A 230,686-nucleotide genomic window follows, 5' to 3' on the forward strand; every position below is an offset into this window, starting at 1 on the left:
TGCACTATCACTTCGTCGAGCGCACCGAGTTCGTCAAGATGATCGAGCATGGCGACTTCCTGGAGCGCGCCGAGGTGTTCGGCAACCTCTACGGCACCTCGCAAAGCCACCTGCAGCAGACCCTGGACGAAGGCCACGACCTGATCCTGGAAATCGACTGGCAGGGCGCCGAGCAAGTGCGCCAGCTGATGCCCAAGGCGCGCTCGATCTTCATCCTGCCGCCATCGCTCGAAGCCTTGCACCAGCGCCTGACCAACCGTGGCCAGGACAGCGACGAGATCATCGAAGGCCGCATGCGGGAAGCTGTCAGCGAAATGAGCCACTATGTCGACTACGACTACCTGATCATTAACGACGATTTTTCCCACGCGCTGGATGACCTGAAGGCGATTTTCCGCGCCAATCAGCTCCAGCAGAAGCGTCAACAGCAGCGTTTCGGCAAATTACTCGCCGAATTGCTCGGCTGATTGGCCCTTCCCAAAACCGCTGTAAGGGCTTTACATTGGCGCTTGCAGCGGTTTTGCGAGGGCCTGCGAAAAATCAGCGCTTCCCTAAACGCTGGTGATTTTTTAAACTGCTCAGTCCGCTCGCCCAACCGGGCAGCGCGCATCTTGCATTCGCTCCGAGGAATATCATGGCCCGCGTAACCGTTGAAGACTGCCTAGACCACGTGGCAAACCGCTTTGAGCTGGTCATGCTCTCTACCAAGCGTGCCCGTCAACTGGCCACTGGCGGCAAAGAGCCCCTGGTCCAGTGGGAAAACGACAAGCCTACCGTTGTAGCCCTGCGTGAAATCGCTGAAGGCCTGATGAGCTACGAGTTCATCGCCAACGCTGAAATCGTTGAAGACGAACCGCTGTTTGCAGCGTTCGAGGACGAGTCCAACGAGGCCGTCTAAGCCTATGCCTGGTCGACGTAGCACGGCGCGGGGTCACAGCCTTCGGCAGGAGTTCACACTTTGCCGAGCATAGACGCCCTCGCCGATCGCTTATCGACCTACCTCGGCCCCGACCAGGTCAACCTGGTCCGCCGAGCGTATTTCTACGCCGAACAAGCCCACGACGGCCAACGCCGCCGAAGCGGTGAGGCGTACGTCACCCATCCTCTTGCGGTGGCAAATATTCTCGCCGACATGCACATGGACCATCAGAGCCTGATGGCCGCGATGCTGCATGACGTGATCGAAGACACCGGTATTGCCAAGGAAGCGCTCAGTGCGCAATTTGGCGAAACCGTGGCCGAACTGGTCGACGGGGTCAGCAAACTGACCCAGATGAACTTCGAGACCAAGGCCGAAGCCCAGGCGGAAAACTTCCAGAAAATGGCCATGGCCATGGCCCGGGACATCCGGGTGATCCTGGTAAAGCTGGCCGACCGGCTGCACAACATGCGTACGCTGGAAGTGCTGTCCGGCGAAAAACGCCGGCGCATCGCCAAGGAAACCCTGGAAATCTACGCGCCCATCGCCAACCGGCTGGGCATGCACGCCATTCGTATCGAGTTCGAAGACCTCGGCTTCAAGGCCATGCACCCGATGCGCTCGGCGCGTATCTACCAGGCGGTCAAGCGCGCCCGGGGCAATCGCAAGGAAATCGTCAACAAGATCGAAGAATCCCTGAGCCATTGCCTGGCGATCGACGAGATCGAGGGCGAGGTCAGCGGCCGGCAAAAACACATCTACGGCATCTACAAGAAGATGCGCGGCAAGCGCCGGGCCTTCAACGAGATCATGGACGTGTACGCGTTCCGCATCATCGTGGACAAGGTCGATACCTGCTACCGCGTGCTGGGCGCTGTACATAATCTGTACAAACCCCTGCCGGGGCGCTTCAAGGACTACATTGCCATCCCCAAGGCCAACGGCTATCAATCGCTGCATACCACGCTGTTCGGTATGCACGGGGTGCCGATCGAGATCCAGATCCGCACCCGCGAAATGGAAGAGATGGCCAACAACGGCATCGCCGCCCATTGGCTATACAAATCCAGCGGCGACGAGCAACCCAAAGGCACCCATGCCCGTGCCCGCCAGTGGGTCAAGGGCGTGCTGGAAATGCAGCAACGTGCCGGCAACTCCCTGGAATTTATCGAAAGCGTGAAGATCGACCTGTTCCCGGACGAGGTCTACGTGTTCACGCCCAAAGGCCGGATCATGGAGCTGCCCAAAGGCTCCACCGCGGTCGACTTTGCCTACGCGGTGCACACCGACGTCGGCAACAGCTGCATTGCCTGCCGGATCAACCGTCGTCTCGCGCCCCTGTCGGAACCGCTGCAAAGCGGCTCCACTGTGGAGATCGTCAGCGCACCGGGCGCGCGCCCGAACCCGGCGTGGCTGAACTTCGTAGTTACCGGCAAGGCGCGCACACACATCCGCCACGCGCTGAAACTGCAGCGCCGCTCCGAGTCCATCAGCCTGGGCGAGCGCCTGCTGAACAAAGTACTCAACGGTTTCGACAGTGCCTTGGACAAGATTCCGCAGGAGCGCGTGCAAGCGATGCTCCACGAGTACCGCCAGGAAACCATCGAAGACCTGCTGGAAGATATCGGCCTGGGCAACCGCATGGCCTATGTGGTCGCCCGCCGTCTGCTGGGTGAAGGCGAACAACTGCCAAGCCCGGAAGGCCCGCTGGCGATTCGCGGCACCGAGGGCCTGGTGCTCAGCTACGCCAAATGCTGCACGCCGATCCCTGGCGACCCGATTGTCGGCCACCTGTCGGCTGGCAAGGGCATGGTCGTTCACCTCGACAACTGCCGCAACATCACCGAAATCCGTCACAACCCGGAAAAATGCATCCAGCTCTCGTGGGCCAAGGATGTCACCGGCGAATTCAACGTCGAGCTGCGCGTTGAGCTGGAACACCAGCGCGGTCTGATCGCCCTGCTGGCCAGCAGCGTCAACGCGGCCGACGGCAATATCGAGAAAATCAGCATGGACGAGCGCGATGGTCGCATCAGCGTGGTCCAGCTGGTGGTCAGCGTGCATGACCGCGTGCACCTGGCCCGCGTGATCAAGAAACTGCGCGCCTTGACCGGTGTGATCCGCATTACCCGCATGCGTGCGTAGCCCATCCATTACAAGGAGTCATTCATGACCAAGACCGTTATCACCAGCGACAAGGCCCCAGCCGCCATCGGTACTTACTCCCAGGCTATCAAGGCGGGCAACACCGTCTACATGTCCGGCCAGATCCCGCTGGACCCAAAGACCATGGAACTGGTGGAAGGCTTCGAAGCCCAGACCGTACAGGTCTTCGAAAACCTCAAGTCCGTGGCCGAAGCTGCCGGCGGCTCGTTCAAGGACATCGTCAAGCTGAACATCTTCCTCACCGACCTGAGCCACTTCGCCAAGGTTAACGAGATCATGGGCAAGTACTTCGAACAACCTTACCCAGCCCGTGCCGCCATTGGCGTTGCAGCCCTGCCAAAGGGCGCGCAGGTTGAGATGGACGCAATTCTGGTCATCGAGTAAAACACCCGGCGCAGCCTCCACAGGCTGCGCCGACTTCGTTTTAAAAGGATTTCATGATGCGCAAAGCGCTTGTAGCCTCTTCGTTGCTCGCCCTGCTCCTCGGCGGCTGTGCCAGCAACCCTGCCGATCTGGATGTGAGCGGCACCTGGATCAACCAGGTCGCCATCGATGCGGCAGCCAAAGGCGGCCCTTTGCGTGAATCGTTGCAAAGCTATGGTCCGAACCTCGAATGGGAGGTCAACCCCAAGGCCTCGCAGGCGCGCTACTACAACGGCTTTGAAGTGGCCGAAGGCAAGTTGCTGGGCGAGAAATCCGGTGCCTGGAGCGTGGATTTTTACGGCAGCTCCGCCACCGAACTCAAGCGCAAAGGCAAGCAACTGCTGCAGTCCGCCAACGACAATGAGCCCGAGCAACTGTTCGCCCGCGCCAAGGACCCTGCACCGGAAGGTGCGCCACTGGGTGCCAACTTCGAACGCGCACTCTACGCAGCCTATATGGGCGGCGACTGGAAGATCACCGACGGCTTCGGCAACGGCGCCACTGTCCAGTTCCAGCCTGACGGCAAGGTCGCCGGTTTGCCCAATGCTGATCGGTACTCACTGTGCCTGGCCGGCGATTGCGCCTCCATGAGCGGTGGCTACGACAGCATGTGGCTGCAACTCAACGGCGTGGGCAACCCCTGGATCTTCGTGCGCAAGGGCAAGCAGCTGGAGATCTTCCAGGCGGTCAACACCGCACAGGCGGACGAAGTGCCTTCGTTTACGCCGGGTCCTCGCCAATGGCTGCTTGAAAAACAATAGCAGTCATCAACCAGCTCCAAATGTGGGAGGGGGTTTGCCCCCTCCCACATTTTTAAACCGCATTTCAGCCTTTAAGAATGGCTGCATACCCTTCGCGGTAGGTCGCATACGTGGGTGTCCACCCCAGCGCCTTTATGCGGGCATTGCTGCATTGCTTGCTGCCGGCACGCCGCACACTGGCGTCCTCGGACCACTCAGTTACGCCCAGGTAATCACGCAACCAGGCCACCACCTCCGCCAAAGGCGCCGGTGCGTCGTCGACGCCGATATAGACCTTATCCAGCGAACCGCCCTGCTCCACGTGGCGTAGCAAAAATGCCAGCAAGCCCGCCGCATCATCGGCGTGTATACGGTTGCCGTATAAAGGTGGATCAAGCGCTACACGGTACCCCTGGCGCACCTGGGTCAGCAGCCATTCGCGACCAGGACCGTAAATACCGGTCAGCCGCACGACGCTCGCGGGAATGCCACTGTTAAGTGCCACCTGCTCGGCCTCCAGCATGACTTGCCCGGAATAACCTTTGGCCTGGGTTTCGGAGGCTTCATCGACCCACTCCCCATTCTGCTGCCCGTATACGCTGCTGCTGGACACAAACAGCAGGTGCTTGGGCTCCTGGCCGTAATCCTTCAGCCACTCCAGCACATGCTGCAACCCTTGCACGTAAGCGGCGCGATAACCGGCCTCATCGTGGTCGGTCGCGGCGGCGCAGTACACCAGGTAATCCACCCCGCCGATCGGCCAGGTGTCAGGACAATCCTTGTTGAACAGGTCGCCGGCAATGCCGATCACGCCATCGGGAAGGCGTGAAATATCGCGCCGCAGGCCATAAACCTCCCATTCCGAGGCGAGCAATTGGCTAGCCAACCGACTACCCACATCGCCACAACCGGCAATCACAACAGAAGGCACAGACATCACAAAACTCCGCTCTTAAAGGTCTAGATTAGCCCTCGCAGATGACCGACGGCCAGAAAAAGGGCAAATAAAGTTACTGTATTACTTCTGTTAACAAGAATTACTTGCAATAATAACCGCCCATTTGTCCTCGACCCCTTGGGTCTGGAAGGACGATCACTCATTTTTTCTCTCAGGTCCGGCCAGCATGACACGTAATACAACCCCCGCTTCGCCAACCAAGCCTCACAGCCCATCCCGCGCCTGGCGTGCGATTGCTGCGCTGCTGTTCAGCGTACTGCTGGCACCGACCGCCGCATTCGCTGACGCCACCGCACCCGCCACTCCGGCTGCCACCGAGCAGAATGCCGCCACCCCGGCCGCTCCCGTCGCAGCCCCAGCCCCTACTGACACTGCCGCTCCTGCCGCGGCCGATGACACCGGTGTAGTGCTGGAAGAAGACAACACCCTGGGCATGGCTCACGACCTGTCGCCATGGGGCATGTACCAGAATGCTGACGTGGTGGTAAAAGCCGTGATGATCGGCCTGGCCATCGCCTCGATCATTACCTGGACCATCTGGATCGCCAAGGGTTTCGAGCTGCTGGGCGCCAAGCGCCGTCTGCGCACTGAAATCGTCCACCTGAAAAAGGCCACCACCCTCAAGGAAGCCAGCGAAAGCGCGACCAAGAAAGGCACCCTGGCCAACACCCTGGTACACGACGCGCTGGAAGAAATGCGCCTGTCGGCCAACGCCCGCGAAAAAGAAGGCATCAAGGAGCGCGTGGCTTTCCGCCTGGAGCGTCTTGTTGCAGCCTGCGGCCGTAACATGAGCAGCGGCACCGGCGTACTGGCGACCATTGGTTCCACCGCGCCGTTCGTCGGCCTGTTCGGTACCGTCTGGGGCATCATGAACAGCTTCATCGGCATCGCCAAAACCCAGACCACCAACCTCGCCGTCGTTGCCCCCGGCATCGCCGAAGCCCTGCTGGCAACCGCCCTGGGCCTGGTCGCCGCGATTCCTGCGGTAGTGATCTACAACGTCTTCGCCCGTTCGATTGCCGGCTACAAGGCCCAGGTATCGGACGCGTCGGCAGAAGTCCTGCTGCTGGTCAGCCGCGACCTCGATCACCTGCCTACCGAGCGCAGCTCGCAACCGCACATGGTGAAAGTGGGGTAATCGGCCATGGGCCTGCATTTGAATCAAGGCGACGACGAACTCGTCGAGAACCACGAAATCAACGTCACACCGTTTATCGACGTGATGCTGGTGCTGTTGATCATCTTCATGGTGGCCGCACCGTTGGCCACCGTGGATATCAAGGTTGACCTGCCCGCCTCCAGCGCCAAGCCTGCGCCGCGGCCGGAGAAACCGATCTTCCTCAGCGTCAAGGCGGATCAACGCCTGTTCCTGGGCGAAGAAGAAGTCAAAGCCGAAACCCTGGGGCCGGTGCTCGATGCCAAGACCCAAGGCAAGAAGGACACGACGATCTTCTTCCAGGCCGACAAGGGCGTGGACTACGGTGACCTGATGAGCGTGATGGATGCCCTGCGGGCAGCCGGCTACCTCAAGGTCGGCCTGGTCGGACTTGAGACGGCAGCCAAGAAATGATCACGACGCGCCACAAACTGACGCGTTATGGCACCAGCCTCGCCGTCGTGCTGGGCGTGCATGCCGTCGCGATTGCCATCGCGCTCCACTGGTCGGCGCCGCGCACGGTGCAGTTGCCGCCGGCAGCCATGGTCATCGACCTCGCGCCGATGCCTGCACCACCACCGCCAGCGCCGCCAAAAGTGGTAACGCCACCGCAGCCGCCTGCACCGGTGGAAGAGCTGCCCCTGCCAAAACTGGCTGAGGCACCCAAGCCAACGATCCAGGTGCCCAAACCGGTCAAGCCAAAGCCAAAGCCGCAACCGCCAAAGCCGGTGGAGAAAAAGATCGAGCCGCCCAAGGAGAAACCCTCCGAGGAACCGCCGAGCGATGCTCCGCCGACCAAAGCACCGGCTGAAAAATCGGCCCAGCCGGCTCCCGGCCCATCGCCGCAGCAGATCGCCGCCAAAGCGTCCTGGGAAGGCGCCCTGCTGGCACACTTGCAGAAGTACAAGAAGTACCCGCCAGGTGCCCAGGCCCGTGGCAAGGAAGGCCTGAACCGCCTGAAGTTCGTCGTGGATGCCGACGGTAACGTGCTGTCCTACGAGTTGGTGGGCCGTTCCGGCAACGCCGACCTGGACCGCGCCACCCTGGACATGATCCGTCGTGCCCAGCCGCTGCCCAAGCCGCCGGCCGATATGCTCAAAGGCGGCAGCATCGAGATCGTTGCACCGTTCGTGTACAACATCGAAAAACGTCGTCGCTGAAAATGAAGGTGACGAGGGACACCCCTCGCCACTCTCAGCAAAATCCCGCGCATTCCCCCCTCAATCCCCAGCAAAGTTCTGATAACGTGCGTCTATCGATTGCAGCCGGTATGCTTGGCCCGCAACCTCATGGACGCCCGCTATGACTCTCACAGAATTACGCTACATCGTTACACTCGCCCAAGAGCAACACTTTGGCCACGCAGCCGAGCGTTGCCACGTCAGCCAGCCGACGCTGTCGGTGGGCGTGAAAAAGCTTGAAGACGAACTCGGTGTGCTGATTTTCGAGCGCAGCAAAAGCGCCGTGCGCCTTACCCCGGTGGGCGAAGGCATCGTTGCCCAGGCCCAGAAGGTGCTCGAGCAAGCCCAGAGCATTCGTGAACTGGCCCAGGCGGGCAAGAACCAGCTGACCGCGCCGCTGAAAGTCGGCGCCATCTATACCGTCGGCCCATACCTGTTCCCGCACCTGATCCCGCAACTGCACCGCGTCGCACCGCAGATGCCGTTGTATATCGAAGAAAACTTCACCCACGTGCTGCGCGACAAACTGCGCAACGGCGAGCTGGACGCGATCATCATCGCCCTGCCGTTCAACGAAGCGGATGTGTTGACGCTGCCGCTCTACGACGAGCCGTTCTACGTGCTGATGCCCGCCTCCCACCCGTGGACGCAGAAAGACACCATCGACGCCGGCCTGCTCAACGACAAGAGCCTGCTGCTGCTCGGCGAAGGCCACTGCTTCCGCGACCAGGTGCTGGAAGCCTGCCCGACCCTGACCAAAGGCAACGACGGCGCCAAACACACCACCGTGGAATCCAGCTCCCTGGAAACCATTCGCCATATGGTCGCCTCTGGCCTGGGCATCTCGATCCTGCCGCTTTCGGCAGTGGACAGCCATCACTACGCCCCTGGTGTGATCGAAGTGCGTCCACTCACGCCACCGGTGCCGTTCCGCACCGTGGCGATCGCCTGGCGCGCCAGCTTCCCACGGCCCAAAGCGATTGAGATCCTCGCCGACTCGATCCGCCTGTGTTCGGTGGCCAAGCCGCCTGCTGCGAGCTAAGTAAACGTATGACTGAGCTGTCGCAGGTGTCGGTGACGGCACTCAAGGGTGTCGGTGAAGCCATGGCCGAGAAACTGGCCAAGGTCGGTCTGGAAAACCTCCAGGACGTGCTGTTTCACCTGCCCTTGCGTTATCAGGATCGCACCCGCGTGGTGCCCATCGGCCAACTGCGTCCGGGGCAGGATGCGGTGGTCGAAGGCACCGTCAGCGGCGCCGACGTGGTGATGGGCAAGCGCCGCAGCCTGGTGGTGCGCCTGCAGGACGGCACCGGTGGCCTGAGCCTGCGCTTCTACCATTTCAGCAATGCGCAGAAGGAAGGCCTCAAGCGTGGCACCCGCGTGCGCTGCTACGGCGAAGCGCGCCCCGGCGCCTCAGGCCTGGAGATCTACCATCCGGAGTACCGCGCCATTACCGGCGATGAACCGCCACCGGTGGACACCACCCTCACGCCGATCTACCCGCTCACCGAAGGCCTGACCCAACAGCGCCTGCGCCAGTTGTGCATGCAGACCCTGAGCATGCTTGGCCCACAGAGCCTGCCCGACTGGCTGCCCCTGGAACTGGCCCGCGACTACCAACTGGCGCCGCTGGCCGATGCGATCCGCTACCTGCATCACCCACCCGCGGATGCCGATGTCGACGAGCTGGCCCTCGGTCATCACTGGGCCCAGCACCGCCTGGCGTTCGAAGAACTGCTGACTCACCAACTGTCCCAGCAACGCCTGCGCGAAAGCATGCGCTCCCTGCGTGCGCCGGCCATGCCCAAGGCCACGCGCCTGCCGGCGCAATACCTGGCCAACCTCGGCTTTGCGCCGACGGGCGCCCAGCAACGCGTGGGCAATGAAATCGCCTACGACCTCAGCCAGCACGAGCCGATGCTGCGCCTGATCCAGGGCGACGTAGGCGCGGGCAAAACCGTAGTCGCGGCCCTCGCCGCCCTGCAAGCCTTGGAAGCCGGTTACCAGGTGGCGCTGATGGCGCCTACCGAGATCCTCGCCGAGCAGCACTTCATCACGTTCAAGCGATGGCTCGAGCCCCTGGGCCTGGAAGTCGCATGGCTGGCCGGCAAGCTCAAGGGCAAGACGCGTGCAGCGGCGCTGGAGCAGATCGCCGGCGGCGCACCGATGGTGGTGGGCACCCATGCGCTGTTCCAGGACGAAGTCCAGTTCAAGAACCTGGCCCTGGTGATCATCGACGAACAGCACCGCTTCGGCGTGCAGCAGCGCCTGGCCCTGCGCCAGAAAGGCGTGGGCGGGCGCATGAACCCGCATCAGCTGATCATGACCGCCACCCCGATCCCGCGCACCCTGGCCATGAGCGCCTACGCCGACCTCGACACCTCGATCCTCGACGAACTGCCCCCCGGCCGCACACCGGTCAACACCGTACTGGTCACCGATACGCGCCGGGTCGAAGTGATCGAACGGGTACGCGGCGCCTGCGCCGAAGGCCGTCAGGCGTACTGGGTGTGCACGCTGATCGAAGAGTCCGAGGAGCTGACCTGCCAGGCCGCCGAGACCACCTATGAAGACCTCACCAGCGCCTTGGGCGAACTCAAGGTCGGGCTGATCCACGGGCGCATGAAGCCTGTGGAAAAGGCGGCGGTGATGGCTGAATTCAAGGCCGGCAACCTGCAACTGCTGGTCGCTACCACCGTGATTGAAGTGGGCGTGGACGTGCCCAACGCCAGCCTGATGATCATCGAAAACCCCGAGCGCCTGGGCCTGGCGCAATTGCACCAACTGCGCGGTCGCGTCGGCCGGGGCAGCGCCGCCAGCCACTGCGTGCTGCTCTACCACCCGCCGCTGTCGCAGATCGGCCGCCAGCGCCTGGGGATCATGCGCGAAACCAACGACGGTTTTGTCATCGCCGAAAAAGACCTCGAGCTGCGCGGCCCGGGTGAAATGCTCGGTACCCGCCAGACCGGCCTGTTGCAATTCAAGGTCGCCGACCTGATGCGCGACGCCGACCTGCTGCCCGCCGTGCGCGACGCGGCGCAAGCACTGCTGGAGCGTTGGCCGGATCACGTCAGCCCGCTGCTGGATCGCTGGCTTCGTCATGGGCAGCAATACGGCCAAGTGTGACGCTTGGCGCACTTATCCGACCTACAGTTGTATCAAGCTGGTTATACTTCGGTGAATGTAGGAAATTGGATCAGGCCATGTCAGAAGTTGCCCTCGCCACAGCCCCACTGACCGCACCGCCGGTCATTCGGGCTTTGCTCGCAAAACTCGCCATCAGCTACACGGAAGTCATCGAACATCCGGGCCTGAATCCTGCGCAAAAAGTCCAGGTCGTATTGCTGGAAGACGCGGTGGGCGCCCTGATGGTGCTGTTCCCGCAGAGCCAGCTGCTGGACCTCAACCGCCTCACCGAACTCACGGGTCGCCGCCTTACGGCCGTGGCGCCGGATCGCGTCGCGCGCATGCTGGGCAAGCACGACCTGAGCCTGCTGCCGGGGCTGCCGGCACTCACCAGTTCGCCGTGCCTGTACGAAGGCAGCCTGCTCAATGAACCGAGCCTGCTGGTGCATTCGGGTGAAGCCGGGCTGCTGCTGGAAATCGCCAGCGACGCCTTCAAGACCATGCTCACCAAGGCCAGCGCCGCCCAGTTCGGTGAGCCACTGAGCAATATCCGCCCGAACCTCGACCGCCCCAATGATGACCGTGAGGAAATCACCCAGGCGATGCAGGCGTTCACCGCCCGTCGCATCCAGCAACGCCTGGAAGCGACCATCGAGATTCCCCCGCTGGCCGACACCGCACAGAAGATCATCAAGCTGCGCGTCGACCCCAATGCCACCATCGACGACATCACCAGCGTGGTCGAAACCGATCCGGCCCTGGCCGCCCAAGTGGTGAGCTGGGCCGCGTCGCCTTATTACGCATCGCCGGGCAAGATCCGCTCGGTGGAAGACGCCATCGTGCGCGTGCTGGGTTTTGACCTGGTGATCAACCTCGCACTGGGCCTGGCCCTGGGCAAGACCTTGAGCCTGCCCAAGGACCACCCGCACCAGGCCACGCCGTACTGGCACCAGTCCATCTACACCGCCGCCGTGATCGAGGGCCTGACCCGCGCCATGCCCCGCGCCCAGCGCCCGGAAGCCGGCCTGACCTACCTCGCCGGCCTGCTGCACAACTTCGGCTACCTGCTGCTGGCCCATGTGTTCCCGCCGCACTTCTCGCTGATCTGCCGCCACCTGGAGGTCAACCCGCACCTGTGCCACAGCTATGTGGAGCAACACTTGCTGGGCATCAGCCGCGAGCAGATCGGCGCCTGGCTGATGCGCTACTGGGACATGCCGGACGAACTGTCCACCGCCCTGCGCTTCCAGCACGATCCGACCTACGATGGGCAATACGCCGAGTACCCGAACCTGGTGTGTCTGGCCGTGCGCCTGTTGCGCAGCCGGGGGATTGGCTCCGGGCCGGATGAGACCATCCCGGACGAACTGCTCGAGCGTCTGGGGCTGACGCGTGACAAGGCAGAGGAAGTGGTCTCCAAAGTGCTGGATGCCGAGGTGCTGTTGCGCGAATTGGCCTCGCAGTTCAGCCAGGGCTGAATCTGGCGCCTATCAGATAGCTATCGGGGGCAAGCCCCCTCCCACACTTGGAATGCATTCGAAGTGTGGGAGGAGGCTTGCCCCCGATGAATCCAACTCGATCTACCTGAAAGCCCTACTTCTTTTTCTTCGGTTTCAAATACTTGGTCAACCCCTGGAACCAGATCACCAGCGCCGGGTTGCCCTTGATCTGGATCGACTTGTCCTGAATCCCCGTCATGAACGCCAATTGCTTGTTCTTCGCCTGCATCGTGGCGAAGCCGTAGGCGGCATCCTTGAACGCGATGGCAAACGCCGGCGTCGGGTGGACACCCGAGCGGCTGGTGATGCGTTGGTCTTTGACGATGAAGTGACGGGCAACCTTGCCGTCGAGGGTCTGCAACTGGAACGCCAGGTCTTTGTCACCCAACTGTTGCTGGAAGGCAGGATTGGTGCGGCTGGCTTTGCCCATCATCAGGCCCAGCACCCACAGGAGAAGACGAAATTTCATGCACACGGCCTCGGTGTAATTATTGAGTGGCCGCAGCAGTTTAACGAATTGCAAAAAGAACGCTACCGATCTTGCGCATTAGCGGAAGATCGGCTGGCGTTTGACGCTTATAGCAGCATGTTACTTAAACGTTAGGGCATGGCACCGGCGCCCAGTCGGCCAGGTTTGGATCGCGGCAAGTGCCTTCGATCTGCGCTTTACCGGCGCTGGCGACCTGCTTGCTTTCAGCCTGCTTGGCCTGCACGGTCTGGATGCTCTTTTCGGTAGTCACTGCTTCTTGAGGCACGACTGGCAGCACTTTCTTTTTCGCCGGCTTGACGGCTTTCTTGCCTTTGGCCGGCGGGGTAGCGGGTGCGGTGTCGGCGGTGGCCACGGTGACCACGTCGTTACGCTGCACGCCAACCTGCTGCAGGTCTTTCTCGTAGGCCTGGGTGTAGTTGTTCAGGTCTTCGGCGGCTTTGCCGTTGACCGCAACGATCAGGTCATTGGATTCCTTCAGGCCCGAGACGATTTCCGCCAGGCGCTTGCGGCCTTCGGTGTCGTTGACGGTCTTGGCTTTGCGATCACTCACCAACTTGGTGAATGCGCTCTGGTAGCACTGCTGGGACGCCTTGGCGTACGCGGTGCTGCGGTCGATGTCGGAAGCGCTTTTGTTCACGTCAGCCGCATACGAGGCGATGCGCTGGTTGTCATCGGCGATCTGCTTCTGACGCTCGGTGTAGTAACCCGCTGCGCCGCCGGCCAGGGCACCGCCCGCTGCGCCGATGGCGGCGTTACGGCCGCGTTTTTCCTTGTCGCCGGTCAGGGCGCCCAGCAATGCACCGCCGGCCGCGCCGATGGCTGCACCGGTGACCACCGACTTGGTCATGTTCGAGTCGGTGGCGCGCAAGTGCTGCACCGGCTCGTAGCAGTTGGGGTAGTACTCGACCTTGGTGCTGGACGCGACCTTGGAGGCCGGCGACGTGGCGCAGCCTGTCAACACGGTGCTGAAGCCAGCGGCAATCAGCAAAAGATGACGCTTGGAAACCGCCTTACGGGAAAAAAGCATAGGTTGTGTTCTCTTCTAAGTTTGACTTGCCCAGCACGGCCACTGCCGCCTGAGTCCCTTCCAAGCTCGCCATACAGCCAGCGATCAGCGCTGACCGCTCGCTGCGAGCAATTCCTTCAAGATCGTCGCCGGGTCGGCCCGCTGTTGTTTGCGGTAGTTGCCGACATGGCGAACGAACAGTGTTGCGCGCGTCACCAGGCTTTTGCCGAGCACTGGCTTGCGATCCAACTCTTCCTTGATCCGTTGAAACTGCGCCTGGATCACCGCATCGGTGTAGCGCGTGCCGGTGGCCAGGTTGTCGATATAGATCGCCACCGCGCCATCGAGAGCGCTGCGCCCGTTGTCGATGGCCGTGGCAAACAGCGCCGCGCTGGCCTCGTCCTTATTGTCCAGGGCCTGCTGGCGACTCTTCTGCAGGTTGGCCAGGCGGATGTTGTAGTTGCCAATGGTCTCGGCCACCAACGCGGCCGACTGAATCAGGTTGCCCGCCGCCTCTTCGCGTTGCTGGGCGATCAGCGAGACATTGCGCTTGAGTTCTTCATTGACCAGACCCAACTCGGCTTGCAGCTTGGGGTCGACACTGGCGGCGATGATGCTGTCCAGGCGCTTGGTCGGGTCCTGGGCGTCGTCAATGGCATCGGTCAGCGAGGCCAGGCGGCCCTCTTTCTGCCATTGCGCAAACAGCTCCTTGTAACGCGAGCGCGGTGCTGACAAGGCACCAATCGCCACGCGGAATCCGGTGGTCTCATTGCTTTGTTCGGTGCCGTCGGCGGCGAACAGCGGGTATTCGCGGCGCATGCCGGTAAACAATGTGCCCTCGCCTTCCAGGTAGTTGCCGCCCTTGACCACAAAGCCGCCGTAAGTGCCCTGGCGACGACCGGCGTGCACCAGCTGGAAGGATTCCTGGACCATTTCCGCGGCGTTGCCAATCACGTCGAACATGCCGATCGGATTGGGCAATTTGGTGCCGATGGGCATCAGGCGCGCGGCCTGGCCGGTGCCGCCTGCGACTTGGTTGAACACCGCGTAATCAGCCAGCGGGCCGTCGCTGTCGCTGCCTTCGACACGGCGTGGAAACAGGCGCCCTTCGAGGTCCTGACGGCTCACCGCCTGGCCTCCACGCGCGGCGAACTCCCATTCCACTTCGGTGGGCAGGCGTACAAAGCCCAGGCCGCCATCTTCTGCCGACGAACCGCGCCCGCTCACCGGCAGCAAGTCGCGGTGGTATTTCATCAGCCAGGCGCTGTACACCGCCGAGAAGCGCTCAGCTTCAAAGCGCGACAGCTTCACCTTGGGCAAACGCCCGGCCATGCCGGTGGGTGCATCGCACACAGGCGCCGGCTCGCCACTGGCCAGCGATTGCGCCTGGGCCATCACCTGGGCGTACTGGCGTGCGGTCACTTCGTACTTGCCGATGAAGTACAGCATGGGCTTGAGCGGGGTCTTGGCGTCGGTCTTCGGCATCAGGGGCGCGATGACTTTGTTCCAGTCTTTCGGCAAGTCCTTGAGGGTGAACTGGCCGTTGATAAAGTCGCGGCGATAGCCGGAAATGAACGACTGCTGATAACCCGCCTCGCCTTCGGCGAAGGGGTAGCCGAGGCTGATCTCGCGGTCATCCAACGTCCCTTGGGCCAGCACGTAGGCGTAGCGGAACACCATATTGCCTTCGCACGGCAGCGGCAGGCTGACGTCATCGGGCAACGGCTTGGGGTTGTCGAGCTTGTCGCTTGCCTCATCGGCCCAGGCCATCGAGGCCAGGCTCAGCGCCACAACGGCGCCCAGTAACTTATACATCTCTGATTCCTTCAGAAGCCTGGATACGCGCCACTCGCCAACCACCACAGGCTGCCGCCACGGCGCTGACGCCAAGGACTGCAACCAGGGCCAGGCCATAGTGACGCGCCAACAGGTGGCTGGCGTATTCGCCCGGCACCTGCACAAATAGTTTATTCACAGCTGTTTCGGCCAGGCCATACAGCCCGGCACTGAGCAAGGCGGCAAACCCTGCGCTGTACAGCGCTTGCAGCATCACAAACAGCAACAGCGCGCCGGTGGAAAACCCCAACAGGCGCAACACCGACAACTCTCGACGCTTGCGTGCCACAGCCGCCAATGCCCCGGCGAAGATCGCCGCAAACGCGCCCGCCAAGGCCAGCCCGGCGATGATCCAGAAGACGATCGACAGGTTGCGGCTCAGCGACTGCACCTGCGCGATGGTCTGTGCCTGGGTCGATACCAACAGATTCTGCCCGGCGAAAAACACCCGCAACGGCTCCACATCGGTGAGGCTGCGCGCATACAAGCGAAACGCCGGATACACCCGCTGTTCGCTCACCGCGACCTCATCACCCGCCCAACCCAACGCTGGCACCGCGCGGCCATCGCGGTAATCTTCCGCCGCTTCCAGCAATCTCAAATCGGCAAACAATCCGTCCCGAGCGAAGGCTTCCAGCGGCAGCACCGCCAGTACCTGCAAGCGCGTGCGCTGGGCTTCCACGTGCCCGGCCACCTGCCGCGCAAAGCTGGTCTCCAGCCAATCCCCAGGCCGCGCCGCAAGCTTCTCGGCAGCGGTATGGCTCAGCACAATCTGGTCCAGGCCCTTGGGCATCGGCAGGCCGTTCAGCAACGGATCACGCGCCGCCGTCGGCAGCATTTCCAGGGTCAGCGTGCCCACCTGCACCGTCGCCGCAATCTGCCGCGTGCGCGGTAAGGCGAACGCCACATCGCTGCGTTGGCCGAGCTGTTCGACAAATGCGCTGCTGAATCGACCACCGCCCAACGGAATAATTTCACGGGTGGCCGGATCGGTCTCCAAACGTTCGGTCAAACTGCTAACCAGTCCAAATTTCAGGCCGAATAACACCAGCAACGGCGCGATCACCGCCACCAGCGCCAACACCGAACAGGCCGACAGCCAGGCATCGTTGCGGTAATCCTGCCAGGCCAGGGACGCCACCAGGGGGATGCGCATCAGCACGCCTCCCCGAGGGTCGCGGTGACGCCGCCGTCGGTGTCGCGCCGACAACTGATGCGCCGCACCTGCAAGCCACTGGCACGGGCCAGGGGTTCGTCATGGGTGGCGATCACACAGGCGGCGCGGTGCTCGCGGGCCTGGGCCAGCAGGGCCTGCATCACGCGCTCGGCATTCAGCGGGTCAAGCGACGCCGTCGGCTCATCGGCCAGCACCAATTGCGGTGCATGGGCCAGGGCGCGGGCGCAGCTCACCCGTTGGCGCTGGCCCACCGACAACGCGGCCGGCTTCTTGGCCAACTGGTCGCTGATCTCCAGCTGTTCAGCCAGGCGCGTCACGCTGCCATCGTCTTTCAAGCCCAGCAGTTGCCGGGACAGCGCGATATTGCTGCGCACATCCAGAAAACCCAGCAGCCCGCCGGTTTGCAGCACATAGCCCAAGTGCTGGCTGCGCAGCGCGGCCAGGGTGGATTGCTGATCGGCGCGCCACAGCCCGCCAATGTCCTGCTGATTGAAGTCGAACCGGCCCACCTGATCCGGCGCCAGTACCAGCGCCAACAGGTCCAGCAAGGTGCTCTTGCCGCACCCACTCGGCCCGACAATCGCCAACTGTTCCCCGGCACGCAGGTGCAGCGCCGGGATCACCAGGCTGTAACGCTGGCTCCCGATCCCCCGGCTCTTATGCACCGCGCTCAGGTTCAGCATTACGGCAGTGTCGACAAGGGCACGCGGTACAACGCATCGCCCGGCTCGGCATCGCCGAAACGGACCCAGTTGGCCACGTCATTGTGAAAGGTTTCGTAGAGGCGGATTTTCGAATCCAACTCGTCGATAAAGTCTTCCTGCTCGGCCACGCTCAACGACAACCACAGATCCTGGGTCATGTTCAGCGACTTGCTGCGGTACGGCAGGCCTTCCAGGTATTCGCCAAGAAGACCGCCGTCGGCCAGGTTGCCACCCTTGCGCAGGGCCTGCGGATCGCGGCTCATATAGGCCGAGGCGCTGGCGATTTCCTGGAAGAAATCCTTGGGCGAGGTCTGGGTCTTGCGCGCCGCATCGACGATCAGTTTCAACGACTGTTGAAGGTCGTTGAGCTGCAATTTGGTCAGCATCACGCACACCTGGAACGCCGGCAGCGCGGGGTTGGTCAGGTCGCGGTCGGCGGTCCAGGCGCTGACCAGCTGCGGCGCCTGGCTGGCGCTCTTGCGACCGAGGAAATCCATATGCATCGCATAGCCGACCGCTGCGGATTTGTCCGCCAGGCTCGGCGCGGCACTCAGCAGCGGCACCGGTTGCGGGGTGTTGCTGCGCACCTGATGCACGAGGTTGGCGAACACGCTGCCGATCTCGTCGACGCGTTCGCCCAGCTTGCGTACGTCGCCACCCGGAACCGCTGTGTACAGGTCGCCGATCTGCGGGTTGGCGTCGGCCGTAAGGATGCGGTACTGGCTCTCGGCGCCGGCGTGGGTTTTCTTGCCGGCGTCGGTGCGCAGGTGCAGCGCGTAGATCTTGATCTGCTTGCCCAGCGCGGCCTGGCGCACTTCGGCTTCGTTCATCTGGGTGGCGGCAAACGGGTCGTTCTTGCGCAAGGCACCGGCATCGGTGACCAGCAGGATGATACGCCCGCCATAGCCGGACCAGTCCATGCCGTCCACGGCCTGCATCACGCCGGCAAACGCGTCCTCGTTGAAGGAGTGGCTGGACACGGTAGACGCCTTGACCTGGCGCGCCATGTCGAGGAAGCGTTGCGGGTCGCGGCCCTGGTCGAGGCTGATCAGGGTCTTGGCCACGTATTCCAGGCCCGGGGTTTTCTTGATGCTGCTACGGAAACCGACCATGCCGAAGCTGACACTGTCCAGCTCGCCACGCTCGGCGATGCGGGTTTGCAGCTCGTGCACGACGTCGCGGATCTGGTCGATGTAGGGCTGCATGGAGACCGTGGTGTCCACTACCAGCACCACCGCCGTGCGGAAGGCATCAGCATTGGCGTTGATCACCGGCGTCGCGGGCTTGGCCGCCGCGCTGCTGCCTGGGTCGATGGAGGCGATGTTAAGCAACTGCACCGGCTGGCCGTTCTCGTCGAAGCTCTCCTTGGCGTCGAAAATCGGCAGCAGGTAGAACTGGTTCTGCGGCACCGCGCTGGCGGACGGCTCCAGGGCCAGGACCTGGCCGTTGTCTTCGCGGTTCTTCTGCGCCTTGGCCAACACGCCTTTGGCGGCGGCAGGGTCGGCCAGCAGTTTTTCCACTTCAGCGGATTGACGCAGGAACATCACCGGCGCCCGGCCAGAGCGCTCGGTGAATTTAAGCACGAGGCTTTGCTTCCAATCGCTGACCTGGGCGGCCGGCAACCAGCCATCGCTGCGGCCATCGGTGGCGGCACCGACGCGCACCCACGGGCTGCCGTCGACGTCTTTGCGCTGGTACACATAAAGCACCGAAAACGCCGGCAGGGCCTTGCCCGGCGCGCTGCCGGCGTCATTCGACAGTTTGGCGCCGGGCTTGCTGAGGACGCGCTGGAACAGGGTCTTTTTACCGGCCATCAACAACGGACGTTGGCCGCCGTCCACTTCGGCCACCGCCACGGGTGGCGTTGCCTGGGGCACTTCGGCTGCCGCCGCAGGTGGCTTGGCCGGCTCATCACTGCCGCTCAACCACCAGTAGCTGCCACCACCAATGGCCAATGCGACGGCCACCGCCACGGCGGCCAGTGCCAACACCGGTCCACGCCGCTGCTCGGACACGGCGTTATGCTGGGTCGGCGTCACCACCGGCTGGCGCACCGGTTGCGGCTGGGGTTTATCGGTCGGGATGTCGATCGTGACCGGCGTCATGCCCGCCAGGTCAAAACTCAGCGGAATCGGCAACGGCCGCACCAGCGTGGCCTCCGGCGAGTCCGTCGGCAGATTGTCCAGCGCCTGCAGCAGCGCCGCCGCATCCGGGAAACGCTCCGCCGGGTCCTTGGCCAACAGCTTGCGCAGCACGCCCTGATAACGGCCGTGGTGCACCGGCAATTCCGGCAAGGGTTCGGTCAGGTGCGCCAGCGCCGTGGACAGCGCATCGTTGCCGTTGTACGGCAGCTTGCCGACGAGGATTTCATACAGCACCACGCCCAGCGCGTAGAGGTCGGCACGGCCATCGATCTCCTGGCCCCGCGCCTGCTCCGGGCTCATGTAGCTCGGCGTGCCCACGGCAAAACCGGCCTGGGTGAACTGGGTGCGGTCGTCCAGGGACTTGGCAATACCGAAGTCCGAGAGCACCGCCGTGCCATCGGCGCGGAACAGGATGTTTGCCGGCTTGACGTCGCGGTGCACCAGCCCCTGGGCATGGGCGTAACCCAAGGCCGAGGCGATCTGGCGGATCAACGTAATGCCCTGCTCCGGCGTCAGGCCGGCAGCGATGCGCTCCTTGAGCGTGCCGTTGGGCAGGTATTCCATGGCCATGTAATACAGCTCACCGACATTGCCGATGTCATGGATGGTCACCGTGTGCGGGTGGGACAGCCGCGCCAGGGTCTTGCCCTCGCGCAGGAAACGCTCGCAGAAACTCGGGTCGGCCGCCAGCGCCGCCGCCATCACCTTCAACGCCACCTTGCGCTCCAGGGAGCGCTGGGTCGCCAGGTACACGCTGGCCATGGCGCCTTCGCCGATCTCGCCTTCGATGTCGTAGCCCGGAATCACAATGTTCATGCCGATACCTTCACGACGATGGCGGTGATGTTGTCCGGCGCGCCGCGGTTGAGCCCCAGGTGCACCAGGCTGCGCACGATTTCGTCCGGCGCGTCGTGGCTGAGCACTTCGCGGATTTCACGGTCTTCAACGGTTTTGTTCAGGCCATCGCTGCACAGCAGGTAGCTGTCGCCGGGAGCGATCAGCAGGTCGACCACCGCCAGCTCCAGTTGGGCTTCCACGCCGATGGCGCGGGTGACGATATTGGCGCGCGGGTGCACGCGGGCATCGGCTTCGCTGAGCAGGCCGCTGTCTTGCAGGTCCTGCACGTAGCTGTGGTCGCGCGAGATGCCTTCGAGCACGCCGTCGCGCAGGCGGTACAGGCGGCTGTCGCCGGCCCACAGGCACACACCGCGCAAACCGCGTGCAGCGAGCACCACCACCGTGCTGCCCATCATGGTCACGCCACGGTTGGCGGTTTCTTCACGCACGGCGGCGTTGATGCGGATCAGGTCATTGCGCAAGGCCGCCGAGTACTCATCGAGGGAGCGCCCCATCGGCACACTGCGCAGGCTGTCGACGATCAGGCTACTGACATAATCCCCCGCCGCATGCCCGCCCATGCCGTCGGCCACCACCCACAGGCGATTTTCCGGCAGGTCCAGGCACGCGTCTTCGTTGACCTGCCGGACCATGCCCACATGGCTTTTGCTCGCGGATTTGTACGTCGACCCCATCTACACCACACCTTCTTGTCCGAGCAAAAACTGCGCAAAATCGCCGGCGGCAGGCAGGCCCTGACACCGCAATAAACCAGGGGAAATCGTCTGTGAACCACGTCCCCACCAGAGGCTCGCACCGTCGCAGGCCTGTTCGGCGAGCGCGGTCATGCGCTGGTGCGGCACGCTGGCCGCCACACGTTGCAGGCCGGCGAAACGGCTGTCGACCGCGCGCGGCTCTGTCGCCGGCAAGCCCAGGTCGTCGAGGCCAGCGTTGAAGCGTTCGAATGTGGCGCCGGCATCCAGGGTGCTGAGCAGCAGCTCTTCAGCCTGCTCGAACCAACTGTCCGGCCCGCCCACCAGGGACGCAGGGTTGATGTCGTGATCAAGCAAGGTGACCACCGCCAGCGGGAAATAGCGCCCGACCCGGTCAATGCTCGGCATCACCACGCCCGCCGCCGCGTCCGGCCCACACACGCCGGGCGCCAGCACAAAGCGCCACAGAGGGCTGACCAGGTACGCATTGAGCCAGCCGGCGCCGAGGCTGTTCTGGCTGGCGAGCAACCCCGCCGCCAGCCAGCTGTCCCACGGGCCGATAAAGCTCTGGGGCAAAGCGCGGCTGACGAAGTCACCGCGGCTGGCCAACTTGCCGTAGAAGCCCAGCGTCGTCATAGCCGCTCCGGCAGGCTGAAGCCACTGAGCACGCGGCTCTTGAACGGGTTGAAGGCGCTGTTGGCGCGCAACTCGTAGGCGATGCTTGCACCGTCGACCCGCAGGCGCAGGTTGAAGCGATCCGGCGAGTTACCGGCGGTGAGGTCCGACTGTTCCAGCAAGCGGAACCAGGCCCACGGCCCGTCGAGCGTCACGCCCGAGCGGCCACTGGCCGACGGCGGCATGATCGAGATACGCACCACGCCAATGCTGCCGGGGTTCGGCCATTGCATCGCCACCGGGCGGCTTGGGCCATGGTCGTAGCTCAATTGCTGGCCGTCGAGGTCGAGCAGGAACTGGGTGATGGTCGGGTCCATCGACACCGGCTTGAGTTCGAAACGCACGATCGGTTGGGTGCCCCCGGAGCGGAAAAACGCATCGCGGATCGTTGCGGCACGTTGGAAGGTTTGCAGCACGCCCGGCGCAATCCCGAGCTTCTGCGCCGCGCCCGGCTGCCAGCGCCAGGTCTGTACCGAGGTGTCCACGTACGGCTGCAGGTATTTGCGGAAGTAGTTGTCCATCACCCCGCCCACGCCGAAGAACTGGCCGAAGTCATCCAGGGTCGCATCCCGCGCGCTGCCCGGCGACATCGGGTAACGGCCGGCCAGGGACTGGCGGTACACATTGACCACTTCGCTGACCCATGCCGCGTTCAGCTGGTTACGCACTCCGCCCATCATGCTGTTGGTGGTGGAGTTGACCACCGACTTGACCATGCCCTGCACCAGCGGCGGTTGGCGCTCAGCGTTCAGGCTGACCCGTGTGGCCGCAGCCGCCGCCTGGTTCTTGGCCTCGCCAAGCAAGGCATCGCCGCTGGCCCCGACCATGGCGCTGACCTGCACATACAGCGCGTTCATGTCCGACAACAGGCCGTCGATGGCTGCCGGTTCGCCTTCGTTCTTGCTGACGATGCTGTTGAGTTCGGCAAAGTGCGCGGTCACCGGATCATCCGCTGCCGCCGGCGCATTGGCCGTGGGTTGCTCCTGGCCGAGCAGGTTGCCGAGGCGCTCCTTGAGCTTGTCGACGCCGCCTTCCACCGGCACGCCTTTGGCGGCCAATTGGCGTTCCTCAGCTTGCAGATCGGTTTCCTTGGCCACAGCCACCAGCAGTTTTTTCAGTGGCGAGCTCGGGCCGGAAATCACCCGCAGCACATCGGCCGCCTGGGCCACGCTGGTGATCGGCACAAAGTCGATGTCGGCGAGCAACGCATCCCACTGGCGCTGGTAGTCCTGGAAGTACAGGCGGCGCACATCGGCGGCGAGGCTGACCACGTTCTGCTGATCGGCCTGCTCGCGGCCCAACACCCACTGTTCTTCAGCCAGGGTGCCGGTCTGGTTCAGGCTGCTCAGCAAAAACGCCTGGCGATAGCCCTTGGCGGTGAAAAAGCCACTCAACGGCTCGCCCAACGGCTTGCCGCTTTTACGGCTGAACACCAGCGCGGCATCACGGCCAGCGGCTTCGTTGATACGGAAGTCCGGGATGCCTTCAGGCAGTTTCTGGCGTTTGACCCGGTCGTAGACGCGCTGGGCCACCGGCAGTTGTTGCAACTGGCGACGCAGATCGTCGATCAGACGTGGGTCAAGGCGCGCACTTGGCGGATGGCGTTCAAACAACGCCTGCAAGTGCCCGGTCAACGCCTGGCGCTGATCGGCCGGCAGGTCGCGCGGCAGGTTGCGGTCCCAGTCGAGGGCGATCCAGGCCTTGATGAAGTCCGGGTCGTAATGCTCGCTGTCGGCGAGCATCAGGTAGGCCTTGAGGCCTTCGTAGAGGAAGTCGGAGTTGCCGCCGCCGTGCAGTTGCTCCTCGATGCGCGTCACCAGGCGCGGCGCAAACACGGCGATCAACAGTTTGCGATAGACACTGGCGGACTCGGCTTCGAGCATATCGCCCTGATACAGCCCCAGGCCTTCGGACCAGCTCGGCGAATCACCCGCCAGGTGCTTCACCGCATTGAGCAGCGGCAGCACCGCGAGCACTTCACGCTGCGCCGGGCTCAGGTTCTGTACGGTCTGGCCCAGCGGGGCGACCTTCTGGTCGACCTGGGCGATATACGCCTGGTTGGCGCGATAGCTCACCCACCACAGGCTGCTGACCACGATCACCAAGGCCACGGTGGCTGCGAGTACACCGCGTGCAATCCACTTGCGCCGGCGTTCGACTTTCGGGTTCACACCCACCAGTCCACGCTCGGCAAAGGCCACGGCGGTGAAGAGTTTTTCGATGAAATAACTGCGCCCGGTGCCGCTTTGACGCGCCAGGTGCTGGCGGTCCAGGTTCATGCTCTGGGCCATGGCGCCGATCAGGCGGTCAATCGGGCTGCCTTCCTGGGTGCCGCTGGTGAAGTACACGCCGCGCAGCAACACGCGCTCTTCAAAGGCATTGGGTTTGAACACGCCTTCGAGGAAGCTTTGCAGGCAGTCCTTCAATGCGCCGAACTGCTGCGGGAAGCCGTAGATCAGGTCGCGCCGCGCCGGGTCGCGCTCCTGTTGCAGGCGCTCCACCAGACGTTCGTTGAGGCGCTGCTCCAGACCGGCGAATTCGCTTTGCAGGTGCGCCAGCGGGCTGTCGCTGTTCTTGCCGTCATCGAGGGCAAAGGTCATGCCCCACACCTGGGCGCGCTCTTCCTTGCTCAGGTTGTCGAAGAACTCCATGAAGCCCGGCACCAGGTCGAGCTTGGTCAGCATCAGGTAGATCGGGAAACGCACGCCCAATTGGGTGTACAGCTCCTGGATACGCAGGCGGATCGCCGCCGCATGGGCCGCGCGTTCGGCATCGGTGCCCAGCAGCAGATCCGACAGGCTGATGGCGATAAAGGCGCCATCGATCGGGCGGCGCGAACGCTGCTTTTTCAGCAGGTCGAGAAAGCCCAGCCACGCGGCCTTATCCACCGTGGAGTTGCTGTCCTGGGTGGTATAGCGGCCGGCGGTGTCGAGCAATACCGCCTGATCGGTAAACCACCAGTCGCAGTTACGCGTACCGCCGACGCCGCGCACCGCCCCGGCGCCCAACTGGGCCGCCAACGGAAAGTGCAGCCCGGAGTTGACCAGCGCCGTGGTCTTGCCCGAACCCGGCGGGCCGATGATCACGTACCACGGCAGCTCGTAGAGGTTGCGGCGTTCGTCGCCACCAAGCTTGGCCTTTTTCAGCAGCGCCAGGGCTTCGTCCATGCGCTGGCGCAGGGTGGTGAGCTCTTCGGCGGTGGCCACGCTGTTGGGGTCGGCCGGGGTTTCGGCAGCCAGGCTGCGCATCACTTCGGCGGCTTGGCGCCGCGCCTGGATGATGCGGAACACGCGGTAGGCGATCCACACCGCGAACACCAGGATGATCAGCGCCCAGCGCCGGCCTTCCGGCACCAGCACATCGAGCAACGGCCCCACAAACCAGATGATCAGGCTCAGGGCGATCAGGCCCAGCACGGGGATCACCCAGCGAATCATGAAACTGAAAAACGCCTTCACTCGACGCCCTCCGCCAATACGGTGATTTCAACCCGACGATTGCGGGCACGGCCTTCGGCAGTCGCGTTGGTCGCCAACGGCTCGGTGTCGCTCCTGCCTTCGGCACTGAAGCGATCGGCCTGGCCGGTCTTGGCCGCGAGGATCTCCAATACCGACTTGGCCCGCGCTTCGGACAGGGCCCAATTGGATGGGAAACGCAGCGTGGCAATCGGGCGGTTGTCGCTGTGCCCGGTGACCCGCACCTGGCCCTTGACCTTGCGGATGGCGTCGGCGATGCGCAGCATCAGCGGCTGGTAGTCATCGACGATGCTTGAGCTGGCGGATGCAAACAGCTCATCGCCTCGAATGGTGACGACAGAACGGTCGACCTGGTCTTCCACCGCGACGCGACCGGCCTTGATGTCTTCCGCCAGGAAGCCGGCCAGGCGCGGACGCTCAATCACTTTGGGCTGCGCCACGGGACGGTCGATGGCCTGCACCGGGATCTCACCCAGTGCATGGATATTTTTGAACACCGGCTCCGCCTGCGCCGCGAGCAGCATGCGCAAGGTGAACAGCAAGGCCAGCAACAACGCCAGGCCAATCGCCACGGCGATCCACGGCGGCATGAACTGCGCCAGCCGATCACGCGCCACGGTGACGCCGCGCCAATGCGGCGACAGCTCGCGCTCGTGGTCACCGCGCGCGCTGCGAATCGCCGCCGCCGTGCGCTCACGCAAGGCTTCCAACTGGCTGCGACCGTCGTTCATCACGCGGTAACGGCCTTCGAAACCCAGGCACATGCACAGGTACAACAGCTCCAGCAGGTACAGGCGCTCCCGTGGACTTTGCAGGCAGTGGTCGAGCAACTGGAAGACTTTTTCGCCCCCCCAGGCTTCGTTGTGCACGGTGATCAACAGGCTCTGTTTGCCCCAATCGCTGGTGCTGCCCCACGGCGTGCTCAACACCGCCTCATCGAGGGCGGTGCACAGTGCGTAACGCGCCAGCAGCACTTCGTTGCGTGCCACGCCAGCGGCTTCGGCGCGCTCTTCGAACTGGCGCAGGTAGGCCAGCAACTGCGCGCGCAAGCTGGCCGGCGCCGGATGCGCGATGGTGTTGCGCAGGCGCGTCAGCAGCGCCAGCAGCGGGCCGGCGGCACTTTCCAGCGGGTTCAGGCCCTGGCTTTTGCCGGTGAGGATCGGTGCGGCCGGCATCGACAGCGGGGCCGGTTCGGCACGCGCGGGTTCCGGCGCACGGCCACCCGGGCGCGGCATGAACTGGGTGCGGTCGTCATCATTGGGATGCATCGCGGATTATCCTCGGATCGCCCAGAAGGCCAGGTTCAAGCCCGGGAACTGCCCGGCGATGTGGAAGGCAAAACCACCGGAATTGCTCAACTGTTGCCAGTGCTCGCTGCCCCGATCCAGCTCGTAGTAGGTCGAGCCTGCGTGGTACGGCAATTGGCGCGGCGCCACCGGCAACGGTACCAGGCCGATACCCGGCAGTTGCAGGTTGACCATGTCGCGGATGTGCTCCACCGCGCCGACCTTGCTCTGCTGGCCGAAGCGCGCACGCAAGGTTTCGCCGGGCACGTCGGCGCGTACCACCAGGATGAAGCTGGCGCTGTCGAGCAGGGTCTTGTCCGCCAGCATCGCCACGTGGATGCCATAGGCTTTTTCCACAATGGGAATCGGCGTGGCCTTGCTGTCGATCAGCATCGACAGCGCCTCACGCAACGCAGCCATCACCGGCGCGAAACTCAGGGCCAGGTCGTCGTGCTGGTATTGCGGGTATTCCTGGGGGCGACGGCCCGAGGTGGAGAAAGTCGAGAACTCACCGGCCAGGCTGACCAGTTCGCTGAAGAAGCGCTCCGGGTGCAGCGGGCTCAACTGGCTGAAATGCTGGATCAACGGCTGGGCGCGGTTGACCAGTTGCAGCAGCATGAAGTCGGCGATCTCCGACGCACCGCCCGCCCCCGAGGCGACCACACGGCCCGCCAGGGCTTCGCCGCGCTGGTGCAGCAGGCCCAGCAGTTCGCTGCGAAACGCGCTCAACGGTTTGCTGGCGGCCACGTCCAGCACGGGTGGGATGTAGCTGTCGTCGAGAACCAGCGCACGGTCGGCGCGCTTTTCCTTGATGCGCACCAGGCCCACGGCGGCGTAGTCACTGATGCCATCCTGGGCAGTCAGCAAGCGCAGGGCCCGGGACCCCACGGCCACCGGCGCGCGGTTTTCGAACGGGGCGTTGTCATCGCGCACTTCGCGCACCTGGCTCACGTAACGCGCGGCTTCCAGGGCTTCGCCTTCATCCACGGTGTCGCGGGCACCCGCACGCTTGAGGGGCAAGGCCAGGTAGACCAGGCCATCGCGCAGGTTGTCGTCGATGTTCAGCGGGCTGGGCGCCAGGTCATCCTGGGGGATATTGAACGGCGTGCCGTCGGGCAACAGGCCGCGCGCCGAGACAATGGCCAGCTTGCCCTGGGCCAACAGGCCCTGGTCGATCAGCAACTCGGAGAACCCCCAGGCGCCGGCGGACAACGGGCGGCTGCGGGCGTCGATCAGGTTTTCCAGGTAACGGTCATGCTGCTGGAAGTGCTGCGTTCCGATGAACATGCCTTCCGACCAGACCACGCGATTGTTCCAGGACATGGGGGCTCCGATTGCTTCTTATTGGGCAGGGCTGGATGGGGTGACCACGACGTCGGCGCGCACGGCACGTACATCGAGGCTGATCTGGTATTCGGTGTATTGGCGCGCCGGCACGTTGATCACCGTGCGCCATTGCGCGCGGTCCAGCTCGCGATAACCCACCAGCAAGCCGATCTGGCGTGTGGAGGGGTCGAGGTCGCGCTGGATGCTCAGTTGCTGGCCGGGTTGCACCATGACTTCGTCCTGGTCCAGCAGGTCCAGGCCGAGGGTCGATTGCGCACGGTCGGCCAGGGCGAAGTAATCGGAGCGGGCGAAGGTGGCGGCGTTCTTCAGTTCGAAAATGCGCACCCGCACCGGGGCGGCCTGGCCGTTGGCGCCGGGGTTAAGCCCGGCAATGGCGTGGAAATGCAACTCGACGGCGGCGGTGTCCGCTTCAGCCTCAGCGGCTGCTTCGGGTTTGGCCGCGTCCTTGCTACACGCGGTCAGCAGCAGCGCGGTGGCGGCTGCGAGTAAAAACCTGGGAATCATCCTGCGTCCTCAATGACGTACTGAGCTATCCGTTAATCCATGTGTTGCGTGTCAACGGCGCTGTCGTGCGCTGTGTTCTTCATAGGCCCGGCTGAATTCGCGGCCGAACAGGTCCTGGAAATCTTCCTGGGCCTCGCGGGAAATATTGCTGTAAAGCTCGGTGAACTGCTGCCAGTACTGGGCCTGGCGCGAGCCGGCGAACAGGTTCGACAGCCCGCCGGGCTTGCCCATGCGCTCTTCCAGTTGTGCCGGTTCAAAGCGCGTGAGCAGGTGCTTGATCGCCGCTTCCACGCCGGCCATCACCGCCAGCTGGTGGGCACGCAGATCATCAAAACTGTCGCGCACGGCGAGGTCCGGTGCCATAAACGCCTGGTTGCCGTGGCGAAGCAAAAGCAGTAACGCTTCGTCGGCATTCGGTGCGAATTTCAACGGATTGTTTTCAGCAGGCTGGATCATCGTCTGCTGCATGCGGAACTCACCCTTGAGGCTGGCGCGGGCACGCAACACGTCGATCAGGCCTTCGACCATCAGGCGATAGCTGCGGCCGATGTTTTCCATTTGCGCCTCAGCCTGGGCCTTGTCCAGGCGTAACTGGTCCAGGCCGGCACCGCGCAGGAAGGCTTGCAAGAGGTCGGGTTGTTGGCTGTCTGCCACGGGGAGCGCTGGCTCGACCACGGGTGGCGGCTGGATGATCGGTACGGGTGCAGGGGCAGGTGGCGTTGGCATTGGTGGCGCACTGGCCATCGGCGCCGGCGTGTCGCCAAACAGGTCCCAGTCTTCGGGAATCACCGAGCCCGAGACCACCGGTTTCTCAACCACGGGCACCGCCACTGGCGTGGGCGGGCGGAAGTCGTGTTGTTCGCTGGGGACGTGGTCAGCCACAGTGGGCGGCGGCACGGCGGTGGGGCTGAGGAAGTCGAACAGGTCCGGCAGCGTGTCCATCGACGAAGCGCCTTGGAACTGCGGAGCGATCACCGGCGTTGGCGCGGGTTTGCTCGCCACGGCCCCCATCAGGGCTTCAAAACTGTTCGGTGAATCACCGGCGAATGGCTGGCTGTCGACAGCCTGCATGTTGAAGTCGATACGCGCCTGGATCTCGTAATCGCCGATGCGGATCAGCTCACCGTCTTGCAAGGGTTCGCTGTTACCTCGACGCATACGAATACCGGCGTTAACCAACTCCACACCATTTGTACTGTTATCGGTTAAATAATAACGGCCATCTTTGTATTGAATAACGCAGTGTTGCGAAGAAACCAACCGCTCAGGATCAGGCAATACCCAGTCATTATCCGAGCTGCGGCCGATAGCCATCGAGCCCTGATTCATGGACTTTTCCGAGCACTGCCCGGGGGTAATCTTGTGATAACTAGTGATAGTCAAACACAGCGACATCTTGCCTCCTTGCTGATACTTCGCGCGCAGTCGACCCCAGGGACAACGATTCCCGGGAGATCCCCATCGGGTCGTGTAATCGACCGTCCAAAACCTGCTGATGCCAGCATGATCGCTGATCTTAACTGGGCTCCATGACAAAAATCCTATACCGGTGCGCCGTTCGACCCAGCAGTCGCACAGGTTGTTAAGCACCGCACATCTGTCACAGAGAGCGAATAGCTTACCTTGACAAGGCATAAGTACTACACCAAAAATGCACAACTTCTTGAATACCAGTGATGGCGCATTAGTGGCATCTTGCCTATATGACCAAGAAAACATGCAAAGTTCCTTGCGCAACTAATGCATGCATTGCCCGTTATCTAACGGGCTGATAGGGAGATCAATTTCAGTGGATGTGCCGTTGCTGCTCACCGCCGTTTCCGCAACTTCGCCCTGTGGCGAAGACATGGAATATGACGCGGATTTTCTCCAACTGGAGCGTGATGCCAAGGGCCAACCCGAGCGCAGCATGGGCGATTCGATCCTGCCCGCCGAGCCGCCGGAATGGCGCGGCATCCAGCAGCAGAGCCTCGATTTGCTGCAGCGCAGCAAAGACCTGCGCATCACCCATTTCCTGCTGCAAAGTTCCCTCGCCCTCCAGGGTGTGGCCGGGCTGGCAAACGTCCTTACGCTGATCAACGCGCTGCTGCGCGAATACTGGGCCGACCTGCACCCGCGCCTGGATGCCGACGACGATAACGACCCCACCGTCCGTATCAACGCCCTCTCCGGCCTGACCAGCGATGCGACCATTCGTCTGCTGCGCGAGAGCATTCTCACGCGCTCGCGCACCTTCGGCCCTGTGAGCCTGCGCGCCGCGTTGAATGCCAGCGGCCTGATGAGTTTCCCCGACGAACAGCTCGGCGCCCAGCAGCTCAACGCCGCGTTCCTCGACAGCGACCCCGAACAACTGCAAGCCACCCGCGACGCCTTGAGCACCGCGCGCGCTGCCTGCGAAGCCATCGAACAGCAAGTCAGCGACCAAGTGGGCTCCGCCCAAGGCGTGGACCTGAGCCTGTTGAAGCAACCGCTCAAGCAAGCGCTGCAGGTGCTCAGCCAGTGTGTTCCGAACAGCGATACCAGCAGCGAACCCGAGGCCGTCAGTGACGACAATGCCCCCTCGCTCGACTTCGCCGCTGCCCCCGCCGCACCTCGCCCCACCGGCGACATCACCAACCGTGATGACGTGCTGCGCAGCCTCGACAAGATCCTTGCGTATTACACCCGGCACGAGCCTTCGAGCCCGCTGCCGGTGTTGCTTAACCGGGCCAAGCATCTGGTGCACGCCGACTTCGCGGCCATCGTGCGCAACCTGATTCCCGATGGCATGTCCCAATTTGAAAACCTGCGCGGCCCGGACGGCGAGTAAACCGCCCGACTGTGCAGTAACAACACCGTCGCTCAAGCGACCAGGAGCAGCAACGTGGCGAAGCAAAGTTCTCAGAAATTCATCGCGCGCAACCGCGCGCCTCGAGTGCAGATCGAGTACGACGTCGAGCTCTACGGCGCCGAGAAAAAGGTCCAGCTGCCCTTCGTGATGGGTGTGATGGCCGACCTCGCCGGCAAGCCTGCCGAGCCTCTTCTGCCGGTGGCCGACCGCAAGTTCCTTGAAGTGGACGTCGACAACTTCGACTCGCGCCTCAAGGCCATGCAGCCGCGCGTGGCGTTCCACGTACCCAACGAGTTGACCGGCGAAGGCAACCTGAGCCTGGACATCACCTTCGAAAGCATGGACGACTTCAGCCCGGCCGCCGTGGCCCGCAAGGTCGACTCGCTCAAGCAACTGCTCGAAGCCCGCACCCAACTGGCCAACCTGCTGACCTACATGGACGGCAAGACTGGCGCTGAAGAAATCATCATGAAGGCGATCAAGGACCCGGCACTGCTCCAGGCACTTGCCAGCGCGCCTAAGCCTGCAGGGGACCAGTAATCATGACTGACAATACCGCCCGCGAAGGCGCCCAGAGCCTGGGTGCAACCGAGGAAACCAGCGAGTTCGCATCCTTGTTGATGCAGGAATTCAAGCCCAAGACCGAGCGTGCCCGCGAAGCCGTGGAAACCGCCGTGCGCACCTTGGCCGAACAGGCCCTGGCGCAAACCGACCTGGTGTCCAATGACGCGATCAAGTCGATCGAATCGATCATCGCCGCCATCGACGCCAAGCTCACCGCCCAGGTCAACCAGATCATCCACCACAAGGATTTCCAGCAGCTGGAAAGCGCCTGGCGTGGCCTGCACTACCTGGTCAATAACACCGAGAGCGATGAGCAGCTGAAGATTCGCGTGCTCAACATCTCCAAGCCGGACCTGCACAAGACCCTGAAGAAGTTCAAGGGCACCGCGTGGGACCAGAGCCCGATCTTCAAGAAGATGTACGAAGAAGAGTACGGCCAGTTCGGCGGCGAACCGTATGGTTGCCTGGTGGGCGACTACTACTTCGACCAGTCGCCACCGGACGTGGAACTGCTGGGCGAGCTGTCGAAAGTCTGCGCCGCCATGCACGCCCCGTTCATTGCTGCGGCGTCGCCGACCGTGATGGGTATGGGCTCGTGGCAGGAACTGTCGAACCCGCGCGACCTGACCAAGATCTTCACCACCCCGGAATACGCCGGCTGGCGCTCGCTGCGTGAATCGGAAGACTCGCGCTACATCGGCCTGACCATGCCGCGCTTCCTCGCGCGCCTGCCGTATGGCGCCAAGACCGACCCGGTGGAAGCCTTCGCCTTCGAAGAAAACACCGACGGCGCCGACAGCTCCAAGTACACCTGGGCCAACGCGGCCTATGCAATGGCAGTGAACATCAACCGTTCGTTCAAGCACTACGGCTGGTGCTCACGCATCCGTGGCGTGGAATCCGGCGGTGAAGTGGAAAACCTGCCGGCCCACACGTTCCCTACCGATGACGGTGGCGTGGACATGAAGTGCCCGACCGAAATCGCCATCAGCGACCGCCGTGAAGCGGAGCTGGCGAAGAACGGTTTCATGCCGCTGCTGCACAAGAAAAACACCGACTTCGCCGCGTTCATCGGCGCCCAGTCGTTGCAGAAACCGGCCGAATACGATGACCCGGACGCCACCGCCAACGCCAACCTGGCCGCGCGCCTGCCGTACCTGTTTGCCACCTGCCGTTTCGCTCACTACTTGAAGTGCATCGTGCGCGACAAGATCGGTTCCTTCAAAGAGAAGGACGAGATGCAGCGCTGGTTGCAGGACTGGATCCTCAACTACGTCGACGGTGACCCGGCGCACTCCACCGAAACCACCAAGGCCCAGCACCCGTTGGCTGCCGCCGAGGTGATCGTGGAAGACGTCGAAGGCAACCCGGGGTACTACAACTCCAAGTTCTACCTGCGCCCGCACTACCAGCTCGAAGGGCTGACCGTGTCGTTGCGCCTGGTATCGAAGCTGCCTTCGGCTAAAAGCGCCTAACCCACGGATGAGCTGGCTCTTCTGTGGGAGGGGGCTTGCCCCCGATAGCATCACTGGGGTGTGACGACACACCGAGGTGCCTGCATCGGGGCAAGCCCCCTCCCACACAAAAGCACTGCCCATTTGGAGTCACTCAAATTCAGTGGCAAGAGCCACACAGGGAGAAAACATGGCTGTTGATATTTTCATCAAGATCGGCGACATCAAGGGCGAGTCCATGGACAAGGCCCACAAGGACGAAATCGACGTGCTGAACTGGAGCTGGGGCATGGCCCAGTCCGGCAACATGCACGTGGGCGGTGGCGGCGGCGCGGGCAAGGTGAATATCCAGGACCTGTCGCTGACCAAGTACGTCGACAAGGCCTCGCCGAACCTGATGATGCACTGCGCCAGCGGCAAGCACATCGACAAGGTCAAGCTGACCGTGCGCAAGGCCGGTGGTGAAAGCCAGGTCGAGTACATGGTGATCAACCTGGAAGAAGTGCTGGTAACGTCCCTGAGCACCGGCGGTTCGGGCGGCGATGACCGCCTGACTGAAAACGTCACCCTGAACTTCGCCCAGGTGATGGTCGACTACCAGCCGCAGAAAGCCGACGGCACCAAAGACGGCGGCGCGATCAAGTTTGGCTGGAACATCCGTTCCAACACCAAGCGCTGATAGCCCTGGGGCCGTGGCCCTGCGCCACGGCACTACGGTCTCAAGTGCAGCCTTTTGTTCCTCTCGCAACCCGTCCGTGGAGCTGCTTTGGTGGTAACTGAAATCGCTTCCCGCGACCGTCTGCAACCGTCCCTGCTGGACCGGTTGACCGACGACGACCCAACCAATCCCAAGGAAAGCGCCGATAAACGCGTGCTGTCCCTGACCCAATTGAAAGCCTCGGTACTGCGTGACCTGGCGTGGCTGCTCAATACCACGTCGTTGCTCGATGCCGATGCCACGCTGCACACACAGGCAGGCACCTCGGTGGTCAATTACGGCCTGCCGGCGCTGGCGGGCAACAGCGTTTCCAGCGTCGACATCAAGGCCCTGGAAGCCCTGATCTACCAGGCGATTGCCACTTTTGAACCGCGCATCCTGCGCCATACCCTGCGGGTGAAGGCCCGCGTCGGTCATGGCGAGATGAACCACAACGCCCTCAGTTTCGAGATCGAAGGCGACCTGTGGGCACAGCCGGTGCCCTTGCGCCTATTGCTGCAAACCGACCTGGACCTGGAGTCCGGCCACGTGCGCGTGGTCAACGCCGACCAGCGGAGACGCCCATGAACCCGCGCCTGCTGGAGCTGTACAACCAGGAACTGCACCACGTGCGCGAAAGCGCCGCCGAGTTCGCCAAGGAATACCCGAAGATTGCCAGTCGGCTGACCCTGTCCGGTATGGACTGCGCCGACCCGTACGTCGAACGCCTGCTCGAAGGCTTTGCCTACCTCACGGCCCGCGTGCAGCTCAAACTCGACGCCGAGTACCCGACCTTCACCCACAACCTGCTGGAAATCGCCTACCCGCACTACCTGGCGCCGACGCCGTCGATGACCGTGGTGCAATTGCACACCGACCCCGACGAAGGTTCCCTGGCCAGCGGCTTCCCGCTGCCGCGCGACACCGTGTTGCGCGCCGCCCTGGGCCGCGAAACCCAGACCTGCTGCGAGTACCGCACCGCGCACCCGGTGACGCTGTGGCCGTTGCAGGTCAGCAACGCCGAGTACTTCGGCAACCCCGCAGCCGTGCTCGGGCGCCTGGCCGCCAGTGAGCCGAAAGCCAAGGCCGGCCTGCGCCTGACCCTGCGCACCGGCGCCGAATTGCCGTTCAACAGCCTCGACCTGGACAACCTGCCGCTGTACCTCAGCGGTGCCGACGAGCAGCCGTTCCGCCTCTACGAACAACTACTGGGCAACGCCTGCGCGGTGTTTGCGCGCAAGCCCGGTGGCGATTGGGTTGAGCGCCTGCCGCAGGATGCGCTGCGCTCGCGGGGTTTCGACGACGCCGATGCGGCCATGCCGGTCGTCGCGCGAGCCTTCCAGGGCTATCGCCTGTTGCAGGAATACTTCGCCCTGCCCCACCGCTTCCTGTTCGTCGAATTCGCCGAGCTGAGCCGTGCGGTCAAGCGTTGCGACGGCCAGGAGCTGGAGCTGATCGTGCTGTTCGACCGTCACGAGCCGAGCCTGGAAGGCAGCGTCGGCGCAGCGCAGTTTTTGCCGTTCTGCACCCCGGCGATCAACCTGTTCCCGAAGCGCGTGGACCGCATCCACTTGTCCGATCGGGTCAACGAACACCATGTGATCGCCGACCGCACACGGCCAATGGATTTCGAGATTCACTCGCTGAGCGGCATCACCGGCCACGGCACCGGGCCAGAGCAGCCATTTTTGCCGTTCTACGCGGTACGCGATCCATCCCGTTATGGCCGCGACCAGGCGTACTACACCGTGCGCCGCGAGCCACGGGTGCTGTCCAGCGACCAGCGCCGCAACGGCCCGCGCTCCACCTATGTGGGCAGCGAAACCTTTGTCAGCCTGGTCGACAGCCGCCAGGCGCCATATCGCCACGACCTGCGCCAACTCGGCGTGACCGCGCTGTGCACCAACCGCGACCTGCCGTTGTTCATGAGCGTGGGCAACGGCAAGACCGACTTCACCCTGGCCGACAGCGCGCCGGTGTTATCCGTGCGTTGCGTCGCCGGGCCAAGCCGCCCACGCGCCAGCCATGCCCATGACGCCAAGGCCTGGCGCCTGATCAGCCAGTTGTCGCTCAACTATTTGTCCCTGAGTGAACAAGGCCAGGGCGCGGCGGCATTGCGCGAACTGCTGCGTCTGTATGGGGACAGCAATGACGCGGCGCTGCAATTGCAGATCGAAGGCTTGCGCGACGTCAGCAGCAAGGCCGTCACCCGGCGCCTGCCGATGCCCGGCCCGATTGTGTTTGGGCGTGGCCTGGAAATTACCCTGGAATTCGATGAAAACGCGTTTCGCGGCACCGGCGTGTTCCTGCTCGGTGCGGTGCTGGAACGCTTCCTGGCACGCTACGTGTCGATCAACAGTTTTACCGAGACGGTGATCCGTACCACCGAACGCGGCGAGATCATGCGATGGAAAGCCAAACCCGGGCGTCGTCCGACGCTGTGAGTACGTTGGATGCGATGCATCAGGAGCCCTGGGAATACGATTTCTTCCAGGCGTTGCGGCGTATCGAGTGCGAATCGCCCGAGCTGCCGCGCCTGGGCCATTCCCTGCGCCTGGCGGATGACCCGTTGCGCCTGGGGCAACAGGCCGATTGCACCTTCGCCCCGGCGACCCTGGCCTCGGTCGACCCCGGCGGCGACGGCAAACCGGCACGGCTGGAACAGTTCTTCTTCGGCCTTGGTGGCCCCAACGGTCCGTTGCCGCTGCATATCACCGAGTACGTACGCGAGCGTCAGCGCAACAACGCCGACAGTACCAGCAAGCAGTTCCTGGACGTGTTCCACCACCGTCTGCTGAGCCTGTTTTACCGGGCCTGGGCCGAGGCGCGGCCGACGGTCAGCCACGACCGCCCGGACGATGACTACTGGTCTGCACGCCTCGCCGCCTTGAGTGGCCGGGGCATGCCGAGCCTGCTTAACCAGGGATTGATCCCTGACACGGCGAAGCTGCACTACAGCGGCCACCTGTCGGCGCAAACCCGCTACCCGGACGGTTTAAAGGCGATCCTCGGCGAGTATTTCGGCCTGCCGGTGGAGATCGAAGAATACGTCGGCCAATGGCTGGAACTGCCCGAGCGCAGCCGCGTGGGCGTGAGCGCCAACCAGCTGGGCGTGGACTTCTGCCTGGGCAGCCACGTGTGGGACCGCCAGCATAAATTCCGCATCCGCCTGGGCCCGCTCAAGCTGGACGACTACATGGGCATGCTGCCCGGCAGCCAGCCGTTCAACGAGCTGGTGGCGTGGGTGGCCGAGTACCTGGGCCATGAATTGGACTGGGACTTGAACCTGGTTCTGCAACAACCCGAAGTACCGGCGCTGCAACTCAATGGCCAGTTCCGCCTGGGCTTCAACACCTGGCTCGGCTGCCCTGCGGTTGATGCCAACGACCTAATCCTGGCCCGGCATTACGCCGATCAAGCCACCACCTCAAGGAATCCAGAGCATGGGTGAAATCAGTCGCGCCGCACTGTTCGGCAAACTCAACAGCGTGGCCTACAAGGCCATCGAAGCCGCCACCGTGTTCTGCAAGCTGCGGGGCAACCCGTACGTGGAACTGGCCCACTGGTTTCACCAGTTGCTCCAACTGCAGGACTCGGACCTGCACCGCATCATCCGCCAGTTCAACGTCGAGCCGGCGCGCCTGGCCCGTGACCTCACCGAAGCCCTGGACCGCCTGCCGCGTGGCTCGACGTCGATCACCGACCTGTCGTCCCACGTGGAAGAAGCCGTGGAACGCGGCTGGGTGTACGGCAGCCTGATGTTCGGCGAAAGCCAGGTGCGCACCGGTTACCTGGTGCTGGGCATCCTCAAGACGCCAAGCCTGCGCCATGCGCTGCTGGGGTTGTCTTCGGAATTCGACAAGATCAAGGCCGAAGCCCTGAGCGAGCGTTTTGACGAATACGTCGGCGACTCGCCGGAAAACGCCCTGACTGCCAGCGACGGTTTCAATGCCGGCGCCGTGCCGGGTGAAGCCAGCGGCGCGATGGCGCCGAGTGCGATGGGCAAACAGGAAGCCCTCAAGCGTTTCACCGTCGATCTGACCGAACAAGCACGCAGCGGCAAGCTCGATCCGATCGTGGGCCGTGACGAAGAGATTCGCCAACTGGTGGATATCCTCATGCGCCGGCGCCAGAACAACCCGATCCTTACCGGTGAAGCCGGCGTCGGCAAAACTGCCGTTGTCGAAGGCTTCGCCCTGCGCATCGTCGCCGGTGATGTGCCGCCGGCGCTCAAAGACGTGGAACTGCGCAGCCTTGATGTCGGCCTGCTGCAAGCCGGCGCGAGCATGAAAGGCGAGTTCGAACAGCGCCTGCGCCAGGTCATCGAAGACGTCCAGGCCTCGCCCAAGCCGATCATTCTGTTTATCGACGAAGCCCACACCCTGGTGGGTGCCGGTGGCACTGCCGGTACCGGTGATGCGGCCAACCTGCTCAAACCTGCCCTGGCCCGTGGCACCCTGCGTACCGTGGCCGCGACTACCTGGGCCGAGTACAAAAAGCACATCGAGAAAGACCCGGCCCTGACCCGCCGCTTCCAGGTGGTACAAGTGGCCGAGCCGTCGGAAGACAAAGCGCTGTTGATGATGCGCGGCGTGGCCTCGACCATGGAGAAACACCACCAGGTGCAGATCCTCGACGAAGCCCTGGAAGCCTCGGTGAAGCTGTCCCATCGCTATATCCCGGCGCGCCAGTTGCCGGATAAATCCGTGAGCCTGCTGGACACCGCCTGCGCCCGCGTCGCCATCAGCCTGCACGCGGTGCCGGCCGAAGTGGACGACAGCCGCCGCCGCATCGAAGCCCTGGAAACCGAGCTGCAAATCATCGCCCGCGAGCATGCGATCGGTATTGCCATTGGCGCTCGCCAGAGCAACAGCGAAGCCCTGTTAAGCGCCGAGCGTGAGCGCCTGGCGACCCTGGAAAGCCGCTGGGCCGAAGAGAAAACCCTGGTGGATGAGTTGCTCGCCACCCGTGCAACCCTGCGCGAAAAGGCCGGGGTTGTGGACAGCGATGCAGGTAACAACCAGAGCGATGAATTGCGTGCGCAACTGGTCGACCTGCAACAACGCCTCACTGCGCTGCAAGGCGAAACCCCGCTGATCCTGCCGACCGTGGATTATCAGGCCGTGGCCTCGGTGGTCGCCGACTGGACCGGTATCCCGGTGGGCCGCATGGCCCGCAACGAACTGGAAACCGTGCTCAACCTCGACCAGCACCTGAAGAAGCGCATCATCGGCCAGGACCACGCCCTGCAGATGATCGCCAAGCGCATCCAGACCTCCCGCGCCGGCCTCGACAACCCGAGCAAGCCGATTGGCGTGTTCATGCTGGCCGGCACCTCCGGCGTGGGCAAGACCGAAACCGCCCTGGCCCTGGCCGAAGCCATGTACGGCGGTGAGCAGAACGTGATCACCATCAACATGAGCGAATTCCAGGAAGCCCACACGGTGTCCACCCTCAAGGGCGCGCCACCGGGCTATATCGGCTACGGCGAAGGCGGCGTGCTGACCGAAGCGGTGCGGCGCAAACCCTACAGCGTGGTGCTGCTGGACGAGGTGGAAAAAGCCCACCCGGACGTGCATGAGATCTTCTTCCAAGTGTTCGACAAGGGCGTGATGGAAGACGGTGAAGGCCGGGTGATCGACTTCAAGAACACCTTGATCCTGCTGACCACCAACGCCGGTACCGAGCTGATTTCCCAGGTCTGCAAGGACCCGGCGAACATCCCCGAGCCCGAGGAAATCGCCAAGGCCCTGCGCCAGCCGCTGCTGGAGATCTTCCCGCCGGCCCTGCTTGGCCGCCTGGTGACCATTCCGTACTACCCGCTGAGCGACGAGATGCTCAAGGCGATCACCCGCCTGCAACTCAACCGCATCAAGAAGCGCGTGGAGAATACGCACAAGGTCGCCTTCGACTACGACGACGCGGTGGTCGACCTGATCGTCTCGCGCTGCACCGAAACCGAAAGCGGCGGGCGCATGATCGACACCATTCTCACCAACAGCCTGCTGCCGGACATGAGCCGTGAATTCCTCACGCGCATGCTCGAAGGCAAGGCATTGGCGGGTGTGCGGATCAGTAGCCGGGATAATGAATTGCACTATCAGTTCAACGATTGACCTGAAGAAACACAATCTAAATGTGGGAGGGGCTTGCCCCCGATGGCGGTGAATCAGTCACCAATGCATCACCTGACACACTGCTATCGGGGGCGAGCCCCCTCCCACATTTGGACTGGGTTCCTTCAGTTATTAGGGTACTTCGATGTTATTCAACCAAGCCTCACGCCTGGCCAAGATCACCAGCCCCCTCGGGCCGGATGTGCTGCTGCTCAATGAAATGGGCGGCGGCGAAGAGCTGGGCCGCCTGTTCAACTATGAGCTGCAACTGACGTCCCTGGACGCCAACATCGACCTCAACCAGCTGCTGGGCAAGCCGATGAGCGTGGGCCTGCAACTGGCGGACGGCGGCGAGCGGCATTTCCACGGCATCGTCGCGCGCTGCAGCCAGAACATCGACCAGGGCCAGTTCGCCAGTTACCAAGTGACGCTGCGCCCATGGCTGTGGCTGCTGAGCCGTACGTCCGACTGCCGGATTTTCCAGAACCTGAGCATCCCGCAGATCATCAAGCAGGTGTTCCGCGACCTGGGGTTCTCCGACTTCGAAGACGCCCTGAGCCGGCCGTATCGCGAGTGGGAATACTGCGTGCAGTACCGCGAGACCAGCTTCGATTTCGTCAGCCGCTTGATGGAGCAGGAAGGTATCTACTACTTCTTTCGCCATGAACAGGACCGCCATGTGCTGGTGCTGGCCGACGCCTATGGCGCCCACACCACGGTGCCGGGCTATGCGTCGATCCCGTATTACCCCAAGGACGAGCAGCAGCGCGAACGCGACCACATGCACAACTGGCACCTGGCGCAGGAGGTTCAGCCGGGTTCGCTGGAGCTTAACGACTACGACTTCCAGCGCCCCAGCGCCAGCATCGACGTGCGTTCGGCCATGCCGCGCCCGCACACCGCCGGCGACTACCCGCTGTACGACTACCCCGGCACCTACGTGCAAAGCGCCGACGGCGAACACTACGCGCGCACCCGCATCGAAGCCCTGCAAACCCTGCATGAACAAATCGAATTCAGCGGCAACGCCCGCGGCCTCGGCTCCGGCCACCTGTTCAGCCTCACCGGCTTCAGCCGCCAGGACCAGAACCGCGAATACCTGATCGTCGGCTGCCGCTACTACATCGTCCAGGAAAGCCTGGAAAGCGGTGGTGGCTCAGGCTCGGCGCAGTTCGAAAGCAGCCTGACCTGCATTGACGCCCAGCAGAGCTTCCGCCCGCTCGCCACCACCCACCGGCCCATCGTCAAAGGCCCGCAAACCGCGCTGGTGGTCGGTCCCAAAGGCGAGGAAATCTGGACCGACCAATACGGCCGCGTGAAGGTGCACTTCTACTGGGACCGCCACGACCAATCCAACGAAAACAGCTCGTGCTGGATCCGCGTGTCGCAATCCTGGGCCGGCAAGAACTGGGGCTCGATGCAGATTCCACGGATTGGCCAGGAAGTGATTGTGAGCTTTCTTGAAGGTGATCCGGACCGCCCGATCATCACGGGACGGGTGTACAACGCCGAGCAGACGGTACCGTACGACCTGCCGGAAAACGCAACCCAGAGCGGCATGAAGAGTCGCTCGAGCAAGGGCGGCACGCCGGCCAACTTCAATGAAATCCGCATGGAGGACAAGAAGGGGTTGGAGCAGTTGTATATCCATGCCGAGCGTAACCAGGACGTTGTTGTCGAGGTAGACGAAAGTCACTCCGTCGGGCACGACCGCAATAAAAGTATCGGCCATAACGAGACGGTGACCATCGGCAACAACCGCCTGCGCATCGTCAAGCAGGAAGACATCCTCTCGGTGGGCCAGAGAAAGACCGACAGCATCAGCCAGAGCTACGTCATCGAAGTGGGCGAAAACCTGCGCCTGGTCTGCGGCGAAAGCATCCTGGAGTTGAATGCCAGCGGGCAGATCAACCTCACCGGCGTGAACATCAGCTTCTATGCCAGCGGCGATGCCGAGTTCAATACCAAGGGCGTGCTGCACCTCAATAACGGCGGCGGCCCTGGAGCCACGCCCGATGGACAGGGCCAGAAAGCCAGCATCGACGCCAATATCAAAGCCGCGTTCCCCGCGCCGAAAAGCTCCTGACGAGACCCGTTTGCCATGACGTACCGAATCAACGAATTCCAGTTCCAACTGCCGGCGAGCGAGCTGCAGGACGCGACGATCAATATCCTCAAATTCCCTGAGCTGGGCACATCCCTGATCGTCAGCCGCAGCCTGCTGGCCGACGGCGAAACCTTGCACAGCAACTTCAACGACCAACTCCAGCGCCTGGAAAAACAGGTGCAGGACTTGCGCTACCAACCGGGTGTCGATGTGCGCTTGGGCGCCGCGCAAGAGGTGGAAGGCATCGAGCTGCGCAGCCAGTTCAACAAGGGCAATGACAAGGTGTTCCAGTATCAGCTGGCCTTGGTGATACCGGGCACACGCAAGATGCTCGCGTTGAGTTATGTGAAGGCGGATAAGCTGGGGGATGCCGAGGCGGCGCATTGGGCCTTGATCAAAAACTCGCTGTCGTTTGACGCTATTTCCTGATGAGTTGCCTGCATGTCTGACGCGTTATGGGCAGCCCGGATGGGCGATGCGCTCTCCCACACCTCGATGATGGCCGACATCCTTGGCGGTGTGCTGGAGGTAGCGGCCAATATCGCTATCACCGCCGTGGCGACTGCGGCGGTAGTTGCCGCCACCGGAATTACCGTGGCCACCGGCGGGCTCGGCTGTTTCCTGCTGGGCGCGGTGGTGGGCACGATTGTCGGCCTGGCCATGAGCAAGACCGGCGCGGACAAAGGTCTGACGAATTTATGCGATAGTTTCAGCAATGCGCTGTTCCCGCCCACGGTGCAGGCGAACATTCTCACGGGCTCCACCGACACCCTCACCAACAACATCCCCGCCGCCCGTGCCGCCGGGGCGATCAGTTCCCACGTCGCGCCGGCCGGCACCGAGCTGGAAGAACCCGAGCCTGAGCCGGAAGCCAGCTACCTAGACATGGCCGAGAGTTTCTTCTCGCAGATGTGGCGCCCTACGGTAGCCACGCCTGCGCCTGGCGCCGAACCCAAGCCGCTGGATCTGGTCACGTGCATGAAGCACCCGCCGATGCCGCCGCAGTTTCTGGCCGAGGGCTCGGACAAGGTCACGATCAACGGCCAGCCAGCGGTGCGCAGCGGTGATCGCAGTACGTGCGATGCGACCGTGGTGTCGTCCGGATTGATTTCATCGAACGTGACCATCGGCGGCGGGTCGGTGGTGGTGCGTGAGATTCGCAGCGGCAAGACACCGGGCGTCGGGCTGGCGGTGACGGCGTTGTTGATGCTCAAGGGCGGTAAGGGCAAGTTCTTCAGCAAGCTACCGTGCATGTTGATCGGTGGCGCAACCTCGATGGCCGTGAGCAGTGCGATGGGGGCGATGGCCAATGCGGCCATGGGCTCGTCGAACCCGGTGCATGCGGCCACCGGCGCCAAGGTGTTGGGCGGCGATGATGAGCTGGATTTCGTACTGCCCGGCATCCTGCCGATTGATTGGCAGCGTTTCTACAACAGCCGTGACGAACGCACAGGCGGTTTGTTCGGTGCGGGTTGGAGCGTGCCGTATGAGGTGTGCGTCGAAATTCGTCCCCATCCCGAGGGGGGCGAAATGCTGATCTACACCGATGAACAGGGCCGGCCTATCGACATGGGCAGTATTCCCCTGGGCGGCGCGGTGTTCAGCGCCGGTGAAGGGCTGGCCGTGCGCCGACACCTCAACGGGCAGTTGCTGATCGAAAGCGATGATGGTCTGTATCGCTTATTTGAGCCTTCCGCCAACCCGGCGTTGCTGCGCCTCAGCCAGCTCGGCGACCGCAACGACAACCGCATCCATCTTGATTACGACGAAGCCGGGCGACTGATCCGGCTGCGCGATACGTTCGACCTGGTGCAAGTGGAGTTGATCCGCGATCAAGGCCACGTGGTGCGGCTCGAACGGCTGTACCCCGATCTGCGCCGCGAAGTACTGGTCAGCTACGGCTACGACGCTAGCGGCAACCTGGCTGAGGTCCGCGATGCCACCGGCCAGGTGCAGCGGCGCTTCAGCTACGATGCTGGCCGGCGCATGGGGGAGCACCAGCTACCGACCGGGTTGCGCTGTTTCTATGAGTGGGCCTTGGTTGAAAACGCGGAATGGCGTGTGGTCCGGCACTGGACCGACGAAGGCGACGCCTACCAGTTCGACTATGACTTGCAGGCCGGTGTCACGCGGATTACCGACGGCTTGCAACGCGTCAGTACCCGCCACTGGAACACCCAGCACCAAATCGTTCGGTACAGCGACAACCTCGGGCAAACCTGGCTGTTCGAGTGGAACAACGAGCGCCAATTGCTCAGTGCCACCGATCCGCAGGGTGGTCGCTTTGAATACAGCTACGATGAAGCCGGCAACCTGATCGGCGAAACCGACCCGCTGGGCCGCAGCGACTCGACCTTGTGGCTTGAGCACTGGGCACTCCCGCTGGTGGAGACCGACGCCGCCGACAATAGCTGGGCGTATCGCTACGATCAGCGCGGCAACTGCATCGCCGAAACCGATCCGCTGGGCTATGTCACCCGCTATCGCTATGACGATCACGGCCAGCCCGTAGAAATCATCGACGCCACCGGCAAAAGCAAGACGCTGCGCTGGAACCCGTTCGGGCAGTTGATCGAGCACGTGGATTGCTCCGGCTATCCAACGCGCTTCAGCTACGACGAACGCGGCAATTTGCAGGTCATCACCGACGCCCTCGGCGAGCGCACCCTGTTCAGCTATGACGCCCAGGGGCGCCTGCTCAGCAGCCAATTGCCGGATGGGCGCACCGAGCAGTACCAGCGCGATACCAGCGGCCAACTGGTGGGTTACACCGATCCGGCCGGTCATACCACCCTGTACCAACACAACCGTCGCGGCCAGGTACGCCAGCGCATCGACGCCCATGGTCGGCAGGTGCAGTTCGGCTATGACAGCTATGGGCGCCTGCAAGCGCTGATCAACGAAAACGGCGAGCGTTATCGGTTTGCCTGGGACGCCGGGGACCGACTGACCGAGCAGCAGGACCTGGATGGCAGCGCCAAGTGCTACCACTACGATCCGCTGGACAATGTGATTGCGGTGACCGCTGTTCCGGCTCCGTATGGCAGCGGCTTGGCCGTCGTCCCCGAGACACCGCCCGCGCCCATCGTGCATCGATTGGAGCGCGACGCGGTTGGCCGCCTGATCGCCAAGACCACCGACGATGGCAGCACCGATTACAGCTACGACTCCGTGGACCAGCTGACCGCGGTGACGTTCACCGACCTGCAAGGCAATACCCAGGCCCTAAGTTTCGCCTATGACGCCCTTGGCCAGTTACTCGCCGAACAGAGCTCGGCGGGCAGCCTGCACCACCACTACGACGAACTCGGCAACCTGATCCAGACCCAACTGCCCGACGGCCGCTGGCTCAACCGCCTGTACTACGGCAGCGGCCACCTGCACCAGATCAACCTCGACGGCCAGGTGATCAGCGACTTCGAACGCGACCGCCTCCACCGCGAAGTGCTGCGCACCCAAGGCCAGCTCAGCACCCGCAGCGAATACGACCGCAGCGGCCGTCTGCGCGCACGTCAACGTCGCCTGGCGAGCCAACCGTCGCTGCTACCGGCAGCCGCACAGAAACAATTCGAATACGACCCCGCCGACAACCTGATCGGCAAACTCGACCAGCAACCCGCCACGCAACACCGTCAGTTACTGCACTACGACGCCACCGGCCGCATCATCGCCAGCCAGGACAACCTGCACGGCCAACGCGAAACCTTCGCCTACGACGCCGCCGCCAACCTGCTGGACGGCCCGCAGGCGGGTGCCGGGTTGGTGGTACATAACAAGCTGCTGACTTATCAAGACAAGCGTTATCGCTATGACGCCTTTGGCCGCACAATCGAAAAACGCAGCACCGCGCGCGGCCTGCAACGCTTTGCCTACGACGCCGAAAGCCGTCTGATCGAAATACGCAATGAAAACGGCAGCGTGGTCAGGATGACTTACGACCCGCTGGGCCGACGCATCGCGAAAACCGAGCACGGCGGTGACGGGTATCCGCTGGGGGAAACGCGTTTTGTGTGGGATGGCCTGCGGTTGTTGCAGGAGCATAGACACAGTCAGACCAGTCTTTACATCTACCAAGACGAAGGCTACGAGCCTATTGCCCGTGTTGACGGCACCGGGCCTCTGCAAAAAATCCGCTATTACCACAACGACCTGAACGGCTTGCCGGAACAACTCACCGAAGCGGATGGACACACGGTTTGGCAGGCGACATATCGGGTGTGGGGCAACACACTGGAAGAGGTGCGCGAGCCTTATTACATTGAAGAGCAGAACCTGCGGTTTCAGGGGCAGTATCTGGATCGGGAGATTGGGCTGCACTACAACACGTTCCGGTTTTATGATCCGGATGTGGGGCGGTTTACTACGCCGGATCCGATTGGGTTGGCGGGGGGGTTGAATCTTTATCAATATGCGCCGAATCCCTTTACTTGGATTGATCCATGGGGTCTTAAGACCTGCTATCACAAAAGAACGAAGGCGCAAATCAAGAAAATTCGGGCTAACTTTGGCAAAAAAGGCGGGGCCAAAGAAAAATACCTGAAAAAGCTCGCTAAAGACCCCAACTCAATTCAGAAATATGGTCAGGCCGGTGTAGATAGAATGAAAAAAGGTCAAGTTCCAGAAGGCTTTGACGTGCACCATAAGAAGCCGATATTTCGTGGCGGTAATAACCGCCAAAGCAACTTGGTGCTCATGGACAAGGCTTACCATAAAGCGAATAGCAAGGCCTTACATTGGTACCCAGAGGGAGAGAACCCATATGGACTCAATTAAAAATGCACGCTGTCAGATTTGCGACAAAACTTTTGAGCTCGACGCACAGCAGCATAAACTTATCGCGCCTATGATCGCGAAGGGCCAACGCTTCATCATGATCGAGTGCCCATGTTGCGGTTCCTCTACTCAGTACGTTAAAGCTGAAGAGTTTTTACCCCCCCGAACCGATGTTCAGAATTATCGATGCCCTGTTACTCAATGCGCAGGCTGGGTCGATTTTATAGATGAACCGACTCGCCCTTTCTGGGGTTGCGGTGAGTGCGGGAGTGTCTGGTATGAAGAGAAAAACTTGCAAAAAGAAATCACCTCCATTATCGCCCTGTACCCTTATAGAGCCAGCAGTTACAAACAAATGAATGGAAAATGGGCTCCGGGAGACCTACGTTCAGAAGCTGCAAATTACGAAGAGCTTGTAGAGAAAGAACCCGCTGATGATCATGACGCGTTAGTCAGGGGGTAAAGGATTAACGCCAGACAGCCTAGACTACTGTTGTCTTCCGCCCCACAAAAAATGGGCACCAAACCCATCGGCGTGCCCATTTTCCTACTGCCCCGCCCCTGTCGAGACGGCACTGTTTACGCGTTAACGGTGTCTTTAAGCGACTTACCCGGCTTGAACGCAACGGTATTACTGGCCTTAATCTTCACAGGCTCACCGGTCTGCGGGTTTTTGCCGGTGCGGGCGCCACGGTGGCGTTGCAGGAAGGTGCCGAAACCAACCAGGGTGACGCTGTCCTTGCGATGCAGGGCGCCGGTGATTTCTTCGAGAACGGCGTTGAGGACGCGGTTGGCCTGTTCTTTGGTGAGATCCGCTTTTTCAGCGATGGCGGCTGCGAGTTCTGGTTTACGCATATATGAAGCCTCTTTGACGGTTTTTTGTTGTTATGTCCGTGCTGCTCTCTAACGGAACAGCGGCCAAGGCGCCGCAGGCTCTACTCTGCGGCAGACGGGAGTGAGGATGGCATGCCCTCGTACGCCGCGCCAGTCTCGCGGCGCCCTTTCTAGGGTAAAAAATGTGCTTATTCCGACAGAACGACCGGTATTTACGCCAGCAACGGCGGAAGTTCTTTGTTGAGGGCGAGTTTTTCCATCACGGCGCTGCCGGTCAGCGCGTAACCCAGCAGGCGGCCGCTGGCGTCGCGGCACAGGGCCTTGATGTCGGCGCCCTGGCCTTCGACGCTCCATACACCTTCTGTGCCCCGTGGCGGCGGCGAGACCACCAGCGGGCAGACCGGCGTTTTCACGGTGACCGGCATTGGGCCGTAGCTGACAGCGGTGGCGTTACCGGCCAGGGTCTGGGCCAAGGCGCGGGCGCAGCTCATCAACGGCATCACGTACAGCAGGTTCAGGCCGTCAACTTCGGCGCAGTCGCCCAGGGCGTAGATATTGGCGTGGGAGGTCTTGAGGTGGCGGTCCACCATGATCCCGCGGTTGGTCTGCAGGCCGGCGGCGGCGGCCAGGTCGACACGCGGGCGCAGGCCGATGGCCGAGACCACCAGGTCGCAGTGGACCACCTCACCGTCCGACAGGTGCGCTTCCAGGCCGTCAGCGGTGCGCTGCAGGCGGTTGAGCACCGGGCCCAGGTGGAAACGCGCCCCCAGCCCTTCCAGACCGGCCTGTACCGCTGCAGCCGCCGCCGGGTGCAGCAGGGTCGGCATGACTTGCTCGCACGGCGCCACCAGGTCGATCTCATAGCCGCCGAGGATCAGGTCGTTGGCGAACTCACAGCCGATCAGGCCGGCGCCGAGCAGCAGCACGCGGCGCTTGCCGGCAGCGGCGGCGCGAAAGCGGGCGTAATCTTCGAGGTCATTGATGGGGAAAACCAGCTCAGCGGCGTCTCCTTCGACTGGTACGCGCACGGTTTCTGCGCCCCAGGCCAGGACCAGATCACGATAGACCACCGCTTCTTCACCGATCCACAGGCGTTTGTGACCGGGATCGATGCCGCTGACGCGGGTGTGGGTGCGCACTTCGGCCTTGAGTTGCTCCGCCATGGCACCGGGTTCGGCCATGCTCAGGCCATCGGCTTCCTTGTTCTTGCCAAAGCCGGTGGAAAGCATGGGTTTGGAGTAGGAGCGCCCGTCATCCGCGGTGATCAGCAGCAATGGGGTTTCGCTGTCGAGCTTGCGAAACTCCCGGGCCACGTTGTAGCCGGCCAATCCTGTGCCGATGATCACGACAGGTGCGTTCATTCCTTTCTCCTTGTAGTACGGTTCTGAAACTGAAAATTAGCCGATTTCGATCATTTCGAAATCCATTTTGCCGACGCCGCAGTCCGGGCACAGCCAGTCTTCCGGTACGTCCTGCCACAGAGTGCCCGGAGCGATACCATCATCCGGCCAGCCGTCTTTTTCGTCATAGATCAGGCCGCAGACTACACATTGCCACTTCTTCATTTACTTGCTTCCTCAGGGTCCAGGCTGGTTGGCCGGCGGTCGATGGATCCAGCATTGCCGCACGGCTCAGGGCGTTTTGTACTGATCGGGGCCGGCAGATGCAAGCACGATCGACGCAAGGCGCCCGCGCAGCCCGGCAAAAGATCAGGACGCCATGGTAAGCTCGCCGCCTCTTTTGCTGCCAATACTGACGCACCGTGCCGCACTCAATCGCCCTTCCCGATGCTTGCCAATGGTTGACCCAGAGCCTCCTGAGCCCTGCGCCCGCGCCCTTGACCCTCAACTGGCTGTTCGACGAAGGCTCGCTGACCCGCCGGCTGACGTGGCTGTCCAACGATGGCTTCAGCGTGACGCCGCTGTTCGAAGGCTGGCAGCCGCTGCGCGATGATGAATGCGCGGCGCTGCATATGCCCCCGGCCAGCATCGGTTGGGTGCGCGAGGTGTATTTGCGTGGGCATGGCCAGCCGTGGGTATTTGCCCGCAGTGTGGCGGCGCGCAGTGCATTGCAGGGCGACGGCTTGCAGATGGACGAATTGGGCAGCCGTTCCCTGGGCGAATTGCTGTTTTGCGACCGCGCGTTCACCCGCCAGGCCATCGAGGTGTGCCATTACCCTCGCCAGTGGCTGCCGACCACGGACCAGTCCGACGGGCTGTGGGCACGCCGCTCACGCTTCGATCGTGGGGCGCTGAGCGTGCTGGTGGCGGAAGTCTTCCTGCCGAGTTTCTGGCACGCGCTGCATGACCATCCGGAGAACTGCTGATGTATCAACGTCTGCTCAAATCCTTGAACCGCCTGAACCCCAGGGCCTGGGATTTCATTCAGTTGACCCGCATGGACAAGCCCATCGGCATCTACCTGCTGCTGTGGCCGACGCTGTGGGCGCTGTGGATCGCCGGCAAGGGTTCGCCGTCCCTGGCCAACATCGTGATTTTCGTGCTGGGCGTTACGCTGACTCGCGCTGCCGGTTGCGTCATCAATGACTGGGCGGACCGCAAGGTCGACGGCCATGTGAAGCGCACCGCGCAACGCCCGCTGGCAAGCGGCAGGATCAGTTCGAAAGAGGCCCTGGTGTTCTTTGCGGTACTGATGCTGATCAGCTTCCTGCTGGTACTGCTGACCAACGCCACAACCATTTGGTTATCGCTGGGCGGCCTGGCACTGGCGGTCAGCTACCCGTTCATGAAGCGCTACACCTATTACCCGCAGGTGGTGTTGGGCGCGGCGTTTTCCTGGGGCATGCCGATGGCGTTCACCGCCGAAACCGGCCACCTGCCCGCCACCGCCTGGCTGCTGTATATAGCCAACCTGCTGTGGACGGTGGGCTACGACACCTATTACGCAATGACCGACCGCGACGACGACTTGAAGATCGGCGTCAAATCCACTGCGATTCTGTTCGGCGATGCCGACCGGGTGATCATCCTCACCCTGCAAGGCCTGGCGCTGCTGTGCCTGTTGCTGGCCGGCGCACGGTTTGAGCTGGGCGGTTGGTTCCACCTGGGGTTGCTGGCGGCGGCAGGCTGCTTTGCCTGGGAGTTCTGGTACACCCGCGACAGGGACCGGATGAAGTGCTTCAAGGCGTTTTTGCACAACCACTGGGCCGGGTTGGCGATTTTTATCGGGATTGTGGCGGATTACGGGTTTCGATGAGGGGCCAGGCCCCTCACCGCTAGCGGGCTGAATCAGGGCTTGGCGACTTTCCAGGCCCCGTCCATTTTGCCGTCGCCGGTCATGTCGCCGGCCTTTTTGTCCATCACAAAGGTATAGAGAGGCTTGCCGTTGTAGGCCCATTGGCCCTTTTGATCGTCACGGGTGATAACGGTCCACTTGCCCATGGGTTTGTCGGTGGACTCGGCCATCAACGGCGGCCAGTTGGTGGCGCACTTGTCGTTACACATGGACTTGCCATCGGCGTCCTTGGCGAAGGTGTAGAGCGTCATGCCCTTATGATCCACCAACATCCCGTCTTTCGTCATCGCCGGGTCTGCGGCAAATGCCAGTGTCGGCAGTGTCAACGCCGCCGTGACCAGAAGGGCCTTCCAGGAAAAAGTACTGTGATTCATCGGAACCTTCCTTTTGTGGTTGTCAGGATTCGGACCCAAAGCGTAGTCCAGAGTGCCGCTAATTGCCCGAGCGACTAAATTACTGTCACACGACTGCAATATTTCCGTTATCTAATGCGGCGCAAGACAGTTAAATGACAAGAGGATTTTAGGCATGGTTGGCAGGAGCATTCTGATTGTTGACGACGAAGCGCCCATCCGCGAGATGATCGCCGTTGCGTTGGAAATGGCCGGCTATGACTGCCTGGAGGCGGAGAACTCCCAGCAGGCCCATGCCATTATCGTCGACCGCAAGCCGGACCTGATCCTGCTGGACTGGATGCTGCCCGGCACCTCCGGCATCGAACTGGCCCGCCGCCTCAAGCGCGATGAGCTGACCGGGGATATCCCGATCATCATGCTCACCGCCAAGGGCGAAGAGGACAACAAGATCCAGGGCCTGGAAGTCGGCGCCGATGACTACATCACCAAGCCGTTTTCCCCACGGGAGCTGGTAGCGCGCCTGAAGGCCGTATTGCGCCGGGCCGGCCCGACCGATGGCGAAGCGCCTATTGAAGTCGGCGGCCTGCTGCTGGACCCGATCAGCCACCGCGTGACCATCGACGGCAAGCCGGCCGAGATGGGCCCGACCGAATACCGCCTGCTGCAATTTTTCATGACCCACCAGGAGCGCGCCTATACCCGTGGCCAGTTGCTGGACCAGGTGTGGGGCGGCAACGTGTATGTGGAGGAGCGCACCGTTGACGTGCATATCCGCCGCCTGCGCAAAGCCTTGGGTGACGCTTACGAGAATCTGGTACAAACCGTGCGCGGCACCGGCTACCGGTTTTCAACCAAAGGCTGAGCCAGCCCTTCCTTAACAGCTGACAAGGACGCATGTTTAAGTGAACCAAAACTGGCATGGCACCCTGATCCGCCACATGCTCCTGTTGATCACCGCCTGCCTGTTGGTAGGCCTGGTCAGCGGCTATTACGGCTGGAGCCTGGCCATTGGTATCGCCCTGTACCTGGGCTGGACCCTCAAACAATTGCTGCGCCTGCATGAATGGCTGCGCCAGCACAAACCCGACGAAGCGCCACCTGACGGCTACGGCCTGTGGGGTGAGGTGTTCGACAGCATCTACCACCTGCAACGCCGCGACCAACGGGTACGCGGGCGCCTGCAAGCGGTGATCGACCGGGTGCAGGAGTCCACCGCCGCGCTCAAAGACGCGGTGATCATGCTCGACAGCGATGGCAACCTGGAATGGTGGAACCGCGCCGCCGAGACCCTGCTGGGCCTCAAGACCCCCCAGGACAGCGGCCAGCCAGTGACCAACCTGGTGCGCCACCCACGCTTCAAAGAGTACTTCGAGCAGGAAAACTACGAGGAAGCGCTGGAAATCCCCTCGCCGACCAACGACCGCGTGCGTATCCAGCTGTACCTGACGCGCTACGGCAACAACGAACACCTGATGCTGGTGCGCGACGTAACCCGCATCCATCAACTGGAACAGATGCGTAAAGACTTCGTCGCCAACGTTTCCCACGAATTGCGTACGCCATTGACGGTGATCTGCGGCTATCTGGAGACGCTGCTGGACAACGTCGACGAGATCAACCCGCGCTGGAGCCGTGCCCTGCAGCAAATGCAGCAGCAGGGTTCACGCATGCAGACCCTGCTCAACGACTTGCTGTTGCTGGCCAAGCTTGAAGCCACGGATTATCCGTCGGACAACCATCCGGTGGCCGTACAAAGCCTGTTGCAGACCATCAAGAATGACGCCCAGGCCCTGTCGGGCGAGCGCGGGCAGCAGATCAGCCTGGATGCCGACCCGCGAGTGTTGCTCAAAGGCAGCGAAGGCGAATTGCGCAGCGCGTTCTCCAACCTGGTGTTCAACGCGGTGAAGTACACCCCGGACAAGGGCACTATCCGCATCCGCTGGTGGGCCGACGAACAAGGCGCACACCTGAGCGTGCAGGACTCCGGCATCGGCATCGACGCCAAGCATCTGCCGCGCCTGACCGAGCGCTTCTACCGCGTCGACTCCAGCCGCAACTCCAACACCGGCGGCACCGGGCTGGGCCTGGCCATCGTCAAGCATGTGCTGCTGCGCCACCGTGCGCGCCTGGAAATCAGCAGTGTGCTGGGGCATGGCAGTACGTTCACCTGCCATTTTCCGCCAGCGCAGATGACCCGTTCGCGGCTCGTCGGAAATGATGAATAACTCGAACACAGCACGAAACCAAATGTGGGAGGGGGCTTGCTCCCGATGGCGGTGCACCAGTATCAGATATGCTGACTGACACACTGCTATCGGGAGCAAGCCCCCTCCCACAATTGGAATTGTGCTGTTTCGAATAAGGCATTCCACACCCCACCCGGCGGCAACCACTAGGCAAGCGCCCCGTCAGCCGCTACATTGGCCGACTTGCGCCTGCCTTCCAGGCCCTTCTGTCCCCCCTTATTGAACACACGGAACCTGCAAAACCCAATCATGGACCCTTCCCCTGGTATCACCCTCGCCACACTCTTCGCCGATTTCGGCATGATTCTTTTTGCTCTGATCCTGGTACTGCTCAACGGTTTTTTCGTTGCGGCGGAATTTGCCATGGTCAAGCTGCGCTCGACCCGGGTCGAGGCCATCGCCCACACCAACGGCTGGCGCGGGCAGATCCTGCGTACCGTACACAGCCAGCTCGATGCTTACCTGTCGGCCTGCCAGCTGGGTATCACCCTCGCCTCCCTGGGCCTGGGCTGGGTCGGTGAGCCGGCCTTTGCGCATATCCTGGAGCCGCTGCTGGGCGCCGCAGGCGTCGAATCGCCGGAAGTGATCAAGGGCGTGTCGTTCTTTGCCGCGTTCTTCGTGATTTCCTACCTGCACATCGTGGTCGGTGAACTGGCACCCAAGTCCTGGGCCATTCGCAAGCCCGAACTGCTGTCACTGTGGACGGCGGTGCCGCTGTACCTGTTCTACTGGGCCATGTACCCGGCGATCTACCTGCTCAACGCCAGCGCCAATGCGATCCTGCGCATTGCCGGCCAAGGCGAGCCTGGCCCGCACCACGAGCACCATTACAGCCGCGAAGAGCTCAAGTTGATCCTGCACTCCAGCCGTGGCCAGGACCCGAGCGACCAAGGCATGCGCGTACTGGCCTCCGCCGTGGAAATGGGCGAGCTGGAAGTGGTGGACTGGGCCAACTCCCGTGAAGACCTGGTGACCCTGGACTTCAACGCCCCGCTCAAGGAAATCCTCGCACTGTTCCGCCGCCATAAGTTCAGCCGTTATCCGGTATATGACGCGGTGCGCAACGAGTTTGTCGGCCTGTTGCACATCAAGGACCTGCTGCTGGAACTGGCGGCCCTGGACCACATCCCAGAATCGTTCAACCTGGCCGAACTGACCCGCCCGCTCGAACGTGTGTCGCGGCACATGCCGTTGTCGCAGTTGCTGGAGCAGTTCCGCAAAGGCGGCGCGCACTTTGCCCTGGTGGAAGAAGCCGACGGCAAGATCATCGGCTACCTGACCATGGAAGACGTGCTGGAAGTGCTGGTAGGCGATATTCAGGACGAACACCGCAAGGCCGAGCGCGGCATCCTCGCCTACCAGCCCGGCAAACTGCTGGTACGGGGCGACACGCCGCTGTTCAAGGTGGAACGCCTGTTGGGTGTCGACCTGGACCACATTGAGGCCGAAACCCTCGCAGGGCTGGTCTACGACACGCTCAAACGGGTACCGGAAGAGGAAGAAGTGCTGGAGGTTGAAGGCTTGCGGATCATCATCAAGAAGATGAAAGGGCCGAAGATCGTACTGGCCAAGGTCCTGCTGCTGGATTGACCCTCAATTGCCCAATGCAAAATTGGGCAATGTCCCCACCGGCTGGTTGAATTCGTAAGGGATCGACACCAGCCCGGCCTCGCTACTCTGCTGCACCACGAAGTGCAGGTGCGGCCCGCTGCTGTTGCCGGTATTGCCCGACAACCCCAGCGCGCTGCCCACTGCTACGCGCTGCCCCGCCCTGACGCTGACCGAACCTTGCTTGAGATGCAGGTACACGCCCTGGGTACCGTCATCATGCTGCACGCGCACGAAATTGCCCGACGCATCGTTGCCGCGTCCGATCTGGCTATTCTCGATTTTCACCACCACACCGCTACGCGCCGCAATGATCGGCGTGCCTTCGGGCATGGCAATGTCCATGGCGTAGCGGCTTTTGGCGTCGGTGTGGCTGAAACTGCCGTTGGGGCCTTGGGTCAGACGGAACGGACCGCCACGCCAGGGCAAGGGGTAGCGGTAGGCTTGTTGTGGGTAACCAGGTTTGGGTCTGTCGAGTGCTGGCCGTTGTACGCGCTCGACCCTGCGTTCTTGAATCACGAACGCCTGGGCACCGGGGGTTTGCCGGTCGCTGAAGAACACCATGCCGTTGGCATCGGTGGATTTGTAGAGGGTCATGGCCTGGGTCGAAGTGGCGACCGCAGCCAACGTGCAGGACAGCAAGAGGCGAAGAACCATGGCGCGAACCTGCCGGAGTGAATGAACAGCAAGCTAACAACGGTTGATGACAATCTTGTAGTGAGCGGGCTCGCCCCGCGCTGGGCTGCGCAGCAGCCCCGAAACCAGGCGCAGAGGAGTGCCTGATACACCGCATTCGTCTTCGTCAGGGGCGCTTCGCACCCCAACGCGGGACAAGCCCGCTCGCCACAGAGGCCCCAGTTTGCTGCGCGCCAGCGCTATGTCGAAGAGGTAGTGGGACCTCCCTCACCACAAGGTCAGGCACCCGGCACAAAATGCTTCTGCGCCGTACCACGCGCAATCAGGCGGGAGATGTAGTCGAGCTTCTGCGCGTCCTGATCAATAAAGCGGAAGGTCAGTTGCAGCCAATCGCTATCGGGCTTGGGCTCGAAGGCGACGATGGCGTGCAGGTAACCGTTGAGACGGGCCACCTCAGCGTTGTCGCCCTGTTCCAGGTCGAGCACGGCACTTTCCAGCACCTGAGGCAGGACCTCACCGCGACGCACCACCAGCAGCGCCTCCTTGATGCTCAGCGCCTTGATCACGCATTGCTGGGTGCCGCTGGACAGGCGCAACTGGCCCTGGCCACGGCCGCCAGTGGGTGCAGCGCCTGGCGCTTGGACCGGCGGGGCGTTGTTAAGCAGGCCTTTGTTTGGCGCAGACGCGGCAGCCGCGACGGGGGCGGCACGTACGGCTTCTGGCTTGCCACCGGTCAGGGCGCTCAGGGAATCATTGCCGAAGGCCGAGTTCATCTTGGTCGGCGCGCTGGCGACCAGGGCATCGAGGCGACCAACCTTGTGCAGGGCCTGTTTGACCTTGTTCAACAGTTGCTCGTTGGTAAACGGTTTGCTGACGTAGCCGGAAACCCCGGCCTGGATCGCCTGGACCACGTTCTCTTTGTCACCACGGCTGGTCACCATCACAAACGGCATGGACTTGAGGTGCGGTTGCTCGCGGCACCAGGTCAACAGCTCCAGGCCGGACATCTCCGGCATTTCCCAGTCGCACAGCACCAGGTCGAAGCTCTCGCGCATCAGGATGGTCTGGGCCTTCTTGCCGTTTACCGCATCTTCAAGCTTGATCCCGGGGAAGTAGTTGCGCAGGCACTTCTTCACCAGGTCGCGGATAAACGAGGCGTCATCCACCACCAATACACTGACTTTACTCATCGACCCTTCATCCTATAAAAACTTCGGCACGCAAAACGCCTGACTGATGGCATTTTGCCAAAACTCTGTAGTCACGTTCGGACTTTCTTTTACCCGACTCGCAAAAAAATCGGGGGCCGCAAACGAAAACGCCCGACCAAAGGCCGGGCGTTAATTTCTCGGGCAACCTTACTTATCGTCAGATTCACCCGAAACATTAGGGATTTGATCGGCTGAACCTTCAACTTCGGCCTTCATGCGCTTGAGGCCCATGTGCCGTACGTCGGTACCGCGCACCAGGTAGATCACCAGTTCCGAGATATTGCGCGCGTGATCACCGATCCGCTCCAGGGAACGCAGCACCCAGATGATGCTCAAGACCCGCGAGATAGAGCGCGGGTCTTCCATCATGTAGGTGGCCAGCTCACGCAGGGCGGTCTTGTATTCACGGTCGATGACCTTGTCGTACTGCGCCACCGACAACGCCAGGTCGGCGTCAAAGCGCGCAAAGGCATCAAGGGCATCACGCACCATGTTGCGCACCTGGTCGCCGATGTGACGCACTTCGACATAACCGCGCGGCGCTTCACCCTCTTCGCACAGCTGGATGGCACGGCGGGCGATCTTGGTGGCTTCGTCGCCGATCCGCTCGAGGTCGATCACCGACTTGGAGATGCTGATGATCAAGCGCAGGTCGGATGCCGCCGGCTGGCGACGGGCGAGAATGCGCAGGCATTCTTCGTCGATGTTGCGTTCCATCTGGTTGATCTGGTCGTCGATCTCGCGCACTTGCTGGGCCAGGCCCGAGTCAGCCTCGATCAGCGCGGTCACGGCGTCGTTGACTTGCTTCTCCACCAGCCCGCCCATCGCCAGGAGGTGGCTGCGCACTTCCTCGAGCTCGGCGTTGAACTGCGCGGAGATGTGGTGGGTAAGGCCTTCTTTACTAATCATGTTGGCGTCCTTGGAGCGTCCGGTAAGGTGCGGAGAACCGCAGCGTCAGTGCAATCAGAACCACAGCTTCCTAGCCGTAGCGACCGGTGATGTAGTCTTCGGTCTGCTTCTTCGCCGGATTGGTGAACAGGGTGTCGGTATCGCCGAACTCCACCAGCTTGCCCATGTACATGAACGCGGTGTAGTCGGAAACCCGCGCCGCCTGTTGCATGTTGTGGGTCACGATGACGATGGTGAACTTGGACTTGAGCTCGTAGATCAGTTCTTCGACTTTCAGCGTCGAGATCGGGTCGAGTGCCGAGCACGGTTCGTCGAGCAACAGCACTTCCGGCTCCACGGCGATGGTGCGCGCGATCACCAGGCGTTGCTGCTGGCCGCCGGACAGGCCGAGTGCCGACTCGTGCAGGCGGTCCTTGACCTCGTCCCACAGCGCCGCGCCTTTAAGGGCCCACTCAACCGCTTCGTCGAGGATGCGCTTCTTGTTGATGCCCTGGATGCGCAGGCCGTAGACCACGTTTTCGTAGATGGTCTTGGGGAACGGGTTAGGCTTCTGGAACACCATGCCCACGCGGCGACGCAGCTCGGCCACGTCTTCGCCCTTGCGGTAGATATTGGTGCCGTAGAGGTTGATGGCCCCGTCCACGCGGCAGCCGTCGACCAGGTCGTTCATGCGGTTGAAGGTACGCAGCAACGTGGACTTGCCGCAGCCGGACGGGCCGATGAAGGCGGTCACGCGCTGCTTGGGGATGTTCATGCTGACGTCGAACAGCGCCTGCTTGTCACCGTAGTACAGGCTCAGGCCCGGCACTTCGATGGCCACAGTTTCCTGGGCCAAGCTCAGGCTCTGTTTGTCGCGACCCAGGGCAGACATGTTGATGCCGTGGGAATGGGTGTCGTGTTGCATGGGATGCTCCCTGTGCTGTTGTGTGGGAGGGGGCTTGCCCCCGATAGCGGTGCATCAGGAACATGTGTGCTGGCTGGCACACCGCAATCGGGAGCAAGCCCCCTCCCACAAATAAGTCCGCGTTCAATTCAGATTAGCTGTCCAGCGCCTTGTACTTCTCGCGCAGGTGGTTACGAATCCACACCGCCGACAGGTTGAGCGTGGCGATCACCAGCACCAGCAGCAAGGCGGTGGCGTACACCAGCGGCCGTGCCGCCTCGACGTTAGGGCTCTGGAAGCCGACGTCATAGATATGGAAGCCCAGGTGCATGATCTTCTGGTCCAGGTGCAGATACGGGTAGTTGCCGTCCAGCGGCAGCGACGGGGCGAGTTTCACCACGCCGACCAGCATCAGCGGCGCCACTTCACCGGCGGCGCGGGCCACGGCGAGGATCATGCCGGTCATCATCGCCGGGCTGGCCATCGGCAGCACGATCTTCCACAGCGTTTCCGCCTTGGTCGCGCCCAGCGCCAGGGAGCCTTCACGCACCGTACGCGGAATCCGCGCCAGGCCTTCTTCGGTGGCCACGATCACCACCGGTACCGCCAGCAGCGCCAGGGTCAGCGAGGCCCAGAGCAGGCCCGGTGTACCGAAGGTCGGTGCCGGCAGCGCTTCGGCGAAGAACAGACGGTCGACCGAGCCACCCAATACATACACGAAGAAACCCAGGCCGAACACGCCGTAGACGATGGCCGGTACACCCGCCAGGTTGTTCACGGCGATGCGGATAATCCGCGTCAGGGTGTTCTGCTTGGCGTATTCACGCAGGTATACCGCCGCCAGCACGCCGAACGGGGTCACGATCATCGCCATGATCAGGGTCATCATCACGGTGCCGAAGATGGCCGGGAAGATCCCGCCTTCGGTGTTGGCTTCCCGCGGGTCATCGCTGAGGAATTCCCACACCTTGCTGAAGTAGAAACCGATCTTGGTCACGGTGCCCATGGCGTTCGGCTGGTAGGCGTGCACCACTTTGCCGATGCCGATTTCAATTTCCTTGCCGTTACCATCGCGAGCGGTCAAAGCGTCGCGGTTGAACTGGGCGTGCAGGTCGGCCAGGCGTGCTTCGATGTCCTGGTAGCGGGCGTTCAGCTCGGCGCGGTCGGCATCCATGTCGGCCTGGGCGGCGGCGTCGAGCTTGCCTTCCAGCTCAAGCTTGCGGCCGTGCAGGCGAATGCGTTCGAGGCCGGCGTTGATCGCGCCGATGTCGGATTTCTCCAGGGTCTTGAGCTGGGCCGCCAGCTTGTTAACGCGGTCCACGCGGGCTTGCAGCTCCGGCCACGCGGCCTCGCCTTCGGCGATGACCTTGCCATCCTGCTTGACGTTGACCAGGGTGCCGTAGAAGTTGCCCCACTCACGACGCTCGATGGTCATCAGGTTTTTCGGCGTGGTCTGGTCCTTCAACCACTCGCCGACGATCCAAGTGAAGTCGTTGCCGTTCAGGTCACGGTTGCCGACCTTGATCAGCTCGCGGGTCATGAATTCCGGGCCCGCATCGGGCACCGGCAGGCCCGCGCTTTTCAGGCGCTCGCGCGGCACTTCTTCTTTCTGCACCACTTCGCCGATGACGATATGGTTTTCCTGGCCCGGCACGTTGTAGTTGGCCTGGATCAGGTCAGCCGGCCAGAAGTGGCCCAGGCCACGCACAGCAATCACCGCCAGCAAACCAATGGTCATGATGACCGCGATGGACACCGCGCCACCACTGATCCAGACGCCGGGAGCGCCGCTCTTGAACCATCCATTCAGGGAGTTCTGTTTCACAGACTTCTACCTTTCTTAAAGCGACGAGTATTTCTTGCGCAGACGCTGACGAATCAGCTCGGCGAGGGTGTTCATGATGAACGTGAACAGCAGCAGCACCAGCGCCGAGAGGAACAGCACGCGGTAATGACTGCCGCCGACCTCCGACTCGGGCATTTCCACCGCGACGTTGGCCGCCAGGGTGCGCAGGCCTTCGAACAGGTTCATCTCCATCACCGGCGTGTTACCGGTGGCCATCAGCACGATCATGGTCTCGCCCACGGCGCGGCCCATGCCGATCATCAGCGCCGAGAAGATGCCCGGGCTGGCGGTCAGGATCACCACGCGGGTCATGGTCTGCCACGGCGTGGCGCCTAGGGCCAGGGAGCCCAGGGTCAGGCCGCGCGGTACGCTGAACACGGCGTCTTCGGCGATGGAGTAGATGTTCGGGATCACCGCAAAACCCATGGCCAGGCCGACCACCAGGGCATTGCGCTGGTCGTAGGTGATGCCGAGGTCGTGGGAGATCCACATGCGCATGTCGCCGCCGAAGAACCAGGTTTCCAGGTACGGGCTCATGTACAGCGAGAGCCAGCCCACGAACAGGATCACCGGGATCAGGATCGCGCTTTCCCAACCGTCGGGAACCCGCAGGCGGATGGATTCAGGCAGGCGGCTGAAGACAAACCCGGCCACCAGGATGCCAATCGGCAACAGCATCAGCAGGCTGAAGATCCCCGGCAGATGCCCTTCGACATACGGCGCCAGGAACAGGCCGGCGAAGAAGCCGAGGATCACCGTCGGCATCGCTTCCATCAATTCGATCACCGGCTTGACCTTGCGGCGCAGGCTCGGGGCCATGAAGTAAGCGGTGTAGATCGCCGCGGCAACGGCCAGGGGCGCCGCCAGCAGCATGGCGTAGAACGCCGCCTTCAGCGTACCGAAGGTCAATGGCGCCAGGCTCATCTTGGGTTCGAAGTCGGTGTTGGCGGCGGTCGATTGCCAGACGTACTTAGGCTCGTCGTAGTTTTCGTACCAGACCTTGCTCCACAACGCACTCCAGGACACTTCCGGGTGCGGGTTGTCCAGCAGCAGCGGCTGCAGCTTGCCGCCGGCTTCGACGATCACGCGGTTGGCGCGAGGCGACAGGCCGAACACGCCCTGGCCGTCGACCACCGGATCCACCAGCAGGGTGCGGTGGGCAGTGCTGTGGAACACGCCGAACGTGCCGGAAGCGTCGAGGGCAGTGAAGCCTTTGCGACGCTCTTCGGCGGTGATTTCCACGATGGGCGCGGTGCCCATCTGGAAGGTGCGAATCTGCTTGAAACGCTGCTCGCCATCCGGGTCACGGGCCATGAACCACTGGGCCAGGCCGCCTTTGGAGTTACCGACGATCAGCGAGATACCGCCCACCAGCTGGGTGCTGGCGGTGATTTCGGCGTTGCCGTCTTCGAGCAGTTTGTAGCGACCGTTGAGGCTCTTGTCGCGCAGGCTGAACACATCCGCCAGGGCGCGGCCGTTGATCACATACAACCACTGCTGGCGCGGATCAATGAAGATCGCCTTCACCGGTTCGGTCATTTGCGGCAGCTCGACACGCTTCTGCTCGCTGGTGACTTCACCGGTCATCATGTTTTCTTCGCGGCTCAGGGTCAGCACGTTCAAGTACGAACCGGCCGAGCCTGCCACCACCAGCGACGTATCGGTGGCATTGAGGGCGACGTGCTCCAACGGGCGACCGGCATCGTCGAGCACGATCGGCGTTTCACCGTAGGGGTATTCAATCGCAGGCGTGATGGTTTTCTTGCCGTCCGGGTACGACACCTTATAGGTGTGGCGGAACACCAGGGACTGGCCATTGGACAATCCGAGGATCACCAGCGGGCTGCCCGGCTGATCTTCACCAATGGAAGCAACGCTCACGCCCGGCGCAAGCGGCAGGTCGACACGCTTGAGTTCGGCACCGGTCGTGACATCAAAGAACAGCGCCTGGCCCTTGTCGGATACCCGCATGGCGACCTGGTTCTGCTCTTCCAGGGAGATCAACAAAGGCTTGCCGGCGTCCTGCATCCAGGCGGGCGTCAGTGCGTCTTCCTTGGTCAGCGAGGCGCCTTGGAACAAAGGCGCGACCACATAGGCGAGGAAAAAGAAAATCAGGGTGATGGCACCGAGAACGGCGAGGCCGCCAACCAGCACGTACCAACGGGTCAGACGGTCCTTGAGCGCGCGGATGCGGCGCTTGCGTTGCAGCTCAGGCGTATTGAAATCAATGCGCTTGGGGGGAGAAGTTGTCGTCATGGTGGAATTGGCCAGATCATTCATGCGCACACCCTAGCGATCCTGTATGACAGAAAGATGACAATGCAGTGACGCAGGAAATCCGCCGCGAAGCAGGGCTGGCAGCGGATTGAAAATTAGTGATGCGGGAACCGGCGTACCGGCTCCCGCAGAGGCAATCAGTTGCCTTCTTTCAGGCCCAGGTCAGCCAGTGCCTTGGCGGCAACTTTGGCTGGCAGTGGGATGTAGCCGTCTTTCACTACAACTTCCTGGCCCTGTTTGGACAGAACCAGTTTCACGAACTCGGCTTCCAGCGGGGCCAGAGGCTTGTTCGGGGCTTTGTTGACGTAAACGTAGAGGAAACGCGACAGCGGGTATTTGCCGTTCAGGGCGTTTTCTTCGCTGTCTTCGATGAAGTCAGTGCTGCCTTTCTTGGCCAGGGCCACGGTCTTCACGCTGGCGGTCTTGTAGCCGATGCCCGAGTAACCGATGCCGTTCAGCGAGGAGCTGATCGACTGCACGACCGAAGCCGAGCCGGGTTGTTCGTTCACGTTAGGCTTGTAGTCGCCTTTGCACAGGGCTTCTTCCTTGAAGTAGCCGTAGGTGCCGGATACCGAGTTACGACCGAACAGTTGCACTGGCTTGTTGGCCAGGTCGCCGGTCACACCCAGGTCGCCCCAGGTTTTCACGTCGGCTTTGGCGCCGCACAGACGCGTCGAGGAGAAGATCGCGTCGACTTGCTCCATGGTCAGGTGCTGGATCGGGTTGTCCTTGTGCACGAACACAGCCAGGGCATCCACGGCAACCGGGATAGCGGTTGGCTTGTAGCCGTACTTCTGCTCGAAGGCAGCCAGTTCGGTGTCCTTCATCTTGCGGCTCATCGGGCCCAGGTTGGAGGTGCCTTCAGTCAGCGCAGGTGGCGCGGTGGCGGAGCCGGCAGCTTGAATCTGGATGTTGACGTTCGGGTATTCCTTTTTGTAACCCTCGGCCCACAGGGTCATCAGGTTGGCCAGGGTATCGGAACCGACGCTGGACAAGTTGCCCGACACACCAGTGGTCTTGACGTACGCCGGGATTGCCGGATCAACACCTGCGGCCACCGCGTTGGCGGTCGCAACGCCAGCAGCGACAAAAGTCATTGCCGCCATCAAACGTTTCAGTTTCATGCCTTGCTCCTAGCAGATAGGGATAGTTGGATCGGGGCCAAGTATCGAGAGGCCGTGTGAACACTCTATGTCTGAAATATGACAATTGGATGAAAGGCCAGCATTGGGCGAGCATTCGCAGTCAAGAAGAAAACGGTCGGCAATACAGGCTGGAGCGGCGAGATGAACGTAATGAGTCCCTGGTTTGAAACCTCTCTGCAATTGCTGATCGGAGATTTCCCACAGCTATTTAGGGTTGTTGCTCGGAACTCGCCTTACTAACCTCCCCGCGCCGCTGCAAATTCAGCGGCCGGGACTGCAGTTAAAACCTGACCGCTTCACGGCGCACCTTAGGTTGACAAAACAAAACCAAAGAATAGTCTTGTCAACCTAAGGAGACCTCACATGATCAATGACCGAATTCGCCGCGCAAGGTTATTGCGTGGCCTGTCGCTGGAAGCACTGGCACTGCGTCTCGGCGATATAACCAAGCAAGGCCTGAGCAAATATGAAAAAGGGTTGAGTACCCCAAACTCTCAGCGCCTTCTGCAGTTGGCAAAAGCACTGGAGGTGAGCCCCGAGTATTTTTTTCGTACTCAGGCACTGCCACTCGCGCCGCTGGAGTTCCGCAAGCTTGCGAAGATGCCTAAATACCGTCAGGTCCAGGTCGAGGAACAGATTCGAGAGCATCTGGAACGCTATATATCTCTGGAGGAGTGTTTCGATCCACAAGATATCAAGACTGCCGAAACCCCAGCCCAAATGCTCCCAGTCTCTTCCATAGAGGAAGCGGAACGAGCGGCGGATGAGCTCCGCAAGTATTGGGATATAGGTGAAGATCCTATTGCTCATCTGACTGAACAGTTGGAAGAGCACGGCATTAAAGTGGTGATGCTGGATGGGCCGGACGATTTCGATGGCGCTTGCGCAGCCACCCATGACGGCGAACATGTGTTGATCGCTTTAAATGCTCAGAGAGCAGGTGAACGTATTCGCTTCACCGCTGCTCATGAATTGGGTCACTGGGTGATGAAATTGCCTGATGATATGCCCGAGCGCGATAAAGAAAACTGCTGTCACCGCTTCGCAGGAGCGTTCCTTTATCCCTCTAAAAGCGTTACCGGAGATTTTGGGAATCACCAACGCTCCCGTGTCCACCCTAGAGAACTACTGATTGTTAAGCGCCAATATGGGCTCTCAATGCATGCAGCGCTTCGTCGATTGAAGGACCTCAAACTGTTAGGGGAAAGCGGCTACAAGTCCCTGACCATTCAATTCAGTAGCAATGGCTGGCGCAAAGCAGAACCTGAGCCGTTACCTTGCAAACCACCTCAGCGCTTTGAGTCACTCGTTTTCTGGGGGTTAGCGGAAGGCCTTATCACCAAATCACGAGCGGCCGAATTGCTGCGGCGTCCTGTGAGGGCTCTAGACCCCAATTTTCTGGGCTCACTGGAGAGTGCATGAGCCTGATCTATATCAGCGACACCAACATCTGGATTGATTTCAGGAACGCTGGATTGCTGGAGCATATGTTCAGGCTGCCATTTACCCTCTGCTGCACCGATTTCGTCATGCACGAGCTTGAGGATTTCCCTCATGAAGAACTGCTCGCCCAAGGGCTGGTTGTCGAATCATTTGACGAGGGAGGCGTGCAGAAACTCTTAGGACTTAAGGTCGAACACAACAACAGTTCCTTGGCCGACGTTTCTTGCTACCTACTGGCACATACAACCGGAAGACCCTTACTCACTGGCGATGGGAAGCTACGTCGCCAGGCAATTCGAGATGGACTGCAGGTGCACGGCGCACTTTGGCTACTCGACCTCATGGTCGAACATCAAGTCCTCAATGCTATTGGCGCAGCAACGGCACTCGAACAGATGCTGGCAGGCGGCGCCCGCTTGCCAGCATCAGAATGTCAAATACGGATCTCTGGCTGGAAAGTTATATGAAACTCAACTCGGATATTGAATATCCATCCAGCACTTATAAAAATCACCCTGTCCATCTGGCAAAGTAGACATTTAGCCTCTACATAGCCTGCTGCTGATCTGATATTACCGCCCGCGCTTCCACAGATACCCACCCACAACCATCCCCATCACACACAGGACAGCCACGTAGTAAGCCGGGCCCATCGGGCTTTCCTTCATCAGCAGCGACACCGCCAGCGGCGTAAGCCCGCCGAATACTGCGTAGGCGACGTTGTAGGAAAACGACAAGCCACTGAAGCGCACCACGGGTGGGAAGGCTTTCACCATCACGTAAGGCACCACGCCAATGGTGCCGACGAACAGGCCGGTCAAGGCGTACAGCGGGAACAGCCAGTCCGGGTGGGACATGAGGCTGTGATACAGGGTCCAGGAGGTCGCCAGCAGCAGTGCGCAACCGCTCACCAGTACACGACCGGCACCGAAGCGGTCGGCCAGGGCACCGGAGGCGATGCAGCCCAGGCTCAAGGTCACGATGGCCAGGCTATTGGCTTGCAGCGCAACGGTCGGGCTGAAGTGGTAGAGGGTCTGCAGCACGGTCGGGGTCATCAGGATGACCACCACGACGCCGGCCGACAACAGCCAGGTCAGCAGCATCGACAAGACGATGGCACCACGGTGGTCGCGCAGCACGGCACGCAATGGCAGCTCGGCGGCCAGGGTCTTGCGTTGCTGCATTTCGGCGAAGATCGGCGTTTCATGCAACCAGCGACGCAGGTACACCGACAGCAGGCCGAACACGCCGCCGAGCAGGAACGGAATACGCCAGGCGTAATCCGAGACCTGCTCCGGGCTATAAATAGTGTTGATTGCAGTGGCCACCAGCGAACCCAGCAGGATACCGGCGGTAAGGCCGCTGGTCAGGGTGCCGCAGGCGTAGCCGATATGGCGCGGCGGTACGTGTTCGGAGACGAATACCCAAGCGCCCGGGACTTCGCCGCCAATCGCTGCGCCCTGGATGACACGCATCAGCAGCAGCAGGATCGGCGCCCACAGGCCGATCTGCGCGTAGGTCGGCAGCAGGCCCATGATCAGGGTCGGTACAGCCATCATGAAAATGCTCAGGGTGAACATTTTCTTGCGGCCCAGCAGGTCACCGAAGTGCGCCATGATGATGCCGCCCAGCGGGCGTGCCAGGTAACCGGCGGCGAAGATGCCGAAGGTCTGCATCATCCGCAGCCATTCAGGCATATCGGCGGGGAAAAACAGTTTTCCGACTACGGTGGCGAAAAACACGAAAATGATGAAATCATAAAACTCCAGCGCCCCGCCCAAGGCAGACAGCGACAGGGTTTTGTAGTCGTTGCGGGTCAGCGGGCGCGACGGTTGCGCACTGCTTGCGGGCACGGAGGACATGGCAAGGCTTCTCTTATAGTAGTCAGCTTGATAAGGACGGCACGCCCAGGACTGGCGGCGGGTCTGGCAAGATAGCAAATCGCTTGTAAAAGCACAGCGCCAGGAGAACAGTTGCGCGTAAAAGCCGCGATACAGCGCCTATTTACCGACCAAATGAGCGCCGGGAGGTCGTCGTGACGCCAGGGTCTCGATATACTCGGCCCTTGCAGGCTCAAGACCCGCATCCTTGAGGGGCTGCTGTGCCAAAACGCCGTTGGGTGCCATCCAGCCGGTTTGGCAGAGTTTCCCTTTAGTACGCCTTACGAGAAACGTATCGAACGGAGTATGTTTGTGCTGAAACGTTTTTCCATCAGTCGGCTATCCACTTTGCAACATCTATAAAAAGCGTCACGGGTCAGAGGCACCCCCGGCATGATCGAACTCGAACAAGAAGATCCTATCCCGCAAGGCGATCTCGCCCTGCAAATCACCGCGCTCCCGCGTGAAACCAACGGTTTTGGCGATATTTTCGGCGGCTGGCTGGTCGCGCAGATGGACCTCGCCGGTACCGCCATGGCCAGCAAGGTCGCAGGCGGGCGTGTGGCCACCGTGGCCATTGATCGCATGGCGTTCCTGGTGCCGGTGGCGGTAGGCGCGCAATTGTCCTTCTATACCCAGGCCCTGGAAATCGGCCGCAGCTCGATCCAGATGATGGTCGAAGTGTGGAGCGACGACCCATTGTCCAGCGAATGGCGCAAGGTGACCGAGGCGGTGTTTGTATTCGTCGCTATCGATGGCAGCGGCCGCACACGTTCGGTGCCTTCGCGCGCGCGTTAAACCTCGCGGGATTTTGACGGTCCATTGCCCCATTGCCCGCCATTGAGAGTGCCTGTTATGCCTACGCCCCACGTTGAGACCATAAAGATCGACGAACTGGACTGCTGGCGCATCCGCCACAACGGCGCCGAGTTGATGATTGCCCAGCAGGGCGCACACATATTCAGTTACGGGCGCGAGGGCGAGCAGCCGCTGATTTGGCCGAACCCCGAGGCGGTATTCAAGAAGGGCAAAGGCATCCGCACCGGCGTACCGGTGTGCTGGCCATGGTTTGGCGTATTTGACCGCAACCCGCACAGCGTAAAGGCGATGCGCCACAGTGATCAGCCTGCGGGCGCTCACGGTTTCGCGCGTACCGCGACCTGGGCATTGGCCGGCACCACGCTTGAAGGCCAAGCGCTGCGGGTGGACCTGCAACTACCGGTTCCTGCAGGCGGCTTCCCCGGCTGGCCCCACCAGGTCGACCTGACCCTGAGCCTGCTGCTGGACGATCAACTGCACATCCGCCTGACCAGCCACAACCGTGGCGACGACACTGTCACGCTCAGCCAGGCGCTGCACACCTACTTCGCCGTGAGCGACGTACGCAACGTGCAGGTCGACGGCCTGGACGGCTCGGCGTACATCGATACCGCCGATGGCTGGAGCGAGAAGACGCAAACCGGACTGCTGCACTTCAGCGCCGAGACCGACCGCATCTACCTCGATACGCCCTCATCGCTGAACATCGTCGATAAGGACTGGCAGCGCCGCATACAGCTCACCAGCCAAGGCTCGAAATCGACCGTGATCTGGAACCCCTGGACTGAACGCGCCAAGGCCTTCGACGACATGGCCGACGATGGCTGGCAAGGCATGCTGTGCGTCGAGACGGCGAATGTGCTGGATGATGTGGTGAGCCTGGCCCCAGGTGAAAGCCACATGCTGGGCGTGAGCATTACCGGTATCGCCCTGTAAACCCGCATTGGGTTCTGCGTAAGCTTAGAGATCGGATTCCTTTACGACCCGTACTTTCCCAGCATCCAGCGCATACGCCGCATCCGCCAGGTCGTTATTCACCTTCTCCACCTTCAACGTACCGGTAACCCACAGCGGCGTGTAGATGTCATCCAGCTTCAGCCCCTTGGGATAACGCACCAGCACCAACTGGTTAGGCGGCGGTGGCGGCACGTGGATGCAGGCGCCCGGGTACGGCACCAGGAAGAACAACGTGCTGCGACCCTTGGCGTCGGTTTCCAACGGCACCGGATATCCGCCGATGCGGATGCTCTTGCCGTTCATGGCGGCCACGGTCTTGGTGGAATACATCACCGCCGGCAAACCTTTGCTCTGCTTCAGGCCACCTTTGTCGGTGAACGTGCCTTGGGCTTCGGGGGAGTTGTGGTCGATCTCGGGCATGGCCTCGAGGGCCTTCTGGTCCGACAGCGGCATCAGGTCGAGCCAGTCGGTTTCCGGCAGTTCGCCGGCGTGTGCCAGGCCAGAGCCCAGCAAGAGAAGAGTCAACAGAAAACGGCGCATGGAGAGGCTCGGCAAGTAACAAGTGCCGAGCATTCTAGCCCTCTGCGCCTGCGCAGCGCAGAGGACTTTGTCGGCTGATTACTTCTTTTTGATCAGGCCGTAGATCACCAGCAGCACAATGGCGCCGACCAGTGCGCCGATAAAGCCTGCGCCTTGACCCGCCTGGTAGATGCCCAGTGCCTGACCACCGTAGGTCGCGGCCAGGGAGCCGGCGATACCCAGCAGGATGGTCATGATCCAGCCCATGCTGTCGTCGCCGGGCTTGAGGAAACGCGCCAGCAGGCCGACGATCAAGCCGATAAAGATGGTTCCGATAATACCCATGGCATTTCCCTCTGAATGAAGTGAGCTATGCCAAAGCCTAGACAGGCTTTGGCACCCTGCAATCAGAGGACGGCGATAACCGAATGGTTCCCGCCAACCCCAGGGTTATTGCTCGGCGATCAGCGCTTCGACCTTGAGGATCTGCGCTTGCAGCGTTGCGCGGTCCTTGCAGCGCAGGTTGGCGTGGCCGACCTTGCGCCCGGCCTTGAAGGCCTTGCCGTAGTGATGCAGGTGGCAGTCTTCGATCGTGATCACGCGCTCCACCGGCGGTACCACGCCGATGAAGTTGAGCATCGCGCTCTCACCGACCTTGGCCGTGGAACCCAGCGGCAAGCCCGCGACTGCGCGCAGGTGGTTTTCGAACTGGCTGCACTCGGCGCCTTCGGTGGTCCAGTGCCCGGAGTTGTGCACACGCGGGGCGATTTCGTTGGCCTTGAGACCACCGTCGACTTCAAAGAACTCGAACGCCATCACACCGACGTAATCCAGCTGTTTGAGCACACGGCTGGAATAGTCTTCGGCCAGGGCCTGCAACGGGTGATCGGTGCTGGCCACGGACAGCTTGAGGATGCCGCTGTCGTGGGTGTTGTGCACCAACGGGTAGAAGCGGGTCTCGCCATCACGGGCACGCACGGCGATCAACGAGACTTCGCCGGTGAAGGGCACGAAGCCTTCCAGCAGGCAGGCCACGCTGCCCAGTTCGGCGAAGGTGCCGACCACATCGGCGGCGGTGCGCAGGACTTTCTGGCCCTTGCCGTCGTAACCCAGGGTGCGGGTTTTCAGCACGGCCGGCAGGCCAATACTGGCGACGGCGGCGTCCAGGTCCGCCTGGGACTGGATATCGGCGAAGGCTGGGGTCGGAATGCCCAGGTCCTTGAACATGCTCTTCTCGAACCAGCGGTCACGGGCGATGCGCAAGGCCTCGGCGCTCGGGTACACCGGTACGAACTGCGACAGGAAGGCCACGGTTTCGGCCGGCACGCTTTCAAACTCGAACGTCACCAGGTCGACTTCATCGGCCAGTTGGCGCAGGTGGTCCGGGTCGCTGTAGTCAGCGCACAGGTGTTCACCCAAGGCTGCCGCACAAGCGTCCGGCGCCGGGTCCAGGAAAGCAAAGTTCATCCCCAGCGGGGTGCCCGCCAAGGCCAGCATGCGGCCCAGTTGGCCGCCACCGATTACACCGATTTTCATCGTCAACAACCTCAGGCGATACGTGGGTCTGGATTGTCCAGCACGCTGTCTGTCTGTTCAGCACGGAATTTCTTCAGCACCGCGTGGAACTGCGGGTGCTTGGCGCCCAGGATGCTGGCGGACAGCAGGGCTGCGTTGATCGCGCCGGCCTTGCCGATCGCCAGGGTGGCCACCGGGATACCGGCCGGCATCTGCACGATGGACAACAGCGAATCGACGCCCGAGAGCATTGCCGACTGCACCGGTACGCCAAGCACTGGCAGGTGAGTCTTGGCCGCACACATGCCCGGCAGGTGCGCTGCGCCGCCGGCACCGGCGATGATCACCTCGATGCCACGGGATTCTGCTTCATCGGCATACTGGAACAGCAAATCCGGGGTGCGGTGGGCAGAGACCACTTTCACTTCATACGGAATGCCGAGTTTTTCCAGCATATCGGCGGTGTGGCTAAGGGTGGACCAATCGGACTTGGAGCCCATGATCACGCCAACCAATGCACTCATCGTCGTGCCTCTTCTCTCTGGGCGCCCGCAGGCGCGTCAAAAAACAACAAGCCACGCGGGAAATCCGGCGTGGCTTGGTGTACGAATTTTGGCCGGTTGGACCGGCCGAAGGCCGCGCAGTATACCGTAATAATTCAGATAAACAGCCCCTGGAATGACCATCTGTCCAGCGGCGCAAACCGGCGGTTTTATTGACTTAAGAGTCAGCCAAATAACCACAAAACCCTGTGGGAGGGCTCAGGTATTCTGCGCCGCCCCACCTTCCAACTTACGCCACAACAACCGCACATTCGCCTTGCGCACCAAAGCGCAGCGATACAGCCGAATCTCCAGCGGCACATGCCATTGCGGCCCACCGCACACCACCAGTTCGCCTCGAGCCAGTTCGGCACGCACGCTCAACTGCGGCACCCAGGCGATGCCCAGGCCTTCGAGGGCCATGCTTTTGAGGCTGTCGGCCATCGCGGTTTCGTAAACTGTCGTGAAACGCAGTGCCCGCTGGCGCAGCAGCAGGTGCACCGACCGGCCGAGGAACGCGCCAGCGCTGTAGGCCAGCAACGGCACACTGCCCTCGCCTTCCAGATCGAACAACGGCTTGCCATCCGCATCCGCCGCGCACACCGGGAGCATTTCGGTGTTGCCCAGGTGCAGCGAAGGGAAGATTTCGGCGTCCATCTGCATGGCAGCATCCGGGTCGTAGAAGGCCAGCATCAAATCGCAACCGCCTTCGCGCAGGGCGTGCACGGCGTCACCGACGTTGGTGGCGACCAGCCGTGTGGCGATGTTCAGGCCTTCGTTGCGCAGTTGCGCGATCCAGCGCGGGAAGAAACCCAACGCCAGGGAGTGAGCAGCGGCCACTTGCATGACCTCGCCCTGCCCGCCTTCCAGGTGGTGCAAATGGCGCAGCACTTCACCGAGCTGTTCGACCACGGTGCGTGCAGTGACCAGGAACAGCTGCCCCGCCGCCGTCAGCTCAACCGGCGTGCGCGAGCGGTTGACCAGGGTCAGGCCCAGTGCGGCCTCAAGACTGCGGATACGTCGACTGAACGCCGGCTGGGTGACAAACCGCCGCTCCGCTGCCTGGGAAAAGCTGCGTGTCGCCGCCAGGGCGCTGAAGTCTTCCAGCCATTTGCTCTCAAGGTTCATCGCTGCCTCCCACGGATACGCACCATTTTGGCACACACGCCCGCCATGATAGCCGGGTCACACGTGCATTATGCCGTTTATGCATAGGCCAGTGTTTAACAGCATTGGCCCAAAATCCCCTACAGGCCTAGCATTCGCAGCGTTCCGGCCTGTTCCGGGTCCATATCGAGATGATTTCCGTCATGTCCTCCGCTGCATCATTCCGCACAGAAAAAGACCTGCTTGGCGTACTCGAAGTACCTGCCCAAGCGTATTACGGCATCCAGACCCTGCGAGCGGTGAATAACTTCCGCCTCTCGGGCGTTCCGATTTCGCATTACCCGAAATTGGTGGTCGGCCTGGCAATGGTCAAGCAAGCCGCCGCTGACGCCAACCGCGAGTTGGGCCAGCTCAGCGAAGCCAAGCACGCTGCCATCAGCGAAGCCTGTGCCCGCCTGATCCGCGGCGATTTCCACGAAGAGTTCGTGGTGGACATGATTCAAGGCGGCGCCGGCACTTCAACCAACATGAATGCCAACGAAGTCATCGCCAACATCGCGTTGGAGGCCATGGGCCACAACAAGGGCGAGTACCAATACCTGCACCCCAACAACGACGTGAACATGGCGCAGTCGACCAACGACGCCTACCCGACCGCGATCCGCCTGGGTCTGCTGTTGGGCCATGACGCGCTGCTGGCCAGCCTCGACAGCCTGATCCAGGCGTTCGCCGCCAAGGGCGTCGAGTTCAGCCACGTGCTGAAAATGGGCCGCACCCAACTGCAAGACGCCGTGCCGATGACCCTCGGCCAGGAATTCCGCGCCTTCGCCACCACCCTCGGTGAAGACTTGGCCCGCCTGAAAACCCTGGCGCCAGAGCTGCTGACCGAAGTGAACCTGGGCGGTACCGCCATCGGTACCGGCATCAACGCCGACCCGCGTTACCAGGCCCTTGCCGTACAACGCCTGGCCGTTATCAGCGGCCAGCCAGTGGTCCCGGCTGCCGACCTGATCGAAGCCACCTCCGACATGGGCGCCTTCGTGCTGTTCTCCGGCATGCTCAAGCGTACCGCGGTGAAGCTGTCGAAGATCTGCAACGACCTGCGCCTGCTGTCCAGCGGCCCACGCACCGGCATCAACGAGATCAACCTGCCGGCGCGCCAGCCAGGCAGTTCGATCATGCCCGGCAAGGTCAACCCGGTGATCCCGGAAGCCGTGAACCAGGTTGCGTTCCAAGTCATCGGTAACGACCTGGCCCTGACCATGGCGGCCGAAGGCGGCCAGCTGCAGTTGAACGTGATGGAGCCACTGATCGCCTTCAAGATCTTCGACTCGATCCGCCTGCTGCAGCGCGCCATGGACATGCTGCGCGAACACTGCATCGTCGGCATCACCGCCAACGAAGCCCGCTGCCGCGAACTGGTGGAACACTCCATCGGCCTGGTCACCGCGCTGAACCCGTACATCGGCTATGAAAACGCCACCCGCATCGCACGTATCGCCCTCGAAAGCGGCCGCGGCGTGCTGGAACTGGTGCGCGAAGAAGGCTTGCTCGACGACGCCATGCTCGACGACATCCTGCGCCCCGAAAACATGATTGCCCCACGCTTGGTCCCGTTGAAGGCCTAAGTGTTTGTTGCACCGCTCACCAGGTTGAGGGACTAGACACCTCTCACCTTTTGAGGGCCTGAAGGCTCGTTCTTCAGGCCCTTTTTTTTGCCTCAAGGTTGTGAAATGACGCCCATAAAAAATCCAATATCGCCCTGCAAACCCTCCTTGCCTGTAACAGCGTGGCTGAAACCTTTAATCAGCCCGAGCAGACGGATCACGTTCGCCTAGGTATAGTGCCGCCCCTCTTCGCGCCTGCGGCCGTCGGTAACGAGGCCCGGATACACGCGATAGCGCATGAATAACAACACCCGCAAAAGGATTGGGGTCGAACCGTCGCGCACTGCCTGGTGCTATGCGAAGGGTAGGACCGTCCTGCGTTTGCCATTAGAAAAATCAGCGAGGAACACTCCATGCTCGAAGTCATCAACGACTTCCTCTCAGGGAAAGTACTGATCGTGCTCATTGTCGGGCTCGGCGGTTATTTCACGATCCGCTCGCGTTTCGTTCAATTGCGTCACTTTTTCCACATGTTTTCGGTGTTTCGCGACAGCCTGAAAAACAGCTCCGACCAACTCAGCTCGTTCCAGGCGCTGATGCTCAGCCTGGCCGGCCGCGTCGGTGCCGGTAACATCGCGGGTGTCGGCATTGCCGTGACCCTGGGTGGCCCGGGTGCCGTGTTCTGGATGTGGGTCACCGCGCTGGTGGGCATGTCTTCGAGCTTTATCGAGTGCTCCCTCGGCCAGTTGTACAAGCGCACTGACGCGGAAGGCACCTACCGTGGCGGCCCGGCCTATTACATCCAGCACGGTTTGCAGAAGCGCTGGCTGGGTATGGTCATGGCGTTCCTGCTGCTGGTGACCTTCGGCTTTGCCTTCAACGGCCTGCAAGCCCATGCCGTGACCCACTCGCTGAACAATGCTTTCGGCCTCGACACCACCTACACCGGCCTGGCCCTGGCGGCATTGCTGGGCCTGGTATTCATCGGCGGGATCAAGCGCATCGCTTCGATCGCCGACCTGCTGGTGCCGGTCAAGACCCTGATCTACATCGCCGTGACCCTCTATGTGATCGTGCTGCAATTCGACCACGTACCGGCCATGCTCGCGACCATCGTCAAAAGCGCCTTCGGCCTGGACCAAGCCTTCGGTGGCCTGGTGGGCAGCGCGATCATCATGGGTGTGAAACGCGGCGTGTTCGCCAACGAAGCCGGTCTGGGCAGTGCGCCTAACGTAGCAGCCGTCGCTTCGGTAGAACACCCGATCGCCCAAGGCGTGGTCCAGGCGTTCAGCGTGTTCCTCGACACCTTCGTGATCTGCACCTGCACCGCGTTGCTGATCCTGCTCTCCGGCTTCTACACCCCAGGCTTTGAAGGCGACGGCATTGCCCTGACCCAGAACTCCCTGGCTGCCGTAGTGGGTGACTGGGGCCGCATGTTTATCTCGGTGGCCCTGGCGTTGTTCGTGTTCACCTCGATCATGTACAACTACTACCTGGGCGAGAGCAACCTGCGCTTCCTGGTGGGCAACAACCGCAAGGTGCTGATGGGCTATCGCGCGCTGGTGCTGGTGCTGATTTTCTGGGGTTCGATCGAGAACCTGAGCACCGTGTTCGCCTTCGCCGACATCACCATGACCATGCTGGCGTTCGTCAACCTGTTCGCCCTGGCGTTCCTGTTCAAGATTGCCATGCGCATCCTGAACGACTACGACAACCAGCGCGCGGCAGGCATCAAGACTCCGGTGTTCGACTCCAGCCAGTTCCCTGACCTGGACCTGGACCGCAAGGCCTGGCCGGCCAATCCGGTAAAACCGCAAGCGGCCCCAGCGGCTGAACTGAACGCTCAAGTGCAACGCTGAGCGTAGACAGATGACACGCCGCCTGGCCTTGGGCATGCTCTGGGCCCGGCGGCGTTTTTCGTTCAGGAGATTCTTTGATGCAACCAGCTAACAACATCATGGTGCTCTACACCGGTGGCACCATCGGCATGCAGGCCAGCGCCAATGGCCTGGCCCCCGCCTCCGGTTTTGAAGCGCGCATGCGCGAACAGCTCGCCAACGCCTCAGTACCCGCCTGGCGCTTCCGGGAAATGTCCCCGCTGATCGACAGCGCCAACATGACCCCCGCCTACTGGCAGCGACTGCGCAGCGCCGTGGTCGAGGCCGTTGACGAGGGCTGCGACGCCGTGCTGATCCTGCACGGCACCGACACCCTGGCCTACAGCGCGGCAGCCATGAGCTTTCAATTGCTGGGTTTGCCGGCACCGGTGGTGTTCACTGGCTCGATGTTGCCGGCCGGCGTACCCGACAGCGATGCCTGGGAAAACGTCAGCGGTGCCCTGCTGGCGTTGGGCGAAGGCCTGGCACCCGGCGTACACCTGTTCTTCCACGGCGCGCTGATGGCACCGACCCGCTGCGCGAAGATCCGCAGCTTTGGTCGCCATCCGTTTGCCGCGTTGCAGCGCAACGGCGGTGTGGCCAAGGCCGAAGCGCTTCCCGCCGCCCTGGATTACCGCCAGTCCAAGGCCCTGGCCAATGTCGGCGTGTTGCCGCTGGTCCCGGGCATCGGCGCAGCGCAACTGGATGCACTGGTCGACAGCGGCATCCAGGCGCTGGTGCTGGAGTGCTTCGGCAGTGGCACCGGGCCCAGCGACAACCCTGCGTTTCTCGCCAGCCTCAAGCGAGCAGAAGAAAACGGCATCGTGGTCGTGGCAATCACCCAATGCCATGAAGGTGGCGTGGAGCTGGATGTGTACGAAGCCGGCAGCCGCTTGCGCGGCGTGGGTGTGCTGTCCGGTGGCGGCATGACCCGCGAAGCCGCGTTTGGCAAGCTCAATGCCTTGATCGGTGCGGGCCTGCCCAACGCCGAGATTCGCCGCCTGGTCGAACTGGACCTGTGTGAAGAGCTGCGTTGAGATTCGATACATAGTCACTCTCACCAGCGACCTGTCGGTGCCTAGCATGGAAAACCCGAGCCTCTGCCTCGGGTTGTTTCCATCAACCGGCACGACAGGAACCCCTCATGACCTCTGCAACCCCCACCGCCCAGAAACAGCTCAAGAACAATGACCCGACACTGGAGCTGATTGCTCAATTCTACGCAGGGCCTTCCTTCAGAGAGGCCGCCACCGAATTATTGCGCCAGGCACTGAATGAGCAATACGCAACCCTGAACATCGACCCGGGCAGCACCTTGATGGGCGTGCCGACCTGGTACCTCCTCGACGACCAGATCATTGCCGGGCCGCCCGAGTATCACGCACTCAGTGACCTGCTGGTCCGCCAGGCGGTACTGGCGATACCGACGCTGTGCATCGAGGGAGAGCACTTTCTCACACGGTACCCGCTCACCGATCCGCCTGTGCATTTGCCCGTGCGCACGACCGATGTTGCGAAAATCCTCAACACCAGAGCCCCGGTCATGCTCTGCGCTTTCCAGGAGCACCTGGTCAACTTCTGGAACGATAGCAACGCCAAAGGCCCGCGCTGGCAGGAACTGTCCAACACCCTGCGTAATGGCTGGAACGTCCAGGAAGTTGAAGCATGGGACGAAACCGACTGCGCCCTGGCACGCCGACTGTTTCACCTGCCCGAACGCGCCACTCGACAAATCGATGATCCCTATGCGAGCAAAGCCTGCATGATCGAAATCGAACAGACGGACGGCACACAGAGCAAGGGATTCAAAGCGTTGCAGATCGCGTTACTGTCGGGCCGGCATCAGGAACGCACGATCATCCTCAGCTACTCACTGCTCAAGGGCTACGAGAAATTCGACTCTCTGGAGCAATTGGGCAAATCGCTGCCGGACCATCTCGGACCACAGGCAAACCGCCCTTCACTCAACTGGCGCTTGTTCGAGCCCGAAGGCGATTTTTTTGATCATCTGGCCTGCGCCTACGTCGCTCAGCAAGTTGACGCTGTCGGCGCCATGAGTTTTTCAGAACTGCGCGAAGACAGTCCGAGCAAGGTCAACAACGCTTTGAATTCAACCCCGGGACCGGACACTGCGCCCGCACAAAAAGGGCCCGGGCTTGAATGGTATCGCGACGCCTTGCCCGATTGGCTGAGCAGCGCCTCGACCAGTGACCTCAACCGCTACGCACGTCTGCTCAAGGACCTGGCGGCGCTTAACAGCGCGCATGCCGGCGCGTCCTACCTGGAAGACATCCCCGGCATCGAGAAGTACGCCCTTGACCAAATCAAGGATCAGATTCTCCTGGACCACCCAACCGCCGGGCACCTGTCTTTTGAAAAAATCCTCGTGCGCGTCAAGAGCCTGGAAACCTGGGGTTCCTTCATTGTTCCGGGCGTCTACAACACAACCACCTTCACACTCGTGGAGCTGGCCCTGCAGAACCTGATTGCGCTGCCCCTGGGCAACAAAACGATTGAGCTTGATAACGCAGTGGCACTGCCCGAATGGATGACCGTCGACTACGTGGAGAACGTTATTCAGCAGGTCAATATCGGCAAGACCTACCCCGAGCTGATCAACACTAAATTGCTGGACCTGCGCCAGGAGTCCGCGCGCCGCAAAGCGCTGTACACCCAACACATGCGCATCCAACTGCCGCTGATGGCGCTGCAGAGCAAGCTTCGTCAGCAGGACGGGATTAATGAACTGGGATACCGCTACATCGCCGCGCTGATGGAACTCGACACCCATGAGCACAACGTGGATGGCCAGGCTATTGTCATGCGCCAATTGGCCTTTGCCCCTAAACGGCGCAGTGCAGGGACCTACGACGAGGTGGCCAACATGTATGTCATCGGCCCGTCCGATCCTGCTGCCGGTCCCTGCCTGCTCTACCGCCCATTGTTCAACCCGCCGCTGGTTCAATACGCCTCGCCTGCCAACCTGATCTACGCCGTGACGCAGTCGCCCGAATTGCGCAACTCGGTACTGGCCTGGCTGCCCGACGCTGTGCGCGAAGACTACGCCAACTACGTATTCCCAGGGGACCTGCCCTCTCCCTGGGCCGTTGCGGACTATCTGGTGGAGCCTGACAAACTGTGGACCCTGAGCGGCCCGATGGTGCTGGGCAACGCCGTGCTGAACGATGACCTGCTCGCCACGCTGTTCACTGCCAACGCCCAGGCATTAGTGACCCTGGCCGATCGCCAGTCGGTCTCCAACGCCGAAAGCCGCTGGGCAACGCTCAAGCAGGCTGGCTGGAACCTGCTCAATGCAGTGCTGCCCTTCCTCAGCCCGACCCTGGGCACCGCCTTGTGGATCTGGCAGGTTCTCGATCAACTGCAACAGTTCGTCGATGCCGAACAGCAACAGGACAAACCCGCGCAATGGGCCGCCATCACTGACGTCCTGCTCAATCTGGGCCTGGCGATCACCCTGCATATCGCCACACGGCATCAGCACACCGGCAAAGCACTCGCCACCCAGCGTGAGCCAGAACCGCCGGCTGAAAAAACCGTCGCTAAGGCGATCGTCGTCAAGCAGTTGGCCGACAACGCATCATCCAACCTGCCTGCCGACACTATTTCCCCGCTGAACATCAGTGGCGCGGTCAACCGCCGCACCGAACAACTACGCGCCCTGCTGGAGAGCTTCAAGGTCGAAAAACCCGCGACGCTGAGTAGCCCCATCACCAAGGCAGGTACTCACCAACACCTCTACCGTTCAGGCCAGAAATACTACGTACCCGTCGGCCAACGCTGGTTCGAGGTATCAGCGCAACCGGACGAGCCAGTGTTCATCATTGATCCAACTAAACCAGAACGTATCGGCCCGGCCCTGATCCACAATGCTCTAGGCCAATGGTTTATCGACAGTCGCCTGCGCCTGCGTGGCGGTGGCCCCAAACGCGCGATCAGACGCGCCAGCCTGCAGGCCACGGAAACTGCCAAGCAGTTGCGCGAAAAACTGCAAGCGTTTGAGAACTCAAAAAAAACGTTGTCGCTGGACCTGCAACGAGCCCGCACGGAAATGACCGAAGCGCTCGAGACCTCGGCCGACGAGCAACGCCAGCACTATCTGCAAAAACTCGCCACCCAGCATTCGGACTATGAAACGGCCCTGCAACAACTCAAGCAACTGCACGTGTTTGATCCCATCCCAGACTATCAGCCCAGGGCCATCGCCTATTTGAATGCCCAACTGGAATTATCCGAAGTGGGTATCAAGGAGGTCCAAAGCACATTCACTCCAGCCTTTCGCAAGGTACTGGAGCAGATCGAACGCCAGGCCCGCGCCCCTCAGGAACGGCATATCGAAGATGCGCGACAACTCACCAGGTTGAATCAGGACATGATCGAGCGCCTGGATTACGTGCACTCACGCTTTGAACAACTACGCCAACTGTCCTCCGAGGGCTTGCACCAGATCCAGCTGCGGAAAAAGCGAATGCCTTCCTACAGCAGTGATGACCTCAAGGCCTTGCAGGTGACCATGTCGCGCAACCTGTGCCTGGATGAAGCCTCTGTTGATAGCGCGCCTGAGGCCTGGGCCGCATTGGACAAGATCGTCGATACCGCTGACATTGCGGTCCAGGCCCTGCGCGATACCTTGTTTGAGCGCAGCGAAGCACGTCTGGATGAACGTATTGAAGCGCTGGGCAGCCTGATCGAACAATTCGCGGTCATCAATGAACGTCTGGAGGACCTGCCACAAGACTTCGCCGACGCCGTCGTTCCCGAACAGCTGGAATCCCTACGTCAGAAAATGCGCGCCTACTCCCAGGATGCGCAGCGGCAACTGACGCTGTTGCATGTCGACCGCGACGCCCTCAGGAGCCGACCCACACCGCCACCCACACCGCCCAGGGCGCAGAAAAAATTCATCAATACCCGCTACAACGGTGTATTGATAGGCGAGCCGCGAATGACCTCCGTCGGGCTTGAGACCGATCTGGTGGATATCAAGTCGCCCATCACTCAACAAATCATCGCGACCTACCACAAAAAAGATCAGGGGTTGTGGGTCCAGCGCGTTACCACGCCACCGCCATCGCATCCTGCGACACCGCAGATCCAGACAGTCCTTGATAAGGCCCAGGTCTTTCTCGACGGCCTGACGGCGTTCAAGGAGCGTGCCGACGAGCAGGCGAAAAAGACGGCGCGTACCGCCATCGGTATCGAGTACCTGTATCACCAGCACGCCCTGGTGCTGGAAGAAACCGGCCAGGCCATAGAACAAGCCTTGTCACGACCGCAACTCGGCACTCAACAGCAGCGCTCTGCGGCCATCCTCAGCCGAAAACTCAAGGAGGCCGCGGCCGAACTCTACCAAGACGCCGCCCAGCACATACGGCGCATGATCAAGGAACGGCCACCCACTATTGCCGGCGTGGAATGGCTCCAGCAGCGCCGCGAAATCACCCTGAAGAAAACCAAGAGTCGACAGCGGCTCAAGAGCGCCAGACCGAACTACCTGGATGAGTACACCATCACGGACCGTGTTACCCATGACGTACTCTGGTATGCCCACTTTCACTATTCGACGTCCTGGACGCAATCCAAGGCGTTCATCAAGGCCCGCTTGAAAACACCCGCTCAGCGCAACCTGGGCCTGACTACCGACACCCCCAACGGCTTGGACTCGCAGGAACTGCTTAACTATTACCGTAGCGAAATCAACTTGGAACAGGCACGCCGACTATTCTTCGGCCTCTGATCAACGGGTGCCTGCGGCATGGGAATTGCTCCCTCCAAGCAATATTTGCAGGGATCCGCCCTATGCTGCACTCACACCTGACCACCTTGAACGCTGTTTCGCTGGTGCTCGAGACGTTCAACACCGAAGGCATAAGCCACGAGGTGCTACTGGCCGGCAGCGGCATCGCGGTTGTAGACCTGCACCAACCCGATACACGGATCACCACGCGCCAGGAGATGCAGGTCTGCGCCAATGCAGTAGCCCTGCGCCAGGACCTCGGCCTGGAACTGGGGCAACGCATGCACGTGTCGGCCTACGGCATACTGGGCTATGCGCTGCTGACCAGTGCCACCTTCGGTGACGCTTTGCGCTTGGCACTGCGCTATCCGGCACTGCTGGGAACACTTTTCGAGTTGAACCTTGAGGAAGATGGCCAGCGGGTCTGGTTCAACGCCTGCGATTATCGGGAGGATCCGGCGCTGGCCGCATTCAATATCGAGTTGTGCCTGGCGTCGCTCAAGGTGATCTGCGACGACTTGCTCGGCCACCCGTTGCCGTTGCTGGGGGCTCGTTTCGATTACCCGGCGCCCGCCTACAGCGCTCGCTATGGCGAACGCTTCGCCTGCCCCTTGCAGTTCCAGGCGGGTAGCAACGCTTTTGCCTTCGACCGTCAGTGGCTCGATCAACCGTTACCCCTGGCCGATGCCATCACCCATCGCGCCATGGCTGAGCGCTGCCGCAAGCAAAACACCGAGTTCACCGGGCGCCAGGCATGGTTGGGCCGCGTACGTCACCTGCTTGCCACGCAACTGCATGCCGCACCAGGGCTGGACAGGCTCGCCGAACAGTTGAAGTGCTCGCCACGCACCTTGCGCCGCCACCTGCATGATCTGGGCAGCAGTTATCAGGAACTGCTCGATGAGCTGCGCTTCGAGCAGGCCAAGCAGTGGCTGGCCGACGATGCGATGCCGATCCACCGCATTGCCGAGCAACTGGGCTTCAGTGAAACCGCGAGCTTCCGGCATGCCTTCGTGCGCTGGAGCGGCGTCGCGCCGAGTCAGTTCCGGCCATAAGCCCCGGCGGGCGAATAACGGACAGTGCCGTTGGCCATATTTATCCCGTTTTGGCCGCTCCTGCCGTTCTCTTGTCGCACCGACGAGGCAACACTGCAAGGCACCTTCCTGAGTCTTCGAGAACAACAACATGCTGACGATCTACTCGGACGATCACCATCTGCACCATGGCCGTTGCGAATTGATGGACGGGCAATTGATGCCCTGTTTCGAAATGCCCTCCCGCGCCGACCACGTGTTGCAACGGGTGAAAGACCGCCAACTGGGGCCCGTGCGCGCACCTCATGATTTCGGCCTGACCCCCTTGGCACGCGTTCACTCCCCGGCCTATCTGGACTTCTTCAAAGGCGCCTGGGAACGCTGGACCGTCTTCGGCCAGGAAGGCGACCTGCTGCCCTACACCTGGCCCGCCCGGACCTTGCGCCGGGTATTGCCCACCAGCCTGCATGGCCAACTGGGTTACTACAGCTTCGACGGCGGCGCGCCCATCACCGCCGGTACCTGGCAGGCGGCCTACAGCGCAGCGCAGGTGGCGCTGACCGCGCAGCAGGCGATCCAGGCCGGTGCGCCGGCGGCGTTTGCCCTGTGCCGCCCACCGGGACACCACGCCGCCAGCGACCTGATGGGCGGTTACTGCTACCTCAACAATGCAGCCATCGCCGCCCAGGCCTTTCTCGATCAGGGCTATAAAAAAGTCGCGATCCTCGATGTGGATTACCACCACGGTAATGGCACCCAATCGATTTTCTATGAGCGTAGCGATGTGCTGTTCACCTCGATCCACGGGCATCCGGAAGCCGAGTTTCCGTTTTTTCTCGGCTATGCCGATGAGCTCGGCGACGGGGCCGGAGAGGGTTTCAACTTCAACTATCCGTTGCCGGCCGGTTCGGGCTGGGACACCTGGAGCGCCGCACTGGAACAGGCTTGCCAGGCCATTGAGGGCTACGGCGCCGACGTGATTGTGGTGTCCCTGGGCGTCGATACTTTCAAGGACGACCCCATCTCGCAGTTCAAACTCGACAGCCCGGATTATCTGGCGATGGGCGCGCGCATCGCCCGCCTGAGCCGGCCGACGCTGTTCGTGATGGAAGGCGGCTACGCGGTAGAAGAAATCGGCATCAATGCCGTCAACGTTCTCGAAGGTTTTGAAGGGGCAGTCGAATGAATCTGTTCAAGTCGCTTGTGCTCTGCACCGCCGTATTAAGCACCGCCGCGCACGCTGAAGAAAAAAACCTGCGGGTCTACAACTGGTTCGACTACATCACTCCCAAGGCTCTGGAAGACTTCAAGGCCCAAAACCCGTCGATCAAACTGGTCTACGACATCTTCGACACCAATGAAGCCCTGGAAGCCAAGCTGCTCACCGGCAATTCCGGCTATGACGTGGTGGTGCCGTCCAATGTGTTCCTGGCCAAGCAGATCGAGGCCGGCGTGTTCCAGCCGCTGGATCGCAGCCAGCTGCCGAACTGGAACCACCTCGATCCCAAGTTGATGAAGCTGATCGAAGCCAACGACCCCGGCAATAAATTTGCCGTGCCCTACATGTACGGCACCATCCTGATCGGCTTCAACCCCGACAAGGTCAAGGCCGCATTGGGCGCCGATGCACCGGTGGACAGCTGGGACCTGATCTTCAAGGAAGAGAACATCAGCAAGCTCAAGCAATGCGGCGTGGCGCTGCTGGATTCACCCTCGGAGATCCTGCCGCTGGCCTTGCAGCACCTGGGCCTGGACCCCAACAGCAGCAACCCCAAGGACTATGAAAAAGCCGAAGCGTTGCTGATGAAAATCCGCCCGTACATCACCTACTTCCACTCCTCCAAATACATGGCCGATATCGCCAACGGCGACATCTGCGTCGCCGTCGGCTACTCCGGCAGCTTCTCCCAGGCCGCCAACCGCGCCAAGGATGCCAAGAACGGCGTGATCGTCGATATGCGCCTGCCCAAGGAAGGCGCACCGATCTGGTTCGACATGCTGGCCATTCCCAAGGGCGCGAAGAACCCGCAGGACGCCTACACCTTCATCAACTACCTGCTGCAACCGCAAGTCATTGCGCCCATCAGTGATTTCGTCGGCTACCCCAACCCGAACAAAGACGCGACCGAGCAGGTGGACCCCGCGATCCGCAACAACCCCAACCTGTACCCAACCGAAGCGGCGATGGCCACGCTCTATACCTTGAAACCCTTGGGGCGCGACGCCGAACGCGCCAGGACGCGCGTCTGGACCAAGATCAAGTCCGGGACCTGATCGGCATGTTCAGCGCAGTGTGGACGAGTGCGCACCCGCCGCCGCGCACTCGCTGACTCTGCCGCTCGCCCGCTGCTTGTTTTCCCAACACTGATGGTCAACCGAAGTGCCAGGCCCTGCGCAACGTTGCCAGGGCCTCGGCGACGGCCGCTTCGGGTACGGCAGCAAAGCCCAGCACCAGGCCGGCGCGCTGGTCTTCCGGGGGGGTGGATTGCGCCAGCCAGTAACTGCTTAACCCATTGATTTCGACGTCCACGGCACGGGCCTGCTCAAGCAGCTGTTGCTCGCGGGCCAGGCTGTCCACGCGCACGGTCATGTGGAGCCCTGCGGCAATGACGGGCAACTCGCCGACACCCGGCAAACCGCGCGGCCACCCGGCGAGCAAGGCATTGCGCCGGCTCAATGCCGCACGCCGCATCCGACGGATATGCCGCTGGAAGTGTCCGGCCGCCATGAATTCGGCCATCACGGCTTGGGTGCTGACTTCCGAGTGGCGCATATCCACCGCACGGCGCCGCGAGAAGGCATCGACCAGGCCAGGCGGCAACACCAGATAGCCCAGGCGCAAGGCCGGGAACGCGACTTTGCCGAAGGTGCCGACGTAGAGCACACGCCCACTGCGGTCCAGCGCGGCCAGGGGCGCCAGCGGTGCGCCGCTGTAGCGGTATTCGCCGTCATAGTCGTCCTCCACGATCCAACCGCCGGTGCGCTCGGCCCAGGCCAGCAACTCCAGACGCCGCGCCAGGCTCATCACCACGCCCAGGGGGTATTGGTGGGAGGGCGTGACATAGGCCAGGCGGCAATTGACTAAGGTATTCAGGACCTGACAATCGATGCCGTCGCTGTCCACCGGCACGCCCTGCAGATTGGCACCGGCCAAGGCGAATGCGTGGCCTGCGGCGCGATAGCCCGGGTTTTCCACTGCCACCCCGTCACCTGGCTCTACCAGCAACTGTGCACAAAGGCTGATTGCCTGCTGTGCGCCGCTGGTGATCACTATTTGCTCAGCCGTGCACTGCATGCCCCGCGAACTGCGCAGGTACGCCGCGATCAACCCGCGCAGCCGCGCATCGCCTGCCGGGTCGCCGTAGCACAATTGCTCCATGTCGGGTTTGCGCCAGAACGCCCCATTTAGCTTGGCCCAGACCTCAAACGGGAACAGATCGAAAGCCGGCACGCCCACGCGAAAGGCCTTGGGCGGACCGGCTGGCGGTTGTGGCAAATGGTTATTTCGCACGCGCCCCAAGGCCGACCTGTGGATAACTTCGCCAGCGAGATCTTCCGGTAAGTCGGCCCATTTTGTGGATAAGGCTGGGGATAAGCCTGTTGATAACCCTGTGGACACTTTTGTGGATAGTTTTTTCGGGCTGGGCAGTTGGGCGACATAGGTACCGTCACCCACGCGGCCTTCGATAAAACCTTCGGCGTACAGCTGATCGTAGGCACGCACCACGCTGTTACGGGAAATCGCCAGGGCCGCCGCCAAGTCACGGCTGGCGGGCAAGCGCGTACCGCTGACCAGCCGGCCATCCAGCACGCGCTGGCGTAAGGCTTCATAGAGTTGGCGTGTCAGGCCTTGCCGCCGATCCAACTCAATACCGGCAGGGTTGAACGACAGCGGCGGCTCTACGGAAGGCATCGAATTGGACCTATTAAATTGACGTTAGATGGCTCTTACAACGAACCATTAGCCTGCCTAGGATGCAGGCATTCGCCAAGGAAAATATTCATGTACACACCTCGTGCCTTTGCCCTCGAAGACTTGCCCGAGATACAGCAACTGATCCAGCACACACGCCTGGCGCAGTTGGTGACCTTGGGTGAACAAGGCCTGCAGGCCAGCCATTTGCCGCTGCTGCTCAATCCCGATGAAGGCCCCAATGGCACACTGTACGGGCACCTGGCCAAGGCCAATCCGCAGTGGCGCGACCTGCAAAACGGCAGCGAAGCCCTGGTGATCTTTGCCGGCGCCGAGGCCTACGTCAGTCCGGCGTTTTACCCGGCCAAGGCTGAGCACGGCAAAGTGGTGCCCACCTGGAATTACATCGCGGTGCATGCCTATGGCAAGGCCGAGGTGTTTACCGATGCCGAACGGGTGCTCGGCGTGGTCAGCGCCCTCACCGACCGCCACGAGGGCAACCGCGCACAACCGTGGAAAGTCAGCGACGCCCCGGCCGACTACATTGACGGCATGCTCAAGGCCATCGTCGGCTTCAGCCTGCCGATCGAGCGCCTGATCGGCAAACGCAAGCTCAGCCAGAACCGCAGCGCGGCGGACATCGCCGGTGTGCGCGACGGGCTGGCCGCCAGCGCCGATATACGCGACCAGACCCTCGCGCGCTTTATACCCCAAGGAGTTTCAGAATGAGCCAGATCGACATCCGCCAGGTCACCGCGGCCGACCACGCCGCCTGGCTGCCGCTGTGGCAGGCGTACTTGACGTTCTACAACACCGAACTGCCGGACGCCGTCAGCCAGAGCACCTGGCAGCGCCTGATCGATCCCAATGAGCCGACCCACTCCGCGTTGGCCTGGCAGGATGGCAAGGCGGTGGGCATGGTCAATTTCATCTACCACCGTTCCAACTGGAGCATCGAAAACTCCTGCTACCTGCAGGACCTGCTGGTGGACCCGGCTCAGCGCGGCACTGGTGTCGGCCGTAAACTGATCGAGTTCGTCTACGCCACTGCCAAGGCCGACGGCTGCTGCAAGGTCCACTGGCTGACCCACGAGACCAACGCCACCGCGATCCAACTCTACGAGCGCATCGCCGAACGCCCTGGCTTCATTCAATTTCGCAAAGGTCTTTAAGGAGCGCAGCATGTCTACTTCCCTCGCCGACTGGAAAGGCGCCCCGGCGCCCACCGCGCAACTGCTCGAAGGGCGCTTTATCCGCCTGGAAAAACTCGACCCGGCGCGCCACGCCGATCAATTGTGGCAAGCCCTCGAAGGCCCCGGTGCCGACCCCAAGCTGTGGGACTACCTGCCTTACGGCCCGTTTGCCGAGCGCGCCGCGTTCGATGCGTGGTTGAACAACCATGCGGCGAATAGCGATCCGTATTTCTTCAGCGTGGTCGACCGTGCGTCCGGCCAGGTGCAGGGCATCCTCAGCCTGATGTCCATCGTACCGGCCCAGGGCCGTATCGAAATCGGCCATGTCACCTTCGGCGCGCCGATGCAGCGCTCACCCAAAAGCACCGAGGCGGTGTACCTCTTGGCCAAATACGCCTTCGAGCAGGGCTACCGACGCCTGGAGTGGAAGTGCAACAACGGCAACGCCCGCTCCAAATATGCGGCTGAGCGGTTGGGGTTCAGTTTTGAAGGGGTGTTTCGCCAGCATATGGTGGTGAAGGGGCAGAACCGGGATACGGCCTGGTATTCGATTCTGGATTCGGAGTGGCCGACGGTGGGCGCGGGGTTTGAGGCGTGGTTGTCCGAGGCGAACCAGGCAGGTTCCGGGCAGTTGAAGGGCCTGGCGGAGTGTCGCCGCCAGGCGCTTTAAGGCTTAGACCAGCTTCTGGGCCAGCACCGCAATGTGCTCCGGCCCGATCCCGCAGCAACCGCCCAAGTGGCTGGCACCACGCTTTTGCCAGTCCGCGGCCCACTGCAGGTAGCCCGGTGGGTCGAGATCCTCGCGCAAGGGGTCCAGGCCGTCGTTGGCCGTGGCTTCCTTGGGCTGTGGCGGGAAGGCGTTGGCGTAGGCGCCGATCTGAATCGCCACGCCCAGCCGCTCGAAGGTTTGGCGCGCGGCATCGATCGCCGCGCCGATCACTTCCGGCTGGCTGCAATTGAACAGCAACACTTGCACGCCCAGCTGCGCCGCCGCTTCGGCCGCATCCGCCACCGGTTCGCCGGAACGCAGGCGCGGTACATCGTCGGTGTCTTCATCTTTCAAGGTAAACGACAGCCAGAACGGCTTGCCATCCTTCGGCAGACCCGCATGAATCGCCCGCGCTTCGACGATTGAGCTCTGGGTCTCCGCCAGCCACAGATCGACATGGGGTGCCAGGCCCTGCACCAGCGGTGTCAGCAATTCAGACACGCGCTGCGGCTCGAACAGGTCGGGACGATACGAACCAAACAACGGCGGCAACGAGCCGGCCACACGCACGGCTTTGCCCGAAGCCTGCACCGCCCTTCTGGCCAATTCACCCGCCAGTGCCGCCAGGGCCTGGCCTTCGGCAGCAAACCGCGCCTCACCGATATGAAACGGCACCACCGCGTAGCTGTTGCTGGTAATCACGTTGGCGCCGCTGTCGATATAGGCCGCATGCACCGCCTCCACCGCCTGCGGTGCTTCGCTCAAGGCCAGCGCCGACCACTCCGGCTGCCTGAAGGGCGCACCGCGTCGTTGCAGTTCACGGCCCATGCCGCCGTCCAGAATTACTGTGCTTACTGCGCCCATATGCTTTTTACTCATAAGCTTATGAAAATAACTCACTATGAGAGTCGTTCTTATAACTATTTAATACGTTCAATTCGGTTCATAACAACTCTTTTTTATTCAGGTGCCCACTTTGAAACTTAAACCGCTATTGGCCTTGGGCCTGACGATGCTTGCTGCCTCCACCCAAGCCTTTGGCGGCGCGACCCTGGACCGGATTGAGAAGAAGAAAGAACTGGTGGGTGTGCTGATGGAAAGCTACCCGCCGTTCTCGTTCCTCAACGACCAAAACCAACTCGACGGCTTCGATGTCGATGTGGCCAAGGCCGTCGCGCAAAAGCTCGGTGTGAAACTGCGTCTGGAAACGCCGTCGTGGGACGTGATCGCCGCTGGCCGCTGGAGCGGTCGCTACGACATCTGCATCTGCTCCATGACCCCGAGCAAGGCCCGCGCCGAGGTGTTTGATTTCCCGGTGGAGTACTACGCCTCCCCCGCCGTAATCGTGGTCAATGCCAAAGATGACAGCATCCATGGCGCCAAGGACCTGAGCGGTAAAAAGGTCGGGCTCACCAGCGCCTCCAGCTACGAAAGCTATCTGAACAAGAACCTGGTGATCGAAGGCGCCGAAGACACTCAACTGCAGTACCCGTTCGAGGACGTGCAGATCGCCCCGTACGACACCGATAACGTCGCCTTCCAGGACCTCGGCCTGGGCGCCGGTGTGCGCCTGGATGCAATCCTCACCAACCTGGTCACCGCCCAGCCGCGCCTGAACGAAGACAAACGCTTCAAGCTCGCCGGCGCGCCGCTGTACGCCGAACCCAATTCGGTCGCCATCGAAAAAGGCGACGCTCAGTGGGACGCCAAGGTGCGTGAGGTGTTTGCCCAGTTGAAACAGGACGGCACCCTGAGCAAACTGTCGCAAAAATGGATCGGTGCCGATATCAGCCAATGAGTGTTCCTCCAAAACCTGCGCGCGCCCTGCTGGGCTTTCGCACGCGGCTTTACCTGACCTGGGCGGCCCTGTTCGCCCTGTTTGCCAGTTTCTTCCTGAGCTTTGACCTGAAGTTCTCGATCATCCTCGACAAGCTGCCCAACCTGGTTGGCCTGCACCTGGCCCCCAATGGCTTCCTGCAAGGCGCAGCGCTGACGCTGTTCCTGTGCCTGTGTTCGATTGCCGCTTCGTCGGTGCTGGGCTTTGTCACTGCGCTCGGGCGCTTGTCCAAGAGTGCCGTGGCCTTTGGCATAGCCAGCTTTTACGCGTCGTTTTTCCGTGGCACGCCGTTGCTGATCCAGATCCTGCTGATCTACCTCGGCCTGCCGCAGCTGGGCCTGGTGCCGGGTGCCATCGTCGCGGGGATCATCGCGCTGTCGCTGAACTACGGCGCTTACCTGAGCGAAATCTTCCGCGCCGGTATCCTGGGCGTCCCTCATGGGCAACGGGAAGCCGCGCTGGCCCTGGGCATGCGCGACAGCGCGATCTTCTGGCACGTCACCCTGCCCCAGGCCATGCGCACCATCATCCCGCCGGCGACCAACCAGTTCATCTCCATGCTCAAGGACTCGTCACTGATCTCGGTGATGGGCGTGTGGGAAGTGATGTTCCTGGCGCAATCCTACGGGCGCTCCAGTTATCGCTACATCGAGATGCTCAGCACCGCGGCAATCATCTATTGGATCATGTCCCTCGGGCTGGAACTGATCCAGGCGCGGATGGAACGCCATTTTGGCAAGGGGTATGTAAAACGAGGATGAGGTCAGTCAAGTAACAATCGACCGCAACCTTACGGTGCCGATCCTGCTGCAGTCTTTTTCGCATCAGGCTAGAGACATCTCCCGCAAACGAGCACTGCCTGGCCTGACAGTTATCCTCCGAGTGCCCCGCTAAATTCCCCGCCTCATACATCAAGAGGTGGGTTTACATGCCGCTTATTCAGAAACAACTCGTACTCGCCATCACCCTCGCGCTGGGGGCCACCTGTGCTCAATACGCACAGGCACGGGGCGACATGGAGCCAGACAGCGAATGGTTCGATCCGCTCGCGGAGCACAGTGAGAAAAGCCCTCATGAACCGGCCCTACCCGCGCCCGAAGACTTCTACTTCGCTGACCATGCCACCAGCCGCAATGGCCTGAGCGTCGCCCGTGTGCTCGACGCCGCGGTGGATGACCTGCTGGCGTCGGACGAACTGAACGAGTGGGAAAAATACCGACTTGAGCAATACGGCGAGTACCTGGGCAGCCTGGAGCCAGGGCGATTGGGCGCGGTACTGGAACAATTGGCGGGTAGCCAGAACGCCAACCTGGGCAGCGCCACCCAAAACAGCATGAAACAATTGAACGCCAGCCTGCTGTCGGCAGTACGTCAGCTGGATAACGACACCGACGAGGGCAGCCGTGTATGGCTCCAAGCCTTGGGCGGCGCCGGCACTCTGGATGCTCAACACGGAAGCGTTGGTTTGAAGCAACGCAGCCAAGGCTTGCTGCTGGGCGCCGACTGGTCGGCCGACAACGCCTGGCGACTCGGCGTGGTGGGCGGTAAGTCGGGCAGTGACCTGAGCGCCAAACGTTTCAAAGGCGAACTGGACAGCTGGCATCTGGGCGCTTATGCGGTGCGCCAGGACGGGCCGCTGGCACTGCGCCTGGGCGCGCTCTACAGCAGGCATAGCGGGCAGAACCAACGCAATGTCGATTTCGACTTCATCAATTACCGCGAACACCTCACGGGCAAGTACAAAGCGCGGAGCCAAAACGCCTTCGCCGAACTGGGCTATCAATTTCATACAGGTGGCTTACGCGCCAAGCCCTTTGCCGCACTGGGTTTCCAGCGTTATCAGCGCGACCGCTTCGTGGAGAAGGGTGGCGATAGCGCGCTGGACGTTGGTGCACAGACCCAGCAAAACTTCAGCAGTACCTTTGGCCTGCGTTTGACCCGCGACTTTGCCTTGGGCAACCAAATCACGCTCAAACCGCACCTGAGCACCAGCTGGAAACATCTGTATGGCGACGTCGGCAGCCATGTGCGCCAGTCCTTCGCCGGGGAAAAACGCGAGGACTTCGACAGCTCGTTCACCATCGGCGGCACCTCACTGGACCGTAACAGCCTGGCGCTGCGTACCGGCCTGGACATGGCGCTGTCGGACACACACAGCGTGGGCCTGACCTATTCCGCCGAGTTCGGCAACCACAGCCGCAATCAAGGGGTGATGGGCCAGTGGGCGATAGCGTTCTGAGCCATGACGTAGCCTGATCATCAGGCAAAAAAAAGGGGAGCACCTGCCCCCCCGAGGATTAAACGGTCGTGTCGAAGGCTGGATCAGCCTTCGATTTCAATCAGGATTTCGCCAGGGTTCACCCGGTCGCCTTTGGCCACGTGAACGGCGGTCACCTTACCGGCAATCGCAGCCTGCACTTCGGTTTCCATCTTCATCGCTTCGGTGATCAGCACGGCCTGGCCGGCCTTGACCACATCGCCCTCCTTGACCAGCACATCGACGATATTGCCCGGCATCGCCGTGCTGACATGCCCCGGCTCGCTGGCCTGCTTGCGCTTGCTGCCGCCACCGCCGACGAATTCGTTGAGCGGTTCGAACACCACTTCTTCCGGCATGCCGTCGATGGACAGGTAGAAGTGGCGTTTGCCTTCGGCTTTCACGCCGACCCCGGTGATGTCCACGCGGTAGCTTTCGCCGTGCACGTCGATAACGAACTCGGTCGGCACGCCTTCACCACCGGCACGGGCCACGCCGCCGGCCTCAGGGATAGGCAGCAGCACCTCTGGCGTCAGGGTGCCGGCGTCGCGTTCCTCGAGGAACTTGCGCCCGATGTCCGGGAACATGGCGTAGGTCAGCACGTCTTCTTCGGACTTGGCCAATGCGCCGATTTCGCCGCGCAGCTTGGTCATCTCCGGCTTGAGCAGGTCAGCTGGGCGCACGTCGATCACGTCTTCGCTGCCGATGGCCTGGCGACGCAACTTCTCGTTCACCGTGCCCGGCGCCTTGCCGTAGCCGCCTTGCAGGTACAGCTTCACTTCGTTGGTGATGGTCTTGTAGCGCTCACCGGCCAGCACGTTGAAGAACGCCTGGGTGCCGACGATCTGCGAAGTCGGGGTCACCAGGGGCGGGAAGCCGAGGTCTTCACGCACCCGTGGAATTTCAGCCAGCACTTCGCTCATGCGGTTGAGAGCACCCTGCTCTTTCAACTGGTTGGCCAGGTTGGAAATCATCCCGCCCGGTACCTGGTTGACTTGCACACGGGTGTCGACGGCGGTGAATTCGCTTTCGAACTGGTGGTACTTCTTGCGCACGGCATAGAAGTACAGGCCGATCTCTTGCAGCAGTTCCAGGTCGAGGCCGGTGTCGAATTCGCTGCCTTTAAGGGCGGCGACCATCGACTCGGTGCCCGGGTGGCTGGTGCCCCAGGCGAAGCTGGAGATCGCGGTGTCGATATGGTCGGCACCGTTTTCGATGGCCTTGAGTTGGCACATCGCAGCCAAACCGGCGGTGTCGTGAGAGTGGATAAAGATCGGCAGGCTCTGCTCGGTTTTCAGCGCCTTGACCAGCTCACCGGTGGCATACGGAGTCAGCAGGCCGGCCATGTCCTTGATCGCGATCGAGTCGCAACCCATGGATTCCAGCTGCTTGGCCTGGGCCACAAAAGCCTCGACGGTGTGCACCGGGCTGGTGGTGTAGGCGATGGTGCCCTGGGCGTGTTTGCCAGCGGCTTTTACCGCCTCGATGGCCACGCGCAGGTTACGCACGTCGTTCATGGCATCGAAGATGCGGAATACGTCGATACCGTTGACGGCAGCCTTGGCCACGAAGGCCTTGACCACATCGTCGCTGTAATGGCGGTAGCCCAGCAGGTTCTGGCCACGCAGGAGCATTTGCAGGCGCGTGTTAGGCAACGCGGCGCGCAGTTTGCGCAGGCGCTCCCACGGGTCTTCCTTGAGGAAGCGTACGCAGGCGTCGAAGGTCGCGCCGCCCCAGACTTCCAGGGACCAGTAGCCGACTTTGTCGAGTTTGTCGCAGATCGGCAGCATGTCGTCGGTGCGCATGCGGGTCGCCAGCAACGATTGGTGGGCGTCGCGCAGGATAGTGTCGGTTACGAAGATTTTCTTGCTCATTATTATGTTCCTCACAGGCCTGCGTGGGCGGCGATGGCGGCGGCGATGGCCAGGGCCAGCTCTTCGGGTTTGCGCTTGATCGAGTAGTTGGTCAGCTCAGGGTGGCTTTCCACAAAACTGGTGTTGAACTGGCCGCTGCGGAATTCCGGGTTACGCAGGATTTCCTGGTAATAGGCGGCAGTGGTCTTCACGCCTTGCAGGCGCATGTCGTCCAGGGCACGCAGGCCGCGGTCCATGGCTTCTTCCCAGGTCAACGCCCAGACCACCAGTTTCAGGCACATGGAGTCGTAGAACGGCGGGATGGTGTAGCCGGTGTAGATCGCTGTGTCGGTACGCACGCCGGGGCCGCCGGGCGCGTAGTAACGGGTGATCTTGCCGAAGCTTGGGAGGAAGTTGTTCTTCGGGTCTTCGGCGTTGATGCGAAACTGCAACGCGAAGCCACGGTGCTGAATGTCTTCCTGCTTTACCGATAACGGCAGGCCTGAGGCGATGCGGATCTGCTCGCGGACAATGTCGATCCCGGTGATTTCTTCGGTGATGGTGTGTTCCACCTGCACCCGGGTGTTCATCTCCATGAAGTACACCTCGCCTTCGGCGAGCAGGAACTCCACGGTGCCGGCATTCTCGTAGCCCACGGCCTTGGCCGCGCGCACCGACAGGTCGCCGATGTAGGCGCGCTGTTCCGGGGTCAGTTGCGGGCTCGGAGCGATTTCGATGAGCTTCTGGTTGCGGCGCTGGATCGAGCAATCGCGCTCGAACAAGTGCACCACGTTGCCGAAGCTGTCACCAAGGATCTGCGCCTCGATGTGCTTGGGATTGACGATGCATTTTTCCAGGAACACTTCCGCCGAGCCGAAGGCCTTGGTGGCTTCGGAGATCACGCGGGGGAAGGCTTGTTCGAGTTCTTCGCGGCTGTTGCAACGACGGATACCGCGACCGCCGCCACCGGAGGTGGCCTTGAGCATCACCGGATAACCAATGCGGTCGCCTTCGGTGAGGGCCTCGGCGATGTCGGCAACGTTGCCTTCGGTACCGGGTGTAACCGGCACGCCGGCCTTGATCATGCTGCGGCGGGCTTCAGTCTTGTCGCCCATGCGGCGAATCACTTCAGCCGAAGGGCCGATGAATTTAATTCCACGTTCGGCGCAGATATCCGCCAGCTCGGCGTTTTCCGACAGGAAGCCGTAGCCGGGGTGCAGCGCATCACAACCGGTTTCCACCGCCAGGTTCACCAGCTTGCGCGGGTTCAGGTAGCCGGCCAGCGGCTCGGCGCCAATGCTGTGGGCTTCGTCGGCACGCTTGACGTGCAAGGCATGGCGGTCGGCGTCCGAGTAAACCGCGACCGAGCGAATGCCCATCTCGGCGCAGGCACGCACGATTCGTACGGCAATTTCACCACGGTTGGCGATCAGGATCTTTTTTATCACTTGGAAATTCCCTTGAGCCGATTGCTGCGTTCTTCGACCCGCTGGAGCCGGGTCGGCGCGTGACCAAATGTTTCAAGCCAGTCGCAGGCACACACTAAGCCCGTGGAGGGATTAACAAAAATCAATAATTATTGGGTCGTGCATAAGTAAAGACTTATAGTTGGCCGGCCGGCCTGGGGAGAGAGGAATCGAATAATGCGTAAGTCTTTGATGCGTATGACATTGCGTCAATTGCAGATCTTCAATGAAGTGTGTGATTTGCGCTCCTACAGCCGCGCCGCCGAGGAAATGTCTCTCACACAACCGGCCGTTAGCCTGCAAATTCGCCAGCTGGAAGAGCTGATCGGCCAGCCGCTGTTCGATTATGTCGGCAAAAAGCTCTACATGACCGAAGCTGCCGAAGCCTTGCAACGGGCCAGTCGGGATATCTTCGGGCGCCTGGAAAACCTCGATATGCAGCTGTCGGACATGCAGGGTTCTTTGCAAGGCCAGCTAAAGCTCGCGATTGAGTCCAGCGCCAAGTACTTCGTGCCGCACCTGTTCGCCGCGTTCAAGCGCCAGCATCCCGAAGTACAGCTGCACCTGACCGTGGTCAACCGCGCCCAGGTGATTCGGCGCCTCTCCGACAACCGCGACGACCTGGTGATCATGTCCATGGTGCCCCAGGACATGGGCCTGGAATTCCTGCCGTTTCTCAACAACCCGATCGTGGCCGTAGCCCCACCCGATCACCCCTTGAGCCTGCAAGGGCCGCTGCGCTTGCAGGACTTGGAACCCTACACGCTGTTGCTGCGCGAACCGGGTTCCGGCACACGGCTGGCTTGCGAGGAGTATTTCAAGGAGAAACGCGTGCACTTCACCCAGACGGTGGAAGTGGCCTCCGCCGAGGCGCAACGTGAATGCGTCTGCGCCGGCCTTGGCGTGGCCTTGCTGACGCGCCACGCGGTCAATATGGAACTGGCCACCGGCGGGCTCAAGGAGCTGCCGGTGGAAGAACTGCCGCTGTACCGCAGTTGGTGCCTGGTGCAGGCCAAAGCCAAGCGCCTGTCACCGGTGGCCCATGCGTTCCTGGGCTTTATCCGCAGCGAACGGGTGCAGATCAGCGCGTTGGCTGAACGTTTCGCTGGGCAGCCGCGGGCGCCTGCCAATGGAGTTCCGGGTAGTCACTGATGCTCTGCTGCAGCTGACGCTGGTCGCAGCGGTCTTCGATTGCGCGACGGAACGCCATGCGGCGCTGGTCTTCCTGCTGACGACGGGTTTTGACGGAGCTGTTGCTGTCTTCGTAGGGCCGGGCCATTTGGAGTCTCCCAATGCGAGTACGGGGAGTACAGGATGGGTTGTAGCGATGACGGTTTAACGGCGCGGGGGTTACAGGACGATGAATCTTCCGAATAGGTAAACAATCCAAATGTGGGAGGGGGCTTGCTCCCGATTACGGTACATCAGCCAATTTCTCTTTGACTGACCCACCGCTATCGGGAGCAGGCCCCCTCCCACATTGTGAGCGTGTATGGCCCTGGATCAGTCGTCGAGGGCTTTGACGGACTTGGGCGACAACCGCAGGCTGCGCAAGCTGCGCTTGACGCTCTTGAGGTGGTTGACCAGGCTCGGGCCCCGCGCCATGGCCACGCCCATCGCCAGCACGTCGATCACCACCAGGTGAGCGATACGCGAGGTCAGCGGGGTGTAGATCTCGGTGTCTTCGTGCACATCGATCGCCAGGTTGACCGTGGACAGCTCCGCCAACGGCGTCTGGCTCGGGCACAAGGTAATCAACGTCGCGCCGCTTTCACGCACCAGGTTGGCGGTGATCAGCAGGTCTTTGGAGCGGCCCGACTGGGAAATGCAGATCGCCACGTCGGTCGGCTTCAAGGTCACCGCCGACATCGCCTGCATGTGCGGGTCGCTGTAGGCCGCCGCGGTCAGCAGCAGGCGGAAAAATTTGTGCTGGGCGTCGGCCGCCACCGCACCGGACGCGCCGAAACCATAGAACTCCACACGCTGGGCCTGGGACATGGCGGTCACCGCCTTTTGCAACTCCACCGGGTCAAGCTTCTCGCGCACCTCCATGAGCGTGTGCAAGGTGGTGTCGAAGATTTTCAGGCTGTAGTCGGCGACGGAATCGTCTTCGTGAATCGCAAATTGGCCGAAGCTCGCGCCGGCGGCCAGGCTCTGGGCCAGCTTGAGCTTCAAGTCCTGGAATCCGGAGCAACCGATGGCGCGGCAGAAGCGCACGATGGTCGGCTCGCTGATGCCCACACTGTGGGCCAGATCGGCCATGGAACTGTGCATCACGGCCGCAGGGTCAAGCAGCACGTGATCGGCAACCTTGAGTTCCGATTTGCGTAACAGGTGGCGCGACTGGGCGATATGTTGCAACAGGTTCAAAGGGCAGGACTCTTGTTATTGGCGGGGCCAGGGATGTAGCAAGCTTGTAGTTATACTACAAGAATTGTCGTTTTGCCCGCCCGATGCATCACTAAATCGCCCTGATGCCCTTTGAATCAGCGGGTAGCTGCCTTGTAGCCATATGGGCGTGAGGACTGTCTTCAGGGAAAATCTGCATTGTTGCGTAACAAATCTGCCAGCCCCTCGGCCTCCATCGGCCGACTGATCAGGTAGCCCTGCACCTCATCGCATCGTTCTGTACGCAGGAAATCCAGCTGCTGCTGATCTTCCACGCCTTCGGCCACCACCTTGAGCGCCAAGCCGTGCGCCATCGCAATGATCGCTCGGGTAATAGCGGCGTCTTCCCGCCCCTGGCCGAGGCCGCGGATAAAGGTCTGGTCGATCTTCACGTAATCCACAGGGATACGCTTGAGGTAACTGAGGGATGAATAGCCGGTGCCAAAGTCGTCGATCGCCAGCTTCACGCCCAGGTCGCGCAGTTGCTGGAAGGTCGCAATGATGTGTTCAACACTGTCGAGCAACTGGCTTTCGGTCAGCTCCAGCTCAAGGTATTGCGGGTCCAGGCCGGTCTCTTCCAATACCTGGCGCACCAGGCTGACCAGCTTGCCCTGGCGCAACTGGTGCACCGAGAGGTTCACCGACACGCGGATCGGTGCCAGCCCCTGGCGCTGCCACTCACAGGCCTGCCAGCACGCCTGGCGCAGCACGAATTCGCCCAGCGGTACGATCAGGCCCGTTTCTTCGGCCAGGCCGATAAAGTCGCCTGGCGGCACCATGCCCCATTGCGGGTGCTCCCAGCGGATCAGCGCTTCGGCAGCGTTAAGCTTGCCCGTGGCCAGGCACAGTTTCGGCTGGTAGAACACCGTGAGCTGGCGCTCATCAATGGCCTTGCGCAGATGGTTTTCCAGCTGCAAACGCTCCAGGGTGCTGGCTTGCAGGCTGTCGGTGTAGAACTGGAAGTTATTGCCGCCCAGGTGCTTGGCGTGCTGCATGGCCATGTTCGATTGACTGACCAGCGCAGAAATTTCCCGCGCGTTATCCGGCAACAGACTGATCCCCATCGACGCACTCACCACCAACTCATGCCCTTCTACCGTCACCGGCACCCGCAGCTTGGCCAGCAGCCGCGTGGCCACTCGGGCCAGGCTCGACAGGTTGCCGTAGGCGTCGAACAGCACGGCGAATTCATCGCCGGACAAACGCGCGATGGTGTCGGCCTCGGGCAAGGCATTGATCAACCGACGGGCCATTTTTTGCAGCAACTGGTCGGCCACTTCATGACCCAGGCTGTCATTGAGCAACTTGAAGCGGTCGAGGTTGATATGCAGCAACGCCAGGCTGCGCCCGCCTTGGCGTACACGCTGATGCGCCTCGCGCAGCCGTTCGCGGAACAACGAGCGGTTGGCCAGGCCGGTCAACTCATCGTAGTGGGTGAGGTAGCGCATGCGCTCCTCGGATTCGCGCCGCGCTGACAAATCGGCGAAGAAGCCCACGATATGGCTGACGTTTCCGCGAACATCACGCACTACATTCAGTTGCAGCCACTGTGGATACAGCTCACCGTTCTTGCGTGTTTCCACCAACTCGCCCTGCCAGGTGCCGTGGCTGAGCAAGGCTTGGCGGATCACCGGGAAGTGGCGCCGGGCATCACGGCTGCTGGGCAGCTCGACGACATTGCGACCGAGCATATCGTCGATTTCAAAGCCGGTGACGCGGCTGAAAGCCTGGTTGACCGCGATCAGCGCGTAGTCCGGGTCAAGGATCACGATGCCTTCGCTGGCTGCCTCGAATACGGTCGAGGCCAACCGCTGCTGCTCTTCCAGGGCTTTGCCGGCGCTGATGTCGCGGCGGGTGCCGAGCATTCGAATCACTCGCCCGCTGGGTGCACGCTCCACGGCGCGACCGCGGTCTTCGATCCATACCCAGTGGCCATCGCCATGGCGCACGCGGTATTCCACCTGGTAATCCTCAGTGCGCCCCTTGAGGTGCTCCACCAGCGCCCGCTTGAGCAGCGGCAGGTCGTCAGGGTGCAGGCGCGGCTTGAGGTGGCCGAGCATGGCCGTGACGTGCTCGGGCTCCAGGCCGAACAGCTCCTTGAGCTGGGTGTGATGAACCTCGTCGGTTTGCAGGTTCCAGTCCCACAGGCCCAGTTCACTGGCTTGCAGGGCCATGGCCAGGCGCGCCTCGCTTTTATTCAGGGCTAGGCTGGCGGCGTCCAGTTCCTGGCTGCGTTGCGCCATGCGGTCCTGCAGGCCGACTTGCGCCTCACGCAGCTCCTGCTCAACCTGACGCCGCTGCTCGACTTCGCGCACCAGATCCTGATTCAGTTGCTCGCTGCGCTGCTGCGCCTGCTGTAGATGCTCGATCAATGCCTGGTTCTGGAACCGCCGCAACAGCCCACGCTGGATCAGGCGATTGACCTGCCACGCCACCACGCTCAGGGAGGCCAGCAGGATCAGGCCGAGCACACCCCAGCCCTGTTGCTGCGGGGCGCCACTCCAGAACAGATAGGCAATGGCCGGCACCAGGCAGGGCAAGGCAAAGGACAAGAACGCCGGAAAGCTAACTGCGTAGGCGACGCTGGCTGACAACGTCGCCGCACCGATCAGGCCGAACACCCAGGCCTGCTGGATAAAGCTGTCGACCGGCACCAGGGCGATGGCTGCGGTGGCCAAGGTCAGGCCACTGACCGCCGAGCCGAGCATGAACATGCGCCGCCAGATCGGTTGGGCCTGCCGGCTGGGCATGGCTGAATCAAAGGCTGCCACCTGGATCACGCGCATCGCCACCAGGGCCAGCAGCCAGACCAGCCAGATGCTGTCCAGCAGGTATTGCTTGGGGTTCCATAGCAGCCAGGCGCAGACCAGGCCGTTGACCAGCATTAATAAGGTGGGCAGCAACGAGCCCTGGTATAGCAGGCGTGTGCGCTCGACCGCCATCTCGGTGGCGTAATGTTTGCGGATAACCTGCGCGGGCGCCGTCGAGGTGCCGAGCAGGTCGGTGCTGAGAGTCATAGGCAGTGTTCTTATAATGGTGAGCCCGAAACGTCGACGGAGCATACACAAGCAAGCGCTTGGGCCAAACTGCTCCAGATCATAAAAATCATGCAGTGATTGGCCGCAAACCTTGGTGCCAGACCCCTTGAGCGAGGCTCCGCGCGGGCTGTGGGCCATGACTTACCGGTCATCAGTCCTGCCGGAATATTTGCCCCGGCGGGATCACGCGTGACGTTTTGCGTCGACCACCCGGCATTGGGATTTGCCCGAGTCTCCTTAGGCCCATAGAATGCGCCGATGCGCGATGATCTCTCTCTTTTGCTGAACTCCCTCAACGATGCCCAACGCCAGGCCGTAGCAGCCCCCGTTGGCCGTCAGTTGGTCCTGGCCGGTGCTGGCTCCGGTAAAACCCGAGTGCTGGTGCACCGTATCGCCTGGTTGATCCAGGTCGAGAACGCGTCCCCGCACTCCATCCTGTCGGTGACCTTCACCAACAAGGCCGCTGCCGAGATGCGCCATCGCATCGAGCAGTTGATGCGCATCAGCCCGGCCGGCATGTGGGTGGGCACCTTCCACGGCCTGGCACACCGCCTGCTGCGGGCACACTGGCAGGAAGCGGGCCTGGCCCAGACCTTCCAGATCCTCGACAGCGATGACCAGCAACGCCTGGTCAAGCGCGTGATCCGCGAGCTGGGTCTCGACGAGCAGCGCTGGCCGGCGCGCCAGGCCCAGTGGTTTATCAACGGCCAGAAAGACGAAGGCCTGCGCCCGCAGCACATCCAGGCCAGCGGCGATTTGTTCCTGGCCACCATGCGCAGCATCTATGAGGCCTACGAGGCGGCCTGCGCACGCGCCGGTGTCATCGACTTCTCCGAGCTGCTGCTGCGCGCCCTCGACCTGTGGCGCGACAACCCGGGCTTGCTGGCCCATTACCAGAAACGCTTCCGTCACATTCTGGTGGACGAATTCCAGGACACCAACGCCGTGCAGTACGCCTGGTTGCGCCTGCTGGCCAAGGGCGGCGACAGCCTGATGGTGGTGGGCGACGACGACCAGTCGATCTACGGCTGGCGTGGCGCGAAAATCGAGAACATCTACCAGTATTCCGAAGACTTCCCGGACGCGGTCACCATCCGCCTGGAGCAGAACTACCGCTCCACCGCCGGCATCCTCAAGGCCGCCAACGCCTTGATCGCCAATAACACCGGGCGCCTGGGCAAAGAGCTGTGGACCGACGGTGGCGAAGGCGAAGCGATCAACCTGTACGCCGCGTTCAACGAGCACGATGAAGCACGCTACGTGGTGGAAACCATCGAAAGCGCACTGAAAACCGGCCTGGCGCGCAGCGACATCGCGATCCTGTACCGCTCCAACGCCCAATCGCGGGTGCTGGAAGAGGCTTTGCTGCGCGAGCGCATCCCGTACCGCATTTATGGCGGCCAGCGCTTCTTCGAGCGTGCGGAAATCAAGAACGCCATGGCTTACCTGCGTTTGCTCGAAGGCCGTGGCAACGATGCGGCGCTGGAGCGGGTCATCAATATCCCGGCGCGCGGCATCGGTGAGAAAACCGTCGAGGCGATTCGCGACCACGCGCGCCATGCCGATGTGTCGATGTGGGAGTCCATGCGCCTGCTCATCGCCAATAAAGGCCTGACGGGGCGTGCTGCTGGCGCGCTGGGGGTATTTGTCGAGCTGATCGAGAACCTCGCCGCCAAATGTTCGGAAATGCCCCTGCACCTGATGACCCAGACGGTGATCGAGCAGTCCGGGCTGATTGCCTATCACGAAGCGGAAAAAGGCGAGAAAGGCCAGGCCCGGGTAGAAAACCTTGAGGAACTGGTCAGCGCCGCCCGCGCGTTCGAAAACACCGAGGAAGACGAAGAGTTGACTCCGCTCGCCGCTTTCCTCGGCCATGCATCCCTGGAAGCCGGCGACACCCAGGCCGATGAGCATGAAGACAGCATCCAGTTGATGACCTTGCACAGCGCCAAGGGCCTGGAGTTCCCGTATGTGTTCCTGGTGGGCATGGAAGAAGGCCTGTTCCCCCACAAGATGAGCCTGGAAGAGCCCGGCCGCCTTGAGGAAGAACGCCGCCTGGCCTACGTAGGCATCACCCGCGCGATGCAGAACCTGGTGATGACCTACGCCGAGACCCGACGCCTCTACGGCAGCGAGACCTACAACAAGGTGTCGCGCTTCGTACGTGAAGTGCCGAAGGGCCTGATCCAGGAAGTGCGCCTGTCCAACAGCGTCAGCCGCCCGTTCGGCGGCGGTCAGCAGCAGAACTCCAGCAGCATGTTCGCCGGTTCCGAGATTCCGGAAACCCCGTTCAGCCTGGGCCAGCAGGTCAAGCATGCGATCTTCGGCGAAGGGGTGATTCTCAACTTCGAAGGCGCCGGTGCCCAGGCACGGGTGCAGGTGAACTTCGCCGAAGGCAGCAAATGGCTGATGATGGGCTACGCGAAGCTCGAAGCGGTCTGAAACATTTGCCAACATGAAGGTTATTGGCCCGCCCTTGTTTTCAACGAGCGGGGGCCAATATCTGTAATAAGTCCTACAGACCATTCTGATTCGGTCTTACGCAAAAGCCCGAAACATTATGTCGCTAGCCACTGTCACTACACCTGTGCAACATGGCGCGCGTGCAATCCACAAATGGGAATTCCCTTTATGAAACGTTTTCTTAGCATCGCCATGGCGTTGTGCATCGGCCTGACGATGAGCCTCGACGCCAACGCCAAACGCTTCGGTGGCGGCAAAAGCTCGGGCGCGGCACCGACTCACCAGACCAGCCAAATGGCTCCATCCGCCGGTGCAGGCGGTGCTGCCGCGACCGCAGGCGCAGCCGGTGCTGCCGGCGCCGCTGCCAAGGCCGGCGGTGCTTCGCGCTGGTTGGGCCCTCTGGCCGGTATCGCGGCCGGTGGCCTGCTCGCTTCCATGTTCATGGGCGACGGCTTCCAGGGCATGCAGATCTTCGACATCCTGATCATGGCGGTCATCGCCTTCCTGGTCTTCCGTTTCATCGCCGCCCGTCGCCGCAAGCAGCAGGAGCAACTGGCTCCAGCCGGCGCGCCGATGCAGCGTGAAGTGTTCGAGCAGAAGCCAGCCATGGGTTCGATCTTCGGTGGTTCGGCAGCGCCTGCCGCAGCCCGCCCGGTGATCAACGCACCGGCCTGGTTCAACGAAGAGCGTTTCATCGAAGCGGCCCGCAGCCACTTCCAGTCCCTGCAGCAGCATTGGGACGCCAATGAAATGGACAAGATCTCCGAGTTCGTGACCCCACAACTGCTGGAGTTCCTCAAGCGCGAACGCGCCGACCTGGGCGACGGCTTCCAGTCGACCTATATCGACGACCTGCGCGTGCAACTGGACGGTGTGGATGATCGTGCCGACAAGACCATCGCAACGTTGACCTTCAGCGGCGTGTCGAAGACTTCGCGTTTCGACCAGGGTGAAGTGTTCAGCGAAAGCTGGAACATGGAACGTGCCCCAGGCGACAACCAGCCATGGCTGGTCGCCGGTATCCGCCAGAACGGCTGATACCCACGCGCTTGAGCAAGCCGTAACAAAAAACCCCGGACCTGTCCGGGGTTTTCTATTTCACGGTTGCACTTATAGCAAGCTACTGTATAAAACCCCCCTATAAACCGCGCCATCAGCAAGAGGATCCCGGACGTGGAAGAAATCATCGAACAATTGCGTGAAGCCAACGAACCGGTTCCGGTTCCCCTGGAACTGCCTGATGAAGATCAGTTGGTGGAAATCGAAGAACAGCTGTTCATCGACATCCCGTTTGTCTTTCGCGAGTTCCTGCTGACCGTCAGCGATGTCGTGTACGGCAGCCTGGAGCCGGTGACCGTCACCGACCCGCAGTCGCACACCTACCTGCCGGACGTGGCCGCCAACGCCTGGGATGCCGGCGTTGACCGCAGCATGATCCCTATCTGCCAGGACGGCGAAGACTACTACTGCGTCGAAGAAGACGGCACTGTGGTGCTGTGGTCCGGCGAAGAAGAACTCGTCACCGAAGAAACCTGGGAATCGGTGTGGCACTGGGCGCGGGACGTCTGGCTGGAAAGCTGACACCTGATCCCCCTGGCGAACGGGCTTGCTGTAGTGAGCGGGCTTGTCCCACGCCGGACCTCGTAGCGGCCCCCACTAGTGCTCCGGCGTATCCTTATGGTTATCCAGCGTCTCCAGCAAGGCGACCTGCATCCGCGTATGCACACGGATGAACCATCGCCAGAGCACGGCCGCCACCGCCGCCGTGACTGCGGCAATCAGCACCAGCAACTTGTTGGTCGGCAGAATACTGGCCGACAAAGCTGCCAATAGCACAAAGATCACCAGCAGCGACAAAATCGGGATCAGCTCCGCAATCACCCGTCGCACCCGCTGGGTATGTCGCCCGGCCATTTCCGGTTTCACGCTCATCTCCGCCAGCAACATCGACAGCGCCTTGAGCTTGCGGTACGCCGCAATCAGGAACGGCAGCGACAACAGCAATGCCCCACCCCAGATCAACGCCTTCTGCCAACTTGGATCACTGATCCAACCCTCCAGATACCCGCCAATGCGCACCGCGAAAAAGCTTCCGGCGAAGAAAATCGCGATCACCAACGCCAGGTTAACGCCCACCTGCAGGATGATCTTGCGGATCATCGACGCCAGCATTGCGCCCTCGCCCTGAGGCTGAATACTGCGCAACCATTCGCCGTACATGCCAAACACCCGGCTCATGCGCTTTGGCATCACGGCGGCGATCTTCAATGACAAAGGGTCGGCAGCGCGAATCAGGTATGGCGTGAGCAGTGTAGTGATCGCCGAAACGGCCACCGCCACCGGATACAGGAAGTCGCTGGTGACCTGCAAGGTCATGCCCAGCGCGGCGATAATGAAGGAAAACTCGCCAATTTGTGACAGCCCCATGCCTACGCGCAATGAGGTACGGCCGTCATTACCGGCGATAAAGGCACCCAGGCCGCAGGACAGCATCTTGCCCAGCACCACGGCCACGGTGATCACCGCGATCGGCCAGGCGTATTGCAGGAGAATCTGCGGGTCGATCATCAAGCCGATCGCCACGAAGAAGATCGCGCTGAACATGTCGCGAACCGGCTCGATCAGGCGCTCGATCTTAACCAACTGCCGGGATTCGGCCATGATCGCGCCGATCAGAAACGCCCCCAGCACCATGCTGTACTCCAGCTTGACCACCAGCAGGCAGAAACCGAAACACAGGCCCAGTACGGTGATCAGCAGCATTTCGTTGCTTTCGAACTTGGCCACGTAGGCCAACAGGCGCGGCACCAGCAAAATACCGATGACCAACGCGACGATCATGAACAGCGAGAGCTTGCCGACCGTGGAGAACACCTCGCCGGAACTCACCGTACCGCTGACGGCGATGCTCGAGAGCAAGGCGATGATGCCAATGCCGAGGATGTCTTCCACAATCAGCACACCAAAAATCAGTTGGGCGAAGCGCTGGTTTTTCATCTTCAGGTCATTGAGTGCCTTCACGATGATGGTGGTGGAGGAAATTGCCAGGATCGCGCCGAGGAACAGCGAGTCCATGGTGTTCCAGTCGAACCAGCGGCCAATCTCGTAGCCGATCCAGATCATCAGGATGATTTCCAGGAAGGCCGCGATAAACGCCGTGGCCCCCACCTTGAACAGTTTGCGCAGGCTGAACTCCAGGCCCAGGCAGAACATCAGGAAGATGACCCCCAGCTCGGCGAGGGTCTTGATGGTGTCTTCGTCGTGGATCAGGCCGAACGGCGGTGTGTGCGGGCCAATGATGAAGCCGGCGACGATGTACCCCAGCACCACGGGTTGCTTGAGGCGGTGAAACAGGACGGTGACCACCCCTGCCACCAGCATGATCACGGCCAAGTCCTGAATAAAGCTGATGGCGTGCATGGCGAGGGGCTCCTTGAGGGTACTGGCGCTTTTCCCACTTCCGCACGCGCCTTTGAAAAATCGCAAAGTGCGGAAGGAAAAGTCTGCCTTAATCGTAAGAAATGCCCTGAGATGGGCTTTTGAAGGTTAACACCGCGACTTCCGCCGGAAAGCCGGTGCAATATATGGAAACAGATCGGTGAACGCGTGACGGCAAGCCGCCCACCGGCGTCCCGTAAGGGATGGCGCTGCAAAGATCCCAGCACCCGCAGAGGTGCCCCCCAACCAATGCCTACAACCCGTGAGTGTGCTATGGAACCCGGAAACGCCCAGCTGTCGATGACGGTATTGATGACCCCTGACATGGCCAACTTCTCAGGCAATGTCCACGGCGGCACCTTGCTCAAGTACCTCGACGAAGTGGCCTACGCCTGCGCTAGCCGTTATGCCGGTCGCTATGTGGTGACGTTGTCGGTGGATCAGGTGATTTTTCGCGAGCCGATCCATGTCGGCGAGCTGGTGACATTCCTTGCATCGGTCAACTACACCGGCAATACGTCGATGGAAGTGGGCATCAAGGTAGTGACCGAGAACATCCGCGAGCGCTCGGTACGTCATACCAACAGCTGTTTCTTCACCATGGTGGCCGTGGACGACCAGCGCAAACCCGCTGCCGTACCGCCGCTGCAACCGCACAACAGCGAAGACAAGCGCCGGTTCGTGCAGGCCCAGCAGCGCCGGCAGATCCGCCAGGAGCTGGAGAAGCGCTACCAGGAAATCAAGGCTGACGCGCTGTAAGTCCGGGACTGTAAACCCTCCCGCACTTACAGGCTGATCGGCGTCGCCTCGAAACGTACGCGAGGATGGGCGATGCGGTCCTGGGCGCGTACCAGTTCCAACTCGTAACTGGCGCAGGCCTGGGTTTCCAGCAACACTTCGTGCACCGCCGCGGCCGTGAACTCAAAAGCCGCCAGCAGACTGTCGCCCAGCAACACCCGCGCCAGGAACAGCCCCGACGTCAGGTCGCCCACGCCCACCGGCTGGCGCGGGAACGCCAGCAGCGGCCGACGCAGGTGCCAGCTGCCCTCGGCGGTTACCAGCAGCATCTCGAAACCGTCCGGCAACTTGCCCGGGTAATCCAGGTGCTTGACCAGTACCGCCTTCGGGCCACGGGCCAGCAATGCCTTAGCCATGCCCAGGCAGTCGAACAGCGATTGCGGCTTACGCCCGGCAAAGCTATCCAGTTCCAGTTGGTTGGGGCACAGGAAGTCGGCCATGGCCGCAGCTTCATCCAGCAGGAAATCGCTGACTTCCTGCGGCACGATGCAGCCCTTTTCCGGATGGCCCATCACCGGGTCGCACAGGTACAGGGCCTTGGGGTTGATGGCCTTGATGCGCGCCACACCGGTAAGAATCGCGCGGCCCTGATCCGCACTGCCCAGGTAGCCGGACAGGATCGCATCGCAGTTGCCCAGCTCGCCGATGGCGGCAATGCCTTCCACCAGCGCAGGAATCTGCTGCGGCGCCAACACTTCGCCCGCCCACTGACCATACTGCGTATGGTTGGAGAACTGCACCGTGTTCAGCGGCCAGACATTTACCCCGACCCGCTGCATGGGGAACACGGCGGCGCTGTTTCCGGCGTGGCCAAAGACCACATGAGACTGGATCGCAAGCAGATGAGGTGTGCGTTTCATGCAGGGGATTTCCGTAAAGCCATTGAAATTCTGGCCGCGCAGTATGCGACTAAACGCAGCCTGTACGACAGGCCGACGACACAGTTAAGCTGCTCTCACTTTGTTGGAGTTTTTCGCATGCTCACCCTGGGAAACATCTTCGTGTTGATGCTGCTGGCGACCGGTGCCGCCTGGGTATGGCACAACCACGGCCTGCGAGAGCGGGCGCTGGCGCGGGTCAAGCAGCATTGTGCCAAGCTCGATATCGAATTGCTCGACGGCGCCGTGGCGTTAAAGCGCATCGGTTTTGTGAAGGATGCCAACGGTCGGCGGCGTCTGGCGCGTATCTACAATTTCGAGTTCACCGTCACGGGCGAGACTCGTCACAGCGGGACCATCACACAATTCGGTGCCCACAGCGCGCAGATCGAACTGGCGCCCTACCCGTTCGAGGTCAAGGAAGCGCTGCCCAGCGCCAATGTGATCGAGCTGAGCCAATGGCGCCAGGACCACGCCACCAAGAACCGTCAGTAACGGCAGGCAGCCAGTGCGGCCTGCAATGCGGCCACGTCCTGTGGTGCGCTGAAGATCAGTTCGATACGTGAGTCGCGACGCCATTCGCTGGGTTGCCAGACGAGCTGGCTGTTATCCACAGCGTTGGCCGAGATCCACCCATCACGGCTGTGGATAACCAGTTTGGCGCGGCACCACTCAAGCCCTGTCAGCCACAGGTGCAGACGCTCGGAATCGAATTGCTGGCTCGGGTGCCAGCGCCAACCGATACTCCAACCGCCCTCCTGGGCCTGACTCAGGCAGATCGGCACTGCCGGATCGCTCCAGATAGCCGGCAATTGAGCCAGCCCCTTAGGCACGGCGAAGTTATCCACAGCAGCTTCAGCCTGTGCATTCAAGCCTGGCAGTTTGCCGAGCGGCACGTGCGCCTGTTGGGTCCAATAAATATCGCGGTCGGGTAGCTGTCGTTCGACCGCCTCACGTTGCCCAGCATCCAGCCCCTCATCCTTGTTCAGCACCAACAGTCCGGCACTGGCCAACGCTTCCTGCTGCGTTGGCGGTAAGGGTTTGCCCGCTGCCAGCGCCTGGGCATCCAGCACCAGCACACAGGGCTGAACCGCCAGCACCTGCTGCCACGGCGCTTCGCGCAACTGCTTGAGCAACTGCGCAGGATGGCCCAGGCCCGAGGGTTCGATAAACAACCGATCCGGATTGGCCTTACGCAGCAACCGGCCCAGGCCTACCTGGAACGGTGCGCCATTCACACAGCAGAGGCAGCCACCGGCAACTTCACCGAGGGCAATGCCGTCGTCATCCAGGGTCAGCAGTGCAGCGTCCAGGCCGATCTGGCCAAACTCGTTGATCAACACCGCCCAGCGCTCGTTGGCCGGGCGTTGGGCGAGCAGGTGCTTGATCAGGCTGGTCTTGCCGGCGCCCAAGGGCCCGGCAATTACGTGGGTGGGAATGTTCTGCAGCATGAGTGCCATCGTTCGGACCGTGTAGAGCGTTTGATCCTACGCGGTTACGCGAGCCAATCCAGCGTCAGAATCAATCGGCGCTCATCCGCTTTCAGCGCGGGGGAGCGATGGATCAGGCCGTGGTCTTCGTTGCCATGCCATTTAGTGCCTTTGAGCAGCGCCACTTCACCGCACTGGATCTGTTCGATGCGCTGGCTCGGTTCGGCGTCCGGTTGGCTGAGCTTGCGGCGGTCCATCACCCCTTCGCGCAACCACTGGCTGCCGATGCCGGCATAGGTGGTGATCAGCCGCACCGGCACATGGTCAACGTGAAAACGGGGGCACATGGCTTTATCCAGCAAACGCAGGCGCACACCGATGCGCTTGGCGCCGAGCAGGCACGCAAAGGCGCTGACCAGCCACGACACATCGGCGATAAAACCTTCGTAGCCTTCAAGATCGCGGTAACTGGACGCCAGACCGCGCAAGTTCGGCTCGGCGTCCTCGCTGTTGAGTTCGATCACCAGGGACTCGGCCAACGGCTCATTGAGCGCCACCAGCAAAGCGCCGAACTCGGCGATATGCAACGGCAATTGACGCTGCCACAGCGCCAGGTTCACGCCATCTTCGAGAATATCGGACAGCGCCAGCGGGGTGTCACCACGGGTCTGGCGAACCACGGGGCGCAAGGGGATAACCGGTGCCAACATCAGGCAACCTCTTCGTACCAGGGACCAAACGGATCAGCCAGCAGGCGCCAACCTTCGACGCCCAGGGCCATTTCTTCATCGGTGAGCAAGCACGCGTCCAACTCGGTACGCATCCGCGCGAAGTCGATGTTCTGTCCGATAAACACCAGTTCCTGACGGCAGTCGCCGGTACTGAGCTGCCAGTTACCCATGATTGCCGCGACGCTTTCTTCGTCTTGGGGCCATTGGCTTTTCGGCACAAAGCGCCACCAGCGTCCGGCAAACCCATGGCGCATCAAGCCACCGGCCTGGGACCAACTGCCGGCATCCTGATGCTTGCTGGCCAGCCAGAAAAAGCCCTTGGAACGCAGCAATTTACCGTTGACCCAAGGCCGGTCGATAAAGTCGAAGAAGCGTTGCGGATGGAAGGGGCGCCGTGCGCGATAAGCGGTGGACGCGATGCCGTACTCTTCGGTTTCCGGCACATGTTCACCACGCAACTCCTGCAACCAGCCTGGCGCTTGCGCGGCGCGTTCGAAGTCGAAGCGGCCGGTGTTGAGGATCTTGTTCAGCGGCACTTCGCCCATGACCATCGGGATGATTTCCGCCTGGGCATTGAGGCGCTCAAGGATCGCCATCAGCTCTTCGCGCTCACAGCTGCTGATCAGGTCGATCTTGCTGATCAGGATCACGTCGGCGAATTCGATCTGCTCAATCAACAGGTCGGTGATCGAGCGTTCGTCCTCCTCTCCAAGGGTTTCGCCCCGTGAGGCGAGGCTTTCGGCAGCCTGGTAGTCGAGCAGGAAGTTCATGCCGTCGACCACGGTGACCATGGTGTCCAAGCGCGCGATGTCGGCCAGGCTTTGCTCGTTTTCATCACGGAAGGTGAAGGTTTCAGCCACCGGCAACGGCTCGGAGATACCGGTGGATTCGATCAACAGGTAATCGAAGCGACCTTCCTTGGCGAGTTTTCCGACTTCTTCGAGCAAGTCTTCACGCAAGGTGCAGCAGATACAGCCGTTGCTCATCTCCACCAGTTTTTCTTCGGAACGGTTGAGGGTGACGTCACGCTGCACCTCGCTGCCGTCGATGTTGATTTCGCTCATGTCGTTGACGATCACCGCCACGCGCAGGTTTTCGCGGTTGCGCAGGACGTAGTTGAGCAGCGTGCTTTTACCGGCGCCGAGAAAGCCGGACAACACGGTAACGGGGAGACGATTGGGCATCAGGTAATCCTCATCAGGGTTGGCCGGTCAAATCGCCCGTTTATGGCGTTCGCGCAGCTCTTGACGTTCTTTGGCTTCGATACACAGGGTGGCGGTGGGGCGCAGCAGCAGACGTTGCAGGCCGATGGGCTCGCCCGTTTCGCGGCACCAGCCGTACTCGCCACGGGCGAGCAGTTCGAGGGCGTCGTCGATCTTGTCGAGCAGCTTCTTTTCCCGCTCCAGCAAGCGCAGTTGCCACTGGCGCTGTTCTTCGGCGCTGCCCACATCGGCCGGATCGCTGTTGGGCTCCTGCTCGCGCAGTAACAGGAATTCGCCCTCGATGCGCGCTTGCAGTTCATTGCGCTGAGTCAGCAACAGTTCGCGGAAAAAGCCCTGCTGGGCTTCATTCATATAGTCGGCGGGCGGCTGGGCCAGCAGGTCTTGTTCGGTCATAGGGAATGGGTCACGGGTCAGGCTGTGCTTTAATGTTATAGTATAACAATACAAATAAGCCAATCCCCCTTGCTCGTTGCGACGAAGGGCGCAATGCTTGAACACTTCCCAGCCCCCGAGATCCCTTATGAAATACCTGGTGTGCGCCCTGTTACTGGCAGCGGCAGGGCCTGCCTGCGCCCAAGCGCCAAGCTTGCTGGCCAATTGCACGCGCAGCGCCAACCTGTTGGCCTGTGTGGACCCGCTGGGCAATGCCTACAGCGTAGCGACGGTGGGCACCACCACGTATTTGCGCGGTTTCGAGGTGGTCGGTAAACGTTATTGGGCACAAACCAACAGCCGCTACGGGCAACTGACGTTCTTTACCGGCCTGGCGTCGGATGGGGAGGCATGGGTCGGCTACACGCGGCGGGTGGGCTGGACCACGATCAACCGGTTTTCCAGCTCCGGAGGCGCCACTGCCAAGTTCACGTGCAGCCGAATTACCGGCTGTTAGGCCTGAGCATTCTTCTGTTCCTGCACCCAGGCCATGTAGCTGTTCATCGGCGGGTTCTTCTGGAAGTATTTTTTCAGGCCTTCGAACAAGCCATCCGCAACCGCTTGTTGATGGCGCGCCGTCACCAGGCGCTGGGCGTCCTGGGCGTTGGAGATAAAGCCGGTCTCCACCAGGATCGACGGCACGTCCGGTGACTTGAGCACCGCGAACCCCGCCTGCTCCACACGTTTCTGATGCAGGCTGGTGATGCTTTGCAGGCTCCCCAACACCGAGCTGCCCAGTTGCAGGCTGGACGCGATGGTGGCGTTCATCGACATATCAAGAATCACCCCGGCCAGCATCGGATCCTTATCCTTGAGATTGAGCAACGTGGTGGCGCCCAGCAAATCCGCGCCGTTTTCGCGCTGGGCCATAAAGCGCGCCGTGGCCGAGGTCGCGCCGCCCTCCGACAGCGCATACACCGAGGCGCCCGAGGCCGTGAGCCGTGGCGCGGCATCGGCATGCACCGAGATGAACATATCGGCCTTGTGCTGACGGGCGATGTCCACGCGCTTGCGCAGCGGCACAAAGAAGTCGTCGTTACGCACCAGTTTCACGTCAAAACCCTTTTCACGTTTCAAGCGCTTGGCCAGCAGTTGGGCGATCGACAGCACCACATCTTTTTCGCGCTGACCCTTGGACCCGACAGCACCGGGGTCTTTGCCGCCGTGGCCGGGGTCGACCACCACAATGATGTCGCGCTTGGGGTGCGCCTTGTCCACCGAAGCCACCAAGGGCACGGCTTCAGCAGCGATTTGACGCGGTGCACGGGTGGCGCTGGTCAGGTCCAGCACCAGGCGATGCCCCTGCCCGTCCTGAGGCGGCAATACAAAGCTGTTGAGCTGCATCGGCGCGGCCAGGTCAAGCACGATGCGTGTATCCGCCTTGCCGAAATGCCCCGAGCGAATCGAGGTGATCCCGCTGTTCTTCAGCTCAAGTTGAGAAAAGTCACCACTGAGGCCTGCGCCGCTCAGGTCGATGATCAGGCGTTCCGGGGCAGTCAGGGAGAACGTCTTGTATTGCACTGGGCCGCTAAGGTCGAACACCAGCCGCAGCTTGTCGTCCGAGCGCCACAGGCGTGCATTGCGGATCTGGGTCGCGTGGGCGGCGAACGGCAAAGCAAACAAAGGGCTGGCCAGGAGCAGGTGGAGGAGCTGACGTCTGTGCATGACAAATACCGCGAATAAAGGAGCGTCCGTACTCGACATGACTAAAAAAAGGTCGGGGCAGAAAATTCATCGTCGACTCTATTGTTATACTATAACATGTCGAATTATTTCCAACGATGGACCTGCTTATGAATGCGCTGACTCTGCCGGATATTGCCGCGCAGGCTTCACGCCAAGCCTTGCCACTCGACTGGGTGGGCATGTGCGGCATCGCCCTGCCGATCCTCATCGATGGCCAGCGCCTGACCGCCACCGCCGATGCCGGCGTCAGCCTGGACGACGGCACCGCCCGTGGTATTCATATGTCGCGCCTTTACCTGGCGCTGGAGATGCTCGACCAGCAGCCCATTACACCCGCACTTCTGCGCAATGTACTGCAGCGGTTTCTCGACAGTCATGAAGATTTATCTAAGAACGCCTACCTGCGTCTGCACACGAATTTACTGCTGAAACGCCCCGCGCTGGTCAGCCCACTGGCCGGCTGGAAGGGCTACCCGGTGAGCATCGAGGCGCGCCTGGAAAACCAGATGTTCCACGTGGAACTAAAAATTGACGTTACCTATTCTTCAACCTGCCCCTGTTCCGCTGCCCTCGCCAGGCAGTTGATTCAGCAGCAATTTCTCCAAGACTTCGGCAACACGCCATTGCTGCATGAAGACGTATTGACCTGGCTCGGCAGCGCCAACGGTATCGTCGCCACGCCCCACAGCCAGCGCAGCAGCGCGCAGTTGCACGTGCACCTGCAAGGCGATCACCTGCCACTGACCGAGCTGATCAACGCTGCCGAAGCCGCCCTCGGCACAGCCGTACAAACCGCCGTAAAACGCGCGGACGAACAAGCCTTCGCCCTGGCCAACGGGCAGAACCTGATGTTCTGCGAAGACGCCGCACGCCGCCTTAACCTCGCCTTGAAACGCTCGGATGCCGTCAAAGCCTTCCACCTCAAAGTGATCCACGCCGAAAGCCTGCACGCGCACGATGCCGTGGCTGAAAGCCGCTGGACGAGAAACCCTTCATGATCAGTTGCACCGCCTTGCGCTGGGGCGCCCCCGGCCAACCGCTCACTCCCGCCGTGGATTTCACCCTGGAAAAAGGCAGCCTCACCGGTGTGATCGGCCCCAACGGCTGCGGCAAAAGCAGCCTGCTCAAAGTCATCGCTGGCCTGCAAAAACCGTTGGCGGGCAAAGTGACCGTGGATGTTCCACGCCGAGGTGGCCTGTCGTTCCTGCCCCAGCAACAGCACCTTGACCGTCAGTTCCCCATCAGCCTGCAAGAACTGGTCGCCGCCGGTCTATGGGGCACACGGCTCACCCCGCAACAACGCAGCGAACGCCTGCAAGCGGTACTGGAAGACTGGTGCCTCAGCGGTCTGGAACAGCGCCCGCTGATGGCGCTGTCAGGCGGCCAGCTACAACGCGCATTGCTCGCTCGCATGAGCCTTGCCGAGTCGCCAGTGTTGCTGCTTGACGAGCCCCATGCCGCTCTGGACGAAGAAGGCCAAGCGCTTTGCTGGAACCATATCCACGCCTGGCACGCCGAAGGCCGAACGTTGGTGGTGGTGTGCCATGACCTCGCCTCCGTACGCCATCACACCCAGCAAGTGGTGCAAATCAAAAGCAGTGGCTGTGTGTTCGGTTCCAGCAAAGAGTTGATCCGTCCGCAGCCGCACATGCAGGTGGCCTGATGCACTTCGCCGCCCATCTGTGGATGCCCTTCCTCGACTTCGTCTTCATGCGTCGCGCCCTTATGGGCGGGCTGGTGCTCGCCTGCAGCACCGCTCCGCTCGGCGTATTTCTGATCCTGCGCCGCATGAGCCTGATCGGTGACGCCGTCGCCCACGGCATATTGCCCGGCGCTGCACTGGGCTTCTGGTTCGCGGGCTTGAGCTTGCCCGCGCTGACCATCGGCGGCCTGGGCGCGGGCCTGAGCATGGCCGGCCTGTCGGCGTGGATCACCCGCCGCACCGGCCTGCGCGAAGACGCCAGCCTCGCCGCTATCTATCCCATCTCCCTCGCCGCCGGCGTATTGATCCTGGGCCTGGCCGGCAAGCGCCTGGACCTGCTGCACCTGCTGTTCGGCTCTGCCCTGGCCGTCGACGAAACCACCCTGACCGGCATGCTCTGGGTCTCCGGGTTCAGCCTGATCGCCATGGCGCTGATCTACAAACCGCTGCTGCTGGACACCCTCGACCCGCTGTTCCTGCAAACCGTCAGCCGCCTTGGCCCCCTGGCCCACGGCTTGTTCCTGACCCTGGTGGTACTGAACCTGGTGATTGGCTTCCAAGCCATCGGCGCCTTGATGGTGGTGGGATTGATGATGTTGCCGGCCATCGCTTCACGCTTCTGGAGCCGGCGCCTTCCGGTGTTGATCGCTGTATCGGCGGTGCTGGGATGCCTGTCGGTGTGGTTGGGTTTATTGCTGTCGTTCTACTTCTCGCTGCCCAGCGGCCCGGCGATTGTGCTGGTGGCTGGCGGTGGGTACCTGCTGTCCGTGGTCTTCGGTCCGGTGCACGGCTTGCTGCGCCGCCCGCCTTTGCTTACATCCCAATGAGGTGTTTCCCGATGCGCGCTCTACTCGTGCTGTTCAGTCTGCTGCTGCCGCTGTCGATGGCCCAGGCCGCCGACAAACTCCAAGTGGTTACCAGCTTCAGTATTCTCGATGACATCACCCACCAGATCGGTGGCGAGCACATCCAGATCAGCAACATGGTCGGCCCCGACGCCGATGCCCACACCTACGAGCCAACCCCGGACGATGCCAAGGCGCTGCTCAAGGCCAAGGTGATCATCAAGAACGGCCTGGGCTTCGAGCCGTGGCTGGATCGCCTGGTCACCAGCACCGAAACCAAGGCCACGGTGGTCACCGCCAGCAAAGGTGTGATCTCCCACACCATGGAGGAAGACGGCGAAACCATCCCCGACCCGCATGCCTGGCACAACCTGGCCAACGCCGAAATCTATGTGAACAACATCACCAAGGCGCTGGTAGCTGCCGACCCGGCCAACAAGGCCGACTACCTGCGCAACAGCCAAGCCTACCTGAAGGAAATCTACCGCCTGCTGGCCGAAGCCAAGACCAAATTCGGCGCGCTGCCGCCGGGTAACCGTCGCATCGTTACCTCCCATGACGCCTTCGGCTACCTGGGCCAGGCCTATGGCATCCAGTTCCTGGCGCCGCAAGGCCTGTCCACCGAACGTGAACCGTCGGCCGCCGAAGTCGCCGCGCTGATCACCCAAATCCGCAAAGACAAGGTCAAGGCCGTGTTCATGGAAAACATCAAGGACTCGCGCCTGCTCAAGCAGATCGCCGATGAAAGCGGCGCGCAGATTGGCGGCACGCTGTACTCCGACGCTCTGGCCGCAGAAGGGCCGGCGAGCACCTTCATCGGGCTGTTCGAGTACAACCTCAACACCCTGTGCGCAGCGTTGAGCAAGCCATGACCCTGAGCATGCTCGAACTGGAAGGGGCTGCCGTCGGCAGCCGCTTTCCACTCGCAGCAGTGCTCGACGCCCTGCCGTGGAACAGCGACGGCCTGATCGCCGCCATCGCCCAGCAACACGGCAGCGGCGAAGTGTTGATGTTGGCCTGGATGAATCGCCAGGCCCTCAACGAAACACTGGCTACCGGGCAGGTCTGCTATTGGTCGCGCTCGCGCCGACAGCTGTGGCGCAAAGGCGAAAGCTCCGGCCACTGGCAACAGTTGGTGCAAGCGCGCCTGGATTGTGACGGCGACGCGGTACTGCTGATCGTCGACCAGCAAGGCCCGGCCTGCCACACCGGCCGCCACACCTGTTTCTACAACGCCATCGACGGCGCCTACGTTCACATCATTACGGAGCCAGTTGCATGATCCGCAAGAACCCTTCCGGCGATCTGCCGGTGATTGCCGAATCGGCCTACGTCGACAAGACCGCGATCATCTGCGGCAAAGTCATCATCGGCGAGAATGTGTTTGTCGGCCCCTACGCCGTGATCCGCGCCGACGAAGTCGACGCCAGCGGCGCCATGGACCCGATCACCATCGGCGCCAATTCCAATATCCAGGACGGCGTGGTCATCCACTCCAAGTCCGGCGCGGCGGTGACGATAGGAGCATTTACATCCATCGCGCATCGCTCCATCGTCCACGGCCCCTGCACCGTCGGCGACCGCGTATTTATCGGCTTCAACAGTGTGCTGTTCAATTGCGCCGTCGGCGATGGATGCGTGGTGCGCCATAACTCGGTGGTCGACGGCCGTGACTTGCCCGTCGCCTTCTACGTGCCCTCCACTACCCGTATCGGGCCGAATACCGACTTGTCGCAATTCCCGCCGGTGAGTGTCAGCGCCTCGGAGTTTTCCGAAGACGTGGCACGTACCAACGTCGACCTGGTGCGCGGTTACAAAGCCCTGCAAAACGAGTTCTGAGCCATGAGCCGCCTGCTGATCCGCAATGCCCGCCTGGTGAATGAAGGCCAGGAGTTCGATGCCGACGTGCTGGTCGTCAATGGCCGTATCGAGAAGATCGCCAGCAGTATCGAGGGAAACGCCGCGCCGGTGGCCATCGACGCCCAAGGCCAGTGGCTGCTGCCGGGCATGATTGACGATCAGGTGCATTTTCGCGATCCGGGCGCGCCGGACAAGGGCAGCTTCTACAGCGAGTCCCGCGCGGCCGTGGCCGGCGGCATTACCAGCGTGATGGACATGCCCAACACCCAGCCCGCCACGCTGAACCTGGAAGCCCTGGCCGATAAAAAGCGCCGCGCGGCCCTGCACTCGGTGGCCAACTATGGCTTTCACTTCGGCGTCAGCAACGACAACCTCGACACCGTCGCCGCCCTCGACCCACGCGAAGTGGCCGGGGTCAAAGTGTTCATGGGCGCCTCTACCGGCAATATGCTGGTGGACGATCCACGGATCCTGGAACGGCTGTTTGCCGAGGTGCCGACCATCCTCCTCGCCCACTGCGAACACACGCCGAGCATCCAAGCCAACGAGCAGCGCATGCGTGAGCGCTTTGGTGACAAGATCCCCGCCGTCGCCCACCCGCTGATCCGCGATGCCGAAGCCTGCTATCGCTCATCCTCCTTCGCCGTGGAATTGGCCAAGCGTCACGGTACACGCCTGCACGTGCTGCACCTGACCAGTGCCCGCGAGCTGGAATTGTTCGAAGACAAACCGCTGGCGCAAAAACGCATTACCGCTGAAGTCTGCGTGCATCACCTGCTGTTCGATGACCACGACTATCACCGCCTCGGCCACCAGATCAAATGCAACCCGGCGATCAAGACCCGCGCCGACCGCGACGCCCTGCGCCTGGCCTTGCTGAGTGATCGTCTGGATGTGATTGGCACGGACCATGCGCCGCATACCTGGGCGCAAAAACAGTTGGGGTATCGTGAAGCGCCCTCGGGTTTGCCCCTGGTGCAACACGCGCTGCCTGCGCTGTTGGAGTTGGTGGCCGATGGGCTGCTGCCCCTGGCCACCCTGGTGGCCAAGACCAGCCACCGTGTCGCCGACCTGTTTGCCATCCCCGACCGGGGTTATCTACGCGAAGGGTATTGGGCCGACCTGGTGCTGATCAAACCGGAGCCCGAGGGAAAGCCGGTCAGGGATGAGCCGATTCTTGCCCGCTGTGGTTGGACGCCGTTCGCCGAACGTCGCTTTCGCCACAGTGTGAGCACCACCTTGGTCTGCGGCCACCTGGCCTGGCACAACGGCCAGGTAGTCGACAGCTGCCAGGGTTTACCCCTGCATTTCCTAAGGTAGGAGCGCGCTTGCTCGCTCCTATTAAGCGCGAGGCTTGACCGTACCGCAATCGGTGCCCAGCCATTGGGCGTGGGTATCCAGGCTGCCCTTCTGCTGAACGCCGGTGGCATTGAAGGTGCCGTTGACGGTGGTGGTGAATTCTTTCTGGCTCTGGAAGGTAGCGACGCCGGTGCCCTGGGCTTTCGGGCAACTGAAACGGAATTTCCACTGGTTACCGGTCTTGTCGGTCACTTCCTGTTTGCAGCCCGATTGCGGGTCGGTCAGGGGGATTGAATCAGAGGCGACCTGTGCCGGGGTGAGGCACACCTGCACGCCTTTGCCGGCCATGGTGATGCCTTGCTTTTCCAGCATGGCGCGCTGTTCGGGGGTCATCTGTTGCTTGAGCTGACCGAGGATCAGCGACAGGTCCGGCAGGTCCTGGTTATCGACTTTCATGTTGCTGGTGGTCAATTCCCACAAGCCCGGCGCCAGCATCTGCGCCTGCGCTGCCACCGGCAACGACAAACCAACAACCATGGCCAAACCAAGCAGACGAGCATTCATCGGGTAACTCCTGGGCAATTGTGGGCGTTAGACGCCACAAAAGTGCCAGTGTTGCACGGCAAATAAAATAGCGACATTCGCAGCCGTTCATGGTCTGTTAGGCATTGGATTGCCTGGAGTACCGTCGTCCATGGATTTCTTTGGCCCGCACCTGCTCGCCTACTTCATCGCCACGCTGCATTTTCTCGGGACTCTCGCCGCGATCCACGCGGTGCTGACCGTCAGGACCGCCCAAGGCTCGATCGCCTGGGCCCTGTCGCTGATGTTCATGCCCTACCTCACGCTGATCCCCTACCTGATTTTTGGCCGCAGCACCTTCGACGCGTACATCCAGGCCCGCCGCCAGGCCAATCAGGAAATGCACACCGCCATCGCCGAGCTGAACTGGCGCCCATGGGTCGAAGAAGCCCTCGCCGCGCGTAATTCCAGCGCCTACGCCTCACTGCGTGCCATGCCCAAACTGGGCCGCATGCCGTGCCTGGCGAACAACGAAGTGCGCTTGCTGATCAATGGCGACGCCACCTTCGGTGCGATCTTCGAGGCCATCCGCAACGCACAAACCGCCGTACTGTTTCAGTTCTTCATCATCCATGACGATGAACTCGGCCGTCAGTTACAGGCTTTGTTGAAGGAAAAGGCCGCCCAAGGCGTGGGCATCTACGTACTGTACGACCGTATCGGCAGCCATGCCCTGCCCCAGCGCTACGTGCAATCGCTGCGCGACGCCGGGGTGCAGGTCAAGGCATTCGCCACCCGCAGCGGTTGGCTCAATCGTTTCCAGGTCAACTTCCGCAACCATCGCAAGATCGTGGTGGTGGACGGTGTCACCGGGTTTGTCGGTGGGCACAATGTGGGCGATGAATACCTGGGCAAAAAACCGCCGCTGGCGCCGTGGCGCGATACCCATGTGCAAGTTACCGGCCCGGTAGTGGCGTGCCTGCAGGAGTCGTTTGCCGAGGACTGGTTCTGGGCCGCGCGCGAGCTGCCGCCGCTGATCCTGCCGGACGCCTACCCCGAAGACGGCGTGCTATGCCAATTGCTCGCCAGCGGCCCGGCCGACCCGTATGAAACCTGTTCGCTGTTTTTCGTCGAGGCTATCCACGCGGCAACCGAGCGCGTGTGGATCACCAGCCCGTATTTCATCCCCGACGAAGCGGTCTTCGCCGCCCTGCGCCTGGCGGTCCTGCGCGGGGTGGATGTACGCCTGCTGCTGCCATCGCGGCCCGACCACCGCATCGTGTACGCCGCGTCCAGCCTGTATGCGATCGAAGCGGTGCGCGCCGGTGTCCGGGTGTTCCGCTACACGCCGGGTTTTCTGCATCAGAAGGTGGTGTTGGTGGACAGCGAGATCAGCGCCATCGGCAGTGCAAACATGGATAACCGTTCGTTCCGGCTGAATTTCGAAGTGATGTTGCTGACGGTCGACGAAGCCTTCGCCAAGCAGGTGGAACTGATGCTGCTGGACGACTTCGCGCAGGCCCATGAAGTGAGCCAGGAAGAAAGCCGCGAGACCCGCCGCCTGCAACAACTGGGCATGCGGGTGGCGCGCTTGATCTCACCGATTCTCTAACAGCCAATGCGGTAAAAAATGTGGGAGGGAGCAAGCCCCCTCCCACATTTGGATCTCCACCTTTCTGGAACATCAGCTCAGCGATAGATGTCTTCCCGCGTCCACGGCAGTTCATGGCTGCCATCCGCGTGAGGCTTCACCGCGAGGATCTGGTGCAGGTTGATCCAGCCCCGCGCAAACGCATAAGCACACCCGGCCAGGTACAGCCGCCAGATGCGCAACGCTTGCTCCGGCACCAGCTTCGCCGCCGCTTCCAGGTTGTCTTCCAGGCGCTCGCTCCAATGGTCCAGGGTGCGCGCGTAATGCAGGCGCAGGCTTTCGACGTCGACCACTTCCAGCCCGACTTCACTGATCTCAGCGGTCATCATCGCCAAATGGGGCAGTTCGCCGTTGGGGAACACATAACGCTCGATAAACTCCCCAGCGCCACGGCCCACGGGCCGGCCGTCGGTGTGCTTGGCGGTAATGCCATGGTTCATCACCAGGCCGCCTTCGCGCACGGCACCAAACAGGGTCTTGCAGTATTGCGCCAGGTTGGCGTGGCCGACGTGTTCGAACATGCCCACGCTCACCACTTTGTCGAAACGACCATCCTGGGGCAGATCGCGGTAGTCGAGCAGTTGCAGGTCGATCCGGTCTTCCAGGCCCTCGGCTTTCACCCGCTCCTTGGCCAACGCCAACTGCTCTTTACTCAGGGTGATGCCAAACACCTTGACCCCGAACTCCCGCGCCGCAAACCGCGCCAGCCCGCCCCAGCCACAGCCTACGTCGAGCAGGTATTCGCCTGGCTGCAAACGCAGTTTGCGGCACAGGTGGCGGAATTTGTCTTGCTGGGCCTGGTCGATGGATTCGCTGCCGGTTTCGAAATAACCGCAGGAGTACGCCATGTCCTGGTCCAGCCATAGCTGGTAGAACCCGTTGGACAGGTCGTAATGGTAGGAAATGGCCGCGGCGTCGGTGGCCTTGTCGTGGATCGAGCGCACCGGACGACTCCCCTCGTCGTCGTCAATCAGGGCATGACTCAGTTCGTCACACACCCGGATCACTTCAGTGATGGAGCCTTCCAGCTCCAGTTTGCCCTCGACGAAGGCTTCGCCCAACGAGTCGAGCGTGGGGTGGGACAGTTTGGGCACGACCGTGGGGTCCTTCACCACGATGGTCACACTGGGCTCGGGGCCCAAGTTGAATTCATGGCCATCCCAGAGTCGAAGACGCAGCGGCAGCTGTAGATTCTGTAAGGCCGGTGGAAGTTGCGCGAGCATGAGTAGTCCCCCCCTTGTTTCAGACGTCTGGAATGAGGGTAGACCATCCCGAGAAAAAGTAGGAGGCTATCGATTTGATAGCGTTCTTCTATGGGGCTCGGCGCTGGAGCAAACCGTCCTGGATCCACTGTTTCAGCCATGTCACCGCTTGCAGTGGTGCACCCTCTCCATAAGTGACTGCCAACTCTGCACACAGTTCTGAAAAATCCCAGCCGGTGGTCACCATCCCCGCCAAGGCGCAGGCCTCGAAGGGTTCCAGGCTGCGGTAACGGCATACATTCTGGTGGCGCCACACCACGCAGATGTGTGCCGGATCAAGCACCTCGCTGCCTGGGAAACTGGATTTATCCTTGCTGGATCGCCAGATCGCCAGCGTGTTGAAGCGGCAGAGTAACTGCTGCACTGAAGGCGCCAGGTTGACCTGTAGACCCGGCCACTCTTCGGCAGGCAACAACGCCATGTCGTCCAGCATCAGCAACCGCCCTTCGGGCGCGTCAAACGCCAGGGTGAACGCCCACTCCAACCGCGCCAGCTCGGCCAGCGGCGCGCTTTGTTCGGCCACCAGATGCTCAAGGATAAACGCCGCAAACCGCTCCCCCAGCCAGCGCAAACTGTAATGCGCAGAGGGATGGCGGCGAACATAGGCTTCGCTCAGCAACGCAAACTCATCATCCCCCAGCCAATACCGGATGGCACCGAAGTCATGTCGCAGCACGTCCTGCAACCGCGAGAGGTAGGCATTGTGATAAATCGCCAGGCCCGTTTCCACATCCAGTGTCGGCCCACCAAGCAACGTGGCGGCGAAATCACTGCTGGCAACCGGCGTCTCGGATAACAGGTGCCGTTCAAAAGCCAACTGCCAATCGGTCAGGCGCATAACGCTCTCCTGGCCAGGGCGGTGGCCCCCAGTTCGCGGGCCTTGCTCAACTCGGTGAGCAGTTCTTCGAGCGGCGCGAAATGGTCATCGCGCTCCAACAATGTCGAGACCGGCCCCACGTGCTCCAGGGTCTGTTGATACAGCGCCCACACCGGATCGCACACCGGATGGTCGTGGGTATCGACCACGTAGTCGCCGTAATCCATATGCCCCGCCAAATGCAACTGGCGGATGCTGTCGGGCGGCAGGTTGCGGATGAAGGTCCAGGCATCGAAGCCATGGTTGCGCGCACTGACATACACGTTGTTTACGTCGAGCAGCAACTGGCAGCCCGACAAGTGGGCCAGGGCATTGAGGAATTCCCATTCGGTGAATTCATCCGCCTTGGCACGCACATAGCTGGAGACGTTTTCCAGCACCAGCGGGCGCTGCAACACATCCTGCACTTGGCGAACGCGAGCGGCCACGTGGTAGAGGCTTTCTTCGGTGTAAGGCAGGGGCAGCAGGTCGTGCAACTGGTGCGCGCTGCCACGGCTCCAGCATAGGTGATCGGAAATCCACGCCGGCTGGATGCGCTCGGCCAGGGATTTGATTTGCTTCAGGTAATCGATATCGAGGGCATGAGGCCCACCAATGGACAGGGACACACCGTGCATCACCAGAGGATAGCGCTCGGCTATTGCGTCCAGGTAGTACAAGGCCTTGCCGCCCTGAACCAGATAATTCTCGGAGATCACTTCGAACCAATCCACCGGCGGCGATTGTTCAAGGATCTGTTGATAGTACTCACTGCGTAAACCCAGGCCGTAACCAAGGCTCGGAAGGGAAACAGGCATAGGACACTCCAGGGAAAAGTGTCCGCAGCGGTGGGTGCAGCCGCTGCGGTTGCACTCGGTGGCCGGTTATTCGCCGACGGTGCCGCCTTTCTGGTCGCACATGGCCTTGCTCATGGACAGGAAGCCCTGGCCCTTACAAGCTCCCTGGCCTTTGCAGGCGTGGTCTTTGGTCTTGCAATCGTTCTGGCCTTTGCAGGCGTTGACGCCATAGCAGTGAACGGTGGCGTCTGCGGCTTGTACCTGGGTAGCAACACCAGCAAACATGGTGGCGGCAGCCATCGCCAGCGCAGCACCAGCAGCAGCGGATTTAATCTTCATTCTTGTATTCCTCATGATCGGTAGTGGCGTCGGCCTGAACGGATTGCCCAGTCTCGACACTGCACTAGAGTGAGGCCCCACATCGGCGTTACAGCCGTGTGCAAATATTCCCGAAAATTAATCCTCAAGCTTCGACAGCGGTTCCTGAAACCGCAGCAAACGCCCGGCATTGCCCAGTACCAGCAAGGTGCTGAGGTTATGCAACACCGCCGCAATCATTGCCCCCGCAGCACCCAACCAGCCAAAGGCGGCAAACACCACGATGGCCAAGGTCCAGCACAGGCCGATGACCACGTTAACCTGCAACGTACGCCGGCACTGGCGACTCAAGCGCACACAGGTGCCCAGGCGCCGCAGGTCGCTGCCGATCAACACCACATCCGCCGAGGCCAGCGCAATGTCCGCCCCGCCCGCGCCCATCGCCACCCCAACCACGCCAGCCTTGAGCGCCAGGGAATCGTTGATCCCATCACCGACCACCATGGGCCGGAAGCCGCTGCCGATTTCCCCCAGCACGCGGTTGAGCTTGTCCTCGGGCAATGCCTGGGCTTCGACATCGCTGATGCCCACGTCCAGCGCCAGGCTGTCGGCCACGCTTTGACGGTCGCCAGTGAGCAGCAGTTGGCGGCCCAGGCCCAAATCCCGCAACTCTTGCAGGGCTTGGCGCGCCTCCGGCTTGACGCTGTCGGCCAGCAGCAGCCAGGCCAGAAACTGCCCGTTCAGGGCCAGCCCGGCAATCGGGCCGTCATGGTCAGGCACGGCGGTGGTGACAATACCCAATTGCTCGAACAACTCGGGACGGCCCAACGCCGCTTCGCCCTGCTCGGTCTGTGCCACAACGCCCAAGCCCTGGCGCTCGCGAATATCCGTGAGCGCCAGCATTTGCGCCTGAGTCGCCAACCCCGCCAACGCACGGCTGACCGGGTGGCTGCTGGCCGAACCGAGGCTGGCCGCAAGGTTGAGCAGCGCCTGGCGATCGGTCAATGCGCTCTCGATGGACTGCAAACGCAGGGTGCCAAAGGTCAGGGTGCCGGTCTTATCCACCACCAGCGAGGTCAGGTCCGCCAACTCTTCGAGGAACGCCGAGCTGCGAATCAGGATCCCATGCCGGGCCGCTACGGCGATGCCGGCAATCGCCGTCGCCGGTGCCGACAGCACCAGGGCGCACGGGCATGCCGCTACCAGCACCGCGAGCATCGCCTGGGCGTCATTGGTCACAAACCAGGTCACTGCCGCCAGCAGCAACACCAGCACCATATAGCTGCCCGCGTAACGCTCCAGCAGCCGCGTGATCGGCGGCTTGGAACGTTCGGCGTTCTGCATCAGCGCGATGACTTTGCCCAGGGTCGACTCATTGCCGGTGCGCGTCACTTGCAGACGGAGCAGGCCATCGAGGTTGATCGCCCCGCCAAACACCTGCACCCCCACACTGGCTTCCAACGGCACCGACTCGCCGGTGATCGGCGCCGTGTCCAGGCTCGCCTGGCCCGACAGCACCACGCCATCGGCGGGCACGCGATCACCGGCCCGCACTTCGACGATATCGCCGGTGCTCAGCGTGCCGTTATCCACTTCGATGATGCTGCCGTCGGCCTGCACCCGCCGCGCATGGCTGCGGGTCAGTTTACCCAGGGCATGAATCGCCTCCTGGGAGCCGATCACGCTGCGCTCTTCCAATACGTGGCCAAAGATCATGATGATCGGCAGCAGCGCGGCGGTCAGCAGATCGCCGGTGGCCCAGGCGCCGAGCATCGCCAGGGCGATCAGTTGGTCGGTAATGCCATGCAGGCTGGGAAAACGCAGGCTGTACCAGGCCGAGCGCATCACCGGCACCGCCACCAGTAACGAGGCGACACCGAGCAGCAACTGGCTGACGCCCGTCTGGTCCGGCGCCAGCCAGCGCCATACCAGGCCCAGCATCAGCAAGCCCAGGGCGAGCATGGCCAGGGTCAATTGCCGGGCAGCGCTGCGCTGTTCGGCGGAGGTCAGCATGGGTGCGCTCATTGTTCGGCTCCCTGGATGATCAAGCGGGAGTCGTCTTTAGGATCGACCGTGGTCACCGAGCCCGCCTGGCCGAGAATCTTCGGCATACGCTCGCGGTACAGGCGCAACAGCAAGCCCGGGTCTTTGACCTGGGCCAGGCTGGCGACCGTAGCGGTTTGCGCCTGGGCATTGGCCAGGCGTTCACTGGCCTGGGCGTGGGCGACCTGCACCAGGCGGTCGGCCTGCTGGTTGGCGGTCTGGGTGAGTTTTTCCGCTTCGGTCCGGGCGTTTGCCACGGCTTTGTCGGCTTGTTGACTGGCGGTGAGTACGGCGTTGAACGCGTTCACCGCCGGGCCCGGCAGGCTCGATTGCACATCCACCCGCGTCACCTCGATGCCCAACCCCAGGCCGGTGGCGGCCAACTCGGCCAGGCGCTTGTTGATGCCTTGCACCAAGTCACCCCGCAGCCGCTCGCGACGCTCGGCGGCGCCATTGTCGGTGCCGATCAATTCGGGGCGCGCCACCAGGATCGTGTCCAGATCGCGCGCCGCCGTCAGGGCCACGGCGCTGCGGGTCACCAGGCGATCCAGGGCAGGCAGCACATGCGCGCCCTGCAACACAAAGGCGTAGGGCTCGGTGACCTTGTAGAACACCCGCACATCCAGCTGCACCACTCCGGCATCGCCGGTCAGCAAATAGCCGGAGCCGGCCAGGGCGTCGCTCAAGGGCGTGGCGAAACTGGCCACACGGTCCGCCTGCACCGCCGCATCGGAGCGCAACAGGTTCTCCACCCGACGCTCGATCACCCGGTCGGCCGCCGGCAATAACACCACCTGCTCGAACGGCTGCGGCCAGGCCAGCAGCAGCCCGGCATTCTGGATGCGGTCGAGGGCGCCGAAGTGCAGCACCACGGCGCGGTTCTGCGGGTCGATCTGCCGCACATTGGAAAACGCCCACGCCAACGCCGCCAGCACGGTCACCGCGTACAACGCCAGGAACGTCAGGCGCCCGGCCTGGATCCAGGGGCTGTCCGGGCTGTCACGCTCGGTCATGGCTGAACGTCCTTGGGCCCGTCCACCAACGCGCGAAAGGGCGCGGCGTCGGTGCGCAGGATGATCTTGGTGCCGGGGGACACGACCGTGCCCAAGGTGTCCAGGGAGCGCAGCAGGTTATACAGCTGCGGATTGCCGGCATAGGCACGCCCATAAATCTGCGCGGCCTCGACCCGTGACTGGGCTTCGATGTCGGCGGCTTTCACCGTGGCGTCGGCCTGCACGATGCGCGCGTCACGCTCAGCCGCGGAGCGAATCTGCGCGGCCTCGCGCTTGCCCACGGCCGTGCGTTCGGTGGCGATGGTTTCACGCTCGGCACGCATGCGGTCGACGGTGGCGGTCAGCGTGACCGACGGCAACGTCAGGCGCTCGATCCCCACCTGCACCACACGCACGCCATAGGTGGTGAGCAATTGTTGATCAATCTGCTGGCGCAACTGCGCCTCGAAATCGGCGATGCGCACTTGGCTGGCGTCGGTGTTGATCAAGCTCGACAGGTCAAAGCTGGCCGCCGTGGTTTCCAACGCCGAGCCGACGAAGGTGCGAATCTGCCGCGCCGCCTCATCCGGTTGGTTCTGCACGGCACGCATAAAGCGCTGCACATTGTCGGCATCGCCCTGCACCTGCCACGCCACATAGGCCTGCACGATAATCCGCAGGCCGTCGCGCGTGCCCACATCCTGCAAGCCGCTGGAGGTGGTGCGCAGGCGCAAGTCCACCGGGATCGCCGCTTCGAACGGCGCCGGCCAGCGCCAGCCCAGGCCCGGTTCCAGCAACACCCGCGACGGGTTGCCAAAGCGGGTAATCACCGTGGCCTCGCCGGAGCGCACCTGCACCAGGCTCGCCGCCGCCACCGCAAACAGCACCAGCAACACCGCCCAGGCCGTGCGACGCCAAGGGAAAGGGCCCGCCGCCTGTTCATCACCGTGATGATGGTGATGGTGGCCGTGGTGGTGACCATGATCGTGAGAATGAGCGCTCAACAGACAGACTCCTTATTGAACGGCTTTACGCGGCAGCGAAGGGTCGGCCGGTAAAGTAAAAGAACGCAGATCAATCGTCGGTGCACCTTCGGCGCCCAGGCGGTGATCCAAAATAAGCAGCTTGGCGTGGGCCAGGCCCAGGCTGAGTTGGCCCAGGTACTGTTCCAGCACAAAGGCCCGACCGGCCGTGGCGTAGGCCTTTTGTTCGGCGGTAAAGCGCAGGTCGGCCGCTTGGGCGCCGGCATTCACTTCGCGGGCAGTGGCCAAGGCCTGGTCGCGGGCGGTGCTGGCTTGCAGCAAGGCCTGGTTGGTGTGTTCGCTGGCAGCGCCGCGCTCGCGGGAAATCAGGGCCTGGGCGCCGATCTGCGCGGCTTGCACGCCGTGGTAGGCGTTGGCGGCGCCGGCCGGTGGGTGGATGGCTTCCACGACGGTGGCGAGGATTTCCACACCGCTGTCGAGTGTCTGCAAGTCCGCCTGCACGGCGCGGCCGATTTCGTCGGCCAGGCGGGTGCGTTGTTCGCCGAGCAATTCGTCGAGGGTGCGCGAAGCAAAATCGTGCACCAGGATGCGGCTGGCGGTGCTGCGAATCAGGGTCGGCACATCCGCACTGTTATAGGTGGCGGCGAGTGCGGCCTGATCGGTGAGGCCGATGCGGTAAACGAAGCGCACATCCATGTTGACGATCTGGAAGCTCTGTTTATCGCCGCTGCTGCTGGCGATCACCTGGGATTTGTCATTCACATGGCTGGCGTCCCACAACCGATTGGCAATCAGCGGTGCCGGGCCTTCGGCAGGCGCCAGCTCAGGAATAGAGGCTTCGCTGACGCTGGTGGCCAACTCATGCACCACGCCGTTCTCCACATTGATCACGCGGCCCAAGGGCCACGGCAACCCGGCATGCAGGCCAGGACCGAACACCTCGACGGGTTTGCCAAAGCGTTCATAAATCCCACGGCCTTGCAGAGGCACTTCATGCACGCCGGTCAGCGCCCAGCCGACCGCCAGCACCACCAGCAACACCGGCAAAAACGCGCGGCGCATGTAGGTAAACGCCCAGATCTGGCGCAGGTCGATGCCGAAGCGGTTATGTAATTCGTGCTGCAACGCCAGCAGCGGTTGTGGCGGCCAGCGCAGCAACCCGGCGATGAAGCTTTGCGCCATCAGGCGTGGTTCAAGGCGCGGCTGGCGCGGGCTGAACAGCGACAGCACACCTCTTAATAGAAACTCCAGCGCCACCAGCGCCGGCAACAGCCCGACCAGCACCGCCAGGCGCAACGGCCAGACCGACTCATCCCCCGCAAACAGCAGGCAAATGGCGCTGACCACCAGACAGATAATCGCGACCCGACTCAACTGCGCCAGTTGCGCGGCTTCCGGCCACTGGGCCGTGGTTTCCTGAGCCAGGCGCCGTTCGAACACCAGCAAGCCGAACGCCAGCGCCAGCGCCAATGCCGCCCCCACGCTGGCCGCTTGGCCGACAGGCGCCGAGGGCAGGGCCAGGTTCCAGAATTCGATGATGCTGACCAGCGCCAGCAGCGACCAGCCGCCCAGCCACAAGACCGGGGCGCCAATCTGCCGGCCAAAGCGCCCCACAAGGCGTGCGTAACGACCCGTTTCTTCAACGGGTAATTCGGCCGCCGGCTCCTCCAGCGCCTGGGCGCGCCAATCGGCTACCCACCACGCCGACTGCAGCCCTGCCACCAGCACCAACAGGGCCGATGCACAGTTGATCAACACCACCGGCCAGATCGACACAGGTGCAAACAGCGCGACAAACAACGCCAGCACCCAACCGACAACGGCCAGCACCGTCAGGCTGATACCGGCTTGCCGCAATCGGCGGGCATGGAACAGCCCCTGCTGAAAACGCGGCAGGCCTTCAACCGAAGCGCCGTCCGCCTCTAGATCCACTTGCATCCACTCACGCCCGCTCGTACACAATTCGTTACGATATAACACGCGGCGTGAAATTTTTGTTCGTTAAACAGCGTTTTGAACATGGCAAAAATCTCTTGTGGGAGGGGGCTTGCTCCCGATGGCGCTGGATCAGCCGGCACATGCATCAACAGGTAGACCGCCATCGGGGGCAAGCCCCCTCCCACATTTGTCCTTCAGTGCTTTCAAGATCGTGACTAAACCCCCATAAACACGAGCCATCACTGGTACAGGCCATGAATAATCGGCACACTCCAGACAGTTTTTCGCGGGCTCTCGGACAAGGAAGCGTCACCCCTCATGATTTCGATCTATCAGCTCAAACCGCGTTTTCAGAACCTGCTGCGTCCACTCGTGCAGCGCCTCTATGACAACGGCACCACCGCCAACCAGATCACCGTGCTGGCCGGGGTCATTTCCCTGTTGGTCGGCCTGTTGATCGCCAGCTTCGCCCAACACCTGTGGCTGTTTGCGCTGATCCCGCTGTGGATGATCCTGCGCATGGCCCTCAACGCCATCGACGGCATGCTCGCCCGGGAATTCGGCCAGCAGTCGCGTTTGGGCGCCTACCTCAATGAACTGTGCGACGTGATTGCCGACAGCGCGCTGATCCTGCCCTTCGCGCTGATCCCCGGCGTGAGCCTGGTGCCGGTGTTGCTGGTGGCGCTGCTGGCGGTGTTCAGTGAATACGCTGGCGTGCTGGGGCCGATGGTCGGTGCGTCACGGCGCTATGACGGGCCGATGGGCAAGAGTGACCGTGCGTTCGTCCTCGGCGTGCTGGCCACCGGTGTGGCGCTCGGCTGGCTCGGCGCCGGCTGGGTCGACACGGTGATGTGGCTGGTTGCCGCCCTGCTCGCCTACACCCTGGTCAACCGGGTGCGCCAGGGCCTGAAAGAAGAACAACACATCTCCCCTTCTGCATAAGGATTTTGCAATGCGCGAACAGCAAGAGCACACCTTCAGTACCCATGACGGCGTCGAGCTTTTCTACCGTCATTGGCCGGCCAGCGCGCCGGCGGACGGCGAGCCGCGCAAGGCGATCCTGCTGTTTCACCGTGGCCATGAACACTCGGGGCGTATCGCGCACCTGGTGGATGAACTGGACCTACCGCAGTTCGATTTCTTCGCCTGGGACGCCCGTGGCCACGGCCAATCGCCTGGCGAACGCGGCGACAGCCCGAGCTTCGCCACCAGCGCCCGTGACGTGCAGACCTTCCGCGACCATATCGGTGCCACCTATGGCATCGAGGAAGAAGAGTGTGCCGTGATCGCCCAAAGTGTCGGCGCGGTGATCGCAGCCACCTGGGTGCATGACTACGCGCCGAAAATCCGCGCCCTGGTGCTCGCGTCCCCGGCATTCAAGGTCAAGCTGTACGTGCCCTTCGCCCGGCCGGGCCTGGCGCTCATGCGCAGGTTTCGCGGCAACTTCTTCGTCAACAGTTACGTCAAGGCCAAGTTCCTCAGCCATGACCCGGAGCGCGTGGCGTCCTACGACAGCGACCCGCTGATCACCAAGGCCATCTCGGTGAACGTGCTGTTGGGCTTGTACGAAGCCGCCGACCGGGTTGTCGCCGATGCCCAGGCGATTCAGGTGCCGACCCAACTGCTGGTCTCGGGCTCCGACTTTGTGGTGCACCGCAAACCCCAGCAGCAATTCTTCGACCGCCTTGGCAGCCTGAAAAAAGAACTGCATATCCTCCCCGGTTTTTTCCACGACACCCTCGGCGAGCGTGACCGTGCGGTGGCCGTGAGCAGCGCCAGGCGTTTTATCCTGCAGAACTTCGCCCACCCGCTGGATCGCGCATCCCTGCTGGACGCCGACAAACTGGGCGCCACCTGCGCCGAATCCGAATCCCTCGCAGCCCCCTTGCCACGCAACTCCCTGCGCGACCTGTACTGGCGCCTGACCCGCGCCAGCATGGGCCTGGGCAAGAACCTGTCGGACGGCGTAAAGCTGGGCTTCGACACCGGTTTCGACTCCGGCAGCACCCTGGACTACGTGTACCGCAACACGCCCACCGGCAAAGGCGGGTTGGGCCGCATGATCGACACCAACTACCTCAACTCCATCGGCTGGCGTGGCATTCGCCAGCGCAAGCTGAACGTCGAGGAACTGCTGCGCCTGGCCATGGCCAAGCTGCGCGCAGAAGACCGCGAAGTGCGCATCGTCGACATCGCTGCCGGTCATGGGCGCTACATTCTTGAAGCCTTGCAGGGCGTGTCGCCGCTGCCGGAATCGATCCTGCTGCGCGACTACAGCGACATCAACGTGCGCGACGGTGGCGCGCTGATTCGTGAGAAAGGCCTGGGGAACATCGCGCAGTTCGTCAAAGGCGATGCGTTTGACCGCTTGGATTTGGCGGCACTGCAACCCAAGCCAACGCTGGCGGTGGTGTCCGGGCTGTATGAATTGTTTGCCGATAACGCCATGGTCGGTGGTTCGTTGGCCGGCCTGTCTGAAGCCGTGGAGCCCGGCGGTTACCTGGTCTACACCGGCCAACCGTGGCACCCGCAGTTGGAACTGATCGCCCGCGCACTGACCAGCCATCGCCAGGGCCAGGCCTGGGTGATGCGCCGTCGCAGCCAGGCGGAAATGGATCAACTGGTAGAAGCGGCAGGCTTTCGCAAGATCACCCAGCGTGTGGATGAGTGGGGCATCTTTACCGTGTCCCTGGCCCAGAAGATCTGACCATGCGCGAACCCGGTTTATTGAAACCAGCGGTCCTGTGGCTGCTGCTGTTGGCGCCGCTGTTTTTCAGCACTTACGGCTTCGCCACCTGGGTCACCAGCCAGCGCAGCGACGTCGGCACCCTGGTGTTCGACTGGGAAACCCATATGCCGTTCTGGGCCTGGACCATCGTGCCCTATTGGTCCATCGACCTGCTTTACGGTTTCTCCCTGCTGCTGCCCACCAGCCGCCATGAGCTGAAGCAACACGCGCTGTGCTTGCTGAGCGCGCAGGTCATCGCCGTGAGTTGCTTCCTGATCTGGCCGCTGCGCTTCACCTTCGAGAGGCCGGAACTGGATGGCGTGTTCGGCTGGCTGTTTGCCGTGCTGGCGGGGTTCGACAAACCGTTCAACCAGGCGCCCTCGCTGCATATCGCGCTGCTGGTGATCCTGTGGGTCATGTATCAGCGCCACACCCAAGGGTTATGGCGCTGGCTGGTGCATGGCTGGTTCGCCTTGATCGGTATTTCGGTGCTGACCACTTATCAACATCACTTTATCGACTTACCCACAGGCGCCCTCGCCGGCTGGATCTGCGTGTGGCTGTGGCCGGTGGAACATCCAAGCCCCCTGCTGAATGCACGGCTTACCCGAGATTCGAAGCGCTGGCGCTTGGGCCTGCGCTACGGCCTGGGGGCGTTGGCACTGGCAGTTCTCGCGTTTTCCCTGGGCGGCGCCTGGTTATGGCTGCTCTGGCCGGCGGTGTCCCTGGGTTTGATCAAGGTGAATTACCTGGTGCTCGGCGCGTCGGGCTTTCAGAAACGCACCGATGGCCGGCTCACGCATGCGGCTCGTTGGCTGTATGCACCTTACCTGGCCGGGGCGTGGATAAATTCGCGCCTGTGGACACGCAAACACCCACAGCCGGACCTGATTGTGGATAACGTGTGGCTTGGGCGGATTCCCAGTGCGAAAGAGCAGGATTCATTCAACGCCATCGTCGACCTCTGTGCCGAGTTGCCGATTAATCCACAGGGCCGCGCGTATCAAAGCATCCCCGTGCTGGACCTGATCGCCCCGACACCCACCGAATGCCAGCAAGCCGCCGAGGCCATCGAGCGCCTGCGTTCAAGCGGCCCGGTGCTGGTGTGCTGCGCCCTTGGCTACTCACGCAGCGCCACCGCGGTCGCCGCCTGGCTGCTGCACAGTGGGCGCGCCGCCACGGTGGACCAGGCGCTGGCTATTATTCGTACAGCGCGGGCCCATGTGGTCCTGCATCCTGCTCATCGTCAAGCGTTGGAGGGTTTGCCCCATGCCCGCTGATATGGAACTCCAGGTGGTCGCCAGCCTGCTGCGCCGTGGCCGTTCACTGGATCAGTTATCCACAGGCCTGACCGTGGCCGGTGTGTTATTTGGCCTCGCCCAGTTGCTGATGGCGAGTATTTCAACCATCTGCCTGCTGCTCAGCCTGTGGATGATTATCCTGGGGCTGCTGCAAAAGTACTGGGCGCTGCGCGTGGCCTTCGACGCCGACCTGTTCGCCCTGCTGGCCCGCGATACCGAGCGCACCCCGGACCTCGACCAAGCCCTGCAAGCCCTCGGCCTGCAATCGCCCAAGCGTGCCGGCCGGCCCTGGACCGAGCGCCGTCGCGGTGCCCTCAAACTGTTGCGCAAACAAGCCTGGCTGCTGGGCGCGCAAGCGCTGCTGACCCTCGCCGTGATCCTCGCCAGCCCCTGGCTGCCTTTCGCCGGATAAGGAATCCCCATGTTCGAACCCGTCGTCGCCACGCTCATTACCTCCATGGCCCGCACCGTCACCGGCGCCCGCAGCCTGTGGCTGGGTTGCGCGCCAGTGCCGGTGCAACGTATCTATTTCGCCAACCACAGCAGCCACGGCGACTTCGTGCTGCTGTGGGCCTCGCTGCCGCAGAACCTGCGCAAATTCACGCGCCCGGTGGCCGGCAGCGATTACTGGAATAAAAGCGCCCTGCGCCGCTACATCATCAACCGCGTGTTCAATGGTGTGCTGATCGACCGCGAGCGCAAAGACCCTGTGGATAACCCCTTGCAGCCCATGCTCGCCGCGCTGGAAGGCGGCGACTCGCTGATCATCTTTCCCGAGGGTACGCGCAACCTGGAGGACGGCTTGCTGCCGTTCAAAAGCGGCATCTACCATCTGGCCAACAGTTACCCACAGGCCGAATTGATTCCGGTGTGGATCGCTAACCTCAACCGGGTCATGCCCAAGGGCCGCGTCCTACCGCTGCCTTTGCTGTGCACCACCAGCTTCGGCGCTCCATTGCAATTGGAAGAAGGCGAAGACAAAGCCGCGTTCCTTGCCCGAACCCGCGATGCCCTGCTCGCCCTCGCCCCGGAGCACTCCTGAGATGGATAGCCAAACCCTGATGTTATTTGGCGGCATCGGCGCGATCCTGGTGCTCGCCTCGCTGATCGGCCTGATCCTCAAACTGCGTACCCGTGGCACGCCCAATGCGGTGATCGACAACCTCAACGCCCGCATCAACGCCTGGTGGGTGATGGTGGTGGTCATCGGCATCGCTTTCTGGCTCGGTACCGGTGCGGTGATCCTGCTGTTCTACGCGGTGTCGTTCTACGCCCTGCGCGAATTCCTCACCCTCACGCCCACCCGGCGCAGCGACTACCCGGCCCTGGTGGCCGCGTTCTACCTGGCATTGCCGCTGCAATACCTGCTGATCTACTCGGACTGGTACGGGCTGTTCTCGATCTTTATCCCGGTGTATGTGTTCCTGCTGCTGCCGATCCTCGCCTCCCTGGGCGGCGACACCACGCACTTCCTGGAACGCGCCTCCAAGGTGCAATGGGGCCTGATGATCGCGGTGTTCTGCGTGTCGTTCGTGCCCGCCCTGCTGACCCTCGACATCCCCGGCTACGAAGGCCGCAACCTGCTGCTGATCGCCTACCTGGTGATCGTGGTGCAACTCTCGGACGTGCTGCAGTACGTGTGCGGCAAGCTGTTCGGCAAACACAAGATCGCGCCCAACCTGTCGCCATCAAAGACTGTGGAAGGCTTTGTCGGCGGGATTCTGTTGTCATCCTTGATCGGCGCGGCGCTATGGTGGACCACGCCGTTCAACCCGTGGCAATCGTTCCTGATCGCCTTGCTGATCAACCTGCTCGGCTTCGCCGGCGGCATCGTCATGTCGGCAATCAAGCGCGACCGGGGGGTGAAGGACTGGGGGCATATGATCGAAGGGCACGGCGGGATGCTGGATCGGCTGGATTCGGTGTGTTTTGCGGCGCCGATTTTCTTCCACCTCGTGCGCTACTGGTGGACCTGACCCACACCCCTCTCAAGCCCAATGAAGATCAAACTGTGGGAGGGGGCTTGCCCCTCCCACATTGGTTTTCTGGTGTTATCGAGGTTTAAGCAAAGTCTGAAACCGCTGCTCCTACCTCTCGCTTCTCTTTATTTCGCAGGACATTTCCGAGAGAATCCCAGCCGCTTGTGCCCTGCCTTTTCGGTGGCTAGTCTGCGTTCGTCACTGCCAATTCAGTGACCGGGTTTAGTCGCTCGGGAAAGATTTACATTGGGCGCACAAGCGCCATCTCAAGCATGGCGTTTTTTTCTGCCAACGCTTTATGGTGGCTGTGCGCAGGGCACCTTCGGGTGCGCCGGGTTCCCAATGTTCCGGTCGACTAACCTGCGTACAGCTGCCACCCCATCGTTTAGTCGCGACTCGTGGCAGCTCCAATTACCTACATTGGAGTTACCGCAATGAGCAAAGTAAAACCCGGTCCGCCCCATCCCTTTTTCATCCCCCACCCCGAAATCAGCTTCGAAGACGCACTGGTCTACGCCTCAGACCTGCTCCACTGTGCCGAACAGTTGCGCGACTCGCCCAAAGCCGCAGGACACCTCATGGAAATGGCCAGAGTGATGGTCGACCGCTCATTGGAATGCGTGGGGCCCCGCTGACGCGGTAAACATCCCCGCCGTGCGGCGTATCGGCGTCATCTTTTGTATCAAAGACGCGTGTAAGATACGCCGCACTTAGCCAGGGATGCTCACCATGTTCGATTCGCTCAAAGCCGTCAGCCGTCGTGTTGTCGGTGTGTTTCTGACTGTGGTGGGGGCCGTTTTTGGCCAATGGCATCCGCCGCTATGGCTGCGCGCTATCGGCCGTGGCCTGGTGAACCTGGGCAACAAAGCCCGCGCTTATCCGCGCCAGGCCGGTGCCGGCGTATTGGGCCTGGTGCTGCTGGCGGCCGCTGGCTTCTATGGCTGGCACTGGTACTCCAACCTGCCGCAGCCCCACACCGTGGGCTATTCGCTGCACAAACCCAATCTGACTGACTACACCCAGCAACCGCCGGTTGTGGATAACTTGCAAGTGCATTTTGCCGAATCGGTGGCCCCCCTGGCCGCCATTGGCAAGCCGGTCACCGAGGGCATCACCCTCAAACCTGGCGTGGCCGGTACCTGGCGTTGGTCCGATGACCGTACTCTGCTGTTCGTACCGGAGAAAGACTGGCCCATCGAAGCGGGTTACACCCTTGATCTGGCCAGGAAAGGTTTGCTGGCCGATGGCGTACTGCTCAGCCAGTACAGCAGCCAGTTCTCCACCCAGCCATTCCGCGCCACCCTGGCACACAACGAGTTGTATCAAGACCCGTCGAACCCGACGCTGAAACAACTGGTGGCGACCTTCCATTTTTCCCATCCGGTCGATGAAGACAGCCTGCGCAAGCGCGTCTCCGTAACCCTCGGCAAAGGCCTGGCCTACCGCGACGCCCAATTGCCCAACCGCCCGGAAATCAGCTTCGACGAGACCAAGCTGAACGCCTACGTACGCTCCGCCGCCCTGGCCACGCCGCTGGAAAGCACGCCGGTCAGTGCCAAGCTGGATGAAGGCATCAAGGCCCGCGACGGCGGTAACGCCAGCACCGCGCCACTGGTGGCGGAAGTCACCGTGCCTGGCCGCTATCGCCTGACCTTTACCGGCGCCGAAGTGAGCTTTGTGGATAACGAGCGCGGCGAGCCTGAGCCGGTGCTGATGTTCAGCAGTTCCAGCGCCGTGGCCGATGACACCATTGCCGGTAAGGTCCAGGCCTGGCTGCTGCCGGAAAAAGCCCAGGACGACACACGTCCTTATAACAGCAACGACATAAATGACGCCCTGCTGGCCCGTAGCACCAAGGTCACGCTGACCCACGTGCCCAGCGTCGAACCGCTGAACACCCTGAACGCCTTCAAGTTCAAGGCCCCGGCCGGCCGTGCGCTGTATGTGCGCGTGCCCGCCAACCTGGAAGCCATCGGTGGCTACCTGGCGAAAAACCCGACGGCCTCGCTGATCAGCATGCCGGCTTATCCGCGCACCTTGCAGTTCCTGTCCGACGGCGCGCTGCTCAGCCTCAATGGCGAAAAACGCCTGGGCTTCATGGCTCGTGGTGTACCTGGCGCCCATGTGGAAATCGCGCGCGTGCTGCCCAACCAATTGCAGCACCTGGTGGACCAGAGCAGCGGCAGCTTTGCCCGGCCCAATTTCGGCAACGAGTACTTCGACCGCATGGTTGAACGCCAGTCCCTGGATATTGCGCTGTCGTCCTCGGATCCGGCGAAAACCGTCTATGACAACGTCGATCTGAGCCACTACCTCACCGCCAACGGTGGCCGTCGCGGTATTTTCGTGCTCAAGCTCAGCCCTCAGGATGAGCCGGCCGAGCGCACGTTCGACTATTCGCGCAGCACCACCTCTGACCTGCGCTTTATCGTGGTCACCGACCTCGGCATCATCGCCAAGCGCTCCAGCGATGGCAGCCATGACGTGTATGTGCAGTCCATCGGCAACGGTTCGCCGGTGTCCGACGCCCAGGTCGACATCATTGGCCGCAACGGTCTGCCCGTGAGCAGCGGCCACACCGACGGCGAAGGCCACGTGCATTTCGCCAAGCTGGATGAACTACGCCGTGAGAAAACACCGCTGATGTATGTGGTCACTCGCGGCAATGACCAGTCGTTCCTGCCGATCGCTCGTCAGTCCCAGCAGCTGGATTTGTCGCGCTTCGACGTAGGCGGTTTGGAAGAAGACGGCGCGATTGATCGCCTCAGTGCCTACCTGTTCACCGACCGTGGCCTCTACCGCCCTGGCGAAACCGCGCACCTGGGCATGATCGTGCGCAGCGGCAACTGGAAAGGCGCCCTGCAAGGCCTGCCCGTGGAGTTGCAGATCACCGACCCACGCGGTCTTGAAGTGATTCGCCAGCCGCTGAAGCTGTCTGCCAGCGGTTTTGAAACCTTTGATTTCCCCAGCAGCGAAGTCGCCCCCGCCGGTGACTACACCGCGACCTTGCAGTTGATTGGCCAGAAACAGACCCGCACCGACCTCGGCAGTGTCAGCTTCAAGGTCCGCGATTTCGAACCGGACCGCATGAAGGTCAGCCTGAGCCTGCACGACACCCCAGTGCAGGGCTGGATTCCACCGGACCAGGTGGTGGCCAAGGTCACCGCGATGCACCTGTTCGGCGCCCCGGCGGCCGGCCGTCGCGTCACCGCAAAGATGTCCCTGAGCCCGACGCTCGCGGCATTTGAGCGTTATCCCGACTACCGTTTCCGCCTCAACGATTCCCTGGAAGAGGCCAGCACCGAAGACCTGGCCGAAACCACCGCCGACGACAACGGCCAGGCAGTACTCGATCTCAACCTGCAACGCTTTGCCAACAGCACCTATCGCTTGCAGGTGATGACCCAAGTGTTCGAGGCCGAAGGGGGTCGTAACGTGGCGGCGCAAAGTGCGGTGCTGGTGTCGTCCGCCCCCTACCTTGTGGGTGTGAAAAGTCAGGACTCGCTGTCGTACGTCGCCAAGGATGCCCCGCGCCAGGTGCAATGGCTGGCCGTCGCGCCCGACCTCACCCCGCTGGCGGTGGATGGCCTGACCAGCGAAGTGGTCGAACACCGCTACGTGTCGGTACTGGTGAAACAGTCCAACGGCACCTACAAGTACGAGTCGCGCATCAAGAACATCAGCCAGCCGGCCTCACCGCTGGTGATGACCAAGGACGGCGCCAGGCAGACCCTGAACACCGCCACCCCTGGCGATTTCACCCTGCAAGTGAAGGACGCCAACGGCAACCTGCTCAACCAGATCGACTACAGCGTGGCCGGACGCGGGAATACTTCGCGCTCCCTGGAACGCAACGCCGAGCTGCAACTGCGCCTGGATAAACGCAGCTACGCCACCGGCGATGAGATCGCGATCAGCATCCGCGCGCCTTACACCGGTGCAGGCCTGATCACCATCGAGCGGGACAAGGTCTACACCCAGCAGTGGTTCAAGGCCGACAGTACCAACAGCGTGCAACATATCCGCGTGCCTGCGGGACTTGAGGGCAATGCCTACGTCAACGTGCAGTTTGTGCGCGACATCGGCTCGTCCGAGGTTTATATGAGCCCGCTGTCCTACGGGGTGGTGCCGTTCAGCATCAACCTGGATGCACGGCGCATGGCGTTGAAGGTCGAGGGCCCGGCAAAAATAGAGCCGGGGCAGACCCTCGACATCAAGGTCAACGCCGACCGCCCCGGCCGCGCGGTGGTGTACGCGGTGGATGAAGGCATCTTGCAGGTAGCGCGCTACCAGACGCCGGACCCGCTGGGTTTCTTCTTCCAGAAGCGTGCGCTGGAAGTCGGCACCAGTCAGATCCTGGACCTGATCCTGCCGGAATTCAGCCGCCTGCTCAGTGGGGCGGCGCCCGGTGGCGATACGGAAGGCGCCCTGGCCAACCACCTCAACCCATTTAAGCGTAAACATCAGCCGCCAGTGGCCTGGTGGTCCGGGCTGGTGGACTTGCCCGCCGGTGAAACCGTGCTGCATTACCAGGTGCCCGACAGCTTCAACGGCAAGCTGCACCTGTTCGCGGTGGCAGTGGATGCCGACAGCGTGGGCGTCAGCGAGGCCAATACCGAGGTCCGTGGCCCGATCGTCATCACGCCGAACGTGCCAGCCTTCGTGGCGCCGGGTGATGTGTTCAACGTCAGCGCCGGGGTATTCAGCAACCTCGAGGCTGCGGCGGACGTGAAGTTTGAAGTGCAGACCAGCGACGGCCTGGTGGTGCAGGGCGACAAAGCCAGTACCTTGTCCCTGCAACCGCGTAAGGAGGGCACCGCCGAGTTCAAGATCAAAGTCGGCGAAACCCTCGGTTCGGCGGATTTGCGCTTTGTTGCAGTGTTGCCGGATGGCAAGCGGATCCAGGTGGCGGAAACCACTTCGATTCGCCCTCTGAGCGAGCATCGCGTGGCCCTGAGCCTGGGTCGCTTCGACAGCGCCAGCAAAGAGCTCAAGCCCACCCGTGAACTGTTCAGCCAACTGCGCGACGTGCAACTGGGCGTGGCGGCCTCGCCGCTGGTGTGGGCCAACGGCCTCAAGCATTACCTGGATGACTACGGCTATGCCTGCACCGAGCAACTGGTGTCCAAGGCCATGCCGGCGTTGATCTGGGGCGGTACCGCACCCGAAGCCGAACACGCCTTCAGCGCAGCGGTGCGCATGCTGCGTCAGCGCCAGAACCAGGCCGGTGGTTTCGGTTTGTGGGCCGCCAACCCGGATGTGGCGCCCTACGCCAGCCTGTACGCCACCGATTTCCTGATCGAAGCCAAGGAACGCGGGCTGCCGGTGCCCGAAGACCTTCTGGTGCGCGCCAATAGTTATCTGACGGACTTGGCCAACGGCCCGAGCGAAGGCCTGTCTGAATTGCGCAACCGCGCCTACGCCAGTTACCTGTTGAGTCGTCAGGGGATTCTGGTGAGCGGCGCCTTGAGCGATATACGCGAACGCTACGAAAGCTACTTCAAGGACAGCTGGCAGAACGACCTTGGCGCCGCCTACCTGGCGGCCAGCTACAAACTGCTCAAGCAGGATCGCCAAGCCGACACCTTGTTCCGCAAGATCCCTTGGCGTTCGCTTGTGGATAAGTGGGACAGCGATGGCCTGTATTACGACCCGCTGGTCCACGATGCCGAGCACCTGCACCTGCTCGCTCGCCATTTCCCCGAGTTGCTGGACGATGTTCCTACAGCCCTGCTGGATAAACTCGGCAAACGCCTCAACGAACAGCGCTACAACTCGCTGTCGGCGGCGCTGTTGCTGCGCGCCCTGGACAACTACGGCCAGCGCGCGCAAAGCGAGATGACCCTCAAGGCCACCGCCTGGCTGGGCGACAAGCAGCAACAACTGCTGGAAATGGCCGGCCAGCCACCCCGAGCGGCTGTACCGAGCGCCACGCAAAAACTGCTGATGGAAAAATCCGATGGCCCGGCGGCGTTCTACATGCTCAGCGAAGCCGGTTTCGATAAGGGTGCCAAGCTCAAGCCAATCAGCAACGGGCTGGAGATCATCCACGAATACCTCGACCTCAAAGGCGAGCCGGTGAGCACAGTGGCGGTGGGCGATGAGTTCCTGGTGCGCTTGCGCCTGCGTGCCACCGACCGTGACCAGGTGCAGCAAGTGGCCGTGGTCGACCTGCTGCCCGGTGGCGTCGAGCCTGTGTATAACTTGCCGCCGGAGCCGGAAACCGCCAGTACCGAGGAAAGTGAAGGCGAAGAGTCCGATTACGTAGAAGAAAGCGATCAAGAAGCCGATGCCTGGCAAGCGCCGATCGGCGAAACCGAGCTGAGCAACTGGCAGCCGGACTACGTGGATGTGCGTGATGATCGGGTGGTGTTGTACGGCACGGCGCTGCGCGACGTAGGCACCTTCGTTTATCGCGTGCGTGCCACCAACGCCGGCACGTTCAATACGCCACCGGCCTACGCCGAAGGCATGTACGAAACCACCCTGCAAGGGCGCGGCAAAGTAGGCCAGCTTGAAATTACCAAGCCTTAAACACCTGGCGCCGCTGCTGGCAGCGGCGCTGGTGCTGGCGGGGCTGCGGCTGTGGCCCCACGCTCCGCTGGAACAGGCTGTGACGTCGTCACGGGTGGTGTTGGCCGATGACGGTTCGCTGCTGCGCATGACCCTGGCGGATGACGGCCAATACCGTTTATGGCTACCGCTGGAGCGCATCTCGCCGTCACTGGTGGAGGCCTTGCTGCTCAAGGAAGACCGCAATTTCTATTGGCACCCGGGGATCAATCCCCCGGCGTTGCTGCGCGCGGCCCTGGCCACCTACAGCGGCGGCCAGCGTCAGGGCGGCTCGACCTTGAGCATGCAATTGGCGCGGCGCCTGTGGGATCTCAACACCCGCCAGGTACCCGGCAAATTGCAGCAGATGGCCTTGGCCCTGTGGCTGGAGGCGCGCTACAGCAAGCACGACATCCTTGAGGCGTACCTGAACCTGGCGCCCATGGGCGGCAATATCGAAGGCGCCGAAGCGGCCAGTCGCATCTACTTTGGCAAGGCGGCCGCGCAGTTGTCGTTGTCCGAAGCCTTGGCGCTGGCGGTGATTCCCCAGCAGCCGGGGCGGCGCGCACGCTTTGGGCCGTCACTGCAAAACGCGCGACTGCGCTTGATGAATGACTGGCGTGAAACTTATCCACAAGACCCGCGTAACGACAGTTTGCTCGACCTGCCCCTGGAAGCCCGCAACCGCCAGCAGATCCCGTTTCTGGCGCCGCATCTGAGCGAGCAGCTATTGGCCTCCCAGCCAGGCAACGAACTCAATAGCACCCTCAACCTGCCCCTGCAGCAATTGCTCGAACGCCTGATCAGCGGCTTTATCGCCGAGCGGCGCAGCACCGGTGTGGAAAATGCCACGGCCATCCTGATCGACAGCCGCGACCAGAGCGTCAAGGCGCTGGTGGGCTCGGCGGACTACTTATCCACAGGCATCCACGGCCAGGTCAACGGCGTGTTGTCACGCCGTTCGCCGGGGTCGACCCTCAAGCCGTTTCTCTACGGGCTGGCGCTGGATCAAGGGGTGATCCACCCCATGAGTATCCTCAAGGATTTGCCCAGTAACTTCGGCTACTTCCAGCCGGAAAATTTCGACGGCAGTTTTGTCGGGCCTCTGACCGCACGGGATGCGTTGATCCGTAGCCGCAATATCCCGGCGGTGTGGCTGGCCAGCCAGGTGAAGTCGCCGTCGTTGTATGGGTTGCTGCAACGCGCCGGGATCAAGGGCCTGCGTGCTGAAAGCCATTACGGCCTGGCCCTGGCCCTCGGTGGCGGTGAGATGACACCGGAAGAGCTGGCGCGGCTGTATGTGATGCTGGCGGGCGACGGCCATCTACGGCCGTTGCGCTATTTACAGGAGCAACCCCAGGCCACCGGCCCGCAGCTCCTCACCCCGCAGGCCGCCTTCATGGTGCGCGACATGCTGCGCCGCAACCCGCGACCGGATGGCCTGCCCGCGCGGCACTGGCGCACCGCCTGGAAAACCGGCACATCCTGGGGTTTCCATGATGCGTGGAGCGCGGGCCTGGTCGGTCCCTACGTGCTGGTGGTGTGGGTGGGCAACTTCGATGGTCGACCCAACCCGGCGTTTATCGGTGCCAAGACCGCTGCCCCGCTGTTCTTCCGCATCGCCGACGCCCTGCCCCTGGCCTTGCCCAACGTCGTGATCAAGGCCGACAAACCACCCGCCGGCCTGGTGCGCATCGACGTCTGCGCCGCCTCGGGCGAATTGCCCAACCGCTGGTGCCCACAAACCCGCAAGACCTGGTACATCCCCGGTGTTTCACCGATTCGCGTGTCCAACCTGCACCGCCCGGTACTGATCGACACCCGTACAGGCAAGGCCGCGTGCCCGCCGTTCGAGGCGCAATACACCCGCGAGGAAGTCTTCGAATTCTGGCCCAGCGACATACAACGCCTGTACCGCGCCGCCGGCCTACCCCGCCGCACGCCACCCAACGTGATGAAAAACTGCCAACCCAACCGCATCAGCGACCAGAGCGAAGCCCCGCAGATCCGCTCGCCGCTGACTCAAGTGAGTTATCAGTTGCGCCTGTCCCAACCCCAGGAAAGCATCCCGCTGAACGCGAATGCGGCCAGCGATGCGGCGACGCTGTACTGGTTTGCGGATCAAACCTTGATCGGCCAGGGCCCGCCGCAAGCCACATTGAACTGGCGGCCGGGTAAGTCGGGGGAATATCGGCTGCGGGTCAGTGATGATCAGGGGCGTAGTGCGAGCCGGGGGTTGAGGGTGGAGTTTGTGCCTTAGGAGTGGCCATCGCACTCTGCAAGCTCCACGTAGTTCGACTCCCCACCTCCTGTCGCCCCCGACAACCAACCCCACACGAAACTCAGCGTGGTACGCCCGGCAGCATCGACGCCGATGATGCCCCGGGACCAGCCGGCCAGCAGCTCACCCTCCAGCGTCAGGCACTGATACAGCAGCTCGATAGCTTCGGGGCCTGTGACGCGGCCGACCTGCGTACCCAAGCGAATTCGGCCACCTTGGTAGGTGCCGGAAATGGCATCGCCGTCGACAAGGTAATGAAACACCGTGCCCGCGCCGGATAGCCCTTGGGTGTTATTGGCGACGGTGAATCGGCGGTTGTGCAAACGCTCGTGGATTTGCGTGGGGGTATTCATCGAAGGCGCGTCCTTTCGCGGGTACCTGGAGACCCGGGCGGGCCTCCAGGGTAGAGCGGATTACTCCACCGTCACCGACTTCGCCAGGTTACGCGGCTGGTCAACGTCGGTGCCTTTGAGCACGGCGACGTAGTACGACAGCAGCTGCAGCGGGATGGTGTAGAGGATCGGCGACAAGGTGTCGTGGATGTGCGGCATGTTGATGACGTGGGTGCCTTCGCCGTTGGTCATGCCGGCTTTTTCGTCGGCGAACACGATCAGTTGGCCGCCACGGGCGCGGACTTCCTGCAGGTTGGACTTGAGCTTCTCCAGCAGTTCGTTGTTCGGCGCTACGGTGACCACCGGCATGTCGTCGTCCACCAGGGCCAACGGGCCGTGTTTGAGCTCACCGGCCGGGTAGGCTTCGGCGTGGATGTACGAAATTTCCTTGAGCTTCAGCGAGCCTTCCATCGCCACCGGGTACTGCGCGCCACGGCCGAGGAACAGGGTGTGGTTCTTGTCGGCGAACAGCTCGGCGACTTTTTCCACGGTGCTGTCCATGGCCAAAGCTTCGCCCAGGCGGGTCGGCAGGCGGCGCAGTTCTTCCACCAGGGTGGCTTCGACGCCGGCAGCCAAGGTGCCGCGAACCTGGCCCAGGGACAGGGTCAGCAGCAACAGGCCGACCAACTGGGTGGTGAACGCTTTGGTGGACGCCACGCCGATTTCGCGACCGGCTTGGGTCAGCAGGGTCAGGTCGGACTCACGCACCAGGGAGCTGATGCTGACGTTGCAGATCGCCAGGCTGGCAAGGAAGCCCAGCTCTTTGGCGTTGCGCAGCGCGGCCAGGGTGTCGGCGGTTTCGCCGGACTGGGAGATGGTCACGAACAGGGTGTCGGCCTGCACCACCACCTTGCGGTAGCGGAACTCACTGGCGACTTCGACCTGGCACGGGATGCCGGCCAGTTCTTCCAGCCAGTAACGGGCAACCATACCGGCGTGGTAGCTGGTACCACAGGCCACGATCTGCACATTGCGCACTTTGGCGAACAGCTCCGCAGCCTGTGGGCCGAAGGCGTTGACCAGCACTTGCTTGTCGCCAAGGCGGCCTTCCAGGGTGCGCTGTACCACGGCCGGTTGCTCGTGGATTTCCTTGAGCATGAAGTGGCGGAACTCGCCCTTGTCGGCGGCTTCTGCACCGTCGCGGTACTGCACGGCTTCGCGCTCGACGGAATTGCCGTTCACGTCCCAGATCGCCACGCTTTCACGGCGAATGTCGGCAATATCGCCTTCTTCCAGGTACATGAAGCGGTCGGTGACCTGGCGCAGGGCCAGTTGGTCGGAGGCGAGGAAGTTCTCACCCAGGCCCAGGCCGATTACCAGCGGGCTGCCACTGCGGGCGGCAACTACGCGGTCCGGTTGGCTGGCGCTGACCACGGCCAGACCGTAGGCGCCGTGCAGTTCCTTGACCGTGGCCTTGAGGGCGGTGGTCAGGTCGCTGTGGTCCTTGAGCTTGTGGTTGAGCAGGTGGGCGATGACTTCGGTGTCGGTGTCCGAGGTGAATACATAGCCCATGCTCTTGAGCTGTTCGCGCAGCACTTCGTGGTTTTCGATGATGCCGTTGTGCACCACGGCCAAGTCACCGGAGAAGTGCGGGTGGGCGTTACGCTCGCACGGTGCGCCGTGGGTAGCCCAGCGGGTGTGGGCAATCCCCAGGCGACCTACCAGCGGCTCGCCGGCCAACGCTTGCTCCAACTCGCTGACCTTACCTGGGCGGCGCATACGCTCAAGCTTGCCAGCATTGGTGAAAACGGCCACACCTGCGCTGTCGTAGCCGCGGTATTCCAAGCGCTTGAGGCCTTCGAGCAGGATGGCAGTAACGTTACGTTCGGCAACTGCGCCAACAATTCCACACATGGTGCTTCTCCTAGATGATTGCCGCGCATATCAGCGTAATGCCGCGGGCTTGGATCTGGTCGCGGGCCTCAAGCGGCAGGCGATCATCGGTAATAAGGGTATGGACGCTGCTCCAGGGCAGTTCCAGGTTGGGAATCTTGCGGCCGATCTTGTCGGATTCGACCATCACCACCACTTCACGGGCGACCTCGGCCATCACACGGCTCAGGCCCAGTAATTCGTTGAAGGTGGTGGTGCCACGCTGCAGATCGATGCCGTCGGCGCCGATGAACAGTTGATCAAAGTCGTAGGAACGCAACACCTGCTCGGCGACCTGGCCCTGGAACGAGTCCGAATGCGGGTCCCAGGTGCCGCCGGTCATCAACAGCACCGGCTCGTGTTCCAGTTCGCTCAAGGCGCTGGCCACGTGCAGGGAGTTGGTCATGACCACGAGGCCGGGCTGATGGCCCAGTTCCGGGATCATGGCGGCGGTGGTGCTGCCGCTGTCGATGATGATGCGGGCGTGTTCACGCAGACGCGTCACGGCAGCGCGGGCGATCGCACGCTTGTAGGCCGAGATCGGTTGGGCGGGGTCGCCCACCAGTTCCTGAGGCATGGTGATCGCACCACCGTAGCGGCGCAGCAACAGGCCGTTACTTTCTAGGGCGGCCAAGTCCTTGCGGATAGTGACTTCCGAGGTTTCGAAACGCTTGGCCAATTCGTCCACGCTGACTTCGCCCTGTTCGTTGAGCAAGGTCAGGATGTTGTGCCGCCGTTGGGGTGTATTTCGTTTCGACATGGTGATGATAAGTTTCGTTTCGAAAGATAACGAAGGCAATCAAAACCTATTGGCAAGATATCGTCAAGCGTCGGGACCAGATTTTTCGAACAACACACGACAAATGTGGGAAGGGGCGAGCCCCCGATTGCGGTAGATCAGTCGACTAAAACATTGACTGGAAATCCGCCATCGGGGGCGAGCCCCCTCCCACATTTGGATAGCACTGCTGATGAGGCTGTGGATAACTCAGGTCTTTTTTATTTTGACCGGGCGTTTCCAGCCGTCGATATTGCGTTGGCGGGCGCGGGCTACGGCCAGCTGGGACTTATCCACATCCTGGTTGATGGTTGAGCCCGCTGCCGTATTCGAACCATCGCCGATCGTCACAGGTGCAATCAGCGAGTTGTTGGAACCGATGAATACGTCCTCACCAATCGTCGTCTGGTACTTGTTGGCACCGTCGTAGTTGCAGGTGATTGCGCCAGCGCCGATGTTGCTGCGTGCACCAATCACCGCATCACCGAGGTAGGCCAGGTGGCCGGCCTTTGCGTCGTCGCCCATCCGTGCGTTCTTCAATTCGACAAAATTACCGACGTGCGCCCTGGCGCCCATCACGGTGCCCGGACGCAACCGCGCAAACGGTCCGGCATCGCTGCCCTCGCCCATCACGGCACCGTCGATATGGCTGTTGGCCTTGATCACCACGCCCTTGCGCAGGGTGCTGTCCTTGATCACGCAGTTCGGGCCGATGACCACGTCGTCTTCGATGATCACGCGGCCTTCGAGGACCACGTTGATATCGATCAGTACGTCGCGGCCCACGCTGACCTCACCGCGTACATCGAAGCGAGCCGGGTCGCGCAGGGTCACGCCCTGGGCCATCAGGCGGCGGCCTTCACGCAGTTGGTAGTGACGTTCGAGCTCTGCAAGCTGCTTGCGATCATTGGCGCCCTGCACTTCCATTGGGTCGTGAGGCTGTTCGGTGGCGACCAGCAGGCCATCACTCACGGCCATCTCGATCACATCGGTGAGGTAGTACTCGCCCTGGGCGTTGTTGTTGGACAGACGGCTCATCCAGTCGGCGAGCTTATTGGCAGGCACGGCGAGAATACCGGTGTTGCCTTCGGTGATAGCCCGCTGGGCTTCACTGGCGTCCTTGTGCTCGACGATCGCCGCGACCTTGCCGTCGGCACCGCGCACGATGCGCCCGTAACCGGTGGGGTCATCCAGCTCAACGGTGAGCAGGCCCATCTGGCCGGGCACCACATGCTTGAGCAGGCGTTGCAGGGTTTCCACTTCGATCAGCGGCACGTCACCGTAGAGGATCAGCACGGTGTCGGCGGTAATGAACGGCACAGCTTGCGCGGTGGCGTGGCCGGTCCCCAGTTGTTTGTCCTGCAATACGAAATTCAGGTCATCCGCAGCCAGGCGTTCGCGCACCACATCGGCGCCATGGCCGATCACTACGTGGATACGTTGTGGGTCCAACTGGCGAGCGCTGTGGATAACATGCCCAAGCATGGAATTACCCGCGACAGGGTGCAGCACCTTGGGCAGGGCCGAACGCATGCGGGTGCCTTGGCCTGCGGCGAGAATGACGATTTCAAGAGACATGAATGGCTACCAATCCTGGGCGGTCCGGCTTCAGACCAGAGATGTGTTTTGCTAAATAAAGAAAAAGGGTAGCCGAGGCTACCCTTTTTAATCAATCGCGCATAAGCATCACGGCGTGGCCGCTTACTTCTTGCGGATCTGCTGGAGCGTGCGCAGCTGAGCTGCAGCCTCGGCCAGACGTACAGCAGCAGCGCTGTAGTCGAAGTCCGCACCCTTTTCGTTCAGGGCCTTCTCGGCAGCCTTGACGGCTTCCTGAGCGGAGGCTTCATCCAGATCGCCAGCACGTTGCACGGTGTCGGCAAGTACCTTGACCATGTTCGGCTGAACCTCGAGGAAACCACCGGAGATGTAAAACACCTCACGTTCCCCGCCTTGCTTGGTCAGAGTGATCGGACCTGGCTTCAAGCTGGTGATCAGCGGTGCGTGGCCCATGGCGATACCAAGATCACCCAGGTCACCGTGCGCTGTCACAAACTCCACCAGACCGGAGAAGATTTCCCCTTCCGCGCTGACGATATCGCAATGGACTGTCATAGCCATCTGATTGCCTCAACCTGATGAGCGCCCGTTTCCGGGCGCTTGGATTACAGTTTCTTGGCTTTCTCGATCGCTTCTTCGATGCCGCCGACCATGTAGAACGCTTGTTCTGGCAGGTGGTCGTAGTCACCGTTGAGGATGCCTTTGAAGCCAGCAATGGTGTCTTTCAGGGAAACGTATTTACCCGAAGCACCGGTGAAGACTTCAGCCACGAAGAACGGCTGCGACAAGAAGCGCTGGATCTTACGAGCACGGTTTACCAACTGCTTGTCGGCTTCCGACAGCTCGTCCATACCCAGGATCGCAATGATGTCCTTCAGTTCTTTGTAACGCTGCAGCACGTACTGAACGCCGCGAGCGGTGTCGTAGTGCTCCTGGCCGATCACGTTCGGGTCCAGCTGGCGCGAAGTCGAGTCGAGTGGATCGACCGCTGGGTAGATACCCAGGGAAGCGATGTCACGGGACAGAACGACGGTGGCGTCCAAGTGGGCGAAGGTGGTCGCAGGCGATGGGTCGGTCAAGTCATCCGCAGGTACGTATACCGCTTGGATCGAAGTGATCGAACCTTCCTTGGTCGAAGTGATACGTTCTTGCAGAACGCCCATCTCTTCAGCCAGGGTCGGCTGGTAACCTACTGCGGAAGGCATACGGCCCAGCAGTGCGGATACTTCAGTACCGGCCAGGGTGTAACGGTAGATGTTGTCGACGAACAGCAGAACGTCGTTACCTTCGTCACGGAACTTCTCGGCCATGGTCAGGCCAGTCAGTGCTACGCGCAGACGGTTTCCCGGCGGCTCGTTCATCTGACCGTAAACCAGTGCCACTTTGTCCAGAACGTTGGAGTCCTTCATCTCGTGGTAGAAGTCGTTACCCTCACGAGTACGCTCACCCACACCGGCGAACACGGAATAACCGCTGTGCTCGATGGCGATGTTACGGATCAGTTCCATCATGTTTACGGTCTTGCCTACACCGGCACCACCGAACAGACCGACTTTACCGCCCTTGGCGAACGGGCAAACCAGGTCGATAACCTTGATGCCGGTTTCCAGCAGGTCGTTGCCGCCAGCTTGTTCCGCGAACGAAGGTGCTGGACGGTGAATGCCCCAGCGCTCTTCGGTGTCGATCGGGCCAGCTTCGTCAATCGGGTTGCCCAGTACGTCCATGATCCGGCCCAGGGTCGCTTTACCGACCGGTACGGAGATGGCTGCGCCAGAGTCGATTACGTCCAGACCGCGCTTCAAGCCTTCGGTGGAACCCATCGCAATGGTACGAACTACGCCGTCGCCCAGCTGCTGCTGAACTTCCAGAGTAGTTTCCGCGCCTTGTACTTTCAGCGCGTTGTAGATGCTCGGTACGCTGTCGCGTGGAAATTCCACGTCGATAACGGCGCCGATGATTTGAACGATACGTCCGCTACTCATAGCTGGATCCTCTGAATATTTGAACCGTTAAACCGCGGCAGCGCCGCCGACGATTTCCGAGATCTCTTGGGTGATCGCAGCCTGACGCGCCTTGTTGTAGATCAGCTGCAAATCGCTGATCAGATCACCGGCGTTATCGGTAGCGTTTTTCATCGCGATCATCCGCGCCGCTTGTTCAGCTGCGTTGTTCTCGACCACCGCCTGGTACACCTGCGACTCCACGTAGCGCACCATCAAGCCGTCAAGCAGCTCTTTGGCGTCTGGTTCGTAGAGGTAGTCCCAGTGGTGCTTGAGTTCCTGATCCGGAGTCGCCACCAGTGGAATCAATTGCTCCACGGTTGGCTGCTGGGTCATGGTGTTGATGAACTTGTTGGATACCACGGAGAGGCGGTCAATCCGGCCTTCCAGGTACGCATCCAGCATCACCTTCACACTGCCGATCAAATCATTGATCGACGGCTCTTCACCCAGGTGGCTGATAGCTGCAACGACGTTACCGCCGAAGTTGCGGAAAAAGGCCGCACCCTTGCTACCAACAACACACAGATCGATCTCGACGCCGTTTTCGCGGTTTACCGCCATGTCCTTGACCAGGGCCTTGAACAGGTTGGTATTCAAACCACCGCACAAACCACGGTCACTGCTCACTACCACATAACCCACACGCTTGACGGCGCGTTCGATCATGAATGGGTGGCGGTATTCCGGGTTGGCGTTGGCCAGATGCCCAATTACCTGGCGGATACGCTCCGCATAAGGACGGCTAGCAGCCATGCGCATTTGTGCCTTGCGCATTTTGCTGACCGCCACTTTTTCCATGGCGCTGGTAATTTTTTGCGTGCTTTTGATGCTCGCAATCTTACTGCGAATCTCTTTTGCGCCTGCCATGTAACACCTATCAGGTTAGCAAGCGGGAGCCTTGCGGCTCCCGCTGCGGCTTACCAGGTTTGGGTGGCCTTGAACTTCTCGATACCGGCTTTCATGCCAGCGTCGATATCGTCATTGAAGTCACCCTTCACGTTGATCTTCGCCATCAATTCGGCGTGATCGCGGTTGAAGTAAGCAATCAGCGCTTGTTCAAAGCTGCCGACCTTGGCGATTTCAACGTCGGTCAGGAACCCACGCTCAGCGGCATACAGCGACAACGCCATGTCAGCGATCGACATTGGGGCGTATTGCTTCTGCTTCATCAGCTCGGTAACGCGCTGACCATGCTCAAGTTGCTTACGGGTCGCTTCGTCCAGGTCAGAAGCGAACTGGGCGAATGCCGCCAGTTCACGGTACTGAGCCAGAGCGGTACGGATACCACCGGAGAGCTTCTTGATGATCTTGGTCTGAGCGGCACCACCCACACGGGATACCGAAACACCGGCGTTCACTGCAGGGCGGATGCCCGAGTTGAACATGGCCGATTCCAGGAAGATCTGACCGTCGGTGATGGAAATCACGTTGGTCGGAACGAACGCGGAAACGTCGCCAGCCTGGGTTTCGATGATCGGCAGCGCGGTCAGGGAACCGGTTTTGCCGGTCACTGCGCCGTTGGTGAACTTCTCTACGTACTCTTCCGAAACGCGGGATGCGCGCTCCAGCAGACGGGAGTGGAGATAGAACACGTCGCCTGGGTAAGCTTCACGGCCTGGTGGACGGCGCAGCAGCAGGGAAATCTGGCGGTAAGCCACTGCTTGCTTGGACAGATCGTCATAAACGATCAGCGCGTCTTCACCGCGGTCGCGGAAGAATTCACCCATGGTGCAACCGGAGTACGGTGCCAGGAATTGCAGCGCAGGAGATTCCGAAGCACTGGCAGCCACGATGATCGTGTTGGCCAGGGCGCCGTTTTCTTCCAGCTTGCGAACCACGTTGGCGATGGTCGATTGCTTCTGACCGATCGCTACGTAGACGCAGAAAATGCCGCTGTTCTTCTGGTTGATGATCGCGTCGATCGCCAGAGCGGTTTTACCGATCTGACGGTCACCGATGATCAGCTCACGCTGGCCACGGCCGACAGGGATCATGGCATCGACAGCCTTGTAGCCAGTCTGTACAGGCTGGTCTACCGACTTACGCCAGATCACGCCTGGAGCAACTTTCTCGACAGCGTCGGTCTCGGTGTTGCCCAGTGGACCTTTACCGTCAACAGGGTTACCCAGTGCGTCGACTACGCGACCCAGCAGTTCCTTACCAACTGGAACCTCCAGGATGCGGCCTGTGCACTTGGCGCTCATGCCTTCAGCCAGACTGGTGTACGCGCCCAATACAACGGCACCTACGGAGTCTTGCTCCAGGTTGAGGGCCATACCGAAGACGCCGCCCGGAAACTCGATCATCTCGCCGTACATAACGTCGGCCAGACCGTGAATCCGCACGATGCCGTCAGATACGCTGACGACAGTGCCTTCGTTACGGGCTTGGGAGGTCACATCGAGCTTGTCGATGCGGCCCTTGATAATTTCACTTATTTCGGAAGGATTGAGTTGCTGCATTGCTCTGCTGCCCCTTCAAACTCAAGATTTCAATGCTTCGGCAAGATTCGCGAGTTTGCCGCGAATCGAGCCATCGATAACCAGGTCGCCGGCGCGAATGACAACACCCCCAATGAGGGATGGGTCTTCCGCAACTTGCAGGCGCACTTCCCGGTCGAGTCGTGCACTGAGAACCTTGGCGAGTTTGTCTTGCTGTTCTTGGTTCAATGCAAAAGCACTGGTCACTTCAACGTCTACCGATTTCTCTTGCTCGGCCTTGTACAGGTCGAACAGAGCGGCAATCTCCGGCAAAAGCAGGAGACGGTCGTTTTCGGCGATGACGTTGATGAAGTTCTGCACTTTCACATCAAACTTGTCGCCGCACACTTCAATAAAAGTGGCGGCCTTGTCTGCGCTCGTCAGTCGCGGGGCCTTGAGCACGCGCTGCATGGTGTCGTCTTGCGACACTGCTGCAGCCAGGCCGAGCATGGCTGACCAAGAGGCCAGCTGCTGGTGGGCCTGGGCGTGCTCGAAGGCTGCCTTAGCGTAAGGTCGGGCCAACGTGGTCAATTCTGCCATGATCGCCCTCGCTTAAATTTCAGCAGCCAGTTTGTTAACCAGCTCCGCGTGCGCGTTTTGATCAATTGTGGCACCCAGGATCTTCTCAGCACCGCCGACGGCCAGAGCACCCAATTGGGCACGCAGCGCATCTTTGACACCGTTCAGTTCCTGCTCGATCTCGGCTTGAGCCTGAACCTTCACACGGTCAGCGTCGATACGGGCTTTTTCAACAGCCTCTTCAACGATCTGGTTACCGCGTTTCTTGGCTTGCTCAATGATTTCGGCTGCTTGAGCTTTCGCTTCGCGCAGTTGCTGACCCGCTTTATCTTGGGCCAACTCCAGGTCGCGAGCTGCTCGTGCGGCAGCGTCCAGTCCATCCGCGATCTTCTTTTGACGTTCGTGCAAAGCCGCGATGACCGGAGGCCATACGAACTTCATGCAGAAAACGACAAAAATCAAGAACGCTAAGGACTGACCAATAATGGTTGCATTAATGTTCACGCCAATACCTCGCTCATTCGTTGCACAACACACCAATCACTCGAGAAACGAGTGATTAACCGGCGAGTTGACCAACGAAGGGGTTCGCGAAGGTGAAGAACAGAGCGATACCAACGCCGATCATGGTCACGGCGTCGAGCAGGCCGGCAACGATGAACATTTTAACTTGCAGCATTGGAACCATTTCTGGCTGACGCGCTGCGCCTTCCAGGAACTTGCCGCCCAGCAGGCCGAAACCAATGGCAGTACCCAGGGCGCCCAGGCCGATCAACAGTGCAACAGCGATAGCGGTTAGACCAACTACAGTTTCCATCTTTCCTCCCGACTTTTACGTCGTATGGTTTAGGTTTTTTAGATTTTAAAGCGGTAAAACAAATCGTTTCATAGCCCTGGTGGGCCACCTTCCCGTTTCACCGGGAAGGACATCAGACTAGTCGAGACTGGTCTTAATGGTTCTCTTCGTGCGCCATCGACAGGTAGACGATGGTCAGCATCATGAAGATGAAGGCCTGCAGGGTGATGATCAGGATGTGGAACACAGCCCACGCCCACTGCAGAACAATGCCCAGGCCGCTAAGCCAGAGCAGGCCGCTGCCGAACATCACAGCGATCAGAATGAACACCAGCTCGCCGGCATACATGTTGCCGAACAGTCGCAGGGCCAGGGAGATCGGCTTGGCGATCAGGGTGACGAATTCCAGCAGGAAGTTCACCGGGATCAGCAGGGCTTGAACGAAGATGTTCTTGCTGCCGAACGGGTGCAGGGTCAGTTCGCCGATGAAGCCGCCGATGCCCTTGATCTTGATGCTGTAGAAAATGATCAACGCAAATACCGACAGGGCCATGCCCAGGGTAGCGTTCGGGTCAGTGGTCGATACGGCACGGAATGGAATGTGCGGATCGCCGGAAATCGCCATGGCCAGCTGAGGAATCCAGTCAACCGGGATCAGGTCGACGGCGTTCATCAGGAACACCCAGACGAAGATGGTCAGTGCCAGCGGTGCAATCACCGGGCTACGGCCATGGAAGCTGTCTTTCACGCTGCCATCGACGAATTCGACCAATACTTCAACGAAGTTCTGCAAAGCACCTGGCTGACCGGAAGTTGCCTTCTTTGCCGCCATGCGGAAAATCAGGACGAAGATCAGACCCAAAGCGACCGACCAGCCCAGAGTATCCAGGTGGAAAGCCCAGAAGCCCATTTCTTTGGCCTCTGCTGCGGAGTGGGCAAAGCCCCAGCCGCCGTTGGGAAGCTGACCGAAGGTCAGGTTCTGCAAGTGGTGCTGGATATAGCCCGAAGCGGTTGTTTCTGCCATGGTTGCCTCAAACGCCCTAAGGTTTCGAAAGTCTTGTTTTCATTAGCAGGGGAGCGAACCAGCTGACCAGTTGGGTCAACACGAAGACGCCGAATACAGCCAGCGGCGCCAATGGCTTCACACCTGCAAAGGTCAGTGCAAACAGCACTGCCGTCAAAATCAGTTTCCCCGCCTCGCCGGCATAAAAAGACCGGACGATAGCCTGGGCTGCTCGGGCGCCGGAAAACCGAAAGGCCCTGTGAGCAAAATACATATTGGGCAGCAAGGCTATCAGGCCTCCGCAAAGTCCTGAATATCCGGCTACGACTCCATGCCAGTACCAAAGCGCCAATGCGGCGATCAGCAAAATGACAAATTGAGCCAATAAAACCGGAAAAACAGCCAAGCGATGGAAGGGCGACGTGTTTGGCGTGCGGGTTTCCATCACTCTTGCTCCTCAATAGTCGGCTGCCGGAAATCAATAACTTGGCATAATTTGTGCCGACAAAATGCGCGCAGAGTATAGGGGCGGTTCTGCCCCTATTCAACTGCCGGGTAGTGATTTCCGATCACGCGCTACATAAGCAAATGTTTCAGCGGATGTGGGCAAGGACGCCCTGAAGCTCATCAAGGGAGTTATATCCGATGACCAATTGTCCTTTGCCTTTCTTGCCGTGGCGAATTTGTACCGCAGAGCCCAGGCGCTCGGCCAGGCGCTGCTCCAGGCGCGCAATATCCGGATCAGGTTTGGCCGCTTCGACCGGTGCAGGTTTGCCGCTGAGCCACTGGCGAACCAGGGCCTCGGTCTGACGAACGGTGAGCCCTCGTGCGACAACGTGTCGCGCCCCTTCAACCTGTTGACTTTCCGGTAAACCGAGCAAAGCACGGGCGTGACCCATCTCGAGGTCGCCATGGGACAACATGGTCTTGATGACCTCCGGCAGCGCGATCAGGCGCAGCAAGTTGGACACGGTGACACGGGATTTACCCACGGCCTCGGCGACCTGTTGCTGGGTCAGCTGGAACTCCTGCTGCAAACGCTGCAGGGCGATCGCTTCTTCGATCGGGTTGAGGTCTTCACGCTGGATGTTCTCGATCAACGCCATGGCGATGGCGGTTTCATCCGTTACATCGCGCACCATCGCCGGGATGGTGTCCTTGCCGGCCTGCTGGCTGGCGCGCCAGCGGCGTTCACCGGCGATGATTTCAAAGCGGCCGCCGCCGATCGGGCGAACCACAATCGGCTGCATCACACCCTGAGCCTTGATCGAATTGGCCAGCTCCTCCAGCGCCTGGGGATCCATGTCCCGGCGTGGCTGATATTTGCCGCGCTGGATCAGGTCCAGGGGCAGGTGCTGCAGCTCACGTTCGTCAGCCTGCACCGCCTGTTCTTCAAGCGATGTGACGGTCGGACCACTCAACAGTGCATCCAGTCCACGTCCGAGACCTCGTTTCTTGACGGCCATGGGGATTCCTTAAGTTGGCTGGGCTGCAGCGGTGCGTGAGTTGCGGCGTTGACGACGAACCATCTCGCCGGCCAATGCCAGGTAGGCAATGGCACCACGCGAAGTCTTGTCGTACGCCAACGCCGGCATGCCATAGCTCGGCGCTTCGGCCAAGCGGATGTTACGTGGGATCACGGTGTCGTACAGCTGCTCGCCAAAGTGTTCCTTGAGCTGGGCCGAGACATCGTTCATCAGGCTCAGCCGCGGGTCGAACATGGTGCGCAGCAGGCCTTCGATCTGCAGGTTCGGGTTGAGCAACTCGGCGATACGCTTGATGTTATCCACAAGGTCGCTCAACCCTTCCAGCGCGTAGTACTCGCACTGCATGGGAATGATCACCCCATCGGCCGCCACCAGTGCGTTAAGTGTGAGCATCGACAGCGACGGTGGGCAGTCGATCAAAATGTAGTCGTAGTTCTCGCGGATCGGTGCCAAAGCGCTGCGCAGACGGCTCTCCTTCATCTGCATTTCCAGCAGCACCACTTCCGCCGCTGTCAAATCGCGGTTGGCCGGCAGCAGTTGATAACCGCCATGCTCGGAGTAGTGCATGGCCTGGGCCAGGTCGCATTCGCCAATCAGCAAGTCGTAGACCGAGTTTTCCAAGCCGTGTTTATCCACACCGCTACCCATGGTGGCGTTGCCCTGTGGATCGAGATCGATCAACAGCACCCGGCGCTTGGTGGCGACCAGAGATGCTGCGAGGTTGATGCAGGTGGTGGTTTTGCCCACGCCACCTTTCTGGTTCGCTATCGCGAATACCTTAGCCATTCTTGCTTGTGTTCCCAATCATGCCGTGCGGCGCAGTATCAGCAGATGGCGTTGGCCTTGGCAACCGGGTACGGCCAAGGCGTGTTCGCTATCGAGGTGGAAGTCTGCCGGCAATGCTAACAGCTCATCGCTTGGATGGACGCCCTTCATTGCCAGCCAGCGGGTGTCACGGTCGCCCAGGTGACGGGTCCAGTTGCTGAAGTTCTCCATGCTGCTGAACGCCCGGGAAACAATTCCGTTGAAGGGCAGTTCAGGCGTGAAGGCTTCGACGCGACTGTGGATAACTTGCAGGTTATCCAGCTTGAGCTCGAGTTTGACCTGGGTCAGGAAACGAGTTTTCTTGCCGTTGCTGTCCAGGCAGGTCACCTGCGACTCGGGAAACAGGATAGCCAGTGGAATGCCAGGCATACCGCCACCACTGCCCACGTCAAGCCAACGACCGTTTTCGATAAATGGCATCACGCTCAGGCTGTCGAGCAAGTGACGGGAAACCATTTCGTCGGGATCACGCACGGCCGTCAGGTTGTAAGCCTTGTTCCACTTGATCAACAGGGCCAGGTAACCCAACAGCAAATCGTGCTGGGCTTCGGTCAAGTCCACGCCCAACTGGCGCGCACCTGTGGATAACTCTTCGGCGTGTTGCGAGGTGACCAACGAACTCAAGCGCTTTGCTCCAACTGACGGCCCGCGCCGCGTTTTTTCAAGTGAATCATCAACAGCGAAATGGCTGCCGGGGTGACGCCGGGGATACGTGAAGCCTGGCCGAGCGTTTCGGGGCGAGTTATCCCCAGCTTGCTTTGGATTTCTTTCGACAATCCGGAAATGCCGGTGTAGTCGATATCCACAGGCAGCTTGGTGTCTTCACTGGCGCGCAGACGAGCGATCTCGTCCTGCTGGCGGTCAATGTAACCGGCATACTTGGTTTTGATTTCGACCTGCTCGGCAACCTGTGGATCATCTGCGCCGCCGCCGGTCACTTCGACCAGACCCGCGTAATCGATCTCCGGGCGGGACAGCAGGTTCAGCAGGTTGTACTCGTGGGTCAGCGGCGTGCCGAATTTTTCCGCAATCGCGTCGCCCTGCTGGGTGCCCGGGCGAACCCAAGTACTTTTCAGGCGTTGCTCTTCGAGCTCGATGCTTTCGCGTTTTTTGCAGAAGGCGGCCCAACGGGCATCGTCGACCAGGCCCAGTTCACGACCTTTTTCGGTCAGGCGCAGGTCGGCGTTGTCTTCGCGCAGGATCAGGCGATATTCCGCTCGGGAAGTAAACATCCGATACGGTTCCTGGGTTCCCAGGGTAATCAGGTCATCGACCAACACGCCGATATACGCTTCATCGCGACGCGGGCACCAGCTGTCTTTGCCCTGTGCACGCAATGCGGCGTTGGTCCCGGCCAGCAAACCTTGGGCGCCGGCTTCTTCGTAACCGGTGGTGCCGTTGATTTGGCCAGCGAAGAACAGACCGCCGATCACTTTGGTTTCAAGGCTGTACTTCAGGTCACGCGGGTCGAAGTAGTCGTATTCGATGGCGTAGCCCGGTCGCACGATGTGTGCGTTTTCCATGCCGCGAATCGATTGCACGATCTGGATTTGCACATCGAACGGCAGGGAAGTGGAAATCCCGTTTGGGTACAACTCGTGGGTGGTCAGCCCTTCAGGCTCGATGAAGACCTGGTGGCTTTCCTTGTCGGCAAAGCGGTGGATCTTGTCTTCGATCGACGGGCAGTAACGCGGGCCAATCCCTTCGATCACCCCGGAGTACATCGGCGAACGGTCGAGGTTCGCGGCAATGATTTCGTGAGTTCGGGCGTTGGTGTGGGTAATCCAGCAGCTCACCTGTTTGGGGTGTTGCTCTTTGGAACCCATGAACGACATCACCGGAATCGGTGTGTCGCCGGCTTGTTCGGTCATCACCGAAAAATCCACGGAACGTCCGTCAATACGCGGCGGGGTCCCGGTTTTCAGCCGACCGACGCGCAGCGGCAATTCGCGCAGGCGTTTTGCCAGGGCAATCGACGGCGGATCACCGGCGCGGCCACCCGAATAGTTCTGCATACCGATGTGGATAAGTCCGCCGAGGAACGTACCGGTGGTCAACACCACGGATTCTGCGAAGAAACGCAGGCCCATTTGGGTGACAACACCGCGAACCACGTCCTGTTCGACGATCAAGTCATCGGCGGCTTGCTGAAATATCCACAGGTTGGGCTGGTTTTCCAGGGTTTCGCGGACCGCGGCCTTGTACAGGATGCGGTCTGCCTGGGCTCGAGTGGCACGCACGGCCGGGCCTTTGCGGCTGTTGAGCACACGAAATTGAATACCACCCTTGTCGGTGGCCTCGGCCATCACGCCACCAAGGGCATCGATTTCCTTGACCAGATGGCTTTTGCCGATCCCACCAATGGCAGGGTTGCAACTCATGGCACCGAGGGTTTCCACGTTATGCGTCAACAACAGGGTTTTTACGCCCATGCGTGCTGACGCCAGTGCTGCCTCGGTACCGGCATGACCGCCGCCGATGACGATCACTTCAAAACGGGAAGGGAAATCCACCACGCACCTCGTGCCTGCTTATGTAGGTAATCAGGAGTTGTTTGTTGAAAGGGTTTTGGAGCTTTGGCGGCAAGTATAGGGACTTCGCCCTTCCTAAAGAACCCTTTGCACAAAATTTAACCAGCTGTGGATGAATCACAGACAATAAAAATTAAAAGAGAGAAAGTTATTAAATCTTTGTTTTTATGTTTATTTCTACTGAGCACGTTTTCTGTGGATAGATCTCTACAGGCCTTTATTTACAATGTGTACAGCGATTCAAAAGTCTGTGGTCATGTGCCAATGAGGCCCTTGGATAAGTGCTTTAAGCCTGTGGATTAAACAGGCTGTTATCCACAGAGGGGTTTTTACTCAGGTTTCAAGCCCTCTTATCAACTGGGCACAGGGGCGGTTATTCACAGGGCTTAATCCACAGAACTCCGTGCAATGGTGTGAATTTCGCCCACGATGAAGCCCACCGAATCTTTCTATTGGGGGGAAGCACGTCAAAAAAGAGATCTATTGTGAGAAAACAGCGAGGCAGTTAATAATAGCGATTATCATTAACCTACCTTGTCATGCCTATGTCCCCTTCTTCACACACGGCTGCGGTTCAGAACATCTACGAGCAGCACCATTCCTGGTTGCACGGGTGGCTCAAAGGTAAGTTGCATAACGCCTGCGATGCAGCCGATGTGGCGCACGATACGTTCGTGCGCATTTTGGGTGGGCGGCATGCGGCGCAGATTGTTGAACCGCGTGACTACCTGGCGACCATCGCCAGGGGCCTGGTGATTGATCGTTATCGCCGGCATGGCATCGAGCAGGCCTACAAGCAAACCTTGGCCGAACGGCCTGAAACCACGGCCATCAGTGAAGAAGACAAGGCCATCATTATCGAGACGCTGGTGGCTGTGGATAAAGCCCTGTCCGGACTCGGCGAGCGAGCGCGACGGATCTTCCTGTTGTCGCAGATCGAGGGGCTGACTTATCAACAGATCGCCGATCAACTGCAGGTGTCGCTGACCACGGTGAAGAAGCACATGATCCGCGCATTGACTGAATGCTCGCTGATCGTGGCCAGCCTGTAATGGCCGCCCCCGATCGCAAGACCTTCGAGGCCGCTGCTAATTGGTATGTACAGTTTCAATCCCAAACGCCTACGGCTGCTGAACGCCTTGCCTGGCAACAGTGGCTCAACGGCGATCCGTCCCATCAGGCGGCATGGAACCAGATGGAGCAATTGCAGCGCAGTCTCGGCGCCCTGCCCCAGGATTTCACCCGCCGGGCATTGTCGACCACGCAACAACGTCGTCAGGTGTTGAAGTGGATGTTGGTAATGGGCGGTACCGGGTGCCTGGGGTGGAATGTTCAGCAACATACCTCCCTGGGAAATGTATGGGCCGACTACCGGACATCTGTGGGTGAGCGCCGGCGCGTCGTATTGGCTGACGGCACACGGATTGATCTGAATACCAGCACGGCGATTGACGTGATATTCGATGGGCACCAACGTTTGATCCGGCTGCGTGAAGGCGAAGTACTTATCCACACCGGGAAGTTGGGCGGGCAGACGCCCTTTTATGTCGAAACCCGCCAAGGCAGAGTCCAGGCACTGGGTACACGGTTTACAGTGCGCCAGTTGCCGGATTCCACACGTGTCGGTGTTCTGGAGGATCGCGTAAGTGTGTCCCCTGGTGACCAGCCCGGCCATGCTCGACTGCTCGGTGCCGGTGAAAGCGCTGACTTTGATCGTCAAAACGTGGGGCTTGACCACACGTATAGCGGGTCCCAGGCAGCCTGGGTCGATGGCCAGCTGATCGTATTGGATGCTCGCCTCGGGGATGTGATCGAAGACCTCGCCCGCTACCGTCCCGGTGTCCTGAAATGCGACTTGGCTTGTGCACGTCTACGTGTTTCCGGAACCTTCCGCCTGGACTCCACCGATGCGGTACTGGCGAATCTGCAGGCAACCTTGCCTATTCAGGTGAAATACTTCACTCGCTATTGGGTTTCGGTGAAGCGAATCTCCTGATAGCAAAAAAATATCCTCACAAAGGGTTATCTTTTTTTTACCTGATACGGCCCTAAAGGTAATTACGACGCCACCTTCAGGGCTTATCCACCTATGCGCCTTCGCACCAAGCTCCGCCAGCGACTTTCCTACCACGGTATGACGTGCAGCCTGCTGCTCGGCACGGCAGCCACAGCCGGTGTTTTGCTATCCAGTGACGCCATGGCCGCCAGCGCGGTGCAGCATTACGTCATTGCGGCCGGCCCCCTGGACAATGCCTTGAGTCAATTTGCCGCCAGGGCGAATGTGATTCTGTCTTTCTCGCCCCACCAAACCGCGCGCTTGAACACAACCGGGCTGGAAGGTGACTATTCGGTTGAGCAAGGTTTTGCACTGTTGCTGCAGAACTCAGGGTTACAAGCTGTAGTCCAGGCGCCTGGCAGCTATGTGCTGCAGGCCATTCCTACAGGGCAACTCACGCTCGCGCCCACCACAGTCAGCACTTATCAACAGGCGGGGTTCAATCAAGAGATTGCCGGGGATGTGGGCTACAAAGCGCAAAACAGCCGTATCGGTACCAAGACCAGCACGCCTCTGTCGGAAACACCGCGTTCGGTATCGGTCGTCACCGGCCAGCGCATCAAAGACCAGAAGTCGCAGACCCTGACTGAAGTATTGGGTTACGTGCCAGGTATCTTCGCGCCGCCCTTTGCTGCTGGCGACGGTCTTGCGGGGGACTTGTTCTTCATCCGCGGTTTCAATGCCACGGATTACGGCTACGGCCTGCTGCGAGATGGCCTGCGCGTACAAGGCAATCGGTACGACACCACCAGTGAGCCCTATGGCCTGGAGCGGGTCGAAATCTTTCGTGGGCCTTCTTCCCTGCTGTACGGTGAAAACGCGCCTGGCGGTTTAGTGAACTTGGTGAGCAAACATCCGACTGCCACGCCGCAAGGTGAAGTGCAGCTCGGTTATGGCTCGAATAATCGGCGTCAGTTGGGTGTGGATATCTCTGGTCCACTAAACGACAGCGGCAATATCCTTGGCCGGGTTGTGATGCTTGGCCGCAAGTCTGACACGCAGACTGACCATGTTCCTGATGATCGCCTGTATATCGCGCCTTCACTGACCCTGAATTTCGACGATTTCAACACGCTCACTCTGTTGGCCAATTACCAAAAGGACCACACCAATCTCGAACTTGGCCTACCCGCTGCGGGGACCTTGCTTACAAATCCAAACGGAAAGCTGTCCAAGCACACCATGCTCGGCGACCCAGACTGGAATACGTTCGAACGTGAAGCCTGGAGCAGCGGATACGAATTCAGCCACAGCTTCAATGATGAGTGGCAGTTCCGACAGAACTCGCGGTACATGCAATCGCGCATCAACCGTCACGAAACCTGGCCGAGCACATTGAACAATGGCGGTTTCGGCACCCAACTGAACATGACGGCCTACGACCGCTACAACAAGTCGATGGTCTACTCCCTGGATAACCAGTTGGAAGGAAAATTCCAGGTCGGGGGCCTGGAAAATACGGTGCTGTTCGGCGCCAGTTATGACCGAACCTCGTTCAACCAGGATTGGGACGCAGGCTTCGCCGGCACCATCAATGTGTATAACCCCGTGTACCTGCGTGAACCGCTTACCCCGGTGGCCGTGCAAAACACCTTGCTCGAGCAGCAGATGAAAGGTGTTTATGCACAAATCCAGAGCAAGTATGACCACTGGTTGTTCCTGCTGGGCGGCCGCCAGGACTGGGTCGACAGTGATTTCCGCGACAAGGTCAACAAAGCCAGCAACACCGGCTCCGAAGACCGCAAGTTTACCTACCAGGGCGGGGTGATGTACCAGTTCGACAACGGCCTGACGCCGTACGTCAGCTACTCCACCGCATTTGTGCCTGTACAGCAGATCTCCAACGCCGGTTCACCGTTGAAGCCGATCACCAGCAGTCAGTACGAAGTGGGTGTGAAGTACGAGCCGGTCGGCTGGGATACAGCGATGACCCTGTCGGTGTATGACTTGCGCAAGGAAGACGACACCTACCTCGACGCCACCACCAACAGCTACCGCCAGGTGGGCGAAAGCCGGGCCAAAGGTGCCGAGGTCGAGGTGAACAGCAATATCACGCCCAACCTGAATGTGACCGCAGCCTACACCTACACTGACGCTCGTATTACCAAGGACTCGGCTACCTCGCTGGTTGAGGGGCATCAGATGACGGGGGTTCCGCGCAACCAGGCCTCGGCGTGGGGCAAGTACCGATTTCTCGATGGCCAACTCAAGGGTTTGTCCCTGGGCGGCGGTGTGCGCTATTTCGACAGTACGTTTTCTTACACCCAGCCAAGCCTGTACGGAAAGCTGGATGCTGGGAGCGTCACTCTGGTGGACGCAGCCGTGGGCTATCAGATCGACAAGCACTGGTCAGTGGACGTGAACGCCAAGAATCTGTTCGACAAGGAGTATGTTTCTGGCTGCAACGACGCGGGCCGCTGCTATTGGGGTGACAGTCGCACACTGCTTGGCACTGTTTCGTACAACTGGTGAAGGATGAAGGCCTGAAGAATCAAAATATTCTTCAGGCCTTCATCGCGGGCAAGCCAGCTCCTACTTGCCGATACAGAAGCTGGAGAAGATCCGTCCCAGCAGATCATCCGAGCTGAACGCGCCGGTGATTTCTCCCAACAGCTGCTGCGCCTGACGCAAGTCCTCAGCCAACAGCTCACCAGCCCCCGCCAAGGTCAATTGAGCCCGACCGTGCTCCAACGCTGCACTTGCGTGACGCAGCGCCTCCAGATGCCTGCGACGTGCACTGAAGCTGCTTTCCGAGGTCTGCTCGTACCCCATGCAGGCCTTGAGGTGGTCGCGCAGCAACTCCAGTCCATCACCGGCCGATTTCGCACTCAGGCTGATGGTGACATGGCCATCCTCGCTGGTTTCCATCGCTATGGCTTCACCGGTCAGGTCAGCCTTATTCCGAATCAAGGTGACTTTGGACGGGTCTGGCCGTTGCTCAAGGAATTCCGGCCACAATGCGAATGGATCTACAGCTTCCGGCGCCGTGGCATCTACCACCAGCAACACACGGTCCGCCTCACTGATAGCCTTGAGCGCACGCTCGACGCCGATCTTTTCCACCTGGTCGTCGGTGTCGCGTAAACCCGCGGTATCGACCACGTGCAACGGCATGCCATCAATGTGGATATGTTCGCGCAAAATGTCCCGGGTAGTACCGGCAATCTCGGTGACGATGGCAGCTTCTCGACCCGCCAGGGCGTTCAGCAGGCTGGATTTGCCGGCATTGGGGCGCCCAGCGATCACCACCGTCATGCCGTCGCGCAGCAACGCGCCCTGCCCGGCTTCACGCAGGACTGTGGATAATTCATCGCGGACCTTATCCAGCATCGCCAATACATGGCCATCGGCAAGGAAGTCGATTTCCTCTTCAGGAAAATCAATCGCCGCCTCGACGTAGATGCGCAGGCTTATCAACTGTTCGGTCAAGTTATGCACACGCAGGGAAAAGGCGCCCTGCAAAGAGCGCAATGCGTTGCGTGCTGCCTGTGCAGAACTGGCCTCGATCAAGTCGGCAATTGCTTCAGCCTGTGCCAGGTCGAGCTTGTCGTTAAGGAATGCCCGCTCACTGAATTCTCCAGGACGAGCCAGGCGGCAACCCAATTGCAGGCAGCGCTGCAGCAACATATCCAGAACGATTGGGCCGCCATGCCCCTGCAATTCCAGTACGTCTTCACCCGTGAAGGAGTTGGGGCCCGGGAAATACAGGGCCAGGCCTTCGTCCAATACTTCTTCATCAGAGCCTAGGAACGGGCCGTAATGGGCATAGCGCGGCTTTAACTCTCTCCCGCTGATGGCCTTCGCGGCAATGCCGGCGAGCGGTCCGGAAATACGAACGATACCGACGCCGCCGCGACCCTGAGCGGTAGCGACAGCAGCGATGGTTTCACGAGTAGCGCTCATCAGCAGGTTCCAGAATAAAAATGACGGAAAGCAAAACGCCCCACTAGGGGGCGTCTTGAGTGGTTATCCACAGAGTAAATTACGCCTCGGCTTTTTTGGTAGCCGCTTCGATTTTACGTGTGATGTACCACTGTTGAGAGATCGACAACACGTTGTTGACCACCCAGTACAGAACCAGACCAGCTGGGAACCACAGGAAGAAGAAGGTGAAGATGATTGGCATCATTTTCATCACTTTGGCCTGCATCGGATCCGGTGGTGTCGGGTTCAGGCGCTGCTGGATAAACATGGTCGCGCCCATGATGATCGGCAGGATAAAGAACGGGTCTTTGATCGACAGGTCAGTTATCCACAGCATGAACGGTGCCTGACGCATTTCCACGCTTTCCAGGAGTACCCAGTAAAGCGACAGGAATACCGGCATCTGCACCAGAATCGGCAAGCATCCACCCAGCGGGTTGATCTTCTCTTTCTTGTACAGCTCCATCATGGCCTGCGACATTTTCTGCCGGTCATCGCCATGTTGTTCTTTCAGCGCGGCCAGTTTAGGGGCCACGGCACGCATGCGCGCCATCGACTTGTAGCTGGCGGCCGACAGTGGGAAGAAGATCCCCTTGATCAGCATGGTCAGGAAAATGATCGACCAGCCCCAGTTACCGACGATGCTGTGGATATGTTGCAGCAGCCAGAAAATCGGCTGGGCAATGAACCACAGGATGCCGTAATCCACAGTCAGTTCCAGACCTGGGGACAACTCTTTCAACACCGCTTGGCTTTTCGGGCCGGCGTACAGGGTTGCGCTGGTTTCAGCCTTGGCACCTGGAGCGACAGTCAACGCCGGGCCGGTGTAGCCAATGATGTAGTTACCTTTGCTGTCCTTGCGCGCCAGTACTGCATTGTTCTGGCCAGGCTGAGGAATCCACGCGGTCACAAAGTAGTGTTGCAGCCAGGCTACCCAACCACCGTTCACGTTATAGGTGATCGGTGCCTTGGTTTTGTCTTCGGCCACCTTATCCATGTCTTTCATGGATACTTTTTTGTACGGCTCCGAACTTGTCCACAGGGCTGCGCCCAGGTAAGTCGCGGTACCGGTCGCAGTGCTGGACGATGGATCGGAGCTGGCGTCACGCTTGAGCTGCGCAAACATTGCGCCGGTCCAAGGCTGAGCGCTCTGGTTGTCGATCAAATAGGTGACAACGATGTCGTACAGCCCGCGCTTGAGTGTGAAACGCTTGATGTAGTTGACGCCGTCCTTGCTGAACTTCAAGTCCACGACCAGTTGGTCTTGGCCATCTGCCAGTTGGTAGCTCTTCTTCTCCGAAGAGAAAATCGGACGACCGGTTGCGCTCGCATCAGGACCGTTGGTGCCGATCAGGCCACTTTGTGCCTGGTAAACACGTTCGCCACCGTTATCGAACAACTGGAATGGAATTTCCGGGTGATCCTGACGACGCGGATACAGCGGAAGTGTCAGTTTGGCAACATCGCCACCTTGCGGGTCGATAGCCAAGTCCAATACATCCGTCTTGATCTGGATGAGGTCGGTGCTTGTGGCAACTGCAACTTCGGCAGGTGCTTTTGTTTCGCCCGCTGCGCGTGGAATGTCATCACTGGCGGCAGTATTGGTGCCACTAACTGTATCGGGAAGTCCCGCTGGAACAGCATTGGCAGCAACATTCTGAGTCGGCAGGGCAGCTTGGCCATAGTCCTGGTTCCACTTAAGGACCATGACGTAGGACACGATTGCCAGGGCGACGATCAGGATCGTGCGTTTAATATCCATGATTACTCGGCCATCGAAGAAGAACGGGAGGTAGGGATAGGTGGAACCGGGTCATAACCACCGGGATTCCACGGATGACAGCGACCTAAACGACGAAAGGTCAGCCAGCCACCGCGCAGAAGACCATGATTTTCTATGGCCTCTAACGCGTAGCAGGAACAACTGGGGTAGAAACGACAGTGGCTGGCCATCAGAGGACTAATGGCATAGCGGTAAAACTGGATCGGAACGAGTGCCAGTTTACGCATCGGTACTGTCTACCCCTACAGTTTCGGTGCTGACTGCTGGTGCTGGCTTGTTGGTACGCGCCAGACGTTTCCAGAGCTTGCCGAAATGCTGAATCAATTCGGGGTTTTCTACATCCCCCAAGCCTTTGCGCGCGACGATAACAATATCCCAACCAACCAGAGTGTCCTGGTGGAGGCGAAACGATTCGCGCATCAGACGCTTGAGGCGATTGCGCTCAACGGAGAGCTTTACGCTCTTCTTGCCGATCACCAACCCGAGACGGGGGTGATCAAGATCGTTGTTACGCGCAAGGAGCAGGAGATTTTTCCCCGGAACCTTGCCGGTGGGGGAGTCAAAGACTGCCTTGAAGTGCCGGGGGGTTAGCAGACGCTTTTCCCGACTGAAGTCCTGACTCACCACCAGTACCGGATTATCAAACTGCCAGACGCGCACGACCTTTGGCGCGGCGACGCGACAGGACAGCACGGCCGTTCTTGGTAGCCATGCGAGCACGGAAGCCGTGGGTACGGGCGCGTTTGATGGTGCTTGGTTGGAAAGTACGTTTCATGGCGTTGTTACCTGGTTCGTCCACAACGGGCCGGAATGGCCCCCGTTTTAAGAGACCGGCGATTCTAGAGAAAGCAAGCCTCTAGGTCAATTTCCAACCAGCTTTTCCTTCAATTAGATCTTTACGGACCTCCAGCCCTTTTCTTTCCGTTCTGCTTCCATGAGCAATGCCATAGATATAAAAATAAAGAAGGAAGTTATTTAAAGCTTTTCTGTAAAGCTTATAAAAGCTAGGCAGGCCATCCTCTGTGGATAACTGCCTTGAGGCCTTATTCCACGTGATGTACAGAGAATGACAACACGGGGGAGAAACGGTGCTCTGCCTGTGCTGCGCTGTCGGATAAGCTGTGTGTGGAATGGCATGTTATCCACAGGCCAGTTACCCACAGACTTTCGCCCCCACTTGTACAACGAGCTCAGGCACGCTTATCCACAGAGCTTATGCACAGACCATCTGTCGCATTTTTTGCAGTTAAGGCATTGATTTTGGCTGGCCTGTGAGCAACCTACATGTGGATAAGTGGGCTGCTGGCCGCTACAATGGCGGCTGTTTTTGCCTCACCGGCTTTCAACTTAGGGGATATCCGTGTCAGTGGAACTTTGGCAGCAGTGCGTTGAGCTTTTGCGCGATGAGCTGCCTGCCCAGCAATTCAACACCTGGATCCGCCCGCTACAGGTCGAAGCCGAAGGCGACGAGTTGCGTGTCTATGCGCCCAATCGTTTTGTTCTCGACTGGGTCAACGAAAAGTACCTGAGCCGCGTTCTCGAATTGCTCGATGAACACGGCAATGGCCTCGCGCCCGTGCTCTCCTTATTGATAGGCAGCAAACGCAGCTCGGCACCTCGTGCTGCACCGAATGCTCCGCTCGCAGCGAGTGCCTCGCAGGCTCAAGTCGCCGCGGCGCCTGTTAATAACTCGCCAGCGCCGGTTGCCCAGACGCCTTCGAAATCCTCGTCGCAGAAAAACGCGCCTATAAATGAAGAGCCGTCCCGCGACAGCTTCGATCCGATGGCGGGCGCCAGTTCCCAGCAGGCTCCGGTCCGCGCCGAGCAGCGCACGGTACAGGTCGAAGGCGCGCTCAAGCACACCAGCTACCTGAACCGCACGTTCACCTTTGAGAACTTCGTCGAAGGTAAATCCAACCAGCTGGCCCGCGCGGCCGCCTGGCAGGTCGCAGACAACCCCAAGCACGGTTACAACCCGCTCTTCCTTTATGGCGGCGTTGGCTTGGGTAAGACCCACTTGATGCACGCTGTGGGTAACCACCTATTAAAGAAGAACCCGAATGCCAAGGTTGTATACCTGCACTCGGAGCGCTTCGTGGCTGACATGGTCAAGGCCCTGCAGCTCAATGCGATCAACGAGTTCAAGCGGTTCTACCGCTCCGTTGATGCATTGCTGATCGATGACATTCAATTCTTCGCGCGTAAGGAGCGTTCCCAGGAAGAGTTTTTCCACACGTTCAACGCCCTGCTCGAAGGTGGCCAACAGGTCATCCTGACCAGTGACCGTTACCCGAAGGAAATCGAAGGCCTGGAAGAACGCTTGAAGTCGCGCTTTGGTTGGGGCCTTACCGTTGCGGTAGAGCCGCCGGAGCTGGAAACCCGCGTTGCGATCCTGATGAAAAAGGCCGATCAGGCGAAAGTCGATCTGCCCCACGACGCTGCGTTTTTCATCGCCCAGCGCATTCGCTCCAACGTGCGTGAGCTGGAAGGTGCGCTCAAGCGTGTCATCGCGCACTCTCACTTCATGGGCCGCGACATCACCATCGAGCTGATTCGCGAATCCCTGAAGGACTTGCTGGCATTGCAGGACAAACTGGTGAGTGTGGATAACATCCAGCGCACCGTGGCCGAGTACTACAAGATCAAGATTTCCGACCTGTTGTCCAAGCGCCGTTCGCGCTCGGTGGCTCGTCCGCGTCAGGTGGCCATGGCACTCTCCAAGGAGTTGACCAACCATAGCCTGCCGGAAATCGGTGATGTGTTTGGCGGCCGCGACCACACCACGGTCTTGCACGCGTGCCGCAAGATCAACGAGCTTAAGGAATCCGACGCGGATATTCGCGAGGACTACAAGAACCTGCTGCGTACACTGACTACTTGATGACACCAGCGCAGCTTATTAAGGCAAGGGACTAGACCATGCATTTCACCATTCAACGCGAAGCCCTGTTGAAACCCCTGCAACTGGTCGCAGGCGTCGTCGAGCGCCGACAGACCTTGCCGGTGCTCTCCAACGTATTGCTGGTGGTCGAAGGCCAGCAATTATCCCTGACCGGTACCGACCTGGAAGTCGAGCTGGTCGGTCGCGTGCAACTGGAAGAACCCGCTGAACCTGGCGAGATCACAGTACCTGCACGCAAGTTGATGGACATCTGCAAAAGCCTGCCGAACGACGCGCTGATCGACATTAAGGTTGATGAGCAGAAGTTGGTGGTCAAGGCGGGACGCAGCCGTTTCACGCTGTCTACTTTGCCGGCCAATGATTTCCCGACTGTGGAAGAAGGCCCAGGCTCACTGACCTGCAGCCTGGAGCAAAGCAAACTGCGCCGTCTGATTGAGCGTACCAGCTTCGCCATGGCTCAGCAGGACGTGCGTTACTACCTCAACGGCATGCTGCTGGAAGTGTCGGAAGGCATCATCCGCGCCGTGGCCACCGACGGCCACCGTCTGGCGATGTGCTCGATGCGCGCCGATATCGGTCAACCTGATCGTCATCAGGTGATCGTGCCGCGTAAGGGTATTCTCGAACTGGCGCGCCTGCTCACTGAGCCGGATGGCAATGTCAGCATCGTACTGGGTCAGCACCATATCCGCGCGACCACCGGCGAGTTCACCTTCACCTCCAAGCTGGTTGACGGCAAGTTCCCGGATTACGAGCGAGTTCTGCCTAAAGGCGGCGACAAGTTGGTGATCGGTGATCGCCAGGCCCTGCGTGAAGCGTTCAGCCGTACTGCGATTCTCTCCAACGAGAAGTACCGTGGTATTCGTCTGCAACTGGCCAACGGTCAGTTGAAAATCCAGGCCAATAACCCGGAGCAGGAAGAAGCGGAAGAGGAAGTGGGCGTTGATTACAACGGCGGCACTTTGGAAATCGGCTTCAACGTGAGCTACTTGCTGGACGTGCTGGGTGTGATGACCACCGAACAGGTTCGCCTGATCCTGTCCGACTCCAACAGCAGCGCCCTGGTGCAGGAATCCGATAATGACGACTCGGCTTACGTTGTTATGCCGATGCGTCTGTAATCATGCTCAGCAGAAGCTAGATGTCCCTTAGTCGCGTCTCGGTCACCGCGGTGCGCAATTTGCACCCGGTGACCTTCTCCCCCTCCCCCCGCATCAATATCCTTCACGGCGCCAACGGCAGTGGCAAAACCAGCGTGCTGGAAGCCATCCACCTGCTAGGACTCGCCCGTTCCTTTCGCAGTGCCCGCTTGTTGCCGGTGATTCAGTATGAACAACTGGCCTGCACAGTATTTGGCCAGGTTGAACTTGCAGAAGGTGGGCACAGCAGCCTGGGGATTTCTCGTGATCGCGGCGGTGAGTTCCAAATTCGCATCGACGGGCAGAATGCTCGCAGTGCTGCGCAACTGGCAGAGATCCTGCCATTGCAACTGATCAACCCTGACAGCTTCCGCTTGCTGGAAGGCGCGCCAAAAATCCGCAGGCAGTTCCTCGACTGGGGAGTGTTCCACGTGGAACCGCGATTCATGGCCACTTGGCAGCGCCTGCAGAAGGCCCTGCGGCAGCGGAACTCATGGCTGCGGCATGGTACACTTGACGCCGCTTCGCAAGCGGCCTGGGACCGGGAATTGTGCCTGGCCAGCGACGAAATAGATGAATACCGCCGCGCCTATATCAAAGCCTTGAAACCAGTCTTTGAGCAGACCTTGAGCGAGTTGTTGGATCTCGAGGGGCTGACGCTGAGTTACTACCGTGGTTGGGATAAAGAACGTGAGCTGAGTGCAGTGCTCGCGACGTCCCTGCAGCGGGATCAGCAAATTGGCCATACCCAGGCCGGACCCCAACGGGCTGATTTGCGTCTTAGATTAGGCGCACACAATGCTGCGGACATCTTGTCCCGCGGCCAGCAGAAGTTGGTGGTGTGTGCACTGCGTATCGCCCAGGGTCATCTGGTTAGCCAAGCCCGACGTGGTCAGTGTATTTATCTGGTGGATGACTTGCCGTCTGAACTCGACGAGCAACATCGCCGTGCGTTATGCCGCTTGTTGGAAGAATTACGCTGCCAGGTGTTTATCACCTGTGTAGACCACGAATTATTGAGGGAAGGCTGGCAGACGGAAACGCCAGTCGCTTTGTTCCACGTGGAACAAGGCCGTATCACCCAGACCCACGACCATCGGGAGTGAAGGCATGAGCGAAGAAAACACGTACGACTCGACCAGCATTAAAGTGCTGAAAGGTTTGGATGCCGTACGCAAACGTCCCGGTATGTACATTGGCGACACTGATGACGGTAGCGGTCTGCACCACATGGTGTTCGAGGTGGTCGACAACTCCATCGACGAAGCTCTGGCCGGTCACTGCGACGACATCAGCATCATCATCCATCCGGACGAATCCATTACTGTGCGCGACAACGGTCGTGGCATCCCGGTAGATGTGCACAAAGAAGAAGGCGTTTCGGCGGCAGAGGTCATCATGACCGTGCTCCACGCCGGCGGTAAGTTCGACGACAACTCCTATAAAGTCTCCGGTGGTTTGCACGGTGTGGGGGTGTCGGTGGTGAATGCTCTGTCCGAAGAGCTGATCCTGACCGTTCGCCGCAGTGGCAAGATCTGGGAGCAGACCTATGTCCACGGTGTGCCACAGGAGCCGATGAAAATCGTTGGTGACAGTGAAACCACCGGTACCCAGATCCATTTCAAGCCATCGGCTGATACCTTCAAGAACATCCACTTCAGCTGGGACATCCTGGCCAAGCGTATTCGTGAACTGTCCTTTCTTAACTCCGGTGTGGGGATCGTCCTCAAGGACGAACGCAGCGGCAAGGAAGAACTGTTTAAGTACGAAGGCGGCTTGCGTGCGTTCGTTGAATACCTGAACACCAACAAGACTGCGGTCAACCAGGTATTCCACTTCAACATCCAGCGTGAAGACGGCATTGGCGTGGAAATCGCCCTGCAATGGAACGACAGCTTCAACGAGAACCTGTTGTGCTTCACCAACAACATTCCACAGCGTGACGGTGGTACTCACTTGGTGGGTTTCCGTTCCGCGCTGACGCGTAACCTGAACACCTACATCGAAGCCGAAGGCCTGGCGAAGAAGCATAAAGTTGCCACCACCGGTGACGATGCGCGTGAAGGTCTGACCGCGATTATTTCGGTGAAAGTTCCGGACCCTAAATTCAGCTCCCAGACCAAAGATAAGCTGGTGTCTTCTGAAGTGAAAACTGCGGTTGAACAGGAGATGGGCAAGTACTTCTCCGACTTCCTGCTGGAAAACCCGAACGAAGCCAAACTGGTTGTCGGCAAGATGATCGACGCCGCGCGTGCCCGTGAAGCGGCGCGTAAAGCTCGTGAGATGACTCGTCGTAAAGGCGCGCTGGATATTGCCGGCTTGCCAGGCAAACTGGCTGACTGCCAGGAGAAGGACCCTGCCCTCTCCGAACTGTACCTGGTGGAAGGTGACTCTGCTGGCGGTTCCGCCAAGCAGGGTCGTAATCGTCGCACCCAGGCTATCCTGCCGTTGAAAGGTAAGATCCTCAACGTTGAGAAGGCTCGTTTCGACAAGATGATTTCCTCCCAGGAAGTCGGCACCTTGATCACGGCACTCGGCTGCGGTATTGGCCGTGACGAGTACAACATCGACAAGCTGCGCTATCACAACATCATCATCATGACCGATGCTGACGTCGACGGTTCGCACATCCGTACCCTGCTGCTGACCTTCTTCTTCCGTCAGTTGCCGGAGCTGATCGAGCGTGGCTACATCTACATCGCCCAGCCGCCGTTGTACAAAGTGAAGAAAGGCAAGCAAGAGCAGTACATCAAAGACGACGACGCCATGGAAGAGTACATGACGCAGTCGGCCCTGGAAGATGCAAGCCTGCACTTGAACGACGAAGCCCCGGGCATCTCCGGCGAGGCGCTGGAGCGTCTGGTTAACGACTTCCGTATGGTGATGAAGACGCTCAAGCGCCTGTCGCGCCTGTACCCACAGGAACTGACCGAGCACTTCATCTACCTGCCGTCCGTAAGCCTGGAGCAGTTGGGCGACCACGCCCACATGCAAGAATGGCTGGCCCAGTACGAAGTACGCCTGCGCACTGTCGAAAAATCCGGCCTGGTGTACAAAGCCAGCCTGCGTGAAGACCGTGAGCGTAATGTCTGGCTGCCAGAGGTCGAATTGATCTCCCACGGCCTGTCGAACTACGTCACCTTCAACCGCGACTTCTTCGGCAGCAACGACTACAAGACCGTTGTGACCCTCGGCGCGCAACTGAGCACCCTGCTGGACGACGGTGCTTATATTCAGCGTGGCGAGCGTAAGAAAGCGGTCAAGGAGTTCAAGGAAGCCCTGGACTGGTTGATGGCGGAAAGCACCAAGCGCCACACTATCCAGCGATACAAAGGTCTGGGCGAAATGAACCCGGACCAACTGTGGGAAACCACCATGGACCCAGCCCAGCGCCGTATGCTGCGTGTGACTATCGAAGACGCCATTGGCGCTGACCAGATCTTCAACACCCTGATGGGTGATGCGGTCGAACCTCGTCGTGACTTCATCGAGAGCAATGCCTTGGCGGTGTCTAACCTGGACTTCTGATCCTGGCGCGCCCCCAAAAATAAAAAAGGCCAACGCTATGCGTTGGCCTTTTTTATTGCGAATGGTCTGCAAAATGCTCCACGTGGAACATCATGGTTTTTATCCAGAAGAAGCCGCAGCCACGCTCTCCAACCGATACCCATACCCATAGATCGTCAACAACTGCCAACCCCTATCAGCGGTAAGCCCGAGCTTGTTGCGTAGCCGATAGATATGCGTATCCAGCGGCCGAGAGGACACCATTTCTTCATGGGTCCAGAACCGCTCATAAAGGTACTCGCGCGATAGCGGCCGAGCCAGGTTGGCGAATAAGCAGCTCGCCAGACGGTATTCGCGCTCGGTGAGGTTGATCGGTTTGCCTGCGCGCGTGACGGTCAACTCTGCGTCGTCGAAGGTCAGGTCATTGAAACTCTGCACTTCGGGGGTCGCCGATTTCTGCAGGCCATGCCGACGCAGAACGGCTGTAACTCGCGCCTTCAGTTCGTTAGGGCGAAAGGGCTTGCTGACGTAATCGTCGGCGCCACTGTTCAATGCGGTAACGATATCGCTTTCGGCATCACGGCTGGTGAGCATGATGACAGCGGGTGGTGACTCCATGTGCTCACGGGTCCAGCGTAGCAAAGCAATACCGGTGATGTCGGGCAGTTGCCAGTCGAGTATCAACAGGTCGAAGGTCTCCCGGCGCAATTGACGCAGCAGGTCTTCGCCGCGCTCGAAGCAATGCAGGGTCCAGGATTGTTCGGCGGTGCTGGGGATTTGTCGCAGTGTCTGTTCCACCCGTCGCAATTCTGCGGGTTCGTCATCCAGTATTGCGACACGCATGGGAGGGTCCTTTCTTTTTGAAGAGTACGGCAGTCGTATATTGAGGGGCACGTACTGCGCAGATGCCGGTCATTGAATCTGAAGAATTGTGCTCAGGTTCGTCGACCCCTTGGATCTCTCGGTAGGCTGGGATCAATAAGCGAATACGCCATTGAAAGTCTTCCATACCTATGTGGGAAAGATACCGACTCCAGGCGTTAAGGAAAAGGATCAGCCGACGCATGCGCTGTCGTAAACTCCTGTGCCCTGATAGTGGATGCCCTTTGGAATCCCCGCCGTTATGAACATCAAGCAGGAAATTTTTTCCACCGCGCCGAAAATGAGCTTCACTGGGCTCAAAGCGTCGTTCTATCACGTACGTATGTCGGCTTACGACGTGCAACGCCTGAGGAGGAATCGGGGGCCTATGCCATCATCTACCGCCTGCCAACAACACCGGCGCGTTGATCCATGATGCTCTGGGGAAAGGCCGAAAAGCGCCAACCCACCCATGCCCAGCGCCTGTTCCACGGTCTGGTACGGGAGTGGTTATGGATTGGTTTGCTGCTGTTGCCAATCACTGCCTACCTCTCGATGAGTCCAGGTCTGGCCTTGAACAACCCGCTATACGACAGCCTTCGCCGCCTGGCGCCACTGCCGGTGGACCCGCGCATCCTGCTGGTGACCATTGATGACCCTAGCCTGAAGAAACTCGGCCAGTGGCCTTGGCCGCGTAGTTTGCACGCCGACCTGATCGATCGTCTTAGCGCAGCGCAGCCGGCCGGTATCTTGTTTGATGTGATCTTCAGCGAGCCCGGTGACCCGGTTAATGACAAGCGCTTGGCCGACTCGGTGTGCAACGCCGGCAACGTATTGTTGCCCTTGGCCCGTGACGATTCCACCAGCTACAGCCAGCCCGGGACACAAATGCTGTCACTGCTCAAATGTGCCAAGGGTGTCGGGCATATCAATGTGGAGGCGGATAGCGATGGCGTGGTGCGCAGGCTGTATATGCGTGAGGGGCCAGCCGGCGCCACAGCGCTTCAGTTAGCGTGGCTGGCCTTCGCGATGAGCGGGCAATCGGCCGAGATGCCCGGGCAGGCCCTGACGTCGATCACCCAGGATTGGCACCGGGAGCATGCCGTCCGTATCCCGTTTATTGCTGCCGACACCCATTTCCCGAGCGTGTCTTATGTCAGCGTATTACGCGGTGAGGTCCCTCCCGAGCGGTTGCGGGGCCGTCTGATTCTGGTGGGGGCGACAGCGTCGGGCATGGGCGATCGTTTTGTCACACCGCTCTCTCCTATGGCCGGCACCACCGCGGGTGTGGAGATCCAGGCCAATGTGCTCAATGGCTTGCTGCAAGATCGAAGTATTGTGGACTTGCCCGGATGGCTGGCCGCACTGATCGCAACGTCCCTGGTGGCGATGCTGCTGGGCCTGCTGCTCTACCGCCCGCGCTATGCGCTGTGGATGACCCTGGGGTGCATGTTCATGGCCTTGGTGGGCTCAGCGGCCTTGTTGCGCCTGGGCTACTGGTGGTCGCCTGCGGCCTGCTTGATCGGTTTGCTGCTCAGCTACCTGATCTGGAACTGGCGTCGTTTGAGTGTGATCCTGGCCTACTTCGGCTGGGAATTGGCGCGCCTGGATAACGAACCCAAAGTCTTGCCCGAACGCCGTCGCGCACCCGCCAACAAAGGTGACGTATTGCAGGGCCGTATCTTTGCCCTGGAGCAAGCCGTAAGTCGTACGCGGGACACCCGACGTTTTATGGCCGATGGGTTGGAATGCTTGCCGGTGGCGACACTGATCACAGACACCCAGGCTAATATCCTGTTGGCCAACCGCATTGCGCGGGAAGTGTTCGGCAATGACTTGATCAACCATAACCTTCTGGAGCAGCTGGCTGACCTCGGTTATCCGCCGCTGCACAATGGCGTACGCCCCACCCTCTCAACGCTGGAACTCGTTGAGTTTCGTGATATCCACCAACGCAGCCTGCGCATGGAGCTTGCCCCCCTGCTGCCGGCGGAAGGGGATGTGGCGCTGGGCTGGCTGCTGAGCCTCACCGACCTGAGCAAGGAACGCGAGGCCCAGCAGCATCGGGAAACCATGCTGCGCTTCCTCTCCCACGACTTGCGCGCACCCCACTCGGCGATCCTCGCACTGTTGGATGTGCACAACAGTGAGTCGCCGATTTTTGCCCAGATCGAGCAGCAGGTACGCCGCGCCTTGGGCCTGACCGAATCATTTGTGCAACTGGCTAGGGCTGAGGCCGATGGCTACCAGTTCGAGCCTACGCTGTTCGCCATGTTGGTAATGGATGCCTTTGATCAAGTGGCAGTGATCGCCCACCTCAAAGGTATTCACTTGGTCCACGATCTGGACGAGGCTGACGAAGGGATGGTGTCAGCCGATCAATCATTGCTCACCCGCGCATTGTTCAATGTGCTGGAGAACGCGATCAAATACTCCCGGTCCGGTACCACCGTTCGGCTGCGACACAGCAGCGCGCAAGGCTGGTTGGAATGCCGCATCAGCGACCAGGGCCCCGGGATAGCCGCCGAGGATTTGCCTGAGCTGTTCAGTCAGTACAAGCGCTTTGACTCGGCCCAAGGCAGCGAAGGGTTGGGGTTGGGGCTGAGCATGGTCAAGGCGGTCGTTGAGCGTCATGGGGGCCGTATCGGGTGTGAAAGCACCGTGGGCAAAGGCACCACTTTCAGCCTGCAGCTGCCCTTGCTGGACGACTGCTAAAACGTACTTTTCTGCTGTGCATAAAAAACCGGTCTCAAGGACCGGTTTTTTAATGCGGAAAAAACTTATGCACGTTTTTTTAGATTTTATCTGTTTTAGAAATATCTAAGTAAATCAACTTATTAGGATCAAAAAAAGCCAATTCGCCAACAAACCGTGCACAGGTTATCCACAGATGCTCATACCACCGGCGTCTCCACCACAATCGGCTCCGGCGGCAGAGAGCCCATGGCCCGCTGCTGCGCTTCATTCCATGCCTGGGCACGGTCATTCAGCGCGGCAATCGCGCGTGGGCCTTCCCCTTCTGCGTACATTGGCTCGCCTATCACCACAGTGATAGTGCCTGCGCGTTTTGCCCAACCTGTCTTCGGCCAGAACCTGCCGGCGTTATGCGCAATCGGCAGCACCGGCAGGTTGGCGTTGACCGCCAATGCCGTACCTCCACGGGAGAACTTGCCTACGGTCCCAAAGGGGACTCGTGTACCTTCCGGAAAGATCAGCACCCACACGCCGTCCTTGAGCAGCTCATCGCCCTTCTTGGCGACATGCTTGAGCGCCGCCTTGGGGTTGTCACGGTCGATAGCGATCGGGCGCAACATGGCCATGGCCCAGCCGAAGAACGGCACGTACAGCAGCTCACGCTTGAGCACCTGGCTCAAGGGCGAGAAGTAAGCCGAGAGGAAGAAGGTCTCCCAAGTGCTCTGGTGATTCGACAGAATCACGCACGGCTGGTCCGGTACGTTTTCAGCGCCCTTGATCTCGAAACGAATGTTCAGGAACACCTTGGTCAGCCACAACGCGCAGCGGCACCAATAGACGTTGATAAAGCGATAGCGCGCCTTGAACGGCAGGAACGGCGCAATAAAAAAGCTCAGGGTGCACCAGAGAAACGAACTGGTGCCCAACAGCAGGTAAAAGAAAAAGGTTCTGATGGCCTGCAAAATCGACATGGCGGCATTTACCGTTGCGGGACATGGCCCGCCTGTTAAAAGCGCACTCCCGAACAGTCCTTGGCCAGGAAGTCGAGGGCGGCTAGTTGTTGATAAGTTCTGCGGCAACCGCCGCCAGATCGTCAAAAATCAAGGTGCCTACCGGCAGGTTTTTCGCCTGGGTCTTTTCGCCTTTCCCGGTCTTTACCAAAACTGGCTGAGAGTCGACGGCTTTGGCCGCCTCCAGGTCACCGAGGCTGTCCCCGACGAACCATATCCCAGCTAAAGGCACCTTGTAATGTTCTGCAATGGTTTTCAACATGCCGGGTTTGGGTTTGCGGCAATCGCAGCCCTCATCCGGCCCGTGAGGGCAGTAAACCACCAGCCCCACCTCACCGCCCTGCTCCGCCACCAGCGTGCGCAAGCGCGCGTGCATGGCGTCCAGGGTGGCGATGTCGTAATAGCCACGGGCGATACCGGACTGGTTGGTGGCGATGGCCACCGTCCAGCCGGCTTTGCTCAACTGCGCGATGGCCTCGATCGAACCGGGCAGTGGAATCCATTCCGCCACCGACTTGATGTAAGCGTCGGAGTCGTAGTTGATCACCCCGTCCCGATCGAGAATCAGCAGTTTCAACATGATCAGCTCAGCGTCGAAATGTCAGCGATGTTGACGAACAAGCCACGCAGACGCGCCAGCATGGCGTAGCGGTTTTTCCGCACGCCGGCATCTTCGGCATTGATCATCACCGCTTCGAAGAACGCATCCACCGGCTCACGCAAGGTAGCCAGGCGTGCCAAGGCTTCGGCGTAATTGCGTTCGGCGATCAGCGGCTTCACCGCATTCTCTGCCTTGGCAATGGCCGAGTTCAGCGAGAACTCCTTGGCGTCGGCAAACAGGCCAGGGTCGACATCGGCGTTGCCCAGGCCTTCGGCCTTGCTCAGCAGGTTCGACACTCGCTTGTTCACGGCGGCCAGGGCATCGGCTTCCGGCAGCTTGCGGAAGGCCTGTACGGCTTGTACGCGCTGATCGAAGTCCAGCGCCGAACCCGGTTGCAGGGCACGTACCGACAGGTAGACGGAAACGTCCACGCCTTCGTCTTCATAACGCGCACGCAGGCGGTCGAACACGAACTCCAACACTTGCTCGGCCAGGCCGGCTTGCTTGACCTTGCCACCGAACTGGCCGACCGCGAACACCACGGCCTGGGTCAGGTCGAGGTCCAGCTTCTTGTCGATCAGGATACGCAGCACGCCCAGGGCCGCACGACGCAGGGCATACGGGTCTTTGCTACCGGTGGGCAGCATGCCGATACCGAAGATACCGACCAGGGTATCCAGCTTGTCGGCAATGGCCACGGCCGCACCGGTCAGGGTGGTCGGCAGCTCGGCGCCGGCGCCACGCGGCATGTACTGCTCGTTCAGCGCCAGCGCGACATCGTCCGCCTCGCCATCGTTGAGGGCGTAGTAGTAACCGGCGACGCCCTGCATCTCTGGGAACTCGCCGACCATCTCGGTGGCCAGGTCGCACTTGGACAGCAAGCCTGCACGCGCAGCCCAGGCGGCATCACCGCCAATACGTGGGGCAATGTAGGCCGCCAGCTTGGAAACGCGCACAGCCTTGTCGTAGACGCTGCCGAGTTTTTCCTGGAACACCACGTTCTGCAGGCGCAGGTTGAAGTCTTCCAGCTTCTGCTTCTTGTCTTGCTTGAAGAAGAACTCGGCGTCAGTCAGGCGCGGGCGAACGACTTTCTCGTTACCGGCGATGATCTGCTGCGGGTCCTTGCTGTCGATGTTGGCCACGGTGATAAAGCGCGGCAGCAACTTACCGTCCACGTCCAGCAGGCAGAAATACTTCTGGTTGTCCTGCATGGTGGTGATCAGTGCTTCCTGCGGCACGTCGAGGAAACGCTCTTCGAACGAGCACACCAGCGGCACCGGCCATTCAACCAGCGCGGTCACTTCATCGAGCAGGCTTGGCGGCACGATGGCGGTGCCTTCCTGCAGGCGGGCCAGTTCTTCGGTACGCTTGCTGATCAGCTCGCGACGCTCGTTGGCATCGGCCAGCACGTAAGCAGCCCGCAGATCGGCGGCATAGTTAGCCGGCGAAGTGATGCGCACCGCTTCTGGATGGTGGAAGCGATGGCCGCGGGAATCACGGCCAGCCTTCTGGGCGAGGATGGTGCAGTCGATGACCTGGTCACCGAGCAGCATCACCAGCCACTGGGTCGGGCGCACGAACTCTTCCTTGCGCGCGCCCCAGCGCATGCGCTTGGGGATCGGCAGATCGTTCAGGGAGTCTTCGACGAGGGTCGGCAACAGGCTGGCGGTCGGCTTGCCTTTGATGACCTGGCTGAAACGCAGTTTCGGGCCGCTCTGGTCGATCTCGCTCAGCTCGACGCCACACTTCTTGGCGAAGCCCAGTGCGGCTTGGGTCGGGTTGCCTTCGGCGTCGAAAGCCGCCTGGCGTGGTGGGCCGTCGAGGTTGATGCTGCGGTCCGGCTGCTGGGTTTCCAGCGCGGTCAGCAACACGGCCAGGCGGCGCGGTGCGGCGTAGACTTTTTTCGCTTCAAACTTCAGGCCGGCGCTCTGCAGGCCTTTTTCGATACCGGCCAGGAACGCATCGGCCAGGGTATTGAGTGCCTTGGGTGGCAGCTCTTCGGTGCCCAGTTCAACCAGGAAATCTTGAGCACTCATTGTGCAGCCTCCAGCTTAGCCAACACTTCATCACGCAGGTCCGGGGTGGCCATCGGGAAGCCCAGCTTGGCGCGAGCCAGCAGGTAGGCTTGGGCGACGGAACGTGCCAGGGTGCGTACACGCAGGATGTATTGCTGACGCGCGGTTACCGAGATGGCACGGCGGGCGTCCAGCAGGTTGAAGGTATGGGACGCCTTCAACACCATTTCATAGCTTGGCAACGGCAGCGGCTGGTCGAGTTCGATCAGGCGCTTGGCTTCGCTTTCATAGAAGTCGAACAGTTCGAACAGTTTGTCGACGTTGGCGTGTTCGAAGTTGTAGGTCGATTGCTCCACTTCGTTCTGGTGGAACACATCGCCATAAGTCACTTTGCCGAACGGGCCGTCAGCCCACACCAGGTCGTAGACCGAATCCACGCCCTGCAGGTACATGGCCAGGCGTTCAAGACCGTAGGTGATCTCGCCGGTCACCGGGTAGCACTCGATGCCGCCGGCCTGCTGGAAGTAAGTGAATTGCGTCACTTCCATGCCGTTGAGCCAGACTTCCCAGCCCAGGCCCCAGGCGCCCAGGGTTGGGGATTCCCAGTTGTCTTCGACGAAACGGATGTCGTGCACCAGTGGGTCGAGGCCCACGTGCTTGAGCGAGCCCAGGTACAGTTCCTGGAAGTTGTCCGGGTTCGGCTTCAGGACTACCTGGAATTGATAGTAGTGCTGCAGACGGTTCGGGTTTTCGCCGTAGCGGCCGTCAGTCGGTCGACGACTGGGCTGCACGTAAGCGGCGTTCCAGGTTTCCGGGCCGATGGCCCGCAGGAATGTAGCGGTGTGGAAAGTGCCGGCGCCTACTTCCATATCGTAGGGCTGAAGTACCACACAACCTTGCTCGGCCCAGTATTGCTGGAGGGCGAGGATCAAGTCTTGGAAGGTACGCACGGCTGGCGTAGGCTGGCTCACGAAATTCACCTGTTACTTGGGCTGCGATTTAAAGAGCGGGAGTATACCCGATTCGGCCGCGCCACCATCCCCTGGAGCCTTATGCCACGCTGCTTTTGGTGTTCTGAAGATCCGCTGTACATGGCTTATCACGATCAGGAGTGGGGAACGCCGCTGCGCGATGCGCAGGGTTTGTTCGAGTTGCTTTTGCTCGAAGGGTTCCAGGCGGGCCTGTCCTGGATCACCGTTTTACGCAAACGCGAGCATTATCGAAAGGTCTTGTTTGGTTTTGATGCCCGGCGTTTGGCACAGCTGACCGATGCCGAGATCGAAGCACTGATGCTCGACCCAGGCATTGTGCGTAACCGCCTCAAGCTCAACGCCACCCGGCGCAACGCTGCGGCCTGGCTGGCGCTTGAAGATCCGGTGGGGTTGCTCTGGTCGTTTGTCGGCGGCGTGCCCAAGGTCAATCACTTCAAGGATCGCAGCGAAGTCCCGGCGATTACGCCGGAGGCTGAAGCCATGAGCAAAGCACTCAAGAAAGCCGGCTTCACCTTTGTCGGCCCTACCATCTGTTACGCGTTCATGCAGGCCTCGGGCATGGTCATGGACCACACTCAGGACTGCGACCGTTACGCGGACTTGGCCAACGCCGGTTAGAATGGCGGCTTTGCGCACCACACACGATCAGGAGTGACCTGTGGAAAAGTTTAAAGGCGCCTTGCTGGTAGGCGCTCTTCGGTTGTTTGCCCTGCTGCCATGGCGCGCGGTGCAAGCCGTGGGTTCGGCCATCGGCTGGGTCATGTGGAAAACCCCCAACCGCTCCCGTGAAACGGTGCGGATCAACCTCTCAAAATGCTTCCCCGACATGGACCCCGCCGCGCGCGAGCGCCTGGTCGGCCAGAGCCTGAAGGACATCGGCAAGTCCCTGACCGAAAGCGCCTGCGCCTGGATCTGGCCGGCCCAGCGTTCCATCGACCTGGTGCGCGAAGTCGAAGGCCTTGAGGTGCTGCACGAAGCTCTGGCCTCGGGCAAAGGTGTAGTCGGCATCACCAGCCACCTGGGCAATTGGGAGGTGTTGAACCACTTCTATTGCAGCCAGTGCAAACCGATCATTTTTTACCGCCCGCCCAAGCTCAAGGCGGTGGATGAGTTGCTGCGCAAGCAGCGCGTACAACTGGGTAACCGCGTGGCGGCGTCCACCAAGGAAGGCATCCTCAGTGTGATCAAGGAAGTGCGCAAAGGCGGCCAGGTGGGTATTCCGGCCGACCCGGAGCCGGCCGAATCCGCGGGGATCTTCGTGCCGTTCTTCGCCACCCAGGCGCTCACCAGCAAGTTCGTGCCGAACATGCTCGCCGGCCACAAGGCCGTGGGGGTGTTCCTGCACGCACTGCGGCTGCCGGACGGTTCGGGCTACAAAGTGATCCTGGAAGCGGCGCCGGAAGACATGTACAGCACCGACACCGCCACCTCCTGCGCGGCGATGAGCAAGGTGGTGGAGCGCTACGTCGGCGCTTACCCGAGCCAGTACATGTGGAGCATGAAGCGCTTCAAGAAACGCCCGCCGGGTGAAGAGCGGTGGTATTGACCCAGAGCCAATACCAAACCAAATGTGGGAGGGGGCTTGCCCCGATAGCAGTGTGTCAGCCAATGCATATTTGACTGAACCGCCGCTATCGGGAGCAAGCCCCCTCCCATATTTTCGATCTGCTTAGCTTTGGCGGTCGAGTTTCTTCAGGAACACCGTCATCTCTTTCTCGGCCTGCTTGTCGCCATGGGCCTGGGCCGCTTCGATGCCCTTCTCCCACGCCTGTCGCGCTGCGGCGCTATCACCCTGACCCAACTGCGCCTTGCCCAACAACTTCCACGCCGCCGAATACTTCGGATCGAACTCGACGCACTTGCCTAGATGCTCCGCCGCCTTGGTATTGTCCTTCAAGTCCAGATAACCCTTGCCCAGCCCAAAGCGCAGCAGCGAGTTATCCACCCCCTTGGCGAGCATTTTTTCCAGGGATTCGAGCATGTCGGTCACTCCGGTTGATCAGAAAAAGCTCAATCCCACGTGGAACAACTTCTCCACATCGCGGATATGTTTTTTATCCACTAGGAACAGGATCACGTGGTCACCCGTGGCGATCACCGTGTCGTCGTGGGCGATGATCACTTCCTCATCACGAATAATTGCGCCAATGGTGGTGCCCGGCGGCAGGCCTATATCGCGGATGGCCTTGCCGATCACTTTGCTCGATTTCGAATCACCGTGGGCAATCGCCTCGATGGCCTCCGCCGCCCCCCGGCGCAGGGAGTGCACGCTGACGATATCGCCCCGGCGCACGTGGGCGAGCAAGGTACCGATGGTGGCCAGCTGCGGGCTGATGGCGATGTCGATATCGCCGCCCTGGATCAGGTCGACATAGGCCGGGTTGTTGATGATGGTCATCACCTTCTTCGCCCCCAGCCGCTTGGCCAGCAGCGACGACATGATGTTGGCCTCGTCATCGTTGGTCAGGGCCAGGAAGATGTCGGCGTCGGCGATGTTTTCTTCCATCAGCAGGTCGCGGTCCGAGGCGCTGCCTTGCAGTACGACAGTGCTGTCCAGGGTGTCGGACAAATGCCGGCAGCGTGCCGGGCTCATCTCGATGATCTTCACCTGGTAACGACTCTCGATCGCTTCGGCCAGGCGCTCGCCAATCTGTCCGCCGCCGGCGATGACGATGCGTTTGTAGTTCTCATCGAGCCGACGCATTTCACTCATGACGGCACGAATATTCGCTTTGGCAGCGATGAAGAATACTTCGTCATCGGCCTCGATCACCGTATCGCCCTGGGGCAGGATCGGCCGGTCACGCCGAAAAATCGCGGCTACGCGGGTTTCCACATTCGGCATGTGTTCACGCAGTTGACGCAACTGCTGACCCACCAGCGGCCCACCGTAATAGGCCTTCACAGCCACCAACTGCGCCTTGCCGCCAGCGAAGTCGATCACCTGCAAGGCGCCCGGAATTTCGATCAGGCGCTTGATGTAATGGGTCACCACTTGTTCCGGGCTGATCAACACGTCAACCGGAATAGCGTCGTTATCAAACAGCCCGGCGCGGGTCAGGTAGGCGGCTTCACGCACCCGGGCGATTTTGGTCGGGGTGTGGAACAGGGTATGGGCCACCTGGCACGCGACCATATTGGTCTCATCGCTGTTGGTAACGGCAACCAGCATGTCGGCATCGTCGGCGCCCGCCTGACGCAGCACGGTAGGAAACGATGCACGCCCTTGCACAGTGCGGATGTCCAGGCGGTCGCCCAGGTTGCGCAGGCGCTCGGCATCGGTGTCGACCACGGTGATGTCATTGGCTTCACCGGCCAAATGTTCGGCCAGTGTGCCGCCAACCTGCCCTGCTCCAAGGATGATGATTTTCATCCGGTCACTCCCTTAAACCCGTTCAGCCGCGCGCGGCGGCGATCTTGATCAGTTTGGCGTAGTAGAAACCATCATGCCCGCTTTCCTGCGCAAGTAACTGGCGGCCATGGGGCTGCTTGATACCGGCGGCCGTGGCGAGGTCCAGTTCCCGCGCGCCGCTGGTGCGGGCGAGGAAGGCTTGGATGACTTCGGTGTTTTCGGTCGGCATGGTGGAGCAGGTGGCGTAAAGCAGGATGCCGCCGACTTCGAGGGTCGGCCACAGTGCGTCGAGCAGTTCACCTTGCAGCACCGCCAGGGCGGCGATGTCGTCGGGTTGGCGGGTGAGCTTGATGTCCGGGTGACGGCGGATCACACCGGTGGCGGAACACGGCGCGTCGAGCAGGATGCGTTGGAACGGTTTGCCGTCCCACCAGCTGTCGGTGTCGCGGCCGTCGGCGGCGATCAGCTCGGCGCTGAGGCCCAGGCGTGCGAGGTTCTCCCGTACGCGTACCAGGCGCTTGGCTTCCAGATCGACAGCCACTACACCGGCCAGGTCCTTTTCAACTTCGAGGATATGACACGTCTTACCGCCCGGAGCACAGCAGGCGTCCAGTACACGCTGACCGGGAGCCAGGTCTAGCAGGTCGGCGGCCAGTTGCGCGGCTTCGTCCTGCACACTGATCCAGCCTTCGGCGAAGCCCGGCAGGCTGCGCACGTCGGTGGCCGCTTCCAGCACGATGCCGTCGGTGCTGTACACGCATGGCGTGGCGTTGATACCTGCGTTCGTCAGCAATTGCAGATACGCATCACGGCTGTGATGGCGACGATTGACCCGCAGGATCATCGGCGGGTGCGCATTGTTGGCCGCGCAAATGGCTTCCCATTGCTCGGGCCAGAAGGCCTTCAGGGATTTTTGCAGCCAGCGCGGGTGAGCGGTGCGCACCACCGGGTCATGTTCCAACTCGGCCAGCAGTGCTTCGCTTTCGCGCTGGGCGCGGCGCAGTACCGCGTTGAGCAGGGCCTTGGCCCAGGGCTTTTTCAGCTTGTCGGCGCAACCGACGGTTTCACCGATGGCGGCGTGGGCCGGCACGCGGGTGTAGAGCAGTTGATAGAGACCGACCAGCAGCAGCGCCTCGACATCAGCATCGGCCGCCTTAAACGGCTTTTGCAGCAGCTTGGCTGCCAGTGCCGACAACCGTGGTTGCCAGCGGGCGGTGCCGAAGGCCAGGTCTTGGGTGAAACCGCGATCGCGGTCTTCGACCTTGTCCAACTGCATGGGCAGCGAACTGTTCAGCGAAGCCTTGCCGTTGAGTACGGCGGCCAGAGCCTTGGCGGCGGCCAGACGTGGGTTCATTGGGCTGCCACCCCGAGGATCGTGCCCAGGGAAAATTTCTCACGTCGACTGTTGTACAAATCGCTGAAATTAAGCGCTTTGCCACCGGGCAATTGCAGACGGGTCAGGCACAGCGCCTGTTCGCCGCAAGCGACCAGCAGGCCGTCCTTGCTGGCGCCGATGATTTCACCGGGTGCGCCTTTGCCGTCGGCCAAGGTCGCGGTCAACACTTTCAAGGCTTCGCCATTGAGGGCGCTGTGGCAGATCGGCCACGGGTTGAAGGCACGCACCAGGCGTTCCAGCTCCACCGCCGGGCGGCTCCAGTCGATGCGGGCTTCGTCCTTGTTCAGCTTGTGGGCGTAGGTGGCCAGGTTGTCGTCCTGCACCTCACCGTGCAGGGTTCCGGCAGCGAGACCGGCAATGGCCTGAATCACGGCGGGCGGGCCCATCTCGGCGAGGCGGTCGTGCAGGCTGCCACCCGTGTCTGCGCCCGTGATCGGGGTGGTGACTTTGAGCAGCATCGGGCCGGTGTCCAAACCCGCCTCCATGCGCATCACGGTCACGCCGCTTTCGCTGTCGCCTGCCTCCACGGCACGTTGGATCGGCGCTGCACCGCGCCAGCGTGGCAGCAGTGAGGCGTGGCTGTTGATACAACCCAGGCGGGGAATATCCAGCACGACCTGGGGCAGGATCAAACCGTAGGCCACCACCACCAGCAGGTCCGGTTGCAGCGCCGCCAGTTCAGCCTGGGCCTCGGCGTTGCGCAGGGTCGGCGGTTGCAGCACGGGGATGTTGTGTTCCAGCGCCAACTGCTTGACCGGGCTCGGCATTAGTTTTTGCCCGCGACCGGCCGGGCGGTCCGGCTGGGTGTACACCGCGACGATGTCATAAGGGCTGGCAAGCAGGGCCTTGAGGTGTTCGGCGGCAAATTCAGGCGTGCCGGCAAAAACAATGCGCAATGGCTCGGTCATGGGAAGTCTCGGTTAAAAGCAGTCACAAAAGAAAAAGGCTTGCCGCAGCAAGCCTTTGGAAGGAGGGCATCAAGCTTGCTGGCGATGCTTTTTTTCCAGCTTCTTCTTGATCCGGTCGCGTTTGAGCGTGGACAGGTAATCGACAAACAGCTTGCCGTTGAGGTGGTCGCATTCGTGCTGGATGCACACGGCCAGCAGGCCTTCGGCGATCAGTTCGAACGGCTTGCCGTCGCGGTCCAGGGCCTTGATCTTCACGCGCAATGGCCGTTCGACGTTCTCGTAGAACTCCGGCACCGACAGGCAACCTTCCTGGTATTCGCCCATCTCGTCGGTCAGCGGTTCGAACTCGGGGTTGATGTACACCCGTGGTTCGCTGCGATCTTCCGACAGGTCCATGACCACGACGCGCTGATGCACGTTGACCTGGGTCGCGGCGAGGCCAATACCCGGGGCTTCATACATTGTTTCAAACATGTCATCGACCAGCTGACGAACCTTGTCGTCCACTACGGCCACCGGCTTGGCGATTGTGCGCAGGCGCGAGTCGGGGAATTCGAGGATGTTCAAAATAGCCATAAGCGTAATTGCTGCACATGTGAGGTAGAGGCAAATCGGCGGTGGGAATGGACCCATACGGCCGGTGTGAAACGCCCGAAAGCCGCGAAGGCTGTGGCATTTCACGCGAACGCACATAATAAAGGAGATTCACCCCATGAGGAAATCGCTACTCGTCTTGCTGCTATGGGCCCCGTTCGCCATGGCCCTGCTTCCACAACCCGGCCCGCGGCTGGATCAAGCGACGCAACAGGCCATTCAACGTTTCTTGTTACACAATCGCATTCTCGATACTCCCATGGACTTGGACAACGCGCCCTACGTCGTCGCGGCGGATGCAGGTCGGGTATTGGGCGCCCAGGGTGAGCGTGTATACGCCAGGGGCGTGTTGGACCCGGCCCAGCCAAGCTACGGGATCTTTCGCCGAGGCAAGGTCTACACCGATCCGCAAACCCGGGAGCTGTTGGGGATCAACGCCGACGACATCGGCACCGCACGGTTTGTGACGGCTGGCGACCTGAGCACCCTGGCCCTGCAGCGCGTGACCCAGGAAGTACGCCCCGGCGACCGTTTGCTCCGTGCTCAACCGCCTGTCGCACTGGACCGCGTAGAACGGTCGAAGCCCGTGTCTTTTATAGAAGGACACATCATCGACGTTCCCAAAGGCGTCACCCATATCGGCGTACTGGACGCCGTGATCCTGAATAAAGGTCGTCGCGAGGGGCTGGTCGAAGGCCAGTTGCTGAGCGTTATCAAAACCGGCGGCACCGTACGCGACACCCTCACTGGCGCTCCGGTGAAGCTTCCCGATGAGCGTGCCGGCACCCTGCTGGTGTTTCGCACCTACGAAAAGCTCAGCTACGGCCTGGTCCTCAGTGCCTCGCGCGCACTGGCGATAACGGACCGTTTCGAGACTGCCCCTCCAGCGCAATAAATAGCCTGCTAAATAAGTTACCAACAGAGTTATCCACAGCTTGTTCCGGTCAAGGATGATCAGATGTTTCCGATAAGCAGCAGTGAAATTTCCCCTTCAGAACTGGAAGCCCGCCTACGCTTGCACAGGCTGCCGGAAGTAGGCCCGAAGCGTTTTAGGTTGTTAATCGAAGCGTTCGGTAGTGCCTCAAAGGCCATCAGTGCCCCTGCCAGTGCCTGGCGTTCTCTGGGATTGCCGCCCATCAGCGCCGATGCCCGACGTAGCCATGAAATTCGCGACGGTGCCAGTGAGGCATTGGCATGGTTGGAGCGTCAGGGCCAGCATTTGCTGATGTGGGACCAACCTGAGTACCCGGCACTGCTCGCCCAGATAGACGACGCCCCGCCACTTTTATTCGTCACCGGCGACCCCGGGATCCTGGAAAAACCGCAACTGGCGATGGTCGGCAGCCGCCGTGCGTCCCGCCCCGGCATGGACACGGCCGCTGCATTTTCCCGCAGCCTGGCGAGCGCCGGTTTTGTCATCACCAGTGGCCTTGCGCTGGGTATCGACGGTGCGGCCCATCAAGCAGCGTTGGATGTGGGGGGGCATACAATCGGTGTACTCGGCACGGGCCTGGAAAATCTTTATCCACAGCGCCATCGGCGGCTTGCGGCGGCGATGATTGCCCAGGGCAGCGCCGTGGTTTCTGAGTTTCCGCTGGACGCCGCGCCCCAGGCCGGTAACTTTCCTCGGCGCAACCGCATCATCAGCGGCCTATCCCTGGGCGTGCTGGTGGTGGAAGCCAGCATGGCCAGCGGCTCGCTGATCACTGCCAAGCTTGCGGCCGAGCAAGGGCGAGAGGTGTATGCGATCCCGGGCTCCATCCATCATCCCGGAGCCAAGGGCTGTCACCAGTTGATCCGTGATGGCGCGATGCTGGTGGAGACCATTGAACACATCCTCGAAGGTTTGCGTGGCTGGCAGGCATTGTCGCGCCCGGCGCCGATGCCCGTCATACATCCTTTGGTGGCGCTGTTGCACGCGGCACCCCATACCAGCGAAGCCCTGGCGATTGCCAGCGGGCGCTCGTTGGCCCAGGTGCTGGCGACCCTCACGGAGTTGGAGCTTGAAGGCCAGGTGATCTGCGAAAGCGGGCGCTGGCTTGCGCGTCACCAGCTTTTGTAGCGGCCGGTTTTTTGGAACTAGGTTTTGTAAAGAAGATCGGTAAACTGCCCAGAGCTTTAGTCCGGAGAGTAAACAATGGTCAACAGGTGGCGTGTGCTGGAAGCCGCACGAGAAATTCGCGCAGGCGCGGTGATTGCCTATCCAACCGAAGCGGTCTGGGGCTTGGGCTGTGATCCTTGGAACGAAGAGGCGGTGGATCGGCTGCTGGCGATCAAGAACCGTTCAGTGGACAAGGGCCTGATCCTGGTGGCAGACAATATTCGCCAGTTCGACTTTCTGTTCGAAGACTTCCCGGATACCTGGATCGAACGTATGGCCAGCACCTGGCCTGGGCCGAATACCTGGCTGGTACCGCATCAGGATTTGTTGCCGGAATGGGTCACCGGTGTGCACGACACGGTGGCGCTGCGGGTGAGCGATCATCCACTGGTGCGGGATTTGTGCGCGCTGGTGGGACCGTTGATTTCTACCTCAGCCAACCCCCAGGGCCGCCCGGCGGCACGCACGCGGATTCGTGTGGAGCAGTATTTCCGCGGGCAGGTGGATTTGGTTTTGGGTGGTGCCTTGGGTGGGCGCAAGAACCCGAGCCTGATTCGTGATTTGGCAACGGGTGAGGTGGTGCGGCCTTCCTGAGACCGCGTCGCATCCATCGCGGGCAAGCGACCTCCCACATTGAACCGCGTCCGTCATGACAACACGGTCAAATGTGGGAGGCGCTTGCCCCCGAAGATTCCCTCAAGGCAACAGAATTGTCGACCCAGTGGTACGCCGCCCCGACAACTCCGTCTGTGCCTTCGCCGCGTCTGCCAGCGAATACCGCTGGTTGATATCAATGCGCACCTTGCCGCTCTTGATCATCGAAAACAGATCATCCGCCATCATCTGCAAGTTCGCCGGGTTGTTGGCGTAGGTCGCCAGGGTCGGCCGTGTTACGTACAGCGAGCCTTTGGCCGCGAGTATCCCCAGGTTCACCCCATCCACCGCGCCCGAAGCATTGCCGAAGCTCACCACCAGACCACGTGGTGCCGCGCTGTCCAATGAGGTCAGCCAGGTGTCCTTGCCGACACCGTCGTACACCACGGGCACCTTTTTGCCGTCGGTCAATTCCAGCACGCGTTGTGCGACGTTTTCCTTGCTGTAGTCGATGGTTTCCCACGCGCCGAGGGATTTGGCCAGGGCGGCTTTCTCTGGCGAGCTGACGGTGCCGATCAGCTTCACGCCCAGTGCCTTGGCCCATTGGCAGGCCAGGGAGCCCACGCCACCAGCAGCGGCGTGGAACAGGATGGTCTCGCCAGCTTTCAGCTCATAGGTCTGGCGCAGCAGGTATTGCACGGTGAGGCCCTTGAGCATGGCACCGGCGGCTTGTTCGAAGCTGATGTCGTCCGGCAGGTGCACCAGGTTGGCGGCGGGCAGCACGTGCAATTCGCTGTAGGCCCCGAGTGGGCCACTGCCGTAGGCCACGCGGTCACCGACTTTAAATTGCGTGACTTCGCTGCCCACCGCATCAACCACGCCGGCGCCTTCTGCGCCCAACCCTGATGGCAGGGCCGGCGGCGCGTAAAGGCCGCTGCGGAAATAGGTATCGATGAAGTTCAGGCCAATCGCCTCGTTACGCACTCGAACCTGCTGCGGGCCCGGCTCTGCCGGTGTGTAGTCCACATATTCAAGTACGTCGGGGCCGCCATGGGCGCTGAACTGGATACGTTTGGCCATCTGCACATCTCCTTGGGTCGATCTCGCGTAGCTCCCTATCGGACTCCTAAGCTTGATCTTCGTCAACTGTGGCGACATGGAGTGCAGTGGTATCCTGTGCGCCCATTTGCCGCCGACGCCCCACGGCCTCGCGTAGCTTTGCCCGATTCAAGGTGATGCCATGACTACCCGCACCGAGGCTGTAAAGGCCTACCTGCTCGACCTGCAAGACCGCATTTGCAGCGCCCTGGAAACCTTCGAGACGGACACTCGCTTTATCGAAGACGCCTGGACCCGGCCTGCCGGCGGTGGCGGTCGCACCCGTGTGATCGAAAACGGTTCGGTCATCGAAAAGGGCGGCGTTAACTTTTCCCACGTATTCGGCAGCGGCCTTCCTCCGTCAGCCAGTGCGCATCGCCCTGAACTGGCCGGTCGCGGCTTTGAAGCCCTGGGCGTGTCGCTGGTGATTCATCCGCACAACCCGCACGTGCCGACGTCCCACGCCAACGTGCGTTTTTTCATCGCCGAAAAAGAAGGCGAAGAGCCGGTGTGGTGGTTCGGTGGCGGCTTCGACCTCACGCCCTACTACGGCAACGAAGAAGACTGCATTCACTGGCACCGCGTGGCCGAGCAGGCCTGCGCGCCCTTTGGCCCGGACGTTTACTCGCGCTACAAGGCCTGGTGCGATACCTACTTCCACATCAAGCACCGCAACGAGCCCCGTGGCATCGGCGGCCTGTTCTTCGATGACTTGAACGAGTGGGACTTCGACACCTGCTTCGCGTTTATCCGCGCCATCGGCGATGCCTACATCGACGCCTACCTGCCGATTGTGCAACGCCGCAAAGCCAGCGCTTATACCGAACAGCAACGCCAGTTCCAGGAATTCCGTCGTGGCCGTTACGTGGAATTCAACCTGGTCTATGACCGTGGCACTTTGTTCGGCCTGCAATCGGGCGGCCGTACCGAGTCGATCCTGATGTCGCTGCCGCCCCAAGTGCGCTGGAGCTACGACTGGAAAGCCGAGGCCGGCAGCGAAGAAGCGCGCCTCACCGACTACTTCCTGCAAGACCGCGACTGGCTGGGCGTCGCCGCGCCCAAGGCGGCTGTCTGATGGATCGTTATGTGGTGTTCGGCAACCCTATCGGCCACAGCAAGTCGCCGCTGATTCACCGTATGTTCGCTGAGCAGACCGGCGAGCAACTGGACTACAGCACCTTGCTCGCGCCCCTGGAGGATTTCACCGGCTGTGCCCGTGAGTTTTTCCAACAGGGCCGAGGTGCCAACGTTACCGTGCCGTTCAAGGAAGACGCCTACCGCCTGGCCAACAGCCTCACCGAACGCGCCCAGCGTGCCGGGGCGGTGAATACGTTGAGCAAACTGGCTGACGGCACGTTGCTCGGCGACAACACCGACGGCGCCGGCCTGGTACGTGACCTGACGGTAAACGCCGGCTTGAATCTGCAAGGCAAACGCATCCTGTTGCTGGGCGCGGGTGGCGCGGTAAGGGGCGCGTTGGAGCCGTTGCTGGCTGAACGGCCCGCTTCGTTGATCATCGCCAACCGCACCGTGGAAAAAGCCGAATTGCTCGCCGAGTTGTTCGACGACCTGGGCCCGGTGTCTGCCAGTGGTTTCGACTGGCTGCGTGAGCCGGTGGACGTGATCATCAATGCCACGTCCGCCAGCCTATCAGGTGATGTACCGCCGATTGCCGGCAGCCTGATCGAACCGGGCAACACGTTTTGCTACGACATGATGTACGCCAAGGAACCGACTGCGTTCTGCCGTTGGGCCAGTGAGCAAGGCGCAGCCGTGGCGATGGATGGCCTGGGCATGCTGGTGGAGCAAGCGGCTGAAGCGTTCTTCCTGTGGCGCGGTGTGCGCCCGGATTCGGCGCCGGTGTTGGCTGAACTGCGCCGGCAGTTGGCGCAGTAATCAATCTTCAAACTGGATGGGGCATTTATCGGCCCCCTCCAGTTTTTTCAACTCGTCCACCACCTGCGGCCTGGCTCGGCGCAATGTCAGGCTACGGCCCAGCCCCCTAAGGCGACGCGCCTCCTGGTGCAGCATCTCCACCCCGGAATAGTCGATAAAGTTGATCTGCTGCGCCTCGATCACCACCCGCTCACCCTGCAAGCTTTGCAGGCGCACTTGCAGGTAATGGCTGGCGCCAAAGAAGATCGACCCGCCCACCCGCAGCACATCCTCTTCTCCATCACGCCATTGTTGAACCCGTGGCTGTGAGGTGCGCTTGAGGTAGAAAAACAACGACGCCAACACGCCCGCATAAATCGCCGTTTGCAACTCAAGCAGCAAGGTGGCGACACAGGTCAGGCTCATCACCACGAATTCTGCACGGCTCACGCGGAACAACGCACGAATACCCCGCCGATCCACCAGGCCCCAGGAAATCAGCAAGATGCTGGCGGCCATGCTCGGGATGGGAATATGCGCGATCAGTGCGGCGCCAAACAGCGCAAATAAGGCCACCCATAATGCGGAAAACACCCCTGCCAGCGGCGAACAGGCGCCTGCCTCATAGCTGAGGCCGGAGCGGGTGAAGGACCCTGCCGACAGATACCCGGAGAAAAATCCGCCAACGATGTTGGATAAACCCTGCGCACGAACTTCCTGGTTGGCATCAAGCAATTGTTGCGAGCGTGCCGACAGCGAACGCGCAATCGACAGGCTGGTCACCAGCCCGAGCATGCCCACCGCAACGGCGCTGGGCAGCAGGCGCAGGATCATGTCCAGATCCAGCGGCAACGGGCTGAACGGCGGCAGCTTGCCGATAAACGAACTGACCAGCGCCACATGCCCGAACGCCCCCGGCCACAGCCAGGCTGCCAGGCTGCCCAAGCCCAGGGCGATCAGCAGCGTTGGCCAGCGAGGCACAAGGTATTTGAGCAGTGCGCCCACCAGCAAAGTACCGAGCCCAAGGGCAAGGGATGCGTGGTCCCACTCGCCAGCGTGGTCGATCAGCGCCAGCAGGCTATTGATCGCTGTGGCCTGGCTCGGTAAATCCAGGCCCAGCAGATTAGGCAGCTGCCCCAGGGCAATCACCACGGCGGCGCCCAAGGTGAAACCCAGCACCACCGAATGCGAGACGAAGTTCACCAGCGCGCCAAAGCGCAGCATGCCCAGCAGCCACTGGAACACCCCGGCCAGGAATGTCAGCAACAGGATCAGGGTGATGTAGTCCTGAGACCCCGGCACAGCCAATGGGCTGACGCTGGCGTACAGCACGATGGAAATCGCCGCCGTGGGGCCACAGATCAGGTGCCAGGATGAACCCCACAGGCACGCGATCAGCACCGGGATGATCGCGGCGTACAGACCGTACTCTGGTGGGAGACCGGCGATCAGCGCGTAGGCAATCGATTGGGGCAGCGCGAGCACGGCGCCGCTGAGGCCGACCAGCGCGTCCCGGCCGACGCTGGCGCGCGTCTGGCGCGCAAGCCAACTGAGGAAGGGGAAGAGTGTATGGCGGTTGGGCCGGGGCATTTATAACTCGGCTGAAAAGGTTTGACTCAGGGTATCAGTACACACGGGTCCTTGTGGGAGGGGGCTTGCTCCCGATATAGGTGGACCCGTCTAAATCTCTCTGACTGGCACTCCGCTATCGGGAGCAAGCCCCCTCCCACATTGGAATAGCGCAAGGCCCTAGAGTTTGGCTTTTACTGCCGGCAACGCGTCCTTGCCATCCACGGTTTTCACGCCGTCCAGCCATTTATCCAGCACCGCTGGGTTCGCCTTGATCCACGCCTTCGCCGCCTCGGCATTGCTGACTTTTTTGTTGACCACCTCAGCCATGATGCTGTTCTCCATCTCCTGGGTGAAACTCAGGTTGGTCAGCAGCTTGCCTACGTTGGGGCAGGCCTGTGCATAACCTTTACGGGTCAAGGTATACACGCTGCCGGTGTCACCAAAGTATTTCTCGCCGCCTTTGAGGTAGTGCATTTTCAACTGCACGTTCATCGGGTGCGGTGTCCAGCCGAGGAAGGTGACGAATTTCTGCTTCTTCACCGCCCGTGATACTTCCGCCAGCATCGCCTGTTCACTGGATTCGATCAGCTTCCACTGGCCGAGGTCGAAGTCATTCTTCTTGATGATCTCCTGCAGCGAGATATTCGCCGGCGCGCCCGAGCCGATGCCGTAGATCTTCTTGTCGAACTTGTCGGCAAATTTGTTCAGGTCGGCAAAGTCATGCACCCCGGCATCCCAGACATAATCCGGCACGGCGAGGGTGAACTCGGTGCCGTCGAGGTTCTTCGCCAGTTGCACCACATCGCCGTTGGCCACGAACTTGTCGTAGAAACCTTGCTGCGCCGGCATCCAGTTACCCAGGAACACATCCACCTGGCCGTCCTTGAGCCCGCCGAAGGTAATCGGCACCGCCAGGGTGTCGACCTTGGCCTTGTAGCCCATGCCGTTGAGCAGAAACCCGGTGATGGCATTGGTGGCGGCGATATCGCTCCAGCCTGGGTCGGCCATCTTTACCGTGTCACAGCTGGTGTCCGCATACGCATTGGCGCTACTCAGCACTAACATGCCCACTACCGCAGTTAACTTTTGCATGGCCTTCCCTCAGTGTTATTGGTTTTGGCAGGGTTGTGGATAACGTGCCTTGCGCTCCAGGTCGTCGAGGTCGATATGGTTGCGCATGTATTGCTGACTGGCGTCTACCAGTGGCTGGTGATCCCAGCTCTTCAGCTTGCCTTCGGTCAGCGCCTCGAACACCAGGCGACGACGGCGTTGGCTGGCGAGCACCTGCTGGTGGATCGCCGGGATGTCCCATTTGGCCCGCGCTTCATTCAAAAACGCCTCGAACAGTGGCCGGTGTTCCGGTGACTGGCTAAGGTCTTCCCGCTCGTGCGGGTCGTTGTGCACATCGAACAGTAGACAAGGGTCGTCTTCGCTGTAGATGAATTTGCAGGCGCCGCGGCGAATCATCATCAGTGGGCTGATGGTGCCTTCGGCCATGTATTCGCCAAAGACTTCGTCGTGCCCGCCCTGCCCTTGCAAGTGCGGGACCAGCGAGCGGCCGTCCAGCGGCAGGCGCGGGTCCAGCTCGCCGCCGGCCAGTTCCACCAGGGTGGGCAGCAGGTCGGCGGTGGACACGGCCTTGGTCACCCGGCCCGGCGCAAATTGCCCCGGGGCACTGACCAGCAGCGGCACGCGGGCGGCCATTTCAAACCAGTGCATTTTGTACCAGAGGCCGCGCTCGCCGAGCATGTCGCCGTGGTCGCCGGAGAAGATGATGATGGTGTCGTCGGCCAGGCCGGTGTCTTCCAGGGTTTGCAGCAGCTTGCCGACATTGCTGTCGATGTAGCTGCACGCGCCGAAGTAGGCGCGGCGGGCGTCGCGGATTTTATCCACAGGCAGCGGCTTGTCCCACAGGTCATAGACCTTGAGCAGACGCTGGGAATGCGGGTCGAGATCTTCCTGGTTCGGCGTTGCAGGCAAAGGGATGTCGTTATCGTCGTACAGGTCCCAGAACGGCTTGGGAATGGTGTACGGGTCGTGGGGATGGGTCATCGACACGGTCAGGCAGAACGGCTGGTCGCCGTCTTCGCGGATGTGGTCGAACAGGTATTGCTGGGCCTTGAACACAACCTCTTCGTCGAAATCCAGCTGGTTGGTACGCACGCACGGGCCGGCTTGCAGCACCGAGGACATGTTGTGGTACCAGGTGGGGCGTACGTCCGGCTCATCCCAGTTCACCGCCCAGCCATAGTCAGCGGGATAGATGTCGCTGGTCAGGCGTTCTTCATAGCCGTGCAGTTGGTCGGGGCCGCAGAAGTGCATCTTGCCCGACAGCGCGGTGCGATAACCGAGGCGCCGCAGGTAGTGGGCATAGGTCGGCACATCGGCAGGGAAATCCGCCGCGTTGTCGTAGGCGCCGATCTTGCTCGGCAATTGGCCGCTGACCAGGGTGAAGCGTGACGGTGCACACAGCGGGCTGTTGCAATAGGCCGCGTCGAACACCACGCCCTGTTCGGCGAGGCGACTCAAATTCGGCAGCTTGATAGGGGAAGGTCCGTAGAACGGAAGCATCGGCGCGGCCATTTGATCGGCCATGATGAAAAGAATGTTCTTGCGCTTCATAGGTCTTCGGCATTCCATAGGCGGTGTTTATGCGAATGAGCATGCAGCCCATGAAAAATGGGGTAAAGCCCATGACGAGCAATGTCTAGGATAAGCACAGCTTATGTATGAAGCCCTTGGAGACCTGTCCCTCGACCTGCTGCGTGCGTTCGAGGCGGCCGCGCGCCATCGCAGCTTTACCGCAGCAGCGATGGAGCTGGGCACCACTCAGCCGGCCATCAGCCAGCAGATCAAGCGCCTGGAAGAACAACTGGCGATCCGCCTGTTTGACCGCATCTATCGGGGCATCGAACTGACCGACGCCGGCGCCCTGCTGTTCGAGCATGTGCAAGGCGGTTTGCAGAGCATCAACCAGGGCCTCAGTGTGATTACCCAGCAGGACCAGCACGAAGTGCTGCAAGTGGCCACAGACTTTGCGTTCGCTGCCTACTGGCTGATGCCGCGCCTGCATCGCTTCCACGCCGCCAACCCGCAGGTGGACGTGAGCCTGGTGACCAGCGAGCGCAACCACGCCACCTTGCGCAGCGATATCGATGTGGCGGTGCTGTTTGGCGATGGCCGTTTCAAGCAGGGCGACAGCCTTTGGCTGTTCAACGAGGAAGTGTTTCCGGTGTGCAGCCCGCAGTGGCTCAAGGACCAGGCCACGCCGCTGACCCTGCAGAACTTGCACGACGTTCCTTTGCTGCACCTGCGCCAGGAAAACAACAACCAGTGGTTCGACTGGAGCGGCGTATTCCGCGAACTGGGCATCACCGCCGCGCCCACGCCCGGCCAGCTGCGATTCGACAACTACACCTTATTGATCCAGGCAGCGATTGCCGGCCAAGGGGTGGCGATCGGCTGGCGCCATTTGGTGGATAACCTGCTGGAACAGAATTGGTTGTGCCGACCGATCGGCAACACGGTGGTTTCGCGCTTTGGCTATTACGTGGTGCAGCCCCAGCGCAAGCGGCGTGGGCAGTTGGTCGAACGTTTCGTCGACTGGTTGCAGGCAGAACAGGCCAGCAGCGCGCAGTCCCTGACCGGACTGGCCCTGCCGTCGATTGCGGTCTAGGATTTGCCGCACATTGGATCCGGAGTCCGTCATGCAACGTATCAAGGGCTACCATGCCCATATCTACTTCGATGCCAGCACCCTCGATCAGGCGCGTGCCTTGTGCGAGGACGGCGCGAAACTGTTCCCGCTGCGCATGGGCCGCGTGCATGAGCGGCCCGTAGGCCCGCACCCGGACTGGAGCTGCCAGTTGGCGTTCGACCCCGAATACATTGGGGTGGTGCTGCCGTGGCTGGCGCTGCATCGCAATGGGCTGGTGGTGTTCCTGCACCCTGAAACCGGCGATGACCTGAAGGATCACACCGATTACGCGATCTGGATGGGTGCGATGCGCGAGCTGGACTTGTCGGCTTTTTAACCCCTCCTTATCAGATAGAACCAGTTTCCTCCCGCAGTAAAAAGCGAGGAGCCTGTAGGATTTATCTCGTTTCATCTCAATATGTGGGACAGTTATTTATATATTGAGATATTGCCAGCCGTAGGTTTATATTCGCCCATCTGCTTTTTTCAGCACCCACTCATTTCAGGTGAAGCGATGCAGGCGCAATTGATCGCGCTCGATTGGGGGACCAGCTCCCTTCGTGCTTACAAACTCGGTCCCGCGGGCGTAGTGCTGGAACAGCGCTCGCTGGCGTCGGGCATCATGCATTTGCCCAGCGAGCCCCGGGACATCGGCGGCGTTCGCTGCAGCGATGGCTTCGAGTTGGCGTTTGATGCAGCGTGCGGCGACTGGCTCGACGCCGAGCCAAACCTGGCGGTGATCGCCTGCGGCATGGTCGGCAGCGCCCAGGGTTGGAGCGAGGCGGCGTATCGCAGTACGCCGGTCGACGTCGCCAGCCTGGGCCAGGCGTTGCACAAGGTGCGCAGCCTGCGCGGTGTCGATGTGCATATCGTGCCCGGAGTGATCGAGCAGGTCGGCTTGCCCAATGTGATGCGCGGTGAAGAAACCCAGGTGCTGGGCGTGCTGCAAAGCCTGTCGGCCAGCGGTGAAATGCTGATCGGCCTGCCCGGCAGCCATTCCAAATGGGTCGAGGTGGTGGAAGGCTGCATCACTCATTTCGACACCTTCATGACCGGTGAACTGTTCGCGGTGCTGAGCAAGCACAGCCTGCTTGGTCGTACGCAAAAGGTATCCGAGCAGTTCCAGGCCGAGGCCTTTGACCGCGGTGTTCAAGTGGCGCTGTCGAACGATGGCCAGCGTGGCGTGCTGTCGACCTTGTTCAGTGCGCGCACTCTGGGACTGACCGGCGAACTCACCCCTGAGCAGCAGCCCGACTACCTGTCCGGCCTGCTGATCGGCCATGAACTGGCCGGCTTGCCAGCCAGTGCACGGCACATACCCATCATCCTGGTGGGCGCCGGCCTGCTCTGCGTGCGCTACCAACGCGCCCTCGCCCTCTGCGGTTTCGCCCACGTCAGCCTGGCGCAGGAAGCGACCGAGCGCGGGCTGTGGCAACTGGCAGTGGCCGCCGGACTCACTCAACCTGCAATGGAGGCCTGACATGCTCAAGCAAGCACTCGCACAAAACGGTTTGATCGCCATTCTTCGCGGCATACGCCCGGACGAAGCCCAGGCGGTCGGCCAAGTGCTGTACGACGCCGGGTTTCGCGTGATCGAAGTCCCGCTCAATTCGCCGGACCCTTACACCAGCATTCGCACCCTGCGCGACAGCCTGCCCGCCGATTGCCTGATCGGCGCCGGCACGGTATTGACGCCTGGGCAGGTCGAACAAGTGAAAGCTGCCGGTGGCCAAGTGATCGTCATGCCCCATAGCGATGCCAAGGTCTTGCGCGCCGCGAAAGCCGCCGGCCTGTACCTGTCGCCGGGTGTGGCCACGCCCACCGAAGCGTTCGCGGCGTTGGACGAAGGTGCCGACGTGTTGAAGCTGTTCCCGGCCGAGCAAATGGGCCCTTCTGTGATCAAGGCTTGGCTGGCGGTATTGCCTGCAGGCACGTTGCTGCTGCCGGTGGGCGGCATTACCCCGGACAACATGCAGGTGTTTATCGACGCCGGCGCCAAGGGGTTCGGGCTGGGTTCCGGGTTGTTCAAACCGGGTATGACAGTGGATCAGGTAGCGAGCCGCGCCCAGGCTTATGTCGCCGCCTGGAAAGCCCTGAACTGAGATCAAGTTCCGCGCCCGCAGGCGCTGCATCTATAAGAGAGATAACAGATGAAAATCACCAAACTGACGACCTTTATCGTCCCGCCGCGCTGGTGCTTCCTCAAGGTCGAGACCGACCAGGGCGTGACCGGTTGGGGTGAGCCCGTGGTCGAAGGCCGCGCTCACACCGTGGCCGCTGCTGTCGAGGAACTGTCCGACTACCTGATCGGCAAAGACCCACGCAATATCGAAGACATCTGGACCGTGCTCTACCGCGGTGGCTTCTATCGAGGCGGCGCCGTGCACATGAGCGCCCTCGCCGGCATCGACCAGGCGCTGTGGGACATCAAGGGCAAGGCCCTGGGCGTTTCCGTCAGCGACCTGTTGGGTGGCCAGGTGCGTGACAAGATCCGCGTGTACTCGTGGATCGGCGGCGATCGCCCCGCCGACACCGCCCGCGCCGCCAAAGAGGCCGTGGCCCGTGGTTTTACTGCGGTGAAAATGAACGGCACTGAAGAGTTGCAGTTCGTCGACAGCTTCGAAAAAGTCGACCTGGCCCTGGCCAACGTCGCGGCTGTGCGTGATGCGGTCGGTCCCAACGTAGGCATCGGCGTCGACTTCCATGGTCGTGTGCACAAGCCCATGGCCAAGGTGCTGATGAAAGAACTGGACCCCTACAAGCTGATGTTTATCGAAGAGCCGGTGCTCAGCGAAAACTACGAAGCCCTCAAGGAACTGGCGCCGCTGACCAGCACTCCGATTGCCCTGGGCGAGCGCCTGTTCTCGCGCTGGGACTTCAAGCGCGTGCTCAGCGAAGGCTACGTCGACATCATCCAGCCGGATGCTTCCCACGCGGGCGGTATCACCGAAACCCGCAAGATCGCCAACATGGCCGAAGCCTACGACGTGGCCCTGGCCCTGCACTGCCCGCTGGGCCCGATTGCGTTGGCGGCGTGCCTGCAACTGGATGCGGTTTGCTACAACGCGTTTATCCAGGAGCAAAGCCTGGGCATTCACTACAACGAGAGCAACGACCTGCTCGACTACGTGCGCGACCCGGGCGTGTTCGACTATGACCAGGGCTTTGTGAAGATCCCCAACGGGCCGGGCCTGGGGATCGAGATCAACGAGGAATACGTGATCGAACGTGCAGCCATCGGTCACCGCTGGCGCAACCCGATCTGGCGCCACGCCGACGGCAGTTTCGCCGAGTGGTGATTTCTGCCTGAAAGAACACGGTCAAACATGTGGGAGGGGGCTTGCCCCCTTCCACATTTTGAGCCGGTTTCTTCAGAAGTCCCTTCCTCAACAAACATAAGAATAGGCACCTACCATGCAACCTGAATCCTTGAGCGGGCAGGCTTCTTTAGTCACGCCTACCCGAAAGCGCTACTTCATCATGGTGTTGCTGTTTATCACCGTCGTGATCAACTACCTCGACCGCAGCAACCTGTCGATTGCCGCCCCGGCGCTGACCAGCGAGCTGGGCATCGATCCGGTACATGTCGGGCTGATTTTCTCGGCGTTCGGCTGGACTTACGCCGCCATGCAGATTCCCGGCGGCTGGCTGGTGGACCGGGTGCCGCCGCGCATCCTCTACACCGCCGCCCTGTTGCTCTGGTCCATCGCCACCGTGATGCTCGGCTTTGCCGCCAGCTTCATTGCGCTGTTTGTGCTGCGCATGGCGGTAGGCGCCCTGGAAGCACCGGCCTACCCTATCAACAGCCGCGTGGTCACCAGTTGGTTTCCCGAGCGTGAGCGCGCCACGGCCATTGGCTTTTACACCTCCGGGCAGTTTGTCGGGTTGGCGTTCCTGACGCCGGTCCTGGCCTGGTTGCAGCATCATTACGGCTGGCACATGGTGTTTGTCGTCACTGGCGGAGTGGGCATTCTGTGGGCGGCGATCTGGTATGCCGTGTATCGCGAGCCCCGGGACTTCAAAGGCGTCAACGCAGCCGAAATCGAGTTGATCCGCGAAGGTGGCGGGCTGGTGGACCTCAGTGCACAAGCGGGTAAGACCAAGGCGCCATTCAGCTGGGTCGACCTGGGCATTGTCCTGAGCAAGCGCAAATTGTGGGGCATCTACCTGGGGCAGTTCTGCCTGAACTCCACGTTGTGGTTCTTCCTGACCTGGTTCCCGACCTACCTGGTGAAATACCGCGGCATGGACTTCATCAAGTCCGGCATGCTCGCATCACTGCCCTTCCTCGCGGCCTTCGTCGGCGTGTTGTGCTCGGGGTTGTTTTCCGACTGGCTGATCCGCCGTGGCGCCTCGGTGGGGTTTGCCCGCAAGTTGCCGATCATCAGCGGCCTGCTGATCTCTACGGCGATCATTGGCGCCAACTTCGTCGAATCGACACCGTTGGTCATCGCCTTCCTGGCCTTGGCGTTCTTCGGCAACGGCCTGGCCTCAATCACGTGGTCCCTGGTTTCGACCCTTGCCCCTGCACGTCTGCTGGGACTGACTGGCGGTGTGTTCAACTTCATCGGCAACCTGGCGGCGATTACCACACCAATCGTTATCGGCTTCCTGGCCAGCGGCGATTCGTTTGCGCCGGCGATTACCTATATCGCGGTACTGGCATTGCTTGGGGCGCTTTCTTACATATTGCTCGTAGGTAAAGTTGAACGCATCGAGCTTTAAGCCGGTAGCGGGAAGATTGCTTTCTGGAGACTGACCTCTAATGGCGAGCAGACTTCCCGTGGCGAGCGGGCTTGCCACAGGAAGCTACGTTGCTACAACGTTATTGCGTGGTTTTAGTTGAGTACGCCGTCAAGGATTTCGTAGACGATGCCCGTGCCTACAGCGATCAGTACCACGTCCGGCCCCGAACGGCGCCATTCATAACCTGGATAGACCGGCAGGCGCGCCAGGGCACGGTTGTCCAAGCGCTCGCCGTAGTAGCCATGCGGCAGGGGGCGGCCGCGCACCAGACGCACATTCGGCGGCGGCGGTGCGCCACGGGAGAACTGGCCGTGGTTGTCGCGAATGATCTGGCGTACCGGGCCGAAGTCCTGGGGCGGGCCGCCGCGACGGTCGTCCTGCGGGCCGCGATGGTCGTCGCCACGTTGCTCGTGCTGGCCCTGCGGGCCGCCACGATCGTCACCCCGCGGGTCAGGCGGCGCGGCTTGCACCAGGGCGCTGGCGCCAAGTACCAGCACACCAAGACCTGCAATCACGGATTTAGGCATTTTCATCGGGTATTCCTCAGGACACACATACAAAAAAGGGATCTCGAACGCGGTTCGAAATCCCTTGGTCTTGCTGTTTAGGCCGTGATTGCGCGCGTTGATTCCTCTGTATCAGGAACTTTACCTCTCGCTACATGGCGCTTACTTACGGGCGTTGCGCACACCTTCCGACAGCGCCGCGCACAGGCTCAATACGCCATCGATCGCTTGTTGATCGTTACTGGCATTGGCGATGTGATCGATCAGGGCCGAGCCGACCACCACGCCATCGGCCAGGCGCGCGATGGCCGCCGCTTGTTCCGGTGTGCGGATACCAAAACCGATGCTGATCGGCAGGTCGGTATGCCGACGCAGGCGGGCCACGGCTTCTTCGACGTGTTCCAGGGTCGCGGCGCCGGCACCGGTCACACCGGCCACGGATACGTAGTACACAAACCCGGAACTGCCGTTGAGCACGGTCGGCAGGCGCACGTCATCGGTGGTCGGCGTGGTCAGGCGGATAAAGTCGATACCGGCGGCCTGGGCCGGGTCGCACAGCTCGCCGTTATGCTCGGGCGGCATGTCGACCACGATCAGGCCGTCGACGCCGGCCTCTTTGGCGTCAGCGATGAACTCAGGCACACCGTATTTGTGGATCGGGTTGAAGTAGCCCATCAACACCAGCGGTGTATCGTTGTTGTCCTTGCGGAACTCACGCACCATCTGCAGGGTTTTCAGCAGGTTCTGCTTGGCTTCCAGCGCACGGATGTTGGCCAGTTGAATGGCCGGGCCGTCGGCCATTGGGTCGGTGAAGGGCATGCCCAACTCGATCACATCGGCGCCAGCAGCAGGCAAGCCCTTGAGGATCGCCAGCGAAGTGTCATAGCCCGGGTCGCCGGCAGTGACGAAGGTCACCAGGGCGGCGCGGTTCTGTTCTTTGAGTTGCGCAAAGCGGGTCTGCAGGCGGCTCATTTAGTGTTTCTCCTGCTGAGACTGTTCCATGTGGTGCATCACGGTCTGCATGTCTTTGTCGCCACGGCCGGACAGGTTGACCACCATCAGGTGATCCTTCGGCAGGGTCGGCGCGCGCTTGAACACTTCGGCCAGGGCGTGGGCGCTTTCCAGGGCAGGAATGATCCCTTCCAGGCGGCAGCACTTGTGGAAGGCATCCAGGGCTTCGTGGTCAGTCACCGAGGTGTACTGGACGCGGCCGATATCGTGCAACCAGGCGTGTTCCGGGCCGATGCCTGGGTAGTCGAGGCCGGCGGAAATCGAGTGGGCGTCGATGATCTGGCCGTCGTCGTCCTGCAGCAGGAAGGTACGGTTGCCGTGCAGCACACCCGGTACGCCGCCGTTGAGGCTGGCGGCGTGCTTGCCGGTCTCGATGCCGTGGCCGGCGGCTTCAACGCCGATGATCTCGACGCTGGTGTCGTCCAGGAACGGATGGAACAGACCCATGGCGTTGGAACCACCGCCGATGCATGCCACCAGGCTGTCCGGCAGGCGGCCTTCCTGAGCTTGCAGCTGGGTGCGGGTTTCCTTGCCGATCACGGCCTGGAAGTCACGCACCATCGCTGGGTATGGGTGTGGGCCGGCCACGGTGCCGATCAGATAAAAGGTGTCGTCGACGTTGGTCACCCAGTCGCGCAGGGCTTCGTTCATCGCGTCCTTGAGGGTGCCGGTGCCGGCGACCACTGGGATCACTTCAGCGCCCAGCAGCTTCATGCGGAACACGTTGGCCTGTTGGCGCTCGATGTCGGTGGTGCCCATGTAGATCACGCATTGCAGGCCGAAACGCGCGGCCACGGTAGCGGTCGCCACACCGTGCATGCCGGCGCCGGTCTCGGCGATGATGCGTTTCTTGCCCATGCGCCGCGCCAGCAGGATCTGGCCGATGCAGTTGTTGATCTTGTGTGCGCCGGTGTGGTTCAGCTCTTCGCGCTTGAGGTAGATCTTGGCACCGCCGCAGAACTCGGTCAGGCGCTCGGCGAAATACAGCGGGCTTGGGCGGCCGACGTAGTCACGCTGGAAGTAGGCCAATTCTTCGTTGAACGCCGGATCGATCTTGGCCGCTTCGTATTCGCGGGCCAGTTCGAGGATCAACGGCATCAGGGTTTCGGCGACGTAGCGGCCGCCGAACGCGCCAAACAGGCCGTTGGCGTCAGGGCCGTTGCGCAGATCGGTCTGGGACTGAGTCATGGGACGCTCCAGGTAGGAATTTGTGTGAGAAGCAATGACGGCCACTCTACCCCTCACATCCAGCGCTGAAAACCGATAAGATCGCTGCAACCTGTCAGGAAAACTCACAGATGAGCCGAGACCTCCCACCCCTCAATGCCCTGCGCGCCTTTGAAGCCACCGCCCGCCTGAACAGCGTCAGCCAGGCTGCCGAGCAACTGCACGTGACCCACGGCGCGGTCAGCCGCCAATTGAAGGTGCTGGAAGAGCATTTGGGTGTCAGCTTGTTCATCAAGGATGGACGCGGCATTAAACTCACAGATGCAGGTGTGCGGTTGCGAGATGCCAGCGCCGAGGCGTTCGAGCGCTTGCGCGACGTCTGCGCCGAACTCACCCAGGCCAGCGCTGATGCGCCGTTCGTGCTTGGCTGCTCAGGCAGTTTGCTGGCGCGCTGGTTGATCCCGCGCCTGGGTCGCTTGAATGCCGACCTGCCGGACCTGCGCCTGCACCTGTCGGCGGGTGACGGCGACCTCGACCCCCGACGCCCCGGTCTCGATGCCCTGCTGGTCTTCGCCGAACCACCGTGGCCGGCGGATATGCAAGTGTATGAGCTGGCGAGCGAGTGTATCGGGCCGGTGATGAGCCCGCGTTTTGCCGGGTACGAACGCCTGCGCCAGGCGCCGCCGCAAGCCTTGTGTGGCGAAGCCTTGTTGCACACCACTTCACGCCCGCAAGCCTGGCCCAGTTGGGCGCAACAGCACGGCATCGAGCCCGGCGCGTTGAAACATGGCCAGGGTTTTGAGCATTTGTATTATTTGCTGGAGGCGGCGGTGGCGGGGTTGGGCGTGGCGATTGCGCCGCAGCCGCTGGTGGCAGAGGACCTGCGCGCGGGTCGCCTGGTGGCGCCGTGGGGTTTCAGTGAAACCCCGGCGCACCTGGCGTTGTGGCTACCCAAGCGCGCCGCAGACGGGCGCGCGAGTCAGTTGGCGCACTGGCTCAAGGCTGAGCTGGCGCGCCAGCCGGTATAGCCGGTCAATCAGTCACCGCGTTTGCACAGCAGGTAAGCCGCCAGCAGGCCCAACGCGCCAACGGCGACGCCGGCGGTAGTCCATGGGTGCTCTTGTGCGTAGTCCCGGGTGGCAACACCGGTTTCACGGATTTTGACTTTGCTTTCTTCGTAGGCGTCGCTGATCAGGTGACGAGAGTGCTTGAGGGCATTCTCGGCATTGCTTTTCAGGGCCTTCAGCGTTTTGCGCGACTCATCGGACGCATCGTCCTTGAGGCTCTCAAGGGACTTGAGCAGGCTCGAAATCTCGGCTTCCATGCTTTCCAGCGACGCTTTGCGTAAAGAAGTGTTGGCCATTTGGAATCTCCTGAAGTGATTGAGTGGCGTGTGTAGATACCGACTGCGGCCGTTTCAGAAAGTGCAGTAAATCTGAACTTTCAGGTAGGAACGGTCGCCAGAAGCAGTATGAACAATGACTGCTAGGCTTTATTGACGACCCTCAGGAGAAACACCATGTCTGATCATCACACCTACAAGAAAGTGGAATTGGTAGGTTCGTCCACCACCAGCATCGAAGACGCAATCAACAATGCCCTGGCCGAAGCCAACAAGAGCATCAAGCACTTGGAATGGTTTGAGGTGACGGAAACCCGTGGTCATATCAAGGACGGCAAGGTCGCGCACTATCAGGTTACGCTCAAGGTGGGGTTCCGAATTGCCAGTAGTTGATCGCGTCGGTTGAACTTGCCGGCTGGCCGATTGCCATAACTTGCGCTACAAACAATGGGTGCCGATGCCAGCAGCGTCGGCACGCTCGTTTCAATCAGCGCAAGGAAAGTGACGGATGAAGAAGCTCCTGTTAGCGGTAGGTTTGTTGAGCATTGCGGGCACGGCCCTGGCGGCGGGCAAGTCTTGTGAAGAGCTGAAAAGCGAAATTGCAGCGAAAATCGACGCCAAGGGCGCTTCGGGTTATTCGCTGGAAGTTGTGGATAAAGGCACCTCGACCGACGCTAAAGTGGTCGGTACCTGTGAAGGTGGTACCAAGGAAATCGTCTACAAGCGCGGTTAATCCCGTGTGGCAGACATAAAAAACCGACGCGGGTGCGTCGGTTTTTTTTCGTCGGGGGTTTAGCCCTTCATCAACTGCGCCAGCAGCTCGTAGGAATGAATCCGGTCGGCGTGCTCGTACAGGTCGCAGGTGAAGATCAATTCGTCCGCGCCGGTCTGTTCGATCAACACTTCCAGCTTGGCGCGGATCTTCGCTGGGCTACCCACCATCGCCAGGCCAAGGAAGCTGCCGACCGCGTCTTTTTCATGGGGCAGCCACAGGCCGTCCATGGTTTTCACCGGTGGGCGCTGCACCAGGCTCTGCCCGCGCATCAAGGCGAGGATGCGTTGGTACACCGAGGTGGCCAGGAAGTCGGCGTGCTCATCGGTGTCGGCCGCCACCAGCGGAATGCCGAGCATCACGTAAGGCTTGTCCAGCACAGCCGAAGGCTTGAAGTGATTGCGGTACACGCGAATCGCCTCGTGCATCAAACGCGGTGCGAAATGGGAGGCGAAGGCGTAGGGCAAACCGCGTTCGCCCGCCAGTTGCGCGCTGAACAGGCTGGAGCCCAGCAGCCACACCGGTACGTTGGTGCCGGTGCCGGGCACCGCAATCACCCGTTGGTCCGGTGTGCGTGGCCCGAGGTAGGCCATCAGCTCGGCCACGTCTTCCGGGAAGTCATCCGCGCTGCCGGAGCGCTCGCGGCGCAGAGCGCGAGCGGTCATCTGGTCGGAGCCGGGCGCGCGGCCCAGGCCCAGGTCGATACGCCCGGGGTAGAGGCTTTCCAGGGTGCCGAACTGCTCGGCGATCACCAGCGGTGCATGGTTGGGCAGCATCACGCCGCCGGAGCCGACGCGAATCGTCGAGGTACCGCCGGCCAAGTAACCCAGCAATACCGAGGTGGCCGAGCTGGCGATGCCATCCATATTGTGGTGTTCCGCCACCCAGAAACGGTGGTAGCCGAACTTTTCCACATGCTGGGCCAAATCCAGGGAATTGCGCAGCGACTGCGCCGGGCTGCCGTTGGCGCGCACCGGCACGAGGTCGAGGGTCGAGAACTTTACGTCGGACAGCGATTTCATAAGCCTGCTTCTCCAAAGGGGGGGCGCAGGCTTCTTAGACGAACCAAAACCTGCCGCTTCATGTGCATGTCCTATGCAATGAGGGCATATACCCGAGATTCAATAGCGAGGGTGAAATTTCCTACTTAATCGCTAGGTCTCTCTTACAAATGAACTTTGCCTTGGCGTCTATCCTCAGAACCTTACCGACGCAAAACCACCGTTCGAGGAGAAAGCTATGAGTATCGTTAAAAAGGCATCCGCGCATTGGGAAGGTGATCTGAAGACTGGCCTGGGCTCCATTTCCACCGAAACCGGCGTGCTGCGCGAAGCACCCTACGGCTTCAAGGCCCGTTTCGAAGGCGGCAAGGGCACCAACCCCGAAGAATTGATCGGCGCGGCCCACGCTGGCTGTTTCTCCATGGCCTTTTCCATGATTCTGGGCGACGCCGGGCTCAAGGCTGACAGCATCGACACCCAGGCCGAAGTGACCCTGGACCAGGTCGATGGCGGCTTCGCGATCACCGCCGTGCACTTGGTGCTCAAGGCCAAGATCCCAGGCGCCAGCCAGGCGCAGTTCGATGAATTGAGCAAGAAGGCCAAGGAAGGGTGCCCGGTGTCCAAGGTACTGAATGCGAAGATCAGCCTGGATGCCACGCTGGTTAGCTGACACAGCAGGTCCACTGTGGGAGGGGGCTCGCCCCCGATAGCGGTCTATCAGTAACAGCGATGTTGACTGATGCACTGCTATCGGGAGCAAGCCCCCTCCCACATTTTGTTCTGCGTTAAATCAGAACTCGTGTTTCCCGAATGTGGTCCTATAGCCTATGCAGCCTTAGGCGCACACCCGTGCGCATGCATTCAGGGAGCTTCACACATGAAACGTTTTGCCTTGGCGATCATCTGCGGTGTGTTGGCCACATCGGCTGTGGCCGCACCAAAAGACTGCGAAGAGCTCAGGAAAGAGATTGAGGTCAAGATCCAGGCGAACGCCGTTCCGTCCTACACCTTGGAAATTGTCAGCAAGGAAGAAGCTGACAAGCACGACGTCGCCATGGTCGTCGGCAGCTGTGAGAACGGTACCAAAGCCATCATCTATCAGAAGAACAACGACTGATCAGAGACAGTTGACGCTGCGTTCTTCCGCCAGCAATTGGCGAGCGGCGTTATACAGCCGGATATTCGGCGTGAAGGCCAATGAGCGCCCTTCCAGGCGATAGCGTTGGCCAGCCTCGAAATGGTCGTACTGCAGGGTGATGAAACAGGTGCGGTCGGCGGTTTGCCCAAAGCCATTGAGGCTGCCGCCGGTGGGCACCTCGAAATCAAAGCGCACCATCAGCTCGTGACTGCCCGGTGGCACCTGGAAGTAGCGTCCGTCCGGCAGGTTCTTACCATCCAGGCGCTGCGCCATCACCAGCTTGGCTCCCGGCGTCGGCGTAGCAAAATCGACCCAGGCCTGATGCGGGTCGACCGGCGGCAGGGGGGGCGAAGCGCAGGCGCTGAGCAACAGGGCGACGACGGGAAGCAGGAGCTGGTGCATGGCAGTTACTCAACGCAAGGAGAGCTTTGAGTATAAACACGCTACGACGTGGAAAAATCCCCTTCAGGCGCGATAGTCTGGCGAACAAATCACCCAGGAGCGATCGGTGCATGGTCAGGCGTTTTCTTTCAGGGTTGGTGGTTGTGCTGCTCAGTGGTTGCTCCAGCGTCAGTTACTACAGCCAATTGGCGGACGGCCAGTGGCAGCTGTTGCGGGCTCGGGAGCCGGTTGCCGAGGTCATCGCCGATCCATCGAGGCCGCAGTTGCTGCGTGATCATCTGGCTCAATCACAAAAAGCTCGAACCTTCGCCAGCGAACACCTGCATCTGCCTGACAACCAAAGTTACCGGCTGTATGCCGATATTGGCCGTCCTTATGTAGTCTGGAATGTCTTCGCTACGCAGGAATTTTCCCTGGCGCCTCAAACCCATTGCTTCCCCATTGCCGGTTGCGTGGCCTATCGCGGCTATTACAGCCAAGGCGCGGCGCGCGGTGAAGCGGCGTTGTTGCGCAAACAAGGCATGGACGTGTCGATTGGCGGCGTGGAAGCCTATTCAACCTTGGGTTGGTTCAACGACCCGATCATGAATTCGATGATGAACTGGGGTGACGAACGCCTGGCCACGCTGATCTTCCATGAGCTGGCGCACCAGCGGTTCTACGTGAAGGACGACACCGAATTCAACGAGTCGTTTGCCAGCTTCGTCGAGCAGGAAGGCACCCGCCAGTGGCGCGCGGCCCAGGGCCTGGCGCCGCTTGGCAACGCGACGCGGCAACAGCGGGACCAATTTACCCAACTGATCCTCGATACACGTCAGCGCCTGGAAAAACTCTACGCGCAACCGCTGGCTGCCGAGGCGATGCGCCAGGCCAAGGCGGCCGAATTCGAGGATTTGCGTCGTGCGTACCGGCAGATGCGCGATAGCCAATGGGGTGGAGACAAGCGTTATGACGCCTGGATGAACCTGCCGATGAACAATGCGCGGTTGTTGCCGTTCGGGCTGTATGACCGGTGGGTGCCGGCGTTTGCGGCGTTATTCAGGCAGGAAGGTGGGGATTGGCCGAAGTTCTACGCGGCGGTGGAGAAGATGGGCGAGTTGCCGGTGGTGCAGCGCAAGGCTGCGTTGAGGCAGTTGGAAGGGGTTGATCCGTAGGGCCTCATCGGGGGCTTGCCGCCGATGGCGGTCTCAGGGCCGCTGCAAAAACGCCTGATGCATCTGCGCCAGCGTCTCAAAGTGCCAGGTCGGCGCCTCAGCATTCAACTCTTCGAAACTACCAAACCCATAACCGACGGCCGCCGAATCCAGCCCATTGCTGCGCGCCCCGATCAGGTCGTGCTTACGATCACCAATCATCAAGGTGGTGGCCGGGTCCAGGCCTTCTTCGCTGATCAAATGCGCAATCAACTCGACCTTGTTGGTGCGTGTCCCGTCCAGTTCGCTGCCGTAGATCACTTTGAAGTGCCTGGCAAAATCGAAATGCCGCGCGATCTCGCGGGCAAACACCCAGGGCTTGGATGTGGCGACGTACAACTGGCGGCCCTGTTTGCCCAGGTCTTCAAGTAGCGGCATCACGCCGTCGAATACGCGGTTTTCATACAGCCCGGTGACTTTGAAGCGCTCGCGGTAGAAATTCACTGCCTCCCAGGCCTTGGCCTCATCGAAGTCGTAGAACTGCATGAAGGCTTGCAGCAATGGAGGGCCGATGAAGTGTTCGAGTTGGGTCAGGTCGGGTTCGTCGATGCCCAATTTGCCAAGGGCGTACTGGATCGAGCGGGTGATGCCCTCGCGCGGGTCGGTGAGGGTGCCATCCAGGTCGAACAGCACGGTTTGGTAATGGAGGGTCATTGGTCGAATCCTTCAGCCAGGTGCAGGTCTTTGAGCTTCACGTAGTTCGCGGCGCTGTAGGTGAAAAAGGCGCGTTCCTTGTCAGTCAGCGGGCGGATTTGTTTAACCGGGCTGCCGACATACAAAAAACCGCTGTCGAGCTTCTTGCCCGGTGGCACCAGGCTGCCGGCGCCGATGATGACGTCGTCCTCCACCACGGCGCCGTCCATCACGATGCTGCCCATGCCGATCAAAATCCGGTTGCCCACCGTGCAGCCGTGCAGCATGACTTTGTGTGCGATGGTCACGTCATCGCCGATCAGCAAGGGAAAACCGTCCGGATTGAAGGGGCCTGCGTGAGTGATGTGCAGCACGCAGCCGTCCTGCACGCTGGTGCGCGCGCCGATACGGATGCGGTGCATGTCGCCGCGAATCACGGTCAGCGGCCAGACCGAGCTGTCGGTGCCGATTTCGACATCGCCGATCACCACCGCCGAAATATCGACAAAAGCCCCGGCGCCCAGGGTTGGCGTGTGGTTCTGATAGGTGCGAAGGGTCACGATAGCCTCTCTCTTATGTGCTGATAGCTGCGGTGGACGTTGATTGTAATTAAGATGGCCCCATCTTTGTTCTTACATGTTTCTTCAGCCAAGGTGCCAACCGTGAGCGCGAACAACCCTCTTCTGCAGTCCTACGACCTGCCGCCGTTCTCGGCGATCCGTGCCGAGCACGTGCAGCCGGCCATCGAACAGATCCTCGCCGACAACCGTGTTGCCATCGAAGGCATCCTGCAAAGCCAGGGTAAAAATCCGACATGGGCCGGTCTGGTGCTGGCCATGGACGAACTGAATGATCGCCTGGGCGCCGCCTGGAGCCCGGTCAGCCATCTCAATGCTGTGTGCAACAGCGCCGAGCTGCGCGAAGCCTACGAGGCGTGCCTGCCGGCATTGAGCGCCTATTCCACCGAGATGGGCCAGAACCGCGCGCTGTTCCAAGCCTTCGAAGCCCTGGCCAACAGCCCGGAAGCCGCCGGTTTCGACGTGGCGCAAAAAACCATCCTTGAACACTCCCTGCGCGACTTCCGCCTCTCGGGTATCGACTTGCCGCCTGAGCAGCAAAAACGTTACGCCGAAGTGCAGAGCAAGCTTTCCGAGCTGGGCAGCAAATTCTCCAACCAACTGCTGGACGCCACCCAGGCGTGGACCAAGCACGTCACCGAGGAAGCCACCCTCGCCGGCCTGACCGATTCGGCCAAGGCGCAGATGGCCGCTGCCGCGCAGGCCAAAGGCCTCGACGGCTGGCTGATCACCCTGGAGTTTCCGAGCTACTACGCGGTCATGACCTACGCCCAGGACCGCGCCCTGCGAGAAGAAATCTACGCGGCCTACTGCACCCGTGCGTCAGACCAGGGCCCGAATGCCGGTCAGAACGATAACGGCCCGGTGATGGAACAGATCCTCGACTTGCGTCAGGAACTGGCCAAGCTTTTGGGTTACGCCTCGTTCTCCGAGCTGAGCCTGGCCACCAAGATGGCCGAGTCCAGCGACCAGGTGCTGAGCTTCCTGCGTGACCTGGCCAAGCGCAGCAAGCCGTTCGCTGCCCAGGACCTGCAACAGCTCAAGGCCTACGCCGCCGAACAAGGCTGCGCCGACCTGCAAAGCTGGGACAGCGGTTTCTACGGCGAAAAGCTGCGTGAGCAGCGCTACAGCGTGTCCCAGGAAGCCCTGCGCGCCTACTTCCCGATCGACAAGGTGCTGGGCGGCCTGTTCGCCATTGTGCAGCGTTTGTACGGCATCGAGATTGCCGAGCAAAAAGGCTTCGACACCTGGCACCCGGATGTTCGCCTATTTGAAATCAAGGAAAACGGCCAGCACGTCGGGCGCTTCTTCTTCGACCTGTACGCCCGCGCCAATAAGCGTGGCGGTGCCTGGATGGACGGCGCACGCGACCGCCGCCGCACCATCGACGGCGTGCTGCAAAGCCCGGTGGCGAACCTGGTGTGCAACTTCACCCCGGCCGACAGCGGCAAGCCTGCCCTGCTGACCCACGATGAAGTGACCACCCTGTTCCACGAATTCGGCCATGGCCTGCATCACCTGCTGACCCGCGTCGAGCATGCCGGCGTGTCCGGTATCAATGGTGTGGCGTGGGATGCGGTGGAATTGCCGAGCCAGTTCATGGAGAACTGGTGCTGGGAGCCGGAAGGCCTGGCGCTGATCTCCGGCCACTATGAAAGCGGCGAGCCACTGCCCCAGGACCTGCTGGAAAAAATGCTCGCGGCGAAGAACTTCCAGTCCGGCCTGATGATGGTGCGCCAGCTGGAGTTCTCGCTGTTCGACTTCGAGTTGCATGCCACCCATGGCGATGGCCGCAGCGTGGCCCAGGTGCTCGAAGGCGTGCGCGATGAGGTGTCGGTGATGCGTCCTCCTGCCTACAACCGTTTCCCCAACAGCTTTGCGCACATCTTTGCCGGCGGTTATGCCGCGGGTTACTACAGCTACAAATGGGCCGAAGTGCTGTCGGCGGATGCCTTCTCCAAATTCGAAGAAGACGGCGTGCTCAACGCCGAGACCGGTCGTGCCTTCCGTGAGGCAATCCTGGCGCGTGGCGGTTCCCAGGCGCCGATGGTGCTGTTCGTCGACTTCCGCGGACGTGCACCGTCGATTGACGCACTCTTGCGCCACAGCGGCCTGAGTGAGGACGCAGCAGCATGAGCGAAGGGCCTGTGACTACCAAAAAGCAATTTATCGCCGGGGCGGTGTGCCCGGCGTGCAGCGAACCGGACAAGTTGAAGATGTGGACCGAGGACAGCGTGCCGCATCGCGAATGCGTGGCCTGCGGGTATACCGATACGCTCAATGACCAAGGGCTGTCGGTGCCCAAGGAGTTGGGGACGCGGGTGAATACGTCTGCGCTTAAAGCGCCAGCCGATCCCAAGGTTCAGGCAGTGCAATTCTTCCCGAATCCGAAATTGAAAAAAGACTAACGGCCCTACGCGGGCCAATGTGGGAGGGGGCTTGCCCCCGATAGCGCAAGGTCAGTCAGCCTCTGGATTGGCTGACCCGCCGCTATCGGGAGCAAGCCCCCTCCCACATTTTTTTGCCTGCAATTATTCGACTTAGGTCGCTGAACCCATATTCTACATCCTTAGCCTGCTATCATTTGTAACTATTGATTGCCCAAATACCGACGAGCCGCTCCCCAGAAGTGGCCGAATAAACCCGTGACCACATGATGAGGTGCACCCATGTCTGATCAAGATCAAGACAACCCCCGGCGTGATTTTTTGCGCAAATCCTTGACCTTGATCCCGGTGGTCACGGTTGCGAGTACCGGCCTTGGTGGCTCGATACTGATGGCCACGCCTGAGCCTGCCCACGCGGCGCCGGCCAAACCTGCGAAGAACGACAAGGCCTACGAGCCGAGCTATTTCACCGCTGAGGAATGGGCGTTCATCAACGCCGCCGTCGAGCGTTTGATCCCCGCAGATGCCCAAGGCCCCGGTGCCCTGGAAGCCGGCGTGCCGGAGTACATCGACCGTCAGATGAACACGCCTTACGCCAGCGGCGCGCTGTGGTACATGCAAGGTCCGTTCAACGCCGACGCCCCGCCGGAGATGGGCTGGCAGAGCAAGTTGGTGCCCAAAGAAATTTATCGCCTGGGCATTGCCGCGACGGATGCTTGGTCGAAAGCCTTCAACGGTAAAGCTTTTGCTGCGCAAGACAGCGCTACCCGAGATGATATGTTGCGGCGCCTGGAGGCGGGCGGCAGTGAAGTCACGGCACATTTCGACGCGGTGCCGCCGAAGATGTTCTTCAACTTGCTGCTGCAAAACACCAAGGAAGGGTTCTTCTGCGACCCGATCCACGGTGGCAACAAAGGCATGGTCGGCTGGACCATGATCGGCTTCCCCGGCGCCCGCGCCGACTTCATGGATTGGGTGGAACGCAACGAGCAGTACCCCTTCCCGGCAGTTTCCATCCGCGGCGAGAGGGCATAAACGTGGCGACCATCATGAAGAAAGTGGATGCGGTGATTGTCGGCTTCGGCTGGACCGGCGCGATCATGGCCAAGGAGCTGACGGAAGCAGGCCTCAACGTGCTGGCGCTGGAGCGCGGGCCGATGCAGGACACTTACCCGGACGGCAACTATCCCCAGGTCATCGACGAACTGACCTACAGCGTGCGTAAAAAACTCTTCCAGGACATCTCCAAGGAGACGGTGACGATTCGTCATAGCGTGAATGACGTTGCCCTGCCTAACCGTCAGCTCGGCGCGTTTTTGCCGGGTAACGGCGTGGGCGGTGCGGGCCTGCACTGGTCGGGTGTGCATTTCCGTGTCGATCCGATTGAACTGCGCATGCGCAGCCATTACGAAGAACGTTACGGCAAGCACTTTATTCCCAAGGACATGACCATCCAGGACTTCGGCGTGAGCTACGAAGAGCTGGAGCCGTTTTTCGACTATGCAGAAAAAGTCTTCGGCACCTCAGGCCAGGCCTGGACCGTGAAAGGTCAGTTGGTGGGCGAAGGCCGTGGCGGCAACCCTTATGCGCCGGATCGTTCCAACCCGTTTCCGCTGGAGGCGCAGAAGAACACAGTCTCCGCACAGCTGTTTCAGAAAGCGGCCGCCAGCGTCGGGTATAAGCCCTACAACCTGCCGTCAGCCAATACTTCGGGGCCTTACACCAACCCCTATGGCGCGCAGATGGGCCCATGCAACTTCTGCGGTTTTTGCAGCGGTTACGTGTGCTACATGTACTCCAAGGCCTCGCCGAACGTGAACATCCTGCCGGCGCTGCGCCAGGTGCCGAATTTCGAGCTGCGGCCTAACTCCCACGTGCTCAAGGTCAATCTGGACAGCACCAAGAGCAAGGCCACCGGCGTGACCTACATCGACGCCCAAGGCCGAGAGTGCGAACAACCGGCAGACCTGGTGATCCTCGGCGCGTTCCAGTTCCACAACGTGCGGCTGATGCTGCTGTCGGGCATCGGCAAACCCTACGACCCGATTACCAATGAAGGCGTGGTGGGCAGAAACTTCGCTTACCAGAACATGGCCACCATCAAGGCGTTCTTCGACAAGGACACCCACACCAACAACTTTATCGGTGCGGGCGGCAATGGCGTGGCCATCGATGACTTCAACGCCGACAACTTCGACCACGGCCCTCACGGCTTTGTTGGGGGCTCGCCGATGTGGGTCAACCAGGCGGGCAGCCGCCCGATTGCCGGTACGTCCAACCCGCCCGGCACACCGGCCTGGGGCAGCGCGTGGAAGCGCGCCACCGCCGATTACTACACCCACCAGGTGTCGATGGATGCTCATGGTGCCCATCAATCCTACCGGGGTAACTACCTCGATCTGGACCCGGTCTACCGCGATGCCTACGGCCTGCCGTTGCTGCGTATGACGTTCGACTGGCAGGAAAACGACATCAAGATGAACCGCTTCATGGTCGAGAAAATGGGCAAGGTCGCCGAAGCGATGAACCCCAAGGCGATTGCCGTGCTCGGCAAAAAAGTCGGTGAGCACTTCAACACCGCGTCCTACCAGACCACCCACCTCAACGGTGGCGCGATCATGGGCACCGACCCGAAGACCAGTGCGTTGAACCGCTATCTGCAATGCTGGGATGTACACAACGTGTTTGTTCCGGGTGCATCTGCTTTCCCACAGGGCTTGGGCTACAACCCTACTGGCCTGGTGGCGGCATTGACCTACTGGTCGGCTCGCGCGATCCGCGAGCAGTACCTGAAAAATCCCGGCCCACTGGTTCAGGCATAAGGAGCGATGACCATGAAAGCATTTGTTATCGCGACGTTTGCCCTGCTCAGCAGCTGCTCGATCAGTGCCGCCGAAACCGACCTGATCAAGCAGGGCGAATACCTGGCGCGCGCCGGCGACTGCGTGGCCTGCCACACCGCCAAGGGCGGCAAACCGTTCGCCGGTGGCCTACCGATGGAAACCCCCATCGGTGTGATCTATTCCACCAACATCACCCCGGACAAGACCGGTCTGGGCGACTACAGTTTCGAGGACTTCGACCAGGCCGTGCGTCACGGCGTCGCCAAGAGTGGTAGTACGCTTTACCCGGCGATGCCCTACCCGTCTTATGCGCGCGTCAGCGAAAGCGACATGCAGGCGTTGTATGCGTACTTCATGAAGGGCGTGGAACCGGTCGCCCAGGAGAACAAGGCCAGCGACATTCCGTGGCCGCTGAGCATGCGTTGGCCGTTGGCGGCGTGGCGCTGGATGTTTGCCCCTGAGGTGGCGGATAAACCGGCCGTGGCGAGCGCGGACCCAGTGATCAGCCGCGGCGCTTACCTGGTGGAAGGCCTTGGCCACTGTGGCGCATGCCATACACCACGCGCTCTGACCATGCAGGAAAAAGCCCTGAGCGCGACTGACGGCAAGGACTTCCTGTCCGGCAGTGCGCCACTGGAAGGCTGGATCGCCAAGAGCCTGCGCGGCGACCACAAGGACGGTCTCGGCAGTTGGAGCGAGGAGCAACTGGTGCAATTCCTCAAGACCGGTCGCAGTGACCGCAGCGCGGTATTTGGCGGTATGAGCGATGTGGTCGTGCATAGCATGCAGTACATGTCGCAAGACGACCTGACCGCTATAGCCCGCTACCTCAAGAGCCTGCCGGCGGTGGACCCAAAAGACCAGCCGCACCAGTATGACAAGCAGGTGGCCGAGGCGCTGTGGAAGGGCGATGACAGCAAGCCCGGCGCGTCGGTGTATATCGACAACTGCGCGGCCTGCCATCGTACCGATGGCCATGGCTATACGCGGGTATTCCCGGCGTTGGCGGGCAACCCGGTGTTGCAGACGGCGGATGCCACGTCGTTGATCAACATCGTGTTGAACGGCGGCACGTTGCCGGCCACTCACACGGCGCCGTCGACCTTTACCATGCCGGCGTTCGCCTGGCGCCTGTCGGACCAGGAAGTGGCGGATGTGGTCAGTTTCATCCGTGGCAGTTGGGGTAACCAGGGCGCCCCGGTGAACGCCAGTGACGTGGCCGACCTGCGCAAGAACGACATGCGCACCACCTCGGGCGATGACCTGGGGCAGGTCACACAAAAGCACTGACCGCCCAACGGCACTGGTCAGGAACCTCGCGCCTCGATACTGTATATAAAACCAGTATCGAGGCGCCTTCATGTCTACTCCGCTGCCGCCCCGTGGTCGGGGCACGGCCACCAACCTGCATAACCGCTTTGCGCCCACCGTCAGCGTGGCCGAGGACGACGGCTGGTACCAGGAAGTGCCGCCGACCCAGGGCACCGAAGTACGCATCGAGACGGCCAAGACCATCATCACCCGCAACAACTCTCCGGACCTGCCGTTCGACCGCTCCATCAATCCCTACCGTGGCTGCGAGCATGGCTGTATCTACTGCTATGCACGGCCCAGCCACGCCTATTGGGATATGTCGCCGGGGCTGGATTTCGAAACCAGGCTGATCGCCAAGAGCAACGCGGCCGACGTGCTGGAGCAGCAACTGTCGAAGCCGGGCTATGTGTGTGCGCCGATCAATCTGGGCTCCAACACCGACCCGTACCAGCCTATCGAGCGTGAGTACAAGATCACCCGGCAAACCCTCGAAGTGCTGCTGCGCTATCGGCATCCGGTGACCATCATTACCAAGGGCTCTCTGATCCTGCGCGACCTGGACCTGCTGGCGGAGCTGGCCAGGCAACGCCTTGTGGCGGTGATGATCAGCCTTACCAGCCTGGATGATGAACTCAAACGCATCCTGGAACCGCGCACAGCGGCGCCCAAGGCACGGTTGCGGGCCATCCGGGTGATGCGCGAGGCGGGCATCCCGGTGGGTGTGTTGTGCTCACCGATGATCCCGATGATCAACGACAGCGAGCTGGAAAGCCTGCTCACCGAAGCCCATGCCGCCGGTGCGCAGAGTGCGGCGTACATGATGTTGCGACTGCCGCTGGAGGTGGCGCCGCTGTTTGAGGAGTGGCTGGCAGCGCATTATCCGCAGCGTGCGGCCCATGTGATGAGCCTGGTGCGCCAGGTGCGCGGTGGTGAGGTGTACGACAGTCGGTTCGGCGTACGCATGCGGGGCGAGGGGCCATTTGCCGACCTGCTGGCCCAGCGTTTCAGCAAGGCAATCAAACGTCTGGGGCTGAATCGGCGAGAAGGCTTCAATCTGGATTGCACAGCGTTCTGTCCACCGGGCAGACAGATGGCATTGTTGTAGACTGAAAAGGAAGAATGCACCATGTCTGTAGGAATAGTCGCGTTTTGATATCACTGAAACCCGCGATCTAGAGCGGTTCATTCAGTTTGAGTTAAGTTTCGGTGGTTACCTTGTTCAGCGAGTGACTGATGAGTCGGCAGCCTGGTTTTTGGCTTTTACAACTATTCCACTGGCCTGGCGTCGAACTGACCTGAAAACTCCCCTGCATTAATCAAGAGGATGAATCATGAGTGACAAGGATAAACAGCCGTTGGCTGCGTCGGCTTCAGCCCCTCAGGTGGCAGAGTCTGCTGATGCAGCGCTAAAACACATCGTTGACGGCTTTTTGCATTTCCATCACGACGTCTTCCCCCAGCAGGAAGAACTCTTCAAGAAACTCGCCACGGCCCAGAGCCCACGGGCGATGTTCATTACCTGCGCCGACTCGCGCATCGTGCCTGAGCTGATTACCCAAAGCTCTCCCGGCGACCTGTTCGTGACCCGCAACGTCGGCAACGTCGTGCCGCCTTATGGGCAGATGAACGGCGGCGTTTCCACTGCCATCGAGTACGCCGTACTGGCCTTGGGCGTGCAGCACATCATCGTGTGCGGGCACTCCGATTGTGGCGCCATGCGTGCGGTCCTCAACCCCGCCAGCCTGGAGAAGATGCCGACGGTAAGGGCCTGGCTGCGGCATGCCGAAGTCGCCAAGTCCATGGTCGAGGACAACTGCGACTGTGCCAACGAAGGCGAGAGCATGAAAGTGCTCACCGAAGAAAACGTCATCGCCCAACTGCAGCATTTGCGTACCCATCCCTCGGTGGCGTCGCGCATGGCCAATGGTCAGCTGTTTATCCACGGCTGGATCTACAACATCGAGACCAGTGAAATTCGAGCCTATGATGCTGATCAGTCGGCATTCCGACCGTTGAGCGGCGAAGGGCCGATTCCTTCCGCGACGCCTAAAGCGCGCTTCTAAAACACTTCCCTGCCGGGTAAAGCGGTGGCTGCCATGGATGCAGCCAGGCTTTGCCGCGCCCGGCGAATGCCTCGGGAGAGCCATCATGCGTGCTGCTCAATTGAAAACTGTATTGCCACGGGAGCTGCTCGCCTCCGTGGTTGTGTTTCTGGTCGCCCTGCCCCTGTGCATGGGGATCGCCATCGCGTCCGGCATGCCGCCGGCCAAGGGCCTGATCACCGGGATTATCGGTGGCCTGGTAGTGGGCTGGTTGGCGGGTTCGCCGCTGCAGGTCAGCGGCCCGGCAGCGGGTCTGGCGGTATTGGTGTTCGAGCTGGTGCGCCAGCACGGGATGATGATGCTCGGACCGATCCTGCTGCTGGCCGGCTTCCTGCAACTGGTGGCCGGCCGTCTGCGCCTGGGTTGCTGGTTCCGCGTCACGGCGCCAGCGGTGGTGTACGGGATGCTGGCGGGGATCGGCGTATTGATTGTGCTATCGCAGATCCATGTGATGCTCGACGGTGCGCCCAAGCCCTCAGGGCTGGATAACCTGGCTGGCTTCCCCGCCGCGCTGGTGGAGGCGATTCCAACCTTGGGCGGCGGCCTGGGTTGGCAGGCCGGATTGCTCGGTTTGTCGACGATGCTGGTGATGTACCTGTGGGATAAATTCCGTCCGCAAACCCTGCGTTTCGTGCCCGGAGCTCTGTTGGGCGTGGGCCTGGCAACGGTGACCAGCCTGGTGCTGGCGTTGCAGGTCAAGCGTGTGGAAGTGCCGGAGAACCTCGCCGACGCCATCGATTGGCTGCGTCCCAGCGACCTGTTGAACCTGGCTGACCCTCAGTTGCTGATCGCCGCGTTTGCAGTGGCGTTTATCGCCAGTGCCGAAACCCTGCTCTCTGCTGCAGCGGTAGACCGCATGCACAGTGGTCAGCGTTCTGATTTCGATAAGGAATTGTCCGCCCAAGGTGTGGGCAACATGCTGTGCGGCCTGGTGGGTGCCCTGCCGATGACCGGTGTGATCGTGCGCAGCTCGGCCAACGTGCAGGCCGGGGCCACCACGCGGTTGTCAGCGATGTTCCATGGCGTATGGCTGTTGGGGTTCGTACTGTTGTTGTCGAGCGTGCTGCAAAGCATTCCCGTGGCGAGCCTGGCGGGTGTGTTGGTGTACACCGGGATCAAGCTGGTGGATATCAAGGCCTTCAAGGCCCTAGGTCGTTATGGGCGTATGCCGATGTTTACCTACGCGGCCACGGCGTTGGCGATCATTTTCACCGACCTGCTGACCGGCGTGCTGGTGGGCTTCGGGCTCACATTGGTCAAGTTGGCGCTCAAGGCCTCGCGCCTGAAAGTCAGTCTGATCGACCTGCCCCAAGAGGGGGAAATGGAGCTGCGTTTGACCGGTGCGGCGACCTTCCTGAAAGTGCCGGCGTTGACCCAGGTGCTGGCGACGGTGCCTCCGGGCGCGACTGTGCACGTACCGCTGAGTAACCTGAGTTATATCGACCATTCCTGCCTTGAGTTGCTGGAGGAATGGGGCCGGGCGAATGCGGCCAAGGGCTCGAAGCTGGTGATCGAGGCGCGTGGGTTGAAGCGCAGACTCGAAGGCCGGGTCAGGATGACGACAGGGATCGGCTCGGCGCCCTCAATCGGCTGACAGAACCGGATCAAAATGTGGGAGGGGCTGGCTCCCTCCCACATTTGTTCTGTGTCTAATTTAAGATTTAAGCCGGCTGATCCAGCGCCAACTCCACCCCCAGCTTGCGGGAAAGGCACGGCCAGCGCTTCCACGCGGCTTCCGTGTGCGGGCTTTTCAGCTGTTCGCGATACGCCTCGACCGACTCCAGCGCAAAGCTGTCTTCGTTGAGCATCTCGTCCACCGCGTGGTGTACGGCTTCATCCAGCTGGTTGGCGAATGCTTCGCCGATCAACTGATGGGCAATCACGTTGGCCACGGTGGTATCTGCCGGAATCAACGGCTGGCCAAAGTGTTTGATATACAAATCGTTGACCTCTTCCACCAGGCGATGGGCCAGGTAAGCCTCGTCCAGCAGGCCGTCGAGCCCTTCGTGGCCAGCCAGGATCGCGGGCGGTTGCAGGAAGAAATGCTCGGCGATTTTCAGCACGGGCTTTATCTGGCTTTCGATCCCCGCTTCGCGGGCCACGTCATTGGCGGCCTCCAACAAGTCCGGGACGAGTTCGATGTAGGCGGTCACAAAGCGGGTCATGACTTGGGTGCTATCACCATCAGCCAAAGAAATGGCCGAATGCAGGTGCGGCAATTGCTCTTCCAGCTGCTTGGCTAGCTGGCCAGTGCTGGCTTCGTGTTGATAGGCACGGGAAATCTGCTCGCGCAATGCGGCGGTGTTCATGAAGGCTCCAGTGAAGCAGGCGTAGGAATAGGGACAGCATAAGGTAGCTCGTTTATACGAGCGCCTAAGACGCATTTGTCATAATTATTTCATGGTTATGCATACGCGTTATATCGAATTGCCATCGTTCGTCGGATAAACGATTCCGCACCCGGTTTTATTGGGCCTGGCCACTCATTTTTGCTCATTTGCCCCTACACATTGCGGGGTTGCAGTGCGTGTCTATACTCGGGTTTGTACGCGATTAGCTGATGACGCCAGACTGCATAAGCAGGTAAGGCTAAGCGGTTGTAAGCAGTATGGAAGCCGCTCCCTTCGACGCAGGTGCAAACCGGCGGGATAACAAGAACGATAAGGGGAACCCGCAATGACGCGACATCCACATGTTTGGATGGGCCTCCTGTTGTGGTCAGTATTCGGCCAGGCGCACGCCGCCTGGACAACGAATATGGCGCCAGGGGCAACTGAAGTCAGTCACGCTGTGTTCGACCTGCACATGACCATTTTCTGGATCTGTGTGGTAATCGGCATTGTCGTGTTTGGCGCGATGTTCTGGTCGATGATCGTCCACCGCCGCTCCACGGGCCAGGTTGCGGCCAAATTCCACGAGAGCACCACCGTGGAAATCCTCTGGACCGTGGTGCCCTTGCTGATTCTGGTCGCGATGGCCATTCCGGCAACCAGGACCTTGATCAATATCTACGACAGCACCGAGTCGGATATCGATATCCAGGTCACCGGCTATCAGTGGAAGTGGCATTACAAATACCTGGGCCAGGATGTGGAGTTCTTCAGCAACCTGGCCACGCCCGCCGAGCAGATCCACAACCAGGCCACCAAGGGCGAACATTACCTGCTGGAAGTCGACCAGCCGCTGGTGTTGCCGGTGGGCGCCAAGGTGCGCTTCCTGGTGACCGCCGCCGACGTGATCCACTCCTGGTGGGTGCCGGCTTTTGCGGTCAAGCGTGACGCCATTCCAGGGTTCGTCAACGAGGCCTGGACCCGCGTCGAGAAGCCCGGCATCTACCGTGGCCAGTGCGCCGAACTGTGTGGCAAGGACCACGGTTTCATGCCCATCGTGGTCGAGGTCAAGTCCAAGGCCGACTACGACACCTGGCTCGGCGAGCGCAAGGCAGAGGCCGCCAAGCTCAAGGAGTTGACCTCCAAGGAGTGGACGCTGCAAGAGCTGGTTGCGCGCGGCGACAAGGTCTACCACACCACCTGCGTCGCCTGTCACCAGGCCGAAGGCCAGGGCCTGCCGCCGATGTTCCCGGCGCTAAAGGGCTCGAAGATCGCCACCGGGCCCGCTGCAGACCACTTGAGCATCGTCTATCACGGCAAGCCCGGTACCGCGATGGCGGCCTTCGGCAAACAGCTCTCGGAAGTCGATATCGCCGCAGTGGTGACCTACGAGCGCAACGCGTGGGGCAACAACAAAGGCGACATGGTCACGCCTAAAGACGTGCTGGCCATCAAGCAGGCGGAAAGCAAATGACCGACTTCATCGCTTTTACCTCGACC

Annotated in this window: 204 protein-coding genes and 1 pseudogene (1 of these 205 running past the window's edge); 106 read left to right on the forward strand and 99 right to left on the reverse strand. The window is 61.1% G+C overall.

What is annotated here, in order from left to right:
• The 5 genes from gmk to HDC32_RS19795 form a co-directional block, all read left to right on the forward strand.
• A protein-coding gene (gene gmk / locus HDC32_RS19775; RefSeq protein WP_131697649.1) for a guanylate kinase crosses the window boundary here: on the forward strand, positions 1-467 show its 3' portion. Its footprint begins 154 nt before the window's first position; 467 of the gene's 621 nt are visible here — the last part of the coding sequence; the start codon falls outside the window, past its left edge; it ends in the stop codon at positions 465-467.
• 167 nt (positions 468-634) lie between these two features.
• A complete protein-coding gene (gene rpoZ / locus HDC32_RS19780; RefSeq protein WP_017735757.1) occupies positions 635-898 on the forward strand; it encodes a DNA-directed RNA polymerase subunit omega in 264 nt (87 codons plus the stop codon).
• Between the two features lie 60 nt (positions 899-958).
• On the forward strand, positions 959-3,064 hold the full coding sequence (gene spoT, locus HDC32_RS19785) for a bifunctional GTP diphosphokinase/guanosine-3',5'-bis pyrophosphate 3'-pyrophosphohydrolase (RefSeq protein WP_015886535.1): 2,106 nt from the start codon (positions 959-961) through the stop codon (positions 3,062-3,064).
• 24 nt (positions 3,065-3,088) lie between these two features.
• Positions 3,089-3,469, forward strand: coding sequence for a RidA family protein (locus HDC32_RS19790; RefSeq protein WP_003176922.1), 381 nt, complete (start codon positions 3,089-3,091; stop codon positions 3,467-3,469).
• A gap of 56 nt (positions 3,470-3,525) precedes the next feature.
• The gene (locus HDC32_RS19795; RefSeq protein WP_131697650.1) at positions 3,526-4,269 is read left to right on the forward strand and encodes a hypothetical protein; all 744 of its coding nucleotides are present in this window, start codon (positions 3,526-3,528) and stop codon (positions 4,267-4,269) included.
• Between the two features lie 64 nt (positions 4,270-4,333).
• Here the strand turns inward: HDC32_RS19795 and HDC32_RS19800 are convergent, their stop codons facing one another.
• Positions 4,334-5,185 (reverse strand): SDR family oxidoreductase, encoded by an 852-nt coding sequence (locus HDC32_RS19800; RefSeq protein WP_184745202.1) that lies wholly within the window; start codon positions 5,183-5,185, stop codon positions 4,334-4,336.
• A 187-nt stretch (positions 5,186-5,372) separates the two neighbouring features.
• Here HDC32_RS19800 and exbB point away from each other — a divergent pair, with 187 nt between their 5' ends.
• From exbB to HDC32_RS19830, 6 genes are all read left to right on the forward strand, one after another.
• Positions 5,373-6,344 (forward strand): tonB-system energizer ExbB, encoded by a 972-nt coding sequence (gene exbB / locus HDC32_RS19805; RefSeq protein WP_145337415.1) that lies wholly within the window; start codon positions 5,373-5,375, stop codon positions 6,342-6,344.
• Between the two features lie 6 nt (positions 6,345-6,350).
• Positions 6,351-6,776 (forward strand): TonB system transport protein ExbD, encoded by a 426-nt coding sequence (gene exbD, locus HDC32_RS19810; RefSeq protein WP_003195519.1) that lies wholly within the window; start codon positions 6,351-6,353, stop codon positions 6,774-6,776.
• Positions 6,773-7,522 (forward strand): energy transducer TonB, encoded by a 750-nt coding sequence (locus HDC32_RS19815; protein WP_131697653.1) that lies wholly within the window; start codon positions 6,773-6,775, stop codon positions 7,520-7,522. The genes exbD and HDC32_RS19815 overlap by 4 nt, the downstream gene beginning before the upstream one ends.
• A gap of 142 nt (positions 7,523-7,664) precedes the next feature.
• A complete protein-coding gene (locus HDC32_RS19820) occupies positions 7,665-8,585 on the forward strand; it encodes a hydrogen peroxide-inducible genes activator (RefSeq protein WP_015886540.1) in 921 nt (306 codons plus the stop codon).
• An 8-nt stretch (positions 8,586-8,593) separates the two neighbouring features.
• On the forward strand, positions 8,594-10,669 hold the full coding sequence (gene recG, locus HDC32_RS19825; RefSeq protein WP_145337414.1) for an ATP-dependent DNA helicase RecG: 2,076 nt from the start codon (positions 8,594-8,596) through the stop codon (positions 10,667-10,669).
• Between the two features lie 77 nt (positions 10,670-10,746).
• Entirely contained in the window at positions 10,747-12,147 is a 1,401-nt protein-coding gene (locus HDC32_RS19830) for an aminoacyl-tRNA deacylase and HDOD domain-containing protein (RefSeq protein ID WP_145337413.1), read from the forward strand.
• 115 nt (positions 12,148-12,262) lie between these two features.
• Here HDC32_RS19830 and HDC32_RS19835 read toward each other — a convergent pair whose 3' ends face one another.
• The 13 genes from HDC32_RS19835 to tagH all read right to left on the reverse strand — a co-directional run bounded on the left by HDC32_RS19835 (position 12,263) and on the right by tagH (position 29,758).
• Entirely contained in the window at positions 12,263-12,637 is a 375-nt protein-coding gene (locus tag HDC32_RS19835; RefSeq protein ID WP_058424462.1) for a hypothetical protein, read from the reverse strand.
• A gap of 124 nt (positions 12,638-12,761) precedes the next feature.
• Entirely contained in the window at positions 12,762-13,685 is a 924-nt protein-coding gene (gene tagQ / locus HDC32_RS19840) for a type VI secretion system-associated lipoprotein TagQ (protein ID WP_131697656.1), read from the reverse strand.
• Between the two features lie 84 nt (positions 13,686-13,769).
• Positions 13,770-15,479, reverse strand: a complete 1,710-nt coding sequence (locus HDC32_RS19845; RefSeq protein ID WP_184745205.1) for an SUMF1/EgtB/PvdO family nonheme iron enzyme — start codon at positions 15,477-15,479, stop codon at positions 13,770-13,772.
• Entirely contained in the window at positions 15,472-16,656 is a 1,185-nt protein-coding gene (locus HDC32_RS19850; RefSeq protein WP_184745207.1) for an ABC transporter permease, read from the reverse strand. Before HDC32_RS19850 ends, HDC32_RS19845 begins: the two co-directional genes overlap by 8 nt.
• Positions 16,656-17,360 (reverse strand): ABC transporter ATP-binding protein, encoded by a 705-nt coding sequence (locus tag HDC32_RS19855; RefSeq protein WP_131697659.1) that lies wholly within the window; start codon positions 17,358-17,360, stop codon positions 16,656-16,658. Before HDC32_RS19855 ends, HDC32_RS19850 begins: the two co-directional genes overlap by 1 nt.
• Positions 17,360-20,341, reverse strand: coding sequence for a serine/threonine-protein kinase (locus HDC32_RS19860; protein ID WP_184745209.1), 2,982 nt, complete (start codon positions 20,339-20,341; stop codon positions 17,360-17,362). Before HDC32_RS19860 ends, HDC32_RS19855 begins: the two co-directional genes overlap by 1 nt.
• On the reverse strand, positions 20,338-21,057 hold the full coding sequence (locus HDC32_RS19865) for a PP2C family serine/threonine-protein phosphatase (protein WP_145337410.1): 720 nt from the start codon (positions 21,055-21,057) through the stop codon (positions 20,338-20,340). Before HDC32_RS19865 ends, HDC32_RS19860 begins: the two co-directional genes overlap by 4 nt.
• Positions 21,058-21,711, reverse strand: coding sequence for a type VI secretion system-associated protein TagF (gene tagF, locus HDC32_RS19870; RefSeq protein WP_131697662.1), 654 nt, complete (start codon positions 21,709-21,711; stop codon positions 21,058-21,060).
• Positions 21,708-25,208: a type VI secretion system membrane subunit TssM gene (gene tssM, locus HDC32_RS19875; protein ID WP_184745211.1), complete on the reverse strand. Its 3,501-nt coding sequence runs from the start codon at positions 25,206-25,208 to the stop codon at positions 21,708-21,710. The genes tagF and tssM overlap by 4 nt, the downstream gene beginning before the upstream one ends.
• A complete protein-coding gene (locus tag HDC32_RS19880; RefSeq protein ID WP_167655922.1) occupies positions 25,205-26,494 on the reverse strand; it encodes a DotU family type VI secretion system protein in 1,290 nt (429 codons plus the stop codon). Before HDC32_RS19880 ends, tssM begins: the two co-directional genes overlap by 4 nt.
• A 6-nt stretch (positions 26,495-26,500) precedes the next feature.
• The gene (gene tssK / locus HDC32_RS19885) at positions 26,501-27,835 is read right to left on the reverse strand and encodes a type VI secretion system baseplate subunit TssK (RefSeq protein WP_131697665.1); all 1,335 of its coding nucleotides are present in this window, start codon (positions 27,833-27,835) and stop codon (positions 26,501-26,503) included.
• Positions 27,836-27,853: 18 nt separating this feature from the next.
• Positions 27,854-28,363: a type VI secretion system lipoprotein TssJ gene (gene tssJ / locus HDC32_RS19890; RefSeq protein WP_131697666.1), complete on the reverse strand. Its 510-nt coding sequence runs from the start codon at positions 28,361-28,363 to the stop codon at positions 27,854-27,856.
• A 51-nt stretch (positions 28,364-28,414) separates the two neighbouring features.
• A complete protein-coding gene (tagH, locus tag HDC32_RS19895) occupies positions 28,415-29,758 on the reverse strand; it encodes a type VI secretion system-associated FHA domain protein TagH (RefSeq protein ID WP_167655920.1) in 1,344 nt (447 codons plus the stop codon).
• A 394-nt stretch (positions 29,759-30,152) separates the two neighbouring features.
• Here tagH and tssA point away from each other — a divergent pair, with 394 nt between their 5' ends.
• The 12 genes from tssA (at position 30,153) to HDC32_RS19955 (ending at position 47,367) form a co-directional block, all read left to right on the forward strand.
• Positions 30,153-31,172, forward strand: a complete 1,020-nt coding sequence (tssA, locus tag HDC32_RS19900) for a type VI secretion system protein TssA (RefSeq protein ID WP_145337404.1) — start codon at positions 30,153-30,155, stop codon at positions 31,170-31,172.
• A 54-nt stretch (positions 31,173-31,226) separates the two neighbouring features.
• Positions 31,227-31,733 (forward strand): type VI secretion system contractile sheath small subunit, encoded by a 507-nt coding sequence (gene tssB / locus HDC32_RS19905; RefSeq protein WP_065926732.1) that lies wholly within the window; start codon positions 31,227-31,229, stop codon positions 31,731-31,733.
• Positions 31,734-31,735: 2 nt separating this feature from the next.
• Positions 31,736-33,232 carry a type VI secretion system contractile sheath large subunit gene (gene tssC, locus HDC32_RS19910; protein ID WP_053127606.1) on the forward strand — a complete coding sequence of 499 codons (1,497 nt, stop codon included), beginning with the start codon at positions 31,736-31,738 and terminating at the stop codon, positions 33,230-33,232.
• 169 nt (positions 33,233-33,401) lie between these two features.
• On the forward strand, positions 33,402-33,890 hold the full coding sequence (locus HDC32_RS19915; RefSeq protein WP_015886558.1) for a type VI secretion system tube protein Hcp: 489 nt from the start codon (positions 33,402-33,404) through the stop codon (positions 33,888-33,890).
• 90 nt (positions 33,891-33,980) lie between these two features.
• Positions 33,981-34,496, forward strand: coding sequence for a type VI secretion system baseplate subunit TssE (gene tssE, locus HDC32_RS19920; protein WP_027608263.1), 516 nt, complete (start codon positions 33,981-33,983; stop codon positions 34,494-34,496).
• Positions 34,493-36,352, forward strand: a complete 1,860-nt coding sequence (tssF, locus tag HDC32_RS19925) for a type VI secretion system baseplate subunit TssF (protein ID WP_065937972.1) — start codon at positions 34,493-34,495, stop codon at positions 36,350-36,352. Before tssE ends, tssF begins: the two co-directional genes overlap by 4 nt.
• On the forward strand, positions 36,316-37,359 hold the full coding sequence (tssG, locus tag HDC32_RS19930; RefSeq protein WP_184745213.1) for a type VI secretion system baseplate subunit TssG: 1,044 nt from the start codon (positions 36,316-36,318) through the stop codon (positions 37,357-37,359). The genes tssF and tssG overlap by 37 nt, the downstream gene beginning before the upstream one ends.
• On the forward strand, positions 37,352-40,024 hold the full coding sequence (tssH, locus tag HDC32_RS19935) for a type VI secretion system ATPase TssH (RefSeq protein ID WP_184745215.1): 2,673 nt from the start codon (positions 37,352-37,354) through the stop codon (positions 40,022-40,024). Before tssG ends, tssH begins: the two co-directional genes overlap by 8 nt.
• Positions 40,025-40,169: 145 nt before the next feature.
• Complete coding sequence (locus HDC32_RS19940) at positions 40,170-42,110, forward strand: type VI secretion system Vgr family protein (RefSeq protein ID WP_131697671.1); 1,941 nt, start codon at positions 40,170-40,172, stop codon at positions 42,108-42,110.
• A gap of 15 nt (positions 42,111-42,125) precedes the next feature.
• Positions 42,126-42,560 carry a DcrB-related protein gene (locus HDC32_RS19945; protein WP_131697672.1) on the forward strand — a complete coding sequence of 145 codons (435 nt, stop codon included), beginning with the start codon at positions 42,126-42,128 and terminating at the stop codon, positions 42,558-42,560.
• Between the two features lie 12 nt (positions 42,561-42,572).
• Positions 42,573-46,904, forward strand: coding sequence for an RHS repeat-associated core domain-containing protein (locus HDC32_RS19950; protein WP_184745217.1), 4,332 nt, complete (start codon positions 42,573-42,575; stop codon positions 46,902-46,904).
• Positions 46,891-47,367 carry a hypothetical protein gene (locus tag HDC32_RS19955; RefSeq protein WP_184745219.1) on the forward strand — a complete coding sequence of 159 codons (477 nt, stop codon included), beginning with the start codon at positions 46,891-46,893 and terminating at the stop codon, positions 47,365-47,367. Before HDC32_RS19950 ends, HDC32_RS19955 begins: the two co-directional genes overlap by 14 nt.
• Before the next feature lie 116 nt (positions 47,368-47,483).
• On the opposite strand, the gene HDC32_RS19960 is transcribed toward HDC32_RS19955, so the two are convergent.
• The 3 genes from HDC32_RS19960 to HDC32_RS19970 form a co-directional block, all read right to left on the reverse strand.
• Complete coding sequence (locus tag HDC32_RS19960; RefSeq protein ID WP_003176958.1) at positions 47,484-47,759, reverse strand: HU family DNA-binding protein; 276 nt, start codon at positions 47,757-47,759, stop codon at positions 47,484-47,486.
• Between the two features lie 191 nt (positions 47,760-47,950).
• Complete coding sequence (locus tag HDC32_RS19965) at positions 47,951-49,099, reverse strand: NAD(P)/FAD-dependent oxidoreductase (protein WP_131697675.1); 1,149 nt, start codon at positions 49,097-49,099, stop codon at positions 47,951-47,953.
• A 36-nt stretch (positions 49,100-49,135) separates the two neighbouring features.
• Positions 49,136-49,303, reverse strand: coding sequence for a rubredoxin (locus HDC32_RS19970; protein WP_003213373.1), 168 nt, complete (start codon positions 49,301-49,303; stop codon positions 49,136-49,138).
• 197 nt (positions 49,304-49,500) lie between these two features.
• On the opposite strand from HDC32_RS19970, the gene HDC32_RS19975 reads away from it, so the two are divergent.
• Both HDC32_RS19975 and ubiA read left to right on the forward strand, forming a co-directional pair.
• Entirely contained in the window at positions 49,501-50,064 is a 564-nt protein-coding gene (locus HDC32_RS19975; RefSeq protein ID WP_145337396.1) for a chorismate lyase, read from the forward strand.
• Positions 50,064-50,954, forward strand: coding sequence for a 4-hydroxybenzoate octaprenyltransferase (ubiA, locus tag HDC32_RS19980; RefSeq protein WP_145337395.1), 891 nt, complete (start codon positions 50,064-50,066; stop codon positions 50,952-50,954). The genes HDC32_RS19975 and ubiA overlap by 1 nt, the downstream gene beginning before the upstream one ends.
• A 32-nt stretch (positions 50,955-50,986) precedes the next feature.
• Here ubiA and HDC32_RS19985 read toward each other — a convergent pair whose 3' ends face one another.
• The gene (locus HDC32_RS19985) at positions 50,987-51,367 is read right to left on the reverse strand and encodes a hypothetical protein (RefSeq protein WP_145337394.1); all 381 of its coding nucleotides are present in this window, start codon (positions 51,365-51,367) and stop codon (positions 50,987-50,989) included.
• Between the two features lie 154 nt (positions 51,368-51,521).
• Here HDC32_RS19985 and phoB point away from each other — a divergent pair, with 154 nt between their 5' ends.
• The 3 genes from phoB to HDC32_RS20000 all read left to right on the forward strand — a co-directional run bounded on the left by phoB (position 51,522) and on the right by HDC32_RS20000 (position 55,185).
• Positions 51,522-52,211: a phosphate regulon transcriptional regulator PhoB gene (gene phoB, locus HDC32_RS19990; protein WP_003176964.1), complete on the forward strand. Its 690-nt coding sequence runs from the start codon at positions 51,522-51,524 to the stop codon at positions 52,209-52,211.
• Between the two features lie 76 nt (positions 52,212-52,287).
• Positions 52,288-53,574: a phosphate regulon sensor histidine kinase PhoR gene (phoR, locus tag HDC32_RS19995; protein ID WP_205885705.1), complete on the forward strand. Its 1,287-nt coding sequence runs from the start codon at positions 52,288-52,290 to the stop codon at positions 53,572-53,574.
• A gap of 270 nt (positions 53,575-53,844) precedes the next feature.
• A complete protein-coding gene (locus HDC32_RS20000) occupies positions 53,845-55,185 on the forward strand; it encodes a hemolysin family protein (protein ID WP_131697680.1) in 1,341 nt (446 codons plus the stop codon).
• A 3-nt stretch (positions 55,186-55,188) separates the two neighbouring features.
• Here the strand turns inward: HDC32_RS20000 and HDC32_RS20005 are convergent, their stop codons facing one another.
• The 7 genes from HDC32_RS20005 to HDC32_RS20035 form a co-directional block, all read right to left on the reverse strand.
• Positions 55,189-55,860: a M23 family metallopeptidase gene (locus HDC32_RS20005; RefSeq protein ID WP_145337393.1), complete on the reverse strand. Its 672-nt coding sequence runs from the start codon at positions 55,858-55,860 to the stop codon at positions 55,189-55,191.
• A gap of 257 nt (positions 55,861-56,117) precedes the next feature.
• Complete coding sequence (locus tag HDC32_RS20010) at positions 56,118-57,029, reverse strand: response regulator (RefSeq protein WP_131697682.1); 912 nt, start codon at positions 57,027-57,029, stop codon at positions 56,118-56,120.
• Between the two features lie 168 nt (positions 57,030-57,197).
• The gene (gene phoU, locus HDC32_RS20015) at positions 57,198-57,959 is read right to left on the reverse strand and encodes a phosphate signaling complex protein PhoU (RefSeq protein ID WP_184745221.1); all 762 of its coding nucleotides are present in this window, start codon (positions 57,957-57,959) and stop codon (positions 57,198-57,200) included.
• A gap of 70 nt (positions 57,960-58,029) precedes the next feature.
• Positions 58,030-58,863, reverse strand: coding sequence for a phosphate ABC transporter ATP-binding protein PstB (gene pstB / locus HDC32_RS20020; RefSeq protein ID WP_027608247.1), 834 nt, complete (start codon positions 58,861-58,863; stop codon positions 58,030-58,032).
• A 133-nt stretch (positions 58,864-58,996) separates the two neighbouring features.
• Positions 58,997-60,667 carry a phosphate ABC transporter permease PstA gene (pstA, locus tag HDC32_RS20025; RefSeq protein WP_131697683.1) on the reverse strand — a complete coding sequence of 557 codons (1,671 nt, stop codon included), beginning with the start codon at positions 60,665-60,667 and terminating at the stop codon, positions 58,997-58,999.
• 15 nt (positions 60,668-60,682) lie between these two features.
• Positions 60,683-62,716: an ABC transporter permease subunit gene (locus HDC32_RS20030; protein WP_178116729.1), complete on the reverse strand. Its 2,034-nt coding sequence runs from the start codon at positions 62,714-62,716 to the stop codon at positions 60,683-60,685.
• 386 nt (positions 62,717-63,102) lie between these two features.
• Entirely contained in the window at positions 63,103-64,089 is a 987-nt protein-coding gene (locus HDC32_RS20035; RefSeq protein ID WP_017135798.1) for a phosphate ABC transporter substrate-binding protein PstS, read from the reverse strand.
• A 384-nt stretch (positions 64,090-64,473) separates the two neighbouring features.
• Between HDC32_RS20035 and HDC32_RS20040 the strand changes: the two genes are divergently transcribed.
• Entirely contained in the window at positions 64,474-65,532 is a 1,059-nt protein-coding gene (locus tag HDC32_RS20040; protein WP_184745223.1) for a helix-turn-helix domain-containing protein, read from the forward strand.
• Positions 65,529-66,020 carry a type II toxin-antitoxin system VapC family toxin gene (locus HDC32_RS20045; protein ID WP_131697686.1) on the forward strand — a complete coding sequence of 164 codons (492 nt, stop codon included), beginning with the start codon at positions 65,529-65,531 and terminating at the stop codon, positions 66,018-66,020. Before HDC32_RS20040 ends, HDC32_RS20045 begins: the two co-directional genes overlap by 4 nt.
• A 105-nt stretch (positions 66,021-66,125) precedes the next feature.
• On the opposite strand, the gene HDC32_RS20050 is transcribed toward HDC32_RS20045, so the two are convergent.
• On the reverse strand, positions 66,126-67,415 hold the full coding sequence (locus tag HDC32_RS20050) for an MFS transporter (protein WP_131697687.1): 1,290 nt from the start codon (positions 67,413-67,415) through the stop codon (positions 66,126-66,128).
• A 411-nt stretch (positions 67,416-67,826) separates the two neighbouring features.
• Here HDC32_RS20050 and HDC32_RS20055 point away from each other — a divergent pair, with 411 nt between their 5' ends.
• Both HDC32_RS20055 and HDC32_RS20060 read left to right on the forward strand, forming a co-directional pair.
• Positions 67,827-68,231, forward strand: a complete 405-nt coding sequence (locus HDC32_RS20055) for an acyl-CoA thioesterase (protein WP_003176975.1) — start codon at positions 67,827-67,829, stop codon at positions 68,229-68,231.
• A 57-nt stretch (positions 68,232-68,288) separates the two neighbouring features.
• Positions 68,289-69,188 (forward strand): D-hexose-6-phosphate mutarotase, encoded by a 900-nt coding sequence (locus HDC32_RS20060; RefSeq protein ID WP_184745225.1) that lies wholly within the window; start codon positions 68,289-68,291, stop codon positions 69,186-69,188.
• Positions 69,189-69,212: 24 nt separating this feature from the next.
• On the opposite strand, the gene HDC32_RS20065 is transcribed toward HDC32_RS20060, so the two are convergent.
• From HDC32_RS20065 to HDC32_RS20085, 5 genes are all read right to left on the reverse strand, one after another.
• The gene (locus HDC32_RS20065; RefSeq protein WP_184745227.1) at positions 69,213-69,749 is read right to left on the reverse strand and encodes a DUF3299 domain-containing protein; all 537 of its coding nucleotides are present in this window, start codon (positions 69,747-69,749) and stop codon (positions 69,213-69,215) included.
• Positions 69,750-69,827: 78 nt separating this feature from the next.
• Positions 69,828-70,073 carry a GlsB/YeaQ/YmgE family stress response membrane protein gene (locus tag HDC32_RS20070; RefSeq protein WP_005792540.1) on the reverse strand — a complete coding sequence of 82 codons (246 nt, stop codon included), beginning with the start codon at positions 70,071-70,073 and terminating at the stop codon, positions 69,828-69,830.
• A 105-nt stretch (positions 70,074-70,178) separates the two neighbouring features.
• A complete protein-coding gene (locus tag HDC32_RS20075; protein WP_131697689.1) occupies positions 70,179-71,264 on the reverse strand; it encodes a 5-(carboxyamino)imidazole ribonucleotide synthase in 1,086 nt (361 codons plus the stop codon).
• A gap of 11 nt (positions 71,265-71,275) precedes the next feature.
• Positions 71,276-71,767, reverse strand: coding sequence for a 5-(carboxyamino)imidazole ribonucleotide mutase (purE, locus tag HDC32_RS20080; RefSeq protein ID WP_003176980.1), 492 nt, complete (start codon positions 71,765-71,767; stop codon positions 71,276-71,278).
• A gap of 237 nt (positions 71,768-72,004) precedes the next feature.
• Positions 72,005-72,913, reverse strand: coding sequence for a LysR substrate-binding domain-containing protein (locus tag HDC32_RS20085; protein WP_010566930.1), 909 nt, complete (start codon positions 72,911-72,913; stop codon positions 72,005-72,007).
• A 182-nt stretch (positions 72,914-73,095) separates the two neighbouring features.
• On the opposite strand from HDC32_RS20085, the gene aspA reads away from it, so the two are divergent.
• From aspA to HDC32_RS20120, 7 genes are all read left to right on the forward strand, one after another.
• Entirely contained in the window at positions 73,096-74,520 is a 1,425-nt protein-coding gene (gene aspA, locus HDC32_RS20090) for an aspartate ammonia-lyase (RefSeq protein WP_025854459.1), read from the forward strand.
• A gap of 392 nt (positions 74,521-74,912) precedes the next feature.
• Positions 74,913-76,358 (forward strand): sodium:alanine symporter family protein, encoded by a 1,446-nt coding sequence (locus HDC32_RS20095; RefSeq protein ID WP_131697690.1) that lies wholly within the window; start codon positions 74,913-74,915, stop codon positions 76,356-76,358.
• A 77-nt stretch (positions 76,359-76,435) separates the two neighbouring features.
• Positions 76,436-77,413: an asparaginase gene (locus HDC32_RS20100; RefSeq protein ID WP_184745229.1), complete on the forward strand. Its 978-nt coding sequence runs from the start codon at positions 76,436-76,438 to the stop codon at positions 77,411-77,413.
• A gap of 107 nt (positions 77,414-77,520) precedes the next feature.
• The gene (locus HDC32_RS20105; RefSeq protein WP_184745231.1) at positions 77,521-82,131 is read left to right on the forward strand and encodes a hypothetical protein; all 4,611 of its coding nucleotides are present in this window, start codon (positions 77,521-77,523) and stop codon (positions 82,129-82,131) included.
• Between the two features lie 62 nt (positions 82,132-82,193).
• A complete protein-coding gene (locus HDC32_RS20110; protein WP_184745233.1) occupies positions 82,194-83,186 on the forward strand; it encodes an AraC family transcriptional regulator in 993 nt (330 codons plus the stop codon).
• A 130-nt stretch (positions 83,187-83,316) separates the two neighbouring features.
• Positions 83,317-84,351: a histone deacetylase family protein gene (locus tag HDC32_RS20115; protein WP_184745235.1), complete on the forward strand. Its 1,035-nt coding sequence runs from the start codon at positions 83,317-83,319 to the stop codon at positions 84,349-84,351.
• Entirely contained in the window at positions 84,348-85,439 is a 1,092-nt protein-coding gene (locus HDC32_RS20120) for a polyamine ABC transporter substrate-binding protein (protein ID WP_184745237.1), read from the forward strand. The genes HDC32_RS20115 and HDC32_RS20120 overlap by 4 nt, the downstream gene beginning before the upstream one ends.
• A gap of 97 nt (positions 85,440-85,536) precedes the next feature.
• Here the strand turns inward: HDC32_RS20120 and HDC32_RS20125 are convergent, their stop codons facing one another.
• Positions 85,537-87,078 carry a PLP-dependent aminotransferase family protein gene (locus HDC32_RS20125; protein WP_145337386.1) on the reverse strand — a complete coding sequence of 514 codons (1,542 nt, stop codon included), beginning with the start codon at positions 87,076-87,078 and terminating at the stop codon, positions 85,537-85,539.
• Positions 87,079-87,168: 90 nt separating this feature from the next.
• On the opposite strand from HDC32_RS20125, the gene HDC32_RS20130 reads away from it, so the two are divergent.
• Genes HDC32_RS20130 through HDC32_RS20140 form a run of 3 tightly spaced genes read left to right on the forward strand, consistent with a single transcriptional unit; the run spans position 87,169 to position 88,941 of the window.
• A complete protein-coding gene (locus HDC32_RS20130; protein WP_184745238.1) occupies positions 87,169-87,807 on the forward strand; it encodes an FMN-binding negative transcriptional regulator in 639 nt (212 codons plus the stop codon).
• Positions 87,804-88,250, forward strand: a complete 447-nt coding sequence (locus HDC32_RS20135; protein ID WP_131697698.1) for a GNAT family N-acetyltransferase — start codon at positions 87,804-87,806, stop codon at positions 88,248-88,250. The genes HDC32_RS20130 and HDC32_RS20135 overlap by 4 nt, the downstream gene beginning before the upstream one ends.
• A 10-nt stretch (positions 88,251-88,260) precedes the next feature.
• On the forward strand, positions 88,261-88,941 hold the full coding sequence (locus HDC32_RS20140; RefSeq protein ID WP_027608228.1) for a GNAT family N-acetyltransferase: 681 nt from the start codon (positions 88,261-88,263) through the stop codon (positions 88,939-88,941).
• A gap of 3 nt (positions 88,942-88,944) precedes the next feature.
• Here HDC32_RS20140 and HDC32_RS20145 read toward each other — a convergent pair whose 3' ends face one another.
• On the reverse strand, positions 88,945-89,844 hold the full coding sequence (locus HDC32_RS20145) for a homocysteine S-methyltransferase family protein (RefSeq protein ID WP_131697700.1): 900 nt from the start codon (positions 89,842-89,844) through the stop codon (positions 88,945-88,947).
• 112 nt (positions 89,845-89,956) lie between these two features.
• Here HDC32_RS20145 and HDC32_RS20150 point away from each other — a divergent pair, with 112 nt between their 5' ends.
• From HDC32_RS20150 to HDC32_RS20160, 3 genes are all read left to right on the forward strand, one after another.
• The gene (locus HDC32_RS20150) at positions 89,957-90,778 is read left to right on the forward strand and encodes an ABC transporter substrate-binding protein (protein ID WP_131697701.1); all 822 of its coding nucleotides are present in this window, start codon (positions 89,957-89,959) and stop codon (positions 90,776-90,778) included.
• Positions 90,775-91,578: an amino acid ABC transporter permease gene (locus HDC32_RS20155; RefSeq protein WP_371920965.1), complete on the forward strand. Its 804-nt coding sequence runs from the start codon at positions 90,775-90,777 to the stop codon at positions 91,576-91,578. Before HDC32_RS20150 ends, HDC32_RS20155 begins: the two co-directional genes overlap by 4 nt.
• 167 nt (positions 91,579-91,745) lie before the next feature.
• Complete coding sequence (locus HDC32_RS20160) at positions 91,746-93,056, forward strand: autotransporter domain-containing protein (protein ID WP_184745240.1); 1,311 nt, start codon at positions 91,746-91,748, stop codon at positions 93,054-93,056.
• Between the two features lie 83 nt (positions 93,057-93,139).
• Here HDC32_RS20160 and oadA read toward each other — a convergent pair whose 3' ends face one another.
• Both oadA and HDC32_RS20170 read right to left on the reverse strand, forming a co-directional pair.
• Entirely contained in the window at positions 93,140-94,948 is a 1,809-nt protein-coding gene (gene oadA / locus HDC32_RS20165; RefSeq protein ID WP_131697703.1) for a sodium-extruding oxaloacetate decarboxylase subunit alpha, read from the reverse strand.
• 11 nt (positions 94,949-94,959) lie between these two features.
• Complete coding sequence (locus HDC32_RS20170) at positions 94,960-96,375, reverse strand: acetyl-CoA carboxylase biotin carboxylase subunit (RefSeq protein ID WP_003213442.1); 1,416 nt, start codon at positions 96,373-96,375, stop codon at positions 94,960-94,962.
• A gap of 195 nt (positions 96,376-96,570) precedes the next feature.
• On the opposite strand from HDC32_RS20170, the gene HDC32_RS20175 reads away from it, so the two are divergent.
• Entirely contained in the window at positions 96,571-97,545 is a 975-nt protein-coding gene (locus HDC32_RS20175; RefSeq protein ID WP_131697704.1) for a LysR family transcriptional regulator, read from the forward strand.
• Here HDC32_RS20175 and HDC32_RS32110 read toward each other — a convergent pair.
• From HDC32_RS32110 to HDC32_RS20185, 3 genes are all read right to left on the reverse strand, one after another.
• Positions 97,475-97,672 (reverse strand): PA3496 family putative envelope integrity protein, encoded by a 198-nt coding sequence (locus HDC32_RS32110; protein WP_074848013.1) that lies wholly within the window; start codon positions 97,670-97,672, stop codon positions 97,475-97,477. The genes HDC32_RS20175 and HDC32_RS32110 overlap by 71 nt on opposite strands.
• 224 nt (positions 97,673-97,896) lie before the next feature.
• On the reverse strand, positions 97,897-98,763 hold the full coding sequence (gene hexR / locus HDC32_RS20180; protein WP_010168370.1) for a transcriptional regulator HexR: 867 nt from the start codon (positions 98,761-98,763) through the stop codon (positions 97,897-97,899).
• 161 nt (positions 98,764-98,924) lie between these two features.
• Positions 98,925-101,798, reverse strand: a complete 2,874-nt coding sequence (locus HDC32_RS20185; RefSeq protein ID WP_184745242.1) for an EAL domain-containing protein — start codon at positions 101,796-101,798, stop codon at positions 98,925-98,927.
• 279 nt (positions 101,799-102,077) lie between these two features.
• Here HDC32_RS20185 and uvrD point away from each other — a divergent pair, with 279 nt between their 5' ends.
• The 3 genes from uvrD to HDC32_RS20200 all read left to right on the forward strand — a co-directional run bounded on the left by uvrD (position 102,078) and on the right by HDC32_RS20200 (position 105,863).
• Entirely contained in the window at positions 102,078-104,261 is a 2,184-nt protein-coding gene (uvrD, locus tag HDC32_RS20190; protein ID WP_184745244.1) for a DNA helicase II, read from the forward strand.
• 189 nt (positions 104,262-104,450) lie between these two features.
• Positions 104,451-105,320, forward strand: a complete 870-nt coding sequence (locus HDC32_RS20195; RefSeq protein ID WP_131697707.1) for a Tim44 domain-containing protein — start codon at positions 104,451-104,453, stop codon at positions 105,318-105,320.
• Positions 105,321-105,455: 135 nt separating this feature from the next.
• Positions 105,456-105,863 (forward strand): SMI1/KNR4 family protein, encoded by a 408-nt coding sequence (locus tag HDC32_RS20200; protein WP_131697708.1) that lies wholly within the window; start codon positions 105,456-105,458, stop codon positions 105,861-105,863.
• A 75-nt stretch (positions 105,864-105,938) separates the two neighbouring features.
• On the opposite strand, the gene HDC32_RS20205 is transcribed toward HDC32_RS20200, so the two are convergent.
• Positions 105,939-107,702, reverse strand: coding sequence for a cation:proton antiporter (locus HDC32_RS20205; RefSeq protein WP_131697709.1), 1,764 nt, complete (start codon positions 107,700-107,702; stop codon positions 105,939-105,941).
• Positions 107,703-107,993: 291 nt separating this feature from the next.
• Between HDC32_RS20205 and HDC32_RS20210 the strand changes: the two genes are divergently transcribed.
• Positions 107,994-108,479: an acyl-CoA thioesterase gene (locus tag HDC32_RS20210; RefSeq protein ID WP_003177014.1), complete on the forward strand. Its 486-nt coding sequence runs from the start codon at positions 107,994-107,996 to the stop codon at positions 108,477-108,479.
• 26 nt (positions 108,480-108,505) lie between these two features.
• Here HDC32_RS20210 and pdxY read toward each other — a convergent pair whose 3' ends face one another.
• Complete coding sequence (gene pdxY, locus HDC32_RS20215) at positions 108,506-109,378, reverse strand: pyridoxal kinase PdxY (RefSeq protein WP_027608215.1); 873 nt, start codon at positions 109,376-109,378, stop codon at positions 108,506-108,508.
• 117 nt (positions 109,379-109,495) lie between these two features.
• Between pdxY and HDC32_RS20220 the strand changes: the two genes are divergently transcribed.
• Positions 109,496-109,891, forward strand: coding sequence for a DUF3301 domain-containing protein (locus tag HDC32_RS20220; protein WP_065926772.1), 396 nt, complete (start codon positions 109,496-109,498; stop codon positions 109,889-109,891).
• Here the strand turns inward: HDC32_RS20220 and HDC32_RS20225 are convergent.
• Genes HDC32_RS20225 through dksA form a run of 4 tightly spaced genes read right to left on the reverse strand, consistent with a single transcriptional unit; the run spans position 109,885 to position 113,173 of the window.
• Complete coding sequence (locus tag HDC32_RS20225) at positions 109,885-110,847, reverse strand: GTP-binding protein (RefSeq protein WP_167655899.1); 963 nt, start codon at positions 110,845-110,847, stop codon at positions 109,885-109,887. The genes HDC32_RS20220 and HDC32_RS20225 overlap by 7 nt on opposite strands.
• A gap of 44 nt (positions 110,848-110,891) precedes the next feature.
• Positions 110,892-111,536, reverse strand: coding sequence for a DUF1826 domain-containing protein (locus HDC32_RS20230; protein WP_184745246.1), 645 nt, complete (start codon positions 111,534-111,536; stop codon positions 110,892-110,894).
• Entirely contained in the window at positions 111,536-112,741 is a 1,206-nt protein-coding gene (zigA, locus tag HDC32_RS20235; protein ID WP_167655897.1) for a zinc metallochaperone GTPase ZigA, read from the reverse strand. The genes HDC32_RS20230 and zigA overlap by 1 nt, the downstream gene beginning before the upstream one ends.
• 27 nt (positions 112,742-112,768) lie before the next feature.
• Entirely contained in the window at positions 112,769-113,173 is a 405-nt protein-coding gene (gene dksA / locus HDC32_RS20240; RefSeq protein ID WP_131697713.1) for an RNA polymerase-binding protein DksA, read from the reverse strand.
• Between the two features lie 127 nt (positions 113,174-113,300).
• On the opposite strand from dksA, the gene HDC32_RS20245 reads away from it, so the two are divergent.
• Positions 113,301-113,669 carry a hypothetical protein gene (locus tag HDC32_RS20245; protein ID WP_053127519.1) on the forward strand — a complete coding sequence of 123 codons (369 nt, stop codon included), beginning with the start codon at positions 113,301-113,303 and terminating at the stop codon, positions 113,667-113,669.
• Here the strand turns inward: HDC32_RS20245 and HDC32_RS20250 are convergent.
• Positions 113,666-114,877: an N-acetylmuramoyl-L-alanine amidase gene (locus HDC32_RS20250; protein WP_145337380.1), complete on the reverse strand. Its 1,212-nt coding sequence runs from the start codon at positions 114,875-114,877 to the stop codon at positions 113,666-113,668. The two genes, HDC32_RS20245 and HDC32_RS20250, sit on opposite strands and share 4 nt — an antisense overlap.
• Before the next feature lie 128 nt (positions 114,878-115,005).
• Here HDC32_RS20250 and folE2 point away from each other — a divergent pair, with 128 nt between their 5' ends.
• The 7 genes from folE2 to HDC32_RS20285 are packed head-to-tail and all read left to right on the forward strand — an operon-like array spanning position 115,006 to position 120,625.
• Positions 115,006-115,896, forward strand: coding sequence for a GTP cyclohydrolase FolE2 (gene folE2, locus HDC32_RS20255; protein ID WP_131697715.1), 891 nt, complete (start codon positions 115,006-115,008; stop codon positions 115,894-115,896).
• Complete coding sequence (locus tag HDC32_RS20260; protein WP_145337378.1) at positions 115,893-116,561, forward strand: metal ABC transporter ATP-binding protein; 669 nt, start codon at positions 115,893-115,895, stop codon at positions 116,559-116,561. The genes folE2 and HDC32_RS20260 overlap by 4 nt, the downstream gene beginning before the upstream one ends.
• Positions 116,561-117,427 (forward strand): metal ABC transporter permease, encoded by an 867-nt coding sequence (locus tag HDC32_RS20265; RefSeq protein ID WP_167655896.1) that lies wholly within the window; start codon positions 116,561-116,563, stop codon positions 117,425-117,427. Before HDC32_RS20260 ends, HDC32_RS20265 begins: the two co-directional genes overlap by 1 nt.
• An 11-nt stretch (positions 117,428-117,438) precedes the next feature.
• Positions 117,439-118,317: a metal ABC transporter substrate-binding protein gene (locus HDC32_RS20270; protein ID WP_145337377.1), complete on the forward strand. Its 879-nt coding sequence runs from the start codon at positions 117,439-117,441 to the stop codon at positions 118,315-118,317.
• Entirely contained in the window at positions 118,314-118,727 is a 414-nt protein-coding gene (gene hisI / locus HDC32_RS20275; RefSeq protein WP_131697718.1) for a phosphoribosyl-AMP cyclohydrolase, read from the forward strand. Before HDC32_RS20270 ends, hisI begins: the two co-directional genes overlap by 4 nt.
• A complete protein-coding gene (locus tag HDC32_RS20280) occupies positions 118,724-119,284 on the forward strand; it encodes a DapH/DapD/GlmU-related protein (RefSeq protein ID WP_131697719.1) in 561 nt (186 codons plus the stop codon). The genes hisI and HDC32_RS20280 overlap by 4 nt, the downstream gene beginning before the upstream one ends.
• 3 nt (positions 119,285-119,287) lie before the next feature.
• Complete coding sequence (locus HDC32_RS20285; RefSeq protein ID WP_167655894.1) at positions 119,288-120,625, forward strand: dihydroorotase; 1,338 nt, start codon at positions 119,288-119,290, stop codon at positions 120,623-120,625.
• Positions 120,626-120,646: 21 nt separating this feature from the next.
• On the opposite strand, the gene HDC32_RS20290 is transcribed toward HDC32_RS20285, so the two are convergent.
• Positions 120,647-121,168 (reverse strand): DUF3617 domain-containing protein, encoded by a 522-nt coding sequence (locus HDC32_RS20290; RefSeq protein ID WP_092355965.1) that lies wholly within the window; start codon positions 121,166-121,168, stop codon positions 120,647-120,649.
• Positions 121,169-121,298: 130 nt separating this feature from the next.
• Between HDC32_RS20290 and cls the strand changes: the two genes are divergently transcribed.
• Positions 121,299-122,738 carry a cardiolipin synthase gene (gene cls, locus HDC32_RS20295; RefSeq protein ID WP_184745248.1) on the forward strand — a complete coding sequence of 480 codons (1,440 nt, stop codon included), beginning with the start codon at positions 121,299-121,301 and terminating at the stop codon, positions 122,736-122,738.
• A 77-nt stretch (positions 122,739-122,815) separates the two neighbouring features.
• On the opposite strand, the gene cfaB is transcribed toward cls, so the two are convergent.
• The 8 genes from cfaB to hflK (HDC32_RS20335) form a co-directional block, all read right to left on the reverse strand.
• Positions 122,816-124,000, reverse strand: a complete 1,185-nt coding sequence (gene cfaB, locus HDC32_RS20300; protein WP_145337376.1) for a C17 cyclopropane fatty acid synthase CfaB — start codon at positions 123,998-124,000, stop codon at positions 122,816-122,818.
• A gap of 88 nt (positions 124,001-124,088) precedes the next feature.
• On the reverse strand, positions 124,089-124,877 hold the full coding sequence (locus HDC32_RS20305; RefSeq protein ID WP_131697723.1) for a DNA-binding domain-containing protein: 789 nt from the start codon (positions 124,875-124,877) through the stop codon (positions 124,089-124,091).
• Entirely contained in the window at positions 124,868-125,713 is an 846-nt protein-coding gene (locus tag HDC32_RS20310; RefSeq protein WP_184745251.1) for a DUF692 domain-containing protein, read from the reverse strand. Before HDC32_RS20310 ends, HDC32_RS20305 begins: the two co-directional genes overlap by 10 nt.
• Before the next feature lie 66 nt (positions 125,714-125,779).
• Positions 125,780-126,031 (reverse strand): hypothetical protein, encoded by a 252-nt coding sequence (locus tag HDC32_RS20315; protein ID WP_065937926.1) that lies wholly within the window; start codon positions 126,029-126,031, stop codon positions 125,780-125,782.
• Between the two features lie 117 nt (positions 126,032-126,148).
• On the reverse strand, positions 126,149-128,035 hold the full coding sequence (locus tag HDC32_RS20320; RefSeq protein WP_184745253.1) for a cation-translocating P-type ATPase: 1,887 nt from the start codon (positions 128,033-128,035) through the stop codon (positions 126,149-126,151).
• Entirely contained in the window at positions 128,032-129,066 is a 1,035-nt protein-coding gene (gene hflK, locus HDC32_RS20325) for a protease modulator HflK (protein ID WP_092355974.1), read from the reverse strand. The genes HDC32_RS20320 and hflK (HDC32_RS20325) overlap by 4 nt, the downstream gene beginning before the upstream one ends.
• Positions 129,063-130,052 carry a protease modulator HflC gene (hflC, locus tag HDC32_RS20330; RefSeq protein WP_184745330.1) on the reverse strand — a complete coding sequence of 330 codons (990 nt, stop codon included), beginning with the start codon at positions 130,050-130,052 and terminating at the stop codon, positions 129,063-129,065. Before hflC ends, hflK (HDC32_RS20325) begins: the two co-directional genes overlap by 4 nt.
• 9 nt (positions 130,053-130,061) lie before the next feature.
• Positions 130,062-131,966 carry a protease modulator HflK gene (gene hflK, locus HDC32_RS20335; RefSeq protein WP_184745255.1) on the reverse strand — a complete coding sequence of 635 codons (1,905 nt, stop codon included), beginning with the start codon at positions 131,964-131,966 and terminating at the stop codon, positions 130,062-130,064.
• 318 nt (positions 131,967-132,284) lie between these two features.
• Here hflK (HDC32_RS20335) and HDC32_RS20340 point away from each other — a divergent pair, with 318 nt between their 5' ends.
• From HDC32_RS20340 to pbpC, 9 genes are all read left to right on the forward strand, one after another.
• Entirely contained in the window at positions 132,285-132,908 is a 624-nt protein-coding gene (locus HDC32_RS20340) for a CDP-alcohol phosphatidyltransferase family protein (RefSeq protein WP_053127483.1), read from the forward strand.
• A gap of 10 nt (positions 132,909-132,918) precedes the next feature.
• Entirely contained in the window at positions 132,919-134,673 is a 1,755-nt protein-coding gene (locus HDC32_RS20345) for a bifunctional alpha/beta hydrolase/class I SAM-dependent methyltransferase (protein WP_184745257.1), read from the forward strand.
• Positions 134,674-134,675: 2 nt separating this feature from the next.
• The gene (locus tag HDC32_RS20350; RefSeq protein ID WP_184745259.1) at positions 134,676-135,974 is read left to right on the forward strand and encodes a phosphatase PAP2/dual specificity phosphatase family protein; all 1,299 of its coding nucleotides are present in this window, start codon (positions 134,676-134,678) and stop codon (positions 135,972-135,974) included.
• Positions 135,964-136,407: a hypothetical protein gene (locus HDC32_RS20355; RefSeq protein WP_145337370.1), complete on the forward strand. Its 444-nt coding sequence runs from the start codon at positions 135,964-135,966 to the stop codon at positions 136,405-136,407. Before HDC32_RS20350 ends, HDC32_RS20355 begins: the two co-directional genes overlap by 11 nt.
• Before the next feature lie 9 nt (positions 136,408-136,416).
• Positions 136,417-137,037: a lysophospholipid acyltransferase family protein gene (locus HDC32_RS20360; protein ID WP_131697732.1), complete on the forward strand. Its 621-nt coding sequence runs from the start codon at positions 136,417-136,419 to the stop codon at positions 137,035-137,037.
• Between the two features lies 1 nt (position 137,038).
• Positions 137,039-137,971, forward strand: a complete 933-nt coding sequence (locus tag HDC32_RS20365) for a phosphatidate cytidylyltransferase (protein WP_032885177.1) — start codon at positions 137,039-137,041, stop codon at positions 137,969-137,971.
• 437 nt (positions 137,972-138,408) lie between these two features.
• A complete protein-coding gene (locus tag HDC32_RS20370) occupies positions 138,409-138,609 on the forward strand; it encodes a DUF3077 domain-containing protein (RefSeq protein ID WP_145337369.1) in 201 nt (66 codons plus the stop codon).
• A gap of 94 nt (positions 138,610-138,703) precedes the next feature.
• Positions 138,704-144,508 carry an alpha-2-macroglobulin gene (locus HDC32_RS20375; protein ID WP_184745261.1) on the forward strand — a complete coding sequence of 1,935 codons (5,805 nt, stop codon included), beginning with the start codon at positions 138,704-138,706 and terminating at the stop codon, positions 144,506-144,508.
• Positions 144,489-146,786 (forward strand): penicillin-binding protein 1C, encoded by a 2,298-nt coding sequence (pbpC, locus tag HDC32_RS20380; protein WP_145337367.1) that lies wholly within the window; start codon positions 144,489-144,491, stop codon positions 146,784-146,786. The genes HDC32_RS20375 and pbpC overlap by 20 nt, the downstream gene beginning before the upstream one ends.
• Here the strand turns inward: pbpC and HDC32_RS20385 are convergent.
• From HDC32_RS20385 to mnmG, 17 genes are all read right to left on the reverse strand, one after another.
• Entirely contained in the window at positions 146,783-147,160 is a 378-nt protein-coding gene (locus HDC32_RS20385) for a hypothetical protein (RefSeq protein ID WP_184745263.1), read from the reverse strand. The genes pbpC and HDC32_RS20385 overlap by 4 nt on opposite strands.
• 60 nt (positions 147,161-147,220) lie before the next feature.
• On the reverse strand, positions 147,221-149,053 hold the full coding sequence (gene glmS / locus HDC32_RS20390) for a glutamine--fructose-6-phosphate transaminase (isomerizing) (RefSeq protein WP_145338380.1): 1,833 nt from the start codon (positions 149,051-149,053) through the stop codon (positions 147,221-147,223).
• 10 nt (positions 149,054-149,063) lie between these two features.
• On the reverse strand, positions 149,064-149,831 hold the full coding sequence (locus tag HDC32_RS20395) for a DeoR/GlpR family DNA-binding transcription regulator (protein WP_131699636.1): 768 nt from the start codon (positions 149,829-149,831) through the stop codon (positions 149,064-149,066).
• 228 nt (positions 149,832-150,059) lie between these two features.
• Entirely contained in the window at positions 150,060-151,427 is a 1,368-nt protein-coding gene (glmU, locus tag HDC32_RS20400; RefSeq protein ID WP_131699635.1) for a bifunctional UDP-N-acetylglucosamine diphosphorylase/glucosamine-1-phosphate N-acetyltransferase GlmU, read from the reverse strand.
• Positions 151,428-151,550: 123 nt separating this feature from the next.
• Complete coding sequence (locus tag HDC32_RS20405; protein WP_003195825.1) at positions 151,551-151,967, reverse strand: F0F1 ATP synthase subunit epsilon; 417 nt, start codon at positions 151,965-151,967, stop codon at positions 151,551-151,553.
• Between the two features lie 44 nt (positions 151,968-152,011).
• Positions 152,012-153,388, reverse strand: a complete 1,377-nt coding sequence (atpD, locus tag HDC32_RS20410) for a F0F1 ATP synthase subunit beta (protein WP_003177062.1) — start codon at positions 153,386-153,388, stop codon at positions 152,012-152,014.
• Between the two features lie 27 nt (positions 153,389-153,415).
• A complete protein-coding gene (atpG, locus tag HDC32_RS20415; RefSeq protein ID WP_003195829.1) occupies positions 153,416-154,276 on the reverse strand; it encodes a F0F1 ATP synthase subunit gamma in 861 nt (286 codons plus the stop codon).
• 50 nt (positions 154,277-154,326) lie between these two features.
• A complete protein-coding gene (gene atpA, locus HDC32_RS20420) occupies positions 154,327-155,871 on the reverse strand; it encodes a F0F1 ATP synthase subunit alpha (protein ID WP_053127456.1) in 1,545 nt (514 codons plus the stop codon).
• Positions 155,872-155,892: 21 nt separating this feature from the next.
• Positions 155,893-156,429: a F0F1 ATP synthase subunit delta gene (locus tag HDC32_RS20425; RefSeq protein ID WP_053127454.1), complete on the reverse strand. Its 537-nt coding sequence runs from the start codon at positions 156,427-156,429 to the stop codon at positions 155,893-155,895.
• A gap of 12 nt (positions 156,430-156,441) precedes the next feature.
• Positions 156,442-156,912, reverse strand: coding sequence for a F0F1 ATP synthase subunit B (locus tag HDC32_RS20430; RefSeq protein WP_008439543.1), 471 nt, complete (start codon positions 156,910-156,912; stop codon positions 156,442-156,444).
• 55 nt (positions 156,913-156,967) lie between these two features.
• Positions 156,968-157,225 (reverse strand): F0F1 ATP synthase subunit C, encoded by a 258-nt coding sequence (atpE, locus tag HDC32_RS20435; RefSeq protein ID WP_002555987.1) that lies wholly within the window; start codon positions 157,223-157,225, stop codon positions 156,968-156,970.
• 133 nt (positions 157,226-157,358) lie between these two features.
• Complete coding sequence (atpB, locus tag HDC32_RS20440; protein ID WP_017736231.1) at positions 157,359-158,228, reverse strand: F0F1 ATP synthase subunit A; 870 nt, start codon at positions 158,226-158,228, stop codon at positions 157,359-157,361.
• Between the two features lie 16 nt (positions 158,229-158,244).
• Positions 158,245-158,652 carry a F0F1 ATP synthase subunit I gene (locus tag HDC32_RS20445; protein ID WP_131699634.1) on the reverse strand — a complete coding sequence of 136 codons (408 nt, stop codon included), beginning with the start codon at positions 158,650-158,652 and terminating at the stop codon, positions 158,245-158,247.
• A 148-nt stretch (positions 158,653-158,800) separates the two neighbouring features.
• Positions 158,801-159,673, reverse strand: a complete 873-nt coding sequence (locus HDC32_RS20450; protein ID WP_184745265.1) for a ParB/RepB/Spo0J family partition protein — start codon at positions 159,671-159,673, stop codon at positions 158,801-158,803.
• A gap of 9 nt (positions 159,674-159,682) precedes the next feature.
• Entirely contained in the window at positions 159,683-160,480 is a 798-nt protein-coding gene (locus HDC32_RS20455; protein ID WP_015886651.1) for a ParA family protein, read from the reverse strand.
• 18 nt (positions 160,481-160,498) lie between these two features.
• Complete coding sequence (gene rsmG, locus HDC32_RS20460) at positions 160,499-161,143, reverse strand: 16S rRNA (guanine(527)-N(7))-methyltransferase RsmG (protein WP_065926803.1); 645 nt, start codon at positions 161,141-161,143, stop codon at positions 160,499-160,501.
• Positions 161,140-163,032: a tRNA uridine-5-carboxymethylaminomethyl(34) synthesis enzyme MnmG gene (mnmG, locus tag HDC32_RS20465; RefSeq protein WP_131699632.1), complete on the reverse strand. Its 1,893-nt coding sequence runs from the start codon at positions 163,030-163,032 to the stop codon at positions 161,140-161,142. Before mnmG ends, rsmG begins: the two co-directional genes overlap by 4 nt.
• Before the next feature lie 563 nt (positions 163,033-163,595).
• On the opposite strand from mnmG, the gene HDC32_RS20470 reads away from it, so the two are divergent.
• The 3 genes from HDC32_RS20470 (at position 163,596) to HDC32_RS20480 (ending at position 167,578) form a co-directional block, all read left to right on the forward strand.
• Positions 163,596-164,102: a sigma-70 family RNA polymerase sigma factor gene (locus HDC32_RS20470; RefSeq protein ID WP_145338378.1), complete on the forward strand. Its 507-nt coding sequence runs from the start codon at positions 163,596-163,598 to the stop codon at positions 164,100-164,102.
• Positions 164,102-165,046 carry a FecR domain-containing protein gene (locus tag HDC32_RS20475; protein WP_145338377.1) on the forward strand — a complete coding sequence of 315 codons (945 nt, stop codon included), beginning with the start codon at positions 164,102-164,104 and terminating at the stop codon, positions 165,044-165,046. The genes HDC32_RS20470 and HDC32_RS20475 overlap by 1 nt, the downstream gene beginning before the upstream one ends.
• Positions 165,047-165,139: 93 nt before the next feature.
• Positions 165,140-167,578: a TonB-dependent siderophore receptor gene (locus HDC32_RS20480; protein ID WP_184745267.1), complete on the forward strand. Its 2,439-nt coding sequence runs from the start codon at positions 165,140-165,142 to the stop codon at positions 167,576-167,578.
• Positions 167,579-167,638: 60 nt separating this feature from the next.
• On the opposite strand, the gene mnmE is transcribed toward HDC32_RS20480, so the two are convergent.
• The 5 genes from mnmE to rpmH form a co-directional block, all read right to left on the reverse strand.
• Positions 167,639-169,009: a tRNA uridine-5-carboxymethylaminomethyl(34) synthesis GTPase MnmE gene (mnmE, locus tag HDC32_RS20485; protein WP_131699629.1), complete on the reverse strand. Its 1,371-nt coding sequence runs from the start codon at positions 169,007-169,009 to the stop codon at positions 167,639-167,641.
• A 79-nt stretch (positions 169,010-169,088) separates the two neighbouring features.
• Complete coding sequence (gene yidC, locus HDC32_RS20490; RefSeq protein WP_131699628.1) at positions 169,089-170,792, reverse strand: membrane protein insertase YidC; 1,704 nt, start codon at positions 170,790-170,792, stop codon at positions 169,089-169,091.
• A gap of 2 nt (positions 170,793-170,794) precedes the next feature.
• Positions 170,795-171,040: a membrane protein insertion efficiency factor YidD gene (gene yidD / locus HDC32_RS20495; RefSeq protein WP_010207715.1), complete on the reverse strand. Its 246-nt coding sequence runs from the start codon at positions 171,038-171,040 to the stop codon at positions 170,795-170,797.
• On the reverse strand, positions 171,033-171,437 hold the full coding sequence (gene rnpA / locus HDC32_RS20500; RefSeq protein WP_053128141.1) for a ribonuclease P protein component: 405 nt from the start codon (positions 171,435-171,437) through the stop codon (positions 171,033-171,035). The genes yidD and rnpA overlap by 8 nt, the downstream gene beginning before the upstream one ends.
• A gap of 16 nt (positions 171,438-171,453) precedes the next feature.
• Positions 171,454-171,588, reverse strand: a complete 135-nt coding sequence (rpmH, locus tag HDC32_RS20505) for a 50S ribosomal protein L34 (RefSeq protein WP_003213577.1) — start codon at positions 171,586-171,588, stop codon at positions 171,454-171,456.
• Positions 171,589-172,173: 585 nt separating this feature from the next.
• On the opposite strand from rpmH, the gene dnaA reads away from it, so the two are divergent.
• The 4 genes from dnaA to gyrB are packed head-to-tail and all read left to right on the forward strand — an operon-like array spanning position 172,174 to position 178,382.
• A complete protein-coding gene (gene dnaA / locus HDC32_RS20510) occupies positions 172,174-173,694 on the forward strand; it encodes a chromosomal replication initiator protein DnaA (RefSeq protein WP_131699627.1) in 1,521 nt (506 codons plus the stop codon).
• Between the two features lie 38 nt (positions 173,695-173,732).
• Complete coding sequence (dnaN, locus tag HDC32_RS20515; protein ID WP_065926810.1) at positions 173,733-174,836, forward strand: DNA polymerase III subunit beta; 1,104 nt, start codon at positions 173,733-173,735, stop codon at positions 174,834-174,836.
• 20 nt (positions 174,837-174,856) lie between these two features.
• Entirely contained in the window at positions 174,857-175,960 is a 1,104-nt protein-coding gene (recF, locus tag HDC32_RS20520; RefSeq protein WP_012721452.1) for a DNA replication/repair protein RecF, read from the forward strand.
• Positions 175,961-175,964: 4 nt separating this feature from the next.
• Complete coding sequence (gyrB, locus tag HDC32_RS20525) at positions 175,965-178,382, forward strand: DNA topoisomerase (ATP-hydrolyzing) subunit B (protein ID WP_027608163.1); 2,418 nt, start codon at positions 175,965-175,967, stop codon at positions 178,380-178,382.
• A gap of 99 nt (positions 178,383-178,481) precedes the next feature.
• Here gyrB and HDC32_RS20530 read toward each other — a convergent pair whose 3' ends face one another.
• Positions 178,482-179,204, reverse strand: a complete 723-nt coding sequence (locus HDC32_RS20530) for a response regulator transcription factor (RefSeq protein ID WP_131699626.1) — start codon at positions 179,202-179,204, stop codon at positions 178,482-178,484.
• A gap of 286 nt (positions 179,205-179,490) precedes the next feature.
• On the opposite strand from HDC32_RS20530, the pseudogene HDC32_RS32500 reads away from it, so the two are divergent.
• Both HDC32_RS32500 and HDC32_RS20535 read left to right on the forward strand, forming a co-directional pair.
• A pseudogene (locus HDC32_RS32500) lies at positions 179,491-179,651 on the forward strand (hypothetical protein); the annotation flags it as partial.
• A 3-nt stretch (positions 179,652-179,654) separates the two neighbouring features.
• Complete coding sequence (locus HDC32_RS20535; RefSeq protein WP_145338374.1) at positions 179,655-181,937, forward strand: CHASE2 domain-containing protein; 2,283 nt, start codon at positions 179,655-179,657, stop codon at positions 181,935-181,937.
• A 179-nt stretch (positions 181,938-182,116) separates the two neighbouring features.
• On the opposite strand, the gene HDC32_RS20540 is transcribed toward HDC32_RS20535, so the two are convergent.
• From HDC32_RS20540 to glyQ, 4 genes are all read right to left on the reverse strand, one after another.
• A complete protein-coding gene (locus HDC32_RS20540; protein WP_131699624.1) occupies positions 182,117-182,887 on the reverse strand; it encodes a lysophospholipid acyltransferase family protein in 771 nt (256 codons plus the stop codon).
• 82 nt (positions 182,888-182,969) lie between these two features.
• Positions 182,970-183,509 (reverse strand): D-glycero-beta-D-manno-heptose 1,7-bisphosphate 7-phosphatase, encoded by a 540-nt coding sequence (gene gmhB / locus HDC32_RS20545; RefSeq protein WP_178116801.1) that lies wholly within the window; start codon positions 183,507-183,509, stop codon positions 182,970-182,972.
• On the reverse strand, positions 183,509-185,563 hold the full coding sequence (glyS, locus tag HDC32_RS20550; RefSeq protein ID WP_131699623.1) for a glycine--tRNA ligase subunit beta: 2,055 nt from the start codon (positions 185,561-185,563) through the stop codon (positions 183,509-183,511). Before glyS ends, gmhB begins: the two co-directional genes overlap by 1 nt.
• Positions 185,560-186,513: a glycine--tRNA ligase subunit alpha gene (gene glyQ, locus HDC32_RS20555; protein WP_003187265.1), complete on the reverse strand. Its 954-nt coding sequence runs from the start codon at positions 186,511-186,513 to the stop codon at positions 185,560-185,562. The genes glyS and glyQ overlap by 4 nt, the downstream gene beginning before the upstream one ends.
• Before the next feature lie 81 nt (positions 186,514-186,594).
• On the opposite strand from glyQ, the gene HDC32_RS20560 reads away from it, so the two are divergent.
• A complete protein-coding gene (locus HDC32_RS20560) occupies positions 186,595-187,152 on the forward strand; it encodes a DNA-3-methyladenine glycosylase I (protein WP_145338372.1) in 558 nt (185 codons plus the stop codon).
• 40 nt (positions 187,153-187,192) lie between these two features.
• A complete protein-coding gene (locus HDC32_RS20565; protein WP_131699621.1) occupies positions 187,193-188,080 on the forward strand; it encodes a lysophospholipid acyltransferase in 888 nt (295 codons plus the stop codon).
• A 123-nt stretch (positions 188,081-188,203) separates the two neighbouring features.
• Here HDC32_RS20565 and HDC32_RS20570 read toward each other — a convergent pair whose 3' ends face one another.
• The 5 genes from HDC32_RS20570 to def form a co-directional block, all read right to left on the reverse strand.
• Positions 188,204-188,515: a lipopolysaccharide assembly protein LapB gene (locus HDC32_RS20570; RefSeq protein WP_131699620.1), complete on the reverse strand. Its 312-nt coding sequence runs from the start codon at positions 188,513-188,515 to the stop codon at positions 188,204-188,206.
• Positions 188,516-188,533: 18 nt separating this feature from the next.
• Positions 188,534-189,907, reverse strand: coding sequence for a Trk system potassium transporter TrkA (gene trkA, locus HDC32_RS20575; protein ID WP_131699619.1), 1,374 nt, complete (start codon positions 189,905-189,907; stop codon positions 188,534-188,536).
• 22 nt (positions 189,908-189,929) lie between these two features.
• Positions 189,930-191,240 (reverse strand): 16S rRNA (cytosine(967)-C(5))-methyltransferase RsmB, encoded by a 1,311-nt coding sequence (gene rsmB, locus HDC32_RS20580; RefSeq protein ID WP_131699618.1) that lies wholly within the window; start codon positions 191,238-191,240, stop codon positions 189,930-189,932.
• Positions 191,237-192,190: a methionyl-tRNA formyltransferase gene (gene fmt / locus HDC32_RS20585; RefSeq protein ID WP_184745269.1), complete on the reverse strand. Its 954-nt coding sequence runs from the start codon at positions 192,188-192,190 to the stop codon at positions 191,237-191,239. Before fmt ends, rsmB begins: the two co-directional genes overlap by 4 nt.
• A 69-nt stretch (positions 192,191-192,259) precedes the next feature.
• The gene (def, locus tag HDC32_RS20590; protein ID WP_053127413.1) at positions 192,260-192,766 is read right to left on the reverse strand and encodes a peptide deformylase; all 507 of its coding nucleotides are present in this window, start codon (positions 192,764-192,766) and stop codon (positions 192,260-192,262) included.
• Between the two features lie 136 nt (positions 192,767-192,902).
• On the opposite strand from def, the gene HDC32_RS20595 reads away from it, so the two are divergent.
• The 3 genes from HDC32_RS20595 (at position 192,903) to HDC32_RS20605 (ending at position 195,479) form a co-directional block, all read left to right on the forward strand.
• Positions 192,903-193,679 carry a peptidoglycan-binding protein gene (locus HDC32_RS20595; protein WP_184745271.1) on the forward strand — a complete coding sequence of 259 codons (777 nt, stop codon included), beginning with the start codon at positions 192,903-192,905 and terminating at the stop codon, positions 193,677-193,679.
• Between the two features lie 63 nt (positions 193,680-193,742).
• Entirely contained in the window at positions 193,743-194,846 is a 1,104-nt protein-coding gene (gene dprA / locus HDC32_RS20600; RefSeq protein ID WP_184745273.1) for a DNA-processing protein DprA, read from the forward strand.
• Positions 194,847-194,921: 75 nt separating this feature from the next.
• The gene (locus tag HDC32_RS20605) at positions 194,922-195,479 is read left to right on the forward strand and encodes an L-threonylcarbamoyladenylate synthase (protein ID WP_027608149.1); all 558 of its coding nucleotides are present in this window, start codon (positions 194,922-194,924) and stop codon (positions 195,477-195,479) included.
• A gap of 102 nt (positions 195,480-195,581) precedes the next feature.
• On the opposite strand, the gene HDC32_RS20610 is transcribed toward HDC32_RS20605, so the two are convergent.
• A complete protein-coding gene (locus tag HDC32_RS20610) occupies positions 195,582-196,559 on the reverse strand; it encodes a quinone oxidoreductase (protein ID WP_184745275.1) in 978 nt (325 codons plus the stop codon).
• Positions 196,560-196,719: 160 nt separating this feature from the next.
• Between HDC32_RS20610 and hemF the strand changes: the two genes are divergently transcribed.
• Positions 196,720-197,652 carry an oxygen-dependent coproporphyrinogen oxidase gene (gene hemF / locus HDC32_RS20615; protein ID WP_053127403.1) on the forward strand — a complete coding sequence of 311 codons (933 nt, stop codon included), beginning with the start codon at positions 196,720-196,722 and terminating at the stop codon, positions 197,650-197,652.
• Complete coding sequence (aroE, locus tag HDC32_RS20620) at positions 197,652-198,473, forward strand: shikimate dehydrogenase (protein ID WP_184745277.1); 822 nt, start codon at positions 197,652-197,654, stop codon at positions 198,471-198,473. The genes hemF and aroE overlap by 1 nt, the downstream gene beginning before the upstream one ends.
• Here the strand turns inward: aroE and HDC32_RS20625 are convergent, their stop codons facing one another.
• The 3 genes from HDC32_RS20625 to betC form a co-directional block, all read right to left on the reverse strand.
• Complete coding sequence (locus HDC32_RS20625; protein WP_167655877.1) at positions 198,474-200,042, reverse strand: SulP family inorganic anion transporter; 1,569 nt, start codon at positions 200,040-200,042, stop codon at positions 198,474-198,476.
• Between the two features lie 159 nt (positions 200,043-200,201).
• Positions 200,202-201,116, reverse strand: a complete 915-nt coding sequence (gene choX, locus HDC32_RS20630; protein ID WP_053127397.1) for a choline ABC transporter substrate-binding protein — start codon at positions 201,114-201,116, stop codon at positions 200,202-200,204.
• 15 nt (positions 201,117-201,131) lie between these two features.
• Positions 201,132-202,646 carry a choline-sulfatase gene (gene betC / locus HDC32_RS20635; protein ID WP_145338366.1) on the reverse strand — a complete coding sequence of 505 codons (1,515 nt, stop codon included), beginning with the start codon at positions 202,644-202,646 and terminating at the stop codon, positions 201,132-201,134.
• 103 nt (positions 202,647-202,749) lie between these two features.
• Here betC and HDC32_RS20640 point away from each other — a divergent pair, with 103 nt between their 5' ends.
• The 6 genes from HDC32_RS20640 to HDC32_RS20665 all read left to right on the forward strand — a co-directional run bounded on the left by HDC32_RS20640 (position 202,750) and on the right by HDC32_RS20665 (position 208,446).
• Positions 202,750-203,700 (forward strand): choline sulfate utilization transcriptional regulator, encoded by a 951-nt coding sequence (locus HDC32_RS20640; RefSeq protein ID WP_167655874.1) that lies wholly within the window; start codon positions 202,750-202,752, stop codon positions 203,698-203,700.
• 31 nt (positions 203,701-203,731) lie between these two features.
• Positions 203,732-204,058, forward strand: coding sequence for a DOPA 4,5-dioxygenase family protein (locus HDC32_RS20645; RefSeq protein ID WP_131699609.1), 327 nt, complete (start codon positions 203,732-203,734; stop codon positions 204,056-204,058).
• A gap of 177 nt (positions 204,059-204,235) precedes the next feature.
• Positions 204,236-205,201, forward strand: coding sequence for a 2-dehydro-3-deoxygalactonokinase (locus tag HDC32_RS20650; protein WP_131699608.1), 966 nt, complete (start codon positions 204,236-204,238; stop codon positions 205,199-205,201).
• 1 nt (position 205,202) lies between these two features.
• Positions 205,203-205,823 (forward strand): 2-dehydro-3-deoxy-6-phosphogalactonate aldolase, encoded by a 621-nt coding sequence (locus tag HDC32_RS20655; protein ID WP_131699607.1) that lies wholly within the window; start codon positions 205,203-205,205, stop codon positions 205,821-205,823.
• A 48-nt stretch (positions 205,824-205,871) separates the two neighbouring features.
• On the forward strand, positions 205,872-207,020 hold the full coding sequence (dgoD, locus tag HDC32_RS20660) for a galactonate dehydratase (protein WP_003170741.1): 1,149 nt from the start codon (positions 205,872-205,874) through the stop codon (positions 207,018-207,020).
• A 115-nt stretch (positions 207,021-207,135) separates the two neighbouring features.
• Positions 207,136-208,446, forward strand: a complete 1,311-nt coding sequence (locus HDC32_RS20665; RefSeq protein WP_131699606.1) for an MFS transporter — start codon at positions 207,136-207,138, stop codon at positions 208,444-208,446.
• A 113-nt stretch (positions 208,447-208,559) separates the two neighbouring features.
• Here the strand turns inward: HDC32_RS20665 and HDC32_RS20670 are convergent, their stop codons facing one another.
• The 3 genes from HDC32_RS20670 to trpB form a co-directional block, all read right to left on the reverse strand.
• Positions 208,560-209,000, reverse strand: a complete 441-nt coding sequence (locus HDC32_RS20670) for an anti-virulence regulator CigR family protein (RefSeq protein ID WP_131699605.1) — start codon at positions 208,998-209,000, stop codon at positions 208,560-208,562.
• Between the two features lie 135 nt (positions 209,001-209,135).
• Complete coding sequence (gene trpA / locus HDC32_RS20675) at positions 209,136-209,945, reverse strand: tryptophan synthase subunit alpha (RefSeq protein ID WP_184745279.1); 810 nt, start codon at positions 209,943-209,945, stop codon at positions 209,136-209,138.
• Positions 209,946-211,172, reverse strand: coding sequence for a tryptophan synthase subunit beta (trpB, locus tag HDC32_RS20680; RefSeq protein ID WP_131699603.1), 1,227 nt, complete (start codon positions 211,170-211,172; stop codon positions 209,946-209,948).
• Between the two features lie 110 nt (positions 211,173-211,282).
• Here trpB and HDC32_RS20685 point away from each other — a divergent pair, with 110 nt between their 5' ends.
• The gene (locus HDC32_RS20685; RefSeq protein ID WP_131699602.1) at positions 211,283-212,179 is read left to right on the forward strand and encodes a LysR family transcriptional regulator; all 897 of its coding nucleotides are present in this window, start codon (positions 211,283-211,285) and stop codon (positions 212,177-212,179) included.
• An 8-nt stretch (positions 212,180-212,187) separates the two neighbouring features.
• Here the strand turns inward: HDC32_RS20685 and HDC32_RS20690 are convergent, their stop codons facing one another.
• Complete coding sequence (locus HDC32_RS20690; protein WP_003170746.1) at positions 212,188-212,514, reverse strand: YqjD family protein; 327 nt, start codon at positions 212,512-212,514, stop codon at positions 212,188-212,190.
• Positions 212,515-212,670: 156 nt separating this feature from the next.
• Here HDC32_RS20690 and HDC32_RS20695 point away from each other — a divergent pair, with 156 nt between their 5' ends.
• Positions 212,671-212,886, forward strand: coding sequence for a dodecin (locus HDC32_RS20695; RefSeq protein ID WP_027608132.1), 216 nt, complete (start codon positions 212,671-212,673; stop codon positions 212,884-212,886).
• Between the two features lie 115 nt (positions 212,887-213,001).
• Positions 213,002-213,226 carry a DUF1161 domain-containing protein gene (locus tag HDC32_RS20700; RefSeq protein WP_184745281.1) on the forward strand — a complete coding sequence of 75 codons (225 nt, stop codon included), beginning with the start codon at positions 213,002-213,004 and terminating at the stop codon, positions 213,224-213,226.
• A gap of 59 nt (positions 213,227-213,285) precedes the next feature.
• Here HDC32_RS20700 and HDC32_RS20705 read toward each other — a convergent pair whose 3' ends face one another.
• On the reverse strand, positions 213,286-214,287 hold the full coding sequence (locus tag HDC32_RS20705; RefSeq protein WP_145338362.1) for an LLM class flavin-dependent oxidoreductase: 1,002 nt from the start codon (positions 214,285-214,287) through the stop codon (positions 213,286-213,288).
• A gap of 217 nt (positions 214,288-214,504) precedes the next feature.
• On the opposite strand from HDC32_RS20705, the gene HDC32_RS20710 reads away from it, so the two are divergent.
• Together HDC32_RS20710 and HDC32_RS20715 are read left to right on the forward strand one after the other, a co-directional pair.
• Positions 214,505-214,936, forward strand: a complete 432-nt coding sequence (locus HDC32_RS20710; protein WP_027608131.1) for an OsmC family protein — start codon at positions 214,505-214,507, stop codon at positions 214,934-214,936.
• A gap of 207 nt (positions 214,937-215,143) precedes the next feature.
• Entirely contained in the window at positions 215,144-215,383 is a 240-nt protein-coding gene (locus HDC32_RS20715; RefSeq protein WP_017734725.1) for a DUF1161 domain-containing protein, read from the forward strand.
• Here HDC32_RS20715 and HDC32_RS20720 read toward each other — a convergent pair whose 3' ends face one another.
• Positions 215,384-215,806 carry a hypothetical protein gene (locus HDC32_RS20720; protein ID WP_184745283.1) on the reverse strand — a complete coding sequence of 141 codons (423 nt, stop codon included), beginning with the start codon at positions 215,804-215,806 and terminating at the stop codon, positions 215,384-215,386.
• A gap of 110 nt (positions 215,807-215,916) precedes the next feature.
• Between HDC32_RS20720 and HDC32_RS20725 the strand changes: the two genes are divergently transcribed.
• Complete coding sequence (locus HDC32_RS20725; RefSeq protein ID WP_184745284.1) at positions 215,917-216,960, forward strand: aminopeptidase; 1,044 nt, start codon at positions 215,917-215,919, stop codon at positions 216,958-216,960.
• Positions 216,961-216,993: 33 nt separating this feature from the next.
• Here HDC32_RS20725 and HDC32_RS20730 read toward each other — a convergent pair whose 3' ends face one another.
• The gene (locus HDC32_RS20730; RefSeq protein WP_131699598.1) at positions 216,994-217,653 is read right to left on the reverse strand and encodes an HAD family hydrolase; all 660 of its coding nucleotides are present in this window, start codon (positions 217,651-217,653) and stop codon (positions 216,994-216,996) included.
• Positions 217,650-218,192, reverse strand: coding sequence for a gamma carbonic anhydrase family protein (locus tag HDC32_RS20735; RefSeq protein ID WP_027608127.1), 543 nt, complete (start codon positions 218,190-218,192; stop codon positions 217,650-217,652). The genes HDC32_RS20730 and HDC32_RS20735 overlap by 4 nt, the downstream gene beginning before the upstream one ends.
• A 54-nt stretch (positions 218,193-218,246) precedes the next feature.
• Here HDC32_RS20735 and prlC point away from each other — a divergent pair, with 54 nt between their 5' ends.
• The 8 genes from prlC to HDC32_RS20775 all read left to right on the forward strand — a co-directional run bounded on the left by prlC (position 218,247) and on the right by HDC32_RS20775 (position 228,450).
• A complete protein-coding gene (gene prlC / locus HDC32_RS20740; protein WP_174556988.1) occupies positions 218,247-220,346 on the forward strand; it encodes an oligopeptidase A in 2,100 nt (699 codons plus the stop codon).
• A complete protein-coding gene (locus HDC32_RS20745) occupies positions 220,343-220,618 on the forward strand; it encodes a YheV family putative zinc ribbon protein (protein ID WP_167655865.1) in 276 nt (91 codons plus the stop codon). The genes prlC and HDC32_RS20745 overlap by 4 nt, the downstream gene beginning before the upstream one ends.
• Positions 220,619-220,879: 261 nt before the next feature.
• A complete protein-coding gene (locus HDC32_RS20750; protein ID WP_131699597.1) occupies positions 220,880-221,632 on the forward strand; it encodes a gluconate 2-dehydrogenase subunit 3 family protein in 753 nt (250 codons plus the stop codon).
• 2 nt (positions 221,633-221,634) lie between these two features.
• On the forward strand, positions 221,635-223,419 hold the full coding sequence (locus HDC32_RS20755) for a GMC family oxidoreductase (protein ID WP_131699596.1): 1,785 nt from the start codon (positions 221,635-221,637) through the stop codon (positions 223,417-223,419).
• A 12-nt stretch (positions 223,420-223,431) separates the two neighbouring features.
• Positions 223,432-224,730, forward strand: coding sequence for a cytochrome c (locus HDC32_RS20760; protein ID WP_184745286.1), 1,299 nt, complete (start codon positions 223,432-223,434; stop codon positions 224,728-224,730).
• Between the two features lie 70 nt (positions 224,731-224,800).
• Complete coding sequence (locus HDC32_RS20765; protein ID WP_184745288.1) at positions 224,801-225,859, forward strand: PA0069 family radical SAM protein; 1,059 nt, start codon at positions 224,801-224,803, stop codon at positions 225,857-225,859.
• A 226-nt stretch (positions 225,860-226,085) separates the two neighbouring features.
• Positions 226,086-226,817, forward strand: a complete 732-nt coding sequence (locus HDC32_RS20770) for a carbonic anhydrase (protein ID WP_027608119.1) — start codon at positions 226,086-226,088, stop codon at positions 226,815-226,817.
• Between the two features lie 85 nt (positions 226,818-226,902).
• Entirely contained in the window at positions 226,903-228,450 is a 1,548-nt protein-coding gene (locus tag HDC32_RS20775; protein ID WP_184745290.1) for a SulP family inorganic anion transporter, read from the forward strand.
• A gap of 67 nt (positions 228,451-228,517) precedes the next feature.
• Here the strand turns inward: HDC32_RS20775 and HDC32_RS20780 are convergent, their stop codons facing one another.
• Positions 228,518-229,165, reverse strand: a complete 648-nt coding sequence (locus HDC32_RS20780; RefSeq protein WP_145338355.1) for a hypothetical protein — start codon at positions 229,163-229,165, stop codon at positions 228,518-228,520.
• Between the two features lie 367 nt (positions 229,166-229,532).
• On the opposite strand from HDC32_RS20780, the gene coxB reads away from it, so the two are divergent.
• Positions 229,533-230,660 carry a cytochrome c oxidase subunit II gene (gene coxB, locus HDC32_RS20785; RefSeq protein WP_184745292.1) on the forward strand — a complete coding sequence of 376 codons (1,128 nt, stop codon included), beginning with the start codon at positions 229,533-229,535 and terminating at the stop codon, positions 230,658-230,660.
• The last annotated feature ends 26 nt before the right edge of the window (positions 230,661-230,686 follow it).

It is taken from the genome of Pseudomonas sp. JAI120, assembly GCF_014207255.1.
GTDB lineage: Bacteria > Pseudomonadota > Gammaproteobacteria > Pseudomonadales > Pseudomonadaceae > Aquipseudomonas.

Bases quoted from the DNA above. Each gene is read 5' to 3' on its own strand.
- rpoZ (WP_017735757.1), top strand. From the start codon at position 635: ATGGCCCGCGTAACCGTTGAAGACTGCCTAGACCACGTGGCAAACCGC.
- HDC32_RS19790 (WP_003176922.1), top strand. From the start codon at position 3,089: ATGACCAAGACCGTTATCACCAGCGACAAGGCCCCAGCCGCCATCGGT.
- HDC32_RS19795 (WP_131697650.1), top strand. From the start codon at position 3,526: ATGCGCAAAGCGCTTGTAGCCTCTTCGTTGCTCGCCCTGCTCCTCGGC.
- HDC32_RS19800 (WP_184745202.1), bottom strand. From the start codon at position 5,185: ATGTCTGTGCCTTCTGTTGTGATTGCCGGTTGTGGCGATGTGGGTAGT.
- exbB (WP_145337415.1), top strand. From the start codon at position 5,373: ATGACACGTAATACAACCCCCGCTTCGCCAACCAAGCCTCACAGCCCA.
- exbD (WP_003195519.1), top strand. From the start codon at position 6,351: ATGGGCCTGCATTTGAATCAAGGCGACGACGAACTCGTCGAGAACCAC.
- HDC32_RS19815 (WP_131697653.1), top strand. From the start codon at position 6,773: ATGATCACGACGCGCCACAAACTGACGCGTTATGGCACCAGCCTCGCC.
- HDC32_RS19820 (WP_015886540.1), top strand. From the start codon at position 7,665: ATGACTCTCACAGAATTACGCTACATCGTTACACTCGCCCAAGAGCAA.
- recG (WP_145337414.1), top strand. From the start codon at position 8,594: ATGACTGAGCTGTCGCAGGTGTCGGTGACGGCACTCAAGGGTGTCGGT.
- HDC32_RS19830 (WP_145337413.1), top strand. From the start codon at position 10,747: ATGTCAGAAGTTGCCCTCGCCACAGCCCCACTGACCGCACCGCCGGTC.
- HDC32_RS19835 (WP_058424462.1), bottom strand. From the start codon at position 12,637: ATGAAATTTCGTCTTCTCCTGTGGGTGCTGGGCCTGATGATGGGCAAA.
- tagQ (WP_131697656.1), bottom strand. From the start codon at position 13,685: ATGCTTTTTTCCCGTAAGGCGGTTTCCAAGCGTCATCTTTTGCTGATT.
- HDC32_RS19845 (WP_184745205.1), bottom strand. From the start codon at position 15,479: ATGTATAAGTTACTGGGCGCCGTTGTGGCGCTGAGCCTGGCCTCGATG.
- HDC32_RS19850 (WP_184745207.1), bottom strand. From the start codon at position 16,656: ATGCGCATCCCCCTGGTGGCGTCCCTGGCCTGGCAGGATTACCGCAAC.
- HDC32_RS19855 (WP_131697659.1), bottom strand. From the start codon at position 17,360: ATGCTGAACCTGAGCGCGGTGCATAAGAGCCGGGGGATCGGGAGCCAG.
- HDC32_RS19860 (WP_184745209.1), bottom strand. From the start codon at position 20,341: ATGAACATTGTGATTCCGGGCTACGACATCGAAGGCGAGATCGGCGAA.
- HDC32_RS19865 (WP_145337410.1), bottom strand. From the start codon at position 21,057: ATGGGGTCGACGTACAAATCCGCGAGCAAAAGCCATGTGGGCATGGTC.
- tagF (WP_131697662.1), bottom strand. From the start codon at position 21,711: ATGACGACGCTGGGCTTCTACGGCAAGTTGGCCAGCCGCGGTGACTTC.
- HDC32_RS19880 (WP_167655922.1), bottom strand. From the start codon at position 26,494: ATGCATCCCAATGATGACGACCGCACCCAGTTCATGCCGCGCCCGGGT.
- tssK (WP_131697665.1), bottom strand. From the start codon at position 27,835: ATGTCCTGGAACAATCGCGTGGTCTGGTCGGAAGGCATGTTCATCGGA.
- tssJ (WP_131697666.1), bottom strand. From the start codon at position 28,363: ATGATTCCCAGGTTTTTACTCGCAGCCGCCACCGCGCTGCTGCTGACC.
- tagH (WP_167655920.1), bottom strand. From the start codon at position 29,758: ATGTCGCTGTGTTTGACTATCACTAGTTATCACAAGATTACCCCCGGG.
- tssC (WP_053127606.1), top strand. From the start codon at position 31,736: ATGACTGACAATACCGCCCGCGAAGGCGCCCAGAGCCTGGGTGCAACC.
- HDC32_RS19915 (WP_015886558.1), top strand. From the start codon at position 33,402: ATGGCTGTTGATATTTTCATCAAGATCGGCGACATCAAGGGCGAGTCC.
- tssF (WP_065937972.1), top strand. From the start codon at position 34,493: ATGAACCCGCGCCTGCTGGAGCTGTACAACCAGGAACTGCACCACGTG.
- tssG (WP_184745213.1), top strand. From the start codon at position 36,316: ATGGAAAGCCAAACCCGGGCGTCGTCCGACGCTGTGAGTACGTTGGAT.
- tssH (WP_184745215.1), top strand. From the start codon at position 37,352: ATGGGTGAAATCAGTCGCGCCGCACTGTTCGGCAAACTCAACAGCGTG.
- HDC32_RS19940 (WP_131697671.1), top strand. From the start codon at position 40,170: ATGTTATTCAACCAAGCCTCACGCCTGGCCAAGATCACCAGCCCCCTC.
- HDC32_RS19945 (WP_131697672.1), top strand. From the start codon at position 42,126: ATGACGTACCGAATCAACGAATTCCAGTTCCAACTGCCGGCGAGCGAG.
- HDC32_RS19950 (WP_184745217.1), top strand. From the start codon at position 42,573: ATGTCTGACGCGTTATGGGCAGCCCGGATGGGCGATGCGCTCTCCCAC.
- HDC32_RS19955 (WP_184745219.1), top strand. From the start codon at position 46,891: ATGGACTCAATTAAAAATGCACGCTGTCAGATTTGCGACAAAACTTTT.
- HDC32_RS19960 (WP_003176958.1), bottom strand. From the start codon at position 47,759: ATGCGTAAACCAGAACTCGCAGCCGCCATCGCTGAAAAAGCGGATCTC.
- HDC32_RS19965 (WP_131697675.1), bottom strand. From the start codon at position 49,099: ATGAACGCACCTGTCGTGATCATCGGCACAGGATTGGCCGGCTACAAC.
- HDC32_RS19970 (WP_003213373.1), bottom strand. From the start codon at position 49,303: ATGAAGAAGTGGCAATGTGTAGTCTGCGGCCTGATCTATGACGAAAAA.
- ubiA (WP_145337395.1), top strand. From the start codon at position 50,064: ATGTATCAACGTCTGCTCAAATCCTTGAACCGCCTGAACCCCAGGGCC.
- HDC32_RS19985 (WP_145337394.1), bottom strand. From the start codon at position 51,367: ATGAATCACAGTACTTTTTCCTGGAAGGCCCTTCTGGTCACGGCGGCG.
- phoB (WP_003176964.1), top strand. From the start codon at position 51,522: ATGGTTGGCAGGAGCATTCTGATTGTTGACGACGAAGCGCCCATCCGC.
- phoR (WP_205885705.1), top strand. From the start codon at position 52,288: ATGCTCCTGTTGATCACCGCCTGCCTGTTGGTAGGCCTGGTCAGCGGC.
- HDC32_RS20000 (WP_131697680.1), top strand. From the start codon at position 53,845: ATGGACCCTTCCCCTGGTATCACCCTCGCCACACTCTTCGCCGATTTC.
- HDC32_RS20005 (WP_145337393.1), bottom strand. From the start codon at position 55,860: ATGGTTCTTCGCCTCTTGCTGTCCTGCACGTTGGCTGCGGTCGCCACT.
- HDC32_RS20010 (WP_131697682.1), bottom strand. From the start codon at position 57,029: ATGAGTAAAGTCAGTGTATTGGTGGTGGATGACGCCTCGTTTATCCGC.
- phoU (WP_184745221.1), bottom strand. From the start codon at position 57,959: ATGATTAGTAAAGAAGGCCTTACCCACCACATCTCCGCGCAGTTCAAC.
- pstB (WP_027608247.1), bottom strand. From the start codon at position 58,863: ATGCAACACGACACCCATTCCCACGGCATCAACATGTCTGCCCTGGGT.
- HDC32_RS20030 (WP_178116729.1), bottom strand. From the start codon at position 62,716: ATGCAGGACGCCGGCAAGCCTTTGTTGATCTCCCTGGAAGAGCAGAAC.
- HDC32_RS20035 (WP_017135798.1), bottom strand. From the start codon at position 64,089: ATGAAACTGAAACGTTTGATGGCGGCAATGACTTTTGTCGCTGCTGGC.
- HDC32_RS20040 (WP_184745223.1), top strand. From the start codon at position 64,474: ATGATCAATGACCGAATTCGCCGCGCAAGGTTATTGCGTGGCCTGTCG.
- HDC32_RS20045 (WP_131697686.1), top strand. From the start codon at position 65,529: ATGAGCCTGATCTATATCAGCGACACCAACATCTGGATTGATTTCAGG.
- HDC32_RS20050 (WP_131697687.1), bottom strand. From the start codon at position 67,415: ATGTCCTCCGTGCCCGCAAGCAGTGCGCAACCGTCGCGCCCGCTGACC.
- HDC32_RS20055 (WP_003176975.1), top strand. From the start codon at position 67,827: ATGATCGAACTCGAACAAGAAGATCCTATCCCGCAAGGCGATCTCGCC.
- HDC32_RS20060 (WP_184745225.1), top strand. From the start codon at position 68,289: ATGCCTACGCCCCACGTTGAGACCATAAAGATCGACGAACTGGACTGC.
- HDC32_RS20065 (WP_184745227.1), bottom strand. From the start codon at position 69,749: ATGCGCCGTTTTCTGTTGACTCTTCTCTTGCTGGGCTCTGGCCTGGCA.
- HDC32_RS20070 (WP_005792540.1), bottom strand. From the start codon at position 70,073: ATGGGTATTATCGGAACCATCTTTATCGGCTTGATCGTCGGCCTGCTG.
- HDC32_RS20075 (WP_131697689.1), bottom strand. From the start codon at position 71,264: ATGAAAATCGGTGTAATCGGTGGCGGCCAACTGGGCCGCATGCTGGCC.
- purE (WP_003176980.1), bottom strand. From the start codon at position 71,767: ATGAGTGCATTGGTTGGCGTGATCATGGGCTCCAAGTCCGATTGGTCC.
- HDC32_RS20085 (WP_010566930.1), bottom strand. From the start codon at position 72,913: ATGAACCTTGAGAGCAAATGGCTGGAAGACTTCAGCGCCCTGGCGGCG.
- aspA (WP_025854459.1), top strand. From the start codon at position 73,096: ATGTCCTCCGCTGCATCATTCCGCACAGAAAAAGACCTGCTTGGCGTA.
- HDC32_RS20095 (WP_131697690.1), top strand. From the start codon at position 74,913: ATGCTCGAAGTCATCAACGACTTCCTCTCAGGGAAAGTACTGATCGTG.
- HDC32_RS20100 (WP_184745229.1), top strand. From the start codon at position 76,436: ATGCAACCAGCTAACAACATCATGGTGCTCTACACCGGTGGCACCATC.
- HDC32_RS20105 (WP_184745231.1), top strand. From the start codon at position 77,521: ATGACCTCTGCAACCCCCACCGCCCAGAAACAGCTCAAGAACAATGAC.
- HDC32_RS20110 (WP_184745233.1), top strand. From the start codon at position 82,194: ATGCTGCACTCACACCTGACCACCTTGAACGCTGTTTCGCTGGTGCTC.
- HDC32_RS20115 (WP_184745235.1), top strand. From the start codon at position 83,317: ATGCTGACGATCTACTCGGACGATCACCATCTGCACCATGGCCGTTGC.
- HDC32_RS20120 (WP_184745237.1), top strand. From the start codon at position 84,348: ATGAATCTGTTCAAGTCGCTTGTGCTCTGCACCGCCGTATTAAGCACC.
- HDC32_RS20125 (WP_145337386.1), bottom strand. From the start codon at position 87,078: ATGCCTTCCGTAGAGCCGCCGCTGTCGTTCAACCCTGCCGGTATTGAG.
- HDC32_RS20130 (WP_184745238.1), top strand. From the start codon at position 87,169: ATGTACACACCTCGTGCCTTTGCCCTCGAAGACTTGCCCGAGATACAG.
- HDC32_RS20135 (WP_131697698.1), top strand. From the start codon at position 87,804: ATGAGCCAGATCGACATCCGCCAGGTCACCGCGGCCGACCACGCCGCC.
- HDC32_RS20140 (WP_027608228.1), top strand. From the start codon at position 88,261: ATGTCTACTTCCCTCGCCGACTGGAAAGGCGCCCCGGCGCCCACCGCG.
- HDC32_RS20145 (WP_131697700.1), bottom strand. From the start codon at position 89,844: ATGGGCGCAGTAAGCACAGTAATTCTGGACGGCGGCATGGGCCGTGAA.
- HDC32_RS20155 (WP_371920965.1), top strand. From the start codon at position 90,775: ATGAGTGTTCCTCCAAAACCTGCGCGCGCCCTGCTGGGCTTTCGCACG.
- HDC32_RS20160 (WP_184745240.1), top strand. From the start codon at position 91,746: ATGCCGCTTATTCAGAAACAACTCGTACTCGCCATCACCCTCGCGCTG.
- oadA (WP_131697703.1), bottom strand. From the start codon at position 94,948: ATGAGCAAGAAAATCTTCGTAACCGACACTATCCTGCGCGACGCCCAC.
- HDC32_RS20175 (WP_131697704.1), top strand. From the start codon at position 96,571: ATGCGTAAGTCTTTGATGCGTATGACATTGCGTCAATTGCAGATCTTC.
- HDC32_RS32110 (WP_074848013.1), bottom strand. From the start codon at position 97,672: ATGGCCCGGCCCTACGAAGACAGCAACAGCTCCGTCAAAACCCGTCGT.
- HDC32_RS20185 (WP_184745242.1), bottom strand. From the start codon at position 101,798: ATGACTCTCAGCACCGACCTGCTCGGCACCTCGACGGCGCCCGCGCAG.
- uvrD (WP_184745244.1), top strand. From the start codon at position 102,078: ATGCGCGATGATCTCTCTCTTTTGCTGAACTCCCTCAACGATGCCCAA.
- HDC32_RS20195 (WP_131697707.1), top strand. From the start codon at position 104,451: ATGAAACGTTTTCTTAGCATCGCCATGGCGTTGTGCATCGGCCTGACG.
- HDC32_RS20205 (WP_131697709.1), bottom strand. From the start codon at position 107,702: ATGCACGCCATCAGCTTTATTCAGGACTTGGCCGTGATCATGCTGGTG.
- HDC32_RS20210 (WP_003177014.1), top strand. From the start codon at position 107,994: ATGGAACCCGGAAACGCCCAGCTGTCGATGACGGTATTGATGACCCCT.
- pdxY (WP_027608215.1), bottom strand. From the start codon at position 109,378: ATGAAACGCACACCTCATCTGCTTGCGATCCAGTCTCATGTGGTCTTT.
- HDC32_RS20220 (WP_065926772.1), top strand. From the start codon at position 109,496: ATGCTCACCCTGGGAAACATCTTCGTGTTGATGCTGCTGGCGACCGGT.
- HDC32_RS20225 (WP_167655899.1), bottom strand. From the start codon at position 110,847: ATGCTGCAGAACATTCCCACCCACGTAATTGCCGGGCCCTTGGGCGCC.
- HDC32_RS20230 (WP_184745246.1), bottom strand. From the start codon at position 111,536: ATGTTGGCACCGGTTATCCCCTTGCGCCCCGTGGTTCGCCAGACCCGT.
- zigA (WP_167655897.1), bottom strand. From the start codon at position 112,741: ATGCCCAATCGTCTCCCCGTTACCGTGTTGTCCGGCTTTCTCGGCGCC.
- dksA (WP_131697713.1), bottom strand. From the start codon at position 113,173: ATGACCGAACAAGACCTGCTGGCCCAGCCGCCCGCCGACTATATGAAT.
- HDC32_RS20245 (WP_053127519.1), top strand. From the start codon at position 113,301: ATGAAATACCTGGTGTGCGCCCTGTTACTGGCAGCGGCAGGGCCTGCC.
- HDC32_RS20250 (WP_145337380.1), bottom strand. From the start codon at position 114,877: ATGCACAGACGTCAGCTCCTCCACCTGCTCCTGGCCAGCCCTTTGTTT.
- folE2 (WP_131697715.1), top strand. From the start codon at position 115,006: ATGAATGCGCTGACTCTGCCGGATATTGCCGCGCAGGCTTCACGCCAA.
- HDC32_RS20260 (WP_145337378.1), top strand. From the start codon at position 115,893: ATGATCAGTTGCACCGCCTTGCGCTGGGGCGCCCCCGGCCAACCGCTC.
- HDC32_RS20265 (WP_167655896.1), top strand. From the start codon at position 116,561: ATGCACTTCGCCGCCCATCTGTGGATGCCCTTCCTCGACTTCGTCTTC.
- HDC32_RS20270 (WP_145337377.1), top strand. From the start codon at position 117,439: ATGCGCGCTCTACTCGTGCTGTTCAGTCTGCTGCTGCCGCTGTCGATG.
- hisI (WP_131697718.1), top strand. From the start codon at position 118,314: ATGACCCTGAGCATGCTCGAACTGGAAGGGGCTGCCGTCGGCAGCCGC.
- HDC32_RS20280 (WP_131697719.1), top strand. From the start codon at position 118,724: ATGATCCGCAAGAACCCTTCCGGCGATCTGCCGGTGATTGCCGAATCG.
- HDC32_RS20285 (WP_167655894.1), top strand. From the start codon at position 119,288: ATGAGCCGCCTGCTGATCCGCAATGCCCGCCTGGTGAATGAAGGCCAG.
- HDC32_RS20290 (WP_092355965.1), bottom strand. From the start codon at position 121,168: ATGAATGCTCGTCTGCTTGGTTTGGCCATGGTTGTTGGTTTGTCGTTG.
- cls (WP_184745248.1), top strand. From the start codon at position 121,299: ATGGATTTCTTTGGCCCGCACCTGCTCGCCTACTTCATCGCCACGCTG.
- cfaB (WP_145337376.1), bottom strand. From the start codon at position 124,000: ATGCTCGCGCAACTTCCACCGGCCTTACAGAATCTACAGCTGCCGCTG.
- HDC32_RS20305 (WP_131697723.1), bottom strand. From the start codon at position 124,877: ATGCGCCTGACCGATTGGCAGTTGGCTTTTGAACGGCACCTGTTATCC.
- HDC32_RS20310 (WP_184745251.1), bottom strand. From the start codon at position 125,713: ATGCCTGTTTCCCTTCCGAGCCTTGGTTACGGCCTGGGTTTACGCAGT.
- HDC32_RS20315 (WP_065937926.1), bottom strand. From the start codon at position 126,031: ATGAAGATTAAATCCGCTGCTGCTGGTGCTGCGCTGGCGATGGCTGCC.
- HDC32_RS20320 (WP_184745253.1), bottom strand. From the start codon at position 128,035: ATGAGCGCACCCATGCTGACCTCCGCCGAACAGCGCAGCGCTGCCCGG.
- hflK (WP_092355974.1), bottom strand. From the start codon at position 129,066: ATGACCGAGCGTGACAGCCCGGACAGCCCCTGGATCCAGGCCGGGCGC.
- hflK (WP_184745255.1), bottom strand. From the start codon at position 131,966: ATGCAAGTGGATCTAGAGGCGGACGGCGCTTCGGTTGAAGGCCTGCCG.
- HDC32_RS20340 (WP_053127483.1), top strand. From the start codon at position 132,285: ATGATTTCGATCTATCAGCTCAAACCGCGTTTTCAGAACCTGCTGCGT.
- HDC32_RS20345 (WP_184745257.1), top strand. From the start codon at position 132,919: ATGCGCGAACAGCAAGAGCACACCTTCAGTACCCATGACGGCGTCGAG.
- HDC32_RS20350 (WP_184745259.1), top strand. From the start codon at position 134,676: ATGCGCGAACCCGGTTTATTGAAACCAGCGGTCCTGTGGCTGCTGCTG.
- HDC32_RS20355 (WP_145337370.1), top strand. From the start codon at position 135,964: ATGCCCGCTGATATGGAACTCCAGGTGGTCGCCAGCCTGCTGCGCCGT.
- HDC32_RS20360 (WP_131697732.1), top strand. From the start codon at position 136,417: ATGTTCGAACCCGTCGTCGCCACGCTCATTACCTCCATGGCCCGCACC.
- HDC32_RS20365 (WP_032885177.1), top strand. From the start codon at position 137,039: ATGGATAGCCAAACCCTGATGTTATTTGGCGGCATCGGCGCGATCCTG.
- HDC32_RS20370 (WP_145337369.1), top strand. From the start codon at position 138,409: ATGAGCAAAGTAAAACCCGGTCCGCCCCATCCCTTTTTCATCCCCCAC.
- HDC32_RS20375 (WP_184745261.1), top strand. From the start codon at position 138,704: ATGTTCGATTCGCTCAAAGCCGTCAGCCGTCGTGTTGTCGGTGTGTTT.
- HDC32_RS20385 (WP_184745263.1), bottom strand. From the start codon at position 147,160: ATGAATACCCCCACGCAAATCCACGAGCGTTTGCACAACCGCCGATTC.
- glmS (WP_145338380.1), bottom strand. From the start codon at position 149,053: ATGTGTGGAATTGTTGGCGCAGTTGCCGAACGTAACGTTACTGCCATC.
- HDC32_RS20395 (WP_131699636.1), bottom strand. From the start codon at position 149,831: ATGTCGAAACGAAATACACCCCAACGGCGGCACAACATCCTGACCTTG.
- glmU (WP_131699635.1), bottom strand. From the start codon at position 151,427: ATGTCTCTTGAAATCGTCATTCTCGCCGCAGGCCAAGGCACCCGCATG.
- HDC32_RS20405 (WP_003195825.1), bottom strand. From the start codon at position 151,967: ATGGCTATGACAGTCCATTGCGATATCGTCAGCGCGGAAGGGGAAATC.
- atpD (WP_003177062.1), bottom strand. From the start codon at position 153,388: ATGAGTAGCGGACGTATCGTTCAAATCATCGGCGCCGTTATCGACGTG.
- atpG (WP_003195829.1), bottom strand. From the start codon at position 154,276: ATGGCAGGCGCAAAAGAGATTCGCAGTAAGATTGCGAGCATCAAAAGC.
- atpA (WP_053127456.1), bottom strand. From the start codon at position 155,871: ATGCAGCAACTCAATCCTTCCGAAATAAGTGAAATTATCAAGGGCCGC.
- HDC32_RS20425 (WP_053127454.1), bottom strand. From the start codon at position 156,429: ATGGCAGAATTGACCACGTTGGCCCGACCTTACGCTAAGGCAGCCTTC.
- atpE (WP_002555987.1), bottom strand. From the start codon at position 157,225: ATGGAAACTGTAGTTGGTCTAACCGCTATCGCTGTTGCACTGTTGATC.
- atpB (WP_017736231.1), bottom strand. From the start codon at position 158,228: ATGGCAGAAACAACCGCTTCGGGCTATATCCAGCACCACTTGCAGAAC.
- HDC32_RS20445 (WP_131699634.1), bottom strand. From the start codon at position 158,652: ATGGAAACCCGCACGCCAAACACGTCGCCCTTCCATCGCTTGGCTGTT.
- HDC32_RS20450 (WP_184745265.1), bottom strand. From the start codon at position 159,673: ATGGCCGTCAAGAAACGAGGTCTCGGACGTGGACTGGATGCACTGTTG.
- HDC32_RS20455 (WP_015886651.1), bottom strand. From the start codon at position 160,480: ATGGCTAAGGTATTCGCGATAGCGAACCAGAAAGGTGGCGTGGGCAAA.
- HDC32_RS20470 (WP_145338378.1), top strand. From the start codon at position 163,596: ATGTCCCCTTCTTCACACACGGCTGCGGTTCAGAACATCTACGAGCAG.
- HDC32_RS20475 (WP_145338377.1), top strand. From the start codon at position 164,102: ATGGCCGCCCCCGATCGCAAGACCTTCGAGGCCGCTGCTAATTGGTAT.
- HDC32_RS20480 (WP_184745267.1), top strand. From the start codon at position 165,140: ATGCGCCTTCGCACCAAGCTCCGCCAGCGACTTTCCTACCACGGTATG.
- mnmE (WP_131699629.1), bottom strand. From the start codon at position 169,009: ATGAGCGCTACTCGTGAAACCATCGCTGCTGTCGCTACCGCTCAGGGT.
- yidC (WP_131699628.1), bottom strand. From the start codon at position 170,792: ATGGATATTAAACGCACGATCCTGATCGTCGCCCTGGCAATCGTGTCC.
- yidD (WP_010207715.1), bottom strand. From the start codon at position 171,040: ATGCGTAAACTGGCACTCGTTCCGATCCAGTTTTACCGCTATGCCATT.
- rpmH (WP_003213577.1), bottom strand. From the start codon at position 171,588: ATGAAACGTACTTTCCAACCAAGCACCATCAAACGCGCCCGTACCCAC.
- dnaN (WP_065926810.1), top strand. From the start codon at position 173,733: ATGCATTTCACCATTCAACGCGAAGCCCTGTTGAAACCCCTGCAACTG.
- recF (WP_012721452.1), top strand. From the start codon at position 174,857: ATGTCCCTTAGTCGCGTCTCGGTCACCGCGGTGCGCAATTTGCACCCG.
- gyrB (WP_027608163.1), top strand. From the start codon at position 175,965: ATGAGCGAAGAAAACACGTACGACTCGACCAGCATTAAAGTGCTGAAA.
- HDC32_RS20530 (WP_131699626.1), bottom strand. From the start codon at position 179,204: ATGCGTGTCGCAATACTGGATGACGAACCCGCAGAATTGCGACGGGTG.
- HDC32_RS20535 (WP_145338374.1), top strand. From the start codon at position 179,655: ATGATGCTCTGGGGAAAGGCCGAAAAGCGCCAACCCACCCATGCCCAG.
- HDC32_RS20540 (WP_131699624.1), bottom strand. From the start codon at position 182,887: ATGTCGATTTTGCAGGCCATCAGAACCTTTTTCTTTTACCTGCTGTTG.
- glyS (WP_131699623.1), bottom strand. From the start codon at position 185,563: ATGAGTGCTCAAGATTTCCTGGTTGAACTGGGCACCGAAGAGCTGCCA.
- HDC32_RS20560 (WP_145338372.1), top strand. From the start codon at position 186,595: ATGCCACGCTGCTTTTGGTGTTCTGAAGATCCGCTGTACATGGCTTAT.
- HDC32_RS20570 (WP_131699620.1), bottom strand. From the start codon at position 188,515: ATGCTCGAATCCCTGGAAAAAATGCTCGCCAAGGGGGTGGATAACTCG.
- trkA (WP_131699619.1), bottom strand. From the start codon at position 189,907: ATGAAAATCATCATCCTTGGAGCAGGGCAGGTTGGCGGCACACTGGCC.
- rsmB (WP_131699618.1), bottom strand. From the start codon at position 191,240: ATGAACCCACGTCTGGCCGCCGCCAAGGCTCTGGCCGCCGTACTCAAC.
- fmt (WP_184745269.1), bottom strand. From the start codon at position 192,190: ATGACCGAGCCATTGCGCATTGTTTTTGCCGGCACGCCTGAATTTGCC.
- def (WP_053127413.1), bottom strand. From the start codon at position 192,766: ATGGCTATTTTGAACATCCTCGAATTCCCCGACTCGCGCCTGCGCACA.
- HDC32_RS20595 (WP_184745271.1), top strand. From the start codon at position 192,903: ATGAGGAAATCGCTACTCGTCTTGCTGCTATGGGCCCCGTTCGCCATG.
- dprA (WP_184745273.1), top strand. From the start codon at position 193,743: ATGTTTCCGATAAGCAGCAGTGAAATTTCCCCTTCAGAACTGGAAGCC.
- HDC32_RS20605 (WP_027608149.1), top strand. From the start codon at position 194,922: ATGGTCAACAGGTGGCGTGTGCTGGAAGCCGCACGAGAAATTCGCGCA.
- HDC32_RS20610 (WP_184745275.1), bottom strand. From the start codon at position 196,559: ATGGCCAAACGTATCCAGTTCAGCGCCCATGGCGGCCCCGACGTACTT.
- hemF (WP_053127403.1), top strand. From the start codon at position 196,720: ATGACTACCCGCACCGAGGCTGTAAAGGCCTACCTGCTCGACCTGCAA.
- aroE (WP_184745277.1), top strand. From the start codon at position 197,652: ATGGATCGTTATGTGGTGTTCGGCAACCCTATCGGCCACAGCAAGTCG.
- HDC32_RS20625 (WP_167655877.1), bottom strand. From the start codon at position 200,042: ATGCCCCGGCCCAACCGCCATACACTCTTCCCCTTCCTCAGTTGGCTT.
- choX (WP_053127397.1), bottom strand. From the start codon at position 201,116: ATGCAAAAGTTAACTGCGGTAGTGGGCATGTTAGTGCTGAGTAGCGCC.
- betC (WP_145338366.1), bottom strand. From the start codon at position 202,646: ATGAAGCGCAAGAACATTCTTTTCATCATGGCCGATCAAATGGCCGCG.
- HDC32_RS20640 (WP_167655874.1), top strand. From the start codon at position 202,750: ATGTATGAAGCCCTTGGAGACCTGTCCCTCGACCTGCTGCGTGCGTTC.
- HDC32_RS20645 (WP_131699609.1), top strand. From the start codon at position 203,732: ATGCAACGTATCAAGGGCTACCATGCCCATATCTACTTCGATGCCAGC.
- HDC32_RS20650 (WP_131699608.1), top strand. From the start codon at position 204,236: ATGCAGGCGCAATTGATCGCGCTCGATTGGGGGACCAGCTCCCTTCGT.
- HDC32_RS20655 (WP_131699607.1), top strand. From the start codon at position 205,203: ATGCTCAAGCAAGCACTCGCACAAAACGGTTTGATCGCCATTCTTCGC.
- dgoD (WP_003170741.1), top strand. From the start codon at position 205,872: ATGAAAATCACCAAACTGACGACCTTTATCGTCCCGCCGCGCTGGTGC.
- HDC32_RS20665 (WP_131699606.1), top strand. From the start codon at position 207,136: ATGCAACCTGAATCCTTGAGCGGGCAGGCTTCTTTAGTCACGCCTACC.
- HDC32_RS20670 (WP_131699605.1), bottom strand. From the start codon at position 209,000: ATGAAAATGCCTAAATCCGTGATTGCAGGTCTTGGTGTGCTGGTACTT.
- trpA (WP_184745279.1), bottom strand. From the start codon at position 209,945: ATGAGCCGCCTGCAGACCCGCTTTGCGCAACTCAAAGAACAGAACCGC.
- trpB (WP_131699603.1), bottom strand. From the start codon at position 211,172: ATGACTCAGTCCCAGACCGATCTGCGCAACGGCCCTGACGCCAACGGC.
- HDC32_RS20685 (WP_131699602.1), top strand. From the start codon at position 211,283: ATGAGCCGAGACCTCCCACCCCTCAATGCCCTGCGCGCCTTTGAAGCC.
- HDC32_RS20690 (WP_003170746.1), bottom strand. From the start codon at position 212,514: ATGGCCAACACTTCTTTACGCAAAGCGTCGCTGGAAAGCATGGAAGCC.
- HDC32_RS20695 (WP_027608132.1), top strand. From the start codon at position 212,671: ATGTCTGATCATCACACCTACAAGAAAGTGGAATTGGTAGGTTCGTCC.
- HDC32_RS20700 (WP_184745281.1), top strand. From the start codon at position 213,002: ATGAAGAAGCTCCTGTTAGCGGTAGGTTTGTTGAGCATTGCGGGCACG.
- HDC32_RS20705 (WP_145338362.1), bottom strand. From the start codon at position 214,287: ATGAAATCGCTGTCCGACGTAAAGTTCTCGACCCTCGACCTCGTGCCG.
- HDC32_RS20710 (WP_027608131.1), top strand. From the start codon at position 214,505: ATGAGTATCGTTAAAAAGGCATCCGCGCATTGGGAAGGTGATCTGAAG.
- HDC32_RS20715 (WP_017734725.1), top strand. From the start codon at position 215,144: ATGAAACGTTTTGCCTTGGCGATCATCTGCGGTGTGTTGGCCACATCG.
- HDC32_RS20720 (WP_184745283.1), bottom strand. From the start codon at position 215,806: ATGCACCAGCTCCTGCTTCCCGTCGTCGCCCTGTTGCTCAGCGCCTGC.
- HDC32_RS20725 (WP_184745284.1), top strand. From the start codon at position 215,917: ATGGTCAGGCGTTTTCTTTCAGGGTTGGTGGTTGTGCTGCTCAGTGGT.
- HDC32_RS20730 (WP_131699598.1), bottom strand. From the start codon at position 217,653: ATGACCCTCCATTACCAAACCGTGCTGTTCGACCTGGATGGCACCCTC.
- prlC (WP_174556988.1), top strand. From the start codon at position 218,247: ATGGCCCCATCTTTGTTCTTACATGTTTCTTCAGCCAAGGTGCCAACC.
- HDC32_RS20745 (WP_167655865.1), top strand. From the start codon at position 220,343: ATGAGCGAAGGGCCTGTGACTACCAAAAAGCAATTTATCGCCGGGGCG.
- HDC32_RS20750 (WP_131699597.1), top strand. From the start codon at position 220,880: ATGTCTGATCAAGATCAAGACAACCCCCGGCGTGATTTTTTGCGCAAA.
- HDC32_RS20760 (WP_184745286.1), top strand. From the start codon at position 223,432: ATGAAAGCATTTGTTATCGCGACGTTTGCCCTGCTCAGCAGCTGCTCG.
- HDC32_RS20765 (WP_184745288.1), top strand. From the start codon at position 224,801: ATGTCTACTCCGCTGCCGCCCCGTGGTCGGGGCACGGCCACCAACCTG.
- HDC32_RS20770 (WP_027608119.1), top strand. From the start codon at position 226,086: ATGAGTGACAAGGATAAACAGCCGTTGGCTGCGTCGGCTTCAGCCCCT.
- HDC32_RS20775 (WP_184745290.1), top strand. From the start codon at position 226,903: ATGCGTGCTGCTCAATTGAAAACTGTATTGCCACGGGAGCTGCTCGCC.
- HDC32_RS20780 (WP_145338355.1), bottom strand. From the start codon at position 229,165: ATGAACACCGCCGCATTGCGCGAGCAGATTTCCCGTGCCTATCAACAC.
- coxB (WP_184745292.1), top strand. From the start codon at position 229,533: ATGACGCGACATCCACATGTTTGGATGGGCCTCCTGTTGTGGTCAGTA.